We start from the raw sequence: 201,107 nt of genomic DNA on the forward strand, positions 1-201,107 counted from the left end.
TACGGATTTTATCCAGCCTTGAATTGTATAAGCGTAGTCCATAGCTTGAACTTTACTGTGACCAATTTCTGTTCTGGCTAAAGGTCCGTGGTCGTAATAGAAGTATTTTGCATCTTGTTCATAGATTATTCCATCTTTTGAAGTAAAAACATTGGTAATTCTATTGTCGGCATCATAGTTATATTTATGCCTGAACTCGTCGGTTTCTCCTTTTTGGTAGATTACCTCATTAACGTTTCCACTTACTAAATCATAAGAATAACTTAGTTTTTTTATGGATTGGTTTAATCTGCACAAAGTTGTTAATTTTGGGAACTACAAATAAAATTTCAAAAAAGATGATCAAACAAGGAAAATCATATTCAAAAGACGGACATATCGCATTTATCGTAGGGAATGAATTCAAGACTGTAGAAGGCATTCCAACAATTGTTGAAGAACAAGCAAAGAAATTCATCGCTTCTGATGAAAAAACAGATTATATAAAATTAGGTGAACAATTTATTTTCTTTGTAAAGGAGAATGATGATTTGGAAAAAATGCGTGTGGCTGGATATGAAACTCGCACAAAGTTAAGCAAAGAAGCAAAAGAACTATTTATTTCTGGAAAAGGAGCTTCTGCTTTAGCACTTGCTGAAGGGTTAGCATTGTCTAATTACCAATTCTTAAAGTACTTCAAAGACGCAGATAAAAAGCGTTACCAATTGGAGAACATTACTTTACTGGATGCTTTCGAAGCCAAGGACATTATTCGTTTAAACAATACAACAAAAGCCGTTTATTGGTCAAGAGATATGGTGAATGAACCACTTTCTTACTTGACAGCACCACAGTTGGCCAAGGAAATAAAAGCATTTGAAAGCGTAGAAAACTTAACAGTTAAAGTCCTGGACAAAAAGAAAATAGAGGAGTTAAAAATGGGCGGACTTTTGGCTGTTAACCTTGGATCTATTGATGAACCCACATTTACTATTGTAGAATACAAGCCGAAAAATCCGAAGAATAAAAAACCGATTGTTTTGGTTGGAAAAGGGGTGGTTTACGATACTGGAGGAATGAGTTTAAAACCCACTGCAGGTTCTATGGATTCCATGAAAAGTGACATGGGAGGAGCAGCATGCATGGCAGGAGCAATTTATGCAGCAGCAATGAATGAATTAGATCTTCACCTTATTGCTTTGATTCCAGCTACGGATAACCGTCCGGGTGGAAATGCTTACGTTCCTGGTGATGTAATTACAATGTATGACGGAACAACAGTCGAAGTCTTAAACACAGACGCTGAAGGGCGAATGATTTTAGCAGATGCTCTCGCCTATTCCAATGAATTAGATCCTGAATTGGTCATTGACGCAGCCACATTAACAGGAGCGGCAGTTGCGGCAATTGGACAAAAAGCTTCTTGTGTTATGGGGAACGCCAAACAAGAAACCATTGATGCTTTGGTTAAATCGGGATATAATGTTCACGAAAGACTTGCGCAAATGCCATTTTGGGATGATTATGCGGAAGAAGTAAAGTCAGCAATTGCAGATTTAAAAAATCTTGGTGGAAAGTATGCTGGAAGTATTACAGCGGGTAAATTCTTAGAACACTTTGTGAAATCTCCTTACATTCACTTGGATATTGCAGGTCCTGCTTACTTGGATTCTGTTGACAACTACAAGGGGAAAGGCGGAACTGGTGTTGGAGTGAGGTTGTTGAATAATTTCTTTGAGAACTATTAGAGAATTACGAATTAGAGAATTACGAATTACGAATTAGGGAATTACGAATTGGGGAATTACGAATTACGAATTAGACAATTACGAATTAGACAATTACGAATTACGAATTAGGGAATTACGAATTAGAGAATTACGAATTGGTCGGTTACGAATAGGTTAAAGTAAATCAAATATTTAATTTTGTTCACCAGAATAAAATTTACTAGCAAAATTTGTGTTATTTTAAACCGATATAGATTCCAATAAGCGTGAAAGAAATTATAAAACAATTTAAAGATAAAAACCCTAAACCATTGTATTTGTTACATGGTGATGAGTCTTTTTATATCGATGAAATTACTGACGCAGCAAACAAGTACATCTTAGACGAAAGTGAACGTGATTTCAACTTAACTGTTTTATATGGAAAAGACGCTGATATGGGGCAACTTCAAGAGCAAGTGAAGCAGTATCCAATGATGGCTGAACGTCAATTGGTAATTGTAAAGGAAGCACAAGACATTAAAAGTTGGGGGGTAATGGAAGCTTATTTTGACAACCCATCCCCTACTACCGTTTTAATCCTTGCCCACAAACACAAGAAGGCTGATTCCAGAAAGAAGTTCTTTAAATCCATTAAGAAAAACGGAGTGATTTTCGAGAGTAAGAAGCTCTATGAAAATCAAGTTGATGGCTGGATCATAAACTATCTTAAAGGAAAAGGATATACCATCAATCAAAAAGCAACAATGCTCTTGGTTGAGTTTTTAGGAACAGACCTTGGAAAAATAGCAAAAGAACTCGAAAAACTAATGTTGGTACTTGAAAAAGGAACACAAATTAGCGAAGTTCATATCGAAGAGAACATTGGAATTTCTAAAGACTACAATGCTTTTGAATTAACAAATGCTTTGGCTTCTCGCGATATATTAAAAGCCAATAAAATCATTAATTATTTCGAGCAAAATCCGAAAGCAGCCCATATTACACAGCTAATTCCACTGTTATTTGGATTTCATGAACGATTGATGAAAGCACATTTTTCGAATGCGACTGACATCAACGGACTAATGTCTGCTTTGAAAATGAGTTATCCAGCAGCTAAAGAAGTCATGCAAGCCAAGCGAATTTACAATCCGAAGAAGATTGCGAAAAACATTGCTACGCTTCAAGAATACGATTTAAAAAGTAAAGGAATTAACCATGGTCCGGGAACGGATGCAGATTTACTCCGTGAATTAATTTACTTATTGATGCACTAATGAGAAGATTTTATATTGATATCGACGCTTTAGATCGGAATGAAGTTACCTTACCACCAGATGAATCAAAACACGCTGCGAAAGTATTGCGCATGTTACCAGGAGATCAAATGGAAATTGTAAACGGAACGGGCGTTGTTTTTACAGGAGAAATTACAGCTAGTGCTCCAAAGGCAGTGATCGTAAAGAAAATAGATTTTCACCAAGCAAAACAAGACGAGCATCATATTCACATTGCCATTGCACCGACTAAAAACAATGACCGATTTGAATGGTTTTTAGAAAAAGCTACTGAATTAGGCATTCATGAAATCACACCGATTTTATGTAAGAATGCTGAACGAAAAAAGATAAAACACGAGCGTTTTCAAAAGATTCTCGTCTCAGCCATGAAACAATCGAAGCGTTTATTTATTCCAAAGCTAAATGAACTTACATCAGTTGACGATTTTATCAAGGAACATCCGAATGGATTAATTGCACATTGTTACGAAGAAGAAGAGCGAAACACAACGATACAAAAGCAGTTACAATTAGATGCAAGCAAATGGACAGCACAAAACACACCTATTTTAATTGGTCCTGAAGGAGATTTCACCCTAAAAGAAGTCGAAAAAGCACTTAAAAATGGATATCAAGCCGTAACTTTGGGAAAAACCCGTTTACGAACAGAAACTGCGGGTGTTTATGCATGTATGAATGTTAAACTGTTTTTTGAAGAACGCTAGAATAATAAATATGAAATTCCTATTCATCATCTTTTCATTTTTGATTTTTCAATTTACTTTTGGTCAAGGCACTTATCAATTGGCAGTGTTAAAGTACAACGGAGGAGGAGACTATTATGCCAATCCAACCGCTGTACCCAACCTTGTGAAATTTGCCAATCAACAACTCAATGCCAACATCAGTACCGAAGTGCCTTATGTTGAAGTCGGTTCTCCTCTACTGTTCACCTATCCGTTTGTTCACATGACAGGACATGGGAACGTAGTTTTTTCGAATGCAGAACGTGAGAATTTGAGAAACTACTTAATCGGAGGAGGATTTTTACACATCGACGACAACTATGGAATGGACCAGTACATTCGTCCAGAATTGGAGAAGTTATTCCCTAACATCGACTTGGTAGAATTACCATTTGACCATCCTCTTTTTAATCAAAAATATAAGTTTCATGGCTTACCGAAAATTCATGAACACGATGGTGAACGTCCACAAGCGTTTGGTCTCATCATAGAAGGGAGGTTAGCCCTGCTGTACACTTACGAAACAGATTTAGGAGACGGTTGGGAAGACATCACAGTACACAACGATACGCAAGAGAATCATGAAAAAGCATTAAAAATGGGGCTTAACATTTTACAATTTGCTTTGATAAAAGGAGGTTTAGAATGAAAACAATGATAAAATATTTAACGCTTATCTATTTATTGTTCGCTTGTAACTCAATTGTCATAGGACAACAATTAAGCTATGAAGAACCGCCACGTCAAGAGAACACCTATTTGTTTGAAGTGCTCAATTATGACCGTCAGCCCAAACCTCCAACATACATTTACAATCGTATTTTACAAATTCATGAAAATGCAATGCCGCTATGGACAGCACAAGACAGTATGTTCTATGCTTATGAAAATGTTTATTTACAGAAGTTTGAATTGGCTTTAAGCGTTTTTTCACGATTAAACACCGACACCATTGCTGAACCTCACGCCAAATCATTGTACAGAACAACTTTATTTAAAACCAAAAGGTTTGAATTACTTGCGGCGTATAATGAAAAAACCTTAAGGGAAAATCCAAATGCTTTTTACAGTGTAAAATCAGCCTATCAAGACCTTGTAAAAGCATATATCGCCAACAGAACAAATACATTTATTCCCGATTCTACAGCTATTTTCTCCGTTTTAAAAGACCCTGCCTTAGAAGAGATGAAACGCAATGTTTCACCACATAAAAACAGATTGGTTGATATTGCCTTTGCGATTGATTCTGCATTTCGTCAATTTACAATCCTCCATGACGATGCAGATTATGTTCTTTCGAAAGCCTTTGAGGAAATGGCTGACTTTCAGCGAGATTATTTTTATTTAACCAACGCCTATTTTTATTATTCGGGGTCGAGACATTACAACAAAAATGACAAAGAAGTGGTGACCAAATACAATCAGGTCATTAATGAAATGAACAAGAAAAGGTATTTATTCATCAGTTTTAAAAATAAGTTCGGGAAAATCATTAAAAACAGATATCGTTTAGAAGATGATTATATTGAAAAAGCAGCACCTGAAGATTCTGTATCAATGAGGGCCTTATACCCTGCTCCCAAAAAAGAAGTCAAAAAAGATTATCTGCCTTGGATTGACTATCCCATTCTCATTATGATTATTTTGGGACTCGCTTTATTATTCGTACTGCTTTTTATGAAAGTTAAAAAGTAGGCTTCGAGAGCCTTAGGCTACTTGTGAGAAATATTAGTCCAGTTGTAAGAATCTTTCAAACTGGAGATTAATTTACACCTAATCACCTCAGAATTCGTTTCTATTTCTGAATAGCTTCATAAGCCATTACTGCTTTTCTTACAGAGCCATGCTCCAGTAAAAGTGCTTTAGCTTTTTCAAACCCAATATCACATTGTTCCGCAACCATATTTGCACCACGAATCACAAGTTTTGCGTTACTCAATTGCATATCAACCATCTTGTTCCCTTGAACCCGTCCAAGTCCAATCATAAGGCTCGTTGAAATCATATTGAGAATTAATTTCTGTGCAGTTCCTGACTTCAATCGTGTACTTCCAGTTACGAATTCTGGACCAACCACAGCCACCAAAGCATGTTGTGCAAGTTTACTCAATGGACTATCAGGATTACAAGTAATTCCTGCGGTAAGGATTCCTGCTGCATTGGCTTTTTCTAAGGCCCCCAAAACATAAGGAGTTGTTCCTGAAGCAGCAATTCCAACAACGATATCATCAGTTTGAATTTTATACTCCTCCAACTCTTTCCAGCCTAAATCGCGATTATCTTCTGCATTTTCTACAGCAATTCGAATCGCAGCGTCACCTCCAGCAATCAATCCAACCACCAAACCTTGTTCAACTCCAAAAGTGGGCGGACATTCAGAAGCGTCTAGAATCCCCAACCTTCCACTGGTTCCCGCACCAAGGTAGAACAACCTCCCTCCTCTTTTCATACGTTCAAGCGCAGCTTCTACAAACGCTGTAATCTCAGGAATAATTTTTTCTACAGCTAAAGGAACCAACTGATCTTCTTTATTCATTGCTGTAAGTTGCTCTTGTACGCTTAACGTCTCAAGGCTATCGTAATTACTAGATTGTTCTGTTATTTTATTCAAAGGGAATTGTTTTGAAAATTAATGTTTGTCAAAATACTTAATACATCAACTGCTTTTTGGCTTTATTTTTCCAACCTGCTCTGCTTTCATAATCCACAAAGAAAATTTTTAAATCTGCTCTACTTTCATAGTCAACGAAAAAAATCTTTTTATCTGCACGGCTTTCATAATCTACAAAAAACCACTTTCCATCATTATTTCCTGCTCTGCTTTCATAATCGACTTTATACACCAACAAATCAGCGCGACTCTCATAATCTACAACAAAGACTTTGACATCTGCACGACTCTCATAATCAACACTATAAACTGTTTGACCATATGAAATAACACTTGCCATAAATGTCAATCCGAAAAGAATGTATTTTGAAATCATAATTTCTTATATTTAGAACTGACCAATTTACAGAAAATTATCCTTATAAAAAACAAGTCAGCTGGTTCACTGACAAGATTGAGCTTAAAGAAGTGCGATGAAAATTTTGATAATTGAAGACGATCCAGATTTAAACACCAATATTAAAGAGGCTTTACTTTCAGAGAGTTATTCTGTGGAAACCGCATTTGATGGTCAAATTGGAATGAAATTGTTAAAGAAAAATAATTATGACTGTGTCATTTTAGACATAAACCTTCCTTTTATTAATGGTTTAGAAATCTGCAAACAATTTCGTGATTTCAATACACAAACCCCAGTAATTATGCTGACGGCATTTGGAGAATTAGAGGACAAAATAGAAGGCTATAATCAGGGGGCTGATGATTACTTAACCAAACCTTTCTTTATGAAGGAATTAATGCTTCGTGTCAATGCGCTAATTAAAAGAAGAGGATCGAATGAAAACCAAAACAATGATGTGATTATTGTTGATGATATTGTCCTCAACAAAAAGCAAAAAACCGTTCACAGAAATGGACAAGAAGTGAATTTAACTTTTAGAGAATATGAAATTTTGATGATGTTGATGGAACACAACGGTGAAGTCATTTCTAAAAAGAAAATGTTGGAGAAAATTTGGAAAACCTCATTTGATGGCAACACAAACACCATTGAAGTTTACATCAATTTTTTAAGGAATAAAATAGATAAACCTTTTGATAAAAAAACCATCAAAACGAAAGTTGGATATGGTTATTACTTAGCAACAGATGAAAATTAAACATAAGATATTAACCTATATTTCGACAACAGTTATTCCTATTGTAGCCATTGCTTTTGTGTTTATTTATGTCCTGTTTTCAGGTTATAGAGAGGAAGAGTTTCAACAACAACAAAACGCAAAAATCATCGCCTCGATTAAGCTTGTTGAACAGTTTAAAGATCGATCTGCTGAAATTTCATTCTTACTCGACGAACAAGACATTAATGATTTCTATGACGAAAAACTGCTCATTTTTGATGAAAACAAAAAGGAAATATTCGCCAGCCTAGACGACTTGGACATTGCGAAGGCAAAACATGTTATAGATGATTTATCTAAGGACAATCCGTGGATAGAAACAAAGGAAGGAGAGTACGATTTAATTGGTGTGTTTGTTGAGCGAAACGGTGTAAGCTACTATGCAGTCAGTAAAGCGTATGACGTTTATGGTTATACTAAACTGGAATTTTTAAGAAACACTCTAATTGTTACCTTCTTACTGATTGCCTTGGTGATTGCTTTGGTTTCGATTTACATTGCTAGAATGATTGCTTCACCAATCAGTAAGTTGGAATCTAAAATCACTAGCTACGAACTAGATGCTGAATACAATGTTCCGATCTCTTTAAAAACATCGACCATTGAACTCAATAATTTATCTGATCGTTTTAATGAGCTACTCAGTCATACCAATGAAGTTTTTAAGTTTCAAAAGCACACAATTAATCACATTTCACACCAATTAAAAACACCTATTTCGGTTTTGGTTACTGAATTAGAAAAAATTCAAAATCAATCTTCAGAACCAGAAATTTCAGCTATGATTAGTCAGCAAAAAATCAAGGCCAAGTCTTTAGGGAGTATCATAAATGTTCTTTTAGAAATCTCTAAAATTGAATCGGGTCAAGTGGTTGAAAATTTAAAAGGCAGAGTTGATGAATTAATTTTCGACTGTATTCATGAGTTGAACATCATCTATCCAGACTTTAACTTTGAGGTGAATTATGATCCAATTGAAATGGAGGAAAAATATTTGCTTGTTCACATGAATCCTACTTTATTAAAGCAAGCTTTTTCTAACTTGCTTTCAAATGCTGTTTCCTACTCAACTCAGAAACATGCAAAAGTAATCATCAGTAGAAGTCCTGAAAAGCATTTAAAAATAGAATTCATCAACACAGGAAATCCCATCACCAAAGAAGAAGAAAAGTTTCTGTTCAGACATTTTTTCAGGGGAAAAAACAGCAACGATAAAAATGGGCAAGGATTGGGACTTATCCTGACAAAAAAAATTATTGAGCTTCATGAAGCTTCGATTTCTTATCACAGAAGTGGAAATTCGAACACCTTCGAAATCATTATCCCTTTAAGCTAATCTTAATTTATTTTAAGGTCATTTTAAGTTTGTTCTTGTGATGTTTACCGCGTTCTAAAATGGTAAACTATATGGTCCGACAAATAATCTCATTTATCTTGCTATCACTCTTTACATTAAGCACAGAGAAAAGTATAGCACAAGATACTTTGCGCTTAAATAAGGTTGAAGCGGAATCGGTTTTTTTGCAAAACAACCTAATGCTTCTTGCAGAGCACCTTTCCATTTCAAAAGCTGAAGCCCGTTTGATTCAAGCTAAAGTCTGGCCTAACCCTACCCTTACGGTGGATCAAGTTAACTTGTGGAAGCCCAGCAGCAAAATTCAAGGCGAAGAGCTTATCCCTCCACTATCAGGAAGTTTTGGAAGAAATCAACAGTTTGGAATCAGTGTAGAACAGCTTGTTTTAACTGCAGGAAAACGTAGAAAGTTGATGGCCCTTGAAAAAGTTGGAATAGAACAATCCAAACACTATTTCGAAGAACTTTTGCGCGGACTTAAAATTGAATTTAGGACGCAATTGAATCAACTCAATTATTTGCAATCCTATAAGTCAATCTATGAGACCCAACTTGCATCCATCCAACAACTGACAATTGCTTACAAAAATCAAGTTGATGCTGGGTTTTTAAACAAAGGAGAATACATTCGATTAAAAGCCTCTGAATTAGAGATTTTGAGTGAAATACAAAACTTAGAAAATGAGTACAACGAAGTGGAATTCAATTTAAAACAGTTGATGAATCTTCCTACAACATCCCGTTTTGTCCTTTCTTCAGAGGGTTTTGCTGTAAATGTGAATCAATTATTAGAATTGAATATCGCAGCATTAATCGACACCGCACAAAACAATAGACCTGAATATCAAATGGCCTTGCTTCATGAAGAATATGCCCAGAAATACCTTGCGGTAGAAAGGGCTGAAAGAATTCCAAATCTTGCATTGATTGGAGAATACAATCGCGGAGATGGACTTTATATGGACTTTATTGGATTTGGCATCAGCATGGATTTACCCGTTTTTAATCGCAACAAAGGAAATATTAAAGTTGCCGAACTAGAAACTCAACAAGCTAAAATCAACCAACAATTTGTGGTTTCCGGCATTGAAAAAGAAGTTAGTCTTGCGGCTTTACAATTAAGAAGAGCCAATTCTTTTTTTGAACAAATTGATAAGGAATATGAAAGCGAACTTGATCAAATCCTTCTGGCGTATACCCAAAGTTTTAAAAACAAGAATATTAATTTAATTCAATACCTCGATTTTCTAGAAGCTTATTTAGAAAATAAAAACATCATTCTTCAAGCCACTGTGGATCTTAGAAACAAGGCAGAGGAATTAAATTATGCAGTTGGAAAAGACATCATTCAATAAGCTCTGTTAGACAAAGAATCTAAAGTTGAATTTTGATAAAAACATTAAATATAGAAACATGACCATTTGGAATAACAATATGCGAAAGATCTTCATTGGAGCAATAGTCCTGACATTACTTTACGGATGTTCGGAAGCGAAATCACCTGAAACAAACATTGCTCAAAAAGAATACTGTTTAGATGAAGCATTTAAATCGAACCTTAAAATTGAGCACCCGAAAAGGCAGTTGATGGTGAATGAAATTCACTTGTCTGGAATTGTTGAACCTAATCCTGATAATGTTATTCACTTCAGTAATTTAGTCGATGGAATTATTGTTAATACGAGTTTCTCTTTAGGAGATTATGTAAAAAAAGGACAGGTTCTAGCAAAAGTAAAAAGTACGGACTTGACAGAATGGAAATCTCAGCAAAGCATTCTCGCTTCAAAGCTAGCAGTTGCAAAGCATGAACTAGAATCTGTGGAGTCCATGTACGAAGATGGCATTGCTTCCGTAAAACAACTGAAAACTGCAGCCAGTGAAGTCGCTACTTTAGCATCTGAACTAGAACAAGTCAGTACCAACCTTCAACTCTACAATGCGAGTCCTGAAAAAGGGGTATTTCTCATTAAAGCGCCAGGTTCTGGATACATCACAGAGAAAAACATCACCTCAGGTATGCATGTTTCGGCCTACAATGAATCTTTATTTACTATTTCAGAACTCAATGAGGTTTGGGTACAGATAAATGTCTATGCTTCAAATTTACGAAACATAACACAAGGAATGGAGGTTAAAATACGCTCCCTCTCCTACCCTGACATCGTGTTTACTGGTAAAGTCGATGCGTTGTCTCACGTCTTAGACAGTGAATCTGGTGTAATTAAAGCACGTGTCGCCATTCAAAATGAGGATTTGTTGTTAAAACCAGGAATGTTTGTGGACGTTATTGCTATAGAAGAAACCAAGAAAGAAGTATTGACCATTCCCACTGCTGCGCTGATTTTTGACAACAATCAAAATTACATTGTTATTTATGAAGATGACTGTAATTTAAAAACCAGAGCAGTTGAATACATCGGACAAATCAACGGAACATGTTACATCGAGGATGACTTGAGTACAAGTGAAAAGATCATCACCAAAGACCATCTGTTGATTTACGAACAAATTAAAAACCTTCAAAATATAGATTAATGAATAAGTTCATTCAAAACATAATAGCTTTTTCGTTAAAGAACTCCATCATTGTATTTTTCCTTACCGGAGTGTTGATTGTTACCGGAATCATTAGCTTGGTGAACACACCTATTGAAGCTTTCCCTGATGTAACCAATACACGAGCGAGAATCATTACTCAATGGCCAGGACGAAGTGCTGAAGAAGTAGAAAAGTTCATTACCCTTCCTTTAATGAAGGAGATGAATACCATTCCAAAAAAAGCTGAAGTTCGTTCAATTTCTTTGTTTGGTTTATCAGTGGTAACCGTTTTATTTGAAGACGGTGTAGAAGACTTTTTTGCGCAACAATACGCTTCCAATCGACTGCAGGGTGTAGATTTACCCGAAGGTGCAGATGCAGAAATAGAACCTCCTTTTGGAGCGACAGGAGAAATTTTCAGATACATCATTAAAAGTGATCGTCCAATCAGTGAGATTTCTGCCATTCAAGATTGGTTAATTGAACGTGAAATTGTTTCTGTTCCAGGCATTGCCGATGTGGTAAGTTTTGGAGGAGAAGAAAAAATCTATGAGATTAAAATTAATCCACAAGCACTTGCGAGCTACGACCTTTCACCTTTGGATGTCCACGAGGCCGTTTCAAACACCAATATTAATGTTGGTGGAGATGTGATTGAACGTGGTCCACAGGCTTATGTTGTTCGTGGAATTGGACTCCTTGAAAAAATTGAAGACATTGAAAATATTATCATTGAAGTTCGTGATGACGCTCCTTTATTGGTGAAGCACGTTGCTGAAGTTCATGTTTCTGCTAAACCACGATTGGGACAGGTGGGTTTCCAAGACGACGATGATGTTGTGCAAGGAATTGTCATTATGCTTCGTGGTGAAAACCCTGGCGATGTTATCGATAAGTTGAAGCTAAAAATTGATGACCTCAACGAGAACATCTTGCCTGATGACATCAAAATTGTTCCGTTTATTGACCGAACAGATTTAGTTAACACGACTGTAAGTACAGTAAGTAAAAACCTAATTGAAGGAATCCTATTGGTTTCTTTTATCGTTTTCATTTTCCTATTCAACTGGAGAACTACGGTAATTGTTGCTTCAGTGATTCCACTCTCTTTCTTGTTTGCCCTAATTATGTTGCGCATTCAAGGTTTACCTGCCAACCTCATTTCCATGGGAGCAATTGATTTTGGTTTGTTGCTTGAGGGAACTTTAGTTATTGTTGAAACTGTTTTTGTGGCCATGGCGACACAAGCTGAAAAGTTAGGCATGAAACGCTTTAATAAAGTCAGCAAAATGGGAATGATTAAGAAAAGTGCGGGAAGCGTAGCTTCTTATATCGTTTTTGCGCAAATCATTTTAATTGTAGCCTTGTTGCCTATTTTCTCTTTCCAAAAGGTAGAAGGAAAAATGTTCTCACCTCTTGCCTTTACATTAGGGTACGCTTTACTGGGTTCACTTATTTTAAGTATCACTTATGTTCCTGCAATGATTAAAGTAATGTTGAAAAAGGACATTAAGGAAAAAGGAAACTTTGTTTCCAGAGGATTCCAAAAATACATGAACCTATTGTTTTTATGGAGCACAAAGTTCAGCAAGGCTACCATTTCATTTTTCCTCGGATTGTTGATCGTTTGTACCACAGCATTTATGTTTTACGGAACTGAATTTATTCCAAGTTTGAATGAAGGTGCTATTTATGTTCGTGCTACATTACCAAATAGTGTCAATCTTGAAGAATCCGTTCGTCTTTCACAAGAGATGAAAGAAAAAATCAGGAATTTCGAAGAAGTAGAATTCGTTTTGACCCAAACTGGGAGACCAAATGATGGTTCTGATCCAACAGGTTTTTTCAACAACGAATTCCACATTCAACTGCATCCAGAAGAAGAATGGACGCGAAAAGTTTCAAAGGATGAGCTTTTGAATGAAATCCGAACTGAGTTGAGCAGCTTCCCTGGAGTGGTCTTTGGATTTAGTCAACCCATTCAAGATAACGTTGAAGAATACGTTGCGGGGGTAAAAAGCTCTTTGGTGATTAAAATTTTTGGTGAAGATTTGTTCGAACTTGAGAAATATGCAGATCAAGTAGCGCAAAACATTGAACAAGTAGAGGGAATTACAGACATTAACGTATACCGAAACATTGGGTTACCAGAATTAAGGATTCAACTTCATGACCATAAAATCGCCCGTTATGGAGCCGATATTCAACATGCGCAAGCGGTGATTGAAATGGCCATTGGAGGAACAGCAGCAACTAAATTCTATGAAAATGAAAGGGTTTTTGATGTTCGCTTGCGTTTCCAAAAAGAAGCCCGAGACAATGCAGAAAAAATTGGTGACATCCTCATTCCTTCCTCAACAGGGAAAAAAATTCCTTTAAGTGAAATTGCGACCATCGAATATTTAACCGGTCCTGCGTTTATCTATCGTGAAGGAGGAAGTCGTTATATAGCCATTGGATTTAGTATAGAAGGACGCGATTTAGGATCAACCATTCATGAAGCCAAGAAAATCGTTGAAGAAAATGTGGCGCTACCAAGACAAAACAAAATGGTTTGGGCTGGTGAATTTGAAAGTAAGGAACGCGCTACAAAACAATTGGCAGTTATCGTCCCTGCGGTTTTAGTTTTAATTTTGTTCCTGCTGTATTTCAACTTTGGAAGTACAAAGGATACCTTGATCGCTGCCAGTACAATTCCATTTGCTTTTATCGGTGGATTTATTTCACTTTGGGTTACCGGAACAACCTTTGGAATTTCAGCAGGAATTGGATTCATCATTCTATTTGGAGTGAATACCATTAACAGTATCATTTTGATAGCGGTAATGAAAGAGAATATGCGATTTATGCCCTTAAAAGAAGCAATATCTAAGGGTGTTTATGACAGAATTCGTCCGATTGTAATGATTGCATTAATGGGATCCATGGGACTTTTTCCAGCCGCATTATCTACAGGTATGGGGTCTGAGATCCAAAAACCCTTGGCCATCATGATTGTAGGTGGATTATTAATTTGTATGATACTTTCACTTACTGTTTTACCACAAATATTTTATTGGTCCTATAAAAAAGAAGATGAAAGAAAATTAAATCACCGAAGATTAAGGAATGGATAGCATCTGTTTGATAGGTTCAGAAAATTATAAGTATTTTTGCACCCACTTAAAACAGAGAGTCAAGAACAATGAATAAATTTATCCAAAGGTTCACCACTAATCCGAAAAACGATATTCTAAGTGGAGTAACAGTATCATTAGCGATGATTCCTGAAGTAGTAGCCTTCGCTTTTGTGGCGCAAATAGATCCACTGATGGCACTGACTGGAGCTTTTATTGTAGGTTTGGTCGCCGCTATTTTTGGGGGAAGACCTGGATTAATTTCGGGTGCTGCAGGTGCCGTAGCGGTAATTTTCGTAACGATGATTGCAGATGGCCACACCAAAGGAATGCTCTTTGATCAACCTGTAGAGAACATGGGGTTCTTCTACCTCATGGCTTGTGTGATCCTGATGGGTATTATTCAAATAGCAGCTGGTGTATTCAAACTTGGTCGTTTTGTTAGGCTGATTCCACATCCAGTGATGATGGGATTTGTAAACGGTTTGGCTATTGTTATTTTTTGGGCTCAAGTTAAGATGTTCTCTCATAAAGAATTGGTTATTTCTGATGATGGTGTAAAAGAATACGTGAGTACATTTATGCATGGAACAGAGCTCTACATTATGATTGGCCTTGTACTTCTTACCATGGGAATCATTTGGTTATTGCCTAAATTAACAAAGAAAATTCCAGCAGCTTTGACTGCAATCTTAGTTACAACATTAATCACCATTGGAATTGATTTAGATGTTTCTACTGTAGGCTCTTACATTGTTGAAGGTGGAGGAACAGGGTTAAAAGGAGAACTTCCAACTTTAAACATGGAACTCTGGCAAAATCTACCCATTAATCTCGATACATTAAAGTTCATTCTCCCCTATGCATTCTTAGCGGCCTCTGTAGGATTAATAGAATCCTTAATGACGATGAATTTAGTTGATGAATTGACTGAAACCAGAGGAAATGGTGACCAAGAATGTATTGCACAAGGTACCGGAAACATCATGTCGGGACTCTTTGGAGGAACAGGAGGTTGTGGAATGATTGGACAAACTGTAATTAACATCAACGCTGGTGGACGAGGACGTTTATCTGGGATAATGATGGCCTTAACCTTGCTGACTTTTATTCTTTTTACCGACAAGTTAATTGAACAAGTTCCCATTGCTGCATTGGTTGGGGTAATGTTTATGATGGTTATTCAAACTTTTGCTTGGTCGAGTTTCCGTATTCTTAAAAAGATACCGAAATCGGATGCGGTGGTCTTGGTCATTGTTTCTGCTGTTACCGTAATCTTCGATTTAGCCATTGCCGTTTTTGTTGGTGTTATCATCTCTGCGCTATCTTTCGCATGGCAAAATGCAATTCGAATTCGTGCAAGAAAACGATTCAAAGAAGACGGAACAAAAGTTTACGAAATCTGGGGACCGTTATTTTTTGGTTCCATTCAAGCCTTCAACGAAAAGTTTGATCCGAAAGGCGACCCTGACTCAGTAATCATTGACTTTGTTGAATCAAGAGTTAGTGATCATTCTGCATTAGAAGCAATTTTCAATATTGTTGGAAAATATGAAGCCGAAGGAAAAACCATCAAGTTAAAACACTTAAGTCAAGATTGTAAAAACCTAATGTACAAAGCAAGTCCTAAGTTTAAGGAAGTAATTGTGGACGATGTAGATGACCCAAGGTATCATCTTGTGGCTAATCCTGAAGATTTTCCAAAACCTCTTTCAGAGTATAAGTTGTAGTCAGAAAAATAATTCGACAAAGAAATGATCTTATATATTCATGAAAATTAAATAAAGCATATCTTTTAATGCTTTAAACCAAGAAGATGAGGGGTTGTAGTACAACTTGTTTCTGAACTACCATTAAAACAACTCCAACAATTCTTCGATATCTCTGAGTTTATATCTGAATTGCGGTTGATTTGAATAGCTTCGTTTAATGTCTAGTAAATACTTTTTAATAATCACAGTATTTGGAGAAGGTTCAAATTGCGCTCGGTTTTGTGGCAATCCTTCAGAAAGATAAGCTTCTTTTAATTGCTGTGGGTCAATGATCAATCCTTTTGTTCCTACGCCAATGTAGAATAAAACTCCATTATTGTCTATTCCCCAATCCAATATTGAAAGCAAATTGTCTTTGTCTAAATAAGCCAAAACAAAAGGCGCTCTATTGTTCATTGTCGTAACTCCATAAATTGGTATGTCTAAGGATTGTGCCACCATGCTGTAAATTAGCCCCAAGGATAAATCCGTACCTTCTCTAGTATCTAGGACAGAATTTACATAAATTTCAAATGGCGAATAAGGTACTTTTTCAACCCTAATGAAATCAAAAACATCAAAAAAGACTTTATTCAGTGCATCTACTTTTTCGAAACTGGTTTGTCTTGAATTCATTTCCATCCAGCACTGGTGCCTCAAATCACGAAATTTCGAAGTAAATTCTTCGATTTTTAAATCTGGAAATTGATAAGTACAAATGGTATAAACCGCTTGCATTAGACTTTTATCGTCTGAGGCTAACCAATCCTGAAGAGCATTTTTCACCCTGTGAAATCGAAGGCAACTTAAAACTTCAGAAACATTTTCAATTTGACTAGGTCGCGAGAAGCAATCTTCTTCCATTACTTCCAATTCAGGAATAATTTCAACACCATATTCTAATAATTTATTTTTGGCGTGTTCCACGACCATTGGGTCCGAATCATCCATAAGTTTTATTAAAGCGTGTATTGAAGTTTTTGTTCTCACATCACAAAGGTAAAGCAGAAAGCCTTGTGATATTTCACAATCTCAACTTGTTATAAAAAGTCAAATGTTAATATAGGATAAAAATTATCGGAAGTGCAGAAAATATAACAAAGGGCCAACACTACTGACCACCTCATATTTCTCGATTGATCTCCATTCACCACAGTCTCGATTAGCCACAAACGGTAGTCAAACTGACCTACAATAATTTGAGTGTTTTGTTAAACAAAGTGAGAAAAACCCCATCTCTTTCTGATCAGTTAGTGTGGTTTCTAGGGAGAAGTGATAAAATTTACACCGAGAACACAAAGAGACCTCTTAATTCACTATTTTTGCACCATGCGTATCGATATTTTAACAGTTGTTCCGGGGTTATTAGAAGGACCATTCAGTCATTCTATTTTACAACGCGCCAAAGATAAGGGCTTGGCAGAAGTTCATATTCATAACATTCGTGACTATTCTACCGATAAACATAAAAACGTAGATGACTATCAATATGGTGGTGGAGCAGGAATGGTGATGTCGATACAACCCATTGCAGCATGTATAGAAGAACTTCAATCGCAACGTAAATACGATGAAATTATATACATGACTCCAGACGGAGAGTTGTTTGAACAATCTACAGCCAATCAATTGAGTAGAGTTGACAACATCATCATTTTATGTGGTCATTATAAAGGTGTCGATGAACGTGTACGTGAGTTATTCATTACCAAAGAAATATCCATAGGTTCTTATGTTCTTTCAGGTGGAGAATTGGCCGCTGCCGTTGTTGCAGACAGTATAATTCGATTGCTACCAGGAGTTTTGAATGATGAAACTTCAGCATTAACAGACAGTTTCCAAGATAATTTGCTCTCACCTCCTATTTACACACGTCCAGCAGATTACAAAGGACATAAAGTTCCTGATGTTTTACTTTCTGGAAATTTCAAGAAAATTGAAGAATACAGAGAAGAAGAGGCATATCGAAGAACAAAAGAACGCAGGCCCGACTTACTGGACTAAAACAGTATTTAATCAAACAACTACCTCGGTTACTAAACAAATAAATTATTGACATAAAAGGTTTTGAAAAATTATATCTCTATATTTGCATGCACTTTAACCTAAATTGAAGATAGGCAGATAGACATGCAGTCTAGTGCTTATCATAACCAAATCATTATGGATATTTTAGTATTCAGTATTATCGTTTTTATAACTGCTTTTTTAGCGGGCTATTATTTAACCCCTAAAATTAGAGGTTTAATGTTGACCAAAAATTTGACAGCTGAGCCTGATCATAGGTCTTCGCATGAAAAACCAACCCCTAATCTGGGTGGAATTGCATTTTATGTCATCCTCATGCTTTCTTTTTATTTCATTTCTCCATACGATCCTAGCGACATAGTTATATCACTTATTCCCGGCTTGACCATCTTGTTTATCGTGGGGTTAAAAGATGATTTAATGATTTTAGCACCCTTAACAAAATTGTTGGCACAATTGGCTGCGGTAACCTTATTTGTATTCCACTATTGGAGAAAAATAGATTCGCTCAATGGCTTTATGGGAATTGAAGATTTAGACCCCATTCTCGGGGGAGCAATAGCGATATTTATAATGGTTGCAATAATTAATGCCCTTAATCTTATTGATGGAATAGACGGACTTGCTGCAACTGTTTCAATTATCATGTTCTCTGCATTTGGATGGTTTTTCTATGCCATTGAAAGCCAGTTCCTTTTCCTTTTGTGTGTAGTTATGATTGGTGCATTATTGGCCTTTTTAAGATTCAACCTTTCATCGAAGCAAAAAATCTTTATGGGAGATACTGGATCAATGATTCTCGGGTTTATCATTGGTGTAATGGCTGTTTCTTTTTTGTCACTCGACATTGAGGCCTTAAAGAGATTGCCGATTAGGGCTGAAAACTTACCCATCGTTATTGGCGCTATATTGATCATCCCTTTCTTTGATACTGTACGCGTTATCTTTATTCGTATTGCCAAAAAGAAAAATCCTTTTAAACCAGATCGTTCTCATATCCACCACATTATTATTGACACTTTCAGCATCTCCCATAGAAGAGCTAGTTTTGTGCTTGGAGTATCCAATTTCCTCATTATCATATTCATATCTTACCTAGGTGTAACCACAAGCAATTGGGTATTGTTGATTTTCTTTGTTTGTTTATTGATTCTTTTTAGTGTATTCTTTTTTATCATCAATAAGTCAAGTTGGTTCCTCAGGTTGAAAAAGCGTAATTCTTTAATGAAAAAATGAAGAGTTTTGAAGGCCTAACCAATGAACCTTCATCCTCCTTCGTTGATGTTTACAGTAAATAGTCTTGCCCTGGAGGAACAACTATTCTTTTTAGACCATCCTTCAAGCAGATCACTCCTCTGGCTGTGTGTTGAATAATTCGTATAGGCGTATTTGTTTATGACAAGGTCCTGTCCATCGAATACAGCATCTCCTCTGTGCACATTGAAATTACTTGGCTAAAAGGTTAAAAATCATTCTCTGAGTTCTACCCTACTCAGACTTGAATTGATAATAAGACTTCATCAAGACCACGGTTGTTGACAAAAAGAAACCGATGAACATGAAAACGATGATCTTTTTTAAGTTATTAAATAAATCCGACTCAGTTTTAAGTTCAGGATAAGTCAATAAAATATAGTTATTGCTAAAAGGTTGACTGAGCAAGGTTGAGAGATTTCCATTTTCTTTAGCTGCTTTTAAATTCTTTAACAGAAGCTCTTTTTTTGCTAAATCATTTAACATCGTTTTTAGTTTTACCTCCTTAATGGTTAATATCGTCTGCTGATATACACGATATCTTTCTTCACCGCTCAACATCATAGAAACAACTAGACCTCTTTCACTTCCTTCTAAGCTGTTGATTAAACGATCATCAATTAATTCTTTTAAGCTCGTCTTACTCGTTTTTATTTGAACCTGGGAATTAACCCCCTCTTTCAATTCAGCAATTAAATCTTCAATTATTTGAATACTTATGCCATAGTTGTTAATTTGAATTTGTAATTCTGAAGAAAACTGATTATACATATCGTTTTGAATTTTACGGTCTGTATTTTCTAGGAATGTGGTCAAAGCCGTTTCATTGACATCCACCAACTTTTCTGGGTTCGAACCAGATACCATAAAGTCAAACTTATTCGCTAGAACTACTTCAGTATTTTGAGGCCCCACTTTAACTTCTTCTGCTTCAAATTCAAAAGTAAACTTATCTTGGTTTATACCTCCTAATTTATTGAGTACTTCTTTCTTAAAGTTAGTCTCTTCCAAAGCATTTAAATAATGAATTGGATCTATTGTTTTCAGGTTGTATAAACCATAAGGTGTGTTAATTTTACTGTTTAAGCTAATCGAAAAAGAAGATTTTGCAGAATATACTTCGGGTCGTAATAACAAATACGCTGCAGCTAACAATGCTAAAGCCAAGGAGACAATAATTATGACCTTCCTATGCAATAACAAGGTGTAAAAATAATCGAATTCCTTTTTCTTCTTGTCAGCGTTATGTGTAGCTTCAGCCATAGTACAATGTTTATTTTCCAAAACACAATGATAAGAACTATTTTTAAATTTAGGCCTTCTCCGAATATTTTATTCTGAATTCCTCCATGCAATAAAACGGGCTTCAAAACCCTTTTAATTTCAGTCCTGCATTCTTTTCCCTTCTGACCTTGTCATCATTGTAAACTCAATTTCATCATTGTAAAAGTGACGCAATTGTAATGTGCTTAAGTTTAGTACGCTCCTGTTTTTAAGCGAGGAACTATTATTTGAAAGCTTCCCTTACATTTGAAGAGGTTAGTTTGGCCTTTTCAAATAATAATTGCTTTATTTCCTTTTCATTGTCTCTAAGGCTAATTTCTTTATATTCGCAGCTATTAAAAAAGATTACTTTACGACCTCAAAATTGAATAGATTGGGACTCGTATTGGCGAAGCCATTTAAAACACTAATCCGAAACAGCAAAAGACGATGAAAGGAATTATATTAGCAGGAGGCTCAGGTACACGCCTACACCCCTTAACTATAGCGGTGAGTAAACAGTTATTGCCTATTTACGACAAACCCATGATTTATTATCCCTTGTCTGTGTTAATGCTTGCTGGCATCAAGGAGATCTTAATTATTTCTACGCCTCACGACCTTCCGAACTTCAAAAAACTCTTAGGAGATGGAAGTCAGTACGGCATTCAACTCAGTTACAAAGAACAACCCAGTCCAGATGGATTAGCACAAGCCTTTATCATTGGCGAAGAGTTTATTGGTGATGATGATGTATGTTTGGTATTAGGAGACAATATTTTTTACGGTGCGGGTCTCAAAAACTACCTTCACGAAGCAATAAACACAGTTCAACAAGAAAGAAAAGCCGTCATTTTCGGTAATTATGTTTCAGATCCAAAAAGGTATGGCGTTGCTGAATTTGACAAGGATAACAATGTCATCAGTATTGAAGAAAAACCCCAGCAACCAAAATCTAATTATGCTGTTATCGGACTATACTTCTACCCTAACTCAGTGATTGAGGTAGCCAAAAAAGTGAAGCCGTCAGACAGGGGCGAATTAGAAATCACCACCGTAAATCAGCATTACTTGACTCAAGAAAACCTAAAACTTCAAATTTTAAGCAGAGGATTTGCATGGTTAGACACAGGAACCCATGAAGCCTTGACAGAAGCTACAGAATTTGTAAAAGCAATTGAGAAAAGAACAGGATTAAAAATCGCCTGTTTGGAAGAAATTGCATTCAACAACAAATGGATTACAAAGCAAGACATCATCAATCAAGTTGAAGGTATGAAAGGAAATTACTTTGAATACTTAAGGAAATTCACGGTAAACTAATTTGTTTTTGACAGGAACTTTCTACTTCAAATAAAAGACTGAACATTTAACCAATGAGTTTAAAAAAGCAAGCTGTTAGTGGAGTGTTTTGGACCTTTACACAACAGTTCAGTATGCAGGTTATTAATTTTGGTGTGCAAATAATTCTTGCTCGCCTTTTGATGCCTGAGGTGTTCGGACTTGTTGCTATGTTAACGGTCTTTGTTTCCATCGGTCAAACCCTTATGGATGGTGGAATGACAAGTTCACTTATTCGAACTAAAAATCCAGACCAGTTAGATTATTCGACGGTTTTCCTCACGAATTTAATGGTCAGTATTGCAATTTACTTGATCATTTTTCTAGCAGCACCCGCCATTGCTTCATTTTATGACCAGGAAATCCTTAAAAATTTACTGAGGGTCTATGCACTGACCTTTGTGATTCGTTCTTTGGTGGCTGTACATACAGCGAAGTTGACCAAAGAAATGAACTTCAAAACACAAATGAAGTTACAGGTCCCATCAACGATAGTGGGTGGTGTTGTCGGAGTTAGCATGGCCCTAGGGGGATTTGGAGTTTGGAGTTTGGTATGGTTAAGCTTAAGTCAAGCCATTGTTTTCACTATTCAAAATTGGATTTTCATTCGATGGCGACCTTCAATTGTATTCAATAAAAGAAGATTCAAGTACCATTTAAACTTTGGTTATAAATTAACTTTGTCAGGATTATTGGACACTATTTACAACAACGCTTATCGAATTGTAATTGGTAAATTCTTCTCCCCTAGCTCCGTGGGTTTTTTCAATCAAGCTGAAACAATGCGTCTTTTCCCTGTGGAACAAATTTCGATAGTGATGGATAAAGTAACTTATCCTTTGTTTTCTAACATCAAAAGTGACGTTCAATTAAAGTCTGCTTATCGGTCGACAATGCAATTAGCTTTATTTGTGGTTACCCCAATAATGCTGATTTTAATTCTCGTTGCAACTGACTTTTTTGTATTTGTATTTGGTGAAAAATGGCTTCCATCAGTGCCGTACTTTCAAATTTTAGCCATTGCTTCAATAGTTAGACCAATTAGTACATACAATTTAAACTTATTAAAGGTCAAAGGAAGAAGCGATTTGTTTCTAAAGCTAGAAGTTGTTAAAAAAATTATTGGAATAGCTGTTATTGCCATAGCTTTACCGTTTGGAATCATGGCCTTGGTTGTTTCATTAACTGTGATATCCTATTTTTTTACTGCTATCAACATGTTTTTTAGTGGTAGGTTAATCAATTACTCAATCGGTGAACAATTAAAAGATGTTTCTAAAATCCTTTTGATTGGAGTATCGGTAGCAGCAATAAGTTATTTTATTTATAACTTCCTCGACAATATAGTTCAAAGTCACCTTCTGATGATATTGGCCATCGGATTGATTTATACAATGATCTATTTAATAGCTATAGTGGTATTTGACAGAAAAATGATTCAATTAATCAAAAATTTAATTCGATAAAAACGTGTTCAAAACAGATATTCTATTCACCGGATTTTATGGAAACAGCAACACAGGAGACGATGCCTTTGTAGAGGTTGCTTCATGGGGAGCAAGGAAAATATGGAACAAAACAGAGAATAAGTTTCTTGCCATTGAAGCCAATTTACCCAAAACCTTAACACCTTCAAAAGGATATCCACTAACAGTTCCAAAAACCTATCAATTACAAGATAGTCTCTTGGTGAGAAACTGTGACTATTTGATTTCTGGAGGAGGTTCAACGATTCATAATGAATTAGAAAAATCTAATGTTAAATACAAGGCATTACAAAGGAAATTACGGAAAAAAGATATTCAAATCGGAGGTATTGGTGTTTCAATTGGTCCATTTAAATCTATAAAAGACGAACGATATGTTGAACATTATTTGAAAAACATTGATTTTTTAGCTGTCCGTGATAAAGCTTCTTTTGATTATGTGTCAAGTTTAAATCTACCCTACACCCCCATAAATGCTTTCGACTTAGCAGCGTTATTGCCTGAAATATATGATTTCTCTCCAGGTCTAAAACAGTTAAACAAGGTGAAAACAATTGGAGTAAGTGTTTGTCCACACGAATCAATTCAAAAGGATCTGGATGTTAAAAATGAAATAAAAAGAAATGAAAAAACCGTTGAGTTATTAAAATCAATAGATGAAAAAGAACAAGTTCATTTTAAGTTTTACATCATTAACGGACATCCTAAAATTGGTGATTATGCGTTAACTATGGAAACAATCCATAAAGTTGCGCCAAAAAGCTATGAAATTATTGAATACTCAAAAGACACACAATACATTTGGAAGTCCATAGCGAATTGTGACTTCATGATTTCAACCCGACTTCATGCAGCTGTTTTTGCATGTTTTTCTAATACTCCTTTTATGCTGAATGAATACCACAGAAAATGTACTGATTTCCTTTTCAATGTGGGCTATAATGATCAGTACAGACTATATGATTCAGAGTATAATACTAAAGAAAGGGCAGAAAAGGTTATTGAAATCATAAACTCTCCAACTGCTTATGTAGCTCCAAGTAAAATTTCGGCAATGAAAAGTCAGGCGCGATTGAACTTTACTGAAATAAATATTTAATTATGTTCTCAGTAGTTATTCCCTTATACAACAAAGAGTCAAGCATCAAAAAGACAATACAATCTGTATTGGAACAAAGCTTCAAAGATTTCGAAATCATTATTGTTAATGACGGTTCAACCGACAATAGTTTAGCAGTTGTTGAAGAAATAAATGATGACAGAATCAAGATCATCAATCAAGTGAACCAAGGTGTTTCTGCAGCCAGGAATAAAGGTATTGAAAAAGCCCGATTTGATTGGATATCCTTTTTAGATGGAGATGATTTGTGGTTGCCAGAAAAACTAATGGTGATGAGCCAAGCCATAAAAGCACATCCTGATGTAAAATGGCTGATTCATGCTTTCGATAGTGTGAGAAATGAAGTTGAAAGAACTCCAAACAACTACAATTTTAACGGGGTTCTAGAGGACGTTCTTTTTGATTTGAAAAACAAGCTGAAAATTCAAACAAGTGCAGTAACAGTCAATAAAAACTGTTTTTCAGACGCAAACATTCATTTTCGAGTTGGATACAACACCTCTGAGGACAGAGAGGTTTGGTATAAATTAGCCTTCAGTTATCCTTCTCCATATTACAGTAATGAAATATTATCTGAATATGTTATTGATTCAACGGGTCAATCGCTAACCACAAATTTAGACAACAGCTTCAATGATATTTGTAAGAATATTAACATGAAAGACCGTCTAGAAAAACAAATTCAGGAGTTGAGCCTTGAAAGAAAAAAAGCCTTCTTTTATTTTTTAGAGAAAATCAATAAAAAAGATATTATCAACTTTTGGTGCGTTAATAATAAATGGACTTCCGATTTTAATCGTAATTTCAATCGCTTTGAAGTTTTTATTTTTAAACACATGAAGGGTCTCCCCATTCTTTTAAAGAAAATCATCAAGAAATTTTTCTTTGTCATTTGGGCTGTTTAAACCGAGTCATAATGAAAAAACAAATAGAACTTAATTTAGCTTATTAATGACTTTCTATCTCATCTTCACGCTTATTGTTTTGTTGTCGTCAACAATCAAAAAAAATGGTGAGTTAATCCTGCATTCACTTTTCGCAATTTTGATCTTTATTGTTGGGTTTCGAACAATTGAAGTGGGGACCGATACCGTAAATTACAAGATGTATTTTGATGTGGTTGAAAGTGGAAAACGCCTCTTCGTTGAACCCGGTTGGTTAGCCATCAATCATTTTGTAATCTTCTTCAATGGAAGTTATGAGACATTAATGCTCTTGGTTACCCTACTCACCCTCATTCCTGTTTATTGGGCATGTAGAAAATACTCTATCAACCCAACGCTTTCTCTATTCTTCTATATCACCCTATATTTTTACTTTTATTCGTTTAACATTTCCAGACAGCTTCTGGCCATTAGCTTCGTTTTAATGTCCTTCCACTTCTTGAAGGAGAATAGAAAATTGAGTTTTGTCTTTTTGGTATTACTTGCATCGACCTTTCACACTTCAGCATTAATCGTTTTACCAGTTCTTTTTATTGATAAAATACCTGACAAACCAATTCTGTATATTTCAGCGATAGTTGTTTCTGCTTTAGTTGGACTCTTTGGAACTGAGTCAATTTATGATTTCATCAGCTTAACTTCCTACTCCAATTACCTCTATAAATTAGAACTTGGAAACACGGTTGGAAATGCTATTTACCTTCTGCTTCTCAACGGATTCTTTCTTTTTATTTTGTATTTTTCGGGTAAACGAGAGGTCTACTTTAAATTATTTTTCCTTTACATCGTATTAACAAATATTTTCGTTAGGATACCTTTAGGAAGTAGATTGATTATGTATTTTTCCGTCATTCAAGTGCTTTACCTCCCTTTGTTTATTTATACCAATCGGAAGGAGAACAATATTTTCTTGATTGCTGTAGTCATTATTTATGCCTTTACAATTTTCTTTAAAACTTTTGGGGCTGGAGACATATTACCTTATACAAATAGAATATTCAATTGAGTGCTTTATTAAATAGGTATTTGCTAAATATAAATTGAGTTACTTGATAATATAAAAATGGAAATCGTTCAAATTATTAGAAATTTTGCAACTGGAGGCGCAGAAAGATTTGCTATTGACCTATCCAATAGATTATTTAAAGAAGGTCATAAAGTAACTATTATAAGGTTTTTTGATGAAGAAGATGAAAATATATTGGAATCTGAAATCGATGGAGGAATAAACATCGTGACCATAAAAAAGAAACCAGGATTTGATTTTTCATTGATTTTTAGGGTGTATAAATATTTAAAAAAACATAAGCCTGATATCGTTCATACACACTTGAATGCTTTTAACTATTGTTTCTTTTCTTTTTTCTTTTCTAGAAAGATTAAATACTTTCATACGCTCCACAGTATGCCCGAAAATGAGGCCATCAACAACATTGATTTATACATTAAAAAACGCATCTTTAAAAATAGAATTGTTAATCCTATTAGTATTTCAGATGAGGTTCACAAAGAAAGTTTGAGACTTTATGGCAAACATGTAAAGTTGATTTATAACGGAAGAGTAAAGCCTGAAAAAACCAAAAATTATTTAGAAGTTCAGAATTTAGTTCGAAAAATATCAACTCCTGAAAACATTCCAGTAATGATTAATATCGGTAGTTTTAAAGAAGCTAAAAATCAAAAGCTACTGATTGAACTCGTGAACGAACTGAATAAAGAAAAAGTCCAACTTAAACTTATTGTACTTGGAAACCCCGCAAAAGGAGCGCTTTTTGATCAAATGGCACATTTGGCAGATTTAAAAAATATTCATTTTATGGGGATGGTCAATAACCCAACAGATTATATGTATGCTGGAGACTTTTTTTGTTTAAGCTCCTTGTGGGAAGGAATGCCGATTTCACTCATTGAGGCATTCGCAACCCGTTGCTTGTCTATCTCTACTCCTGCAGGAGGTGTAAAAAATATGATCAATGACGGATACAATGGACTCCTATCAAGTGACTTTGAGAAAGAAAGTTTAAAATCAAAAATAACAGAAGCACTTGAATTATCAGAAGAGTCTAAAAAGAACATCAAAAACAATGCTTATAATGAATATGTCAATCGTTTTTCTATTGAACAATGTACCCGAGAATACATTGAGTACTTTTTAAGCAAATGTCAATAACCCTATTAAAATGATAAAAAAAGCATTGGTTTTAGGTCATTTCGGTTTTGAAAACAATCATCTTGATGGCCAAACGGTCAAAACAAGGAATATTCTCGAATTGCTCAAAACAAAAGAAGGGGTAACCTTTAAGCAGGTGAATTACTTTGACACCCAAAGTTTTCAAAAAAGTAAATTAAAAATATTTAGTGCCTTCAAAAAGGTCATCCAATCAAACATTGTTTACTATTTACCTGCACAAAATAACCTCAGGTTTATCTTTCCTTTTGTCTTTATTCTTTGTAAGTTATTCAATGTGAAACTCCACTATATTGTTGTAGGTGGTTGGATATCAGAATTCCTTAAGCGAAAACCTTTGCACCGTTGGATGCTTTCAAAAATTGATGCTATTTATCCTGAGTTAAGTGAATTAACAAACACCTTAAAAACGGATTATGGATTAACTAAAGTATATCAACTTCACAACTTTAGAATAACAAACCATCACCCCTCACCTGTTATTAATGTCGATGAGCTAAAGCTAGTATTCATGGCCAGAATTCACCCGATGAAGGGTGTGAAAACACTTTTTGAGCTTGAAAAGGAATTACACTCAAGAGGGATTTCGAAGGTTTCAATAGATGTTTATGGACCAATTTACTTGCCTTTTGAAGAAGAGTTTAACGAACTATTATCTCATTCAAGTACAATAGAGTATAAAGGAATTCTTCAAGTAAAAGAAATTTACTCTACGCTAGAAAAATATGATTTACTCCTCTTCCCCACTCAGTTCTATACAGAAGGATTTCCAGGAACAATTTTGGATGCGTATATTGCTAAAATTCCTGTAATCGCGACAAATTGGAAATATGCTCATGAATTTATAGACGACAATAAATCGGGTATAATTGTTAAGTTTGATGATTCACATGAATTTATAGAAGAAACTATTAAATTGATTCAAAATCGAAAGCAATTAACCGAATTGAAAGAAGGTACTCAAAAACTTGTCAATAAATTCAGTCCTGAGGAAGCATGGAAAGTATTAAATTCAAAAATAGCCTTACCTTCGTAAAAATATTATGTTTAATAACACATTCTCAATTATGATGAAAAGCACGACTATTACTATTAACAAAACTATACTTTCAAGTTTATTTTTCGTATTTTCTATATTTTATTTAAATGGTCAAACCGTGTTAAAAAACGGAATGGTAATTTGGACACAAAGTATAGGGAATAAAGAATTTTCATCTATATTAGATAAAGAATCTGGATGTATTCTTAGAACCTCTAGTCATAAAAAAGATTTATTCAAGCTAAATGAAGAAGTTAGTATAAAATTTGAAACAGATTCAAAAACAGGTGTGATTTTGCAATATGTCAATAATTCTTTTCATAAAATTATTGTAGACTATTCTAATTGTAAAAATTTATCAAATAATAAAAAATCCGTAAACTACATTGCCCCCGAATCACCATTTCCTAATTGTCAAACAGATAATAACCCAATTGGAGGAGGGTACGGATATAACTCATTAACTTCACCTGTATACACCAATGTAATAGATATTAACACTAATATAAGCACGATTCAATTTGTAAATACCATACAAAACGCAACAAATGGTACTCTGATAAATATTGATGGCAACTTAACTTTCGATCTAAGTAATTTATTTAGCAAAACTGGCTTTGAATCAATAACTATTCCTGAGGGTGTAACAATTCGTAGCTCTAGAGGAGATGACAATGGGGCTCTTTTATATACTTACGACAAAAGTGTTATGGGAGGAGGTACCAGTCAAATTAAGGGAGCCCCACTTTTTATCATAGGAGGTAACAACGTGAAAATATCAGGCATTAGATTTAAAGGCCCTACTCAATCAATAAACTCTAAGGAATATGTTTTAATAAAAAGATGTTTTTATTTGCCAGGAGAGTTCCATTCTCTTGAAATTGATAATTGTGTTTTTTACGGATGGCCAACTTCAGCCATTAAAATAGGTGACAAAGGGAATTCTACAATTGGAACTTTTAAAAACAATAACATTCACCATTGCTATTTTTTCAACAATAGACAAGAGTCCTTTGGATATGGAGTTGAAATTTACAATGGGTTTGTCAAAATATATTCAAATACTTTTGAGGCAAATCGACACGACATTGCAGGTGGAGGTGAAATAAGTAGCGGATATGAAGCTTCTTGCAACACCATCAGATCTGGTGGAACCTACCATAACTTTGATATGCATGCATTTGGAACAAATGACGCCTCAGCCGTAGCTGGCCGCTTTATATACATTCATCATAATGATTTTTTAGATCTTGGTGAATTCCGGGTTAAGGATGATAATAAATGTAATATAAAAATAAGAGGAAGACCAATAACTCAATGCAGAATAGAAAATAATAGATTTAAGCATGATGGTCCGCGATCAGCAATTCAACAACATAATAATAAGACGGAAGGATATGGAAATATGTTAGTATGGAACAATATTTATAATTCCAAAGACTATTTAGGATGGTATGTTAAGAATCACTTTCTCAAAACTAATACTACTAACTTTGTCAATCTAAAATCCACAAATGATATTTTCTTGTTTTCAACAGATATGTACTATGGAACTGCATTTGGAGATTTTGACGGGGATGGTAAAACTGATGTTTTTAAGTTAGAAAACGGAAAGTTATATACTATTCCATTAGATGCAAATATTTACGGTATATCTTCTCAATGGCAACATATTCTAACAACTGACTATCCAATTTCTTCATTAAGATTTGACTTCTTTGATGGTGATAATAAAACAGACGTCATAGTTCATGATGAAAACAAAATTCTTGTTTCATGGGGGTGCAGCACTCAATGGAATCATTTAAATACTACATACTATAATCTCTCAACACTCAAACTAGGGGATTTTGATGGTAATGGAATTACTGACTTATTTTTGTCAGATGGTACTAGATGGTATGCTTCTTACAATTCAAATAGCCCGTGGCAAACCATAAATCATTCTAGCTATGAAGGTTTAGACATACTACTAGGCAAGTTTAACAATAATAATATCTCTGATGTATTCCTTGCGGATGGATCTAACTTTATGGTATCACATGAGGGGACTTCAACTTGGATTAACTATATTCAATCGAGTTATCATACTCTAGATTTATTTTCTGCGGATTTTAATGGAGATAATATATCTGACATAATTGAACCTAGTATTAGAATGATATCCATAGGTGCCAATTTAGAATGGAACTATTGCAATACTATCAATTTTCCTATCTCAACATTTACATTTGGTGATTTTTAATTTTATCAATTAAATATTATTATGCACGCCGAATAAAACAATGATTTATACTAATTAAAACAATCTGTATTAAAACCCAAATTCCATTTAAAAAACTAAAGTGGAATTTGTTGTTCTGAAAGAGGAGATTGTATTTAATAATTTTTCAATTAGGTTTATCGATACGGAATACCCTGACAATATTCCATTTACTAAAGATTTATAATAGCAATTTTAGTTTACTTATGCTTGTTGTTAAATAAATAACTCTTTTCATCGCTTATTAGAATCAATATTATAAGCCATTCTAATTCGCTAAACAAAAGAAATAAGTACTTTTGTATAAGGTTAGTTAAAAAATTAATATTCTAAAATCATTTTTTAAAAATCCATGCCCAACATCTCCATCATTTGTCCAACTTACAACGAAGAAAAATACATCGAAAAATGTATTGTATCCATGCTTCAGCAAGACATCGATAAAAACGAGATTGAATTGTTGTTTGTTGATGGAAGAAGCACGGATCAAACCAGGGCACTGATCACCTCTTTTCAGGATAAGCATCCTTTCATTCATTTAATTGATAATCCTGAGAAAACGGTTCCCTACGCCATGAATTATGGTATAAAAGCGGCCAAAGGAAATATCATTATGCGCATTGATGCCCATTCGCATTTTGAACCTAACTATGTTTCTGTTTTAAGCAAAGCCCTAATAGATTTGAAGGCAACAAATGTAGGTGCTGTATGCAAAACGGATGTCATCAACAAAAACCCTAAAAGTTTAGCAATTCGTGAAGTGTTAAGCAATAAGTTCGGTGTTGGAAATTCTTTATTCCGCATTGGAATTGACAAAGTAACCGTCGCAGACACGGTCCCTTTTGGTTGTTATAGAAAAGAAGTTTTTGATGAATATGGTTTGTACAATCCAAAATTGACAAGAAATCAAGACATTGAGCTCAACAAACGAATTTTAAGAAATGGCGGAACAATTTACCTTGTACCAGACACATTTTGTACTTATTATGCCCGAGAAACCTATTCTGCTTTGTCGAAAAACAACTTTCAAAATGGGAAGTGGAATATTTTAATGATGAAATATACCCGAAATTTAGATTCTCTATCGATTCGTCATTTTATTCCTTTTCTTTTTGTGATGTCGCTAATTGTCCCCATACTGTTAAGTTTAATTTGGTTTCCTTTTATTTGGCTTTCTATTGTATCATTGATGGCTTATGCTTTTTTAATCAGTATAATTAGCGTAAATATCGCTGCAAAGCAAAAACTTGATTTCACTTCTCTTATGCTTGCCTTTTTTACTTTACATTTTTCTTATGGTATGGGTTCACTGATTGGTTTAATTCAACTTATTACTAAAAGAAGATGATTCTAAAACGAATAATGGACTTTGTTATGGCCTTGGTTGGACTATTGGTCATTTGGCCTGTTTTACTCCTTGTAGCTATTTTAATTAAAATTAAAATGCCTGGAGGTCCCGTAATATTCAAACAACAGCGCGTTGGTCAGCACGGAAAGTTATTCACTATGTATAAATTTCGCTCCATGTCTGTTTCTCACAGTGGTTCCAGCATTTCTATCAAAGGTGAAAGTCGGATCACTCCGTTGGGAGAAAAATTGAGGGCTTATAAATTGGATGAACTTCCAGGACTTTGGAATGTTTTAATTGGCGAAATGAGTTTTGTAGGTCCACGGCCTGATGTTCCAGGTTATGCTGATCAACTCACAGGAAAAGACAGGGATATTTTAAAATTAAAACCTGGTATCACTGGTCCTGCTAGTTTAAAATACAAGAATGAAGAAGAAATATTGGCACAACAAGAAGATCCAATAGTTTACAACGATACGGTGTTGTATCCAGATAAAATTCGAATTAATTTACTTTATTTAGAACGTCAATCTTTAATCTTGGATTTTAAATTAATTGTCCAAACTGTATTAGGAGGATTCGACGAAAGTAAATGGTAGAAAATAAAATTATGTCAAAAGATAAAATATGGCTTTCCTCGCCTCACATGGGAGGACATGAGCAAAAATTCATTCAAGAAGCTTTCGATGAAAATTGGGTTGCTCCTTTAGGTCCAAACGTAAACGGTTTTGAAAAGGATCTTCAAAATTATCTTGGAGAAGAGAAGCACATTGCTGCCTTAAGTGCAGGTACGGCTGCTATTCACCTGGCTTTGATTATGCTTGGAGTAAAACAAAATGATTTTGTCATTTGTCAATCCATGACTTTCTCGGCTTCAGCGAATCCTATCTTATACCAAGGAGCAAATCCTGTATTTGTAGACAGTGAATCCGCCACATGGAATCTTTGTCCAACTCAATTGAACAATGCCATTGAAGGAACAATAAAAAAACATGGCGTTAAACCCAAGGCAATCATTGGAGTACACTTATACGGAATGCCTTATTTGGCAGATGAAATCAACGCCATTGCAAAAAAGTATGACATTCCTGTAATTGAAGATGCTGCCGAAGCATTGGGAAGTAACTTTGAAAATCAAAATTGCGGTACACTTGGTCAATATGGTATTTTATCCTTTAATGGAAATAAAATCATTACGACCTCAGGTGGAGGCGCATTGGTTTGCAATACTGAAAAAGAAAAGCAACGTGCGGTTTTTTTCGCAACACAGTCAAGAGATCAGGCACCGCATTACCAACACAGTGAAGTTGGATACAATTACCGTATGTCTAACATAACTGCTGGAATTGGACGAGGTCAAATGATGGTTTTGGATAGCCATGTTCAGGCCAGACGTAAAAACTACGAATTCTATAAAGAAAACCTCGGACATCTACCAGGATTTGAATTTATAGATGAGCCCAAAGGAATTTACAGTAACCGTTGGCTTTCGACCGTGTTAATCCACCCTGAAAAAGCTGGCTTCACAAGAGAAGATTTGCGATTATCTCTCGAAAAAGAAAATATTGAAACACGTCCACTTTGGAAGCCAATGCACATGCAACCTTTGTTTGAAAATTGTGATTATTACGGTGAAAAAGTAGCCGAGAATTTGTTCAATGTTGGACTGTGTTTACCGAGTGGTTCTAACTTAACAGACCAAGACAGAGAAAGAATTTTGAATGGTATTCTAAAAATGGCGAAGAAATAAACCCTTTCTCTTTCCGTCTCCTTTTAACACCCAATGAGACTCTCCTATTCTTATTCTCAAATTTTAAAGGTTGCATTTCCATTAATGCTCGGTACTTTCATTCAATCGATTGTGATGATTACCGACGCTGCTTTCTTAAGCCGTTACAGCACCTTAAGTTTTGATGCTAGTGGAAACGCAGGATTGATTTACGTCACTTTATTTATGGGACTCACAGGTCTAGGTGATGCTTCACAAATCATCATGGCCAGGCGAATTGGTCAAGGACAACCAAAAGCATTAAACGCAGTCTTCCAATCTGCGATGCTGGTCATTTTCTGTTTTGCAATCGTCTTTTTCTTCATGATTCAAACCAGTGTTGGAGACATGCTGATGGGATATTCGAAAAACAAGGCCTTAGCGCAAGAGCAAATAGACTTCCTCTCTGTTAGGTCCTACGGTTTTTTTATGGGAGTTTTAATGCTCAGTTTGAACAGCTTTTTTATGGCGACTGGGAAGACGTGGGTAATTATGGTCAGCACTGCTATTTTTGCCTTTTCAAACATTATTCTCGATTACCTGCTCATTTTTGGTTTTTGGAATGTTCCACCTATGGGCGTTGAAGGTGCCGCACTAGCCTCTGTTATTTCAGAAGGAATTACAGCCACCGTACTCTTAATTTTACTTTACAAGTCGAAGGAAAGATTGATGTACGGTATATTTTCAAAATTTCAAATTACCATTAGAAGTCTTCAAAGGCTATTCAAAGTCGGAATGCCCTTAGTAATACAAGGTTTTTTTGCTTTAGCAACCTGGACCGTTTTCTTTACGTGGATAGAACAAATGAGTACCTACGATCTTACAGTTTCTCAAAATATTAGGGCCATCTACTTCTTGGCTTTTGTTCCTATATTCGGATTTGGCGCAACAACAAAGACTTACGTTGCTCAATATATGGACATCAAAGACAGAACTGTTATCCCCAAAATAGTGCGTAGAATTCAGTTTTTAATTATGATTTTCTTGCTCCTTATTTTTCATGGTGCACTACTCTATCCAGCACAAATGATTGCCATTATTAATCCAGACCCAACTTATATTGAAGACAGTGCTTACATTTTGAGAATGGTATTTGGTTCCATTTTGTTTTTTGGCTTGTCAACACCCTACTTCCAAACCATCAATGGCTCTGGAAACACAAGAGTAACATTAGCCATCGAAATCATTTGTATGGTTTTATACATCAGCTATGCCTACCTCACAATAAAAGTTTGGAATTGGAATATTGCTGCCGTTTGGACAGTCGAGTACCTCTATTTTATATCTTTGGGACTATTTTCGATACTGTATTTGTACATTTTTAATTGGCGTAAAAAAGAATATTAATGAAGAATAAAGAAGAGCTAGATATTGTTTTTATGGGAACACCAGCGTTTGCTGTAACCATTTTAGAACAACTGATTAAAGAAGGATATAATATAAAAGCCGTGGTTACTGCTCCAGATCGACCTGCCGGAAGAGGAAGGAAATTAAAAGGAAGCGCAGTTAAGGAATGTGCAATGGCTTATGAAATCCCGATTTTACAACCCACAAATTTGAAAGATGAAGCTTTTGTTTCTGAATTAAAAGGCTTCAAAGCTGATTTATTTATTGTTGTGGCCTTCCGAATGCTGCCAAAAGTCATTTGGGAGATACCACCAATGGGCACCTTTAACCTCCATGGATCTTTGTTACCACAATACAGAGGTGCTGCCCCAATCAATTGGGCCATAATCAATGGTGAAAAAGAAACGGGCGTTACCAGTTTCTTTATTGATGAAAAAATTGATACAGGTGAAATTATCTTAAGTCAAAAAATGCCCATTCATGAAAATGAAACTGCAGGTGAATTACATGATAGAATGATGGTAGTTGCCGCCCAAACAGTTGCCGACACCGTGGAATTAATCAGAAAAGGAGAAGCTCAACCTAAACCGCAACCTGAGGGAGATCTTAAAGAAGCACCGAAAATTCACAAACAAGATTGTTTAATTGATTTTCATCTTCCCATTAATGAAATCCATAATTTTATTTTAGGGATGTCTCCTTATCCTACTGCCTGGATGAAATTAAAGAACAAAGAGAATGGACAAGAGAAAACTTTAAAGGTGTTCAGGTCGGAATGTCCAGAAATGAAGGAAAACACAAAGGTTAAGCTCGAAAAACAGGGTAAAAAACTTATTTTAAACGCTTTAAAGGGTTCTATCCATCTTTTAGAAGTACAACTAGAAGGTAAAAAAAGACTAGATTACATTTCGTTTTTGGCAGGATTCAATCCAGAAGAGTGGGAAATTGTTCATTAATCCTCCACTTTAATTGATTAGATTCTCGTCAACGAAATGCTTATTTAAAATCATGCCGATTTATATATTTTCCCAGATATTGGGCCTTAATCGACAGAAAAATGGAGTTGGTCTGAATAAAGACTTATTAATCTTTTACTAAAAAACCATCAAAACCACCTAAAACACTTATAAACAAAGGTTAATTCGTACCACTTATCAACAAAATGACAGTTTTATCAACATATTTTCATTTTTTTTTGCTCAAACACTTGTGAATGGTGGATATTCCTATATATTTGCTGAAGTATAATTTTTTAACAAACAAAAACCATAACTATGAACAAAGCAGAGTTAATTGAAGCAATGGCTTCAGAAACTGGATTGTCAAAAGCAGATTCTAAAAAAGCTTTAGACGCATTTATTAACGCAACAACAGGAGCATTAAAAAAAGGTGACCGTCTTTCATTAATCGGATTCGGATCTTTTTCTATTTCAAAACGTGCAGCTAGAGTTGGAAGAAACCCACAAACTGGGAAAGAAATTCAAATCGCAGCTAAAAATGTTGTGAAGTTTAAAGCGGGTACAGATTTATCTAACGCAGTTAACTAAGCAATTCAAACAAAATTGCAGGGAGCCCAAAAAGCTCCCTTTTTTTTGCTCTAAACTTTATTTTTATGGAAGAAAAACTACTTCAAGCCCTCTATCAAATCATAACCCCCGAAAAGGTAGAGAAATTTGAACGCATTGCTGCAGATAGAACACGGCATGTTACAGTTGCAGTAGAAAACCTTTTTCAAGAACACAATGCAAGTGCAGTAATGAGAAGCTGTGATTGTTTTGGTATTCAAGATTTACATATCATTGAACAGAACAACAAATTCAGTGTCAACAGAGATATTGCTATGGGTGCTGGACAGTGGGTGAATCATACGCATTATTCTGACAACCTCTACCCGACCACAAAATGCATTCAATCTTTAAAAGAAAAAGGGTATAAAATAGCTGCGACGACTCCACATACAGATGCCTACACCATCAACGACGTGCCTATAGATCAACCTATCGCATTTTTGTTTGGAACAGAGCAAACAGGTTTGTCTGAAAAAGCCTTGGACCTCTCAGACTATTATGTCAAAATACCAATGGTTGGATTTACAGAAAGTTTTAACATATCTGTATCGGCAGCACTCACCATCAATGCAATCCGAACAAGATTGGAACAACAAAATGATTTCGAATGGAAGCTTAATAAAGAAGAACAAACGACTTTAAAAATAGAATGGTGTAAAAGAATCATCAAAAATCCAGATTTGGTTATAAAAGACATGATCCGCAGAATTAGAGAAGAAGAAGCGTAAAAGTCAGTTAAAAAACCAGTTATACATACTATTTTTATTATATTTATCGGACATACTAATTAAAATAAGATAAAATATGGGAAAAGGCGATGTAAAAACAGCAAAAGGAAAACGTTTCAGAGGTTCATATGGTAATTCTAGACCTAGAAAAGCAGCTTCGACAGTTGTGATACCAGAAAAGAAGGAAAAAGAAACTAAAAAAGCAACTGCTACCAAGAAAGCGCCTGCTAAAAAAGCTGCAGCTAAAAAAGCAACCACTACTAAAGCCACAAAACCTGCAGCTAAAAAAACGACCGCAAAAGCAACGACGAAAACTAAAACTGCAGAGAAAAAAACAACAGCAACAAAAAAGGAAGAAAAGCCTAAAGCTGCTGCAAAAAAAGAAGACAAAGAAGACAAATAGTCTTACCTATATATTGAAGAGTCGGCATTATTGTCGACTCTTTTTTTATTCTGTTTTCTTAAGGAATAATTGATTAAACCCTATTGAAAACACTTATTTTTTAACATCTTTGTAAAAAAAGAAAATATGAAACATAATTTTGGAGCAGGTCCATGTATCTTACCTCAAGAGGTTTTTAAAAAGGCCGCAGAAGCAGTTCTTGATTTTAACGGATTATCGATTCTAGAAGTTTCACATAGAAGTGCTGACTTCGTTAAGGTTATGGAAGAAGCTAGAGAAAATGTAAAAAAAGCACTAAATGTCCCTGAAGGATACACCGTTTTATTTCTTCAAGGTGGTGCTAGCTTAGGTTTTTTAATTGCAGCTTATAATTTAGCAGGCAAACACAAAAGAGCAGCATACATCAACACTGGAACTTGGGCAACTAAAGCCATTAAAGAAGGAGTTAATGCAGGACTAGAAGTAGTCGAAATCGCTTCATCTGAAGATAAAGGTTTTAACTATATTCCTGAAGTAGAAGATATTCCTGAAGATATTGATTTCTTACATTATACCTCTAACAATACTATCGTTGGAACGCAATTTAAATCAATCCCTAAAACAAATGTTCCCTTGGTTTGTGATATGTCTTCTGATATCTTTTCTCAACCAATTGATGTTTCTAAATTCGATTTAATATATGCTGGAGCACAAAAGAATTTAGGCCCAGCTGGAGCAACATTATACATTGTAAAAGATAGTATTTTAGGGAAATCTCCACTTCATATCCCTACTTACCTTGACTTGAACGTTCACGCCAAAAAGGACAGTATGTTCAATACTCCTCCTGTTTTCTCTGTGTTTGTTTCTAATTTGAACTTGAAACACTTAATTAACAATGGTGGAGTTGAAGCTATCGCCAAATTAAACAAAGAGAAAGCTGAACTTTTGTATAACGAAATTGATAGCAACCCGAACTTCGAAGGAACAACAACTAAAAAAGACCGTTCTCTGATGAATGTTACCTTTAGATTAACAGATGAAACTAAAAAGGAACGCTTCGATAAACTTTGGAACGATGGAAATATCGTTGGTTTAAAAGGACATAGATCTGTAGGTGGTTACCGTGCATCAATGTATAATGCCCTAGAACTAAAAAGTGTACATGCTCTTGTAGACATCATGAAATCACTGTAAAACAAAAAATACAATGAAAATTTTAGCAAACGACGGTATTTCGCCGGAAGGAATAAAAAAACTCGAGGCAGCTGGATTTACAGTTGTAACCGAACATGTGCAACAAGATCAATTGATTGATACAATCAATAGTGAAAACTATGTTGGGCTTCTTGTTCGATCTGCAACAACAGTCAGAAAAGACCTAATTGACGCTTGCCCAGGACTAAAGTTTATTGGTCGTGGCGGAGTTGGAATGGACAACATTGATGTAGAATACGCGAGAGAGAAAGGAATTACTGTAGAGAATACTCCTGCAGCTTCTTCTCAATCAGTTGCTGAATTAGCAATGGGCTCATTATTCGCTCTTGCACGTTCAACTTACGATTCATACAAAGAAATGCCGAGTAAAGGTAAAGAAGACTTTAAGAGCCTTAAGAAGAAATACAGTAAAGGTGTTGAATTACGTGGAAAGACCTTGTTAATTATTGGTTTTGGCCGAATTGGACAATCCTTAGCGAGCTATGCTTTGGGAGCAGGTATGAAGGTGATTGGATTGACACGTACAGCACGAGAAATTGAAATTCCTATTACAATAGATGGTGTTGGAGAAGTGATCAGCACTGTTAAAACTTCTACGGATCTAGACGAAGTTTTAGGAAAAGCTGACTTTATTACCATGAACGTTCCTAAACAGGAAGACGGAAAAGCGGTAATTGGAAAAGCAGAGTTTGCAAAAATGAAAGATGGTGTGCGCATCGTTAACGTTGCACGTGGTGGAGTAATCAATGAAGATGATTTGATTGAAGCTTTAGAAAGTGGAAAGGTTGCTGCTGCTGCACTAGATGTTTATGAAAATGAACCTTCCCCTAGAACTGACCTTCTAGAACATTCAGTAATCGCCAACACGCCACATATTGGAGCTGCTACTGCTGAAGCTCAAGCAAGAATAGGTACTGAATTAGCAGGTAAAATTATCGATACTTTAAAATAAACTCATTTTTAATGAATACTTAAGCGTTTAGTCTTTTGATTAAACGCTTTTTTTATTCTTCTATGTGCTTGTGTATCTGTCTGCTTTGATTTTAAATTTTGTAGTCCAAAAAAATCAATGTATTTTTAGATTCAATCGCATACTAATATCTTTATAATAAAAGGAAATGAAAAGGTTAACTGTACTTCTGAGTTTATCTACCTGCTTCACATTTGGATTCACCAACTGCAATAAGAAATGCGCCTCAGCAAATCCTACTTGTGAAGAAACAGTACCTAATGAAGCATGTATGGCTCACTTTAACAGATGGTTTTACAATGCCGACAAAAACAAATGTGAACTTATTTCATACAGCGGTTGTTCTGCCAAAGGATTCGAAACTCTTGATGATTGTAAAGCATGCAAATGCAATTAACCCGCAGTTGGAAGTTCTTTTTTTCTTAAGAATCTTTTCATCAAGTAGGCAATAATTAAAGTGGAGAAAAAAGAAAAACTACCATATAAAACTGCGATAAGTGAAAGCCCGTCAATTTGAATCACATTATTGGCCAAGAAAATAGCCAAGGCTGAATTTTGTAGTCCCATTTCTATGGCAATAGTATACTTTCCCTCATGATTGATTCCTGTCCAGCCAGAAAGGTAGAATCCTACAAACATGACGAACACATTTAAAAATAATGCAGGAAGTAAGAGTTCACCATATTCCGCCACAGATTTGGTTCCATTCCCCTGCTCATCGATTAAAACCAGTAAGAAAACAGTAAAAAGAATTCCTGGTAAAATGTACCGTAAAGGCTTGCGAATTTTCTCTACGAAATGAGGTAAATAATGTTGTACTATAACACCTGAAATTACAGGCAATAAAACGGTAAACAAAACTTCTATAAAGGTATCATACATTGAAAGCTGAACTTCTTTAGAGGAAGTCCAAAAGAATGAAAAAGCAAGGTCTAAAATAAACGGAATCGTTAAGACAATCAAAAAACTATTGAAAGCCGTAATCGATACAGACAAGGCTACACGTCCTTTTAACATGTAGGTAACAATATTGGAGGAAGTACCGCCAGGACAAGCTGCAATCAACACAATTCCCAACTGATAAATAGGATCCAACTGAAAAGCAAAAGCAATTCCAAATCCAATCAATGGCATAAGCACCAATTGTCCAAACAACCCAAATAGAATCGCTTTAGGTGCAACAAAGACCCTTTTAAAGTCTTTCGCTTTAAGCCCCATACCAATCCCAAACATGATTATTCCAATAGCAATTGGCAATAAATAGTTTAAGAGTGTTTGCATGTTTTAGGTATTAGTAGGCTTTTTTAATACGATCCATCGCCCTTTGATCGTCTTTTTCTTTTAAATCTTGACGCTTATCGTATAATTTCTTTCCTTGAGCAAGAGCAATTTCTATTTTTGCAAGTCCTTTATCATTGATAAAAAGTCGCAACGGAACAATCGTAAAGCCTTTGGTCTTCATTTTTTTATCCAGCTTATTGATTTCCTTTCTATTCAACAGCAGTTTTCTATCTGCCTTTGGTTTATGTTGGTAAAAAGAAGCATTTCCATATTCTGCAATGTGCATATTCCTCAGAAAAACCTCTCCGTTTTCGATTACACAAAAGGCTTCGAGTATACTCGCTTTTCCAAGACGAATACTTTTAATCTCTGTCCCCCCTAACTGAATTCCGGCAACATACTTATCAAGCAGCTGATACTCAAATCGAGCACGTTTATTAACAATATTTATTCGGTTATTATTTGCGGACATACTTCAATTGTTTTGTTGAAACCAGTTGATCTAAATCAATTTGATTTAAACGAATTACCCCAAAGTAAAAGAAAATTACTGTTGTGGTCATCAAAACATGACTTAAATCCTCTTTGTTAAACCAAAGATGCGGATTATACTGCAATGTGAAAATAAAAATCGAAGGAATAAGAACAATTACAGCAAGCACGGTGTACTTAAATGAGCTTAATCCTTTTCGCCAATAGTAAACACCAAATCCTAAACAAAAGAATAAATAGGTAATTACAGCATCAGCCATCACAAATATAAAGGACTGCAATGCTATCGCTAAAACTGTAAAAACAAGTAGTTTGACGTATAGAAGTCCCATGAGGACTTTATAGAATTTTGGACTCAATACGTTTAAACTAATCATAGCTTTCCCCGCATGAAAAGCTGAGAACAATCCTAATGTCCAGGTCGGAAACTTTCCATAAACTCCAGTATAATTAAAGAACATGTGCCCAAACCCACTAAAAAAAGTGCTTAATCCGAAAAGCAAGTAAAACATTTTCCAGTGTTTTTGAAAACTATTTTCAACAGGATTAAATCTAAAGTAAATCACAAAACAAGTGATGGCAATCATCATGTTTGTTACTAAGGCCATTGGTTCTTGAAGGCATAGTCCAAAAAGATTGAAGGGCAATTTTTCTAAAGGGATGTCACAAAGGTTCTCCATAACTGATATTAAAGGGGCAAAAATAAGGAATTCTTTCAAAAGAAACGAAATGCAATGGAAAACATGAAATATTCTGAAAAATTTAAGATTTTCAATAAATGCTGCTTAACTTTGTAGCCGTGAATTTACCTTCAAAATATCTAAACGAAGCTGTTGAACAATTCGCTTCTTTACCTAGCATTGGGAAAAGAAGTGCTTTGCGATTAGTACTAGAGCTTTTAAAGCGCTCACCTGAAGAAATAGACCGGTTTTCAAACGCTGTTAGCGCCATTAAGGAGAACATTAACTATTGTGATAGCTGCGGAAATATTTCCGATGAAAAAAAATGTACGATCTGTGCCAACCCAGCACGTGATCATAGAATGGTTTGTATTGTAGAAGACATTCGCGACATCATGGCCATTGAAGCAACAGGAAGTTACCGCGGAATCTACCATGTGCTTGGAGGAGTTATTTCACCAATGGATGGACAAGGACCTGAAGATTTAAACATCAACTCACTTCTTAACAAAGTAAAGAACAAAGAAATAGACGAGATTATTTTCGCATTAAGCGCTACGATGGAAGGTGACACAACAAACTTTTACATCTATAAAAAAATATCGCCTACAGAAATAACTGTTACCACACTCTCTAGAGGAGTTTCCATCGGAACAGAGCTGCACTATGCCGACGAACTAACCCTAGGAAGGTCTATTCTTCAAAGACTTCCATTTGAGTCGACATTCAAACAAAATTAATTTCTAAAGATCTTTCCTTTGTTTGTTTAACGAATTATAACTATTGTTGTATTCGTAATCAACAAAGACCCCAAATGCTATATATCCTTCATCTCCTCCTTTCAGGTTATAACATTTTAAGCCCCAGCCCTAATCATTTCACTTTAAATATAGAGCAAGCTATATTCTTTGGCTTTTTCAAAATTCAGTCCACATCCAATCAAATAGAGTTTGACGACAAATGGGTTGCTGCTGACGGAAGCAACAATATCTTCTTCTCCTTCCCTATTACCGTTTTAGTTTTCTTTGCCTTTATTGGTGTGCTGATTGGACTCTTGGTTGTTTATTATTGGAACCGAATTCTAAAGAAGATTCTGAAAAGGAAAAAAGAAACTGAACTACAGCTCAAAGCCCTACTTCTTGAAGTAAAAAAGAGTGACGAAGATAAAAAAGTTCTTCTTCAAGAAATCCATCACCGTGTAAAAAACAACCTGCAAATTGTTTCGAGCATGCTCAATATGCAAGCGAATTCTATTGAAGACAGGACTACAAAATTGGCCTTAAATGAAGCCAAGGAACGCATCCAGACCATTGCTTTGGTTCACAACAAAATCTACAAGTCCCCAACCATCGGGGAAGTCGATTTAAGAGACTATACACAGTCGCTTTTTGAAGACCTCAAGTCCCAAGACCCTTTAAACTCAAATGTACAACTATCGGTCGACGCTTCCTCTTTAAAAATAGCCATGGATTCACTTGTTCCACTGGCATTGATTTTAAACGAACTTTACAGCAATAGTTTAAAACATGCTTTTATACAACAAGACAATCCTTTAATTACAGTTAAATTCGGATGGGAGCCAACAAGTGAAACGCTTCACTTCATTTACAAGGACAATGGAACTTGGAAAAAAGCTAAGAAGCAAGACAGTTTTGGGACAACCTTAATAGATATTTTTACCGAACAAATCGATGGTGAATACACACTTAACAATAAAAAAGAAGAGACCAAGTATGGTTTTAAATTTAAAATTTCAAGTCAAAATATAGTTGATTCAAATACCTAACCCAATCGGACCCAACTCCCTTTTAACAGATGCATTTTTCTTTTCATAAAATTCTTAAATTTTTCGTGCAATTTATAATATTAAATACTATATTGTGTAAACAAATAGAAAGTAGAACGCTTACTTTATTATATTCACCGAACGTTAAAAACGTTCATAAACTTATTTATCATGGAAGTATTTTTTAACACTGACAAAAACATTGAAGCAAAAGAAAGAATCGAAGCTTATTTCACGAAACAAATCAAAGAAGATTTAGCACGTTTCGAAGATAGAGTAACCCGTGTTGAAGTTCACCTTTCTGATGAAAACGGAGCAAAATCAGGTACAAAAGATAAAAAATGTGTTCTAGAGGTTCGTCCACAAGGTTTAAAACCTGTTGCTGTGACAAGCCACGACGATTCTATTGAAAAGGCGATAAGTTCTGCTACAAAAAAGATGGAAAGTAGTTTGACCTCTCTTATTGGTAAATTGCAAAACCATTAAAGAATGAAATAAAACAAATGACAATAGCGTCCTCTATACGAGGCGCTATTTTCATTTTATCCCCTTTTATTTCAACCTTTAATATTAACCATTCAAAACCCTAATTCCATATTTTAACCAATTGTCCATAAAGATTCAATAAAATTATGTTTCTTTGAAGACTATAAATTAACAACCAATAACAAAATGAAAGTATTTTTTACTACGGTGTTGGCAACAACATTATTCTTTGGGTTAAACGCTCAAAAAAACAATATAGATTTTGTAGAGTACGAGTTAGACAACGGAATGCATGTTATTTTACATGAAGACAATTCCACTCCAATTGTTGCAGTTTCTATAATGTATCACGTAGGTTCTAAGAATGAGAATCCAGACAGAACAGGATTTGCACACTTCTTTGAGCACCTTATGTTCGAAGGAAGTGAAAACATCGAAAGAGGTGAATTCGACAAGTATATTGAACGCAATGGAGGTACTTTAAATGCCTACACTTCGCAAGATAAAACCTATTACTATGAGATTTTTTCTTCAAACAATTTAGAGTTAGGACTTTGGTTAGAGTCTGAAAGACTATTACATGCCAAAGTTGACAATAAAGGGATTGAAACACAACGTGAAGTTGTTAAGGAAGAAAAAAGACAACGTGTAGACAATCAACCTTATGGGTCCTTTATGGCTGAAGCTTTTGATCGATTGTTTCAACAGCACCCATACAAATGGACGCCAATTGGTTACATGGAACATCTCGACGCTGCTCAAGAAGAAGATTATGTAAACTTTTACAAGACTTTTTATGTTCCTGCGAATGCAACATTATCAATTGCTGGAGATATCAACATTGAAGAAGCAAAGGTTTTAATCGATAAATACTTCTCTACAATCCCTAAAGGACAAGCGATCAACCTTTACCGTGACTACTTGACCTTAGAGGAGGAAGAGTTCGCAAAAACTTATGGAAAAAGTAAGTCAGTTTTTAACGACAAAGATTTCTTTAGCAGTGATTCTAAGGAAGGAAAAGCATTGATTGCTGAATACGAAAAGAAAGAAACTGTAATTCCTCGACCTGAAGTTGTAGAGCCTGCATTAGAAAAAGAAATCGTTGATACAATTTATGATAACATTCAATTACCCGCAGTATTTATTGCGTATCATTCTCCTGCTCAAAACTCAAAAGATGCTTATGCATTAGAAATGCTAAACACAATACTTTCTGGAGGAACAAGTTCAAGAATGAACAAGAATATTGTTGAGGCAAATGAATTGGCCGTTGCAGCATTCTCTTTTTCTTTCCCATTAGAAGATCCAGGCATGGCTCTTTTTGCGGGTATTGCAAGTAAAGACACAGACGTTAAGGATTTAAAAAGCGCTCTTGATGCTGAAATCGACCGTGCAAAAACAGAATTGGTTTCTGAAACAGAATTCCAAAAAGTAAAGAACCAGTTTGAAAATGATTTCTATTCTTCAAATAGCTCTGTTGCAGGTAAAGCAGAGTCTTTGGCGAATTACCATGTATTTTATAACGACGCCAACTTAATCAATAAGCAACTCGAAGTTTACGAAGACATTACTCGTGAAGATCTTATGAAAGTGGCGAATCAATATCTTAAAAAAGACGCCCGTGTTGTATTGTATTACCTACCAAAACAATAAGCGTAAAGCGTGTATTAACATTCAAAAAAGATGAAGATGAAAATGAAAAATATATTTATAGGAATGGCCGTTGCGTTAACATCTGTCTTTTCGTACGGACAAATTGACCGTTCCAAAGCACCTGTCCCAGGAGCCGCTCCAGAAATTAACATTGCAGATCCTGTTGTCTTTGACCTAGACAACGGTATGAAAGTAATTCTTTCAACGAACAACAAAATCCCTAAAGTTTCTTTTAACCTTGTGATGGGTTCTGATCCTCGATTAGAAGGTCAAAAAGCAGGTTTATCTGAAATGGCTGGAAACCTGTTACTTTCTGGTACAGAAAACAGAACTAAAGATCAGTTAGACGAAGAAAAAGACTTTATTGGAGCCTACTTATCGGCTAGTAGTTCTGGAATTTATCTTAGTGTTTTAACAAAACATATGGACAAAGGCTTAGATCTGATGACAGACGTTATGAAAAATGCAAGCTTCCCAGAAAGTGAATTCGAACGCATCAAAAAACAATTTGAATCTAGCTTGTTTTCTACTAAATCGGATGCTAGTTCAATGATGTCTAACGCAATGTACAAAGCCGTTTTTTCTGATGAACACCCTTATGGTGAAGTAATGACCGAAGAAACACTTAACAACATCAAGCGCCAAGATGTAATTGATTTCTACAATAAACAATTTACACCAGCAGGAAGTTACCTTGTTATTGTTGGTGACATTGAAGTTGAACAAGCTAAAAAAATTGCCAATGAACGTTTTGCAGATTGGGAAGGTGGTGTCCCTTACGAAAAGGAATACAACCATGGTATCAAACCCAATGGAAACCGTGTGATTTTTGTTGAAAAACCTGGGGCAGTTCAATCTGTTATTAGTATTGCTTTTCCGGTAGACATAACTCCAGGGCATGAAGACCATATACAACTTTCAGTTTTGAATAAATTGTTAGGTGGTGGTGGATTTGGAACACGTTTGATGCAAAATCTACGTGAAGACAAAGCGTATACATACGGCGCATATTCTAGTTTAAACATTAACAGAAAAGGAAGTTTACTTTCGGCAACAGGAAACTTTAGAAATGAAGTGACCGACTCTGCAATCGTTCAATTCTTATATGAATTCACACGCATTACAGAAGGTCTTCCAACAGAAGAAGAACTAGAGTTAAATAAAGCTTCTATGGCAGGTAGTTTTGCACGTACTTTAGAGTCACCACGTACAATTGCTAATTTTGCCTTAAATACCTACAGAAACAATCTTCCTTCAGACTATTACCAGACTTATTTAAAGAAATTGAGTAAGGTTTCTGATGCTGACATATTACGTATGGGTAAGAAATACATTACGCCAAACAATCTTAACATTATTGTGGTAGGAAATAAAGAAGTTTTGGAAAGCCTAAAACAATTTGACGCTGATGGTGAAATTGAAATTCTTGATGCATTTGGAAACCCCGCAGAAGAAATTAACTATGCTCCTGCAGATATTTCAAAAACTGAAGTCTTTGAGAACTACCTAATGGCTGTAACAAAAACTTCATCGATGAAGAAAGCGGAAAAGAAGTTAGGAAAAATAAAGACTCTAAAAAAGGAGGCTACCGTGATTCCTGATGGCACACCAATGGAATTGAAAATGACCACTTATTTTCAAGCACCAAACACAAACGCTACCAAAATGGAATTCAACGGTATGGTTCTTCAACAAGAAATCTTTAATGGTACTGAAGGAATCACAAAAGCGATGAATCAAACAGGTGGTTCAGATATAACAAAGTACACAGAAGAAGAAATAATTGCGAAGAAAAAGACTTCTGCAGCATTTTCAGAATATAGCTTATTGTGTAATACTGAAGATGTTGAACTCCTGGGTATTGAAAACAAAGACGGTGTTGATCATTATGTAATTCAATACAAACTTGGTGAAACAACCACAACGGCTTACTATAGTAAAGAAACAGGATTAAAATCTTATACGAATAGCCTGGAAGTGACCGAAGAAGGTCCACAAAGTATCACTACTATTCACAGTGAGTATACTGACTATAAAGGGTATTTATTCCCAAAAAAGACTTCTCAGGTTGTTGAATCTATGAGTATGACATCAACGCTAAATGCGATTGAAGTGAATGGAAAAATAGATGCAAAAGTATTTGAAATAAAATAAACTTTATTTTATCAATTCTTTAAAAGCGGACTAAAATTAGTCCGCTTTTTTTGTCCCATATTTCTCTTCGCCCCTTTTTATTTAAGGAATTAATCAACTTACACATCAAAATATTAAATCAAAATTGTTAAACTTGTGCAAAGCAATTAACAAATGAAGAAAGTCATTACCATTCCCAATGCCCCCGCTCCTATTGGACCGTATAGCCAGGCGATTCTAAAAGACAACACTTTATATGTAAGTGGACAAATCCCGCTTGACCCTAAAACTGGTGAATTGCAATTGGACAGTATTCAACAAGCAACTCAACAAGTTATGGAAAACATTAAGGCTTTGGTTGAAACTGCTGGACTTTCTATGAAGGACATAGTAAAATGCAGTATTTTCTTAAAAACAATGGATGATTTTGCAGCTGTCAATGAAGTTTATGCAAGTTACTTCCAGTCAGAACCACCAGCAAGAGAGACAGTTGCGGTAAGTCAATTGCCTTTAGATGTTCCTGTTGAAATATCTTGTATAGCGATGCGTTAAGCATCTTATTTTATTATGCTTTAGAAGCTTTGGAAAACAAATCAATTCGCATATCTGTAATTATCGTCAACTACAATGTTGAGTACTTTCTCGAACAGTGCTTGAACTCTGTATTTGATGCACTCAAGAACATTGAAGGTGAAGTTTTTGTGGTCGACAATAATTCAATTGATGGGTCTGTCGAAATGGTGAAACAACAATTTCCTCAAGCTCAACTTATCGCCAATAAAAACAATGTTGGATTTTCAGTTGCAAATAATCAAGCCATTCGTATTGCTAAAGGAGATTATGTCCTATTACTTAATCCAGATACTGTAGTTGAGGAAGACACTTTCCAAAAATGTATAGACTTCATGGACAAAAATCCCGAAGGCGGTGGTTTGGGAGTTAGAATGATCGACGGAAAAGGACATTTTTTGCCAGAAAGTAAAAGAGGACTCCCTACTCCTTCTGTTGCATTTTATAAAATATTTGGCTTTTCTCGTATTTTCCCTAAAAGTAAAACCTTTGGAAAATACCATTTAGGCTATTTAGATGAACATGAAACCAATGAAGTTGAAATATTAAGTGGTGCATTTATGTTTATGCGCAAAGAAGCCTTAGATAAAGTTGGTCTGCTTGATGAAGCCTTTTTTATGTACGGTGAAGATATTGACTTGTCCTACCGGATAATCAAAGGAGGTTATAAAAACTTTTACTTTCCTGAAACTCAGATCATACACTACAAAGGAGAAAGCACAAAAAAAAGCAGCATTAACTATGTCTTCGTTTTTTATCGTGCAATGGTCATCTTTGCAGAAAAACATTTTTCACAAAAGAACGCCAAACTCTTTTCATTTTTCATCAATTTAGCCATATACTTCAGGGCAGGTCTAGCATTATTGAACCGTTTTATCAAACGTATTTTTCTACCCGCATTTGATTTCGCAGCCATTTTACTCGGACTTCACTTTCTAACGCAGCTTTGGTCCTTGGAAAGTATAGATTTTCCAATTCATATTTTAAAATACTCACTACCAGGATACACGATTGCATGGTTGGCCACTAACTTTTACTCAGGAGCCTACGATTTTCCCATTAAACTTAAATCGTATTTCTCGGGAACATTAATAGGAACAGCAATTATATTGGTAGTTTACGCATTGCTTCCCAAGGACCTTCAGTTTTCAAGACTTTTCATCCTTTTAGGGGCAGCTATGGTTTTGAGTTACTTCTTACTCTCTAGAATTGTTTTACACCTAATTCTGGGTAAACGCTTCGACCTTAGAGGTGTAAAAAATAAAAACTTTGCAATTATTGGTGAACCCAATGAAGTAGATCGTGTGAAGCAAATATTAAAAAACACTCCTCATAAAGTCAATAAAATTTACCCTGTTTCTCCCACCCATAAAAAGACGGAGAAAGACAGCGGGGTTTTGAATCAATTGGATCAGATCATTGATATTTATGACATAGATGAAGTTATTTTCTGTGCAAAAAACACCACTGCTGAATCAATTATCAATTGGATGTCAAGAACCGCATCAAACAAAGTTGAATTTAAAATTGCGCAACCCAATAGCATGTATCTTATCGGTAGTAATTCTATTGATACCGCGGGAGATTTATATTTGATGGAAATTGACAACATTTCTACACCTTCGAGCAAACGAAACAAGCGTACCTTTGATATTATTGTTGCATTATTTGTGTTACTTTCTCTCCCCCTTTCAATTTGGTTCTACAAAAATAAATTAAAACTCATACAAAATAGCTGGTCTGTGCTCATTGGTAAAACCTCATGGATAGGCTATTCTTACGATGAAAAACCCATTTCAAGAACGCTTCCCCAAATCAAGAGTGGTGTCCTTACTCCAGCTGAAGGAGAATCAGCGAACATGGACAGGACCTTACGTTCAAAGCTGAATTTAATCTATGCCCGAGACTATTCGATAATGAATGACATAGGCATTCTGCGTAAATATTGGAAAAGGTTAGACCGATAAATCAGGACTTTTCGTTTGTATTAACCGAATTTTAGGTTATTTTTGTGCTGCAATAAAAATGAGTATAATTCTATAAATATAAATATGTCACAAGTAGAAATTCGTCTTCCAAAAATGGGAGAAAGTGTTACCGAAGCAACCATTACCAATTGGATTAAAGGTGTTGGTGATACAATTGAAATCGACGAACCACTTGTAGAAGTGGCAACAGACAAAGTTGACAATGAGCTTCCTTCTGAAGTATCTGGAACTGTAGCAAAAATTTTCTTTGAAGTAGATGAAGTTGCTCAGGTTGGTGATGTTATCGCTTTAATTTCAACAAATGGAGAGGTAGCTGATGATACAAAAGAGGAAAACACTGAAGTTGAAAAAGCTGCTGAAGTTGTTGATCAAACCGTAAACGATGCTGTTGCAGCAGTACATAAGAGTGGAGATTTAGACAAAAACGGACCAAGCGGGAAATTTTATTCACCATTGGTAAGAAGCATTGCTGAGAAAGAAGGCATAGCGATGAATGAATTAGAAAGTATCAACGGAACTGGACAAAATGGTCGAGTAACGAAAAAAGATATTTTTGATTATATAGAAAACCGAGGTAAGCAGCCTGTTGCGGCAAAAGAAGTTGCTCAACCAGCAGAAACAACAGCTCCAAAAGCACCAGCACCAGCGCCGAAACCAGCAAGTGCTCCTACTATGGAAGGTGATGAAATCATTGAAATGGACCGCATGAGAAAATTAATCTCAGAGCATATGGTTCGATCTAAACATACCTCACCACACGTAACTTCATTCGTTGAAGCAGACGTTACTGAGATTTGGAACTGGAGAAACAAAATAAAAGGAGAATTTAAGGCTAAAGAAGGTGAAAACTTTACTTTTACGCCAGTTTTCATTGAAGCAGTTGCAAAGGCAATAAAAGACTTCCCATTGATTAACATCAGTGTTGATGGTGACAGAATTATCAAAAGAAAAGACATTAACATCGGAATGGCAGCAGCACTTCCTTCTGGAAATCTAATTGTTCCTGTAATTAAGAATGCTGACAGATTAAACCTATACGGTTTGGCCAAGCAAGTTAATGAGATGGCCAATAAAGCACGTCAAGGAAAATTATCTTCTGATGAAATCAGTGGCGGAACTTATACAATGACCAACGTTGGAACATTTGGAAACGTAATGGGAACACCTATTATCAACCAACCACAAGTGGCTATTCTTGCAACAGGTGCAATTCGTAAAGTACCAGCTGTAGTAGAAACACCTCAAGGTGATTTTATTGGAATTAGATACAAAATGTTCTTATCGCACTCTTATGACCACAGAGTTGTAGATGGTGCCCTAGGAGGTATGTTTGTAAAAAGAGTTGCTGAGTATCTAGAATCTTTTGATCCGAACACAAAACTATAGTCGTTTAGACACTTTATAAAATTAACTCGTTTAGATTTTCTAAACGAGTTTTTTGCTATATTTACATTCATGAGAAGCTTAATCAACATTTTACTGACCCTGATAATCAGTATACATAGTCTGAATGCTCAGATGACTGATCAGCAAATCGATGAGTTTTTAAAAACTGCAACAGATCGCGAATTGGTTCAAAAAAACACCACTTTAATGTTGGAAGGTTTTTTTGACCAATCAATAATTATCGCTGATGAACTTTTGAAGAAAGAACCAGAAAATGCTAACTTCAATTACAGAAAAGGTTTTGCGATTTTCAACTCAACATCTGATTATTCAAAAGCGATTCCTTATTTGTTGAAAGGAAAAGAAAAAATCAATGCCAACAGCGACCAAATGTCTCCTAATGAAAAATCAGCGCCAAGAGAAGTGCTATATTATTTAGGTCGTAGCTACCATCTTACCAATGAGATTACTAGTGCTGAAAAATACTACACAGCATATTTAGACATCACAAACAAAGAAAATGAATTCGTTTTAGATGCCCAATTGAGACTTAAACAGTGTGTAAACGCTAAAGAATTGATGGCGACACCACGTAATTATCAAATCATCAATCTTGGCAATAAAATCAATACAAAATATCCAGAATACGCGCCCATTATTTCACTCGATGGTTCGGTATTGTATTTTACATCTAGAAGATTAAGAGCTGATGGTTCTAATAAAGACATCAAAGAACCCTACAAAAACTTACACCTCGAAGATGTATATTATGCCCAACGCATTGATATTGATACTTGGGACACCCCCAAGCTTATGGATTTCTCTTTGCCTGAAAGAAATGAAGCGACAGTGGCTGTAAGTAGCGATGAACGTTCTTTTTATATCTACAAAGATGATGCTGGTAACGGAGATATCTTTAAAACAGAATATAAAGACAGTAAATTTGAAAACCTTTCTCCCATAGATGTTGAAGGTGTCAATACTGAAGCTTGGGAACCTCATATTACAGCGAGTCCAGACGGAAAGTACAAGTACTTCTCTTCTGACCGAGAGGGCGGTTTTGGAGGTCGAGATATTTATAGAATCACAAAACTTCCCAACGGACAATGGAGTAAACCAATGAATTTAGGACCAACAATTAACACTCCATATGATGAAGATTCACCATTTATTTCTGTAGATAATAAAACACTATATTTTTCACACAATGGTGAAAAAAGTATAGGAGGTTTTGATGTTTTTGTAAGTGTTTTAAATGAAGAAGATCAATCTTGGAGTGACCCAATTAATTTAGGCGTCCCATTAAATTCAACAGGTGATGATATCTATTACACCACAACCGCTGATGGTTTAACTGGTTATTACACCTCATTTAGAGCAGATGGTTTCGGAGAAAAAGATATTTACGAAGTTCGAAATGATTATTTAGGCATTGATAACATAGCAGTTTTAACAGGTAAAGTTAGCTCCACCACAGGAGAACCAATTCCTGAAGATGTTGCTTTTACCTTAAAATGTTTAAACTGCGCCCAAGAGTCTATTAGAGAAATCAATTTACGTCCTTCTGATGGTGGATTTTTCGCAACCATAGAAAAATGTCGTGACTATGAAATCATTTTCCATCACAAGAATGGTGAAGAAGAATTTTATCGTAAAAAATTCAGTACCGATTGTAACCAAGGATACGACAACAATGTGCATGATATTTTAATTGATTTAAATACAATGTCGGTCATCACAGATGGAGATGTCCAAGAAGTTAATGATTTTGTTTACTCACCATTAGAAATCAAGCACTTCTTTGGTTACAACAATATTGAACTAAGCACAGCAACAGGTGGACTAAAAGATTTGGTTGAAGAAATGTCAAAACAAGCAGAGAACGGAAGAACAGATTTTGTAATTACCATCAATGCTTCAGCTTCCAAAGTTCCAACTAGAACCTTTAAAAACAACATGACCTTGGCCAATAAAAGAGCGCGTTATGTATATGATTTATTGGATGAATACTTCAAAAATAATGAGCAATTCGAGAATGCCGTTAAATTGAATATTAACAAAATTGGAGTGAATGGACCAAGTTATAGCTATGGAACACATACCCAGATTGATAAATATGCTCCTTATCAATATGTAATCATTCAGTTGAATGGACAATCTGAAAATGATGAGGAAATGAAAGTCATTAAATCAAAGGATAATGAATTGAAAAAGATGCCAAAATAATAGTCTTATTTTTGTAACTATTTATGCTAAGTCAAGTATATATACATGATTCAATTTAATACCATGGTTAGTTCTACAATTAAGTCTATTTTAATTTTCGTAGTTTTATGCATTTCTACGATAAACTTTTCACAAAATCTTACAGAGCAACAGCTCAATCATATACTTGAAACCAGTACGGAACCAGAGTTAGTAAGACTTAATACCGAACTGATCATCAATAAAAATTATTACCACGCTTCGATAGTGGCTGATAAACTATTGACTTTTAATCAAGAGAGTCCAAATTACAACTACCGTAAAGGGTTTTCAATTTTTACGAATGCTACATTTTTCAATGAAGCCATCCCCTATTTCGAAATTGCAATCACTGACGTCAATAAGAATTACGACATGTTATCTCACAAAGAGCTTTCAGCGCCTATTGATGCACTCTATTACATGGGTCGTTCTCATCACTTGTCAGGTAAAATGGATCAAGCAATTGAGTATTACCAACAATTTCTAGCACTCATTGGCAAAAAGAATGTTTTGGTTCAACAAACCGAGCTTTACATTACACAATGTCATGAAGCAAAAAAAATCATGAAAACACCTGTTGATTATGAAGTAATAAACGTTGGAAGCACTATAAACACAGACAAACCGGAATACAGCCCTGTTGTTTCACTGGATGGTTCTGCATTGTATTTTACCTCGAGAAGACTTCATTCAGACTCTGCAAACATAAACATTAAAGAGCCTGGAACAAACTTACATTTAGAGGATGTTTATGTTTCCTATAAAGATAAAAACAACCAATGGACTGTGCCAAAAATCATGGACTTTTGCAAGCCTGAATACAATGAGGCTACCGTTGCGGTGAGTACAGATGAGCGCAGAATTTATGTGTACAAAGACGAAACAGGAAATGGAGACATCTATTATTCCAACTTTGAATCAAGTGAGTTTCAGGAGTTGAAATTTTTAGAAGACAAAGGAGTTAATACAAAGGCTTGGGAAACCCACATTACCGTTTCACCAGATGGCCAACGAAAATACTTCGCATCAGACCGTGAAGGAGGATATGGAGGAAGAGATATTTATATGATAGAAAAGTCTGCTGATGGCAATTGGAGTGAACCTGTCAATCTTGGCCCAACCATTAATACACCTCACGATGAAGACGCCCCATTTATTGCAGTAGACAATAAAACCATGTACTTTGCCCATAACGGTCCAAAAAGTATGGGTGGTTTTGACATCTTTACCACTCATATTCAAGAAAATGGAGAGTGGTCGGAACCTTTAAATTTAGGCTACCCGCTAAATTCAACAAGTGATGAAATTTACTACACAACAACAGTAGATGGGCTTACAGGGTATTTAACATCGTACCGTGATGGTGGATATGGAGACAAAGATATTTATGAAGTTAGAAACAAGCATCTTGGTGTAGACAACATTGCTGTTTTACTCGGAGAAATAGAAACCAAAGATAAATCCCCATTACCTGAACACATCGCTTTCACCGTTAAATGTTTAGATTGTGATGACCCTTATGAATTCACATTGTTTCCAAGAATTTCAGATGGAACTTTCTTTGCTTCACTTTATCCTTGTCAAGAATACGAAGTGACATTCCATAAAAACAATGGTGAGGAAGAAATTTCTCAAGAAATCATAAAAACAAATTGTGACCTAAAGTATGAAGAAATTTACCGTAGAATGGTTCTAGATGTTCCTGGATTAACAGTAATGAAACCGGAAGAATTAATACCATCTTACAAACCTCTGGCAATGAAACATTTCTTTGGTTACAATAAGAATAAATTGGATCCAGAAAAAGGAGCATTAAAAATATTTATGGACTCATTGAATGCCCAAATTAAAGATGGAAGAACTTCTATCGAGATTGAAATCAATTCTTCTGCATCTACTGTACCCACCAAAACTTTTGGTCACAACAGAGTACTTGCAGAACAAAGAGCTCAAGGAGTGAAACATTTTTTGGTACAATATTTTAAAGAAAAAGACATCTCCGATTCAATCGAATTAAAAATTAATAACATTTCTATTTCAGGTCCGGCTTATTCTGGCGATTATCAAAACATTGAAAAATATGCCCCTTTCCAATATGTTGAATTAAGCATAGGAGGAATTAATGTTCAAGATACAGACATTCAATTGCTTGAATCTAAAGACGGGTCACCCAAAATAGAAAAAAACAAAGTGCTTCACCTCAAAGATCAGCAAGGAGACACTTTCACACAAGGAGAATTTAAGGAAGGAGAGTACCAATATCAAGTCATAGTAGGTATCTTCGAAAGAATTCATTACGCAGAAGGAATGGTAAAAAGTACGACACAAAAAGGTTTTGATGCTAAAATCATCGGTAAAAGGAACGGAATGCATGTAGTATCAGCAGGTTCTACCAATACACACGAAGAAGCAGTAGCACTTTTAAAGCGTATCCGAAATGAAGTTATCTCTTCTGCTTGGATATTAAACATAAAGAATTGATATTTGTGAAACGATAACTTTAAGGTGGGTTATAAGAACCCACTTTTTTATTTTATATATATGAGCTTAAATTTAAAAAATGACCTTTGTGTCTTTGATATTGAATCAACTGGATTAGATGTATCACAAGACAGAATTGTAGAAATTTCAATGTTGAAAAAAAGTTCAACTGGAGAAGAATCTAGTTTAACTTTACGTTTAAACCCAGAAATGGAAATTTCAAAAGAGAGCTCTGAAATTCATGGAATAACACAAGAAGACATTAAAGACGCACCTACATTTAAGGAAGCTGCCGATCAGATTGCTGATTTCATTGGAAGTTCAGATTTGGCTGGATTTAATTCAAACAAATTTGACATACCTATGTTAGCCGAGGAGTTTTTACGTGTAGGGCATTCATTTGATATGCGTGCAAGAAAATTTATAGATGTTCAAAACATCTTCCATAAAATGGAGCAAAGAACCCTTCTAGCTGCATATAAGTTCTACTGCGACAAAGAATTGATCAATGCCCATAGTGCGGAAGCAGACGTTATTGCTACTTATGAGGTGCTAAAAGCACAAGTAGAGCGTTATGAAGAACTTGAAAATGATATGGATTTTCTAGCAGAATTTTCTACTCAAAATAAGTTTAAAATCATTGACTTCGCAGGTCGTTTAGCAGAAAATGAGAAAGGAGAACCTGTTTATAACTTCGGTAAGCACAAAGGCAAAACCATTGAAGAGGTAGATAGAAATGAACCTGGTTATTACGGCTGGATGATGAATGGAAATTTCCCTCGTTATACCAAAGCTGTGCTAAAAGCTGAGATGGAAAAAATCAAAGCGAAAAGACAAGAAAATAAAAAAGCAAGGTTAGAAAAGGAGGAAAAACGTATGGAGAGTAAAATCGAAGCGTTAAAAAACAAATTTGGAAAATAGTTACGCATGAAAATTATATGTATTGGACGAAATTATGCAGATCATGCTAAGGAGATGAACTCTCCCCTCCCCGAGGTTCCAATGTTCTTTATGAAACCAGATACTGCGCTCTTACCAAAAAAGAACCCTTTTTATTATCCGAACTTCACAAAAGACTTACATTACGAATGTGAGTTAGTGATTAAAATCAACAAGTTAGGTAAGAATATTTCTGAAAAATATGCCCACGAATATTACGATCATGTCGGAATTGGGATTGACTTTACAGCCAGAGATTTACAAAAAATATGTAAAGAAAAAGGACATCCATGGGAAATCGCTAAATCCTTCGAACACAGCGCTCCATTAGGAACTCATTTTCTTCCTTTAGAAGGAAAGAATATACAAAATATCGACTTTAGGTTAGAAAAAAATGGAAAAATAGTACAGGAAGGAAGCAGTAAAGACATGATTTTTAGTGTGGATCAAATCATTGCTTACTTATCTAAATTTATGACACTTAAAATTGGTGACTTAATTTTTACAGGAACACCTGAAGGAGTAGGTCCTGTTCAAATCGGTGACCACTTGGAAGGATATATTGGAGATGAAAAATTGTTGAACCTCAAGATTAAATAATCTTCTCGCAACAAACATAGAATCAATTGGAAGGAAAAATAACAATATCTAAAACGGTTAGGTACTTCACCCATGGGAATCCAGATACAGCTGAAAACATTTGGCTTGTACTCCATGGTTATTCACAGTTGCCTAAGTTTTTTATACGTAAGTTTCAAGCACTCGATCCTGAAAAAAACTTTGTCGTTGCACCGGAAGGCATGCATCGGTTCTACCGAAAAGGGACTCAAGGACGCGTAGGTGCTTCTTGGATGACCAAAGAAGCTCGTTTAGATGACATAGAAGATAATCACAAATACCTAGACAAGCTAGCAGAACACTTACTTAAAGGAAAGTCGTATAAGCAACGTTATTTACTCGGTTTTTCACAAGGTGGTGCAACGGCCACTAGATGGCATCAACGCGGAAGTTATAATGCCGATCATTTTATTTTATGGGCCAGTGTTTTTCCAGAAGATGTTTCTATTGACGAAGAAAAGTCAGGAATGCTCAATTCAAACAACTACTTTGTGGTTGGAAAATCAGATCCTTATTTTGAAGGTAAACTTGACGAGGTACAATCCTTCTTCGAGAAACAAGATTTTCAAACGACTGTTAAAATCTTTGATGGTCACCATGATATGGACACACAAACACTGCTTGAAATTGCCAATGAGTGCGAATAAACAGTTAAAGAAATCAAACAATGTACTCCTCATTTAAGTTTTTATTACTCCTTTGTTTAAGTTTTTTGTTTGCATGTACGCAAGTTGAAAACGCTCCATTGGAAAACCATTCTATTGCTACCGATATTGATTCCCTTTCATCATCAGGACCTGTTCTGGTTATTCATGGTGGTGCAGGAAGTATGCAACGAAAAAACTTTTCCACAGAACAAGAAAAACAATATAGAACTGCTTTAAACTTTGCTTTAACGGAAGGTTTTAACTTACTTAAAAATGGTGGAACAGCAAGTGAGGCGGTCATCAAAGCCATTCAGATATTAGAAGCCGATTCACTTTTCAATGCTGGAGTTGGCGCGGTATTAACCCATGAAAAAACGGTATCACTTGACGCCTCATTTATGGATGGTGCAACAGGTCAAGCGGGTGCAGTTTCTGGCATCAATAAAGTAAAAAGCCCTATAGAATTAGCCTATACCATTATGAATCACTCACCACATGTTATGCTTTCTGGAAAAGGAGCTGAACAGTTTGCAGAATTACATGGTTTAGCAAGCGTAGCACCAGAATATTTCATTACCCAATCAAAATTGAACCAAATCAACAAAGTCTTATCTCAAAAAGACAGTATGTCATTGTCATTTTATGATCCGAACATCAAAGCTAGCAAAATGGGAACAGTTGGTGCTGTTGCATTGGACCAATCCGGAAACCTAGCAGCCGGAACTTCAACAGGTGGAATGACCAACAAGAAACATGGACGAATCGGTGATTCTCCAATCATAGGTGCAGGAACTTATGCCGACAATGCCAGTTGTGCTGTTTCCGCAACTGGACATGGTGAATTTTTCATAAGAAATGTGGTTGCTTATGATATTGCTGCTCAAATGAAATATAAAAATCTGACATTAAAAGAGGCCGCACAAACAAGTATCGATGGACTTTCAAAACTTGATGGACTTGGAGGTGTAATCGCCCTAGACCGTAAGGGAAATATTGCCATGCCTTTTAATACTAATGGAATGTTTAGGGCTTATGCAAAAGCCAACGGCGAAGTTGTTATCGAACTATTTGATTAAACCTTTCTTGTCCTGCTAAGCTTCTTTTACTATCCGAAAACCCTTCTTTATAAAGGTATTTCTTTTGTAAACTTTCATAGGGACGATAGATGTAATACACTTCTCCGTTATAGATTTGAACATTTTCTACATAACGATAGAACAAAGTGAATTTCTCTTCTCTACTTCCATCCAGTAAATTGATTTCATATACATCAGTATAACCTGCATCGTCATAGACAGTATAAATTTTCTTGGTGATGGGGTCCTGATACATGCTTCTCTCCCAACCTGATTTCACAGGGTCTTTATGAAAATCTATGGAAATACTGTCTAGTACTGTACCTTCAAATCCATCATAAACAAACATCGCATCTTTATAGAAATCAAAAACATACACTTCATCATCAACCAGAAATAATTCACTGTAGGGTGCTTCATAATAAATCGAATTTGTGAAGACATTTGCGCCTACCCATACTTCCCTATCTATTCCTGTTTCAGACTCCATATCCCAAGCCCAAAGCTTGGTTCTTACGTCGGCCCACTTGTATTCGGCTCGGTAATGTTCCATCATTTCTGAATCTTCAACATGATGTAAAAGCGCATGACTTGTATCCGAAAGTTGTACATTATAGAAATCGAAAGCTGGATAGTGTGATTTATACGTTGTAAAATACAACTGTTCGTTATTCAAAGTATCCAAAATAGGTTGAACAAAATTATTTAATTGTTCTCTGGGAACCTTAATTAAGGTGATGTGCTCTGAGTTGGTAATCATATAATCCGTGTATTCACAACGCAAATAAACACGGTTGCGATAATCGGTGTCTAATCTCAATGCTTTACCAGGCACACTTCTTCTTGAGATTACGCTATCATTTTTAAAATAAATCAACTCACTTGCAGCACTTAAACGTTTTGGGTAGACCAATAAAATCATTGTTTCTTCGTCAATCACTGCAAAATCGCTAACACTAATTCGCTCAGAAGAAAAAGCTACGCTTGGTTTATAAGTTGCTGTAACATCAAATTCTGTTGAGAATTGTCCGTCGTAACGCAAAACGAACTCCAACAGAATATTGCGTTCTTTTTTAATGCTGCGTTCATGCAAACTTAAATTCACTAAGGTATCAATGTTGAAATATCCCGATTTTTTAATGTTTATCTTAATCAATTTATTTTTTGGAATCATAAAAGTATGAATGGTATGATGCGATGTCCATTGATCTACTAACACTAAATTATTAGTACTTTTAATTTTGACTTCAACGGAATCGATTGAGGCGTTTGTCATCTCATCCACAAAATCCAATTGAAGATTTACCTCTTGGGCATAACTCCCAAAAGTCAGAAAAAAGAATATGTAGCAAAAATTTCTCATTGTAGTTTTCAGTAGAGATGCAAAACATTTATAATTCCATAAACCAAAACTAAGGAAAGTAGTCATATAAAGAAAATTAAGGACTTAAATCTGAGGTTTGGTCGAAGAAAGATATTCTTATTGTCTTTATATTATGGGTCTAGCAATAATTTCATTATCTTTCTAAAAGAAAAAGATATTATTTAAAATCACAACGTAAAGGGTAAATAATGAAACTCACAAATCAGATTTTTAAAGGGGCAAATGGAAGAGAGTCATTGATAGATTTCCAAGAACCTGATGATTATGAATACGAAGATCTTGTGGTTTTCATACATGGGTACAAGGGATATAAAGACTGGGGAGCATGGAACCTGGTTCAGTCGTATTTTGTAAGAAACGGAATGGCATTTTGTAAATTCAACATGAGTCACAATGGTGGAACTACAGATGAGCCCATTGATTTTCCAGACTTAGAGGCTTTTTCGTTGAATCGTTACAGTTATGAATTAGCTGATGTTAAACATGTGTTGGACTGGCTTTCAGAAAAAGTTGATCTTACGAATAAAAGAGTACACCTTATTGGACATAGTCGTGGAGGTGGTATTGCCATTTTAGCGGCAAATGATGTTAGGGTTTCTTCTGTCATTACGTGGGCGAGCATCTGTGATATTGCCTGTCGTTTTCCAGAGGATGAAACTTTAAACAAATGGAAAGAACGTGGACTTTATACTGTCAAAAACGCACGTACCCAACAAGATATGCCCCATAAGTTTGTTCTCTATGAAGATTGGGTACAAAACAAAGAGGCTTTAAATATTGAAGCCAAGGCGAAAAAGATTAAAATACCAACACTGCATTTACATGGAGATAAAGACGATTCTGTTTCCATCACAGAATCTGAGGCATTAAGTTCTTGGACCAATGGAAAGCTAATTATTATCAATGGTGCGAATCATACATTTGACACTTATCATCCTTATGAAGAAAAAGAAATGCCACACAAATTACATGAAACTTGTGTTTTAAGTCTTCAGTTTATTGAAGGTCAAATTTAATTTTAGTAAGTATTGAGGGTATTGAGAAATTAACATTCTGATATAAAAGTTTTCATGCTCAATGACTTAAATAAAAAAAGAAAAAAAATAAACTTAGCATTCATAAAATTGCTATGATTTATTCAATGGAATATTGTAACTTTACAGGTAATAAATAACGATAAATTTTAACGCATGAAACTTATTTTCATATCAATATTGGGGTTATTTTTGGTTATATCATGTACTTCTAGCGAAACACCGCAGGAGGAAAAGGATAATGGAAGCATGGTTGAGGTTCCTGTTGTGGAAGATTCAATTGAAGAAAACTCTGTCACGTCTAAACTTGCAAACCAATGGGTATTAGTCAACCGTACCAATACCAAGAAAGACAAAGAAGTCGAGTTTTCTAATGACAATTCTTTTATTGTAACGCAATTTGAAACCAATGGTTTCTTTAGTGTTTATGACTTAATTAAAACAGGAAGTCAAGAAAGTGATAATCAAACACTAACTGTTCGTTCATCAGGTCAATGGGAAGTACATAATGAAAATGAATTGGTAATGCGTCACAGTTACAATGATTCATCAAAAATAGATGCCTATATTATTGAAACCTTAGACGATGATAATTTAGTCATTCGAAACAGTGAAAAAGACATCATTGATTCTTATACTAGAAAAAAGTAACTAAAATCATTCAACAATAATAGAGACTATTTCTTTAAGGATTAGTCTCTTTTTTTTATCATTATGTTAGAATCCCTTCGCAAAAAAATTCACCAACTCCCTATATTTGCAAAGTTTATCATTAGACTTTTGTACCCTATTACCCTGTATTTTATTTTTCACTTTGGACTTCACAAAGCTTTAGGTCTTGAGGTACAAACCATTCAGATATTATTTCTAATTCTTTGGTCTTTAATTGAATGGCAGCTTTTCTTTAAAAAACCACAAACAGAATAAGTTCACTCTTCTTTTACCTTACAAGAATATGTTTCTGACCATCTAAATTAAGGAAATAAGTTCCCGCCTCTATATCACCAGTATAAATCGTAATCTTTCCTTCAGTACGTTCAATTCCAACAATCCTTACCGCTTTTCCCATAAGGTCATATAGTTGAACATTCTTTATTTCTTGAGATGACTCTACAACGATCAGATCTTTAAAAGGATTCGGGTAAACATTAACCTTATCCACCAAGGTTTCGGCATTTGTACCCAATGGACTCCCACTGGTAATTGAGAAATTATCAAAGGCAGCGTAGGTAATGTTATTACTTGAATAATAATCTGATGTTTGAACAAATATTTGCATTGTAGAGGTCGGTACAATATAATCTACAATTCTTTTTGAGACGGAGGTCCATTCTTCGAAAAGCGCAGGATTATGACCTTTCTTATCTATTTCAACAAGGTCTATCCCGTTAGAAATACTTACTGTTAAAGTATCATTAAACGGAGTGTATCCATGGTAATTAAAAAACCAACGATCAAAATTTAGATAAGGGTCTGTAACATTAGACAAGTCAAATACAGGTGATATTAACATTACCTCTCCTCCCATCACACTAACACCATCTTCATTTCCTGTCAAATAACTAAAATCACCACAATCATTTGGGCTGTCAAAATCAGGATTAGAGTTTAGCCCTGTCGAACTATTGACAAATGGAACTTCTCTCACCCAGTCTCCCATATCAGCAGAAGAAGTTGTTGACCAACCAAAATCAAAAGAGAAATCATCACTGTACCCTTTTCCTAAAACAAATGTATATTCATTCATAGTTGGAGAGAAACTTACAAGTGCACACTCTGTATTCAATCCCCATTTTCCTGCAGAAACATAAAAGGTATCAGAATAGCTTAAGCTTTTTACGATTTCCCCAATACCATTAGTTTGATCATCAAACATAATTCCTTGATGTTTGATTCTTACGTCAGCGCCTAAGACGGGGATATTGTTTTCATCTACGACTTTAATACTCACATTGTATTGTGGTAAGGGAACCAATTCTATGTCCACAGATAAAGTGGTGCCTTCGGTTAAAGTCAGAACAGTATCTTTGGGTTCGTAGCCATATTTTTCAAATCGTATAGTATAACTTCCTGAATTCACTGTTCCTGTTTTATACGAACCATTCACTTTTGTTTCCTCAGTATGAATTCCACCAATAATGGTCACCTCAACGCCTTGAATTGGGTTACTGTTATTGGCATTAGTGACAACACCTTCTATTCTTGCCGCATGGTTAAAGTTAGACCCCAGAATAAATAATCCATTTTCAATATCCGTGGCTACGATTGTTCCAGAAGCAAAGAAAGGATAAACACCCCAATTTCCAATTGTATAGTTTGCAGTACCAGGGTAAGTGTCATAGCGTGCTACTTCGACCATATTGTATGGATCTGCAATATCATGAATAAGTACACCATCCGCATAATATGAGGTAATCAAAAAATCGCCATTCACATGTGCATTATGAGGAACAACGCCGTCTCCTGGACTGGATTGAATTCTATCTGTCTCGAAAATATTATTTGGATCTGATACATCATATGCTGCAAGGTAAGCTCTAGTAACTTCATCTGTGGTAAATGCAAAGTTTTGGTCGGCAGTAGTCCAAATATTATGAGAAAAGCTTGAAGGAGTAGCATGACTCCCTAAAACTACAGGATTTGATTTATTAGAAACATCTACAATGGTAAAAAATCCATCGTTGATATGAGCAGCATACAAAGTATTATTAATTACGTATCCATCATGAATATACCAGTCATCAAACTCTCCAACTTCGATAGGATTCATTGGATCTGTATAAAGGTCAAGAATAATTGCCCCACCATTTCCATAATTACTTCCGAAAATATAGCCATAGCCAAATTCATCAATAAATAAATTATGAGCAGATTGCCAAACCATTGAAGTTCCAAAATAATTTGTGGTATTAACGATAGGATCATTCGGTAAAGGAGACAAATCAATAATCAACAAACCATCATCTGCTTCGGTGGTTACATAAGCAAAATCACCATGCGTTTTTATGTCACGCCACACACTTGTGAGTCCAACATGCCAATAAACTTCCGTAGGATTTTGAGGGTCGGTAACATCAATAATACTAACACCTTTTTCAGCGCCAACTAATGCATATTCATTCCCGAATTCATCAGTATACCCCCAAATATCATTGAGTTGAGTATTATGCAGTGCAGAATAATCAATATGCGAAAGTGAGTCAAGGTGGTGATTTTGTGCAAATAAAATGAAGGGGCAAATAAAAAGAAGTGTGTATATAAATTTCATAAGTGAAGTTATAAATTAAAATTCGTTTCAAAGCTATTGAAGAAAGTTACTTCATCACAAAGGATAAAGTAACACATTGACAAAGCTTTACCATGTGAATTTAATTTAAATTCTTGAATTGTGTAAATCCTATGAAGTCTATTTTATTATATTTTTTCTTAGTTTCTTCAAAAGCAGTTTTTCCGGTATTCTTTTTTGGGCTTGGATGCACTATTGTAATATCATAGTTTGGAAATGCACTTACAATCAAGTCAGTTTCATAAAGCTTGCGATTTAAACTTGTTTTCCCCAAATCGAAATCAATTCCCTTAATGATTTTTCGTTCTTGATGGTTAAAAAGATCCATTGTAAGATTGAGCACAGAATCTGGAATGACAGAAGAAATAGCGATATCTTTTGACCATTCTTGAAATTTATTGGAGTAATAAAAAGCTTTCCATTTCAAATGAAACACTGGACGTTTAGCAACACTTTTCTTTTTATGTTCTCCAAAGAAAGCCTGTGTTAACTTTTCGAAAAACACTTGATCTAGCCATTCGTTAATGGTTGTAGGCTTACTATAAACAATAGCGCTTTTAGTTCTCTGCGAAAGAGCATCCAATTGATCAACTGAAAAAACAGGGTCGAAAAGTAAAATTCCTGCAGATTCATTCCGATGCACATCAACTTTTTCCTTCAGCGCTTTGAGGTGTCTATTGACTGATAAAAAAGTATTGGGGTGAAGGGTTTTCTTTAATAAATCTAGTCTCGAATTAGAAATAAACAAATAAGGACCTTGGCCTCCACCTGCTAACAATCCAATGCTTAACAACTCATCTGTTAGGGCATTCGTTTTATAATATACAATTGAATAAAAAGATTCCATACTTATAATTTCAAAAGGTAATTCTCTATTTCTGCGTAAGCAAAAGTTTTAAACTCGGGATCAAAGCATTGCTTAAGTTCATTCCAATACTGGTTTCTTATTGAAGGATATAAACTTACTTGATATTTTAAATCAGAATACAAATTTTCATGATGTAGCGCATCAAACTCTTCTAAATATTGCCTTAAATCCTTACGAATATACCTAAAAAGTTTTTTGTATTCTGATTGAGTAATCCCCAGCTTGTTGAGGTCCACAGCTTCAAATCGTATCCCTTCTTCTTTGGGCAAATGCGGATAAGCATCCACAACAAAACGGTCTTTTTTCCCAGGTAACAGCAATTTTTGAGTCGTTGAAAAAACAGGAAAGAACAAGTTGATCAGGAACATTTTAAAAAGCGAAGAAGGATTTAATAATCGATTAAACTTCCGCTTAGAAGACCAAAGACAATGCATCCAATCGTCAACCTGAATAATCCCTTCAGGCTCCTCAGCACAGATGTACTTAACCTCTTTTAATTTAAACACACCCGCTTCAAGCTGCTCGACTTTAAAATGTTTATGAATAATTGTAAAAAGACTTTGTGCCAATAAAAAATCGGGATAAAGCGGTTGAATAAAAACAAACTTTTCCATTTCTGGAGTCAGCAACACTGATGGTGCAGACTGGATACTGTTTGAAATAGTCAATGGCTTTAACTCACGCATTATTTAGCCGTTTTGGTCAACATTGGAACAAAGCTAAAATCACCATAAGTCTCCTTTTTCCATTCGTCTTCTCCAAGTTTAATCAATCGGGTCATGATTTGTTTTTTCCCTTCTCCTATAGGAATAACCAATCGTCCTCCCACCTTTAGCTGTGTCTTTAAATCCTCAGGAATGAAAGGTGCTCCACAGGTCACCAAAATACTATCGTAGGGTGCGTAGGAAGCCTTTCCTTTGTATCCATCACCGTAGAATAAGTTTGGGGAATACCCCAGTTTTTGAATGATGGGTTTCGCTTTTATATAAAGTTCTTTTTGACGTTCAATAGAAACGACCCTAACACCTAATGCACAAAGAATTGCCGTTTGAAATCCACTTCCTGTACCAATTTCCAAAACACGATGTCCTCGTTCTACCTCCAATAATTGCGTTTGAAAAGCAACAGTGAAGGGGTGACTTATGGTTTGTCCTGCCCCTATTTGAAAAGCCATGTTTGAATAGGCTTGACTGGTAAAAGAGGAATCCAAGAAAAAATGCCTTGGCACTTTGTCAAAAGCTTCCAAAATGGCCATATCAGAGATTCCTTTCTCCTTTAACTCTTCAATGAGCTGGCGCCTCATTCCTTTATGTCTATACCCGTCAATCATCCGAACAAATTTAAAGAAAGATTTAACATTTATTGACCCTCATCGATTTTCTTTTCGGTATTCATTTGTTAGTAATTCTTGAGTTCAAATATTCAATTAGTTTCCTATTTTTGCCTAAAAGTAATTTCTTGAATATTTTACTGACTATACTTTATCTCTGTCTTTTTCTCCTGATCACTTATTGGATCAATAAGAAATACATGCCTAGAATAAATAAGATGACACTCTCTTTATTGTTCTTGGTTAAATTTGCTTATGCCTTATTTTTCTTGTACGTCTACACCTATCATTACGGAGGAGGAGAATTAACTGCTGATGCAGGAATGTTCTATAAAGAAAGTAAAATTCTACACGATGTTTTTGCACAGTCACCAGGTGATTTTTTTCAGTTCTTGTTTGGATTAAATGACGACCCTGAATTCATCAATAAATATTTAGACAACACCACTCACTGGAATGGAGGACAACGTTTTTTGCCCAATGATTCCCGACATGTAATTCGTGTAAATGCCCTTTTACATTTCATTTCAAATGGAGAGGTTATCATTCATTTTATTTTTCTCAGCTTCGCTTCTTTTATAGGAGGTGTAGATCTTTATCAATGGCTTAAAAAGAAGTCTAATCTTCCCCCAAGGTTTTTGCTAATTCTAATGACTTTAACTCCTAGTATTGCTTTCTGGGGAAGTAGCATCATTAAAGAACCATTAATGATTTTAGGACTTTGTCTATTTTTAAGGGGAGTATTTGATGATCTTTCTATCGGAAGAAAAGCCTGGCGCATTGTCATTGGTGGCGTATTAACTTTTGCATTTAAACCCTATGTTATACTTTGTTTGTTCGTGATGTTGTTGTTTTACCTGGTATTCAGTAAATTTTTCCAGAAACAATGGCTTGCTATACTAGCGTTTGGAACATTAGGAATTGGCGCTCTGGTTGGAACAGGATACGCCGACAAAATGGCCTATGTAATTTCGAATCAACAGGAAGACTTCATTAACCTAAGGGACGGTGGACTTTATATCCACGGAGACGAAGAACATTTTTACTACATCTATTATAGCAACCGGACTCATTTTTCATTCGAAGATGGAGTGGCCACTCTAGAAGAACCTGTTCATGCCTACTACATGAAAAAGAATGAAAACCATGAACGTTTTCCAATTTATCTCGACCAAGTTGGGAAGAGCTATCCAATATACCTAACCCTACAGGAAACAGGAAGTAAAGTTGAGGTGACATTGATCAAAGATAATTTCTGGCAAATGCTTTTGAATGGTCCTGAGGCAATTTTCAACTCCTTTCTCCAGCCTATTCCAAATAAAAATAGCTCTTGGCTTCAATACCCGGCTTTTGTCGAAAACTTGTTTCTTATTCTCGCTGCTGTGTTGAGCTTTTTTATCTTTCCTAAAACTCTAGAACAAAAAGACAAACGCATCACTGTATCCTTGGCCCTATTTGCACTTTTAATTGCGCTTATCGTTGGGTGGACCACTCCTGTTTCTGGAGCAATTGTACGCTACATTGTTCCAGCCCTCATTGCGACAGTAATTATATTCGCACTTAAATTTGACTACAATAAAATAAAGAAAGAACTGACTAAAGTGAAATCTTAAATTCTGTTCCAATCCCCTCTTGAGAATTAACGACAATTTTCCCTTTGTGCATATTGATGATGTTCAGGGTCGCTGTCATTCCTAAACCAAGTCCATTTTTACGGTTGGTAAAGAAAGGGTCAAATAAGTTCTTTTGCGTTTCTTCGTCCATTCCTTTTCCATTGTCCTTGATATAAATTACTGGATTTCCTTCTTCTAAAACCAAATCAATGTACAAGGTTGGATTAGGTGTATCCTCCATTGCTTCAATAGCATTAATAAAGATATTAACCAGTGCGATTTTGAGTTTCTCAGGATCCCATTCCCCTTCGATTGCATTGTTTGGGAATTGTTTCTTAAGGGTAATATTGAGTAATTCAACACGGTCTTGACAAAACTCTATCGCTGCATCAATAATGGTTTGAAGTTCAGAATGAACCCTTTCCAACTCTGGGGGGCGAGCCGACTTCAGTAGATCATCGATTAAATCAGAAATACGCATGGTATTGCGCTCAATCATTTGCTCAAGGACCTTGGCATCACTATCATCATCAGTTAAAGCAGATATTTCCCCCACTGCTAATCTAATATTCGTTAAGGGATTTCTAATTTCATGAGCTATCATTCTCGCCATACGTCCAGACATGCTCATTTTTTCAGCTTTTTTCAACTCAGCTTCTTGTTCCATGATTTTGGTTAAATCACTTATGGCAATATGATAGGTATTCCCATCGATATTTGAAGCTTTAGGTAAATGGGCTATGGACAAAATAGCTACAATATCCTGGTCTTTAGATTGATTAAGCAAAGTTGTTTTGAACCCTTTAATAAAACCATCTTGTGTCAGCTTACTGATAAAAGATTCGTAATCAAAATCATACTTAAACAATTCTTTAAAAGAAGATCCTTTCAAGGGTCTGTTTGAAGCGTTTATATCATGAAAAACTTCAATAAAAGCCGCATTGTATTCCATTATACATAGGTCTTCATCTAAAACCAAAAATGGCTCCATACTCAATTCAAATAAGCTACGGTATTTTTTCTCCTGTGCACGAATAAATCTTTGCTGATGATATCGTTCTAAAGCATAGCGCAGAGCCCGCTCAATAGTATCAACGCGAACCTCTCGCTTCACCAAGAAATCTGAAGCTCCCATAGCCATGGCTTTCTCATCGACCGTATAGTCACTTGATCCAGTGAGTAATATCAACGGTTTAAGAATGTTACGCGCTCTAATTTTCTCAATAATTTCAATTCCCTCTCCCTTTCCTAAAAAATGATCAATCAGGTAAATATCATGCTCATCTTTTAAAATTTCAGCCTCGGCTTCATCAAAATCATTACACCAATAAACGTCGTATTCTACTGTTTTTATTTTGGACAAATAATGACTCATGATCACATAGTCATCTTCATCATCTTCAATAATTAAAACCTTAACACTCATAAACTTTAGTTTATTGGAAGAAATACAATGAATGTTGCTCCATTTCCTTCACTGGATTCTGCAGTTATTCCACCCTTGTGATTCTCACAAATCTTCTTACAAATTGAGAGCCCTATCCCGGTCCCCTCATACGTTGAACGACCGTGTAAGCGCTGAAAAACAGCAAATATTTTATCGGTATACTTTTCGTCAAAACCTATCCCATTATCTGCCACTGTGATTTTCCAATACATCTGGGAATGGTCAATGGCTAGCTCATCAAAAGGCAAGGTCTCCGCTTTCACTAATTCACTTTTAATTGTTATGACAGGATCAACCTCTGGCTTTTTAAATTTGATGGCGTTACTAATTAAGTTTTGAAACAATTGACGCATCTGAATTGCATCAGCAAGGATGGAGTTGGGCAATGATTCAATCTGAATGTTTGCATTACTTTCCTTGATGGCAATCTCCAAGTCTCCCAAAACAGTTTCTACCACATCTTGCAAGTCAATTTTCTCAGAAATATCAAACTGTCTGGAAATACGTGAATACGAAAGTAAATCTTCTATTAATTCCTGCATTCGTTCAGCTGCTGATTGCATTCTATGAATATGTGAAACGACGGTTTTTTGATTAATTTTCTCCGAATTCAATTCTAATTCTATCATTTCACCAAACGTCCTGATTTTTCTCAGGGGTTCGTTTAAATCATGAGAGGCAACGTAGGCAAAGTTCTCGAGATTCTCATTCATTGAACTCAACTCTAAATTAATTTGGTTAATTTCCTTCAAAAACCTTTCACTTCTCAAAATTTCTTTCCTCATTTTGAAGAAACTGATGAACACGATAAGCATCATTACACCACCAAAAACAGTCAAAAGTAACATTGCATTTCTATTGGCAATTCCTGCATCCCTCTGATTACTTTCTCGCATTTCATTGTTAGCGTTTCGAATACTTTTTAAGGTGTTCAGAATTTTTTTAGTCGTTTCATTTCCTACCGACATTTGCTCCATTTGAATTTCCTTCGACATAGAGTTTTGCGTCATCATGTAATCGAGCACACTGATTCTTTGATAAATCAAATTGTTTAAAACTTCTGTTTCATCATCCGCAAAGTGATGCGCTGAACAATGATCTCCTAGCCGTTTAACATATTCTAAAAGCGCTTCCTTTTTATGTTGATATATGGCTTTACTTCCAGCCGAATGAGTAATCACATAACTATAGGCAGCACTTTCCAATTGAGAAGTATATTGAATAATCGCATTTGTTTTTTCAACAGTCACTCCATATTGTTCAGCTTGTCTTCCTGACTCCCAAGTTCGGTTAAGGAAAAATAATGATGTGATGAAATAGCCTGCAATTAACGCCAGCGATAACATCAAAAAATAATTATAGTAACTTAATTTTTTATCTTTTATCATTCTTCTAATAATCCATAAGCATTCAGCTTATTGTACAACGTTTTCCTATCAATTCCTAACACCTCTGCCGCTTTCGTTTTATTGTTATTGCTCAACGACAATACCCGAATAATGGCTTGTTTCTCTGCCGCTGCTGTAACATCTTTCAGAAGTAAAGAATCAGTTGGCTTACCCTTAACATTTGAACCTTTGTTTTTGTTCCAGTAAAAAATATCAGGATGAATAATTTCTTGAGGTAAATCATCCTTCTTTATTATTTTGGATTTTGCCATTAAAACAGCTCTTTTTATGGTGTTTTTCAATTCCCTAATATTACCTGGCCATGGATAGTCATACAGTACCTTCCAAGCTTCCTCGCTAACAGTTTCAACAGATTTATCTAACTCTTCGTTTGACTTTTTAAGGAAAAATTGAACAAATTCAGATAACTCGTCTTTATTTTTACGCAAAGGGTTAAGTTCAATTTTGAATTCATTGACTCTGTAATAAATATCTTCTCTAAAACTACCTTTATACATGGCTTCTTTTAAATCTTCATTCGTAGCTACAATAATACGAACATCTACAGGCATGTCTTTTTCACTACCCACCTTACGAATGACTCTTTCTTGCAAAACACGAAGTAATTTCACTTGATTTTCATAAGACAAATTACCAATTTCATCAAGAAACAAAGTTCCTCCATTGGCCATTTCAAAACTCCCTTTTTTATCAGAGGTCGCACCTGTAAAAGCACCTTTAACATGACCAAACAATTCACTTGACGCCAGTTCTTGCGGCAAAGCCCCGCAGTCTACCGGAATAAAAGGTCCATTTTTTCTTTTAGAGGCATTGTGAATCATTCTTGCTACAACCTCTTTACCAGTCCCACTTTCCCCTGTAATAACAACGGTCATATTGGTCGGAGAAACAACATCTATTAATTGCTGAACACGTTTAGAATAGGCGCTTTTAGGAATTAGAAATCCTTCTTGAGGTGGGATTGTTTTAGAGATTGGTTTTACCACCGGAAAATCATCATTTACTTCTTGAAGAGGTAAAGATTTATTCTGCATTTTTAAAGCATCTTCCACCAACAAGAAAATCTCTTCCGGAAAGATCGGTTTGGTAACATATTCATAGGCTCCAAGTCGAATGACCTTCACTGCTTGATTTACATCTGAATACCCTGTAATAACAATAATTGGAATTTGATGATCGATAGCTTTGATTTCCTCAAGGATTTGGAATCCATCTTTGTCGGGTAAACGAAAATCTGTGAGTACAATGTCAATCTTTTCTTTCTTTACGATTTCAATTCCTTCTGCACCTTTAAAAGCAATACGTACTTGGTATCCTTTCCGCTCAAAAAATCTTTTCAGCAACATGCAGATATCTACATCATCATCAATTATTAATAAAGTATCTTTCGCCATTTACTTTGCATTTAGCATCATTTGTAGATGTTCCACAAAAGTGTCCTTTTCGAAAGGTTTAGCCAATAGCCCGACCGCACCTAATTCTGTTGCACGTTGTTTCTCTTTGCAATGATTGAATGCTGTAATTACAAGTATTTTCACTTTTGGATTTACTTTTTTTAAAGCTGGAATTACATCAAATCCATATCCATCCTTTAGACATAAATCGAGCAATACAAAATCTGGAAGACTATTTTTTAACACCGTTGTTACCGCCTCAATTGAATCAGCTTCTATAATATCAAAGTCAAAGTGACGATTTACAATCGATTTGTACAATGCTTTGATATCACTTTCATCATCAACAATAAGTAAAACTGGGCGTTCCATGTGAAATTAATTTAATCCTTTAATTAGAAAACAACACAATCATCACTTGGTTCAAAAATAGCATAAATTAAGAGAGAACCTTTACTTCAACAAAGGAATTGTAGAAAATAATACACACTTTGTTTTCTTTTATTTAAAATAAAGAAAGTTCAATTGATCTGTATTAAAAAAATTTCTTACCAAAGGTAGAATTTGATCTTCTCCTTTTTTTGAACGAAAAACATTTAATTTATTTATTCCTGTAAAATCGAGGTATAGTTTATTACTCTGTGTTGATTCGTCTATAACTTTAACGACTAATTTTTGATGTTTTGAAAAACATGTATTAAGCCATCGATCTATCTTTCCTTTTGCTTTTTCTTTGCGTATATCTTTAAGGTTATTGATCATAGGTTGAAATCCGATCGGACTAGATTTAAGTTGAATAACAATATACAAAGGTTCAACCGTTCGACTAAACAAACACAGCTTGCTTTGGAACTCTGCTTGGAGTTCTTCTTCTAGTATGAACAGTAAATTTGCTTCCACTCTACAAAACTCGACAATTTATTAGTCAAGATTACTGATTCATACAAGAAATTAAAATGATAAAAATCAGTATTTGTCGATTCGGTAAAAGTCTTTAATCAATTAAGCCTCATTTTACTGTGCTAGTGAATATAAAAAACAGTCAACTTAAAACACGCTCTCTATCCTCAATAGTCTTTTTTAATAAAAGATTTTATCTCATTGACTTGTTTTTGGATCCCTTTAACAGACTTGAGTAAATCATTTTCAGAGATGGTCACTTCCGGCAAATCGTGAGCAATGTAATTCACAAACTTCCAAATTTCAATCACTTCATTAATATCAAGTAGATAGGGCTCGTATAGCGGATTAGTAGAAGACAACTGAATCACATTTTCCTTTCCTGGAATTTTATTCACTATCTTAAAAACAATTCCTTCCTCTTTGGTAATTATGATGTAGGGTTGATTATTTTTAATTGTTTCCCAGTTTTGGACGTACTCAGCAACAACATGTGAACCTGATGAAACTGGAGGCATACTATCACCTGAAATTGGAAAGGAGCGGTATTTCCTATCTTTTTTCAAAAACGGTAATTGAAAGGTGGGTAAGACTTTGATATAATCAGGATCGGCATAACCTAAAGTATAACCTGCGCTGGCTTTTTGTGGAACCATTTCAATTACATCGTTGTTTTCTTCAGAAACCATGGCTGTCAAAACGCGAAGCTTCCTTCCTTTCACATCAGCATAAACTCCTTTTTCAATGGCTTGCCAATCACTCTCTGTCAACTCATTCATGTTTCTTTTCAAAAGGTCATCCATTGGAATACGGTAAAACTTACTCATTTTCACCAAATTCTCTATTCCAGGCTCTGCAACTCCATTCTCATATCCAGAATAGGAAGAACGGGTTAAACCCAATTCTTTAGCCACGTCTTCTTGTGACATTTTACGATATTTCCTGAGTAATTTAAGATTAGATGCTAAATAAATCTCCATTTTTCGCCGATTAAATGTTTATATATTAATCAAATATACGAAAATATTTTAAGCAAACTAAATGTGTTTCAAAATAAAAGAAACTGACTTCTCAAAAAAATGAACGTATTTTTCTTACGTCTTCACCTCCTACTTTTATCAATCCATCTGCAATTAGCTATCACAACCCATAAAAGAATGAACTCTAATTCGAAACCTCAATTGATCTCACCTCTATGCTCTTGCTCAATACATAATACTGTCTTGCTCTTGCTCAATACTCAATACTGTTTTGGGTCAGTCTCAAAAACTAGGGAGGAATTCATCCTCACTTATTGAGCGACAAGTGATGGATTTAATCACGTTTGTGCTTAAAACTTTAATGATACAGTTTGTTCTAATTATTTAAAAACGCCGTTAAAACGGCTAAGCTTACGATGTCTTAAATTATTGAATGCGGGATGAATCCCGCATCAATAAGTGATTGATGGTTTTAACCACTTTTATGCTTAAAACGCTAAATAATCCTAATTCGGATTGATAAGCATTAATGCTTAATCCCCAACATTTAGTCTTGATCCACATTTATTATTATTAAAAAACATAATTCAATATAGAAACAAAAAAGCCCAGACAGAAATGTCTGGGCTTTTGGGGTGGAAGATCGGTCTCGAACCGACGACCTCCTGAACCACAATCAGGCGCTCTAACCAACTGAGCTACAACCACCATAATATCATATGCTTCTCTTTTACAATTCTCATCAAACGATAAAAAGAATAATCACTATATATTCTGATTTATAAATCTGAACCGTTGTTCAAATCGGATGCAAATATATAGAAAATAAAATCAATCAAAACTTTTCATCGGCACTTTTTTATAAAAAAAAGTTTCTACTTTGAAACTCTGCTGTAAATCAGCGTTTTGTTTAAATTCATTTCTATAAAAAATCCAGAGTCTTAGACTTTATTCCTTATAAACTGTTGATAACATACCAAAAAAGACTGCTTTCCTTAATATACATACAGTATATTTGTAAAAAATCGTTGAGATGATAAAAATTGGATTAATAGGCGCAGGACATTTAGGAAAGATACATTTACGTTTAATTAAGGAGCTTCCAGAAGTATTTGAGTTAGTTGGAATCTATGACAGCAACCCTATACAGGCTGCTGAAGTCAGTAAGGCATATGATTGTAAAGCCTTTTCTTCTGCTGAAGCATTAATCGACGAAGTAGATTGTGTTGATATTGTAACGCCAACAACTTCACATTTTGAAATGGCCTCGATGGCCATCAAACGCTCTACACATGTTTTCATCGAAAAACCAGTTACACAAACGACCTATGAAGCCCGTGCATTATTAGCACTTGCAGAAGAAGCAAATGTAAAAGTGCAAGTAGGACATGTGGAACGCTTTAACCCAGCATTTAGAGCTGCAATTCCCTATTTTGACCAACCTATGTTTATTGAAACACATCGTTTGGCTCAATTTAATCCACGTGGTACAGATGTTCCTGTTATTTTAGATTTAATGATTCACGACATTGATGCTATTCTTAGTGTTGTAAAATCTAGCGTACGTAAAATATCTGCTTCGGGAGTTGCGGTTGTTTCAGACACACCTGACATTGCCAACGCACGTATTGAATTTGACAATGGTTGTGTTGCTAACTTAACAGCATCAAGAATTTCACTTAAAAACATGCGTAAATCTAGATTTTTCCAAAAGGATGCGTATATCAGCGTTGATTTTCTCGAGAAGGAAATGGAAGTTGTTCAAATGGAAACTTTGGAAGGAGAACCTGGACCTTATGACATGGTCATGGAAATGGGGAACGGCAAACCATCCAAAAAAATCATTTTTGACAAACCTGAAATTGAGGAGATTAATGCTATTAAAGAAGAACTCCGTACATTTGCAGAAGCAATTCATAATGACACTACCCCAATTGTGTCTTTAGAAGATGGTTTGTTGGCTTTAGATGTTGCGGAACAAATTCTCGAAAAATTAAAAATGAGCGGATCGTTAATTGAAAAGTAATATTCTTTACTTTTTAACGTTTCCTCCTAAAATTCATTGTAATGAAACACATTTTTACATATACAATTGTAGCCTTACTTATTTTCTCATGCGCTAAAGATCAACCTGAAGTAGCTTGGTTAAAAATTGACAAATGGGATCTTGTTGCTAATCCTGACGCTGAAAATCCTCAAGGTGAATTGTCTCACAACCTCAACCAGGTTTTTGTGAATATGGATGGAAAAAGTCTAGGTATGTATGAATTACCTGCTAAAATTCCAATTATTGGAGACGGAGCTCATGAGTTTGTACTTATTCCAGGCATCATTGTGAATGGAATTGGAGAAACCAAAAAAAGATATCCTTTCGCAGAGCAATTTAAAGAGATCATCACCCTAAAGAAGAATGACACGGTTTCCGTTTCACCAAAAACACGTTACTATTCCGCTTTAAATTTTTTAATTGAAGATTTTGAAAGTCCGAGCATGCAAGTAGATGTTGCTACAGAATCTACCGCTACCCTAGGGAGAAGCAGTGACCCTGAAATTTTAGTTTGGGGAAATAAGTATGGAGACATTCAATTGAATGATGCTGATTCTTCCATTTCATTTGTGACTAATTTTCAAACGGTTTTACCTAAACTAGGAACAGAGGTGTTTTTAGAATTTGATTACATGAATACCAACTCTATGTTAACAAGTACAATCGCATATGGAAATGGGAATTACTATGAAAATCCTTACATCATTGTTGCCCCACAAGAAGAAAATGAAGCAAAATGGAAACATGCCTATATCGATTTAAAGGAAAATATCTCATATCATCAAACAACACCAATTAACGAAGTTCAATTCACATTGATCCTTGATGAATTGGGGACATCTAAATACTTCTATATCGACAATATTAAGTTGATCTACCCATAGCTTGAGCATGAATCAAAAAAGGTTAAAAACATTATTCATTTCAGTTGACCTACTTACAGCTGGAATTGCTTGGGCACTTTTTTTCTTTTACAGAAAAACATTTATCGAACAGGTCCCATTTGAAACTTCAGACCGATTTTTCATTGGACTTATTGCTGTCCCAATATTCTGGTTAGCCGTATATTTCGTTTTGGGTACCTACAACAACCTTCGCAGAATGTATTTCATGCGCATTCTCTCCTACTCTATGCGCTCATTTCTCTTAGGAACTTTAGGAATTTTCTTTTTCCTTATTCTTGACGATGAAGTATTCATTCATACAGATTATTACAAATTATTGATCGCTTTATTTGTAATCCACTCCACCCTAACACTTATCCCTAGATTGATTATCACGAACTACCTGGTCAAACAAATTGCAACAAGAAAATCTGGATTCAGAACCTTGTTGATTGGAGGGAGTAAAAAAGCGGTTGACATTTATAAAGAAGTTGAAGGACTACCCAAAGGAACAGGATCTATTTTTGTTGGATTCATTAACCTTAACGGTATTGACAATGAGTTATCAACACAACTTCCTCATTTAGGTCACTTAGAAAATCTTGAAAGAATTATCGATGAAAACAATATTGAGGAAGTAATTATTGCCTTAGACTCATCGGAGCACGAACGTTTAAAACGCATTATCACCCGTTTACAAGGTCGAGAAATCACCATAAAAATTGCTGCTAACATGTATGATTTATTGAGTGGTAGCGTTAAAATGACCAATATTTTCGGAGCACTACTCATTGAAGTCAATGATGATTTAATGCCACATTGGCAATTTGTAGTAAAACGCCTTATGGATTTAGTGGCCTCAACAATCGCTATTATTCTGTTACTTCCAGTTTACATCGTACTTGGCATTATGGTCAAATCAACATCCAAAGGACCAGTATTTTTCTTGCAAGAACGCGTGGGCAAAAATGGAGTTCCATTCAACATTATTAAGTTCAGAACAATGGTGGTAGATGCCGAGAAAGCAGGCCCTCAGCTTTCCTCTAGCAATGACAATCGCATCACGAAAATCGGAAAGTTTATGCGCAAAGTTCGACTCGATGAAATCCCCCAATTTTGGAATGTAATCAAAGGAGAAATGTCACTGGTCGGTCCACGACCTGAAAGACAATTTTTTATTGATAAAATTGCAGAACGTGAACCACAGTTTTTACAATTGACAAAGGTTAAACCTGGGATTACTTCGTGGGGACAAGTTAAATTTGGATATGCAGAAAATGTGGATGAAATGCTTCAACGCATGAAATACGACTTACTTTACATTAAGAATATGTCCATTGCTATAGACCTTAAAATTTTACTTTATACCATAGGTATAGTGTTAAAAGGAAGTGGAAAGTAATTATTGATACTTGCAGCTAATAAATTATTGAAATTTTCTTTTCTAAAGTTCCAAAATATTGTCAGTTTAATTCTATCTTTGACCCCGATGGAAACGCAAGTAATTCTCAACGCAAAGCAGTTTGATCTCACCCTGCAACGGCTCTGTCGACAACTCATTGAAAATCATAATGATTTCTCAAACACCGTTTTAATTGGATTACAACCCCGAGGGATAAGTGTATTGAATCGTTTAAAAATTCTAATCGAAGAAATCTTAGACAAGGAAATTCAATGCGGAAATCTGGACATCACATTTCACAGAGATGACTTTAGAAGACGTGCCACACCTCTTATTCCTAGTGTAACAAATATTGATTTCTCCTTAGAAAATAAAAACATCGTCCTGATTGATGATGTGCTTTATACCGGACGAACGATCCGTGCAGGTTTAGACGCCATGCTCGCCTACGGACGTCCAAACAAGGTTGAATTACTGACTTTTGTTGACCGAAGATTTAAACGCCACCTCCCCATTCAAGCGGATTACATAGGAAAAACAGTAGATTCACTCGTTTCAGAACGCGTAAGTGTAGAATGGAAAGAAATAGAAGGAGAAGATAAAGTGTTATTATATACCCCAGAAAGCAATGGATAATTTAAGTGTTGGACATTTAATTGGAATTGAAGATCTCACTGCAAGAGACATCGAAATTATTTTTGAAACTGCAGATCGATTTAAAGAAGTTATCAATCGCCCGATAAAGAAAGTACCTTCACTACGTGACATTACCATTGCTAATGTTTTTTTTGAAAACTCGACAAGAACAAAGCTCTCATTTGAACTCGCTGAAAAAAGACTCAGTGCAGATGTAGTGAACTTTAGCGCAGGAAGTAGCTCCGTAAAAAAAGGAGAAACATTAGTGGATACCGTTAACAATATTCTTTCAATGAAAGTCGACATGGTAGTCATGCGTCACCCCAATCCAGGAGCAGCAAAATTCTTATCGGAACGGGTTAATGCCAGAGTCATCAATGCAGGAGATGGAACACACGAACATCCAACACAAGCTTTACTAGACAGTTACTCTATACGTGAAAAACTAGGAAGTGTTAAAGGCAAAAAAGTAGTAATCGTAGGAGACATCTTACATTCACGTGTTGCATTATCGAACATCTACGCCCTTCAAAAACAAGGTGCAGAAGTTATGGTCTGCGGCCCAACCACCCTTATCCCTAAATACATTCATGAATTAGGGGTTAAGGTAGAGCATAATCTTCGCAAAGCACTAGAATGGTGTGACGTTGCAAACATGTTGCGTATTCAATTGGAAAGACAAGACATTCAGTACTTTCCTTCGCTTAGAGAATACACTATGCTTTATGGTTTAGATAAAAAACTCTTAAATAGTCTAGACAAAGAGATTGTTGTTATGCATCCTGGTCCAATCAACCGAGGAGTCGAAATAACGAGCGATGTTGCCGACAGCAAGCAATCCATCATCCTTAATCAGGTCGAAAATGGAGTAGCTGTTCGCATGGCCGTAATATACTTATTAGCCGCAAAGATAGATCGTTGATAAATTTTATTATTTTTGGATAAACGCAAGCAACAAAATGAACTTTACAGTAATAAACCATACAAACTATAGCATTATATCTTCTGAGGTTGACAAACTCAACAGCACAAACGCTTCTGAGCTAAAAACCAGCATCTTAAATTTAAACAAGGAGAATGTAAGTCATTTAATTATTGATTTATCTAAAACTTCTTATTGTGATTCCTCTGGATTAAGTGCTTTGCTTTCTGCCAATAGATTGTGTAAAAATTCAAATGGGAAATTTATCTTAACGGGGCTTCAACCAAATGTTAAAAAGATGATTGAAATTGCACAGCTACACAGGGTACTTTCTATAACAGAAACCTTAGAAGAAGCAGAAAAAGCGATGCCTTAAACTTATGAGTTTCAATGTCACCATCTTAGGTTCAGGAGCTGCGGTCCCAACTTTAAAAAGAGGTACTACAGCACAACTCATCAACTGTCAACAACGCTCTATCTTAATTGATTGCGGAGAAGCTACTCAGCTTCAAATGCGAAGATTCAAAGTCAAATTTCAAAACATTCAACTTGTACTGATTTCACATTTACATGGAGACCATGTTTTTGGACTCCCAGGATTAATCAGCACCATGCAACTATTGGGAAGAAAATCTCCCATGACATTGATTGGTCCAAAAGGTTTAAAAGAATTTCTACTCTCTCAATTCAAATTGGTAGGATTATACAATGGATTTACCTTAAACTTTATCGAATTAGACCCTGAATTTGAAGGCCTTGTTTTTGAAGACAAGTGTCTAAGAATAAATAGTTTTCCTTTAAACCATAGGATTGCCACACATGGATATCGCATTGATGAAAAGCCAGGAAATAGAAGACTGGATAAAGAAGCTTTTGACCAAACGGGTGTGAGTACTTCTTATATCAACAAATTAATTTCAGGAGAAGACATCGTTGACAACAATGGCATAATGGTTCGTTCAGAAGACGTTACTTATTCGCCAAAACCAACAAAGTCATACGCATTTTGTTCCGATACAGCTTACCACCCACCTATCATTGAGCATTTAAAAAACGTTGATTTGCTTTATCATGAGGCCACATTTATAGACAAAGAAAGTGAACGCGCTTCAGAGACCTTTCATTCTACAGCAAAGCAAGCGGCAACAATTGCATTAAAAGCCAATGCAAAACGGTTGATTCTAGGTCACTTCTCTGCACGATACAAATCAATGGAAAATCATTTAGAAGAAGCTCAAACGATCTTCGAGCGTGTTTTTGTACCTGAAGATGGAGAATTCTTCAACGTATAACTAAAGAATCAGGGAGCGACTTTCTTTCTCCAAAAGTTTCTAATTCACTCAACAATATCGAACATTTCCGCTGCTTTTTTACGGGAAAATGCATTAAAGTGCCACCATTCAGTTTGAATCACCCAGAATCCTCCTGCCCTCATTACCTGTCTCAGCAACTTTCTATTTTGAACTTGGTGTGGTGTCAAGTCTCCAGATGCTAAAAATTGTTCCTCATGTCTTGGATAAGCAATTTTCCTCAAATCATCATACCCTGCTCCCATATCAAACCACTGATCAGAATTTTTATTTTTAATGGTCAAATCAACCGCACAACCATAATTATGAATACTTCCATTAGCTGGATTACTTACAAATTTAATTCTGTCATTAAAAGGAATCGTATCAAGTGCATCCCACATGGCTTGTTGAACAGAACGTGGTCGAGTGCCATCAAATACTAGTAAAGTGAGAGATGAGTCGATTTTCTGCAAAGCCTTTTGTGCCAATGACAATCTTTCGGCGACAACAGGCTGAAGGTAGACCTTATGATAATCGCGATAAAGCACTTGTCCCATAAAGTTATCAGTAGTTGCATACTTCACATCCACTTGAATAGTCGAATCAACACTTTGAATATCAACAAGACCAGCGGCCAACATCTTTTTTTCTAAGGCGCTAATTTCTTGAACAGTATCAATAATTTCTTGATCTTTTTCAAATAAAGAATCATTATCCCACACCTCTTGACCTTCTATAGCAGGTACTTTATCAATAGGTATCTCAATTGATTCCTGCACTTCTTCACCGTTACAAGCAAAAAGCAAAAGTATTATGAACAGTAAAATACATTTATTCGACATCATGACTAATTTCAATTCTTACAAAGGTAAAGTTATTAACATCTTAGGAAAAGTATAGGAAGAATGAAATAAAAACAAAATATTTGTATTTTGGTCATTAAATATTCATGATATGAACGAGGAGCAGAACTATGAAAGTCAGCAAGAAGTACACTCAAAAGTAGTCCGTGCTGGAAAAAGAACCTATTTTTTCGATGTAAAGTCAACACGTAATAATGATTTATACTTAACGATCACGGAAAGCAAAAAGTCTATTCAAAATGGGAAAACCACTTTTCAAAAGCACAAGATATTTCTATACAAAGAAGATTTCGAAAAATTCAGTGATGCTTTAGGCGAGTCCATTAATAAAATTAACGAGCTTAAACAAGAGGGGAAATTTGCAGAGGCAGAAACAGACCTATCTGACTTCTCCTCAGTTGATTTTGAGGATTTACCGTAGAGGTACTGATTTTCTAACAAAAATCTGTTACTATAAATTTACGATTTTAAGCGTACCAATAAATTAATATTGCGTATCTTGTTCAATCATTTGTACTATTTAGAAAACTTAAAATAATATGGGGAAGATTATTGCCATTGCAAATCAAAAAGGAGGTGTTGGAAAAACAACTACAGCTGTCAATTTAGGAGGTAGTTTTGGGGTATTGGAGTATAAAACTTTGATTGTAGATGCAGATCCTCAAGCAAATGCAACATCTGGAGTTGGTTTTGACCCAAGTCAGACCAGAAATATTTATGATTGCTTAATCAATGATGTACATCCTTCTGAAGTCATCTTAAAAACAGAAAATCCTAATTTGGACATCCTACCTTCTCACATTGATTTGGTTGGAGCAGAACTGGAGATGATTAATATGCCAGGACGTGAATACCTTATGAAGAAGGTTTTAGACAAGGTAAAAGACAGCTATGACTTTATCCTTATTGACTGTTCTCCTTCTTTGGGATTGATTACAGTAAATGCACTAAGTGCGGCCAACTCGGTAATTATTCCTGTACAATCAGAATACTATTCACTAGAAGGATTGGGGAAACTTTTGAATACCATCAAAATTATTCAAGGACGTTTAAATACAGATTTGGATATTGAAGGGATTTTAATTACACTTTATGACACCAGGTTGCGTTTAGCGAATCATGTTGTGGAAGAATTAAAAACCCATTTCCAAGACTTGGTTTTCGACACTGTCATTCACAGGAATACCAACTTGGCTGAGGCTCCATCACACGGTGCTACAATCATCATGCATGACGCAACAAGTAAGGGGGCTGTGAATTACCTGAACTTGGCAAGAGAGATTATACAAAAACAAGAAGCGACAAAATTAACAGACGACAACAATAAAATTTCATTAGAAGATGAGCTCTAGTTCTAAAAAACGACCAGCACTTGGAAAAGGATTAAGTGCACTATTAGAAAGTTCTTTAACGGATATTACCTCTGAAGATTTATCTGATGCATCCGTATTGGGATCGGTTGCTTTGTTGCCAATTAGTGCAATCGAAGCCAACCCATTTAATCCGAGGACACATTTCGAAGAAGAAGCCTTACAAGAGTTGAGTGACTCTATTGCAACCCATGGTATTATTCAACCAATTACTGTACGGAAATTAGGACGTAGCAAATATCAACTTATTTCAGGGGAACGTCGATTTAAGGCTTCACAAATGGCTGGATTAAAAGAAATTCCTGCTTATATTCGTGTTGCAAATGACCAAACAATGCTTGAGATGGCATTGGTGGAAAACATTCAAAGACAAGATTTGAATGCCATTGAGGTTGCGCTTTCTTATCATCGTTTGATTCAAGAATGTAACTTGACGCAAGAAAAATTAGCACAACAAGTTTCTAAAAGTCGTACATCGATTACCAACCATCTGCGTTTGCTTAAACTTCCTGCTAAAATTCAATTGGCTGTTAGGGAAAATGAAGTTTCAATGGGACACGCAAGAGCCTTAGTTGGAATTGATGATACAGATAAACAAATTGAAATTTTCGAACGTGTCATTAATGAAAAGCTTTCTGTCCGTGATCTAGAAAATATTTTACGTGAAGAAAAAAACAACAACACAGAAGAAAAGAAAAAAAGTACGGCTAAACCTGTCGTTACCGAACAACAAAGTCAATTCACCAATGGATTCTCAGAAAAAGTGGCTGCAAAAGTTCAAATCAAAAAACAGCCTTCTGGAAATGGTAAACTGATCATTAATTTCAACTCTGAAGTTGATTTGAATAGAATAATTGAAATACTGAACGAATAAAAGAATGCGATTAATTCTTGCTCTTCTTCTTTTTACCCCTTTCGCAATCAATGCCCAAGAAACCGATGCAGAAAAATCTGGTGATCTGGATACTTTGAGCGTAACGTTAGTAAAAGACAGTACGCATTCCCCAAAAAAAGCAGCATTGCTATCTCTTGTTCCAGGAGGGGGTCAAATATACAATCACTTGGCAATGCCAAAGGGAAAGAAAAAAGCATTTTGGAAAATTCCTATTATTTACGCTGGATTAGGAGCTACTGGTTATTTCGCCATTCAAAATCATTTGACGCAAAAAACATTAAAATCAGAATATTTATTCAGGGTTGAGAAAGGGTATCCCAACCCAGACTTACCAGCGTATGCAGCTTATGATAATCAAGGAGTACTTACGCTTTTTGAAAATGCTCGTACGAACAGGGACTTAATGATATTTGCCTTCATCGCGGTTTATGGATTGAACATCCTTGATGCACATGTTGAAGCCCACTTTGTGAACTTTGATGTTTCAAAAGACCTTACGTTAAGTCTTCAACCAAGAATGCACGATTTCAAAACTCCAGGACTTGCATTGACACTTAATTTTCGTTAATTAAAGTCGATAAAATGCAATAGAAAAGTAAATTTGTAAAGCTTCAAAAAACGAATGAAATGAAAGTGGTACTAGTTGGATATGGAAAGATGGGAAAGGAAATCGAAAAGATTCTTCTTTCGCGTGGTCATGACATTATTGGTAAAGCTACTGAAGAATCACCATTAAACGATGCTATGATTAAGGATGCTGATGTTGCCATTGATTTCTCAACACCACATTCAGTGCTTGAAAACATCGACTTCTTATTGCGCAACAACATTCCAACGATTGTTGGAACAACAGGTTGGAATGCATCATATTCAAAAGTAAAAACACAAGTTGAATCTTGCAATGGAGCACTAGTACACGCATCAAACTTTAGTATAGGCGTTAATTTATTTTTCAAACTGAACGAGCAATTGGCCCAACTAATGGAGGAATATGCGGAATACACTCCGAGCATCACCGAAATACATCACACTGAAAAGTTAGATGCACCAAGTGGAACAGCAATTACTTTGGCCGACGGATTAATTCACAACTACAGTAATCTTACCGATTGGTATTGTCCAACCGCTAGTTCATCAAGCACTCATAAAAACAGCAATAATCAAGTCCAAGAAAAGTCCTTGAAAATTGAAGCCCTACGTGAGCACGACGTTAAAGGTACACACCGCATCGATTATACATCAACAATTGATACCATTTCTATTCAACATGAAGCACACAACAGAACAGGATTTGCTCTTGGCGCTGTGATTGCCGCAGAATGGATTCAAAACAAAAAAGGAATATTTACAATGAAAGATGTATTACAACTTTCTTAAAAATTAAAAACAATGTCTGCATTATATTATTATTTATTTTTTCTGATCTATCCTTACATCGCAATGTGGTGGAAGAGTTTTCCTAAAGCTGGACGCAAATCATGGGAGGCACTGATTCCAGGTTACAACTATGCCATTGCTTCAAAAATTGCTGGTCAACCTGCATGGTGGGCCTTTTTAATGGTCATCCCAGGAATTCATATTGTAATGTGGATGGTATTTAATGTTAGCTATATCCGTAAACATGGATTCTTCTCATTGACCGATACTTTACAAGGAATTTTCTTCCCTTTCCTGATTATGGCCAAGATTGCGAATGACGAAACTGTTCAGCCAACATTCACCACAGATTGGGAAAAGCAAACTGATATTGAACGCAGAAAAAACGGAGATCACTTGGTCCTCTTTTTAACTTTACCCATTATCGGACATGCCGTAGCATTAACTTTAGGCTTATTACAAAAGAAGAAAAAAGGACGCAAAACAATCATCAAAGAATGGGGAGACAGTATTTTATTTGCCTTAGTTGCTGCAAGTGGAATTAGAACCTATGTTTTTGAACCTTTCCAAATCCCAACTGGATCCATGGAAAAAACATTATTGGTGGGAGATTTTTTAGTGGTGAATAAGATGACCTACGGTTCGAAAGTTCCTGTTACTCCTCTCTCCTTCCCGCTTGTACACAATACCATTCCATGGGTTGACATCAAGTCATACACGACATTGGAAAAATTAGAATACACTCGTTTACCAGGTTGGTCGGAAGTAAAAAACTACGATGTTGTGGTATTCAATTATCCTTCTGGAGACACTGCTGTTTATGACCCAAGAATGCCAAATGGATTAATGGGGCACGATTATCATGGTATTGTAAACAGTGAAGCCCGTAGGTTATTTGAAACGTCAATTGACAAGAGTAAAATTCCTGACCGAAATCTTGAACTTCAAAAAAGAAGAGCACAGTTGTCCGAAAAATATGAAGAGTCAAAGCTGGATAGTGTTATGGCAATAGAGCAGCAAAAACTCGAAAAAAACATTCAAAAAATTGTCAATAATTTGTACCAAGATTTTATAGACGATTTCGAATCTTGGAAAGACAAAGCACGTCATGAAATTGCAGTCAACAAGAGAACTTACTCTAATTCAGAAGAAAGAGTAATTTCGCATTATGGAGTTGTTTATCGACCTGTTGACAAGAGAGAAAATTACATCAAACGTTGTATTGGAATTCCTGGTGACTCTATACGAATAGAGGATGCACAAGTTTATGTGAATGGCGAAGCTGCTCCAATCTTCGAGCATCAAAACTTACAATACATTGTTTCTAACATTTCACTTCCTTCTCCTCAAGTAATGAAAAGTAAGTATGGATTAGAACTCAATAGAGATTATTATAGTAGTAATGGAGGAGCGATGAATCTTACAGAAACAGAATTAGCTACATTAAAGTCAAAATACCCTTCAGCTCAATTCAAACTGTACAATCGATTAATTGCTGATGTTTCTAAACAATCTCCAGGTGAGAAAGTAGGGAATTTACAATATTATCCAAAGTCTTTTGACCATAGCAATACAGAATCTAACTTTTCTACTTTTTGGGTTCCAAAGAAAGGAGAAACAATAGAATTAAACCCTTATACTGTCACTTGGTACAAAAGAATTATTACGGCTTATGAATTACATTCCTTTGAAGAAAAGGATGGTCAATATTTCATAGATGGAGAACTTGCAACACATTACACCTTTGAAATGGATTATTACTGGATGATGGGAGACAATCGATACAACTCCGCTGACTCTAGAGTTTGGGGATTTGTTCCTGAAGATCATATTGTTGGAAAAGCATCGATGGTTTGGTACTCAAAGCATCCAGCGGGAGGAGTTCGTTGGGAAAGGTTATTTACTGGCATTGAATAATGATTTATTCTTCGAATTATTTTGGTACCATCCCCTACTTTCAATCTATTGCACAGCGCAATGAGATAGCGATTGATTTGTTTGAACATTATAAAAAACAAACATGGCGGAACCGTACCCAAATCTTGGAAAGCAACGGTCCAATGTACCTCAGTGTGCCCGTAATGCGTCCCAATGGAAGTAAAAGTCCAGTGAAAGACATCCTGATTACCCACGACATAAATTGGCAAAAAGACCATTGGAAAGCAATAGAAAGTAGCTATAAGCACGCCCCTTATTTCTTTTATTATGGTCCGCAGGTCAAAGCATTAATTTATCAAGAAGAAAACGAGCTTTACAAATTCAATTTAATTATTCTTAAACAGTTTTTAAAATGGTTAGATTTAGATATTAAAATCTCTTTTACTTCGGACTACGTAGTTCCAGAAAACTCAGAAGATCATCGGATTGCTTTAGACAAAAAATCTTTCGAAATAGTTCAAAAACCATACATTCAAGTTTTTTCTGATAAATATCCATTTTATCCCAACTTATCTATTCTTGATTTGATCATGAATCAAGGTCCTTTAGCAAGAAACTATCTCCTTCCTCAAAAAAGGTAATAAAATTATCAGATCAAAACCCCTGTATATCAACGTGATAACATTATCGGTTTGAAATTTAACATATTTTCTATAATTATCACTTGCACGGAAGTAATATTTAAGTATCTTTACAGTGATTTAGGTGGTTAGGTTAGGTTGATTAGCGAGAGAGAAAGGACGCCTGTCCATTCTCTCTCGCGCTTTTTAGGGGTATTTGTTTTTTAAAACACATCCTTTCAATCACCGATTACGTCATCGTAACATTTCTTTTTAAAATCGCGTTTAAATTTTTTCAAATCGTCTTCACTAATAGCATTCGGAGTTGTCATTACCAATAAGTCAACTAATTCACCCTGTTTTCTAAGTGGCAATTGTTGGTATGGATGCAAGTTTAAGATAAATCCAAGTCGTTCATAAAAACCAATTCTACGTTGGTTCATTTCTGTAGTTGGCGGCTCGACTTCTAACAAAATATTGTCAGGACTTTCAGCAATAAAATCCAATAAAATAGACTTCCCGTAACCTTTTCCTCTATGGAGATCTAATGTTGCAAAGTGTTCAATAAATTTCAATCCATCAAATTGCCACCAAGCAATAAAGCCGATGAACTCTTCATCTTTATGGATCACTTCAAAATGATAATCTTCATGTTTTAAAACTACTTCTTGAATATCCAGTTCTCTTTTTTCATTGGATGGAAAAGCATTTTGATATAGGTTCCAGGCCATTTTAAAGTCAGAATGAAGTGTTGAGGTATGTCTTGTTCTTTTCATTTCGCGTATAATAACAAAGCATAAAAATAGGGCCGATTTTTCAATCGACCCCAGTGTTTTTTTAATAAAATATGAATGGAAATAGTTACACTACTTAAATTCTTTTTGTATTCATTTTCACATCATCTGGCTCCTCTTCTTCTGGCTCATAAAGATATCTTTCTTTACTGTCATCCATTTCATCCATCCACTCAGTATGGTGTTCCGCAGCCATCGTTCCAGTAACAACACTCTGAAAAGTTTTATCCCTATAGGTAAGAATATTTTCTTCTTTATCATTGAGCCATTCTTTGAACATTTCAGCTACTTTATCAATATTGAACTCAGGATAATCCGAAAGTTTTATGATGTCCTTGATATAATCCGATTGGAAATCAACATGATCATGCCCTGTTTCCAGTTTATCATTTCTATCCAACCAATAATCGATGTCTTTTCTTCTTTCTTCAATTGAAGGCAGTTTAAATTCTCCTAACATGTAGTCACGTGCTAACCATGCTTGAACATCAAACATATTAAAAGTATAATATTGATCTTGCATCCCCAGATAAATTAACTGTGGTAAATCATTAAAGAAAACACCTTTATAAAGATGATTAGGGTATAAGTTGTTCTTCGTTTTCAAGCGCATCTCATCTGGAAGGAATGGGAATTTATGCTGATATCCTGTACACATAATAACTGCGTCAAAACGTTCAGATTCACCATTTTTAAAGTGCGCTACGTCATCTTCAAAATGCGTTACCAGAGGCATTTCCTTAATTCCTTCTGGCCAATCAAGACCAATTGGGTTCGATCTGTAACTTAACGTCACCGATTTCGCACCGTGCTTATGACATTGTACTCCGATATCTTCGGCAGAATAGCTACTTCCAATCAATAATAAGTTTTGATCTTTGTATTGATCTGCACCTCTGAAGTCATGGGCATGAATTACATTTCCTGGGAAGTTTTCGATTCCTTTAAAGTAGGGCATATTCGGCGTTGAAAAATGCCCTGATGCAACAACGAGGTAATCAAATTCTTCAGAATAGGTTTTATCGTTTTTTAAGTCATCTAAAACCAAAGTAAACTTTTTAGTTTCTTCATCAAAACTCACCCATCTTGCAGTGGTATCAAAACGAATATAATCCCTTACATTGTCTTTTTTAATTCTTCCTTGAATGTAATCAAAAAGAACAGGACGTGGTGGATAAGATGAAATGGGCTTTTTAAAGTGCTCATCAAAAGAGTAATCAGAAAATTCCAAGCATTCTTTTGGACCATTCGACCATAAATATTTATACATACTTCCGTGAATTGGTTCACCATACTTCCCTACTCCAGTTCGCCAGGAGTAGTTCCACATTCCACCCCAGTTACTTTGTTTTTCAAAACACACTATTTCAGGGACTTCTACGCCCTTTTTTTTAGCTGCTTCAAATGCTCGAAGTTGTGCTAAACCACTAGGTCCAGCGCCGATAATACCTACACGTTTTTTACTCATAATTTTATATATTTTGACGACACTCCACAATTTGCACAAGGAGTTCGACTAATTAATACTTACTTTTTAATAAAAAAACTGCTTTTTAAGGCAGAGAAAAGTTCAATTAAACTTTTTTCTATAGAAATAACTGAGACATTATGTCTGTTATTATAACGATTAGCTGCCCAGTAAAAGGGGGAACTAAAAAAGAGAAACAAGAGGGCCATTTGCGGCTTTTTCTCTTAAAGTGTTTTTCAAAAACCTGTGCAAACATAGTGAATTGTTAGCGATTTTCCTAATTTCATTTCTTTGACCCACTGATAATCTTGGATATGAGCCCTTTCTGATTGGTAAATTCAGCATACAGAACACCACCTATATGCAACAAAATAAACGGAATTAAATAGAATAATGATTTGACATGGAAAAACTCCATAGACTTCTTAAATTCTTTTGGTCCCAATGAAATAATAAGACCTGTTACCAAAGAAATCACCACACCAAAATAAAATAAGATATACACCCACCTTTGAAACTTTTCCTTCCTCGTGATGTGATGCTCAAGTGGATTTTGAAACTTCATATACCCCAAAATAGGCAGTGTAAAACGAATTAAAAACAAGGCCGTTAAGACATAACCCACATAAATATGCCAATTCCACATTGGTTTTCTAATTTGTTTTCCTAGTTGAATGAGTTCTTCTTCAGATAATTGTTGATTTTTAGTCGTCAAAAAGTCACCAATAATTTCAGCGATATTAAATTTATTGAGCCACGTCATGCGCAGGAATATGGTCAGTAAAAGAAAGGTAAAGCAAATGGCAATAGCCCAATGTATTATTCTATAAATGCGCGAGTAGGATTTCGTTTTCATGGGAAGTGTATTACGATGACAAAAATAGTTCATTGCAAAATTAAATACCTAAATCTAGCACTTAGATTCTATATAAATAAGGAGGTAAGACACTCGAACTGAAATGAATCACTTAATCGTGATGGGCTCACCTAAGAATTTTGGATTAACTCCAAAAAAACAATCAATAACAGCTTTACTTCTGGCAAAGTACTCTCTAACAGCTGTTTTAAATCCGTAAGATTTAGAAACATCTTTGGCGTTAAATCCTACAGCATCAATTCCATTTTTCTCTGCCAAATAAATCGCTCGTTCATTATGAAATTTTTGAGAAATAATAGTCAACTTAACTTGTCCGAATATTTTTTTAGCCCTGACAACGGAATCCAAAGTTCTAAAACCAGCATAATCTAAAAATATTTTTTCGGCAGGAATACCGCGTTTTACAAGTTCTTCTTTAAACGCTTCAGGTTCATTATAATATTGTGTACTGTTGTCTCCACTGACAAGTACAAATGCTATTTTTCCACTATTGTACAATTCTACAACAGCATCTATTCTGTATTTAAAATACAAATTGATTCCACCTTTGGCCCTATATTTGGCTGTCCCCAAGACCATTCCAACGCGATTTGATTCAATTTGATCTGTATCAAAATAGGTTTTACCTTCCGCTGTATTGACGATAATTTGATTCGAAACAATTGCAAATACTAAAAGAAATACCACCAGCAAGACTGTTATTAGCAGAACTTTCTTCTTCTTCCTTTGAATAAATTTTATAAATCTATTTTTCAATTCCTTTAACTGTTGTTTTCATAGATGAAAATCTTCTAAGTTTGAAAACTTACACTGATTCAAAGATGAAAATGTTATTATTGTTTTGTCAGCTTAAAGTAAGCAATGAATGCTTTGAACATTTGTTTTCTTATTGCTGGTTAAAGTTAGTTCTTAAGAATCATAAATCCAATCTAAATTTCAGAAATAAAAATGAGATTTAATGCTCAATTTAAATGATGGTCTTCTTTAATCCTTCTAAAACAAAATACCACATGTAATGCCACATAGACCTTGTTGGGTCGCGCTCAAAATCTTTAATTTCACTGTTTTTTTTAATCGGTGGATCAAGCAGTTTACTGGCCACAAATGAAACTATTTTTCTTTCCTTTCCTTTTTTATTATAAACATCAAGTTCAATGTTTTGGGACTGAACCATAAAAGTTCCGTGGGCGGTACCTCTAGATTTCATGTGTGACTTTAACTCTGTTATTTTCCCACTCAGTTCGACATTCACTGCAGGTCTCAACATGCTATTCACAGCATTAGTTTCGATGTTTTTGGCGTGGACGTCCATGATAAAAGTTTCTATTTTAGCCAATTGATTATAAGCAATATCAACCCCTACCATAGATCCAGGACTGACACAAAAAGTACCTTTTAGAATAGCATTTTTGTTTTTTTCTGGAAGGTTGTGAATATTAAAGAGTTGAACATTCACGTCAAAAAAGTCCATCGTGCTGAGTTTTCGATCTTCTCCAAGCATTGAATAAGTGATTTTTGAGTTTTTTGTTTCCAAAATTTCACCATCGATTTCGAAGTTCAATTGTTGAACCATTTGTCCATAAGTCAACTTATGCTGAGTGTTTTGTGGAATGGTTTTATCCCGATAAACATCTAAATTCAGTGAGTCAATATTGATTTTATTAAACAACACTTTTTCCAATTCGTTATTGCGCAATACAAAATCAACGCTATCTAGGATTATTCCATGTGCAAAAAACGAGACATGATCTTTTTGTTGTGGGATATGATGAATATATTCTGTTTTTGAATAACGTGTCAAAACACTGAAAGTATCCAATTGTAAAATGTTGTTACTATAGGTTAAGTTCATCAAGTTCAAATCGTGAATATCCTTTGTTTTATAATGCAAGGATTGGAGATTCACCCTGAGCAATTGATCAAAACTAATGTTTTCCAAATCTTTTAACTCCGCACTTAATTCAACACCTTTGGCACTAATCAAGGTGTCCTTTTCCTCAATAGAGTATATATCCATCTCACTAAGTTCAATCGATTTCAATGCAAAGGGCCGAGATGCTCTTTTCTTTTTGGAAACTTCACTAGAATCTGAGCTAAGCTTATAATAATTAACCCTCACTCCTTGTGCTTTAGACGATTTTACAATAATGGTATCAGAAAAAATAAGGTTAATCAGTCCAATATCAAGTGCCACATCTTCTATGCTTACCTCTACCTTTTGGTTTTTAAAGTTTACCTCTCGCAAAGAAACATTCCCTAAAAAGTTCATTTTAAACTCGCCAAAACTCAATTGCTCCTCTTTTTTCAGCTGTTTTTCGATATAAGACTCCACCAAAAACACACCTCCAATACAAAGTAAAATCAGGACAGAGACAGCAAGTAGTATTCTTTTTAGTGCTTTCATAAATAAGTTTGAATCAAAATAGTAATATTAGGAATAAGAACCTTAGGAAGTATCTTAATTATCATTAATTCTTGAAACGAAGTTAAAAATATTACGAAATTTCTTCAATTGAAATCATATCACATTTTTAAAACTAAATTTGTTTCAGAAAAAACGCCCGTGGAGATAAAGTTAGAAATAGTACACGAAGACGAACAACTGATCGTGATCAATAAACCGGCTGGACTATTGGTTCACAGAACAAAAATCGCACGAGATGTGCAAGAGTTTGCTTTACAATTATTGCGTGACCAAGTTGGTTACCAAGTCTTTCCTATCCACCGTTTAGACAGAAAAACATCTGGAATTTTATTATTTACCAAGCAGAAAGAATTTGTTCATCCCTTTCAGTTGGTTTTACAAGATCAAAAGACACAAAAAAGATATATTGCTATTGTTCGCGGTTATTTTCCTGAATCTATAACGGTTGATCATCCACTAATCAATGATGAAGGCAAAAAACAAGACGCTTTAACCCAATTTAATTTACTAAAACACACTGAAGTTCCACTTGCTTTTGGGAAATTCAACACTTCACGTTATTCATTGATAGAAGCCTTTCCCCAAAGCGGTAGAATGCATCAAATTCGCAAGCATTTAAACCATCTCCGCCATCCCATCATAGGTGATCGTCCACATGGATGCAACAAACAAAACGCTCTTTTTTTAAAAGAGTATGGTCTAAAAAAGATGTTACTTCATGCCGAAAGTATACATTTTTCACATCCATTTACAGATAAAATAATAGAAGTTAAGGCGGCCTTACCAGCCCATTTTAATCAAACCATTTCTGATTTGAATTTATAAAATATAATGTACAAAAAAGTGTGTTCTGATTGCTCAAAACACACCTAGTTATAAGATTAAAATAGATGACTACTTGTTGCAGTGATCAAAGTAAGTCTGAACATGAATAGGGAATTCTTTCCACACCGACTCTGAAGCATTATATTTCTCTACAGCTTCTTTACAGTCACCATAAAGTTTAGCTCCTTCTTTTTTATATTCTTTTTTGGTGTAGTAAACAGCTGGTGCGTCTCCTTGCTTAACGTAGTATGATTTATCAAGACCTCCAGCTACAGTAATTCCCCCTGGAGAAAAAGAAGCACCTTCACGTGCTAACGGGTCGAAATAAACTCTGATATCACCTGCTGATGAAGTGTTTACCAACTGTAGAATTCCAGTAAAAACTTTTTTCTTTCTCTTGAACTCCGTAGTTTCAAAGAAAGCATAACCATCTTTCATCAAACCTGGATCTAAATCTGTTTTACTCCACTTGTCAACAGTAGTTGCTGTCTCAATTGCTGAAGATATTTTTTGCAATCCACTTGGAGCAAGGTACATGTGTTGAATTTTATCTGAAAGGTATTCTACTTTCCCATTGTCATTTTCAATAGTGATACTCACAAAGTTTCCTCTTTTTCTTTTCAACTTCTTGATCAAACCTTGTACTTCAGTCCCATCTTTTAATGTGATTTTTGCTGGTTTCTTTCTAGAAAATCCATCCATTCCTGTCGTAAAACTTTGTGCTCCTACTTGAAAAGTAAACGAAATTGCCAATGCGGCCAATAATAATTTAATGTTTTTCATAAGTAATTGTGTTAATTTAACCCATAAAAATAGTAGATTAAAGAAGAAAAGCATTACCATTTATCATTTATAATTGAAAAATGTATTAATCAATAAATAGTTTTATTAGAACAACCCTAACTGTCCATCACTTTCAAGACACTCCGTTCGTAAATTATCATTCAATTCAACAGTCCCTTGCTTTAACCATAGTTTTGCTTGTGTTGCATCCATAATGAGCGGCATTCTTTTCTTAATATTATGAATTTCGGCCATAATTTCATTCGCTGAAGTGGTCAATAATGAAAATGAATTAACTGTCTCACCACTTTTGGGGTTTTCCCAAGAGCTATAGAGACCTGCCAATCCAAAGACTGCAGTGTCGTTTAAACCAATACGGTATTTTTCTTTTCGTTTTCCTCTACTGTCCAACCATTTCCATTCATAGAATCCTGTTACAGGCAGGACGCATCTTTGCGCTGTAATTTCTCTAAAAGAGGCGACTTCATTTATGGTTTCCAGCTTTGCATTCAAAGTATGTTTTCGAATGTCTTCTGTTTTGGCCCAATGTGGAATTAGCCCCCAGTTTAAAAATTCAAAAACTTCGGGTGAGTCACTTTTTAAAACCGGTAGCAAAGGAAATTCAAAGCCATTGATGATGTCTTTCGGTTGATACAAAGCAGGCATTTTAAACTGCGCATTAAACTGCTCGGTTAATTCTTTGATGGTTGCTTTTTGCTGGACATTATAACACATTATTTACTCTTTAAATGAAAAAAAGAAAAATTACGGGAGTTGTATTCATTCTCAAAGAGGTGGGGATAATATTTCTCCATTTCAGCATTCATTAAATCAACAGGAACATCATCAAATTCGCCATAAAAATGAGTGTACTCCATAAACTTTTGGCTTCCTTGATAAGCTTGAAATAAAGCATCCTCTTCTCCTTCCCATTCTAATGGTTCAACTCCAGAGACCTTACAAATTAGTGGGTCAAATGCTGGAGTAGACTTCACCCATTTCCCATCAATATAGGCTGAAACATAACCATGAAAAACGATTTCTTCACGACGCAAAGCCTGCGTCAGTTTTTCAACACCTATATGGTTAATAACAATTCCATAACCTAATTTTGAGGGAATCCCTAAAGCCCTTAAACCTGTCGCCATAACGATAGACTTCTCCACACACCAGGCTCGACTTTTCTTTGAAATAGTACTTGACTTCAAAGCTTCAGGACGCAAATCTAAATGATATGGATTGTAAATAAATCCGTCCCTTACCTTATAATAAAGCGCTACAGCCTGTTCCTTTTTTGATTTGGATAAGTCAATATCTGCAATTAACTCTTTCGTGCTTTTATCATTCACCTCTAAAATTGGCGTAGATCTTAAGTACCTTTCTTGCTCCTCTTTGGTCATGGTTCAAATTTACCAATATTTAATGATGAAATAAATACTGCTCCGATGAAATTAAGCTTAGTAAGGTTAACAGCATAAAAGATCAACCATCTCACTGACAACTGTAACTTTTGTTTCACTCCTTAAGTTTAGTTATATTTAAATTTGAAACAAACAAATCAAAATAAAGATGAAAAAACTAATCCTTACCCTCATTACACCATTGTTTTTCATGGCCTGTAGCTCACCTGAAGATGGACAAAATCTTTCAAATGAGGATCAAAAGACAGATTCCATAATGATTAATCAAGAGCTCAGTAAAGAAGAGTTAGAGCGCTACCGAGAAATAGGAATTCAATATGCGAGTACTACGCAAAAGGCTTTGGGACAAAAATTAACTCAAGCATTGTCCAAAGGAGGTGCAGAACACGCCCTTCAGTTTTGTAATATTCAAGCAATGCCTATCACAGACAGCATGGCTAACCTTCACAACGCTGAATTATCAAGGGTTAGTGACCGACCACGAAATCAAAGCAACACAGCAAATGCAAATGAGTTAGAACAAATAGCGCATTTCAAACAACTCCTTGCTGATGGAAAAGTTGGTGCTGAACTTCAACCTAATATAAAAATTGATGGAGATCAAGTTCATTTTTATTCGCCTATTGTGACCAATGCAATGTGTTTACAGTGTCACGGTTCCAAGGAAGAAATGATACAGCCTGAAACACTTGCATTAATTTCGGACTTATATCCAGAAGACAAAGCTACAGGATATCAAGCCAACGAAGTCAGAGGGATTTGGAGTATTATTTTCGAAAAACAGTAGTTCATAAAAAAATAGAGGCATGAAAAAGCTAGGCTTAATTGGAGGTACTTCGTACCATTCAACAATAGATTATTATAGAATGATCAACGAAAAAGTAGGTGATAAAATCGGTAGAGATCAAAATCCTCCTTTAATTTTATACAGTTTGAATATTGCATTGATGCGTTCTGGTGATGAGGAGAAAATCAAAAATGAATACCTAAGAATTTCAAAAGAATTAATTTCCATCGGAGCAGAAGGAATAATAATTTGTGCCAATACTCCACATATGGTTTATGATTTTGTACAAGCCAGAATTAATGTCCCGATTTTACATATTGGTCAGGCCATTGGTGACTTTGCAATAAAGAACAACTTTAAAAACCTAGGATTATTAGGCACTAAGCCTACTGTTAAAAAGAAGTTTTTAGAAAATTATTTAAAAGAAAATTATCCTTTAGAGATCACACTTCCTGAAGAAAGTGAAATTGATCAAATACACCATTATATTTCAAAGGAATTAACCCAAGGTGTGTTCTCAAAAGCGTCAAAAGAGTATTTTTTAGAACAAATGAAATCTTTAGAAAAAAAAGGCGCAGATGCTATGATTTTAGGGTGTACAGAATTGCCTTTGCTCATTAAACAAGAAGAAATAGAATTTAATTTAATTGACACTACGGGTTTACATGTTGACTTAGCGGTTAATTTTATCCTTGGTCAATAAAAAATCAACTATTTCTAAATGAATGTATACACGAAAAAATAAGAGATCGTTCTTAAAAACTGGGGAGGAATTTATCCTCACTTATTGAGCGAGCAAGTGATGGATTTAACCACTTTTGTACTTAAAACTTTAATGAAACAGTTTGTTCTAATTGTTGAATAAAGCCGTTAAAACGGCTAATATTATAAAGTCTTAAATTATTAAATGCGGGATTCATCCCGCATCAATAGGTGTCAAGCATTTATGTTTAATCTCCAACATTTAGTCTTGACCCAAAATAAGTTTAAAAAGAATCTTGAACCATAAAATATAACCGGGTAAACATCAATTTCCCCCTAGTACTAATCCATGATTCTTAAAATCGAGGATTTAAATGACAATCGAATTATCAGTGGTCAAGGTTGACTTAATTCAAAACTTGAAAACATAGCTTGAGCAAAGTGCCTTAAACTTCAGCGTTTTTCCTTTTTTAAGACACCTGTTTTTCTTTATTATTCCATCTTTCTACTCAGTAGAAGAATAAAAATCTTTCAGTAATATTTTCCTATAAATAACGGTGAGGAAAATAGCATAAGTCAATGCCATCACCATCAATCCGAGCAAAGAGAACACGAATAGCGTTTTTGCAGACAATGCACTTTCCGTATCAGATTTAATGTCCCGAACAATTTCCTCTTTGGTCATCACCCTAAACTCTGGATTATGCACACGCAATGTATCGACATAGGCTTCACTTTCCATTTCTCCATAAATAATGTCCATTCTTTCGGTTACTCTATTTTCAATAAAAGAAGGATTAATGTCATCATAATAAAAGAACATGAATACCGAAACAATCAAAACGTAAGGTGCACCAGCTGTCAAGGCATTTTTTATATCAGACAAAGGAGTTCCTGTTCCGAAACCTTCTTTCTTTTTTTCGTAATACAAGCCAAGACTAATGGCCAATAAAAGAAAAAGATTGTTGATTAAACCCGGTTTTACAACATCATCTTGAAAGATGTTAAAATACAGGAAGATCAATTTTAAGAGCATCCACGCTCCTGAGAACAAGAGCGCAAATTTTAGGGCTGGTCGCATAATTATCCGTTCATTGAAACTAAAAACTCTTCGTTACTTTTCGTGTCTTTCATGTGGCTTTTCATAAATTCCATTGCTTCAATTGGGTTCATATCTGCAATATGTTTACGCAACAACCATACACGTTGAAGTGTTTCTTTATTCATTAATAAATCTTCACGACGGGTACCAGAGGTTAAAATATCGATAGCTGGATAAATACGACGATTTGCAATTTTTCTATCAAGTTGTAACTCCATGTTACCTGTTCCTTTGAATTCTTCAAAAATTACCTCATCCATTTTAGAACCAGTATCTGTTAAGGCAGTTGCAATAATCGAAAGCGAACCACCATTTTCAATTTTACGTGCCGCACCGAAGAAACGTTTTGGACGTTGGAGAGCATTTGCATCTACCCCACCTGACAAAACTTTACCAGAAGCTGGAGAAACCGTATTGTAGGCACGAGCCAGACGAGTTATAGAATCCAATAGAATACATACATCATGACCACATTCCACCATTCTTTTGGCTTTTTCGAGTACCATATTGGCCACCTTTACGTGCTGATCCGCTGGCTCATCAAAAGTTGAAGCAATCACTTCAGCATTTACACTTCTGGCCATATCTGTAACCTCCTCAGGACGTTCATCGATCAGTAAAATAATCAAGTATGTTTCAGGATGGTTTGCAGCAATTGCATTGGCTACATCCTTAAGCAAAACAGTCTTACCTGTTTTTGGTTGAGCTACGATCATACCACGCTGTCCTTTTCCAATTGGAGCAAACAAGTCCATAATTCGAGTAGACATTGTTTCATCGCGATGGCCCGTTAGTTTAAACTTCTCATCAGGAAATAAGGGTGTAAGATATTGAAACGGCACGCGGTCACGAATAAAAGCTGGATCACGTCCATTAATAGAATCAACCTTCACCAAAGGGAAGTATTTTTCACCTTCTTTTGGAGGGCGAATTGTACCATATACTGTATCTCCTGTTTTTAGTCCAAATAATTTAATTTGACTGTGGCTCACATAAACATCATCTGGAGATGACAAGTAATTGTAATCTGATGAGCGTAAGAAACCAAAACCATCAGGCATCACCTCTAAAACCCCTTCAGCAGTAACAATTCCAGAAAGGTCATACTTCTTTTCTCTGGCTTTTTGATGATCTGATTTGCGGTTTTGATTAGGGTTATTGTTTTGTTTATCGTTATTTCTTTGCTTTCTATCGTCACCACTAGCTTTTACAAACCCCTTTCTTTCACGGTCCTTATTGTCTTGACTTTTATGGTCATTCGACTTGTTATCTCGTTCTTTATAACGCGGTGTTCTTTTATTTTCAACCTTTACATCTTTATCCTCTTTTGAAGGACGTGGTTTTCTTTCCTTTTCTGTAGAAGAAGAAAAAAGGTCTTGATCTTTCGATGGTGTTTTTTCGGTCCCTTCTTTATTTGACTTTTTGGCAGTATCTTCTTTTACTGAAGTCGACTTTGGAGTAGAGACAGTTCTTTTACGTGTTCTTGGTTTCTCATCAGTTTTGGTCGAAGGAGATTGCTCCCCCTCTTTAGCTGGTACCGACTTAGCTTCAGTACTTTTAGCTTCACCGCCGTTAACTATTAAGTCTATCAATTCTCCTTTTCGGAATGATTCTACTTTTTTTATACCTATTGCTTTTGCAATAATGCGTAATTCAGGAAGCTTCTTCCCGGCTAATTCGTCTTTTTTCATTTATATGAAATAATATTATAAGAGATAACTATAAAGGTTGTAATATATTCTATAGAGAGTACCGCAGAGTTGCGATGTCACAATAATACAAATATTCTTTCTTATAAAACAAGGAATAGAAAAAAAAGATTGATTTTTTTAATGTAAAGGGTTTCATAATAAGCAAAAAAGCCCTGAAGTATTCTCCAGGACTTTAATGAGTTTAAGTTAGTCTACCCTATCAATAAGGTCTGCTTATTTTTTCACAAATTGCTTTACCATTTCTTCACCTTGATCATCTACGATGACAAACAAATAAACTCCTCTTGACAATTCGGTTACATCAAAAACAGTTTGTGTAGCAGGATAAGATTTTACAAGTTTTCCTACATCCGAAAGGATCATTATTTTCTCCCTGTTAACTAAAGGACTTTGAGCAATAGTTAAAAAGTCTGTGGTTGGATTTGGATACAATTTAAAATTGAACATATCCTCTTTTGAAACCCCAAGATTTTCGGTTCCTTCAACAATCAAAACAGAATTATTAATCGCAGGATTATGAATCATGTCTTTTGTACCTGAAGGCCACCAAACAATTAAAGAATCAATTTCATCTGCTGTTCCTAGTCCAAAATGAGCATTAAGTGTATTCATGTATCTAAATCCAACACCACTGCGAATTTCTCGAATTTGTTTTCCCCAAGCTCCGTAAATTTCGATTCTCGCTCCAATACCATTGCTATTGCTTTCCATTCCTTGAAGGTTGACTTTTAACCAATTATTATCATTCCCACCGTTGGTATAGATGGTGTTTCCAACCCTAATATCTAAAAAGCCATCGTTGTTTAAATCACCAATTGGACCATTATTCACGTTTAAAAGAACAGGAGTGAAAGTCATATCACCATTGTTGAACATGATTTTTCCACCACCACCAAGAACATCAGCGAAACCATCGTTATCAAAATCATAAGACACGTGTTCGATATTGAGTTCAGTATAGGTATCCCAACCACTACCTGCGGTAACATCTGTAAATGTTCCATCTCCATTATTCCTCATAAATTTATGGGTTCCATCGGCTAAAGATGACGCACCAACAATAGCATCCATATCTCCATCGTTGTCAAAGTCGTTCCAAGCACTTGACCAAGTCTGAACTGAATCGGCCATGTTTGCATCTACAGACACATTCGTGAACACACCATTCCCCTCATTTCTGAACATTTCATTAAATCGCGCAGTAGACTGACCTCCTCTACATTTTGCTACAAATAAATCCATATCGCCATCATTATCATAGTCTGTCCAAATTGAACCATAGTATCCACCTTCGTCATGGTCACCTATCCCACCTTGATTGAATTGCAGATTTCCAGCACCATCATTCATGTAGAAAACATTAGGGTCAACATCATGACAAACGAAAGCATCTAAATGTCCATCGTTATCTATATCTACAAAGTTACTGCGTTGAGAAAACACATATTCAGGACCTTGGATAACGTCATATTGTGTTCCATTGCTATTCGCTTTCAAAAATGTAACTCCACTTCCACTTCCATTTAAAATATCATTGTACCCATTTTTATCAAAATCTCCAACTGCCAAGCTCCATGTTGCAACATAATGCACACTATCATGAGCAATTTCTGTATAGGTAAATCCACCTCCCGTATTTTGGTAATGTAATTCTAAGGTATCACTACCGACAGCAATTAAATCATCCAAATAATCTCCATTCATATCGGCAATACCATAAGCTGCTCCTTTAGAATGTACAGCTAAGGATGAGGATGTAAAAGTAATAGGTGGAACAACAGGCTCTGTGTAAGGATGTTCCTCTAATTTAAAATCAAAACCATTGGCAGACCACCTATTGTCAAAACTGATGAGATACGTTGATCCTGCATAAACATTAAAAGTAACCTCCGATAAATAACCACTTCCACTATCGTCATCCCCAGCCAAACATGACAAAGAACCGCAGACTCCTGTATAAACATGCACTCGGGTATCCCCTCCGTAATTTACAGTTAAATCAGATGAAACAACAATTGTATAATCACTTGAAGGCGTATAGGAGAACCACTCAGCAGCTGATGCTCCCGCACCATTTTGGGCACAAATTGGGCTTGGAACATCTGTTCCAATAAGGGTATCGACAGTATAAACTCCAGCTGTTATCACCGTTGGATTATTGCAATTTGATTGCGCATAACTTAAAAATCCTGCAAGGATGAAGATTACGCTTATTGTATAGTTCTTATAATTCATAGTGTTTAATTTATTGACAAATTTCTGTTAGGGAGTTAATGTATTCTTCTAATAAATCCACGCCTTCGGTATGTACAATTGATCGTCCCAGCAAAGGCATTCTCACATTTTGATCTGTTGCTTTTAGGCGGTAAAACAGGACTGAGCGTTCGGTATTGCCTGGAGAGATAAGGTAAGTTAATGCAGAGTTAATAAATTCGTCTGGCTCTACACAAACCCCCATATTGTCATCTAAGCTGGTTTCTGAATAGGCCAACCTTAAGGGTCTATAATCACAATGGCTTCCTGCTTGGTGACAATGAGCACAATTGATATCTAAATAAGACCTAACTCTTTTTTCTAAAGGAGCGGTCATGTCATTATAATCCACCAAACCATCAATTGAAACCGGCAATGAATTTTCTAGATAACCTTGACTGATCAGGTATTGCAATTGATTTTCCGGACCATTTCCATAATCATAATCCACATTTAAGTGTTGTGGTTTTACGCCAATAGGAATAGGCTGGTTATTTGATTTATGACATACCATACATTCTGTATCCGATGGGATACGATAATCAGCGGACATTACTTGCCCATCTTGAAGCCAAGAAATAGGCAGAGTACTCCCTGTCATGTCCAGATATGCTTCATTTTGTTCTTGATTCCATACATACTCTGCAAAAATCCACCCTGATGATTTTTTAATCATCACACGTGTTTCGATCAGTTGTGTATTTCCTGATGGCTGCACATCATCATAATAAAAGGTCTTGATTAATGCAGTTCCTGTAGGCATGTCCAACAACTTATCGTCGCTGACATAACTTGATTTTGTTCCTTCAGGCATCCAAATAAAACGTTTCTTTTTAGCATAATCAGTAAATAATTTACTTACAGGTTCGTATGGAATTACGCCCTCTGCAGGGATATGGTCAGCTAAAACACCATCAAAAAATTGATATTCAGAAAGGGTATTATAAGGAACTGCCGTTAAATCGATATTTACACCATCTACTGACGGCTTTGTGACTGGGGTAATTTCTGAAACTTCTTTTTTACAAGAAAATAAGATCAGACCTATGAACAGTCCGGTAAAAAAAGGTGCAATTTTGTTTATATGCATGTAGTGTTTTGCTTTTCTATCAATAAAAGTAGAATTAGTAATTAAATATTCCTAATAAAATTTAATGACTTTAGAATAACGTAAAAAATAAATTAAGGTTGTTTATATATCCAAAAAAGAGTAGCACTCATTTCTAGATACTGTTTTTTTTATTGAAACCAGGGCAACAGAAGAATTATATTTGTTTTATTTAAAATAGATCTTTTCTCACAACCTATTCGTTATCTAGGAGTTGAGATCCAATCAAAATTTATTTTGAATATTTTTTAAAATAAATTCACTTAAAAGGTCTTTTAGAAATAAAAAACACTTATATTTGTCCCCGCAAAAGAATAACGATTCTTTAAACAAAATTGACAAGAAACATTATCAATATAAGCGAGAGTAGCTCAGTTGGTAGAGCACAACCTTGCCAAGGTTGGGGTCGCGGGTTCGAATCCCGTCTCCCGCTCGATATACAATTTATTGATACAATAAAATAATAAACACCTTCCTGCTCGGGTGGTGGAATTGGTAGACACGTTGGACTTAAAATCCAATGAACATAAGTTCGTACGGGTTCAAGTCCCGTCCCGAGTACAAAAAACAGAGTGAGAATAAGAGCGAAAGCTAAAATTCCACTCTGTTTTTTACTTTATACTGTTCTCTCATAATTACTTTTCCCTTTAACTTTTAAGGATTTCGAAAGCCAAGTTCAACCTTCATATTTTCATTTATCCTTTTCTCATAAACTCAATCTCTATCATTATTAGGGATAAACACATGTCCTTCTCAATAAGGAATCGTCCACATTTTGTATTCTCCTGGAATTTGATCTGAAGCTTTTTTTTAACACTTTAGTATTTCTGTCGTTACCAGGAGCTTGACTACATTCAGTACATTTAAAAATCAGCATTACTTACATTATTAATAATGTTTCTTTTAAAATGATCAAAGCATGGTTCTCGATTTTTTTAACCGAAAACATTACGAATCGAATAACTTCCTTGTGAATACTTATTGGCATCCGTAACAAAGCTGTTCTCACCAAGAAGAAACTTCCCTTCGTGAATTAATTCTACTCTTATTCCTGTTGCAGCAAGTAATTATTAAAACTATAATTACCAATCACTTACCCTTCCCCACCTTCTTCTTAATCTCATTCAATTTAAACAATGCTTCAACTGGCGTTAAAGTATCAATGTCCATATTGGCTACTTCATCTCGAATACTCTCCAAGATAGGGTCATCTAATTGAAAAAAGCTCAATTGCATATCCGCAGCGTTTCCCGCTTCTTTTACCTTTTCTCTGTCTGAACCACGATTGGAGGTCTCTAGTTCTTTCAACATTTTAGTAGCACGTTCTATGACAGGATTAGGCATTCCTGCAAGTTTTGCAACGTGGATTCCAAAACTATGCTCGCTTCCCCCTTCAATGAGTTTACGCAAAAACAATATTTTCGTTCCTACTTCTTTTACAGAAACCGTATAATTCTTAATCCGTGGAAACTTATTGGTCATTTCATTTAACTCATGGTAGTGCGTAGCAAAAAGTGTTTTACAATGCGCTTTAGGGTGCTGATGAATGTATTCAGCAATTGCCCAAGCGATTGAAATTCCATCATATGTACTTGTTCCTCGACCGATTTCATCCAGCAAAACCAAACTACGGGGAGAAAGGTTATTCAAAATACTGGCTGTTTCATTCATTTCAACCATGAATGTTGACTCACCAGAAGAAATATTATCCGAAGCACCTACCCTTGTAAACACTTTATCAACAAGTCCAAGCTTTGCTGACTTTGCAGGAACAAAACATCCCATTTGAGCCATTAGAGAAATCAAAGCAGTTTGACGTAAGATTGCACTTTTACCAGACATGTTTGGTCCCGTAATCATGATAATTTGCTGGGTTTCATTGTCTAAATAAACATCGTTTGGAACATAGTCCTCTCCTACTCCAAGTTGATTTTCAATAACAGGATGACGGCCATCTTTAATATCGATTGCATACCCTTCGTCCAATTCCGGACGATTGTAATTATTTGCTTTTGAAACTTTCGCAAAAGAAGAAAGGCAATCCAATTGACCAATTAAAAAAGCATTAAACTGTATTGGATTAATATAGTCGGCCATAGCCAAAACAAGTTCGGTAAATATTTTTCGTTCTATGAGGTCTATTTTATCTTCCGCTCCAAGTATTTTCTCCTCATAAACCTTTAGTTCTTCAGTGATGTATCGTTCAGCATTGACTAAGGTTTGTTTACGAATCCATTCTTCAGGTACCTTATCCTTATGCGTATTTCGTACCTCTAGATAGTATCCAAAAACATTATTAAAAGCCACTTTCAAACTTGGAATCCCTGTTCGTTCAGCTTCTCTTTTTTGTAAATCTTCTAAAAATGAACGGCCTGAATTAGACAATTTACGCAATTCATCCAGTTCAGCATTGAATCCGTCAGCAATAACCTTCCCTTTACCAATCTGCACTGCAGGATCATCATCTAATTGCTTTGTAATTAAATCAATCAATTGTTCACACGGATTCATTCGATCTGCAATACTCAACAAAGCTTTCGAATTGGTTTTCTTTAACAATTGCTGTATTGGCGCTAATTCCAGAAGGGTATTTTTCAATTGGTTGACTTCTTTTGGATTTACCTTTCCAACCGCAATTTTGGAAGCCAATCGTTCCAAATCATAAATATTACCTAGGCGTTGAGACAATTCAAAAGCGAGTTCCTCATTTTTAATCAAAGCATTTACAGCATCCAAACGAGATTCTATAATTTTCAATTCTTTCAAAGGTAAAACCATCCAACGTTTCATCATTCGGCCACCCATTGGAGTAATTGTTTTGTCCAGTACAGACAATAAAGTCGCTCCATTTTCATGCGGTGAATTAATAAGCTCTAAGTTTCTGGTTGTAAATCGGTCTAACCAAACATATTTATCCTCTTCAATTCGACTAATTTTAGAAATATGTCCTAGTTCTTTGTGCTGAGCTTCAGAAATATATTGTAGAATTGAACCCGCTGCGATTATACCTTCTGTTAAATCTTCTACTCCAAACCCTTTCAAGTTCTTTGTTTGGAAATGTTTATTTAAAGATTCACGTCCAAATTCTTCTGTAAAAACCCAATCTTCTTGACGAAATGTATAGAATCGGTCTCCAAATAATTCTTTAAAACTTTGATCTTGTTGGCGCGAATACAGAACTTCACTAGGTTCAAAACCTTGCATCAATTTGTCAATATACTCGGAGTTCCCTTGAGCAATTAAAAATTCTCCAGTTGAAATATCTAAAAAAGCAACACCATGTTCTTTTCTTCCAAGGAAAATCGAGGCCAGAAAATTATTCTTATTGTGTTCTAAGACCTGATCATTTAAAGCTACACCTGGGGTTACCACTTCAGTCACTCCACGCTTAACGATTTTTTTGGTCATTTTTGGATCTTCCAATTGATCACAAATAGCAACACGTTCACCTGCTCGAACTAATTTTGGTAGATAAGTTTGTAAAGAATGGTGTGGAAACCCAGCCAATTCAATGTGGGCAGCTGTTCCATTTTTTCTTTTCGTTAAAACAATACCTAATATACGAGAAGCTTTAATGGCATCCTCTCCAAAAAGCTCATAAAAATCTCCTACACGAAACAAGAGCATCGCTGTCGGGTGTTTCGACTTGATCTGATTGTACTGTTTCATCAGTGGTGTTTCTGCCGGTTTTTTTTCTGTCTTTGTTTTCGCCAAAATGAAAATGTTTGTGTTAATTTGCAATCGGTAAACATACAATTTTCGTTGGAGAGTCCAATGTTTAAAGGAGTCCAGTTATCAATACTTATGAACAGAAAGTTAAAACTTTGGGAGTTGAATCGCCCAACAGTAGAGGAGTTTAAAGAAAAAGAAAAGTTTCCACTTGTGGTGGTGCTTGACAACATTAGAAGTTTAGCAAATGTCGGAACGTTTTTTCGAACTGCTGACGCATTTAATGTTTCGCAAATTATTTTAGGTGGAATTACTGCTCAACCACCTCATCGAGAAATTCAAAAGACAGCGTTAGGGGCTACTGAATCTATCGACTGGGAGCATCATGAAAATCTAGTGGATGTACTGAAACAATATCAAGCAGATGGATATGTCGTTTATGCGGTTGAACAAGCTGAGAAAACGACTTTATTGCACGAAATGAATGTAAAACCGCAAGAAAAGCACGTTTTGGTTTTTGGAAATGAAGTGGATGGGGTTCAACAAGAAATTATAGATATAGCTGATGTGGTGTTGGAAATTCCTCAATTTGGAACGAAGCACAGTTTGAATGTTAGTGTTTGTGCTGGGGTGGTTTTGTGGGAGTTTGTGAGGGAGATGGCGTTAGGCTGTAGGCTGTAAGCTGTAAGCTGTAAGCTGTAGGCGTTAGGCTGTAGGCGGTGGAGGGTTTTGAAAATAAACTTTGTTCATTTTGGGTGCTTTTAACACAGAGCACACGGAGGTTTTTACAGAGATCCACAGAGAGAAAAGGAGTTATAAAATTCAGCTAAATTTGCGCCTTATTGCCGTTCTCCGCGGTTAAAACTGCCTATTGTTTTGTGGTTAAAACCAGGATACCGTTTCTTAAAATCAGCTAATTTCGCCGTTCTATCCACCTCAAATTGCTTTGCTGCTTTAGATTCAGGATGTAAAGAACGGTGCTCAAACAACATTCGAATCTTATCGTATTCTAAACATATCTTCTCTGTTTCAGCTGTGAAATATGTATCCTTAAATCGATTCCAAATTTCATCTACCGCTATTGCATTTGGATGAACTCCGTCTTTTGAATAATAAGCATAATCACGCATTTCATCCATCATCAATTCATATGCTGGAAAATATTCTACGTTGCCATATTGATCATTCAATTGGTGAACTGCATTTAGTAAAACGGCTTTGCTGCGTGAGTTTTCTATCAATCCATCTTTGGTGTGGCGCACTGGACTTACCGTGAAGATAATTCTCACATCGCTTTCAGCTTTTAGTTTCTCAATGACGTTACTCCATTTATTGGAAATCTCTTCAACTGAAAGCAATCGCTTTTCAAAATCATTTTTGGCGGCTTTATGACAATTTCCAACAATGTGGTTAATGGATTTCTTATGATACACCCATGCTGTTCCAAAAGTTACGAAGAGGATTTTTGACTGATTTAAATTTTCTAGAAAGTCATTACGAAGGACCTTTAGTTTCGAACGCAGTTCTTCTTGACTATATGCAAAACAAGTACTATTGGCCAACCAAGACAAAGCAACACCTTGTCGTTCAAACACAGAATCCATTAAGACCTCATCCTTTACCAAAAGTATCTCGGCCAATGAAATTGGATTAAAAACTACTCCAAATGGATTCGCTTGAACAGGAAATCCAGCTTGTGTCATTTTCGAAGATAAATGTTCTGAGAAACAACTTCCCAGAAAGGAATATTGTGATTTATAATCAACAATTTTATTTTCAGAAATTTTTACTCTGGTCTTTTGCATGGCTTATGCGTTTTCTGATAAGGTTTCTTCCAACACTCTACTCCACCCTTCCCATTTACCATAATCTCCAATTGTTTCATTGTGCCAAAGTGCAACAAAATTTCCGCCATAAGTTTGAACTTCCTTTTTGAGACTTTTAACAGTCCTTACCGATTCTTCTATGGTCAATCCCATGTATTCATTCAATGTTCCATCCATATAAGAAATGGGATGTAGCTTTAAACTTGAAACTCGATTTTCTATTAAATTGAACCACATAAACGGTCGAGCAAGACCAGCACGAAATCCTAACTGATCGGCATAGGCCAAAGAGTAGTCATCCGTAAACCCCACCCTTTCTAAATCAATATATGTAATGGGCAGCTTGACCTTCAAAAAATGTTGTCGGGTATGAACTACCTCGCGATCGAGAATTTCTTCTAGACGTAATTTTTCTTCCTTTAAGCTTGACTTAGATTGGTTAGAACGATAACTCGGATGTAGTCCAACGTGGGCAAACTGGTCGACTTCATAAATCAATCTACGGTGGTGAAGGTTTTTGTAATCGACATTTCTATCGTAAGTTCCATAATCCCCCAGCAACCAAAACACTTTAACATTAAATCCACGTTTTGCAATAGCTTCAATTTGATCGAAAGTATCATAGGGGTCTTTTTTTCTGCCCGCCAAAACCTCTTTCCGTTCTTTTATTCGCTTTCTGTCGTTTTTAATAAAATCCTTTGTCGTACTCATGAATTTTCTCCATCCTTTTTTCAATCGATAAGCATAGGTATTATCAATATCGAAAGTTGGAATCACATTAAAAGGAATTTTCTGTGCGTTCAAAACACAAGCCGTTTGTGTTTCTATAAATGCAATAAATTGTTCTGACCAGCGCTCAACAATCAGTTTATCGAGCCACTTCATTTCAAAAAGCAATGATTTCGCACCAATGTTTCTATCGTGTTGATCGGTTTCTTCTTGAAGATAATCATCATATAATGAAGCGACATAAAAGATACTGGCCAAAATATCTGGCACACCATCAAAACTCAACACTTCATTTTTATTCCATTCGGCTTTAAGGACAATATGCTTAACGATATCGTCTTCATAAAGCAAAGTTGATGGATAAATCTTAGCGTCTTCTGAAAAGGCTAGATCTTCAGAGTAGGCTAACTTTGGCAAAGGCGCTTTTTTAAAACTTTCCTCATCATACACTAACTGATAGTCGACCTTTCTTTCATCAAAGACAAGCGACAAAGTATAACTTAAGCGATATGATATTTGGTCGGAATATATTGTGAGCATAATGCTAATCTACTTAATTTTTGTTTGAGGTAATACGCTAAACGTTAAAAATAACACATAATCCTTTAAAAATCATAGCGTGCCAACCTACCGTTCGATACACTTCACAATCTCCCCTGCGATAAACTCAGCTGCTTTTCCATCGCCATATAGACTCGGGAATTCTGCATCTTTCATGTCAAGCATTGCACGGACTCCATTAACAATTCGGTTTTGGTCTGCATCAGCGATGACAGCTACACCTTGCTCTACAATTTCAACCCATTCAGTTTCTGGACGGAGAATCACACATGGTTTTTTAAAGAAATACGCCTCTTTTTGTAATCCACCACTGTCGGTAATAATCAATTCACAGTTCTTTTCTAATGAAATGATGGTCAGGAATGAAACTGGTGGAATAATTTTGAATTGTTTACAACCTTTGATCTTCTGATGAAATTCCTCTGAAAGATGTTCTTCCATACATTTATGAGTACGTGGATGCAAAGGCAAAACAATCAAATGATCGGGATAAAGTTCTGTGATTTCTAAAAATGCTTCGAAAATGGATTTCAGTTTCTCTGAATCATCGGTATTTGCACCTCTGTGTACAGTCGCCAAGAAATAAGGTTTGTGAAGTAAGTCTAGTTCTTGGTGTGTCGTTAAATTTCGGTCTGCTATTTCTGAAAAGTAGAGACTGTTGTCGTACATAATGTCCCCACTGTGATAAACTTTAGGATTATCTGCATTGAATGGACCAACATTATCTAATTTGAATCCTTCGTTTTTTAAATGCCTTACTCCAGTTTCAGTCGGCGAAAAAAGCAATGTCGAAACGTGATCGCACATAATTCTATTAATTTCCTCAGGCATTGATTTATTGAAACTTCTTAATCCTGCTTCGATATGCACAATTGGAATCCCCATTTTAGAACCAGCAATTGCTCCTGCCAAAGTTGAATTCGTGTCACCGTAGACCACAATTGCATCTGGCTTTTCCTTTAGAAATAAATCCTCTAATCCTTTTATCATCTCAGCTGTTTGCGACCCGTGAGATCCAGAACCAATATTCAGATTGTAATCTGGCTTTGACAAACCCAATTCAGTGAAAAACACCTCTGACATTTGCTCGTCATAATGCTGTCCGGTATGCACTAAAACCTCTATCAGTTGATCTGCATACTTAGTTTTGATTGCCCTAGACAGGGCTGCTGATTTTATAATCTGTGGACGAGCGCCAATAATGGTGATGATTCTTTTCATGAATGCAATTTGAAAAACGAAAATAAACAATTTGTAGGAATCTCTCTCCAAAAGTTCAAACGAAAAGAATCATTAGAAATACCAAATAGACGGTATGAATAAACCAAACATTTTTTGGCATTTTTGCACATTCATGGGAAACAAGAAGAAAATAGCATTGGTTGGAAACCCCAACTCGGGAAAAACCTCTTTATTTAATCAACTAACGGGGTTAAATCAAAAGGTAGGTAACTATCCAGGGGTTACTGTTGACAAACGTTCTGGAACAATTAAGTTACCCAACCAGGAGTTATGTGAACTAATAGACTTACCAGGAACTTACAGCTTATCTTCAAAAAGCGAGGATGAGAAAGTGGTTCAAGACATCCTATTAAATCCTAAGTCTGCAGCTTTTCCCGATTTAGTCATCCTTGTTGTTGATGGGACAAATCTTGCCCGAAATTTATTTTTAGCTTCTCAAGTGATTGAAATGGGAATTCCTACAATCATGGCGATTAACATGGTGGATATCGTGGAGAAATCTGGAGATCAATTAAAAATAAGAGCTATTTCTGACTATTTCGATGTACCAACAACGGCTATTTCAGCACGTAAAAACAAAGGAATTAAGGAATTGTTAGAATTAGCAACGACTGAAATAAAACCTTCAACTAAATCACTTTTCAATAAAGAAAAATACGAGAACATACTCGCTGAGGCAAAGCATTTATTTGAATCAACAACGCCTTATATGTTGTTTAAACAAATCAACAATGCACAATCTTTACTGGATGAAAAAGGATTGATCGAATTAAAGGCAATTATTGAAAAGAAGAATTTTGAACCGCTGAAAGAAGAAATTTTAGAAATTAGTGATCGTGTAACGACAGTCAATAAAATAAGTACAACTTTTTACATCAAAAAGTCGCATAAAAAGCAAAGCACAGTCACTGATAAAATTGATCAGTATGTGACCCATCCTTTTTGGGGATTCTTGATTTTTCTTTCGGTGTTTTTTATTCTCTTTCAGGCCATTTTCACTTTTGCATCTTATCCTATGGATTTCATCAACGACAGTATAGTTGATTTAGGAGCATGGGTTGGTCACCTCCTTCCCGACTCTTGGTTTGCAGACTTTATTGCCGATGGAATTTTTGCAGGTCTAGCGGGGGTTTTGGTCTTTGTTCCGCAAATCATGATTCTTTTCGCATTGATTGCCTTGCTCGAGGATACGGGTTATCTTTCTCGGGTGAGCTTTATGACGGATGGACTATTAAAGCGCTTTGGTATGAATGGAAAGTCGGTAATTCCTCTTGTTGGTGGTTTTGCTTGTTCGATTCCTGCAATTATGGCTGCACGTTCCATAGAAAACAAAAGAGAACGGTTCATTACTATTTTCATCATCCCATTGATGTCTTGTTCTGCAAGATTACCTGTATATGTCTTCTTGGTTTCCTTTATTGCTCCAAATGAATACCTGTTTGGTTTTATCAGTGTGCAAGGTTTATACATGATGGGATTGTATTTGCTTGGTTTTGGTGTAGCTTTATTGGTAGCCATGGTCATCAATCTATTTTCGAAAAGAAAAAGTGATGGAAGTTTTATTCTGGAATTGCCCAACTATAAAATTCCTAGCCTTAGAAATGCCCTTAATGCGGCCATCAATAAAGGGAAAATATTTGTTCTTCAAGCGGGTAAAGTGATTTTGATTGCCTCAATCATATTATGGGTCTTGTCCTACTTTGGGCCAGGAGATCGATTCGAACAAATTGATGAGAAGTACACGACTTTAATTGCAGAAAATGAAGTTTACGCTGATTCATTGTACACTCAGATGAGCAGTGAGAAATTAGAGAACTCTTACTTGGGAATTATGGGAAAAACCATCGAGCCCGTAATTCAACCTTTAGGATTTGATTGGAAAATTGGAATTGCAATTGTAGCTTCTTTTGCAGCACGTGAAGTTTTCGTTGGTACAATGTCAACCATATACAGTGTTGAAGGAGGAGAAGAAAACGAAAAAGGACTTCGAGCAATTAAGTTCTCTTATGCAACAGCATTCTCCTTGTTGATTTTCTATGTTTTTGCTTTACAGTGTATGAGCACCATTGCAATTGTAAAACAAGAAACTGGAAGTTGGGGTGTTGCAGGAATACAATTTTTAGTCTTTACTGGGATTGCGTATTTGGCTTCATGGTTGACTTTTGTTTGGTTGGGATAGAAATAAAGCTTGCGCTTTACAGTAGAGAGTGTGAGTAAGGAGTATTGAGAAGTCAAAACAGGTGACTGAGACTCTCCAAATCACTGCTGTTTCTTTTTCAAAAAGTAATATTTTATAATTCAGTATTTTTCCTTTAACTTTGCTTATATAATGCATATAAAAAGATGAAAGAAGAAGGTTTTAAAATAGAAGAAAGAGCAAAAGTCAGTCCTTCATTAAGCGGTTTAGAAGATTGGATTGAAGGGGTTATCATCAAGATTTTCAAGAATCCTTTTTTAGGAGATGAAATTGCAATCAAAGATGAGCATGGGAGAATTTTCTTTGGTGAAAAGAAGTACTTTAAAAAGAAATAAGAATGTTTGCTATCAGTTTTGACATGCTTATTTCTGATCTAAAAACTCATTACGGTGAAGTTTATAATAATGCCTATTATGAAATCGCAACAGTTTTAGAGAAGTTTGGATTTTATAGAGGCCAAGGCAGTGTTTATCTATCTACTAATAATGACATGGCCAATTTATTGCGTGCAGTAAACGCATTAAAAAATATTGATTGGTTTAAGAGTTCGGTTAGAGATATTCGAGCTTTTAGAATTGAGGATTGGTCTGACTTCACCTCATTCATAAAGGAGGATTAAACTTCCTCTACAATTACAGCCCTTACGCAAAATCACAATATGGTTAAATCAAAAAAACTGGAATTTTTCAATCCCAGTTTTTTTTATTTAGTTTAAATGAATCAGCAAGGATTCTTTTTTAGTTTTTTTGACTTCTACCCCTTTTGAATAATTAAGGATGAATTGAAGTGTAGATTTTGATGGCTCTTTTTTATCCTCCACCATCCCCGGAGCTGTTTTTGAGTAACTGTTTGCCATAAGCATTTATATTTGAGTTTGATATATAAACGCAGTATATTTTAGTTTATTTTAAATGTTGAAAATTAATTAATAAAAACCAACATACAGCACTAAAGGAACAGTAGATTTTACTGATTACATCAGCATACCTCCACACACGTTTAAAGTCTGTCCGGTAATGTATGTAGACATATCAGAACCTAAGAAAACAACTGCATTTGCAACATCTTCTGGAGATCCACCACGTTTTAAGGGGATACTATTTCTCCATTCTGCAACCACTTTTTCATCCAATACTTCTGTCATTTCAGTTTCGATAAATCCAGGAGCAATAGCATTGCAACGGATACTACGTGAACCTAATTCTTGAGCAATTGATTTTGTAAATCCAATCATCCCCGCTTTAGATGCAGCGTAATTTGATTGACCAGCGTTTCCTGAAACACCAACAACTGACGACATATTGATAATCGAACCTTTTCTGGCTTTCAACATTGGACGCTGAACAGCTTTCGTTAAGTTAAATGCAGATTTCAAATTGGTATTGATTACCTCATCCCACATTTCTTCGGTCATACGCATCAACAAATTATCGCGCGTAATTCCAGCATTATTAACCAGTACATCAACAGTTCCAAATTCTTTTACTACATCCTCCACCAAAGTTTGTGCAGCATCAAATTCTGCTGCATTCGATTTGAATCCTTTCACTACTCCACCATCTTTTGTGAGTTCTGCGATTAAGGCATTGGCTTTTTCTTCTGATGATAAATAGGTAAAAGCTACTTTTGCTCCTTCTGCAACGCAACGTTCTGCAATTGCTTTTCCGATACCTCTTGAGGCACCTGTAATCAATACTACTTTATCTTCTAATAACTTCATTGCTGTGTTTTTCAATTTCTAACAAATATAATACTCCTGCAATAGTGAAATGACATTATTGAGGAAATTTTATGCCCGCCTCCTCTTTTTTTTAGTCCGAGGCTATAGGCTCGTTAAGAATTTCATTGTATCTACTCCATCAGCATAATCATCAAGTGCAGGTGCTTGTGCTGCTCCAAATGGAATGTATTCTTTACCAATTATGGCTTGAATTTTTTCTTCATTCTTTGTTATATACGCTTTTGCTTCCTCTTTATTTTCATAAAAGTGGTAATGCAACATAGCTACTGGAGCAAATAACTCTTCTGTTTCTCTTGTCAATAGAAATCCATTTTCAATGATTTTCTCCTGATTCATCAAAAATATGGCTTTATAATAATCGTAATTGTTACAGTATTTGTTGTGATTTATGACCTCTCCATAATCTACAATTGCGCCAAATATATTGTTTAAATCATACCCTTTTGGCAATAGCAAATGAGAAACATTACGACAGCCTAGACCATAATAGGAGAAAATATCTTTTCCCAATTCTTTTAATTCTTCAGGAGATTCTGTGCCGTCTATTAAAGCGACAGAGGTTCTGTTTTTTCGAATGACTCTAGGTAGATGTCCAAAATACTTTTCAAAATACCGTGCTGTATTATCACTTCCTGTTGCAATAACGGCTTCTGCGCTGTTCAACTTATCCACTAAATCTATTTGATTTTCTAATTCAGGTTGAAGTGCAACAACAATTTCCAATAGTAAAGGAATTAAAATCTTATCATCACGCGATAATTTGATACTGGCCTTATTGCCCGAAAAAATAGTCGAAAGGACATCATGAAAACCGACCATAGGAATATTTCCGGCAAGAATTAATCCAACAGATTTTGGTTTTTTCACTAAAGGATAACGTTCCACCCATGCAGATAAATTTTCTTCAGACAAACTTTCTCCAATCTGAGTTAAACTTTCACGAATAGAGGCCTCAGAAAACCAACCATTATGAGCTTTTGCTCCTAAAATGGCGGTTTGCATTCTGTCATAAAACTCTCCTGCTACAAATGGATTAAAAGCTTCGCGATCTGCTTTAGCTCCCCACTTCTTCATGCTATTCCCTAAAATTGAAAACGTCTTGATTGTTTTTAATCTATCCATGTGAATCTCCTAAATAATTTATGTTCAATAAAACAAAACTCCTTATCAAAGGTTTATTATATTTGCAAATGTAGAGAAGTAACGCTTAAAAAGTAGTAAAATGGCAATAATAATTACGGACGAATGCATCAATTGTGGCGCTTGTGAGCCTGAATGTCCGAACAACGCGATATACGAAGGAGGTGCTGAATGGGCATGGGCCGATGGTACCACTTTGAAAGGAATGATTACCACGCTAAATGGAGAAGAAATTGATGCTGAGCAGGAGAACGAACCTGTAGACATGGATATTTATTACATCGTAACGGATAAATGTACAGAGTGTGAAGGCTTTCACGACGAACCTCAATGTGCAGCTGTTTGTCCGGTTGACTGTTGTGTTGATGATCCTGATTTCCCAGAAACGGAAGAAGAATTACTGAAGAAAAAGGATTTTATGCACCTTTAATATTAAATCAAAGCATTCAATAAGAAAGTCAGTCTGAGCATATCAAGGCTGACTTTTTTATTTCCCAGCAATACTAAGTCAGCAACAATTTTTCCACATTTCATCCAATACATTTCTAAATTTTTCGTTGCAATAGCACTGTGAAAATCAATTGAAAAGCTTATTTTCGTTATCAAACCTCAAAACCGAATGCGTGGAAAGATTTATTAATATTTTGGTCATCGACAATAACCCTGTTAATGTCAATGGCTTACAAGCTATGTTACTAGGAGGTGGTAACAATTTAATAATCTGCGCTGATGAAGCTTCTGCTCTTCCTGTTCTTGAAAAAAGAAAAGTAGGAATCATTCTCATCAATATTCAAAGTGAAGCCGTTAATGGTTTTGAACTCCTTCAAAGGTTAAAATCCAACCCTAATTCTCGTGACGCCTACAAAATTGTTATTAGTGACACCTCTTCTAGTGGTGCACGATTGGTAAAAGGATTTAAAGAAGGAGCAGTCGATTATATTACGAGTCCCTTCAATCCCAATTTGGTCAAAGCGAAAATTGAAGTATTCAAAACCTTATACTTTAAAGATGTTCGAATCAATATGTTGTTGGAAAATATATTTCCTACAACAATTCTAACAGACTTAAACTCAATAGGCCGGTTTTCTCCAAGGAAAGTGAATGAAGGTGTGGTTTTGTTTACCGATTTTGTTGCATTTACTAAATCAGCAAAACTCAAAAAACCTTTAGAACTACTCCGTGAACTTGAAGGCTACTTCAAAAAATTTGATGAAATCATGGACCGCTATTGTCTTGAAAAAATCAAAACAATTGGAGATGCTTATATGGCTTTGGCAGGAGTTACAGAGAAAAATCAGAATCCAGCCATACGTGCGACATTAGCCGCTATAGAAATTCGTGATTATGTCATTAGCAGAAAACAGTTGGCTAATGCCACTAATACCAGTTCTTGGGATATTCGCATAGGATTACACTCAGGTCCGTTGGTTGCAGGAATTATCGGTTCTAAAAAAATCAGTTTTGATGTTTGGGGGGATACCGTAAATATTGCCGCAAGAGCCGAACAAAATTCTGTAGAAAATAACATAACGGTGACAGCTGATGTGGCCAAACACATTCTTCCTTACTTTGACATTACGCATCGTGGAGAAATAAAAATAAAATACGGAAGCTATGTTGATATGTACTTTGTCGACCAATTAAAAACGGAACATTCTTTATTTCAGGAAGGAAAAGTACCCAATAGTGATTTGCGTAATCAATGTGATCTTCCTCCAATGGATTTTGAATTTACACGTCGCTTTATGATCAATAAATTAAAATCATCCCTTCCTGACGAGTTGGATTACCATAACATCAAACACACCTTAAATGTAGAACGTTCTGCAATCAGAATAGCCAATTTGGAAGGTGTTGATGGTGAAGATTTGATTCTATTAAAAACCGCTATTCTTTTTCATGACTCTGGATTTATTGTTCGCTACGAAGACAATGAACAATTTGGAATTCAAATGGCGAAAACAAAGCTCCCTAAATTTGGATATAGTCCAGCGCAAATTGAAACCATTTGTGAAATCATTTCTGCGACCAAAAGTGACCAACAACCTAAAACACTATTAGAAAAAATCATTTGCGATGCTGATCATGATTATTTAGGTCGTGCAGACTACCACAACATTGCCAAAACATTGAGGAATGAGCTCTCCAATATGGGACGTGAAATGACCGATCTTGAATGGATAGATTTTCAGTTGGATTACCTAGAAAAGAAACATCGTTTTTATACCCAGACATCCAAAAACATACGCATAAGAAGTAAAAAAATGAGAATTGCTGAACTCAAGAAAATGAAACAACAATTACTTCAATCCTGATTTAAATTCATTAATCACATCAATATACAGTTGTTCATATTCTGGAAGAATTGCTCCTAAACTAAATTGCCTTGCTTGCAACTGCGCATTCTTTTTGAACTCATTTAAAGTCTGATCATCGTTTAAAATCTTCACTCCATTCTCTGCCATTTCATCGACGTTTCCTACTTCAGACAAATAACCAGAGTAACCTTGTTTATTTACTTCGGGAATTCCACCAGTATTTGATGAAATCACAGGAACTCCTACAGCCATAGCTTCTAGCGCTGCCAAACCAAAGCTTTCAGTTTGTGATGGCAATAGAAATAAATCTGAAAGGCTCATCAAATTTGCTGCGTCCCTAATTTTCCCAACCATCATTACACGATCACAAGCACCAAGTTCTCGACACAACAATTCCACGTTGTAACGCTCAGGACCATCTCCAATAAGTAGTAGTCTAGATTTTACCGTTTTATTGATTTTATGGAAAACACGAACAACATCTTCTACACGTTTAACTTTTCTGAAGTTGGAAACATGACAAATAATGCGTTCATCATCTTGTGCATACTTTCTTCTACGCTCCAAGTCTTGTACTAAAGGGTCTTCTGCGAAGTTATGAATGAAATTCGGGATCACCTTTATTTCACGATTTGTTGCAAAGTGTTTATAAGTATCCTGTTTTAAACTTTCCGAAACTGCAGTTACCGCATTGGATTGGTTTAAACAAAAAGTAATTACAGGTTCAAAAGATTTATCACGACCAACAAGAGTGATGTCTGTTCCGTGTAAAGTTGTGATAAAAGGAATATTTACTCCTCGAGATTTTAAAATCTGTTGTGCCATAAAAGCGGCCGAGGCATGAGGTATTGCATAATGAACATGCAATAAGTCGAGTTGCTCATGCTCTACTACATCAACCATTTTACTGGCTAATTCAGTTTCGTAAGGCTGATATTCAAACAAAGGATAATTGGAGACCACCACTTCATGATAAAAAATATTGTCTCTAAATGAACCCAAACGAACAGGTTGTGAATAGGTAATAAAATGAATTTGGTGACCTTTTGCCGCCAATGCTTTTCCTAATTCTGTAGCGACAACACCACTTCCTCCAAATGTTGGGTAGAGAACAATTCCTATCTTCATGATTCAATTTTTGTTTAAACGAACAAAACGTTCAGCTTAAAAGTATTCAGAAAAAACAAATCAGAAGCACTGTTGTTCGTTCAAATTATCAATATTTATTTTATTCTCCCAACACTTCATAAATAACACGCTGTATCTCAGTACGGATATTCATTCTTACCAATTTCCAATTTTCTGCACTTGGATAAACTCTATTGGAAAGAAAAACATAATTAATTTCACTTTTCGGGTCAGACCATGCTACCGTACCTGTAAATCCTGAGTGCCCAAAGGAAGCTTTAGATACCGCTTCAGCAGCAGGTCCACCAGTTCCGGTCACAACAGGTTTATCAAAGCCTGCACCTCTTCTATTTTTCGGACAATATTGACACCCTGTATATTCAGCAATTACTTCAGGAGACAGGTATTGCTGTCCACCATAACTCCCCTCATTTAAGAGCATTTGCATAAAACCTGCAAGATCTGTTGCACTTGAGAACAAACCTGCATGACCACCTACTCCGTTCGTCATTGCGGCCCCCATATCGTGAACATGACCATGCACCAATTGATGTCTGTAATAGGTATCTTTTTCGGTAGGTGCAATTCGACTCAAGTCAAAGTTATTCAAAGGATGGTAACCTAAAGTAGTTAATCCCATCGGTGCATAAAACTTTTCACTTACAAATTCATCTAAGGGCAAAGAAGAGGTTTTTTCAATAATTTTTTTAGTGAAATAGTATCCTAAATCTGAATATTTATATTTTTTAGAACGCAAAGGTTTAGAAAGAATTATTTTCAGGATTTCCTCTTCATAGTTGTCACGCATATATAAGTTATTCGCGACAATAGAATTCATATTTGCAAAAGGTGTTGTGGCATACAAAGAGGTATCTGGGCGTCCATTCACCAATGTTTGAGTATAGAATGGCACCCAAGGGATTAAACCAGCTTGATGGGTCATAACATCTCGCATCTTCAAATTACCATACACAGTACCACGCGTGTATTCGCCAAGGTAATCTCCTAGAGTACTGTCCAGAGAAAACTCTTTTTGATCTTGTAAATACATCAAAGAAGCCGTTGATGAAACCACTTTTGTGATGGAAGCTAAATCATATATTGTTTGGTTATCAACAGGAATTTTATTGTCGTAGGTTTGATGTCCAAAAGCACGTTGATAAATCACTTTCCCTTCTTTGGCAACCACCACCTGACAACCTGGATAAGCTTGTTCTTTAATTCCATTCAGAGCAATTGAATCAATACGGTAAAAAGCTGTATCTGATAGTCCCAATTCCATTGGTACCGTAAACTTCAATCGTGAAGCTGCAGGGGTGGTCAAACCAAATCCTTCTTGATAATCTTCGCTTAATGTAATGGGCAGTTTAGATACAGCTTGGAATCCACCAAAAATTAACTGTGCGGCTCTATTTTGTCCAGATTTTGTATTTTGAAAAGCCAAGATTACAGCATCCACATGCTCAAAGGGCAATCGATCATTAATGGCATATGGATTTCCAAAAATACTCACGTACACATTTGATTGTTCAGGCATTTGAGTCAACAATTCTCTCCAACCGTCAGGGTAACTAAAGTCATTTCTTGGCAACACCGACGGAGCAATAATGTTGACATAAATATTATCATAGTTTTTAAAAGCGAATTTATAAATCGCCCAAGCGTCTTTTGCTGTTTCCACATTGGCAATATCAGCCTTAGTATAGAAAGCTGCTGCTTCATTAAAGGCACTCCCATCCCCACCGATATTGATGATTAAATTTCTACCTGAAGCATCTTTAACGGGGATTGCATGCTCATTTTTTATGACTGTTAAAGCTTTTTCATAAATACTTAACTTCGCAAAATCAATTTTCTCTTGAGAAAGTACAGGCTTCTCGTTGTTTTCATGCACAATAGCATAATACTTAGCTCGCAAAACACGCATGGCTTTTTCATTCACTTCTTCTTCAGAAATTTCCCCTTTCTCAACAGCGATTCGTATGGCTTCGATGGATTCTTTAACTTTTGAAGGATATAGCAGAATATCATTCCCTGCCAGATAGGCTCTTTTGACAATATCTACATCCCCATAATGCTTGGTCAACGCCCTCATGTTCAATGCATCACTAATGATTAATCCATCAAATTTTAATTCCTCACGTACTATTCCTTTTATCGTTTTGGGTGATAAACTTGAAGGCAATCCAGAATCATCAAGTGCTGGAACATTAAGGTGTCCCATCATAATTGCAGAAGCTCCAATCAATCTTCCTTGTCGATAAGGCAACCAATCTATACGGCTCAATTCAACTTTAGATTTATTTACGGTTGGCAAGTCCAAATGCGAATCGACATCAGTATCACCATGGCCAGGAAAATGCTTCATACAAGTCAATACGTTGAAATTTTGCATTCCTTTGATCATTTCGTTGGATTGTTTTGAGACAAGCAACGGGTTTTCACCAAAAGACCTGAAGCCAATGACTGGATTTTTAGGATTCGTATTGATGTCAACCACAGGCGAGAAATTCAGGTGAATTCCCAATTCATTCATTTCTGCCCCCATGGCCTGAGCAATCAAATGGGTACTGGCTAAATCATTTGCTGCTCCCATCGTTAACTGAAAAGGATAACGGTCCTGATCACTGATTCTCATACTGCTTCCCCATTCTCCGTCAATTCCAACAAGCAATGGCAATACACTTTGATTCTGGAAGCGATTAATTGCAGTTTTTGTTTCTTCGGTTGTTCCTTGAAAAGTAATGATTCCTCCAATTTTATGGACACGCACCAAGGAATCGATGAGCTGTAAATGAGCTTCGCCTTTTCTAGGCGTAACTTCAACCATAAAACTTTGCGCAATCTTTTCTTCAAGGCTTAATGTTTCTAACTTCTCCAAGGCCCATTGAGGAGAAAGTCTCATGTATGCAGGTAGGCCTGTGGATTCTTTTGTAGCATCATTAGGAACAACACTTTTTTGCACAGACCAACTCACGAGTCCACTAGCAAAAACAAATAAGAGCGTAAATATTGCGGTAATTTTCATGAAAGTCTAAATTCTGAGGTTTAAATATACGATATAAATCAGTCCTACTAAGCAAAATCTCTGCCGAAGTGTCACAACTTATCCACTTGGAATAAATATTGAGAACAAATATAATCAAAGCTTAAACTTCAGCTTGTGTTCATTAGAAAAATGAATAAATAAGATGCTTTAAATGATTTTAAAAACTTTAAAATTTGATGTATCTTTATGCTTTGATATAAAAAAGGTCAGAATATGCTAGAGCGAATTAGGTTCATGAAAGTGAATCGCAACAAAAGATTTGATTATACACCTCGATATTACGACGCACGAAAAGAGCGTATTCGACTGATGCAAAAAGCATACAGTGAGGAAGAGAATACTTCTCTTACTGAGCAGCAAGCACGTTTACGTGATAAAATGCACAATGCTTGGCAGTCTGAAAAATCATATAGTCAACAATCTAGAGCGGCCAACATACGACTGGTAATAATTTTAGTTGCTTTACTTTTCGCAACCTACTTTATTCTTGATTATGTTGATATTTTTGCAGCTGAAGTAATTGATTTAGAAAAACAATAAATAGAACCACAAATTAGGATTAAGGAATGTCAGAAGTAATTCGTTTACTCCCCGATAATATAGCCAACCAAATCGCCGCTGGAGAAGTTATTCAACGACCTGCCTCTGTGGTCAAAGAATTAATTGAAAACGCTGTTGATGCAGGCGCGACTAAAATAGAGTTACACATCAAAGACGCTGGTAAAACATCTATTCAAATCATTGATGATGGAAAAGGAATGTCTGAAACTGACGCCAGAATGTCATTTGAACGTCACGCTACAAGTAAAATTACCGCTGCAGCAGATTTATTCACTTTAAAAACCAAAGGATTTCGAGGTGAAGCACTTGCCTCAATTGCCGCCATTGCACATGTTGAAATGGAAACCATTGAAGAAGGGGAACAGGTTGGAACCAAAATAGAAATCGCTGGAAGTAAAATTACGTCACAAGAGCCTTGCTCTAGAGCAAAAGGGACTTCAATTTCTGTGAAGAATTTATTTTTCAATGTTCCTGCAAGACGCAACTTCTTGAAATCAGACAATGTTGAAACAAAACATATTGTTGAGGAATTTAATCGCATTGCTTTGACCCATCCAGAAGTTGGGTTTGTACTTTCACACAACGGGAACATTATCCACAGTTTAGATAGCGCAGGATTAAGAAAGCGAATTGTAGACCTTTTCGGACGAAACTTTAACAATAAACTGGTCCCCATTGAGGAGGAAACAGATTTAGTTAAAATTACTGGGTTTATTGTTAAGCCTGAATTTTCAAAAAAAACCCGTGGTGAACAGTACTTTTTTGTCAACAATCGATTTTTCAAGGACAGCTATTTTCACCATGCTGTAGTTTCAGGATATGACAATTTAATTGCCCCGAAACACTTTCCGTCTTATTTCATCTATCTTGAAGTTCCTTCGGAAACCTTAGATGTAAACGTTCATCCGACAAAAACTGAAGTTAAATTTGAAGACGGTAGAAGCATCTATAGCATCTTGAGAAGCACAATTAAATTAGCCCTAGGAAAGTACAACATTGCACCCAGTTTAGATTTTGAACACGAGCCGCAATTTGACTTATCAATTGAGCAACAAAATAGTCCGATACGACAACCTGAAGTTAAAGTAGACCCTACTTTTAATCCATTTAAGACTTCATCCGATGCTGCAGGTTCAACTTCATCCGGAACGGGTTCTTTTGGAGGTGGTTCAGGATTTAGTGGAAGTGGCTCTTCAGTTTCATCCAACAGTTTTAAGTCACTTCGTCCAAACAAAGAAGAATGGGAAGACTTTTACAAAATAACCGAAGAAGTTGAGCAAGAAGAAACAGAAGTACCAAGCAATGAAATACAATATGAAGAGCCTTTGAAGTCCAGCACCCATAAAATGCAACTTCACCGTAACTTATTATTGGTTCAGGTGAAATCTGGAGCGCTTTTGGTTCACATCAACCGTGCGAATGAGCGAATCTTATATGACGATTTGATGGAGCAATTCATGTTGTCTCCTATTGCTGGACAACAGTTGATGTTTCCTTATGAATACAACATACAAGCCACCCAAAAGCTGGAGTGGGAAAACAATTCGACACATTTAAAGCGACTCGGTTTTGATTGGAATTGGCAAAACAACACCTTGGTTTTATCCAGTGTACCATCAATGCTTGAGGTAGAATACGTGACACAATGTTTAGATGCAATAATTGAAAAAATAACCCATCAAGACCTCGACAAAGGAGAACTTGTTCACGAACTCATTTTGTCACTTTCTGCTGCGGCAACCAATCATAAAAACAGAACTCTTTCTGAAGAAGAAATGAACTACTTGGTTGATCGTTTGTTCCAAAGTGAGCAACATCAATATTCTCCAAGTGGAAAAAAAATTATGAACACAATTTCAATTGAAGAATTGTACAATTATCTATCATGAATAATATACTCGGAAACATGCCCCCTGTGGTCAAGAACATTCTTCTACTGAATGTTGTCATGTACATTGTAAAAATGCTTGGAGAAATGCAAGGCATTCCAATCACCAATCTTTTGGGTGGATATGTATTTAACTCGCCTTTCTTTGAACCTTACCAAATGGTAACGCATTTTTTTATGCACGGTGATTTCTTCCACATCCTCTTTAACATGTTTGCCTTAGTCATTTTTGGAACTTCTTTAGAGCAAGTCTGGGGACCAAAACGCTTCTTTATCTTCTACATGGCAACTGCTTTAGGAGCCTTTTTCTTACATCAAATCGTTGGTTATTTTGAAGTCAAAATGATAGAAGAACAACTTGTTTCAGCTGGATATGATATTTTCCTACTGCAAGAAAAAATAGCTTTATACCGCTCTGGTTCTATTAGTACATTTGGACTTATTCCAAACACACAAGGACTTGTACAAGATTATATGGCAGGAATCTCAACACCAGTGGTAGGTGCTTCTGGAGCTGTTTACGGAGTATTGGTTGGGTTTGGATTCCTCTTCCCTAATACGCGTTTGATGCTGCTCTTTCCGCCTATCCCAATTAAGGCTAAATACCTTGTAACCATCATGGTAGGGATTGCTATTTACAACTCTTTCATCAACAACCCTGGAGACAACATTGCACATTTGGCCCATTTGGGGGGTGCTATTGTTGGATTTATCATGGTTTATATTTGGCAAAGAGACAAACGTAAATTTTATTAAACTATGAACCGTACGTTTAAAGACGAAATTAAATACCAGTGGAATAACGGAGGGATGCACATCAAATTGATGGGAATCAACCTTGCCGTGTTTGTTTTGATTAAAGTTATCTTGGTTTTTGGAGCACTTTCTGTTCCACAAGGGTATCTCAATCCAATGGAGAATGTTGTTTTTGACATCTTTACATTGCGCGGAGATTTTCAAGGCTTTTTGACCCACCCTTGGGGAATTATCACCAGTATTTTTGCCCATTTTGATTTTATGCACTTTGCATTTAACATGCTTTTCTTTTATTTTATCTCTCGCTTTTTTCTCCTGTATTTCTCCAATCAAAGGATGTTATACACCTATATTTTAGGGGGATTAATGGGGGGAATATTTCAAATACTAGCCTACTCCATCTTCCCAGCCCTTCAAGGGAGTCAAATTTTTGTAGTTGGTGCTTCCGGCGCTGTGAATGCAATATTTATGGCTGCTGCTTTTTATCGTCCAATGGCTGAAGTTCATCTCTTTGGAATGATCAGATTAAAAATGATTTACATTGCAGGGGCTTATATTTTATTGGATTTAATTCAAATGGGGGGCACAGATAACGTTGCGCATTTTGCTCATCTTGGAGGTGCTGCTTTCGGAATTTTATCCATTTATAACATTGACTCTAAAAAGAACGTGATCAATTTTACTAGAATCACAGTTGAAAATTTAAAAGCGAGCCTTAAAGGCAAGCCAAAAATGAAAGCACATAAAGGTGGAAAAGCAGCTGGTAAAACTACTGCGCAAAATCTTTCCGATGAGGAATACAATCTCAAGAAAAAGAAAAAGCAGGCTGAAATTGATGCGATTTTAGATAAAATATCAAAGTCTGGATACGATAGTTTAACCAAGAAAGAGAAACAAATCTTGTTTGACCAAAGCAAATAAGACATGAATTGTTAACCCTTATGATTTTTAGTCTGCTCAAAATAGGAATTCGCATTGTCACACTTGCCTTTACACTCGGACTACTTTTGAGTTATGCTAGTGCATGGATATCTCCAAAATCCTTGTGGTTTTTTCAACTTTTGGGCCTCGCCTATCCCATACTTTTTGTGGGAACATTGATCTTCGCACTTCTCAACTTTATGCTCACAAAGAAATATGCCTTTTCTTTAATTGTATTGCTTCTCGGAAGTTTTACACATGCCCGGTATTTTGGTGTCAGTTTTCCTAAAAACAATGAAGCTCTAATCAGCGCTTCGAACAATGAATTGAGCATTATGTCTTTCAATGTTCGACTTTTTGATGCCTACCAATTAATTGTCCCCAAAATAGAAGACAGTAAGGCTGAGTTCACAGCCTTTTTCGAAGAAAATCCAACAGACATACTTTGTTTGCAAGAATATGCAGAAAACAAGTCTAATAATAAACTAATCTCTCCTTCCGAAATAAAGAAAATTGGCGGATATACTCACCATGTTACTACATTAACACTTGAGGCCAGGAGGATGACAATGGGACAAGCTATTTTCTCAAAATACCCCATCATTAACTCAGGTTTAATCGGAGACTCTAGCAGGAGCATCCCTAGTATTTATGCCGATATCGTCAAAGGAGAAGACACTGTTCGTATCTATAACTTTCATTTAGAAAGTATACGTTTTCAAAAGGATGAATATTCATTATTTGACACTTCTATTTCGAGTGACAAAGATTATTCACAACGAATTACCGGTTTATTAAGTAAATTAAAAGAAGCCTATCCTCCAAGAGTTCAACAAACCCGACAAATCATTTCTCATGCCGCAGAAACATCCTACCCAACACTACTATGTGGAGATTTAAACGACCCACCAACTTCCTATACCTATTCTACGATTGCAAAACAATTTAACGATGCATTTTATGCTGCAGATTTTGGAATGACCAGAACCTATGCGGGCAAAGTTCCAGCAGGTAGAATTGACTATATTTTTCACGATGATAAATGGATTCCAACAACATTCAATACACATCATGAAAAAACACTTTCAGACCATTACGCTATATCAAGCACGCTGAAAATCATTAAGTAAAAGAGGTTTGCATTTTCACTTTAAATAAGTCACTCCAGTTAAGAATAATGAATTCTTTATGACTTAAGCAAGGAACAATAAAGTCTTATTCTTCATTGTAAAGCATGGCCCTGTAAAAGAATGAATTAATTATTAGAACAAAGAGATGATGTAGAAGATATAAAGTCCAAGCAAAATAAATCCACTGAATCTACCTACTTTTCGATTAAAGACCATCATTGGAAGTAGTAACAAGGCAAATCCAATCATCCATAGAATATCCCAAGACAGCACATTTTCTTCCACACCTATCGGTTTAACAATTGCTGTAAGTCCTAGAACCGCCATAATATTAAAGATATTACTTCCAATTAAGTTACCGACAGAAATATCCGTTTCTTTCTTGTAGGCAGCCACAACACTGGTTGCTAATTCTGGAACTGATGTTCCAAAAGCGACAATTGTAATTCCGATCACATGATTAGATAAACCTACTTCTAGGGCCAAAGACTTTGCACCGCTAATCAACCAATTTGATCCAAAATAAAGTCCTAGCAGACCAATTAGTAGATACAAGATATTTTTCCAAACTGAAATTTTCTGGGTCAAATCTTCAATCCCTGGAATTTCATCCATCTCTACCACTTGACTCTTTCGAGATTTCATAATGATAAAAATGATAAAGATGACCAACAGCAAGAACAAGGTTAGTCCTTCCCAGCGTTGAATCTGTAAATCATAAGCAAAAACGAAGAACAAAAGAGACGCCAACATCATCATTGGCCAATCATATTTAATTGTATTACGTGCAACAGGCATTGGGAAAATCAAAACGGTAACACCGAGCACCAAAGCCAAATTGGCAATATTTGACCCAATCACATTTCCAATGGCTATTTCAGGTAAACCTTCACTGGCAGACTGTAAGGAAACCAGTAATTCTGGAGTGGAAGTTCCAAAAGAAACCACAGTCATTCCAATCACTAACTTTGATAGTTTTGCTTTTACAGATATTCCGACTGCTCCTTTCACCAAGAATTCCCCCCCAGCAATCAACAAAATTAATCCTATAACAATTAGAGAGATATCAATAAGCATTAGCTAATGTTTTGTTGGTCTGGTTTAATATTTGGATTTTCATTTTTAAGCTTAGTAGATTCCTCCACTTTAGGAGAAGGCGCTTTCGTTTTCACCTCTTCTCCATCTTCATCGATGGTTTTCCCAACCTCTACAGCAGATTGCTTTAGGTCCTTTGTAAATTCTTTAACAGGTGATTCAATCGTGTTTTTTGCATCATGAAGTGCTCTACTGATGTTTACATCACGCTTCATTTCTGTGGTTGTTTTACGAATTTCGTCTTGAACATCTTGGCTAGCATCTTTGATTTGACGCATCCCTTTTCCTAACCCTCTAGCCATACCAGGAATGCTTTTCGCCCCAAAAAAGATGAGTACAAAAAGCAAGATAATGACTATTTCAGAGCCTGCAATACTATTGATGAATATTAACATGCCGCAAAGATACGAGAAATTGAGAATTGTAAGAATTTAAAGCATAAAAAAGAAGAGTTGCAAGATGAATTTAACAGTTCCTTAGAAGGACATCTTTAATTAAAATGCAATTCCGAGCGAATAAATAATACTCACCGCTCCTTTACTGAATCGTGGCAGATCTTCTATGGCTTTTATGAGTGCTTTCTGATGGTCAGGATGTAACTCGCCATATATTTGATAATCTTTTAGTCTACCTCTTGAATTAACTTCTAAATCAATCATCACACTTCTATCGAAACGATTTTCACTTTCAACAATAACGATAGGACGCAATTTTCCGGTAAAATAGTTCTGTAAAGCCCTATCACCTCCTGGATATTTTGGCACATCATCAATGGAATAAGAAGCACCGCTTCCTACATCTTGTCCGAAAACCTGTAAAGGATTTCCTTTTTTGTCTTTTTTTGAAGAACTATTAATGTCATCAGGATTAGATTTGGCTAGGATTTGCACCTGTTGAACAGACAAGGTTATTGTTTTATTGGCCTTTGCAGATTGTGTTGAAAAACTACGGGTATTGTCTTCTGAATTTTGGCTTTCCTCATCTTCTCCAGCAGTCTTGTAGATGTTTTGATCAATAAGACTTTCCTCCTCCCACGTCAAATCTTCATTGTTTTTCTTTATTTTATCTATCTCATCGACTTCAAGTTCTTTATTGCCTTCGATGTTTTCCTCATGCTCCAAATCTTGTACTTCTTTTTCTTCAATTTCAGCATCTGACAATCCTTCCGTTTCTGTGCCAACAAGATCAGACTCAGATGGTTGGAAATTATTCTGCTCATTTTCTTGAACATGATTGTTCATCGACAAGGCTTTTTTCGAATATAAAGCTTCAGGCTTTTCCGTTTTAAACAGAAATACCGCTCCCAACAGGATAGCCAAAGCGCTTAACCCTATCCATACCCTGTATTTAGTCCAGAATCCTAATTCAGAAAAATAAGTATCGGATAACCTTTGAGCAGTTCTTTTAGAAATCGATTGGACAGCAGAAGATTTAATTTGTGTAGAACTTTCAACCACTGCCCTTACCATTGGATTGTCCTTCATCAGTTGATCAATCCATTGCTTTTCAACAGCAGACAAATCACCTTTCCGATACGCTACCAAGGTCTCAAACGAGGGTAATTCATGATATTTCATTGACTGACTTGACATTTCGTTTTTCTAATTCTATTTTAAATTTCCTTTTCCCATTTTGCAAGTGACTTTTCACTTCTTTTTCAGAAATAGCTAATTCCATTGAAATTTCTTTATAGCTTTTATCATTTAAGTAAAACGCTTCAACACATTGTGACTGTATGGGCTTCAAAGATTCGAGAACTTCCTTCACCAATTCATTGATTTCTTCTTCTCTGTGATTAAAAAGTTGGTCAAACAAGCCTTCACCATGTTCTTGGTCATGAAACCCTTCAATCAATTCATCACCTTGATTTCTTCTCCTGCTGCGTTTTAATTTCAACAAGTGATTTCTCACCACCGAATAATACCAACCTCCAAAATTTTTAACCTCTGCAGTTTTCAAATCTTTGTACAGCAATTCAAAACATTCCATCACAGCATCTTCTGCATCACTTTCATTTTTCAAATAGTTTAAGGCTAGAGAAACCGTCATCTCGTTATACCGCTCAAACAATAATCCCGCGTAATAGCTATCTTTTGAAGCTTGGAATTTCATCACCAATTCTTCATCAGAATACTGCGTATATTTTCTAAGCAATTGTAGTAGCACGTAGTTTTTGTTATTTTTCTTTAGCTTAAACTTATACTATTTCTGTTTAAAAGGGAAGTTTAATCCATAAATTCCATAAAAAAACTCAACTTTATTTTCCTTCCATTCAAAAAACACGCTTTTACCCTTTGAAAAAACAGTCACTTTTGTCAGAATAAACACCTTTGTGCCATTAAAACAAAAGAAAAGTGAAATTTACTATGCATACCTTATAAAATTATGCTGAAAAGAGGAATCTTTTTATATTTTTGTGGAAGACATTAAAACAAAAAACATATAATATGAAAATACTTGTTTGTATAAGTAAAGCTCCAGATACAACCACAAAGATTTCCTTCACTGATGGTGATACGAAATTTGACGAAGGTGGTGTTAAATATATCGTGAATCCTTACGATGAGTGGTATGCACTTGTTAAAGGTATTGAATTAAAAGAAGCGCATGGAGGAAGTGTAACTACAATTACTGTAGGAACAGCTGAAGACGATGCTACAATTCGTAAAGCATTAGCGATTGGCGCGGATGACGCAGTACGTGTTGATGTAAAAGCTGAGGATGCAGGTCAAGTTGCTGCTGAAATAGCAAACTTCGCAAAAGAAGGTGCTTACGATTTAGTTTTGTTAGGAAAAGAAACGATTGATTACAACGGATCTCAAGTTGGAGGAATGTTGGCAGAGCATTTAGACATGCCTTTCATTTCACTTGCTGAGCGTATGGAAGTCAATGGTAGTACAGCCACTTTAGATAAAGAGATCGTTGGTGGTGTTCAAACTGTAGAAGCAGACTTGCCATTGGTTGTAAGTTGTGCTAAAGGAATGGCAGAACAGCGAATCCCAAATATGCGTGGAATTATGGCTGCACGAACTAAACCACTAAAAGTAGTTGAAGCATCAAACGCGGCAAAACAAACTTCATTTGTAAAATATGGTTTACCTGCTCCAAAATCTGCAGTTAAATTAATTGATCCAAACAACATGGATGAATTGGTTGAATTGTTACACAACGAAGCAAAAGTAATATAAGTACATCGCTAAAAGAAAAAAATTATGTCAGTATTAGTATATATAAACAGTAACGGTGAAAAGATTGCTAAAAGTGCATTTGAAGCGGTTACTTACGCAAAAAAATTAGGAGAAGTTACAGTTGTAACCAATGGAAAAACAGACGATTCAACACTTGCACAGCTTGGAAAATATGGAGCGAGTAAAGTTTTAGTTGACCGTTCATTTGAAGGAATTGACGAACAACAATTAACAAGAATGGTGGCTACTGCAGCAGAAAAAGAAGGAGCAAACACAATTGTTTTCTCTAACGACTTAATAGGAAAAGCAGTTGCCCCTCGACTTTCAGTTAAGATGAATGCAGGATTAGTTGCTGGTGCGACCGGAGTTCCACAAGAAGACGGTACCATTCCAGTAAATGTATTTTCTGGGAAAGCACACGGATTTGTAAAAGTAAACACAGATAAAAAAATTATCGCTTTACTTCCAAATTCAATTCAACCAGAAGAAACAGGAGCTGACGCAACTGTAGAGGAATTTTCTGGAAATGCAGGAGATACTAGAGTAACTGTTAAAGACACCAAATTCCCTGAAGGAGATATTCCACTACCAGAAGCAGAGTTAGTGGTTTCAGGAGGACGTGGATTAAAAGGTCCAGAAAATTGGAACCTTATATTAGATCTTGCAAAAGAACTAGGAGCAGCAACAGCTTGTTCTCGTCCGGTGGCTGATTCAGGATGGCGCCCTCACCACGAACACGTGGGTCAAACAGGAGTTGCTATTAGTCCAAACCTTTACATCGCAGCAGGAATTTCTGGAGCAATTCAGCATTTAGCAGGTGTAAACAGATCTAAAGTGATTGTTGTAATCAATACCGATGACGAAGCACCTTTCTTTAAGGCTGCAGATTACGGTGTGGTTGGAGATGCCTTTGAAGTATTGCCTCGTTTATTAGATGCAGTAAAAAAATTCAAGGCTTCGAACTAATCATTCGATAATAAATATTATTTTTACGTGATATCAAATTAGGGAGGCAAAAGCTTCCCTAATTTGTTATACCAATTTGATTTTATAAGCTGGTATAATTATACTAATATAGTGTGTACTGAATAACTTCTTTCATAAGAGCGCTCAGTATCATACAAAAATGATGACCTTTAGCCAAGTATGGAAAAAGTAAAATTGGAAATTATTGGATTATCCTACAGTCAGACACAATCTGGTGCATACGCTCTAGTTCTTTCTGAAGTGAATGGAGTGAGAAGACTTCCTATAATAATAGGTGGTTTTGAAGCGCAAGCAATTGCTATAGAATTAGAGAACATGGTTCCCTCTCGACCCTTAACACACGATTTATTTAAAAATTTTGCTGAATCATTCAACATTAAAGTGAAGGAGGTTATAATATACAATTTAAAAGAAGGTATATTTTATTCTAAATTGATCTGCGATAAAGAAGGTAAAGAAGTTGAAATTGACGCTCGTACTTCTGATGCCATAGCCCTTGCTGTACGTTTTAAATGCAATGTCTTTACTTATGAATCAATTTTAGGATCAGCAGGAATTCAACTCGACCAAGAAGATGAAGAATCTGGAATTGCAACACCAATAGAAGACCCGAAAAAAAGTTCTTCTGGCAAAAAAGACAAATCAGACCTTTCAGGATTAACCATTAAAGAGTTAGAAACACGTCTAGAACGTGCTGTTGAGGCAGAAAACTATGAGCTCGCATCAAAAATTAGAGATGAAATTAACAAACGTACTTCCTAAACTACTCCTTTTATCACTGGTATTTCTTACTACTGTTTTTGGTTTAAATGCCCAAGAAAGTAATAAGGAAAACGATGACCAACAATGGTTCCGAAGAAACTTTTCTCTGCAATTAAATGAAAATGGTACTTTTAAGACCAATGACACATTGTTGACTTATCAAAAGTCTGGAAGTTATGTTTTGGATGAGAATGAATTAATTCTCAGCAGTAGCACATCAGACACCACTACAATCACAGAAGTTTTTCCTATTCTCACCTTAGAAGACGGAAAATTCGCCCTTGATAATCAAAGTAAAAGAGTAACCTATTTAAAAGAAAACAAAACATTAGCAACATCGCTCTCTTTTGGAAGCATCGCACGTGGTTTATTAGGTGTAACGGCATTGATTTTTATTGCTTTTTTACTTAGTAAAAACAGAAGACGCATTAATTGGCCCTTAGTTATCAAAGGTATACTACTTCAGGTTGTACTGGCCTTATTGATTTTAAAAGTCCCTTTTATTGAAACTATTTTCAACTTTATCTCAAAAGGATTTGTAAAAGTGGTTGACATGGCCCATGAAGGAGCATTATTCGTTTTCAGTAGTGTAATTACTGGTGATATGTCTCCTATCGTTATGAACTTTGCTACTTGGGTATTGCCTTCTGTTATTTTCTTTTCTGCCTTGACCAGCTTACTCTATTATTGGGGTATACTCCAAAAGATTGTCTACGGAATGGCCTGGGTGATGAAACGCATTATGGGCTTATCTGGTGCTGAAAGTGTTTCTGCCGCTGGTAATGTCTTTTTAGGTCAAACAGAAGCTCCATTGTTGGTTAAACCTTACCTTGGAAAAATGACAGAAAGTGAAATCCTCTGTTTAATGGCTGGAGGAATGGCGACCATCGCTGGTGGAGTGCTTGCTGCTTACATCGGATTCCTGGGGGGTGACGATCCTGAACAAAAAGTATTTTTCGCCAAACATTTACTGACTGCCTCATTAATGTCTGCTCCTGCTGCTATTGTTTTTTCTAAAATATTATTGCCAGAAACTGAAGAAATCAATACCGACTTAACCATTTCTAAAAACAAACTTGGAGTGAATTCATTGGAGGCTATTGCCAACGGAACGGTTGACGGATTAAAATTAGCGGTCAATGTTGCAGCAATGCTCATTGTATTTATTTCATTAATTGCACTGGCTAACTTTATGTTAGGGAAAGTTGGACACTACACAGGATTGAATGATATTATTGCAAGCAGTTCTTCACTCTATACTGAATTATCGTTTCAGTACATTGTAGGAAACGCCCTCTCTCCTATTGCTTGGTTAATGGGGGTTCCTTGGCAAGACAGTATGATTATTGGACAACTTTTGGGTGAAAAGACCATCATCAATGAATTTGTTGCTTATCCACATTTAGGGGAGTTACAAGACGAAATTTCAGGCAAATCGGTAATTATTGGTACTTATGTTCTCTGTGGATTTGCAAACTTTGCATCGATCGGTATTCAAGTGGGAGGAATTGGTGCCATTGCCCCCAGTAAAAAACCTGTTTTAGCAAAATATGGAGTGTTATCTCTCATCGCTGGAACGTTAGCATGTATGCTTACTGCTACCATGGTAGGAATGTTATTCTAAAAAATTATTCAAGATGAATTTTAAGGGAGAATTAAGAAAAATGTTGGTTGACTTCAACAGTGAAAATGTTGTACAGTATGAAATGCTATTTTTCAATACTGAAACGCAAGAGAAGGAAAGCCTCCCTATGAATGAACTAATAGGTAAGTCTATAGCGTTCGAATTTACAGGTAACATTTATTGTAAAAATTGTGGTACGAAGACAAAAACTTCATTTAATCAAGGATTTTGTTATCCCTGCTTTAAAGATGCTCCAGAGTCAGCTGAATGTATTATTCGTCCAGAACTTTGTCGTGCACACTTAGGCGAAGGAAGAGATGTAGAATGGGAAGAAAGAAATCACAATCAACCTCACATCGTATATTTAGCAGCTAGTGATGTTGTAAAAGTTGGGGTTACACGAGCAACTCAAATTCCAACACGTTGGATAGATCAGGGTGCGAATGAAGCCATAATTCTAGCCGAAACACCGAACCGTTATTTAGCAGGAGTCCTAGAGGTTGCTTTAAAGTCAGAATTCACAGACAAAACCAACTGGCGTAAAATGCTTCGTAATGATGTAGATGAAAACATTGATTTAGAAGAAACAAAGTGGCAATTAGAGGAATTACTTCCAGAAGATCTTGCGCAATACATCAGTGAAGAAGATGATTTAACCAACATCAACTATCCTGTCATAGAATTTCCAACAAAAATTAAAAGTGTTAACCTTGATAAATTGCCTTCCATTTCAGGAAAATTAATGGGAATAAAAGGCCAGTACTTTTTACTTGATGGTGATCGTGTAATGAACATCAGAAGGCACACCAGCTATGAGGTTGAGTTTGAAGTGAAGGATTAATCTCGCCCAACATCATCATTGTGAATTCTTTAATGAGGTTAGCCAAGAAAAGTTAAGCTTTTAAATGCCTTTGAAAGTGTTTCGATTTTATGTATTTTCACAGGAGAAAAAATCAGTAAGCAATCTTACGCGATCAACTCAGTGAAGCATCCATAAACTATGAAGAATACATTAACACAGTTCCAGGTTACAGTTTTGTTATTAATTATCGGAACTATACTAATTCCTAATATTGGACATGCACAAATTAAAGATAAGCAAGTCCACACTGTTGCTCCCTTACCAGAGTTGTCTTTAGATACCACACGCATTGTTGAAGTTGTTTTAAAAGACACCTTGATTATTGCAGGTGTAGGTGACATCATGTTAGGAACAAACTTTCCCAATTCTAGTTATTTACCTCCTGAAGGAAGAAGCTTGTTGGCTCCAGTTGCACATTTATTGACTGAACCCGATTGTACATTTGGAAACTTAGAAGGCACAGTTTTAAATGAAGGCGGCGATGTGAAAAAATGTAGTGATTCTACGAAATGTTATGCTTTTAGAATGCCGGAAGATATTGCATGGGACCTCAAACCACATGGCTTTGACTTAATCAGCATTGCCAATAACCACGTCGGGGATTTCGGCACACCTGGAAGAGAAAATACTGTACGCTTCTTAGACAGTATGGGGGTGGCTTATGCCGGACTTGAAGCTTATCCGTGGGATACCATAAAGATTGATGGAGTTATATATGGACTTGCCGCTTTTTCTCCGAATACAGGAACTGTAAAGATTCATAATTACGAATTGGCCAAAGCAATTGTTCAACATTTGGATAGTATTTCAGACCTTGTAATTGTATCTTTTCATGGAGGCGCCGAAGGAGCAAGTAAAACGAATGTTCCTCGAGCAACAGAAATGTTTTATGGTGAAAACAGAGGTGATGTATTTAAATTCTCAAGGTGGGTGGTTGATCATGGAGCAGATATCGTATTCGGTCATGGACCTCATGTCACAAGAGCAATGGAGGTCTACAAGGATCGTTTTATTGCCTACAGTCTTGGGAATTTTGCAACCTATGGTAGATTTAATTTAAGAGGGATTAGTGGAGTAGCACCGATTGTTCACGTTTACACGCACAGAGATGGTACTTTTATCAAAGGAAAACTACACTCGACAAAGCAATTGGGTCGAGGTGGTCCGACTTTAGACCCAGACAATACTGCTGTCAAAGAAGTTCAACGACTGAACAAAGAAGATTTTCCTGAAAACGATTTAATTATTGAAGACAACGGTAGTTTTTATTTACCTAAAGCGAATTAGAGAAGGTCGAAAATCTCTTCGTATGCTAATCGTTTAGCAAATAAAATGCGTTTTTTATAGTAAGAACTCTCATGTAATTTATCGACAACAACGCCTCGACTTGTAGCATGAAGTAACAACACCTCTTTTCCTGAGCCTTCAATAACATAAGCCACATGACCGATTGAGTTCGAATTTACATTTCTCCCTTTGAAGAAAATTAAATCTCCTTTGGTGACCTGTTCTAAATCAATTTTATGTCCTAGCTGGGCCAATCCACGACTAGTCCTGGCAACTTCTCCTCCCTGACTTTTGAACATATATTGAAGCAATCCTGAGCAATCAATTCCTTTTTCAGTATTACCAGCATATTTGTATGGTGTTCCTAACAATTGCTTACCTGTGCTGATCAAAGTATCAATTAAGTTCTCTTCGATTTGACATTCTAATTGAACTTCAGAATGAATATGTGTAGTATCTATTTCTGGATTAGACCAGCTTAGTGTCGATAAAACTATGATTGAAAAAACATTCATAAAATATTATTTGTGCTACATTAACTCGGCAAAGTTAAGCGAAAATCCAAGATATTTCCACAACTAACTGAAAATTAACAAAATTAGAAATGCGTGATTTTGTATTTTTTTTAAGTCCTTAAATAAAACCACAAACAACTATAACGTATTGTAATGGAATTCTTTGGTCACATTTTTATAAGTCTCAGTATATTTTCCTTCCTCATCCCTAATGGTAAAAGTAGATTCTGACATAGCCTTAATTTTCTTTTTTGAGAAGGTCAACACATCACGAACATGTCGGTTGGGTTTACCAAAAATCTTAATCCTCTGAGTGAAGTGTAAATTTAATTGAAGATGATTTAAGATTAAGCTTTCAGTTCTTTCAGCAGGAACAATTAACCACAACTCTCCTTCTTGACTCAACAAATTTGCTGAATGATTGATTAATTCTTGCACAGACATACTGTCTTCATGTCTGGCCAAACTTCTTTGCTGATCAGCAGAAGGCATTTTAGAATTAAAATAAGGAGGATTAGAAACAATTAAGTCAAATTGCACAGAAGGTCGATAGGCCAAGTAGTTTTTATGTAAAGCGTCAAAGTGATTAGGAAAGTTGGCTGCATCGAAATTTTCTTGTGCTTGCACAACTGCCTGTTTATCGATGTCTATTCCTGTCACCTTTCCATGTGGAAATTTTTGGGCCAACATAAGTGCAATCACACCACACCCCGTTCCAACATCCAGAATCTCATTGGGGAAATTTCCACGTACCAAAGCCCCAAGAACCATTGCGTCAGTACCTACTTTTTGAGGCACATGCAATTGATTAACATTAAAGTGTTTGAATTTAAACAGTGACAATAGAGCAATTATTTAAAGAGGAAATCATGGACTACTCCAAATACATCTCAATTAATCCTTCTGCCGCTTTAACGTACAACTCTTGTTGTTCGCGGTCAACTTTTTGTACCAAATCATTTCCCAAAGGCAAAAGCACTTCTTTATCCAGTTCATTATTCTGAACCTGTAAAAGCGGATTAATTTTATAATCCATCACTTGCACCACCTCACCTACTTCACCATAATTTTCATCAATTACTTTAAAACCGATGATTTCATGATCATAAAAGTTTTTACCCGAAAGAGGAGGAAGCAATTCTAGAGGAAGAAAAAGTTCTTTTTTAAGGATAAGCTTAGCGTCATTTTCAGAATCAACACCTTCAAACTTCACTTTAGCAAAGCCTTTGTCTTTCATATCGATGCGCTCCACGAAGAATGGAGTTAGGATTCCGTCCAAATCAATATAAACCGCATCTAAGGTCGCATAATCTTCTGGATTTGTTGCATCAAAAAAAAGCGAAACTTCACCTTTATAACTGTGAAGTTTCGCTACGTAACCTAAATTAAAGCAATCCGCTTTATTCATTTTTTAAACGATTTATGAGAATTACTTCTCTTCTTTTTCGTCTTCTTTTTTCTCTTCAGCAGCTGGTGCTTCCGGAGCCTCTTCAGCTGCTTCAGCAGCTGGAGTTTCTTCAGCTACCTCTTCTTCTGCAGGTGCATTCTTCGCAGCCAATTCTTTAGCGCGTGCTTCGCTTGTTGCTTTTTCAGCAGCTAAACGCTCAGCCTCAGCTTTTTTCATTGACTCAGAATGTCCTTCTGACTTCTTAGAGATTTTAGATTCTTTATCTTTCAACCATGCTTCAAATTTCTTTTCAACATCAGCTTCAGTTAAAGCACCTTTTTTTACACCTTTCAATAAGTGATTTTTGTATAATACACCTTTGTACGACAAAATCGCACGTGCTGTATCAGACATTTCTGCACCTGTTGTTACCCAATTTAATGTTTTATCGAAATCGATATCAATTGTAGCTGGGTTTGTATTAGGATTGTATGTTCCTAATTTTTCGATGAAGCGTCCATCACGTGGTGCACGTGAATCTGCTACTACTACGTGGTAAAAAGCATATCCTTTCTTACCGTGTCTTTGCAATCTAATTTTTGTTGCCATAATGTTTTATTGGTTGGAGTGCGAAACTCCTATTAATAAATTAGTTTATTTAAGTCGACAAAGATAGTGGTATTATTTTAAATAAATGAAAAATGTTTAATTATAATGAAAAAATATATTCAATAGAAACCAAACATCAGCAACAGCTCTCAGATCGGACTCTTATTCATTTACAAGTAAAGTCTATTCTTTAATTTCAACCTTCCTAAGCATATTCAGCCAATTCCATCCAACGCTCTGTTTTTTCTTCAAGCTCCAACATCAATTCACCAAGTCGTTTACTGGCTTCATTTAGTTCGTCCGAAGAAACCTCACCACTTGAGAGTACAAGTGTTAAATTTTCTTTTTCGGTTTCTAATTTTTCCACCTCTGCGTCTAGTTTTTCAAACTCTTGTTTTTCTTTAAAGCTCAACTTACGTTTTTCCTTTTCTTTTGGCACTGTCTTCACTGCTTCTTTCTCCAAAGACGCTTTTGCAGATTGAGCTTTTTCAAACCTTCTTTCCGCTTGATCTTCGAGTAGTTCAGCCTTAAGTTTATCCCTATATACTGTATAGTTTCCAGTAATGTCCTTTATTTTCGCATCGCCTTCAAAGACGAAGATATGATCGACCATTTTGTCCATAAAATAACGGTCATGCGAAACAACAATTAAACAACCTTGGAAATTTTTAAGGTAATCTTCCAATACTCCTAAAATATAGATGTCTAAATCATTGGTAGGTTCATCAAGAATTAAAAAGTTCGGATTGCTCATCAAAACTTTCATCAACTTTAATCGGCGTTGCTCTCCCCCACTTAATTTGTAAACATAATTATAATGCATACTTCTAGGGAAAAGGAATTTCTCTAAGAATTGAGCAGCAGACATTTCTCGGCCTTTTTCTAATGGAATAAATTCTGCTACTTCACGAATTACATCAATTACTTTCATGTTCTCATCCACCTCAATATTGGCTTGAGAATAATATCCAAAAACAACTGTATCACCGATCACTACCTTCCCTGAATCTGGCTGTTCCTCTCCAGTAATGATACGTAGAAGGGTCGATTTACCCACTCCATTTGGACCTACAATTCCTAATCGTTCTTGACGTTTAAAGGTATAGCTTAACTTATCTAGTATTTTTAATCCAGGATAGCTTTTTGAGATGTTGTGAAGCTCTAAGATTTTTGTCCCCAAACGTTCCATTTTAATTGGAATCTCAAGTTCTTCCTTATCAATATTTTGACTGGCTGTTTTCTTTATCCCTTCAAAAGCATCTGTTCTGGCTTTTTGTTTTGTACCACGTGCTTTTGGTTGTCTTCTAATCCACTGCAGCTCCTTTTTGAACAAACTTCTCGCTTTCCCTACTTCAATTGCTCTATTTTCCTCTCGCTCTGCTTTTTTCTCCAAATAATAAGAGAAGTTCCCTTTGTAACGGTACAATTGCTGGTCCTCCAACTCATAAATCACATCTGTTATAACCTCTAAAAAGTAACGGTCGTGCGTCACCATAAAAATAGTAGACTTCGATTTTGAAAGGTATTCTTCCAACCATTCAATCATGTCTAAATCAAGGTGGTTTGTAGGTTCATCGAGGAATAAAAAGTCAGGCTCAGAAATCAATACTTTCGCTAAAGCAACACGCTTGCGCTGCCCTCCTGACAAAGTACTTACCTTAGCCTCATGATTATCTAGTTTTAATTTAGACAAAACTTGCTCAACTAAACTGTCTAAATCCCATGCATTTAATTCTGAAATGGCCTCAAATAAATTCGCCATTCCCTCTTCGTCGTTATCTCGTACTGCTTTGGAATACTTTTTAAAAACGTTCAGTTTAGGTAAATCATGATCAAAAACTTCTTCGTAAATGGTGTTTTCAGGATTCAAGTCATCGGCTTGTTGCAAATAAGAAATATTGATGTCATTTCTAAACACCACCCGACCGCTATCATAAGGTTCCTCCCCCATCAAGCAACGAATCAAGGTCGATTTCCCACTACCGTTTTTAGCGACTAGTGCTACTTTCTGACCTTGGTCTATACCAAAACTCAAGTCCTCAAATATCGTACGATCACCATACGACTTTGTTAATTGTTCAACTGATAAATAATTCATTAACGGATACGATCTATAGATTTAATCAGTCGTAAATCACGACGAATTCCAATGTTTGCCAAGAAAGAAAAGGCCAAGGCGATGATGATACAATAAAAACCAAACCCTAACTGTGCACTGACAGTATAGGCATCTGATTCTGGTAATGTATTGCTCTTTAACAAGTTGTACAATACGATGGTCACACCAAATAAAATAAAGTTAACTACGAATAAAATTCGTCCCAATTGCAATTGTCTTTTCAAATTTTTATATCCCATCAATACAACAACGGTAAACATGGACAATAAAATGGTGATGGAGTAAAATGGAAAATAAAATGTAGGTACCCCTTCCATTTTGTCTATAATTTCAATCTTTCCTGTGGCATGTTGTAACAACTCTGTGTTCTCATCAGTCAACTCACCTTTTAGATAAATGTCTCTTTGAACACCATAACCATTCCCATGACTAATCATTTCAAATTGGTCTTTCTGCTCTGCTTTAGTCACAAAAACATCTGTTCCAATACTTAAAAAAATCAATGCCACTAAAGTCAGCAATAAATAAATGGATTGAACGCGTTGAATCATAGTTTAATTTTTGAGCAAAGATAGGTTTTTTAATTGAATATTTAACGGGGAAATTCGTACAAGAAATAAGCAAAATCAAGCCAGAAACACAAGAAGGTATAATTTAATGCTACACATCTTAAAATGAATTAATATATTTGAACTCTACTGATTCAACAATTAATCAGCAACTTACTCATAACGAACCCATGAAGTCGATCTCAATCAACTGGATTTCTAAATACGCGATATTCATAATTATTTTGCTCAGCATTGTATCAAGAATGCCACAGCTTTTTTCCGAACATTTAATTCTTGATGGCGATGAGTGTATCGTTGGCTTAATGGCTAAACATTTTCTAGAATCGAAGGAAGTCCCTTTTTTTTTCTATGGTCAATCTTACGGGTTCTCATTTATAGAAGTGCTTTTTATTCGGGTGTTCTATTTCTTTTTAGGACCAACAGAAATGGCCGTGAAATTAGCCATGCTTTCTATGTGGACAATCGGAGTTGTATTTTTTTATAAAACACTAAAAGCAATAGGCTTCAAGTACAATGTTTGGATTCCTTTACTCATCACTCTTTTATTTATCTTCTCACCTTCCTTCGCTGCTTGGTCTATGAAAGCAAGAGGTGGATACATGACTTCTTTTCTTTTGTCTTCCATTGTAAGTTATCTGTTGTTGCAGGAAAAGTCCTCCATAAAATTGTCCCGTGCGGTACTGATTGGGTTTTTGCTCGTCATTATTTATCAATCTCAAGCTTTATGGCTGGCTGGATTAGCGCCTTTTATTGCTTATCACCTTTACCAAAAGAAAAGCGTTCGTTATGGCCTAACAATGGGAGGTGGAATTTTAGTCACAGCGATAGGTTTTTATATGATTAAATTGGGATTATCTGATTTTTGGTCTCCAAAAGTACTGGGATGGCCCACACTTAGTGTTGAGTCTTTTATCTCCATACTCGATAAAATGTACATTCATTTTACAGGGTTTTATTATCTAGGGGATACCATGACTCCTAATTTCATTACAAGACTTTTATCAATGGTAATGATGGCTGCCATTTTCATAGCGATTTTAGTCAGCGCATTTTTCATTTACAAAAAGAAGCAAACAAATTCTTTGCTCCCTATTTCCTTAATATCCGTACTTTTTTCCCTGGGATATATTTTATTGATTTCATGGTTAGGTCCAAGATATTTCCTTCCACTAACAGGCTTTGCATTAATTTTATTTTCACTTGTCATGGACCAAATCAAAAGAAAAACAATTGTCAACACAATACTTGGTGTATGGATATTGATGGGCGTTTATTCGCTCTACGACTTTAAAAACTTTGCTTTTGAGGACAAAGCTTCGCTGACCCAGCTCGTGGCTAAGTTGGAGGAAAGGAAAATCAGTCATGTATTTTGTGAAGGTGCCTTACTGCAATGGCAGATCAATTTTTATTCAAATGAAAAAACCATTGCTCGTTATACTTCTAATGTGGACCGTTACCCTAAATATATCGCTGCGGTCGATTCTGCTCAAATCCACAGTCCAAATCAAACAGGTATTGTTGGTTATTATTACGAAGGATTAATCAAACCTTCTAAAGATTTTAGTGAAATCAACAAAAGATATTACATCTTGTCACCGGTCTCCAAAGAATTTCTCGAATACAGAAACTTCGATTTAACTAGACCATGATTGATAACGAACCCACTTTAGACTAAACGCACCATAGATTCACATGAAAATAAAATTTTATGGTTATAAAAGAAGCCAAAGCGAGATGCACTAATTCCAAGTCCTACCGAGAACATAATTTTAACACTATTTGAGACCAATAAAACATTATACTTCAGAAGGGGCTTTCGCTAGAATAAACTTTGTTATACTTTCCTTTCAAGTTCTCGCTTTTCCTACCTTCAAAACGAATCAAATTATGTATATTGGCCTCCCAAGAAAAAGTGAAGATAATGGAAGACAATAAAGTACTGAATTACATTAAGGATGTGTTAGAAACTATGCCAGAAGGTTGGTTAACTACAACAACTCATCGATTAGATATTTACAATGAAGAATTAGCCAAAACACAATTTTTGGAGCAATTTGAGGACTTATTTAAGAAGAAAAATTCCGAAACTTCGGCATTAAGTGAATTACCAACGGCTTATGATTACATACGATTAGGACATCCATTGTCAAGTGTTTTAGAATGGACGCTTGCAAAACTGCATCATTTAAAAGCTGAAAACATCATTGCCTTTGATTCAAAAACGATTCCTGTTTTGGCTGTATTGAGGAAGAATTTATTTGACCAGAAAAAAACACAGATTTTATATACCGGAGAATTACCAGCGCAATTTGATGCTGAAATTATCCGCGAGGTTTATGGATATTCATTTGAATTAAAGCAAGTTAAAAATGTAAATGACGTTACATCATTCGAAGGAAGTACTGTTTTTATTTCAGAGCATGAAAAAACAAGTACAATCGAACTCAATCCAAACATTGATTTCTATGTGCAGAACTATGCTCACTTAGGAAGTATTCTAATGGTTAATGGGGAGAAAAACGAAAGTTACATTGCCGACATTCAACATGTAAGAAGAAGAGAAACTATCGCTATGACTCCTGCAAATTGTCATTATGCGTTAAAATCACTCACAGAAAACAAAGCAATTGAGCCCATCAATACAAACGTGTTTGAATCCGATAAATCGAGTGTTGTCGACTCCATCAACAAAGTAACGGGCACCACTTCAAAAGCTCTAGTTGCTTCAAGTGGACTCTCCATTCAATATGCAATTATGATGGGACTGATCCATGATGCGCAGTCGAATCACCCTGGAAAAGGAATCAAGTTTATTGTTCCGCCTAACTGTTATGGAGGTACGAATGACCAAGCCCGAAGAGTTGCAGCATGCTTAGACAATGTAGATATTGTTGACCTTCCTGTGGATGGAGATAATGATATGGTTCAAAGTATTGAGAAAGTATTGACAAAAATAGCAGATGAGGACGCAGTTCCTTACATTATTGCAGAAATCCCTACCAATCCAAGGGTTGAAGTTCCAGACCTTCAGGCCTTAAAAGCAGCTTTGAGCAAAGAAAGAAAAACCACGAAGGGTACAAAAGCAATAGACCCGGTATTTATATTGGACCAAACATTTTGTCCTAATGTCCACTTCTTAGGAGAAGGTGAAATTCTATCTACGGTGCGTACCATTTCTTTTGCAAGTGGTTCTAAGTTTCCAAGTGGAGGATTGGTTACAGCAGGTTACTGTGTCGGTAATCCATTAACAGATGCGCTTATCGAGAAAATTGAATTACACTTAGACCTTTGTGACAATGAGGCTACCGCATATCAATACGAAGTCTTGGCCAAACAATTACCGTCAATGAATCAAAGAATTGTTGATGCATACAAAAACACACGTGAGTTTGTCAACTTTATTCATGAAGTATTGCCTGCAGCAAAAATCAATTTCGTTTCTGAGGCATTGGCTGAACAAGGATTCACACCATCGGTTTTTTCACTTGACCTTCCAACTAAGGGAGATACAGATGAAGAAAGAGAAACTTATAAAAGGGCATTGAATTTAAAGCTCATTAATTTAATGATTACAGAAATTCCAAACGAAAGTAAGTTTTGTGTGAGCTATGGTCAATTGAAAGGCTGCTATTGGACTATTCCTGCAACATCTACACAGGGAACAACAAAAGAAGGTGACAAAGACTACATTGTCCGTGCTTCACTATCTGGAAAAATGGACCTTGAATTACATAAAAAAGTATTTACTGATTTTGTAAACAGCATCTAAATAAAAACGAAGGGAGGTAGAAAAACCTCCCTTTTTCATATTCATCCAATGAAAATCATACTTCAAACAGATCGTTTAATTTTAAGGGAGCTTGTGCCTTCTGACCTTGACGCTGTGTTTGCACTTGATTCAGACCCAGAGGTTCATAAATTCATTGGGAATCGGCCTGCAACAAGTAAACTCGATGCCATTCAATCCATTGAGGATAAAATAGCGCAATATAAAACGCATGGTGTTGGGCGATGGGCAATTATAGATAAGCAAAGCAATGCATTCCTTGGTTGGGCAGGTTTAAAATTTATTTGCGATGAAACCAACAAGATCAGTAATTATTACGATTTAGGGTACCGACTTCATCCGCGTATTTGGGGACAAGGGATCGCAACAGAAGCAGCGAAAGCCATTTTGGCTTATGGTTTTTCGGAACTCAATATCGACACTATTTATGCAATGGCAGAAGAAGAACATTTTGCATCTCACAGGGTGCTTGAGAAAATCGGCATGAGGTGTTTGGAGCTTATCAACTTTGAAGGAAAGCAGTACAAATGGTTTGCCTTGAATAAGCTAGATTTTTTATAACCTTACTCTCAGGATATTTTATACACTATAATAGAATTGGAACAATTCCGGTTTTCCGTAAGTGGTTAAGGCTAAGAAAGAAAGCCCATTTGATTCTGATTTTAACACTTGCAACCCTAATCGAGTCAATTGCGCTCCCATGCTAACGAAAACGCAGCATCATTGTTTTTTGTCTTTAAATAGAATTTGGTAGAGTAAGTATAATCCAATTAAAGCTGCAAATACAAAAAGCAAGAAAGCAAAAGCGGGATAACCTCCAATTGTCCATGAACTAGGGATACGCGCCATTAGCGCAGCTCCCATTATCAGCGCAGCGATAATTAATCCAGCCGTAATTCGGTTGGCCACTTTTTGAAAAGCATCGGTAAATCTCTCCTCGTCAATTGTATCCACCTTAACCCGGATTTTATTTTCCGCTAAATTTTCTGAAAATTTATTCAAGCGAAAAGGAAGATTTTCTGTTAAATCTTTCATTTCTAAAAATAGCTCCATCAGATTTCCCGGCTTGATATTGTCTTTGACTTTTTTTTGCATCAAATATTTCACGTACTCTTTCACAGTTTTCTGCATATCATATTCAGGAGTCAGGGTCGCAACGATTTGATCCATATTTAATAAAATCTTTCCCAACACATTTAAATTCACAGGAATATGTATGTTCTGCTTTGCTGCCATTTGATTAATTTCAATCAGGGTTCTTCCAGTTTTTAGGTCTTTAGCGATTTGGTTTTCACTTTCTTGAATTTTTCTAGCAATATTTTTTCTAAAGAGAGGCAGATCAACGTCTTTTTCATCATACTCACTTATGGAAAGCAAAAGTTCTGACACACGGGCACCATCATAATTACTTAAGCCAATCATCAACTTTAAAATTGTTTCTTGCATTTCATTGCTGAACTTAGCTACCATCCCTGCGTCCATTAGAGCAATCTGATGGTTTGGTGTGAGGTAAACATTCCCAGGATGTGGGTCAGCATGTGCAAATCCATCCACAATAATTTGCTTTAAATACCCTTTGATTAAATCATCAATTAACGGTTCCATATCAAGCCCCATCGATTTTAAAGGGGAAATTTTAGTCACCTTACTTCCTTCAACAAATTCCATTGTGAGCACCCTTGAAGAGCAGTAATCCATAACGGGGGCTGGAATAAATAAATGTTGAAAATCTTTCAAGTTCGTTTTTAGCCGCGTAAGATTTTGCGCTTCTAAGTTGTAATCTAATTCCTTTAAAAGAATATAGCGCAACTCTTCAATTACACTATGCAGGCTATAGCTCCTTGCCACTTCACTTATTTTTTCAGCTTTTTCAGCTAATGACATTAAGGTGTCTAAATCTTCGATAAAACGTTTTCGTATTCCTGGACGTTGAATTTTTACTGCTACAATTTGACCATCATGAGTTATGGCTTTATGCACTTGACCAATAGATGCACTGGCCAATGGGATTTTATCAAAGGACAAAAAAGCCTTAGAAATACGCAAACCAATTTCTTCTTTAAAAATCTCTTCAACCACCTCGTATTCCACCTCATCGACATCATCTTGTAAAGTAGCTAGAGCTTCCATAAAATGAGAAGGCAATAAATCTGGACGGGTTGATAAAAGTTGACCTAACTTCACATAAGTAGGACCCATTTTCTTCAAGTCTTCTGTTAATTCTTCTGGAGTATGATCAAATTTACTGTCTACATCGTCTGAATTAATTACATTAATTCCATCTTCAGAGTATGAAAAAACATCACTGTTCCAATACTTCAGCATGAACTTAAAAAAGCGAAGATATTTATCGTATTGATCCGGAAGGAGTCCCATAGTGCATTGTTTTTTATTAAAACTAAGGAAAACCTTTAAATTTTAAGCGATTTTATGAATATTTAAGAAGTGAAATTATGCCTCTAGTAAATAAATGTAATTTCTCCAAAACATTGGTATTCAAGAACAAAGGTCTTAAAAACACAATAACTAACACAAAATCACCCCAAGCTTTTTTTATTCGAGAGAAGCTTTTAGTTATTCATCGAGTTTAACTAAATTGACTTTTTTAAAACCAAAAACCTTTATATTTTTATGGCATGAAAACCAAGAAAACAAATCCTACTGACATTCTAAATAAATTTGAAAAAGATTTAGAAAGTTACAAAAATGCCAAAATAAAATGTGGGATTATTGGTCGCAGTGGAACAGGGAAATCGTCTTTGATTAACACAATTGCTGGCGAACACATTGCTGAGGTTGGAGAAATCGAAACTACCATGAATGTGAAAGAACCGATTGAAAGCAATGGACTTTGGTTTTACGATTTGCCTGGTTGTTCAACATCTAACTTTCCAAGAGAAGATTACATTAAGGAATTCAAGGTCAATGAATTTGATTGTGTCATTTTAGTCACCGCTGATCGATTCTTTGAAGATGACTTGTATTTGATTCAAGAATTAATTAAGATAAAAATCCCGGTTTTTATTGTCCGCACGAAAATTGACTTTTCTATAGAAAGGGGTATGAAAAGAGGCATTTCTGCCGAAGAGACCTATGCAAAGGTGTACAATAACCTTATTGAAAATCTGAATGGATTAAAAGTTAAAGGCGTCTACCTCACTTCTGCAGACCATCCAAAAGAATACGACTTCAGTAAATTGCTGGAGGATATTTTTTTTTCTCTAAATGACTTTAAAAAGGAACGATTCATTGCCGACATCAACATCACCAGCGAGAACATTCTTAAAGAAAAAAGAATTATTGCAAAAAAAATAGTGGTTAGACATTCCGCATTAGCCGCTGCGAATGGCTTGAATCCAATCATCGGTTTAGACATTAGTTTAGATGTGGCGCTATTGGTTAAAATGTCCAAGGAAGTCCAGACCATTTACGGTTTAAACGAAGAACAGCAAGAGTTCAACATTCAGTTTTTAGATAAGAAAAGTGCAAAATTTATTGCATCAAAAGCCCTACAATACACCTCGAAGTACGGCGGAAAAGAAGCCATTATTCTTCTGCTAAAGAAAGTAAGTTCGTCGGTGATTACCAAAACAGCATCAAAATGGGTTCCCTTTGTTGGTCAAGCCATCGCTGCAGGAATAGGTTTTAAAATGACTTCTTGGATAGGCAGCGACATGATTAATGATGCAGAAAAAATTGCAGTAGAAACTTACGAAGCGATTAAGCAGGCTTAAAACAATAAACAGAATTCTCTTGTAGATAGACCATTAAGCGGTAGCTAAGCTAAACCCGTGAGATTTTGTCCCAAATTTATAATAATGTATTTATGCTGCTTTAGTTTTCAGACCGAAATGAGATAAATCGATATTTCAAAAGAAAATAAGGAAGAATTTCGCTGAGATTCGCAAAGAACCGCTAAGGAATGCAATAAGAGAATTTTAATTGTAACTCGTAAAACTACATTTTCATTATCTTAGTCAAATATAAAAATGTATTTATGCTGTTCTAGTTTTCGGACTAAAACGAGATAAATCAATATTTCAAAAGAAGATCATTTATGCACACAATTGATATACGCACAGTAGATGTTGTACAATACATAAGTCCTTTGCGAGAAGGAGGTTCAATGCCGGGTATTGTAAAAGCCGATGATGGCTTCCTTTACATCATAAAGTTTAGAGGAGCTGGTCAAGGTAAAAAAGCCCTAATTGCTGAATTTCTGGGAGGAGAAATAGCGCGTGCCATTGGACTTAAAATGCCCGAATTGGTGTTTATGAATCTCGGGGATACTTTCTCTAGAATGGAACCTGATGAGGAAGTTCAAGATTTGCTCAAATTTAGTGTTGGTCTTAATTTAGGATTGCACTTTTTGTCTTCCGCAATTACTTACGATCCTCTTGTATCTGAAGCTCCAGCGTTGACATGTTCCAAAATTGTAGTTTTAGACAGCTTGATTTCAAACATTGACCGAACAACGAAGAATCCAAATTTATTGATGTGGCAAAAAGAACTGTGGATTATTGATAACGGAGCAAGTTTTTACTTTCACCACAACTGGAACAATTGGCGTCAACACTTGACACGGACTTTTCCAATGATAAAAAACCATGTTTTATTGGATAAAGCGACTGAGCTAGAACAAGCCGCTGAGGAAATTAAAAACGCATTGAACAAAGATCTTATTAAAGGAATCATTGCAGTAATTCCAGAAGAATGGTTGACAGATGAGCATGATCCTTTAAGTCCAGATGAAAAACGCGCAGCATACCTTGAATACATGATGGCAAAGTTGAGAATGATTGATGAATTGGTAAAAGAAGCTCAAGATGCAAGATAAATTTATATACGAATACGCCATCATCCGTTTTTCACCACTTGTTGAACGCGGAGAGTTTTTTAATATTGGAGCTATCCTCTATTCTAAACCTAAAAAGTACCTTGCAATGCGTTTCCATATCGATCCAAAAAAACTTGAAGCTTTTAACAGCCAACACAGTACTGAAGAACTTGAAGCGTATCTAAAAGCTTGGGAAAAAGTGTGCAAAGGAGGAACAGACAGCAGTGCAATTGGAGAAATGGATATGCCTGACCGGTTTCGTTGGCTTGTCGCAACACGAAGTACAATTATTCACAGTTCAATGACCCATACAGGAATTTGCGATGACCCCGAAAAGGAGTTAGATGCGATATTTGAACAATTTGTATTGTAGGTCGGGGTTTCGTAAAGAACCGTTAATAAGTACAAAAAGAGATTTTAGATAGCGTCAAAATATTTATTTCATGCTTTAAAGCTTACCCTTCGTGAAACTTTATGACTAAATGATTCTTTGCGATTAAAACTTAAAGTAATAATCACTATTTTAGAAGTTCAATTAAAATTTTCACAAATTAATAATTCACCGATATGAGAATATTTTCGTTCCTAACACTTTTACTTTCCTTCGCTTCGCTGCATGCTCAAGAAGGATTAACGTATCAAAAACCTTCGCAAGAGATCTTAGACTTGGTCGATGTTTCCCTAGCACCAAGCGTCCTCATGGATGAAAGTAAAAATTATATGATATTAATTTCAAGAGACATGTATGGGTCTATTGAAGAACTTTCTCAAGAAGAATTGCGTTTGGGAGGATTACGTATCGATCCAAAAACAAACATCGGAAGTCGCGTGAATTACTACAACAATCTTCAGGTGAAAAACCTAAAAGAAAAGAAGGCAGAGGTTCTTCAAGTTAAAAATCTTCCCGATTCTCCAAAGATGACCAATTTTAGATGGTCTCCAAATCAAGAAAAATTAGCCTTCACCCACACGACAGAAAACGGTGTTGAAGTTTGGATAATGGATTTAGCTACTGCTTCTGCAAAAAAGATCACCGAAGACAACATCAATGCAAACATCGGTGATGTCATCAACTGGTTTAATGATGGGAATTCTTTATTGGTTAAGGTCGTTTCTGAAAACAAACAAGCATTAATCGACACCGAAACTGCAGTGCCTACCGGACCAACAATTTCTGTAAACGATGGGAAGAAAGCGCAAAACAGAACATACCAAGATTTATTGAGCAACAAAAACGATGAACATAACTTTGAACAGTTAGCACTGTCTACACTTTACAAAGTAAACCTAGATGGTAGTTCAGAAAAATGGTTAGCAAGTGACTTGTATTCTTCCATTGATTTTTCTCCCGATGGTAATTATGTTATGGTTGAGACCATTGAAAAACCATTCTCTTATTTAGTTCCTTACTACAGGTTCCCTTCAAAAACAACCATTTATACCAAAGACGGAAAACAAGTTCAAACGGTTTTAGAAGTTCCTTTAATCGAAGATTTACCACAAGGATTTATGGCTGTTCGAACAGGGAAAAGAAATTTTTCTTGGAGAAGCGACAAACCTTCTACTTTGATATTCACGAAAGCGCTTGATGGCGGAGATCCAGAAAATGAAGTCCCCTTTAGAGATGAAGTATTCGAAATGGACGCACCTTTTAATGGCAATGAAAGAAGTCTGCTGAAGACCATTAACCGAATGGGCTCTATTCAATGGGCCAACAATTCTATAGCCATTGCCAGTGATTACTGGATCAACACAAGAAACACTAAAACCTATGTTTTCAATCCATCAGATGCTTCGGTTGCACCGAGAATTGTTTCAGACAGAAATTATCAAGATGTCTACAGCAATCCTGGTAGCTTTGTAACTCAACGCAATGAATTTGGAAGAAGTGTGATTGCCTTATCTGGTGAAAACGCCTACTTAATTGGAGCGGGACATTCGGAAGAAGGCCAGTTTCCTTTCTTAGATCAAATTAACTTGAATGATTTAAAAAAGAAAAGAGTTTACCAATCGAAGTACACAGATAAAGTCGAGAATTTGAACGATTTTGACATTCAAAACAATCAACTTTTGGTGAGAATTGAATCACCAACGGAATATCCGAACTATTCATTTAGAGACATCAAGCGCAACAAATTAACTCAAATTACATTCTTTGAAAATCCGTTTAAAAGTATTCAAAATGTGCACAAAGAGGTGATTAATTACAAGCGTGAAGATGGGTTGGATCTATCAGGTACTTTGTATTTACCCATTGGATATGACGTGAAAAGCAAAGAAAAAATGCCTTTGATTATTTGGGCTTATCCAACGGAATACAAAGACAAATCAAGTGCAGGTCAAAACACACAAAATCCAAACAAATTTACATTTCCTTACTACGGTTCTATGATTTATTGGGTAACCAAAGGATATGTAGTCTTAGATAACGCTTCTTTCCCTATTGTTGGAGAAGGTGATGAAGAACCCAACGACACCTATATCGAGCAATTGGTGGCCAACGGTAAAGCAGCCATTGATGCAGTGGATGAGTTAGGTTATATCGACAGAAATAGAGTTGCTGTTGGTGGACACAGTTATGGTGCATTCATGGTGGCCAACCTACTTTCTCACTCTGATTTATTTGCAGCGGGAATTGCACGAAGTGGAGCGTATAACAGAACTTTAACTCCTTTTGGATTCCAAAGTGAACAAAGAAACTATTGGGAAGCTCCTGAAGTTTACAATGAAATGTCTCCTTTTATGAATGCCGATAAAATGAAATATCCATTATTATTGGTGCATGGAGAAGCAGATAATAATTCAGGGACATATCCTATGCAAAGTGAACGTTATTTTAATGCTTTAAAAGGTTTAGGAGCAACAGTGAGGTTGGTTGTTTTACCCAAAGAAAGTCACGGATACAAAGCCAAAGAAAGTATTCTGCATTTATTGTGGGAACAAGATCAATGGTTGGAAAAATATGTAAAGAATAAAGAATAGTTATAAAACCTACTGCGTGATCTGAGAAAACGCAGTAGGTTATTTTAAAAAAACACTACTAAAGAATCTATACTATCAAACAAAGAGCTACTCCTATGAATTGTAAAAACTGTGGTCATGATTTGGAAGGGAATTTCTGTTCCAATTGTGGACAGGAAGCAAGAGTCCGAAAAATAAACTATAAATATATTTTGGAGGAAATCCCAAATAGTTTGTTGCAGATTAATCATGGGTTTCTGTATACTGTAAAAGAACTCTTTTTGCGACCAGGCCATAGCTTAAGGGAGTTTATGCAGGGCAAAAGAAAGAGCCACTACAAACCCCTAGCTTTTCTTCTGATTACCTCTGCCCTATATTCCTTAATAAAGTATTTACTCAATACTCCAGAGGTTCTAGATTTATATTTTGAAGGAGAAAGTGAAAATTTCAAATACTTAGAAAGTATCACTGTTTGGATAAGAGAAAATGAAACTTATTCAACCTTAATATTTTTACCGTTTTTTGCATTGGCTTCTTATTTGGCTTTTTTGAAATTTAAGTATAACTACTTTGAACACTTTGTATTAAACATGTACATTGTAGGCCAAAAACTCCTCATTCAAACTTTCTTTCTTCTTGTCCCTTTTGAAAACAACATCATTGAATACTTATCATTTATTATACCGATTGGATTTAGTTTTTGGACATACACACAATTCTTTAATCATATAAAATTCTTTAAAAAAATGTTCCGCTTTATGTTAATGTATTTACTCATCGGATTGTTTTTTGGGGTTACAATGTTTGTATTATTGCTTCCATTGTTGTTTTAGATTTATATTGATGAACAAAGTAGTATCTTGATTAGAAAAGCTCAAAAGAGGAAGGTTAAGCATATTGGTCAACTTTACGGTCCTTAGAAATAGAAAAAATGGTTATTTCAGAGCAATCACAGTTAATTAGTGTAAATTTAAATTTGAATTCAATTAAACATCATGAAAGCCAAGCTACTTTTTACGATTATCCTCACTTTTTTAAGCGTTTCACTTTCAAAGGCTCAATCTTGGGTACAGAATGATGCTGTGTGGCACTATGATTACTACATGACAGGTTACGGTTTTTACAAAGTGAGTTTAGGAAACGACACCATAATAGCAGGTAGAACATGTCAACGATACATCACAGAGAAGCATCAATTTTTCCCCCAGCCAGGAAATGTTTTTGTTGCAGGTCCTGTTGTTGATTATCCTCAACGTTTCACCAGTGTTTCAGGAGATACCGTTTTTCATTATGAGAACGACACCTTTTACACCTTGTTTAATTTTGGAGCAAGCGTTGGCGATCAATGGGTTATTAATGACAACTACTCTCATTTCAATTGTGATTCTGTTTCTAAAGTAAAAGTCATTGAAACTGATGTGCTCACAATTAATGGAACCAGCAGACGTGCAATACGATTGACCACGATTGAAGGATCACCTAAAGGAATTGAAGGTTGGGTTGTCGAAAATATTGGTCCAATTGACGCTCAATATTTATTCCCTACGGACAGGGCTTGTTATGATTCTACTATGATTGTTGATTTTGAAACACATAACTTTAAATGTTTTCAAGATACCTACACCAACTTGTATAATCCTAGCGGAGTGGACTGCGAATATTTAAAAAACCATGCAGGAATTCAAGAGCAAACAAGTTCAATCTTCAAACATTATCCCAATCCTGTCAATGGTGTATTAAAAATTGAATTTAAATCTAATGGGAATCATGAAGTTAAAATTACTGATTTAAAAGGAAAAACTGTAATCCAAGAATATTCTACAAATGAAAAAGCAGAAATTGATCTTTCAAGAATGTTAAAAGGAGTGTATTTCATACATGTCATTAATGAACAACAAGAATACAGCTACAAAAGGATTGTTAAACTATAGAAGAAATTTAAAAGTGAATTCATTTAGTTTTTGTATACTTGGGTTCGTTCAAATTGTGTTAAATTCATTCTAAAAACGAGGGATTCCTTTCAAGATTTAACACCTCAAAAATTTATTCAGATCATATTTTTAAGGATTTCAGGATAAAAGAATATATTTAACCTTCAAACACACAACTATGGACAAAATCAACAAAGGGAATGCAATAAGTAATTGGATAAAAAAGAAAGTATTAGAACACGAACCTTTGCTTATACTCTTAATTCTCGTCTCAGTTTTCATACACTATTTGAATGTTCAATATAGTATTCCAATTACAATCATAGTTCTTTCCACAGCAGCAACTATTTATTACATCGCTGCATTTGCAAAACATGAAGAAGAAGACCTCAACATGTTTGATTTGTTTCTTTACAAACTGTGTGGGATAAGCTGTAGTGTATCATTACTTGGAATACTGTTTTCTATTTTGGAATGGCCTGGAGATAAACCTATGAATACTGTAGGTACTTTATCTTTAGCAATTTGTTTAATTTACATGCTGTTGGAAAAAAGAAAGCGACCCAATTTAAAGATTTTCAACAAAAGCTTTATTTTAAGAGTGGCTGTACTATTAGCCATTTCGGCTTATTTCATGATCAAAAAACTGGGATACATTGCTTAATCCCTTTCTACATTTCAGCTTTAAAGGAATGATGATATTATTATTCATGAACATTAAAACCTTATATTCACCTAAATAATACAAAAACAACATGACAAAAACACTACTTTTACTTGGTTTAGGATTTCTTTTCATCTGCAATGGTTTTGCTCAAGAAACCCGAAACGACACCATGCAAAACATGTTTAATGAAGGTCAATTTGAAGCACTAAATGAATACACTGAATACTACTTAGTAAATGAACCAGAGGACATTAACCTATTGTATTATTCAGCAATAAGTGCTGAGCAACTTGGTGATTTGCAACACTCTTACCTTCAGCTTTCGAAAGCTATAGAATTGTATCCTGACACATCTTATCTCTATAACGTCAGAGGATCTTTACTCCTGAGTGTTAACGAATTTGATGCCGCATTAGCAGATTACAAAAATCAATTTCGTTTAGCGGAAAGTGATCAAGAATTTGTAGCTGCACGACTAAATATCGCAGCTGCTCAGATGTCCACCAGAAAATTTGATAGCGCCAAAGTTCACTTAGAAAAAGCCCTTGAAATCGATTCAAACAATGTTGGTTTACTGATCAATATTGCTAGTGTTTACAGTGAAATGGGAATGAATGACATAGCTATTAAGCACCTTGAAAAAGCCATTGAATTAGACCCTGAGTTTATAGCATCGACAGCAAATCTTGGCTTTTTACATCTTGAAATTGAAGAATACGAAAAGGCTTTGTATTATTTCAACAAAGTGCTAGAAATGGAGCCAGATGACCCATATACACTTAACAACCGAGGCTATGCTAAATTCAAATTAGGCGATTTACTGGCTGCTTTAGACGACATCAACTTATCTATTGAGCTTTATCCAGTTAATCCATACGCCTATAGAAATCGAGCATTGATTTATTTAGCGCTCAAAAAAGAAAGACTTGCTTGCGCTGACCTTCATTTAGCCCTCAATAACAACTTTACTGTTCGATATGGAAACGAAGTAAATGAATTAATTGAGAAGCATTGTAAGTAGGTAGTTTACACACTTTTATTTATCATTAAATATGTGTTTCTCACAAAAGCATAAAGTAACTTCTTGTCTACGGGCTCAGTTAAACTTGCCTTTACAATCTTGACCTTCTCATACTAAACGGGTATTCTCTTCAATTATCACTACTTTTGCAACTCCAAAATGAATGACATGAAAATCCCCACAATAGCCATTAAACTCAATAAAGCTGGAGAAAGAGCAGTTAAACAAGGTCACCCTTGGATATTTGAAAGCAGTATTGAAAAAGCTCCTGATGGGAAAAGACCTGCGGGTAGTTTGTGTGTTATTTTTGATCAACGTTACAATAAACCGATTGCTTTTGGATTGTGGGACCCTGAAGAAATCATCCGCATAAAGGTGATTTATCAAGGAAGCCGTTTGCAATTGAATACAGAGTTTTGGAAATCGCAATTAAAAGAAGCTTTTTCAAAAAGACAAAACCTCATCCATAAAGGAATAACAGGTTATAGAGGAATTCATGGGGAAAATGATCATTTCCCAGGGTTAATTTTAGATGTTTATGCTAAAGTTGGAGTGCTGAAAATCTATTCTAATATCTGGAAACCATATCTGGAAACATTGATGGAGGAAATTCAAAGTCTTTACGGACTAGCAACCATTGTGATTCGTTTCAGTAGAAAAATTCAACAAAACAACAGCTTTCCTTATCAAGAAGGTGATGTAATTGGTCAAGCACTCGAAAGTGAAAAAGTAGAATTCGAAGAATATGGAGTAAAATATTACGCTTACACACAATCTGGACATAAGACAGGCTTCTTTTTAGATCAACGTCCGAACCGATTGTGGGTACAAGAAAATGCCAAAGGGAAAAAGGTGTTGGACGTTTTTAGTTATGTCGGTGGATTTGGAATCCACGCGCTAAAAGGTGGCGCAACATCCTTAACTTCAGTAGACATTAGTCAACAAGCAATGGATGTAGCAAAAGAAAACATTGTTTTAAACAAGATCGATGAATCGAAATGGACACCCATTGCAGCAGATGCGTTTTTAGCGCTTGAAGAACTCATAGACCAAAAAGAAAAATTTGACATAGTAATTATTGATCCTCCTTCGTTTGCCAAACAAGCCAGTGAAGTCAATAGCGCTTCAAATCAATACGAACGACTTGCACGACTTGGAAGAGAGTTGGTGACTAATAACGGGACTTTAATTCTAGGTTCATGTTCCAGTCGTATTTCTCTTCAAGCTTTCGAAGAGATTCATCAAGATGCAGGAATTACACCCATGAATGACTGGAAATACCTGCACTATACCCTACATGATGACGACCATCCAATCGGCTTTCCCGAGAGTAATTATTTGAAGACGGTGTTTTATAGGAAGGATTAATACATTTCAACAATCACAAAAAATCCACTCCCTACTTCAGTAGAAAGTGGATTTTTTAATTAATAGCTATTCCAAATAATTAGTTACGCTATGGTTAAAAGCCCTTCGTAATTAGCTGCGCTGAGGGCTAAAGCCGTTCGTAATTATTTAACTTCAATCGCGTTTTTAACTTTTTGTTTTGTCAAGGCGATATCCAACACCTCCCTCATGTTACTCACATAGTGGAAAGTCAAACCTGTTAAATAATCTTCTTGAATCTCATCAATATCTTGCTTGTTTTTCTCACACAAGATAATTTCCTTAATGTTGGCACGTTTTGCAGCCAGAATTTTCTCTTTGATTCCTCCTACCGGTAAAACATCTCCACGCAGGGTAATTTCACCTGTCATAGCAATATTTTTCTTTACTTTTCTTTGTGTGAACAAAGAAGCCAAAGAAGTCAACATAGTAATTCCTGCAGAAGGTCCGTCTTTTGGTGTTGCTCCTTCTGGAACGTGCATGTGCACATCATAGTTATTAAAGACATCTGCCTCTAAACCAACCCAATCATGATGTGATTTAAGGAATTGTAAGGCAATCGTTGCAGACTCTTTCATTACGTCTCCAAGATTTCCTGTTAGCGTCAATTTCCCTTTTCCTTTCGACAATGAAGATTCAATAAATAATATGTCTCCCCCCATTGCTGTCCATGCTAATCCTGTAACTACACCAGCAACATCGTTATTTATATATTTTGTTTTTGGTCGGCCTGGTCCCATGATATCAACTAAATCACTAGCTGAAATGGTTTTCTTAAACTCTTCCTCCATTGCAATCTGACGTGCACGGTTTCTAACCAATTTAGCTACTGCTTTATCTAAGCCACGAACACCGGATTCATGAGTATATTCTTCAATCAGTTTTTCTAAAGTTGCTTTCCCTACAGAAATATCTGATTTTTTAATTCCGTGTTCTTTAATTTGATTTGGGAGCAAGTGTCTTTTTGCAATTTCAATTTTCTCTTCAACCGTGTATCCAGATACCTCGATCAATTCCATACGGTCTCTTAGTGGACCTTGGATGGTTGATAAATCATTTGCTGTTGCAATGAACAATACTTTTGATAAATCGTATTCTGCTTCAACGTAGTTATCGTAAAACTCATCATTTTGCTCTGGGTCTAAAACCTCTAACATTGCACTTGATGGATCGCCATGGTTCGAACGTGAAATCTTATCAATTTCATCCAGTACAAATACCGGATTTGATGTTCCTGCTTTCTTAATGTTTTGAATCACACGTCCTGGCATTGCACCAATATATGTTTTTCTATGCCCACGAATTTCACTTTCATCGTGAATTCCACCCAATGACATTCTAACATATTTTCTACCCAATGCTTCAGCTATAGATTTACCTAAAGATGTTTTACCAACTCCTGGAGGTCCATAGAAGCAAAGGATTGGAGATTTCATATCTTTTTTCAACTTCAATACAGCCAAGTACTCGAGAATACGTTTCTTTACCTTTTCTAATCCATAATGATCCCGTTCTAATACTTTTTCGGCACGTTTCAAGTCTAAATTATCTATTGTGTATTCATCCCATGGCAAGTCTAAAAGTAGCTCTAGATAATTTAACTGAACGGTATACTCTGCACCTTGCGGATTTGAACGTTGTAAACGATTCAATTCCTTTTGGAACATTTCATCCACCTTTTTCGACCATTTTTTCTTTTTAGCACGTTCGCGCATTCTTTCCACATCTTGTTCTTGTGGATTTCCACCTAGCTCTTCTTGAATGGTCTTAATTTGTTGATTCAAAAAGTACTCTCTTTGTTGCTTATCCAAATCTATCTTTACACGGGTTTGAATTTCATTGCGCATTTCCAACTGCTGTGCTTCGATAGTTAAATGTTGAAGTACCGCCATCGCACGCTTCTTCAAATCCATTTCATTCAGCATCTTTTGCTTTGTGGCAACGTCAGCATTCATATTAGAAGAAATGAAATTGATTAGAAAGGTTGGACTATCAATATTCTTAATTGCAAATTGCGCTTCCGAAGGAATGTTTGGAGAGTCTTTAATAATTTTCAAAGACAATTCCTTCATTGATTGAATAATCGCTGTAAATTCCTTATTTTTCTTTGGCGCTTTTGCTTCTTCACAAAGTTCAATTTTCCCTCTTAGGAAAGGAATCTCTTGGGTTACCTCCTTCAGTTCAAACCTTCTTTTCCCCTGAATAATAACGGTCGACGTTCCATCGGGCATTTTAAGCATTCGCAGAATTGTGGCTACTGTCCCTATTTTATGTAAGTCCTCACCTTTAGGATTCTCTACATCTGGATTCTTTTGTGATATCACACCAACTACTTTATCGCTTTGATTGGCAAACTGAATCAATTCAATAGATTTGTCTCTGCCTACTGTAATTGGAATTACAACGCCTGGAAATAAAACATTATTTCTTAAAGGTAAGATGGGAATATCAGAAGGAAACTTTGCATTGTGCATGTCATCTTCTTCTTCTTGGGTAATCAATGGAATAAACTCTGCATCTGAATCGTCAGGTCTTCCCATTCCGAATAAATTTTTATCAAAAATGTCAGTCATATCTTTATACGCTCTTGCGTCAATCTGTCAGTTAATATTCATTCTTAAGTAAAGAAATTTGAAAAACCTCTCTACTTTAATCTGTGCTCGTAAGGGTTCAATACCTATGCCATTTTAAAACACTGACAACTTTGACAGTATTTCACTATATTGAGTGTGCGCAGGAAAAAAAGCGTTTTGAATTTAGTTCTTTTCTTCTGGAAATAAAAATTGCAATATTCTCAAATCTCCATCTGTAATTTGTTTACCTCTTCGCACCATCATTTGATTGGCAGCATCCACTGCTCTATCTAAGTTATAAACTGGTGACTTTTGTTCCCCACCCCAAGAAAAATTCGGAACGTATTTGGGTGGAAATCCAGAAGTAAAAATATTAGCACAGACTCCAACAACTGTTGCGGTGTTGAGCATGGTATTGATACTTGTTTTAGAGTGGTCTCCCATTGTAACCCCCATAAACATCAATGCTGTTTGCTCCATTGATTCAGTTAAATAACTGTAGGTTTTTACATTTCCGTAGTTATTTTTAAGGTTAGAACAATTGGTGTCGGCTCCAAGGTTACACCATTCCCCGATCAAGGAGTTACCTAAAAATCCATCATGTCCTTTATTGGAATAGGCTTGGAAAATAACGTTATTCACCTCTCCACCAACTTTAGAATGTGGTCCGAGAGAAGTTGCACCATATACCTTTGTTGATAATTTTAAGGCACTGCCTTCAGCCATGGCTAATCCACCACGCACAACACTACCTTCCATTATTTCAGCATTCTTACCAACATATATCGGTCCTGATTTCACGTTTAATATTGCGCATTCAACAGTTGCTCCTTCTTCGATAAAAAGCTGATTTGCATCACCAATCAATGTATTTGTTTTGGAAAGTGAAGCGCTTTTTCGTCCTTTTACATAGGCTGCAAAATCTGTTGCTAAAATGGAATCGTTTTTTTGGTATAAATCCCAACGATGTTCTAAAACTAAGAATTCTTCAAGTTGATGAGAATTGCTTTCCTTTGGAGAAAATGTTGCTCCACGCTGGGCAACAAACACGCCATTGACATACAAAGATTCATCTACTTGCAATTCCTGAACAAGCTTTACAAGTTCTACGTTTGGAATCACAGTAGCATTCACCCACACATTATCATCTGTTTGATGCATTGGGAATTTATCTACCAAATATTCCTCTGTTTGAAAGGAAACCGTAGCTTCTGGAAGATAAAAACGCCAGCGTTCATCATTGGTCCACATTCCTGATCGAAGATTTCCAACAGGCCGGGTCAATGTCAATGGTGCAAAAATCAAATGATTTGATAAATCGTGTAGGATGATGTTCATGGTCTTCTTTTTACATTCTATTAGGTACGTGAATTCCTAAAAGTCGCATTGCTGTATGAATTACTTTTCCAGTATTTTGACTGATTAATATTCTTGCGTTTTTCAGTGCAATATTTTCTTCTTTCATCACACTAAATGCTTGATAAAAAGAATTGTAATTTTTCACCAATTCAAAGGTATAATTAGCAATTAATGCAGGACTAAAATTTGTTCCCGCCTCCTTTATTACCAATGGGAATTCATTCAATTGTTTAATCAAATCTTTTTCAGCTTGGTCTATGGCCATTTCGGTTTCTGGATTCACCAACTCAACCTTAGTCATCAAAGAGTTGATACGCGCATAGGCATATTGAATAAAAGGTCCAGTATTTCCATTCAACTCAATAGACTCATCGGGATTAAACTTCATTCTTTTTTGTGGATCAACTTTAAGCAGATAGTATTTTAATCCGCCCATTCCGATGGTTTCGTAAAGGTTTTCACGTTCTATTTCACTCATCCCCTCAATGTGTCCACGTTCTTGCGTACTGTCCTTGGCCATTTGGACTACCTCTTCCATCAAATCATCAGCGTCGACTACTCTACCTTCACGAGATTTCATTTTACCATCCGGTAAATCCACCATTCCATAAGATAAATGGTAACAGTTTTTGGCCCAATCGTAGCCCAGTTTTTTCAAAATCAAAAACAACACTTGAAAGTGATAATCTTGCTCGTTACCTACGGTATAGATCACACCGTTTAGATTTGGGAAGTCTTTAAAACGCTGAATCGCCGTTCCTATATCCTGTGTCATGTAAACAGCTGTTCCGTCTGCACGTAAAACTAACTTTTCGTCTAATCCTTCGTCGGTTAAATCTACCCAAACAGAGCCATCCTCTTTTTTATAAAAAACACCTTTTTCTAGTCCATCTTTTACAAGGTCACGACCGGTTAAATAAGTTTTCGATTCGTAATAGATTTTATCAAAATCAACTTCCATTCGCTCATAGGTTTTGTCAAAACCTTTATACACCCAGTTATTCATTGTTTCCCAAAGGGAATATGCTTCTGGTTCGTTGGCTTCCCATTTCACCAACATTTCTTTTGCGTCTTGGGTTAATTGCGCAAACGGAACTGCAAAAGCGGCAATTTTTCGATAAATTGAAGTTTTCTTTTTGTCGTCCTCTGCATTAGAATAAGCTGTAAATAACCCTGGAAGTTTTTCTTTTGCCTCTTCTGAAATAATACTCTCTGCATAGTTACTTTCTTTCCAAGAAGTTGCCAATTCAAATCCTTGTTTTGTAACTTGCTGATCAAATTCAATATAGTATTTCCCTACAAAATGGTCTCCTTTCATTCCTGTAGAATCAGGTGTTTCTCTGTTACCATTTGCATCTTTGCTTGCAAACTGTTCCCAAGCCACCATACTTTTACAGATATGAATCCCACGATCGTTGATGATCTGTGTCTTCACCACTTCATGTCCATTCGCTTTTAATATTTCGGAAACACTATATCCCAAAAAGATATTTCTCATGTGTCCTAAATGCAATGGTTTGTTCGTATTTGGAGAAGAATATTCGACCATATACATTTGGCCTGACAACTCAGATGAACAACCAAACATTTCGTCTTTTGACATTTCAAGAAGAATGTTTTGCCAATACTTATTGGTTAAGGTGATGTTTAAAAATCCACTTACAATATTGTAACTTTCAACCTCTTCAAGTTTTTCTTTTAAAAAACGTCCTATGTCTTCACCTACAATAGCAGGGGAAGACTTTAATACTTTTACAAAAGGAAAAACAACCAAAGTCATGTCTCCATTTACATCTTTTCTTGTCTTTTGAAATTGAATCAATTTCTCGTCAATTTTCACTCCAAAAACCGACAGACTATTTTCAAGCAATAATGCTTTAATTTTGTTTTCCATTTTCAATTTTATCTATGCTTTCTTTTCAGCAACTTCAACTACTTCTTTCATCAAATAATAAGCTACTTCGGCCATGTGATTTGTTTTCTCATCCAAGCATGGATTGACTTCAACAAACTCGATACATTTCACCTTTGGGTGTCCAGCATAATACCTCAGTAGTTCACTTGCCTCTTTTGGTGTAAGTCCGTGTGGAACTGGAGTTCCTGTTCCGTGAGAAACAATATCTGGATCCATTGAATCAACATCAAAAGAAACATAAATCTCATCACAGTCTGCGTATTTTTCTTCTAGTCGTTCAATGATCTTTTGAACACCAACTTCACGCAATTCGTCAACAGAAATATTTTTAATCCCTTTGCGCTCCATCAATTCCACCTCTGGAGTCTCTAAGTCTCTCAACCCAATAAACCCAAGATCTTTGGCATCAATTTTTGGTGCAATTCCGCCTGTGTTTTTCATTTCATTCCAGAACTTAACAGTATCGGCATGCGGGTCATTTTGTTTTGACTCTAAATTATCTTCGTTTAAGGCAGTAGCCAAAGGCATTCCATGCATATTCCCAGAAGGCGTAGTATACGGAGTGTGTAGATCTCCATGCGCATCAATCCAAAGTACTCCTAATCTATTTTGTGGATTAGCTACTTTCAACCCAGCAATTGTCCCTCCAGCTGAACCATGGTCTCCAGCAACAACAACGATAAAATCATTTTTATTTCGTTCTCTACTCACGAGGTCAGCCACGTTTTTATATACAGTTGCTAATCCATCCGCTCTTTTCCCATATTTATAAGGAGAAGGCCGGTCTAGTAAATGGTTCATTGTTTGAACATAATGAATAGGATACTTAGAAAACAAAAAATTTCCTGAGTTATCATCCGCAACACGCATTGCTCCAGGTCCAAGACTTGCTCCACGTGTTCCAGCTGAAATTTCCGAATCATTAATAATATATGCTATAGATTTTGACATTACTGTAATTTTTACTGCGTTTCAATTGATGCAAAGGTAAAAAAATCATACATAATAAGCCTACATTTCTCCTGCAGGAAAAGAAGAACTCTGAAAAGAAATAGAATTCAGCCGAATTTTGTTTTAATTTCGCAATTATAAATAAACAATGTAGACGAATGAAAAGAGGAATATTATTTTTTGGTATAACGTTAATACTTTTAAGTTGTTCTCTTCAGCAAACTGTTTCTGAACATTTTGAAGGGAAGCTTATTTATTCAATTGAATCTCCTGGAAATATTCCTGATGAAAAGGACAGTATTAATTATCAAGTGGTTTACGCCAAAGACTCTATGTTGAGAATTGATAGTTACACTCCTATTGGAAAACAAATCTACATTAAACATATTCCCAAAAACAGGGCTTACATCCTCATGGATTTAGGCATGCAAAAAGTAGCCATTCAAACCATTCCAGACACCTTAGAAGATAGCAATCGCTATATTTTCGAGAAGAAATCGGGAAAGAAAAACTTTGCAGGGATCAAAGCGAAAAACATAAAAGTTACAGACACGCATATCGACACTACTATAATAATGAATTATGCGCCTGAAATCTCCTCGAAGTATTCAACTGCTCTAAAAGGCATTCCAGGACTTCCCGTCAAGTACTCAATTTATTCAAACGACATGTGGATCAGTTATCGATTAATTACTTTTGAAGAACGCCCATTAAACATTGATTTGTTCGGCATTCCATCCGACCATAAGATCATCACACTAGATGAATTCATTGAACTTCTGCAAGAACAATAGTTAAAAAAGATGTACTTATAAGGGGGGATAGACCATAAGACATACTAAGTTCATCTACTAACAACCTAATGTGAATAGCCTTCTAAAATTGGTTCAGAACTAACGATTTCATTCCTTATATTCGTAAAATAAATGTTCAGCAACTAGAATGGCCAGAGGAAACGTATTAAAACAAAAAGACAAACAGAAAAAGAATAAGAAGGAGGCAAGTAAAAAGTCCTCAAAAAAAACTTCTTTCTCTTCATTATACTCCAAAATTGACCGCCGTAAAGCAAAGTCAATCAGTGGTGCTATACTCCTGCTACTTTCTGTATACTTATTTATTGCATTTACTTCTTACCTTTTTAGTTGGAAAGCAGACCAAGACTTAATTGTTTCAACAAGTTTCTTCGAATTTATTTTTGGAGAATCTGATGTCGAAGTCAAAAACTGGCTGGGTAAATTTGGCGCTTGGACAGCACACTTGTTTATGTACAGATGGTTTGGTATTGCCTCTTTCGCCTTTAGTTTTTTAATGCTAGTGACTGGAGTTCGATTGCTCCTCAACATCAAACTTGTTCCATTGCGAAAAACCTACTTAGTTACTTTTATTGGTGTTATTTGGTTTTCGATCTTTTTGGGATTAATGTCATCTCAAATTAACTATTTAGGTGGAACCTTTGGGTACGCTACCAATCAATGGTTAAGTTCCGTATTGGGAATGTTTGGTGCTGTTTTGTTAGTTCTTGTACTCCTATTTGTTGCGATAGTTGCCTTGTTCAATCCTGATTTTAAAGCTTTAGCTCAGCAGTACCTACCAAACAAAATAAAGAAATCTTCTGCTGAAGATGAAGGTGGAAACGCTTTCGCCACTGTGAACCAAGAAGAGGAACTAGAAGAGGGTGAGCAGATTGATGAAGAGGAAGATAGTGAAGAAGAGGAGGACTTTGAAGTTATCTTCAAGGATGATCATGAAAAAACTGATGAAGAACCAGATACTCTTCTGGAGGAAGAACAAGAAGCTGAATCAGATGATGATTTTGAGGTCGTTACCAAAAAAGAAACTGCTGAAGTAGAACTTGTAAAACCCGAAGAAACAACAAACGATGATAGTGGAGAGTTCTCTGTTGAAGTTGCAAAACAAGAAAAAGAATTAACTGCATCAGATTTGAACAAAAAACTTGAAGATTTTGGTCCTTACGATCCAAAGCTTGACTTATCTAGCTACACCCTTCCTCCTATTGATTTATTGAGAAAATTTGAAAGCAATAAAGGTGGGGTTTCGAAAGAGGAACTAGAGCAAAACAAAGACAATATTGTTACTACTCTAGCGCATTATAAAATTGATATTTCAAAAATCAAAGCCACTATAGGTCCAACAGTAACGCTTTATGAAATTGTACCTGCACCAGGAGTTAGAATTTCAAAAATTAAAAACTTAGAGGATGATATCGCCTTAAGTTTAGCCGCATTGGGGATTCGTATAATTGCACCTATTCCGGGAAAAGGAACGATTGGAATTGAAGTTCCTAACAGTTCCCCTGAAATTGTAAGCATGCGATCATTGATAGCCTCAGAGAAATTTCAGAACTCCAACTTTGAACTCCCAGTTGTGCTAGGGAAAACCATCACCAACGAAACCTTTGCTTTTGACTTGGTTAAAATGCCCCATTTATTAGTTGCTGGAGCTACTGGTCAAGGTAAATCCGTTGGGTTAAATGCTATTCTGGTTTCTTTATTATACAAGAAACATCCTTCTCAAGTTAAATTTGTTTTGATTGACCCAAAGAAGGTTGAGCTGACTTTATTCAATAAAATAGAACGTCATTTTTTGGCTAAACTTCCAGATGAAGAAGAAGCTATTATTACAGATACCTCTAAGGTTGTAAACACCTTAAATTCATTGTGTATCGAAATGGATGAGCGTTACGACCTATTGAAAGATGCTCAAACGCGTAACATTAAAGAATACAATGATAAATTTGTTGCTCGGAAATTAAATCCAGAAAAAGGTCACCGCTACATGCCATACATAGTCGTGTTAATTGATGAATTTGCCGATTTAATTATGACCGCAGGAAAAGAAGTAGAACACCCCATTGCTCGTCTTGCTCAGCTTGCCCGTGCTATTGGAATTCATTTAATTGTAGCTACTCAACGCCCTTCTGTTAATGTGATTACCGGTATGATTAAAGCCAACTTCCCAGCACGAATAGCGTTTAGAGTACTTTCTAAAATTGACTCGCGTACCATCTTAGATTCATCAGGAGCAGACCAATTGATCGGTAAAGGGGATATGTTAATTTCAACAGGTAATGATGTGATCCGTTTACAATGTGGTTTTGTAGACACCCCCGAGGTGGAAGCCATCTGTGACTTTATTGGAAATCAAAGGGGTTACCCTGAAGCACTTGCGCTCCCAGAATACATAGGTGAAGGAAGTGAAGGAGGTGGCGTAGATGTAGATGACGATTTAGACGATAAGTTTGTAGAGGCCGCTCATGTCATCGTTCTACATCAACAAGGTTCAGCTAGTTTACTTCAACGAAAGTTAAAACTCGGTTATAATCGTGCAGGACGAATTGTAGACCAATTAGAAGCACATGGAATAATAGGTCCATTCCAAGGAAGTAAAGCACGTGATGTACTCATCCCTACAGAGGAAGCCCTAAACGAACATCTAGAAATCAAAGGATTAAAATAAATTCAATTTTGTCACCCACAAATTTACTGTATATTTGTAGGTGATTTAATATATTTACCGCTGAACTTGGCACAGTTTGTGCAAATCACAATGCAAAAATTATAGAAAATGAAATACTTATTAATTGGAATGCTTTTTATCTCTAGTGCTTTATTCGCTCAGTCAGATCAAAAGTCTGAGAATATTTTAGATAAGATGTCCTCAGAAATTAAAAGCTTAAAGTCTTTTTATATCGAATTCACGATGAATGTTAAAAATCCAGCAACTGGAGAAAACTCAAACCAAAAAGGTTTAGGCTATGTTAAAGGAGATAAGTATTATGCTTCTCTCGGACAAAATACTTTAGTTTCTAATGCCATCAAAAACTGGACAATTGTTAAGGAAGAAAAAGTAACTTACCAAAGTGATGTTGACTTAGATGATGACGAATCAATGAATCCAAAAAAGCTAATGACTATTTGGGAAAATGGATTCAAAAGTAAATACACAAAAACAACGAAGGTAAACAACAAAGAAGTGCACCAAATTGACTTATTTCCAACCAATCCAGGAGAGGTTAATTATCACACCATCACTTTATACGTTGGTACCAACAACAACGAGTTACACCAAGCAATTATGAAGACAAAGGATGGAAGCACGATGACTTACACCATTAATGTATTCGAAAAAAATAAAACTGTAGCAGACAGTAAGTTTGTTTACAATCCACAAAACTATCCTGGATACCAATTGATTAGAGATTAAGAAAATAATTGATATCAATTCTAAAAACATCTTTCTAACCGAAAGATGTTTTTTTTGTTAATTTTAACGCATTGAAAAATATTTAACACCATGAGTACAGTTGGTAAAGTTACTGAAGAAATAATCAATCGCTCTCCCTTTCTAAGAGAAGCGATGACAGAGAATTTAATAAATGTATCTGCGTTATCTCGTAAAATACAACCAGAAATTGAAGATACTTTAGGCAAGAAAGTCAAAGAAGGCGCAATTGTAATGGCCATCAAAAGAATGTCTCCTGGATACTACGACGAGGTCGATGCAAAAATCAAGGATTTTATTGCTACACTCGGTGATTTTTTGGTGAGAAGTGATTTGGAAGATTTCACTTATAAAAACTCAGATACCCTTGCGTTAAAACAGTCCGAAATCATGAAGTTTTTGGTCGATCAACGTGATTACTTCTATACTTTTTGTCATGGTGTTGGTGAATCTACAATTATTACCAGTAATTCTATTTCTGAAAATCTATTGGAAATTTTCAAAGATGAAAAGTTAAAGTCAAGCACTAAAAACCTAGCATCAATCACCATTAAACTTCCAACAAGTAACACTGCTATTAGCGGAATTTATTATTACATACTCAAACATTTGGCTTGGGAAGGGATTAACATTGTAGAAGTTGTTTCTACAGCCAATGAGTTTACTGTAGTGGTAAACGACAACGATATTGACTCTGCATTTTCTGTATTGATGCAATTAAAAAAATCATCCAAAAAGAAATAGTTCACATCTTTTTTGATGTCAACAAAAAAGCACTGATGAATTCAGTGCTTTTTTTATTTAATAGATATTGAATCCCTCTAATTTTTCACTATTCTTCTTCTTATTGTACCTTCAGAAGTATGGATAGCAACGATGTAAACTCCAGGGTTTAATTCACTTATATCGATGTCTAAGTCTCTCGCTTTTTCACCTCCTTGAACAGCCATAACCACTTGACCAAATGAATTGAATAATTTTGCTTCTTGAATAACTGCTGTTCCTGTTGAAATATGAAACACATCTTCAACGGGATTCGGATATACTCCAACATTCAACTTCTCTTTCGTCAAAGCCAAAGGATCTTGTTCTCTCACATAAACGCTATCTAGGTGTAATTTAAAACCATCGAATGTTGTATTCACAAACGCGATATAAATATTTAGATTCACATATTCATCAAGCAATTCCGCATGACTCGACCAATAAGGTGTTTCATTGCTCACTACAACTAAAGTATCTGTAAAATCGGCAACAGTATTTCCAGTTGTAGAAATCATTACTTTATACGAATCTGGAAAAGAAGGATCATAAGACATGCTGTTCCAAGAAATGTAATTGGATTCTGCTCCTAATGTAATCTGCGGTGTAATCAACCAACGGTCAGCTCTATCAACAGGACTAAAAAAGGAAGTACTCGAAGCGGTACCGTTTCCTGCATTAATAGGATCTTCTTTATAAATCCATGCTTCAGTGTATTCCTGCACTTGTTCATCAACGGTATTTCCGTCATTATCAATAACAGTCCATGTTGCAGGCAGAGTACTTGCATCAAAGTTCTCTTCTAAAAGCGTGATTTGACCAAATAACGTTGTGCTTGCAATAAGTGCCAATCCTGTGAATATTTTCTTCATTTACCCTCTTCATTTTATTGAAGTAACATACTTCAATTATAGATAAGCAAATGTAACAAATTCAAAAGACAAAAATTGCATACAATAGAAGATATCAGAAAAGTAGTTGTAGAACAAATGTTAATTTTGAATTATAACAAGTTGACTAAAAAAAATAGGGCAACAGTAGATGCTCCTACTGTGCCCCAAAATCCGATCGATTGCCATTGCCAAGAAGAGTTTTTCTTGACTTTCTTGACAAGGGCATCGAAGTTTTGATTTTTTTTAATTTCATCGGAGGATACTTTCCAGCGATTATAAATTAATTTTGGTTTCATAGGCTTATTTTTTTATTGAATAACTTTTTAAGCTTCTCCAAAGCTCTAAAAGTCTTCACTTTAGCATTGTTTTCTTTTATATTTAGAATTTCTCCTACCTCTTTATAAGGTCGGTCTTCAAAATAGCGCAATTCAATCAACTGTAAATCAAGACCATTCAATTGACTTAGGGCATTAAACAAGCGCTTCTTATTCATTGCATTTGTTTCTTCTTCAAAAACCTCCATAAATGTTGCTACTTGTGTATTGTCAATATTTATCGTACGTTTTGCTCTACTGTCTCTATAGGCTTGATTCAATTCGCTTTTCGCAATACGGTACAACCACGAAGCCAAAGGAACGCCTCTGTATTCATATTTGTAAATGTTTTTCATTGCTTTAAAAAACACTTGTGAAGTTACATCATAAGCTGTTTGTTTATCGTCCATACGCTGATACACGTAACGAAAGATTTGCTCATGGTACTTTTCATATAAAGGAGCGAAGTTTTTCGGATCCTCTTTTGCGCTTAAAATCCATTCCATTTCTTGACTTAACATTTGGTCAGAATGGTGATAAATAGGGTTTATCGTTCTCATAGTTCATTGGGTTTTTATGGGGTTCATTTTTGCTGCTTGCAGACAGCCTAAACACTTCTTCAATAGAAAGGGTATTATATCTATTGCATTAGCGTTTCACATATATTAACGAAATATAGGATAAATTATTGTACCCAAAAACAAATGTTGAAAAACATTGGAGTAAAAAATAAGGTCTAAAAAAGAAAGACTCCTTTATAATAAAGGAGTCTCTGGTAATTTTAATAATTTATAAATCGCTATACTTTTTTTTAGATCACGATGAATTAAGGTCTATCATCAACTAATCTTTACTGTTTAGTTACAAGCATAGGATGATGGATCACCTGCTATATCACTACAAAAATCTAATGCAACAGTATAAGGACCGTTACAGAGTTCTTTTGTTGAATTTTGGTTTAAAGCTCGCATACTGGGTGGAGTAAAGTATGGTTTGTATTGCGTAATTGTCGCTCTTGAAGAAAATATTCCTAAAGCTCCTTCTACATTCGAATACGTCGGTTTATTTTGAGCCAAAGAGGAACTTGGTTCGTTGGTTAAAATATAAGTATACAAATCTGAAGATGCTGCCGTAAGAATAATTTCGAATCCTCTAACATTACGTTCTGTTACATCAGAATCTACAGGGATTTTCTGACCAAGATACTCATAAAACGCCTCACCATCGGCAAAAATAGTATTGGTAGAGCTAATGACATCTCCTGCATCGACCTCACCTAAATTCCATAAAACAGATTTAATTTCACTCCCCGAAGAGCTTACTTCTTTATAATCGAAGCGCAATTGCACTTTATAATATGCTCCATTTCCTGAAGTAAAGGTGATTGGAGTGCTTTTATATCCATTTAGCAGTACATTATTGTCGGCAAAATTAAATGATTGGTTGGGTTGCGGATAATTAATTTGAACCCCTTTTACCAGTTCTGTTTGTCCTGAAATCAAGTGATTTCCATTATCAACATCGATATTCAATCGGTAAATCGCTTCTTCATCTAAATCATTTGCTTTGAAAAAGTAAAGCTTTTGTTCTGGCCCGTAAAATGTCCCTTCCTGTTTATTTTGAATCACCGTATCTTGGAGGGTCCAAGTTCTTAGTGTACTTCCATTTTTGATTTCTTTTACTGTTGCTACAACATTATCAAAATTGGATAAAGCTGGATCTTTTGCAAATTCATTTGCATCTCCTTCTTTCAAAAAAGTTTTATTCAACTTTAAGAAATGATATTCTTTTCCTTGATCAAGTAAGAAATGAACAATAGGTTGCTCAATATACTCTCCATTAACACTAAACTTTGTATTACATCCCATTAAGAAGGCAACACCTAAACTGAAAAAGAATATTTTTTTAATCATATGTAAATTTTGTAGGGATAAAATTAAGAAAATTACTTTCTATTTTACCCCTGTTCAATCATTAATCCCTACTTTTTAAACTTTAACTCCTTATTTCACACGGTTCATCCCCATGGCTTTCAACATCCATTTCGGCAATGATTTTTTTGGATCTCTATTCTTTAAATTAATATACCACCCCAATTTTTTCATTACAGGAACCTTGTGGGTTTCAACAAACTCTATCCAAGCTCCATCTGGATCCTCGATGTATGAAAATCGTCCTCCTGCTTCTCCCATATCGAAGGTTGCTCCACTATCTACAGTAAATGGAAAGCCTGCTGCTTCACATTCTTTTTGTAGAACGTCCATGTTTCTCACATCAAAACAGAGGTGAATAAAGCCCCAATCTCCCCAGAATCGATCTTCAAAAATCTTTTTACAATCTGTTCTTTCAATGGCTTGAACCAATTCAATTTTAGTAGGTCCTAATAAAGGTGCAAACGGACCTTTACGCGTTTCAGGGTGAGAAAGCAAAACACGTCTTACTTTTTTATCTCCCATAGGCAACTCAGAAAAGCAATCAAATACACCTGTCTCATCATATACTACAGTTGAATATCCTAAAATATCAGCGTATAGTTTTTTTGCTTTATCGATATCACTTACTCCAATCATAACTCCTGCAGAACCTCCTGTTTTTCCTTCAAATTTTGTTTTTTGAAAAACTGTAAACTCCTGCACAACGTTAAATATATTTCCGTTTGGATCTTCAACAAAGAAGTGTGGTTCTCCGTGTGGAGTTGTTTTTAATTCGCCCAGCACTTTTGCGCCATTCGATTTCATAAATTCATAAGATGCTTTGACATCTCTAGATTTAATACGACAAATATAGAGTCCGTAATCTCCCAATTGGACATCAAACTTAGGTTTCTCCGTATTTCGGCTTGTAAATTGCCAAATCTCGAATCCTCCCCCACCTTCCATCGAAAGTGCTAAAGTAGCTGTTCGAGAATGTACAGTCCCTCCAGTGTACCTCGTCATTAAAGGGGCTTCAGCAGCTTCTTCAAAAATTCGTACATCTACTCCAAAGAATTTTCTATACCATTTCCAAATTTCTTGAACATCTGGCACACCAATACCAATTTGTTGAATACCACAGATTACTTTTTCCATATCATTAATGCATTTAAATCAATCAGACAAATTTAATATTCTTTTCGGTGTTGAATAGGATTTTCAACAGATTTAGCCTAAAGCACTGTTATCTTAGACGATAAACTGAATAAATCATGTCCTTTTTAAGTCCTCACCGTTGAACCTACAAATATTCCATTCAAAAAATCATCTGAACCTTATTCAGATAATATATTAATTTTATTTCAACTTTTATCTCAATAAAGATTTAAAGGAATTAAAAACACAACATCTTATAAAACTTATTTAAATTATGAAAAAAATCTATTTATTAGGATTAGCATTTGCGACAGCATTCGGTACAAATGCTCAGGACTGTACCGGAGGTCGATATGAAAACGACTTGTTCACAGGCTCTGATGTCACTTCTGATATTCAGTATGGCTCAAACCTCAACTATGATGGTTCACCACAGGATCTATTTCTTGATGTCTACCAACCTACTGGTGACACCGATACAGATCGTCCACTCATCATCTTTATTCATGGTGGGTCTTTCGTGGGGGGATCTAAAACAGGTACAGATGTTGTTCCTTTAGCAGAAAACTTCGCAAAAAAAGGGTACGTTACCTCTTCTATTTCTTATCGTTTAGGTATGAATAACGTATTCACTGGTCCTTCTGAAGGTGATGCCTCTGAAGCTGTGATGAGAGCCACTCAAGATGCTAAAGCGGCTATTCGTTTCTTTAAAAAATCTGTGAAAGACGACGGTAATCCTTATGGTATTGATACAACAAAAATCTTCTTGGCCGGAAGTTCTGCAGGTGGATTTGTAGCTTTACATTTGGCCTACCTTGACCAAACTTCGGAAATCCCTTCTTATATCAACATGTCTGATCCATCACTGGCAGGTGGACTTGAAGGAAATTCTGGAACACCTGGACACACCTCTGATGTTAAAGCCATTGTGAATATTGCTGGGGCGATTGGTGATACTACTTGGATGAATAATAACACTACCCCTGTATTAAGTTTACATGGCGATCAAGACGGAACTGTTCCCTTTGGCTCTGCAATGCTAACCTTAGCTATTTATGAAATCATGGAGGTTGACGGAAGTGAATCTGTTCATATAAAAGCTGAAATGGAGGGGATTAAACATTGTTTCAAAGCAGAATATGGTGCAGACCATGTTCCTCACGTAGGTTCTGCAGAATACCTTGATACAACACAACAATACATGACGCAATTTTTGTTGAGTGAAGTTTGTGGAACTCAAGCATATTGTATTTGTAACACACCAGCCGATCCAATTGCTTGTCATCCTTTAGATGGTACTGCAAATTTAAAAATTGAAGAAGCTGAAACGTTATTGGAAATGTATCCTAACCCTGCTCTAAATGAAGTGACGATTTCTTTAGAAGGCCTTTTAATTGAAAAAGTTGTCTTTACGGATTTAAGTGGAAAAATTGTTCATCAAGCAAATACTATGGATTATCACACCAATATTGATGTCAGTGACTTAACCCAAGGGGTTTACTTTGTAAAAGTTCAAACTGCTAGCGGAATGTTGACGAGAAAGTTAGTGATTGAATAAGTCCAAAATATCTTTATACTAAAGCCTCGATGTTCATAAAATGTCGGGGCTTTTCTTTATCTCCATATCAATTGTGTTGCAATAAAAAGGAACCCAACAATCAGTTTAAGCTTGGCCAAAAACGCATAGGCACACCCCTCACTTATTGAAACAACAAGCGATAACACGGTGTTTTTATCCACTTTACCGCATCAATAAGGGCATTAAGCATTTTACAAACATTATCTCTAGTTAAAAACATGAGTTATCTAAAGCAAAAAGCCCCAAGATACACTTGAGGCTTTTTGTTGTTGTTTATGTATTTTAATCAGTAACACTATGAAAAATTACTGACATCATAACAGTAGTGTTTAGTTGTGTACTATCGTTCCTGCATAAATTGGACGTTCATTTGGAAGTGGATCTAAAATTTGAACCTTCCACATATACGCTTTATTGCTTGGTGTCATTTTTCCAGTTTTCTGATCAGTTCCATCCCATGCATTCCTAGCATCACTAGATGTAAACACAACGCTATTATCGATTGGGTCTACAATGGTCAATTGGAACTTCACATTTCTTTCTGTTAAAGAATAAGGCATAAAGGTACGATTTCTAATATCTGAGCCATTTGGTTTAAAAGCATCTACCGCCATTAAATTGTATTTATCTCTGATGCGAATAGTTTTCATTGATGTATTTTCACATCCGTTTCTATCCACAACTTTTAAAGCTACGTCATAGTCTCCTTTTTCAAAGAAATGATGTTTAACCTCTACACTGCTTCTCTTCAGCTCGTCATCAAAAGTCCACTCATAAGAAGCATAATCTCCATAAGCTTCACAAATCACTACAGGCAATCCACCTTCATAAATATTTGCTTCATAAGTAAAGTTTGCAGAAGGTAAGCCTTGTACTTTAACAAAAGTTTTTTCAATCACCTCTCCATTGCCATTCACAAAAGTCAACTCATCTTGTAATGAAGGATCTATTGTCACCGACTTTCCAGGTTGGATAACAATCCATTCTTCAGCGAATTTAAATTTAACCTTTGCTTTATTATCAGTATTACTAACTGTAGCACTTTCTCCTTCACAAACCATAGCTGAAGAAATATATCCTGCTACAAACTTCTCTTCAACAACTTTAGGATCTTCTTGAGCAATCTGCGCTTCCTCCTTATTGTTTTCTGTTGGAACAAAAACTACTTCTTTTGTTGATTGATTATTGTTTCGTGCTGTTGTTTTCTCTTTTTCTCCCTCAACCGTTGAGCGTTCAATTTGGTTTGATGGTTGCTCTTCAGTATTTTTTTCTTTTACAGGAACAATTACCTCTTCATCAGAACCTTCTTCCGTATTTGGAACAAATTCATTATCCATTGGTGCTTTAACGCTATTGTTTTCAATAGGTTCTGCGTTATGCTCCGCTGTATTTACATCTGTTGGATGATCAAAAAGGAAGAATGCACCTGTAGCAACTGCCCCAACCAGAACACTTGCAAGAACCCATTTAAAGACACTAGATGTGCCTCCTGTAACAGCAGTAGGTTGAGCACCGAGCTTTGAACTCACTGCTTCCCACGCCTTAGGGTCGTATGGCGCCTCATAGTCTTGTAGACTATTTCTGAATGCGTTTTCTAAATTATCTTTCATTGGTCTTCTATATTGACAAATTTCTCACTTAATATCTTTCTTAAATTTTGCTTTGCTTTCGCTAGATTAGATTTCGAGGTTCCCTCACTGATGTCCAAAATCTGTGCTATTTCCTTGTGCGAATAATTTTCTATTACATACAAGTTAAAAACAGTTTGGTAGGCTGGCGACAATTGTTGTATTGCCTCCAAAGCATATTCAGCTTTTATCTTCGTGATGTCATCATCTAAATCATGTTCTTGAACACTATAACTGTCATTAAAGACGTATTCTTCATCAGTTGAAAATGGTTGTCTATTTCTTTTCCTGATGGCATCAATTGATGCGTTCACCATGATTCTTCTGACCCATCCTTCGAAGGACCCTTTAAAATCAAATTCATCTAGTTTATCAAAGATCTTTATAAAACTTTCCTGGACAACTTCTTGAGCTCGGTCTCGGTCTTTTGTGTAGCGTAAGCAAACTCCCATCATCTTCCCATAGAAATGTTTGAACAGCTGCTCTTGCGCAGTTCTGTCATCAGCGATACACCGCTTAATTATTTCTTTGAGTTGATCGTTCTCCACTGTAGTTTCATTTAAAAAACGTTGAATTTTATTATGGGTTGCTTTTTTTTCAACAAAAAACTTACACTATTCGTTATAAGTCAATATTTACTCCCCAGTCAAAAAGAATTTTATTAACACTATAGTTAAATTAATCCGTCTAAAATAGACCGTAACAAATGTAAAAAATTCAAATGAATTCACTTCAATTTCACCTTTATTAAAAATCTTTTCCCTTTTAACTTCCTTTATCTGCGCTGCATTCCTTATGCTCACATAGCAACACCCGTATTCACCGCTGCTTTTAAACTGTTCATTTTCGACGTTATTCTAACCCAATATAGACACTTAACACCATTGTTCATAAAGGAGCGAGTTGATAATTAATTTAGAAATCCTAGCTCTAAAATTGATTAATTTCTTAATTTCGTGAGCGGAATATTCTATTAAAAAATAAAAAATATACATAATGAAAGTTACAGTTGTTGGAGCAGGTGCCGTAGGAGCAAGTTGTGCAGAATACATCGCGATGAAAGATTTCGCAGCAGAAGTTTGTCTTTTAGACATAAAAGAAGGATTTGCTGAAGGAAAGGCAATGGATTTAATGCAAACTGCATCTCTAAACGGATTTGATACTAAAATTATTGGTTCTACAAGTGATTATTCAAAAACAGCGAACTCAGATGTTGCTGTAATCACTTCTGGTATTCCAAGAAAACCAGGAATGACAAGAGAAGAGTTAATTGGAACCAATGCTAAGATTGTAAAATCTGTGGTTGAACAATTAGTAGCTCATTCTCCAAACGTTATTATTATTGTGGTGAGCAACCCAATGGATACCATGACTTATTTAGTACACAAGGCGACAAACATTCCAAAAAATAGAATTATTGGTATGGGTGGAGCATTAGACAGCGCACGTTTCAAATACAGATTAGCTGAGGCTTTAGAATGTCCAATCTCTGACGTAGACGGAATGGTAATCGGTGCGCACAGTGATACTGGAATGGTTCCTTTAACAAGATTGGCTTCTAGAAACGGAGTTCCTGTAACTCAATTCCTAGATAAGGCTAAACTAGAATATGTAGAGCAAGAAACTCGCGTTGGAGGTGCAACATTAACTAAATTATTAGGTACTTCAGCTTGGTATGCTCCAGGTGCAGCAGTTTCAGGATTGGTGCAAGCCATTGCATGTGACCAAAAGAAAATGTTCCCATGTTCTCTTTACCTAGAAGGTGAATACGGACTAAACGACATTTGTTTCGGTGTTCCTGCATTGATTGGTAGAAACGGAGTTGAAGAAATCGTTGAAATCGAATTGTCTGATGACGAAAAAGCTAAATTCAACGAAGCAGCTGATAAAGTTCGCGATACGAATGGTGCTTTGAGTCTCTAAGACGAAACACAATATTATTTAAAATGGTTGTTGGAGAAATTCAATGACCATTTTTTTTGGCTCTCACTCCCCTGTGTATTACACACTAAATTGAGTTGATCTCGAGTCGCAGATGCATATTAACAATCTTTGACTTCTGAAGATGAAAGCAATGAATTAAGAATATTAACCAAAGCGGTCAACGCTATTTAGGGAAGTACAAAGTACACAATTCATCACTCATAACTCCTCATTCCCCCCCCTACTCAACCGGAAAGCATTTTCCAACTTTCACTCCTGTTCCCAGACCTATATCACTCAGCTGTTTCGCTTCAGGAAAATCGATAATCACCAAGCCACTTGTAGGCAAGACGATTTGTTCATCTAAAAGATAAGAGGCCAAATCGGACAAACCATTATTGTGTCCAATCAGTAAGATTGAATTGGTTTGATTCGGATTATTCCAAAGGAAGTTTAGTAAATGGGTTTGATCTGCAAGATATAACTCATCAAGGATATCTAAACTGATTACATTCACCACAGGCGCTATAATTTCCCAAGTCGATTGCGTACGTTTTGCTCCTGAACAAAATACACTAAATTCAACATCGGTGACATCATTCATTAAACGGTTTTTTATACGCTCTACCTGCTCCCTTCCATGCTCAGTGAGATCTTTATCAAAATCTTTCCCAGTAGGTGATTGGTTTTCCGCCTCACCATGGCGAAGTAAATAAAGTCTCATCGTTATTTCTTATTGTTTTATTTCTGCGAATTTCAAAATATTATTGATTAATACCAACCCTATGAGGAAAAATCACGTTATTAGATTGTTATAATGCGTTAAAGCTAATACTTTTAATACATTGGGTAAAAAAGAAAACATAAGAAGGGTCAATAATTTCATGCATGTAGATGTCAAATTACTCAAGGCTTGTAAAAAAAACAAGCGTAAAGCTCAAGAAGAACTTTATGAGGCTTGCTATTTATTTTTACTGCCTATCTGTAAAAGATACCACAAGAATGAACATGATGCACGCGCTATATATAATATAGCCTTCATGAAAATAATTGACAACCTTTCTAAGTTAGACCTTGATGAAGTTCCTTTTGCTGCTTGGGCCAAAAGAGTAATGACCAATACCTTAATTGACGAATACCGAAAAAATAAAAAATACCGAGAAAATATTAGTAAACGTGATCAAGAAAGAGAACTTGAATATCATTCTGAAGGAGTTAGAAATAATGCAGAAAATGACTTTGGAGAATCCAGTATCTTAGGTCTCTTGGATTACCTCAAACCTTCAACTAAAAGAGTATTTATGCTCTATGTTATTGAAGGATACAATCACCGAGAGATTAGTGAAATAATGGAAATGTCAGAAGGGACTTCGAAATGGCATTTATCTGTCGCTCGAAAAGAATTGAAAGTACTGATTGAAAAACAAGAACAAACAACACTGAAAAAAATAGTTATATGAGCTTAGAAGATAAAAACATAGACCAAATGTTTAGTGATGCTGCTCATTCACAAAAAGCACCACAATACGACCCCGCTTATTGGGCGGAAATGAACGCAATGCTTAACGCTAGAGATGCCAAGAAAAGAGGCTTCCTGTTTTGGGCATTTGGAGGCACCATCGTTTTCGCTGGACTCTTTTTGTCCTTATTCATTTTCAATATGGACTTATCAAAAACACAAGAAAGATATACCCAGGTTGCTTTATCAACAGAAATGCAATTTGAAAATGTTGATTATACAAAAAATGCAATTCGTCCAATTCAAAAGAATGTAAACACAGATGAAAAATCCGTTTCGTCAATCAATAAACAAGAAAGAAAAAACACCTCAACGGAATCAAATAAAATGCAATCAAATTCTGGTGTAAATACAAGAAAAAACAGCCTTACTAATAACAAAAACACAAGAGAAACCAAAAGCGATAAATCTCTTTTCATTGCGCAAGAATCTAAAGGTCAATCAAATTCATTAGAACATTCCTCGGAACTTGACTTTAAAAACGAAAACAGCGACGATGATTTGAACCGTGCGTCTATTCAGGTCAATGAGATGAATCATAACCATACAGCAGATGACGCTATACAAAATCTTCCATTCGAATTCGTTAACGTACTACATTTAGATGAGGCAGGAAATATTTTCCATTCGAATAATAATTTCAAACCAAGACCACGTTTGTCTATTTATGCTAAGTTAGGAGGAGGATTAATGGAGAATTATAAAACCAGTAGACCTTATGAGTCGGGCTTAATTGACTTGTCACTAAATTTAGAAGGAAACTTTAATGGAATTATTTTACGTACAGGAGTAGGAGCTCAACACACCAGTAATGCAGACCTCATTCTTTCTAAAAAAGCAAAGGTTTATGGATTTGGAGTAACCAGACATCAACGTGATTTATCGTATCAAAGTTTATTTGACCTATACATTCCGTTAGAGTTTGGATACCGCATAAACGCTACATCGTTTGGAGTTGGAGTACAAGCCAACTACCTAATCAATACAGGGATGGATTTGAATCATTACGAAGATCATTTCTTAGTTGAAACTGAAAAATACTATGGCAATACCGATGGATTGAACAAATTCTCTACTCAAGGATACCTTTGGATGGAGCATCAACTGACTTCTAGAATCGCCCTAGGAGCAAAAGTAGGAACCAATATTTCAGGAAGAATAAAAGACGATTCTTACTTCAATCAATCTTCAACGACCAACCCTATTTACGGACAAATAACTTTAAGATTTAATATCCTTCAATAATGAATAAGAAAATAACATATCTTTTATTGCTGTCGGGATTATTGACCTTGAATTTTGCTTGTTCAAAAAAAGATTTACCTGATATTCCATACGAAAACGATCCAGTATTCAACGTTAATGGAACAATTGGAAATGAAACCATTGATCTTCATGCTGGAGAAAACGATGCAATAATGTTCGCAAGCGCCGAAGAATATAACGGAGTAAATCAATTCACAGGTGTGTTAAGCAATGGTCAGGAGGAAGTTAAAATGCAAATATTTGGAACAAACGTTGATCTTCCACACCTATCAGATAAATTTATTGAATTGCCTGAGTATTTAATCAGTGAACAGTTTGGCACTACTCCACTCTTAACTATTGAACAAGGAGACTTGTCCAACGCTTCAACTATAAACACAATCGATTGGAGTATTGATGGCGATCCTCACGGAAGTTCCACCCTCACAATCAATGAACCTGGAAAATATAATGTATGTGCCAATGTACACTATAATAATGGTGCGGTTGTAAACGTTTGCAATACCATTATTGTTGGTTTTAAAAACTATACTGACTTTGAGCTTGAATGGGAAATGTTTCAAAGTGATAGTATTGTTGCTACTTTCAATTCTTTAAGTGCTACAATTCAAAATGTAAGATGGTATATTGATGATGTAATCATTTCAGAAGGCGCTATTCTTTACGCAAGCAATTTACCCGATACATTTCACCTAAGAGCAGAAGTACATTTTCAAAACGGAGCTGTTGCCAAAAGAACTGTTTTTGTTAACAAACAATCCGACGAATATAGTCTACATGACTTTACCACAGCAGGAATAAAAAGTCAATTAACTTGGGATTCATCGGCATTATTCACTGTTGTAAAGGGCGGCTCAACGTATCAATCCATCAATGGGCCCACAAGCAATTCTTCATTCGTTGTTACAGAAATAACCGAGTATGAAACAAATAACAGTGCAACTCAAACCAAACTCATCAAAGGAACACTCAATGTTCCTTTTAAAAATTTCACATCCGGAGAAACGGTTAATGCCAACTTAAATATTGAATTTGGTCTCGGTTATTAAGTAAACTTCTTGTTTTTTTATTTAATTTCACGTAAATAAAACACTAACAATGAAGTACATCTTAAACTTATTGGCCGCTATATTTAGCTTTTCAGCGATTGCTCAAACAACGATTACCAGCACTGACTTCATTATTGCGGGAGATACTGTTGGTGTTTCTACCACCGCAGATTTATCTATTGATTTTCAAACAACAGGTCAAAACTCGACATGGGATTATTCCAATCTTATGGAGAACAGTCAATTATTTGAAATTGCTTATGACATCTCAACAGCTGGAATGGTAGTTGAATTTCAATTTGGGACCTTTGCTCCTCCACAATATCAAGCCAGTTTCTATCAACCTTTTGATGGACTTCCATTAGATCAACTAGGTGGAATTCTTCCCGTGAGCATAGAATCTATCAACAGATTAACTAAAATTGAAAATGACAAGGTGACCTATCTAGGTTATAGTTTAGAGGTCGATGGTCAACAAGTTGGCTTCAGAAGTGACACCATCGAAACAGCTTACGTTTTTCCGCTTAACTATGGAGACAACTACTCATCTAGAGGATACACCAATATGGATTTCAATCCTGTCTTTGACGCTCAATTCATTCAATACCGTCAAAGAGAAAGCAATGTAGACGGCGAAGGTCAATTGATCACCCCTTTTGGAACTTATAACACCATCAGAATTCACCACCTTATTACAGAACTCGATTCTGTTCGGGTCAACTTAGGAGGGTTTAACCAATGGTTCCCGATCAACAGAACAATCAGTGAATATGAATGGTGGGACAACAATTTAAAGCGTCCAGTATTAAAAATCGAAACTGAAGGAGCAATGGGAAGTGAGACCCCTACCCGCGTTACATTTTTAAACCATCAATTGGCAAATCTTCCAAAAAACAGTATTGAAGTTGCTGTTTACCCTAATCCTAGCAGTGATTTCATCAACATCCAATCCAAAGAAATCATTCAAAAGGTCAATGTCTTGAGCAGCACAGGTAAAATAGTGAATTCTTTTGTGCTAAATTCAAGTTCTATTTCGATTGACCTTCAAGATTTAGCACCAGGAATGTACACTTTACAGTCCATTACTCAAAATGGACAAAGTTTTAATCCAATAGTTATTAAATAAAGCGTAATTTTGCACAAAAGGCAAATCAGTTTGTCGCTGTCTCGTTTAACGAGAGAGAGGAAAGTCTGGGCAGTATAGAGCGCCGTACTTCCTAACGGGAAGGGTTCGTCGTTTGACGAATACAGAAAGTGCCACAGAAATAAGTAGCCCCGAGGTTACACTCGAGGTCATAGTGAAAAGGCGAGGTAAGAGCTCACCGCAGCAATGGTGACATTGTTGGCTAGGTAAACCTTACGGACTGAAAGACCATGTAAACCAAGGCTTAAGGGCTGCTCGCTCGACTTGGAGGGTAGGTCGATGGATCCAGAGGGTGACTTCTGGACTAGATAAATGACAAACAGCCATCTTCGGATGGTGTACAGGACCCGGCTTATGATTTGCCTTTTTGTTTTTTTTCTTACATTTGGTACATGGAATTTTTAGATGAAAAATTGGACGATTATGTCAATGCACATACCTCTCCAGAATCAGAAGTCTTAAGCGACTTAAACCGTCAAACCCACATTAAGGTGTTACAACCCCGAATGCTTTCTGGGCACCTACAAGGTAGAACCTTAAGTTTGTTCAGTAAAATGATGCAACCCAAACGCATTTTAGAAATAGGAACCTATACAGGCTATTCTGCAATTTGTTTGGCCGAAGGATTAAAAGAAGAAGGGCAACTCATTACCATTGATCTCAATTACGAATTGGAAGAAATGGTCAAAGAATATGTCAACAAAGCCGGTTTTTCTAATCAAATTGAAATGAAAGTAGGTGACGCCATGGAAATCATTCCTACCCTCGACAAAAACTTTGACTTGGTATTTATAGATGCTGACAAATCCAACTATTCAAATTATTACGACTTATTAATTGACGACTTGCCATCAGGTGCAATCATCATTGCAGATAATGTTTTGTGGTCTGGAAAAGTAATTCAAGCAACCAAGAAAAATGATGTTGACACTGAAGCATTAAAAATATTCAACAAGAAAATTCAAGATGATCACCGGGTTGAAAATGTACTCCTACCGATTCGCGATGGATTAATGGTGATTCGTAAAAAATAAACTATGCACACAGATTTTCGTTCAGATACAGTGACAAAGCCTTCAAAAGAAATGAAAGCTTTTATGATGGATGCTCCTGTTGGAGATGACGTTTTTCAAGAAGACCCAACAGTAAATCAATTAGAGCAATTCGCTGCCGATTACTTCGGAATGGAAGCTGCGCTTTACTGTTCCTCTGGAACACAAACCAATCAAATCGCCATAAATGTACATTGTAGGCCAGGCGATGAAGTAATTTGTTCCAAGGACGCCCACATCTATTTTTACGAAGGTGGAGGAATAGCTAAAAATAGCGGTAGTTCTACTCACCTACTTTCTGGAGACCGAGGACGAATTACCGCTGCAGACGTTCTTGCAGGCATCAAAGACCCTAACAACCCACATTATCCGCTAACCACACTGGTTTCCATAGAAGACACCATGAACCGAGGAGGAGGTGCAATTTATGATTTCAATGAAATAAAAGCCATTCGCAAGATTTGTCTAGAAAATAAACTTCCACTCCATCTCGACGGAGCTAGACTATTCAACGCATTGGTAGAAAACAATGTACCGCCCAAAGCATACGCAGCACAATTTGACTCTATTTCTATTTGCTTATCTAAAGGATTAGGAGCTCCAGTAGGTTCGGTTTTACTGGGTAAAAAAGACTTTATTCACCGTGCACGACGCGCAAGAAAAGTAATGGGAGGAGGAATGAGACAAGCTGGGATTATTGCGGCTGGTGGACTTTATGCACTACAAAACAACATTGAAAGATTGAGGGAAGACCATAAAAACGCCCAAGAATTAGGTGCTGCCTTAAACAACTTAACATGGGTTGAAAAAGTACTTCCTGTAGAAACCAATATTGTTGTAGCACAACTTTCTAAAACAGTAAACCTTACTGAACTCATTTCAAAGTGCGCCGAAAAAGATCTTCATTTTATGGCTTTTGGAGAGCAAACCATTCGCATGGTGACACATCTTGATGTGAACACAGACAATATTAATTATGCCATTTCCGTTCTTAAGAAAATTAAGATTTAATAGAATGAACGGACAAATAAAAAGCTGGGTTTTAATCCTGATTTTAACCTTATTGGGAACATCATGTAATTCGGATAAGGATGTTGAAATATTAACTTCCGAAGACATTCTTCCTCAAGCGCAAGGCAATTATGAATATCAGGAAGACACTTTGATTTCTGAAAGCAAGTCATTGACCCTATTTGAACAAAATTTACAGCAATTATTTCCTGAATTAGAGTTTCCTGAAAACAATATACTCAAGGAAAGAAACATGTTATTTATGCCCGATCGTTTGGGGTATAAAAACAAGGAAGAAACCTATTTCATCAAAGACAGTATTCCTTTTCATATAATTGAATGGCAATTTGAAGACAGTGTTAAAACGGTAAATGCTTTTTACAATTGGCTGGATTGTTTCAACAACGACTGTCGATCCATAAGATTAGATGAAGAAAAAAACGGAAGCAAAGAAGCTTTTCTCATTTGGGTAAGTGATCAGAATATTACTTACTTATCGAGCAGTAAAAACCTGAAATTAAAATCATGGCAAGAAGTCCTTTTTGGAGAAGAAAATGAAAAATGGAATTATATTCTTCAACAAGCGCCACACGGACGAATAAAATGGATACACAATGGATTAAAGGTGGTTAAGGAATAACGTTGCAATCAACATTTCTGTTCATCACAACGTTATAGTATCATTTCTTACGTCTTAGAAAGACTCTAAATTCTCTTCCTCTACCTCTTCTACTTCAACTTCACAAGATGCTATAGCAGTAGTAAATTTAGCTTTTGCTTCTGAATCCTCCTTATTGTATTCTTCAGGATTTTCGAAAGTCTCCACTGCTTTTTCAACATAACAATCACAGTCGTAACCACCAATAAGGATACAGTCATTTTTAATTAACTCTTTTTTGTCGTCTGACCATCCTCCACCACATGAAGCAAGAAATAAAACAGATGTTCCGAGTAATAGCGTAAATAGTTTATTCATAATAATTTTATTTGTAAATTTGGAATAAGATTTGCTTAAAAATACACATTATTCATTAAAATCAAAACTATGAAATCAAAATTAATTGTTGCCTTATTTATCGGAGTTGTAATGTCTTTTAGCTTAAATGCACAAAACGTTACAGTATCAGGTGTGTCCTTTCCAACAAAGATGAAAATTAGCGATCAAGTTGTAGAATACAACGGAGCAGGATTGCGTCAAAAATACTTCTTCAACCTATATGTAGCAGCCTTATATGTTCCAGAGAGAACTTCTAATGCACAAACCATTATCGATCAAAATGCAGAATCAGCGATTCGCATCAAATTGGTTTCAGATAAAGTTACGCGTGATAAGTTTGTAGAAACAGTAAAAGATGGATTTGCAACATCATCAGAAGGGAAAGCTTCAGAAAAAGAAATTGCAGATTTCATGAAAATTTTCAGCGTTGAATTTAAATCAGGAGATGAAGTAATTTTAATTTACAAACCAGAAAGTGGTGTTGAAGTTTATATGAATGGAAAACACCTTGGAGGCGCTAAAGGACTAGAATTCAAAAAAGCACTTTGGGGAATTTGGTTAGGTAAAACTCCAGCTGATGCCTCTGTAAAAAAAGCCATGCTTGGAAAAGTATAGTTGAACATATTAACATTTTAAAAAGCTTCTGTTTATAATATTCAGAAGCTTTTTTTATTCATTATTCTCCCTTCATTTCGTTTCTTTGCAACTATGAAAATTGGTTTACTGTCTGACACACATAGCGTACTTGACAAGCGTATTTTTGAACACTTCAAGGAAGTCGATGAAATTTGGCATGCTGGAGACGTTGGAGATCCTAAAATCATCGATCAACTTGAGGCCTTTAAACCCTTGGTGGGTGTTTATGGCAACATCGATGACACAACGGTAAGGCAAAGATTCCCAGAGTTTCAGCGATTTGAACGAGAAGGAGTTTCAGTATTGATGACCCACATTGCTGGTAAACCTGGCCGCTACTCCAAACCACTTTCAGAAGAACTGAAACAAAATGGGGCTCCTCAATTATTTGTTTGTGGACATTCGCATATTTTATTGGTCAAATTTGACCCCCGATATAAAATGCTGTGGTTGAATCCAGGAGCTTGTGGCAATCATGGATTTCATAGTATGAGAACCCTACTTCGTTTCGAATTAATCAAGGGAGAAATAAAAAACATGGAGATCATCGAATTGGGTCCACGTGGAAAGGAGAAATAATTCTTTTTTCATCCTCTAACTTACAATTTTTCATAAATTCGAGCGTTGATTGAATTCAGATGACACGACTAGTAACAATTCTTTGTCTTTTACCATTAACATTAATGGCGCAAACGGGTGGAAAAAATGCCTTTCCATTTCTTGACTTACCTGATAACGCAAGAGCTGCTGCCTTGGGTAGAATTTTCATCACTGCTTATGATGATGATATCAATATAGGAATTCAAAATCCAGCAGCCTTAAATTCAAACATGGACAACTCTATGGGATTCAATCAAGCTTTACTGGCTGGTGGCATCAATCATGGAATGGTTACCTATGGTAAGGACATTGGAAATATTGGAACTGGAGCAATTCACTTAAGGTATGTTGCTTATGGTAAGATGGACCGCATGGACGAAAATGGAGAGCAGATTGGAACTTTTTCAGCGGGGGACTTTGCATTAGGCGGAAGTATTGGGCGTACATTAAATAAGAACATCTCCATCGGAGCAACATTTAATTTAATTTGGTCTCAACTAGAATCCTACAATTCTATGGGAGTTTCTATAGATTTAGCGGGGATGTACAGAAGTGAAAGCGAAAGAACAACAGTTTCTGCAATTGTTAGAAATGCTGGGGTACAACTTTCAACCTACACAGAAAAGACCAGGGCTCCACTTCCTATTCAAGCTATGCTAGGTGTTTCTCACAAATTAGAACATGCCCCTTTCCGTTTTTCAATTGTTGCACATCATTTGAATACTTGGGACCTGTCTTATAACGATCCAAACGCAAAACCTACAACAGACCCACTTACCGGAGAACTCGTTCCAGTAGAAAAAGCAGGGTTTGGTGAAAAGTTAGGCCGCCATTTTATTTTCCAAGTTGAAACATTAATCGGTAAAGCTGTCCGTGTTAGGGCGGCATTCGACTATAATCAAAGAAGGGAAATGTTGGTACAAAACAGACCTGGAATGGGTGGATTTTCTTTTGGGGCAGGACTCAACTTTAAAAGATTCACTGTAGATTATGGATTGTATATTTATTCTAGCGCAGGATTCAACAACCTAATTTCATTAAGAACAGATTTCGATAAGTGGAGAAAATAAATCGACCACAATAACAGAACTACTCAAAAAAAATGAACAAGAATATCTGTGTATTAATTGATGATGACGAAGATGATCAGTTGATTTTCGAAACTGTTATTCATATGAGCTTTCCAGACTATGAATTAAGATTGTTCTCTAGATTTGAAGAAGCAAAACCTTACCTAACTGAAAATGCCCATCGCATCGGCCCCATTTTTATCGATTTGAACATGCCTAAGGCGAATGGAATTGATTGTTTAAACTTTCTTAGATCGGTACCAGACTATCAGGATGCTCCCATTATTATTTATTCTACCTCTAAAAATCCAGACGATGCTCAAAAGAGTTTAAAAAATGGAGCAACTGCTTTTATTTCAAAGCCATCAAGAATTAAAGATTTAATCACAGAATTAAGTCCTTGGTTGAATAATTAAAGGTTGAAATAAATCAATTCCAAGAAATAAAAAGAAGCCTATTTTTCTGGACAATGATAAAATTGAAAGGCTGAATAAAGAAATATGGGATTAGTCTCAAAAGTTGGACCTGATCTGATTATTCCTCTTGGGCAACCCCCATTGGCGTTTTATACTTCATTGTTCGATCATCAAAAATAAAGTAAACAAATAGCTTATCTGTTCCAATAATTCCTTTTGGCGTATAATTGTTTACATCTTCAATTTCGCTTGGTTCATAATCTTCAAACTCTCCATGGTACAAGGCTATGTCTTTGGCTATTCTCACTGAACTTTCTCGGTGTTGAATATCATACACCCTTGGATTTTCGACACCTACACTATCAAAAACAGGACAACTAAAGGTTTTATAAATATTGTTCCTTCTAACGGTAAAATAATCTCTTTGCATGCTGTTTCTGATGCGGTAGTCAACATAGAAATCTTGATGTGCTTTTGAGGTTAACTCCAAGAAAGTAGCTTCAAGAGGGTATTTTACATTTGAACCGATAGCTACGGTAGAAAGTAATTTTTTAACTCCTCCTAGTTTTACAAAAATATGGTTATGCGGTGCGGTATACCCCGTATTTTCAAAAAACCTTTCTGTGTCATTATTTTTAGCACGTTGAAACGCATGTTCCGCTCTGTTCACCAAAATCAAGGCATCTTGTAAAGTATCGGCATTGATGTATTTATATTCAATTTGAATATCATACTTCTCAGCAGCGGTAATCCCCAAGCTATTTTCCACTTGCCGAATCATCAACTCTTCTTCAGTCAATTCATTTGACTTGGTTTGAACTTCAACTTCATCCTTTACTTCAGAGGTACATCCGAAGATCAATAAGGCTGAAAAAAGGAAGGATACCTGAGATAACTTTCTAGATTTTATCCAAAACATATTTGATGAGTTCAATAATTTTAGTCTCATAATTACTTGTAAATTCTTTCTTACGTCTGTTGGCTAATCCTAAACAGATAGCTGTTGCATGGTGACCTAAGGCAGTCGACAATGAAAATAAAGCAGAGCATTCCATTTCCAAATTGGCAAAACGTACTTCCTCGTGTTTGAAATCACTGAAAGAATCCAACATTCCATCCTCTACTAAAGGCAAGCGCAAACGTCGGCCTTGTGGACCATAGAATCCAGAACTCGTTACGGTAATTCCTGTTTCGATATGATCGGCATACAATCTATCATTTAGCAATTGAGAAGCTTTAGTCAAATAAGGCTTCACATATTTTGGAAGCTTAACCTTCTCCTCTATTTCGGCCTCTAGTTTTTTGGTTTCTGCATCAACATTTCTTTCATAAAAATGCCCCACATTGTCAATTCCCAAGGCATGACTTGAAAGAATAAAGCTATCGATAGGAATTTCATCACGTAAAATTCCACATGTTCCTAAACGAATAATTTCAAGGGCTGTTTTTTCCTCTTTTTCATTTCTGGTCTTCAGGTCGATGTTCACCAAGGCATCCAGTTCGTTAATGACGATATCAATATTGTCAGTTCCAATTCCTGTCGAAATAACAGAAATATTTTTGCCTTTATACAATCCAGTATGACAAGCAAACTCACGGTGTTGACTTTTGTGGGTCACTTCATCGAAGAAGTTAGATACAAGCTCTACCCTATCCTGGTCACCAACCACAACAATTTTATGTGCAAGGTCATCAGGACAAATGTCCAAATGGTAAACCCCACCTTTTGGAGTTATAACGAGTTCCGAAGGCAAAAAATCAGCCATAAAAAATATTTTTTGGTTATGCGTTTATTTTGAAAGCGACCCAAACACCTTTGTTAAAAGGTCAGTCACACGAGCTGCAGGATCTTTACGAATTTCATTTTCTTCCTTTGCAACCATGTTAAACAATCCATCGATTGCTCTTTCAGTAACGTATCGGTTTAAATCTGTATCCACTTTTTCTTGTCCGATAAAAGGAGCTGCTTGGTTAAATCGCGTAGCTACTGGACTCCAGTACTCCGTCAATTTCACCTTCTCTATTGAGTTTTGCACTTTAGGTGAAAATGCTGCAATCAACTCATCTGTTGTGTTTTTTCTTAAAAACTCTGTTGCTGCACCTTCTCCACCTCGTAAAATAGCGAATCCATCTTCTACAGACATATTTTTAATGGCATTAATAAAAATTGGAGCTGCTTCTTTGGAAGCGTCTTCTGCTGCTCTATTTAAAGTCACTACAATTTTATCTACCTGTCCTTCCAATCCCCATTCAATGGCTTTTTCTTTCATTGCATTAGCACTTTCTGGGAAGGGAAGTTTAATTTCATTGTTTTCTAAAAACCCATTGGTCACCGAAGTTAAATCTACCGCATTCGTAATACCAATTGTTAAAGCTTCTTTTAATCCAGCAATAACTTCTTGATTGGTCAGTTTTGGTTGAGTGTTTCCTTCAGAAGAATCTGTTAAAATTGTTCCAGCCGCCCCTTCAAGAACATCACACCCTGAAATAGACAATGCCATAAGGCCAATAAATACAGTTTTAATAACTTTTTTCATTTTCAATTGGTTTTTGCCAAACTTACGAATAATTTTACTTTTTTATTTCGAATTATAAGCTAAGTTTATGAAAGCAGGGATTATTACTATCGGAGATGAACTCTTAATTGGTCAAACAGTGAACACCAATCTTGCCTGGCTAGGAAGTGAACTTGGAAATGCCGGAATTTCGGTGTATAAATCTACCACAATCTGTGATCAAGAAGAAGCTATTGTTAGTGCCTTAGACGATTATCTTGAAGAAGCTGATTTAGTCATTGTTACAGGAGGTTTAGGCCCTACAAATGATGACATCACAAAGGAAACCCTGACTTCATACTTCAATACCGAGTTGGTCTTCAACGAACCTGTCTTAGAACGCGTACGTCAACTTTTTGAAAATCAAGGTAAAGTCATGCTGGATTCAAACATTCAACAGGCGATGCTACCAAAAGATGCATTAATTCTAGACAATCGATATGGGACAGCTTCAGGAATGTGGTTTGAAAGGGACGGAAAAATTATTATTTCATTGCCTGGAGTACCTTATGAAATGAAAACACTCATCTCTGAAGAAGTATTGCCCAGGTTAAAATCTTCTTTTGGTGTACAAGGAAAATATTATCAAACCCTAATGCTTCAAGGAATTGGGGAGTCTTATTTGGCTGAAAAAATTGAAACTTGGGAAAAGCGCATTTATGATGATGGTTTACATTTGGCCTACTTGCCTTCTCCTGGTGTAATCAAACTTAGACTAACTTCAGAAAAAGGACCTAAGGATGCCAAGAAAATCAATGCTTATTTTGATGAATTAAAAAAGCGATTTCCACACCTGGTGTATGGAATGAATGACGAATCTATCTTTGAGGTTGTTGGTGCCTTATTGAAAAGTAAAAACGCCACATTGGGAACTGTTGAAAGCTGCACAGGAGGGGGAATAGCAAATGCTTTTGTTCAGTATTCTGGTTCTTCTGATTTCTTTCAAGGTGGATTAATTACTTATTCTAATGCCTTAAAAGCAAAGCTAGCCCATGTACCCACAGAACTTTTAGCAGAACACGGTGCTGTTTCTGAGGAAGTCGCTAAAGCTATGGCCATCGGAGGAAAAAAACAACTTGGAGTTGATTATGTTATTGCCGTTACTGGAATTGCTGGCCCTAATGGTGGAAGCCTTGAAAAACCTGTAGGAACAGTTTGGATTGCAATTGCAACGCCTAAGAAAGTTGTTGCCCAACACTTTTTATTTGGAAATCATCGAGGTAGAAATATTGAGAAAACAGAACTCTATGCTGTTAACCTTTTGAGAAAAGTAATTTTGGAAATTGATGCTTAAAAAGAAAGAAATAAGAGCGGTGGATTCGTTAGGAGGCATTAATTGCAAAAATTAGTCTATTGACTCAGTGTTATGCACATCTCAAAATAATAGCGATCTGTATCACAATCAATAAAATCAAATTCGATTGTTGATTGAGATTTTAGCGCCAAGGTAACAAATCCTAAACCTGCTCCTCCTTTTTCTGTTGTCACTCCGTTGGTCAAGACAGAAATGTAATAATCTTTAACCTCTTGATGCGACATATTGTTGATCATATTGAGATGATTTGTTAAAACAACTTTGCTTTTTGTGTCTACAACATTCCCAATTGAAACGGTATATTCATCATTGCTTTCCATAATCATCACATGACCTAGCTGTTTATTTTCATGATTTCTGGCTCCGTGTAGGCGAATATTCTGCAGTCCTTCGATCATAACAGAAAACATTCGCTTGGTCAATATTTTCGGGGCATTATTACTCCGCATAATGTACTCCAGACCTTCAGAAAGACTATTGACAAGATCTTGAGAGAACTCTCCAAAATGGGACATTAAAAGATAAGCACCTTCTCGTTCTGAGAATTTACTGTGCAATTCTTGAAAAATGCCATTTACGTCGGTATGTAATTCCTTTTGTGTGGCCATAATCTTGGTTCTTTAACGACTAAGCTATTCAATTCAAAACGGACTGTAAAACTTAATCCCTGTTAATTATCAACCAGTGCCTTTGAAGCAATGAGTGGTCCTATTTGTTAGACGAACAACAGATATTAGTAGTTGTGTTTTTATCGGACTAAATTAATATTACCTGATTCTTCAAAATTTGACCCATCTGATCTTACTCCATTTAATTTAAAAATATAAGTCCCTGTATTGACCAATTCGCCTCTAAAGGTTCCATCCCAACATTCATTCACATCATTGGTTTCAAACATTTTCTCTCCCCAACGGTTGAAGACTTGAAGTTGCATTGAGAAAATACAATTTCCAATCACACAGAATTGATCATTCAAGCCATCTCCATTTGGAGAGAAAACTGTTGGTAACTGAATTTTACCGCATGGCTCATCAATTTCAATAAAGATAGAGTCTTGACTTGTACAACCATCAGGTGAAGTAATCGTAACAACATACATTGTCGATTCACTTGGCGTTGCATTTGGATCTGCACATGTGGTACAATCCAATCCTTCGTTTGGACTCCAAACCAATGTTCCATTTAATGGTGTGTATACGGTATTAATATTGACTACATCTCCAACATTGATGTACTGATCTGGAACAGTGATATCAATGGTTGGGACAACCGCTCCATTGATGGTGTAAGGACCTGCCGTAACTGTACAACCATTGAAGTCTGTTACGGTTAACACGTAAGTTCCTGCACCTACATTCAATAAATCTGTTGATGGTGTCACTGTCCCGTTCCAAGTGTATGTAAATGGTGCTGTTCCTCCAGTTAGAGTGATTCCTGTTATGCCTCCGTCACCGCCTGCGCACGAAGCGTCAGTTAGTGAAGCGTTACTTGCATCAATCACAGGGTTTGGACTTGTTGAAACTGTATATGAACTCGTTGTGACTGTACAACCTGCCCCATCGGTTATGGTTAAGGTATGTGCTCCTGGCGCTAAGTTCGTTGCATCTAATGTTGTTGCGCCTGAAGGTGACCAAGCGTAAGTCAATCCTGTTCCTGTAGTGGTGATTCCAGTTATACTTCCATTGTTATTACCACAAGTCGCAGCTGTAATATTAATGCCTGAATCATCATAAGTTGGACCC

183 protein-coding genes, 3 tRNA genes and 1 other RNA gene are annotated in these 201,107 nt (G+C 35.8%); 116 read left to right on the forward strand and 71 right to left on the reverse strand.

The window, feature by feature from the left end:
* On the reverse strand, nt 1-297 hold a 297-nt coding region (locus ACN0U3_RS04035; protein WP_417265233.1), incomplete at its 3' end, for a hypothetical protein.
* Between the two features lie 41 nt (nt 298-338).
* On the opposite strand from ACN0U3_RS04035, the gene ACN0U3_RS04040 reads away from it, so the two are divergent.
* The 5 genes from ACN0U3_RS04040 to ACN0U3_RS04060 all read left to right on the forward strand — a co-directional run bounded on the left by ACN0U3_RS04040 (nt 339) and on the right by ACN0U3_RS04060 (nt 5,412).
* Nucleotides 339-1,727 carry a leucyl aminopeptidase family protein gene (locus ACN0U3_RS04040; protein WP_417265234.1) on the forward strand — a complete coding sequence of 463 codons (1,389 nt, stop codon included), beginning with the start codon at nt 339-341 and terminating at the stop codon, nt 1,725-1,727.
* A 248-nt stretch (nt 1,728-1,975) separates the two neighbouring features.
* On the forward strand, nt 1,976-2,968 hold the full coding sequence (gene holA, locus ACN0U3_RS04045; protein ID WP_299202007.1) for a DNA polymerase III subunit delta: 993 nt from the start codon (nt 1,976-1,978) through the stop codon (nt 2,966-2,968).
* Nucleotides 2,968-3,696, forward strand: a complete 729-nt coding sequence (locus ACN0U3_RS04050; RefSeq protein WP_417265235.1) for a 16S rRNA (uracil(1498)-N(3))-methyltransferase — start codon at nt 2,968-2,970, stop codon at nt 3,694-3,696. The genes holA and ACN0U3_RS04050 overlap by 1 nt, the downstream gene beginning before the upstream one ends.
* A gap of 10 nt (nt 3,697-3,706) precedes the next feature.
* Nucleotides 3,707-4,366: a DUF4159 domain-containing protein gene (locus ACN0U3_RS04055; protein ID WP_417265236.1), complete on the forward strand. Its 660-nt coding sequence runs from the start codon at nt 3,707-3,709 to the stop codon at nt 4,364-4,366.
* A 5-nt stretch (nt 4,367-4,371) separates the two neighbouring features.
* Complete coding sequence (locus ACN0U3_RS04060) at nt 4,372-5,412, forward strand: hypothetical protein (protein ID WP_417265237.1); 1,041 nt, start codon at nt 4,372-4,374, stop codon at nt 5,410-5,412.
* A 100-nt stretch (nt 5,413-5,512) separates the two neighbouring features.
* On the opposite strand, the gene murQ is transcribed toward ACN0U3_RS04060, so the two are convergent.
* A complete protein-coding gene (gene murQ, locus ACN0U3_RS04065) occupies nt 5,513-6,328 on the reverse strand; it encodes an N-acetylmuramic acid 6-phosphate etherase (protein WP_417265238.1) in 816 nt (271 codons plus the stop codon).
* 37 nt (nt 6,329-6,365) lie between these two features.
* Entirely contained in the window at nt 6,366-6,704 is a 339-nt protein-coding gene (locus ACN0U3_RS04070; RefSeq protein WP_417265239.1) for a DUF6150 family protein, read from the reverse strand.
* 97 nt (nt 6,705-6,801) lie between these two features.
* Between ACN0U3_RS04070 and ACN0U3_RS04075 the strand changes: the two genes are divergently transcribed.
* The 6 genes from ACN0U3_RS04075 to ACN0U3_RS04100 all read left to right on the forward strand — a co-directional run bounded on the left by ACN0U3_RS04075 (nt 6,802) and on the right by ACN0U3_RS04100 (nt 16,247).
* A complete protein-coding gene (locus tag ACN0U3_RS04075) occupies nt 6,802-7,488 on the forward strand; it encodes a response regulator transcription factor (RefSeq protein WP_417265240.1) in 687 nt (228 codons plus the stop codon).
* Nucleotides 7,478-8,845: a HAMP domain-containing sensor histidine kinase gene (locus ACN0U3_RS04080; RefSeq protein ID WP_417265241.1), complete on the forward strand. Its 1,368-nt coding sequence runs from the start codon at nt 7,478-7,480 to the stop codon at nt 8,843-8,845. The genes ACN0U3_RS04075 and ACN0U3_RS04080 overlap by 11 nt, the downstream gene beginning before the upstream one ends.
* A 71-nt stretch (nt 8,846-8,916) precedes the next feature.
* A complete protein-coding gene (locus ACN0U3_RS04085; protein ID WP_417265242.1) occupies nt 8,917-10,218 on the forward strand; it encodes a TolC family protein in 1,302 nt (433 codons plus the stop codon).
* A gap of 79 nt (nt 10,219-10,297) precedes the next feature.
* Complete coding sequence (locus tag ACN0U3_RS04090; RefSeq protein WP_417265243.1) at nt 10,298-11,398, forward strand: efflux RND transporter periplasmic adaptor subunit; 1,101 nt, start codon at nt 10,298-10,300, stop codon at nt 11,396-11,398.
* On the forward strand, nt 11,398-14,517 hold the full coding sequence (locus tag ACN0U3_RS04095) for an efflux RND transporter permease subunit (RefSeq protein WP_417265244.1): 3,120 nt from the start codon (nt 11,398-11,400) through the stop codon (nt 14,515-14,517). The genes ACN0U3_RS04090 and ACN0U3_RS04095 overlap by 1 nt, the downstream gene beginning before the upstream one ends.
* Before the next feature lie 68 nt (nt 14,518-14,585).
* Nucleotides 14,586-16,247 (forward strand): SulP family inorganic anion transporter, encoded by a 1,662-nt coding sequence (locus ACN0U3_RS04100; RefSeq protein ID WP_417265245.1) that lies wholly within the window; start codon nt 14,586-14,588, stop codon nt 16,245-16,247.
* Nucleotides 16,248-16,370: 123 nt separating this feature from the next.
* On the opposite strand, the gene ACN0U3_RS04105 is transcribed toward ACN0U3_RS04100, so the two are convergent.
* Nucleotides 16,371-17,219 (reverse strand): transglutaminase family protein, encoded by an 849-nt coding sequence (locus ACN0U3_RS04105; RefSeq protein WP_299201977.1) that lies wholly within the window; start codon nt 17,217-17,219, stop codon nt 16,371-16,373.
* A 378-nt stretch (nt 17,220-17,597) separates the two neighbouring features.
* Here ACN0U3_RS04105 and trmD point away from each other — a divergent pair, with 378 nt between their 5' ends.
* Together trmD and ACN0U3_RS04115 are read left to right on the forward strand one after the other, a co-directional pair.
* Nucleotides 17,598-18,272, forward strand: a complete 675-nt coding sequence (gene trmD, locus ACN0U3_RS04110) for a tRNA (guanosine(37)-N1)-methyltransferase TrmD (protein ID WP_417265246.1) — start codon at nt 17,598-17,600, stop codon at nt 18,270-18,272.
* A 159-nt stretch (nt 18,273-18,431) separates the two neighbouring features.
* Entirely contained in the window at nt 18,432-19,532 is a 1,101-nt protein-coding gene (locus ACN0U3_RS04115) for a glycosyltransferase family 4 protein (protein WP_417265247.1), read from the forward strand.
* Nucleotides 19,533-19,784: 252 nt separating this feature from the next.
* Here ACN0U3_RS04115 and ACN0U3_RS04120 read toward each other — a convergent pair whose 3' ends face one another.
* On the reverse strand, nt 19,785-20,813 hold the full coding sequence (locus ACN0U3_RS04120; RefSeq protein ID WP_417265248.1) for a hypothetical protein: 1,029 nt from the start codon (nt 20,811-20,813) through the stop codon (nt 19,785-19,787).
* Between the two features lie 450 nt (nt 20,814-21,263).
* Here ACN0U3_RS04120 and rfbA point away from each other — a divergent pair, with 450 nt between their 5' ends.
* The 19 genes from rfbA (at nt 21,264) to ACN0U3_RS04215 (ending at nt 40,921) form a co-directional block, all read left to right on the forward strand.
* Nucleotides 21,264-22,136, forward strand: coding sequence for a glucose-1-phosphate thymidylyltransferase RfbA (gene rfbA, locus ACN0U3_RS04125; RefSeq protein ID WP_417265249.1), 873 nt, complete (start codon nt 21,264-21,266; stop codon nt 22,134-22,136).
* Nucleotides 22,137-22,189: 53 nt separating this feature from the next.
* The gene (locus ACN0U3_RS04130; protein ID WP_417265250.1) at nt 22,190-23,620 is read left to right on the forward strand and encodes a lipopolysaccharide biosynthesis protein; all 1,431 of its coding nucleotides are present in this window, start codon (nt 22,190-22,192) and stop codon (nt 23,618-23,620) included.
* A 4-nt stretch (nt 23,621-23,624) separates the two neighbouring features.
* Nucleotides 23,625-24,740: a polysaccharide pyruvyl transferase family protein gene (locus ACN0U3_RS04135; RefSeq protein ID WP_417265251.1), complete on the forward strand. Its 1,116-nt coding sequence runs from the start codon at nt 23,625-23,627 to the stop codon at nt 24,738-24,740.
* Between the two features lie 2 nt (nt 24,741-24,742).
* A complete protein-coding gene (locus ACN0U3_RS04140) occupies nt 24,743-25,666 on the forward strand; it encodes a glycosyltransferase family 2 protein (protein ID WP_417265252.1) in 924 nt (307 codons plus the stop codon).
* 46 nt (nt 25,667-25,712) lie between these two features.
* Nucleotides 25,713-26,711, forward strand: a complete 999-nt coding sequence (locus ACN0U3_RS04145; protein ID WP_417265253.1) for an EpsG family protein — start codon at nt 25,713-25,715, stop codon at nt 26,709-26,711.
* 57 nt (nt 26,712-26,768) lie between these two features.
* On the forward strand, nt 26,769-27,875 hold the full coding sequence (locus ACN0U3_RS04150; RefSeq protein WP_417265254.1) for a glycosyltransferase: 1,107 nt from the start codon (nt 26,769-26,771) through the stop codon (nt 27,873-27,875).
* Nucleotides 27,876-27,885: 10 nt separating this feature from the next.
* Nucleotides 27,886-28,929 (forward strand): glycosyltransferase family 4 protein, encoded by a 1,044-nt coding sequence (locus ACN0U3_RS04155; RefSeq protein ID WP_417265255.1) that lies wholly within the window; start codon nt 27,886-27,888, stop codon nt 28,927-28,929.
* Nucleotides 28,930-28,960: 31 nt separating this feature from the next.
* Nucleotides 28,961-31,177: an FG-GAP repeat domain-containing protein gene (locus ACN0U3_RS04160; protein WP_417265256.1), complete on the forward strand. Its 2,217-nt coding sequence runs from the start codon at nt 28,961-28,963 to the stop codon at nt 31,175-31,177.
* A gap of 370 nt (nt 31,178-31,547) precedes the next feature.
* Complete coding sequence (locus tag ACN0U3_RS04165; RefSeq protein WP_417265257.1) at nt 31,548-32,543, forward strand: glycosyltransferase family 2 protein; 996 nt, start codon at nt 31,548-31,550, stop codon at nt 32,541-32,543.
* A 14-nt stretch (nt 32,544-32,557) separates the two neighbouring features.
* A complete protein-coding gene (locus ACN0U3_RS04170) occupies nt 32,558-33,142 on the forward strand; it encodes a sugar transferase (RefSeq protein ID WP_417265258.1) in 585 nt (194 codons plus the stop codon).
* 11 nt (nt 33,143-33,153) lie between these two features.
* Nucleotides 33,154-34,293, forward strand: a complete 1,140-nt coding sequence (locus tag ACN0U3_RS04175; RefSeq protein WP_417265259.1) for a DegT/DnrJ/EryC1/StrS family aminotransferase — start codon at nt 33,154-33,156, stop codon at nt 34,291-34,293.
* A 33-nt stretch (nt 34,294-34,326) separates the two neighbouring features.
* Nucleotides 34,327-35,658, forward strand: a complete 1,332-nt coding sequence (locus ACN0U3_RS04180) for an MATE family efflux transporter (protein ID WP_417265260.1) — start codon at nt 34,327-34,329, stop codon at nt 35,656-35,658.
* The gene (fmt, locus tag ACN0U3_RS04185; protein ID WP_299201925.1) at nt 35,658-36,614 is read left to right on the forward strand and encodes a methionyl-tRNA formyltransferase; all 957 of its coding nucleotides are present in this window, start codon (nt 35,658-35,660) and stop codon (nt 36,612-36,614) included. Before ACN0U3_RS04180 ends, fmt begins: the two co-directional genes overlap by 1 nt.
* 318 nt (nt 36,615-36,932) lie before the next feature.
* A complete protein-coding gene (locus tag ACN0U3_RS04190; protein ID WP_417265261.1) occupies nt 36,933-37,205 on the forward strand; it encodes an HU family DNA-binding protein in 273 nt (90 codons plus the stop codon).
* A gap of 65 nt (nt 37,206-37,270) precedes the next feature.
* Complete coding sequence (locus tag ACN0U3_RS04195) at nt 37,271-37,954, forward strand: TrmH family RNA methyltransferase (RefSeq protein WP_299201922.1); 684 nt, start codon at nt 37,271-37,273, stop codon at nt 37,952-37,954.
* A gap of 76 nt (nt 37,955-38,030) precedes the next feature.
* Nucleotides 38,031-38,357 carry a 30S ribosomal protein THX gene (locus tag ACN0U3_RS04200; protein WP_417265262.1) on the forward strand — a complete coding sequence of 109 codons (327 nt, stop codon included), beginning with the start codon at nt 38,031-38,033 and terminating at the stop codon, nt 38,355-38,357.
* 126 nt (nt 38,358-38,483) lie between these two features.
* Nucleotides 38,484-39,533 carry a 3-phosphoserine/phosphohydroxythreonine transaminase gene (gene serC / locus ACN0U3_RS04205; protein WP_299201919.1) on the forward strand — a complete coding sequence of 350 codons (1,050 nt, stop codon included), beginning with the start codon at nt 38,484-38,486 and terminating at the stop codon, nt 39,531-39,533.
* A 13-nt stretch (nt 39,534-39,546) separates the two neighbouring features.
* The gene (locus ACN0U3_RS04210; protein ID WP_299201916.1) at nt 39,547-40,506 is read left to right on the forward strand and encodes a D-2-hydroxyacid dehydrogenase; all 960 of its coding nucleotides are present in this window, start codon (nt 39,547-39,549) and stop codon (nt 40,504-40,506) included.
* 166 nt (nt 40,507-40,672) lie between these two features.
* The gene (locus tag ACN0U3_RS04215) at nt 40,673-40,921 is read left to right on the forward strand and encodes a BPTI/Kunitz domain-containing protein (protein ID WP_417265263.1); all 249 of its coding nucleotides are present in this window, start codon (nt 40,673-40,675) and stop codon (nt 40,919-40,921) included.
* On the opposite strand, the gene ACN0U3_RS04220 is transcribed toward ACN0U3_RS04215, so the two are convergent.
* Genes ACN0U3_RS04220 through ACN0U3_RS04230 form a run of 3 tightly spaced genes read right to left on the reverse strand, consistent with a single transcriptional unit; the run spans nt 40,918 to nt 42,905 of the window.
* The gene (locus ACN0U3_RS04220) at nt 40,918-41,805 is read right to left on the reverse strand and encodes a bile acid:sodium symporter family protein (protein ID WP_417265264.1); all 888 of its coding nucleotides are present in this window, start codon (nt 41,803-41,805) and stop codon (nt 40,918-40,920) included. The genes ACN0U3_RS04215 and ACN0U3_RS04220 overlap by 4 nt on opposite strands.
* A 10-nt stretch (nt 41,806-41,815) precedes the next feature.
* Nucleotides 41,816-42,277, reverse strand: a complete 462-nt coding sequence (gene smpB / locus ACN0U3_RS04225) for an SsrA-binding protein SmpB (protein ID WP_299201907.1) — start codon at nt 42,275-42,277, stop codon at nt 41,816-41,818.
* Nucleotides 42,264-42,905 (reverse strand): DUF6962 family protein, encoded by a 642-nt coding sequence (locus tag ACN0U3_RS04230; protein WP_417265265.1) that lies wholly within the window; start codon nt 42,903-42,905, stop codon nt 42,264-42,266. Before ACN0U3_RS04230 ends, smpB begins: the two co-directional genes overlap by 14 nt.
* A gap of 191 nt (nt 42,906-43,096) precedes the next feature.
* Between ACN0U3_RS04230 and recR the strand changes: the two genes are divergently transcribed.
* The 14 genes from recR (at nt 43,097) to ACN0U3_RS04300 (ending at nt 60,987) form a co-directional block, all read left to right on the forward strand.
* Nucleotides 43,097-43,717 (forward strand): recombination mediator RecR, encoded by a 621-nt coding sequence (recR, locus tag ACN0U3_RS04235; protein ID WP_417265266.1) that lies wholly within the window; start codon nt 43,097-43,099, stop codon nt 43,715-43,717.
* Nucleotides 43,718-43,791: 74 nt separating this feature from the next.
* Complete coding sequence (locus ACN0U3_RS04240; RefSeq protein ID WP_299201898.1) at nt 43,792-44,763, forward strand: sensor histidine kinase; 972 nt, start codon at nt 43,792-43,794, stop codon at nt 44,761-44,763.
* 171 nt (nt 44,764-44,934) lie between these two features.
* Nucleotides 44,935-45,249 carry an HPF/RaiA family ribosome-associated protein gene (locus tag ACN0U3_RS04245; RefSeq protein WP_299201895.1) on the forward strand — a complete coding sequence of 105 codons (315 nt, stop codon included), beginning with the start codon at nt 44,935-44,937 and terminating at the stop codon, nt 45,247-45,249.
* Between the two features lie 186 nt (nt 45,250-45,435).
* Nucleotides 45,436-46,902, forward strand: coding sequence for a M16 family metallopeptidase (locus tag ACN0U3_RS04250; RefSeq protein ID WP_417265267.1), 1,467 nt, complete (start codon nt 45,436-45,438; stop codon nt 46,900-46,902).
* A 42-nt stretch (nt 46,903-46,944) separates the two neighbouring features.
* Nucleotides 46,945-49,056 carry a M16 family metallopeptidase gene (locus tag ACN0U3_RS04255; RefSeq protein WP_417265268.1) on the forward strand — a complete coding sequence of 704 codons (2,112 nt, stop codon included), beginning with the start codon at nt 46,945-46,947 and terminating at the stop codon, nt 49,054-49,056.
* Between the two features lie 153 nt (nt 49,057-49,209).
* Nucleotides 49,210-49,587 (forward strand): RidA family protein, encoded by a 378-nt coding sequence (locus ACN0U3_RS04260; protein ID WP_417265269.1) that lies wholly within the window; start codon nt 49,210-49,212, stop codon nt 49,585-49,587.
* On the forward strand, nt 49,569-51,572 hold the full coding sequence (locus tag ACN0U3_RS04265; RefSeq protein WP_417265270.1) for a glycosyltransferase family 2 protein: 2,004 nt from the start codon (nt 49,569-49,571) through the stop codon (nt 51,570-51,572). The genes ACN0U3_RS04260 and ACN0U3_RS04265 overlap by 19 nt, the downstream gene beginning before the upstream one ends.
* A gap of 84 nt (nt 51,573-51,656) precedes the next feature.
* Nucleotides 51,657-52,979, forward strand: coding sequence for a dihydrolipoamide acetyltransferase family protein (locus tag ACN0U3_RS04270; RefSeq protein WP_417265271.1), 1,323 nt, complete (start codon nt 51,657-51,659; stop codon nt 52,977-52,979).
* A 69-nt stretch (nt 52,980-53,048) separates the two neighbouring features.
* Nucleotides 53,049-55,205: a hypothetical protein gene (locus tag ACN0U3_RS04275; RefSeq protein WP_417265272.1), complete on the forward strand. Its 2,157-nt coding sequence runs from the start codon at nt 53,049-53,051 to the stop codon at nt 55,203-55,205.
* A gap of 45 nt (nt 55,206-55,250) precedes the next feature.
* Entirely contained in the window at nt 55,251-57,707 is a 2,457-nt protein-coding gene (locus ACN0U3_RS04280) for an SPOR domain-containing protein (RefSeq protein ID WP_417265273.1), read from the forward strand.
* 60 nt (nt 57,708-57,767) lie between these two features.
* A complete protein-coding gene (locus ACN0U3_RS04285; protein WP_417265274.1) occupies nt 57,768-58,628 on the forward strand; it encodes an exonuclease domain-containing protein in 861 nt (286 codons plus the stop codon).
* A 6-nt stretch (nt 58,629-58,634) separates the two neighbouring features.
* Entirely contained in the window at nt 58,635-59,246 is a 612-nt protein-coding gene (locus ACN0U3_RS04290; protein ID WP_299201868.1) for a fumarylacetoacetate hydrolase family protein, read from the forward strand.
* A gap of 26 nt (nt 59,247-59,272) precedes the next feature.
* A complete protein-coding gene (locus tag ACN0U3_RS04295) occupies nt 59,273-59,911 on the forward strand; it encodes an alpha/beta hydrolase (RefSeq protein ID WP_417265275.1) in 639 nt (212 codons plus the stop codon).
* A 20-nt stretch (nt 59,912-59,931) separates the two neighbouring features.
* Nucleotides 59,932-60,987 carry an isoaspartyl peptidase/L-asparaginase family protein gene (locus tag ACN0U3_RS04300; RefSeq protein WP_417265276.1) on the forward strand — a complete coding sequence of 352 codons (1,056 nt, stop codon included), beginning with the start codon at nt 59,932-59,934 and terminating at the stop codon, nt 60,985-60,987.
* Here ACN0U3_RS04300 and ACN0U3_RS04305 read toward each other — a convergent pair.
* The gene (locus ACN0U3_RS04305; RefSeq protein WP_417265277.1) at nt 60,968-62,350 is read right to left on the reverse strand and encodes a hypothetical protein; all 1,383 of its coding nucleotides are present in this window, start codon (nt 62,348-62,350) and stop codon (nt 60,968-60,970) included. The genes ACN0U3_RS04300 and ACN0U3_RS04305 overlap by 20 nt on opposite strands.
* A gap of 209 nt (nt 62,351-62,559) precedes the next feature.
* On the opposite strand from ACN0U3_RS04305, the gene ACN0U3_RS04310 reads away from it, so the two are divergent.
* Complete coding sequence (locus ACN0U3_RS04310; RefSeq protein ID WP_417265278.1) at nt 62,560-63,387, forward strand: alpha/beta hydrolase family protein; 828 nt, start codon at nt 62,560-62,562, stop codon at nt 63,385-63,387.
* 174 nt (nt 63,388-63,561) lie between these two features.
* Nucleotides 63,562-64,056, forward strand: a complete 495-nt coding sequence (locus ACN0U3_RS04315; protein WP_299201854.1) for a hypothetical protein — start codon at nt 63,562-63,564, stop codon at nt 64,054-64,056.
* Nucleotides 64,057-64,345: 289 nt separating this feature from the next.
* Here ACN0U3_RS04315 and ACN0U3_RS04320 read toward each other — a convergent pair whose 3' ends face one another.
* The 4 genes from ACN0U3_RS04320 to ACN0U3_RS04335 all read right to left on the reverse strand — a co-directional run bounded on the left by ACN0U3_RS04320 (nt 64,346) and on the right by ACN0U3_RS04335 (nt 68,889).
* The gene (locus ACN0U3_RS04320) at nt 64,346-66,673 is read right to left on the reverse strand and encodes a choice-of-anchor B family protein (RefSeq protein ID WP_417265279.1); all 2,328 of its coding nucleotides are present in this window, start codon (nt 66,671-66,673) and stop codon (nt 64,346-64,348) included.
* A 100-nt stretch (nt 66,674-66,773) separates the two neighbouring features.
* A complete protein-coding gene (locus tag ACN0U3_RS04325) occupies nt 66,774-67,538 on the reverse strand; it encodes a hypothetical protein (protein ID WP_417265280.1) in 765 nt (254 codons plus the stop codon).
* A 2-nt stretch (nt 67,539-67,540) separates the two neighbouring features.
* Complete coding sequence (locus tag ACN0U3_RS04330) at nt 67,541-68,245, reverse strand: hypothetical protein (RefSeq protein WP_417265281.1); 705 nt, start codon at nt 68,243-68,245, stop codon at nt 67,541-67,543.
* Nucleotides 68,245-68,889: a protein-L-isoaspartate(D-aspartate) O-methyltransferase gene (locus ACN0U3_RS04335; protein ID WP_417265282.1), complete on the reverse strand. Its 645-nt coding sequence runs from the start codon at nt 68,887-68,889 to the stop codon at nt 68,245-68,247. The genes ACN0U3_RS04330 and ACN0U3_RS04335 overlap by 1 nt, the downstream gene beginning before the upstream one ends.
* Nucleotides 68,890-69,089: 200 nt before the next feature.
* On the opposite strand from ACN0U3_RS04335, the gene ACN0U3_RS04340 reads away from it, so the two are divergent.
* Entirely contained in the window at nt 69,090-70,502 is a 1,413-nt protein-coding gene (locus ACN0U3_RS04340) for a hypothetical protein (protein ID WP_417265283.1), read from the forward strand.
* Here the strand turns inward: ACN0U3_RS04340 and ACN0U3_RS04345 are convergent.
* The 7 genes from ACN0U3_RS04345 to ACN0U3_RS04375 all read right to left on the reverse strand — a co-directional run bounded on the left by ACN0U3_RS04345 (nt 70,486) and on the right by ACN0U3_RS04375 (nt 77,340).
* Nucleotides 70,486-71,928, reverse strand: coding sequence for a hybrid sensor histidine kinase/response regulator (locus ACN0U3_RS04345; RefSeq protein WP_299201840.1), 1,443 nt, complete (start codon nt 71,926-71,928; stop codon nt 70,486-70,488). The two genes, ACN0U3_RS04340 and ACN0U3_RS04345, sit on opposite strands and share 17 nt — an antisense overlap.
* A 5-nt stretch (nt 71,929-71,933) precedes the next feature.
* A complete protein-coding gene (locus tag ACN0U3_RS04350) occupies nt 71,934-73,337 on the reverse strand; it encodes a sensor histidine kinase (RefSeq protein ID WP_417265284.1) in 1,404 nt (467 codons plus the stop codon).
* Nucleotides 73,334-74,752: a sigma-54-dependent transcriptional regulator gene (locus ACN0U3_RS04355; protein WP_417265285.1), complete on the reverse strand. Its 1,419-nt coding sequence runs from the start codon at nt 74,750-74,752 to the stop codon at nt 73,334-73,336. The genes ACN0U3_RS04350 and ACN0U3_RS04355 overlap by 4 nt, the downstream gene beginning before the upstream one ends.
* Complete coding sequence (locus ACN0U3_RS04360; RefSeq protein ID WP_299201831.1) at nt 74,753-75,124, reverse strand: response regulator; 372 nt, start codon at nt 75,122-75,124, stop codon at nt 74,753-74,755.
* Nucleotides 75,125-75,253: 129 nt separating this feature from the next.
* A complete protein-coding gene (locus tag ACN0U3_RS04365) occupies nt 75,254-75,652 on the reverse strand; it encodes a hypothetical protein (RefSeq protein ID WP_299201828.1) in 399 nt (132 codons plus the stop codon).
* Nucleotides 75,653-75,819: 167 nt separating this feature from the next.
* Nucleotides 75,820-76,632: an XRE family transcriptional regulator gene (locus ACN0U3_RS04370; protein WP_299201825.1), complete on the reverse strand. Its 813-nt coding sequence runs from the start codon at nt 76,630-76,632 to the stop codon at nt 75,820-75,822.
* A gap of 631 nt (nt 76,633-77,263) precedes the next feature.
* A tRNA-His gene (locus tag ACN0U3_RS04375) sits at nt 77,264-77,340 on the reverse strand.
* Between the two features lie 325 nt (nt 77,341-77,665).
* Between ACN0U3_RS04375 and ACN0U3_RS04380 the strand changes: the two genes are divergently transcribed.
* The 7 genes from ACN0U3_RS04380 (at nt 77,666) to ACN0U3_RS04410 (ending at nt 83,815) form a co-directional block, all read left to right on the forward strand.
* On the forward strand, nt 77,666-78,658 hold the full coding sequence (locus tag ACN0U3_RS04380) for a Gfo/Idh/MocA family protein (protein ID WP_417265286.1): 993 nt from the start codon (nt 77,666-77,668) through the stop codon (nt 78,656-78,658).
* A 41-nt stretch (nt 78,659-78,699) separates the two neighbouring features.
* A complete protein-coding gene (locus ACN0U3_RS04385; protein ID WP_417265287.1) occupies nt 78,700-79,563 on the forward strand; it encodes a hypothetical protein in 864 nt (287 codons plus the stop codon).
* A gap of 7 nt (nt 79,564-79,570) precedes the next feature.
* A complete protein-coding gene (locus ACN0U3_RS04390) occupies nt 79,571-80,965 on the forward strand; it encodes a sugar transferase (protein WP_417265288.1) in 1,395 nt (464 codons plus the stop codon).
* Between the two features lie 87 nt (nt 80,966-81,052).
* The gene (gene pyrR, locus ACN0U3_RS04395) at nt 81,053-81,601 is read left to right on the forward strand and encodes a bifunctional pyr operon transcriptional regulator/uracil phosphoribosyltransferase PyrR (protein ID WP_417265289.1); all 549 of its coding nucleotides are present in this window, start codon (nt 81,053-81,055) and stop codon (nt 81,599-81,601) included.
* Nucleotides 81,594-82,523: an aspartate carbamoyltransferase catalytic subunit gene (locus ACN0U3_RS04400; RefSeq protein ID WP_299201810.1), complete on the forward strand. Its 930-nt coding sequence runs from the start codon at nt 81,594-81,596 to the stop codon at nt 82,521-82,523. Before pyrR ends, ACN0U3_RS04400 begins: the two co-directional genes overlap by 8 nt.
* A gap of 37 nt (nt 82,524-82,560) precedes the next feature.
* Nucleotides 82,561-82,899 (forward strand): STAS domain-containing protein, encoded by a 339-nt coding sequence (locus ACN0U3_RS04405; RefSeq protein ID WP_299201807.1) that lies wholly within the window; start codon nt 82,561-82,563, stop codon nt 82,897-82,899.
* A gap of 4 nt (nt 82,900-82,903) precedes the next feature.
* Nucleotides 82,904-83,815 carry a ribonuclease Z gene (locus ACN0U3_RS04410; RefSeq protein ID WP_417265290.1) on the forward strand — a complete coding sequence of 304 codons (912 nt, stop codon included), beginning with the start codon at nt 82,904-82,906 and terminating at the stop codon, nt 83,813-83,815.
* Nucleotides 83,816-83,859: 44 nt separating this feature from the next.
* Here the strand turns inward: ACN0U3_RS04410 and ACN0U3_RS04415 are convergent, their stop codons facing one another.
* Complete coding sequence (locus tag ACN0U3_RS04415; protein WP_417265291.1) at nt 83,860-84,660, reverse strand: M15 family metallopeptidase; 801 nt, start codon at nt 84,658-84,660, stop codon at nt 83,860-83,862.
* A 109-nt stretch (nt 84,661-84,769) separates the two neighbouring features.
* Between ACN0U3_RS04415 and ACN0U3_RS04420 the strand changes: the two genes are divergently transcribed.
* The 7 genes from ACN0U3_RS04420 to ACN0U3_RS04450 all read left to right on the forward strand — a co-directional run bounded on the left by ACN0U3_RS04420 (nt 84,770) and on the right by ACN0U3_RS04450 (nt 90,839).
* A complete protein-coding gene (locus tag ACN0U3_RS04420) occupies nt 84,770-85,099 on the forward strand; it encodes a DUF3276 family protein (RefSeq protein ID WP_299201798.1) in 330 nt (109 codons plus the stop codon).
* Nucleotides 85,100-85,217: 118 nt separating this feature from the next.
* Nucleotides 85,218-86,030, forward strand: coding sequence for a ParA family protein (locus ACN0U3_RS04425; protein ID WP_299201795.1), 813 nt, complete (start codon nt 85,218-85,220; stop codon nt 86,028-86,030).
* On the forward strand, nt 86,020-86,922 hold the full coding sequence (locus tag ACN0U3_RS04430; protein ID WP_417265292.1) for a ParB/RepB/Spo0J family partition protein: 903 nt from the start codon (nt 86,020-86,022) through the stop codon (nt 86,920-86,922). The genes ACN0U3_RS04425 and ACN0U3_RS04430 overlap by 11 nt, the downstream gene beginning before the upstream one ends.
* A 4-nt stretch (nt 86,923-86,926) precedes the next feature.
* A complete protein-coding gene (locus tag ACN0U3_RS04435; RefSeq protein ID WP_299201789.1) occupies nt 86,927-87,511 on the forward strand; it encodes a DUF5683 domain-containing protein in 585 nt (194 codons plus the stop codon).
* 59 nt (nt 87,512-87,570) lie between these two features.
* Nucleotides 87,571-88,320, forward strand: a complete 750-nt coding sequence (gene dapB / locus ACN0U3_RS04440) for a 4-hydroxy-tetrahydrodipicolinate reductase (protein ID WP_417265293.1) — start codon at nt 87,571-87,573, stop codon at nt 88,318-88,320.
* A 12-nt stretch (nt 88,321-88,332) separates the two neighbouring features.
* Nucleotides 88,333-90,237 (forward strand): signal peptidase I, encoded by a 1,905-nt coding sequence (lepB, locus tag ACN0U3_RS04445; protein WP_417265294.1) that lies wholly within the window; start codon nt 88,333-88,335, stop codon nt 90,235-90,237.
* Nucleotides 90,237-90,839, forward strand: coding sequence for a WbqC family protein (locus tag ACN0U3_RS04450; protein WP_417265295.1), 603 nt, complete (start codon nt 90,237-90,239; stop codon nt 90,837-90,839). Before lepB ends, ACN0U3_RS04450 begins: the two co-directional genes overlap by 1 nt.
* A 218-nt stretch (nt 90,840-91,057) precedes the next feature.
* Here the strand turns inward: ACN0U3_RS04450 and ACN0U3_RS04455 are convergent, their stop codons facing one another.
* The 5 genes from ACN0U3_RS04455 to ACN0U3_RS04475 all read right to left on the reverse strand — a co-directional run bounded on the left by ACN0U3_RS04455 (nt 91,058) and on the right by ACN0U3_RS04475 (nt 96,361).
* Nucleotides 91,058-91,594: a GNAT family N-acetyltransferase gene (locus tag ACN0U3_RS04455; RefSeq protein WP_299201777.1), complete on the reverse strand. Its 537-nt coding sequence runs from the start codon at nt 91,592-91,594 to the stop codon at nt 91,058-91,060.
* Between the two features lie 94 nt (nt 91,595-91,688).
* On the reverse strand, nt 91,689-93,080 hold the full coding sequence (locus tag ACN0U3_RS04460; RefSeq protein ID WP_417265296.1) for a flavin-containing monooxygenase: 1,392 nt from the start codon (nt 93,078-93,080) through the stop codon (nt 91,689-91,691).
* 283 nt (nt 93,081-93,363) lie between these two features.
* Nucleotides 93,364-93,936, reverse strand: coding sequence for a cytochrome b/b6 domain-containing protein (locus tag ACN0U3_RS04465; RefSeq protein ID WP_417265297.1), 573 nt, complete (start codon nt 93,934-93,936; stop codon nt 93,364-93,366).
* A 108-nt stretch (nt 93,937-94,044) separates the two neighbouring features.
* Nucleotides 94,045-94,644 carry a SanA/YdcF family protein gene (locus ACN0U3_RS04470; protein ID WP_417265298.1) on the reverse strand — a complete coding sequence of 200 codons (600 nt, stop codon included), beginning with the start codon at nt 94,642-94,644 and terminating at the stop codon, nt 94,045-94,047.
* A gap of 280 nt (nt 94,645-94,924) precedes the next feature.
* Nucleotides 94,925-96,361, reverse strand: a complete 1,437-nt coding sequence (locus tag ACN0U3_RS04475; protein ID WP_417265299.1) for a hypothetical protein — start codon at nt 96,359-96,361, stop codon at nt 94,925-94,927.
* Between the two features lie 159 nt (nt 96,362-96,520).
* Here ACN0U3_RS04475 and ACN0U3_RS04480 point away from each other — a divergent pair, with 159 nt between their 5' ends.
* Entirely contained in the window at nt 96,521-97,207 is a 687-nt protein-coding gene (locus ACN0U3_RS04480) for a pseudouridine synthase (RefSeq protein ID WP_417265300.1), read from the forward strand.
* Nucleotides 97,208-97,276: 69 nt separating this feature from the next.
* Here ACN0U3_RS04480 and ACN0U3_RS04485 read toward each other — a convergent pair whose 3' ends face one another.
* The 3 genes from ACN0U3_RS04485 to ACN0U3_RS04495 all read right to left on the reverse strand — a co-directional run bounded on the left by ACN0U3_RS04485 (nt 97,277) and on the right by ACN0U3_RS04495 (nt 99,390).
* Complete coding sequence (locus ACN0U3_RS04485) at nt 97,277-97,990, reverse strand: hypothetical protein (RefSeq protein WP_417265301.1); 714 nt, start codon at nt 97,988-97,990, stop codon at nt 97,277-97,279.
* A 105-nt stretch (nt 97,991-98,095) separates the two neighbouring features.
* The gene (locus ACN0U3_RS04490) at nt 98,096-98,725 is read right to left on the reverse strand and encodes an SOS response-associated peptidase (protein WP_417265302.1); all 630 of its coding nucleotides are present in this window, start codon (nt 98,723-98,725) and stop codon (nt 98,096-98,098) included.
* Nucleotides 98,725-99,390, reverse strand: a complete 666-nt coding sequence (locus ACN0U3_RS04495; RefSeq protein ID WP_299201748.1) for a transglutaminase-like domain-containing protein — start codon at nt 99,388-99,390, stop codon at nt 98,725-98,727. Before ACN0U3_RS04495 ends, ACN0U3_RS04490 begins: the two co-directional genes overlap by 1 nt.
* A gap of 169 nt (nt 99,391-99,559) precedes the next feature.
* Between ACN0U3_RS04495 and ACN0U3_RS04500 the strand changes: the two genes are divergently transcribed.
* Entirely contained in the window at nt 99,560-100,198 is a 639-nt protein-coding gene (locus tag ACN0U3_RS04500; protein WP_417265303.1) for a Tll0287-like domain-containing protein, read from the forward strand.
* A 19-nt stretch (nt 100,199-100,217) separates the two neighbouring features.
* Nucleotides 100,218-100,901: an aspartate/glutamate racemase family protein gene (locus ACN0U3_RS04505; RefSeq protein WP_417265304.1), complete on the forward strand. Its 684-nt coding sequence runs from the start codon at nt 100,218-100,220 to the stop codon at nt 100,899-100,901.
* Nucleotides 100,902-101,405: 504 nt separating this feature from the next.
* Here the strand turns inward: ACN0U3_RS04505 and ACN0U3_RS04510 are convergent.
* The 4 genes from ACN0U3_RS04510 to ACN0U3_RS04525 form a co-directional block, all read right to left on the reverse strand.
* Nucleotides 101,406-101,981: a hypothetical protein gene (locus ACN0U3_RS04510; RefSeq protein WP_417265305.1), complete on the reverse strand. Its 576-nt coding sequence runs from the start codon at nt 101,979-101,981 to the stop codon at nt 101,406-101,408.
* 2 nt (nt 101,982-101,983) lie between these two features.
* Nucleotides 101,984-103,693: a transcription termination factor Rho gene (rho, locus tag ACN0U3_RS04515; protein WP_417265306.1), complete on the reverse strand. Its 1,710-nt coding sequence runs from the start codon at nt 103,691-103,693 to the stop codon at nt 101,984-101,986.
* Nucleotides 103,694-103,927: 234 nt separating this feature from the next.
* Nucleotides 103,928-105,949, reverse strand: coding sequence for an FG-GAP-like repeat-containing protein (locus tag ACN0U3_RS04520; protein ID WP_417265307.1), 2,022 nt, complete (start codon nt 105,947-105,949; stop codon nt 103,928-103,930).
* Nucleotides 105,950-105,959: 10 nt separating this feature from the next.
* Complete coding sequence (locus ACN0U3_RS04525) at nt 105,960-107,057, reverse strand: hypothetical protein (protein ID WP_417265308.1); 1,098 nt, start codon at nt 107,055-107,057, stop codon at nt 105,960-105,962.
* Between the two features lie 378 nt (nt 107,058-107,435).
* Between ACN0U3_RS04525 and ACN0U3_RS04530 the strand changes: the two genes are divergently transcribed.
* Nucleotides 107,436-107,508: transfer RNA gene (locus ACN0U3_RS04530), tRNA-Gly, on the forward strand.
* 44 nt (nt 107,509-107,552) lie between these two features.
* Nucleotides 107,553-107,636, forward strand: a tRNA-Leu gene (locus tag ACN0U3_RS04535).
* Nucleotides 107,637-108,164: 528 nt separating this feature from the next.
* On the opposite strand, the gene mutS is transcribed toward ACN0U3_RS04535, so the two are convergent.
* A complete protein-coding gene (gene mutS, locus ACN0U3_RS04540) occupies nt 108,165-110,744 on the reverse strand; it encodes a DNA mismatch repair protein MutS (protein WP_417265368.1) in 2,580 nt (859 codons plus the stop codon).
* A gap of 135 nt (nt 110,745-110,879) precedes the next feature.
* Here mutS and ACN0U3_RS04545 point away from each other — a divergent pair, with 135 nt between their 5' ends.
* Nucleotides 110,880-111,425, forward strand: a complete 546-nt coding sequence (locus ACN0U3_RS04545; RefSeq protein ID WP_417265309.1) for an RNA methyltransferase — start codon at nt 110,880-110,882, stop codon at nt 111,423-111,425.
* 158 nt (nt 111,426-111,583) lie between these two features.
* Here the strand turns inward: ACN0U3_RS04545 and ACN0U3_RS04550 are convergent, their stop codons facing one another.
* From ACN0U3_RS04550 to wecB, 3 genes are all read right to left on the reverse strand, one after another.
* Nucleotides 111,584-112,549 (reverse strand): GSCFA domain-containing protein, encoded by a 966-nt coding sequence (locus ACN0U3_RS04550; protein WP_417265310.1) that lies wholly within the window; start codon nt 112,547-112,549, stop codon nt 111,584-111,586.
* Between the two features lie 3 nt (nt 112,550-112,552).
* The gene (locus tag ACN0U3_RS04555; RefSeq protein ID WP_417265311.1) at nt 112,553-113,839 is read right to left on the reverse strand and encodes a polysaccharide deacetylase family protein; all 1,287 of its coding nucleotides are present in this window, start codon (nt 113,837-113,839) and stop codon (nt 112,553-112,555) included.
* 87 nt (nt 113,840-113,926) lie between these two features.
* On the reverse strand, nt 113,927-115,081 hold the full coding sequence (wecB, locus tag ACN0U3_RS04560; protein ID WP_417265312.1) for a non-hydrolyzing UDP-N-acetylglucosamine 2-epimerase: 1,155 nt from the start codon (nt 115,079-115,081) through the stop codon (nt 113,927-113,929).
* Between the two features lie 133 nt (nt 115,082-115,214).
* Between wecB and feoB the strand changes: the two genes are divergently transcribed.
* From feoB to ACN0U3_RS04575, 3 genes are all read left to right on the forward strand, one after another.
* Nucleotides 115,215-117,281, forward strand: coding sequence for a ferrous iron transport protein B (feoB, locus tag ACN0U3_RS04565; RefSeq protein WP_417265313.1), 2,067 nt, complete (start codon nt 115,215-115,217; stop codon nt 117,279-117,281).
* A gap of 164 nt (nt 117,282-117,445) precedes the next feature.
* Nucleotides 117,446-117,634, forward strand: a complete 189-nt coding sequence (locus ACN0U3_RS04570; RefSeq protein WP_299201720.1) for a hypothetical protein — start codon at nt 117,446-117,448, stop codon at nt 117,632-117,634.
* Between the two features lie 2 nt (nt 117,635-117,636).
* Entirely contained in the window at nt 117,637-117,918 is a 282-nt protein-coding gene (locus ACN0U3_RS04575) for a virulence protein (protein ID WP_417265314.1), read from the forward strand.
* Between the two features lie 87 nt (nt 117,919-118,005).
* Here the strand turns inward: ACN0U3_RS04575 and ACN0U3_RS04580 are convergent, their stop codons facing one another.
* The 3 genes from ACN0U3_RS04580 to ACN0U3_RS04590 form a co-directional block, all read right to left on the reverse strand.
* A complete protein-coding gene (locus ACN0U3_RS04580) occupies nt 118,006-118,155 on the reverse strand; it encodes a hypothetical protein (RefSeq protein WP_417265315.1) in 150 nt (49 codons plus the stop codon).
* Between the two features lie 117 nt (nt 118,156-118,272).
* Nucleotides 118,273-119,019 (reverse strand): 3-oxoacyl-[acyl-carrier-protein] reductase, encoded by a 747-nt coding sequence (gene fabG / locus ACN0U3_RS04585; protein ID WP_299201711.1) that lies wholly within the window; start codon nt 119,017-119,019, stop codon nt 118,273-118,275.
* Nucleotides 119,020-119,121: 102 nt separating this feature from the next.
* Nucleotides 119,122-120,114, reverse strand: coding sequence for an acyl-CoA reductase (locus ACN0U3_RS04590; protein WP_417265316.1), 993 nt, complete (start codon nt 120,112-120,114; stop codon nt 119,122-119,124).
* Between the two features lie 148 nt (nt 120,115-120,262).
* Here ACN0U3_RS04590 and ACN0U3_RS04595 point away from each other — a divergent pair, with 148 nt between their 5' ends.
* Both ACN0U3_RS04595 and ACN0U3_RS04600 read left to right on the forward strand, forming a co-directional pair.
* Nucleotides 120,263-120,610, forward strand: coding sequence for a 4Fe-4S dicluster domain-containing protein (locus tag ACN0U3_RS04595; protein ID WP_417265317.1), 348 nt, complete (start codon nt 120,263-120,265; stop codon nt 120,608-120,610).
* A 193-nt stretch (nt 120,611-120,803) separates the two neighbouring features.
* Nucleotides 120,804-122,495, forward strand: coding sequence for an adenylate/guanylate cyclase domain-containing protein (locus ACN0U3_RS04600; RefSeq protein ID WP_417265318.1), 1,692 nt, complete (start codon nt 120,804-120,806; stop codon nt 122,493-122,495).
* Here the strand turns inward: ACN0U3_RS04600 and bshA are convergent.
* Complete coding sequence (gene bshA, locus ACN0U3_RS04605; RefSeq protein WP_417265319.1) at nt 122,481-123,626, reverse strand: N-acetyl-alpha-D-glucosaminyl L-malate synthase BshA; 1,146 nt, start codon at nt 123,624-123,626, stop codon at nt 122,481-122,483. The two genes, ACN0U3_RS04600 and bshA, sit on opposite strands and share 15 nt — an antisense overlap.
* 100 nt (nt 123,627-123,726) lie before the next feature.
* Complete coding sequence (locus tag ACN0U3_RS04610) at nt 123,727-126,654, reverse strand: glycoside hydrolase family 3 N-terminal domain-containing protein (RefSeq protein WP_417265320.1); 2,928 nt, start codon at nt 126,652-126,654, stop codon at nt 123,727-123,729.
* A gap of 234 nt (nt 126,655-126,888) precedes the next feature.
* On the opposite strand from ACN0U3_RS04610, the gene ACN0U3_RS04615 reads away from it, so the two are divergent.
* The 5 genes from ACN0U3_RS04615 to ACN0U3_RS04635 are packed head-to-tail and all read left to right on the forward strand — an operon-like array spanning nt 126,889 to nt 131,931.
* Entirely contained in the window at nt 126,889-127,215 is a 327-nt protein-coding gene (locus tag ACN0U3_RS04615) for a hypothetical protein (RefSeq protein ID WP_417265321.1), read from the forward strand.
* A 26-nt stretch (nt 127,216-127,241) separates the two neighbouring features.
* Complete coding sequence (mutL, locus tag ACN0U3_RS04620; protein WP_417265322.1) at nt 127,242-129,125, forward strand: DNA mismatch repair endonuclease MutL; 1,884 nt, start codon at nt 127,242-127,244, stop codon at nt 129,123-129,125.
* Complete coding sequence (locus tag ACN0U3_RS04625; protein ID WP_417265323.1) at nt 129,122-129,880, forward strand: rhomboid family intramembrane serine protease; 759 nt, start codon at nt 129,122-129,124, stop codon at nt 129,878-129,880. Before mutL ends, ACN0U3_RS04625 begins: the two co-directional genes overlap by 4 nt.
* Nucleotides 129,881-129,883: 3 nt before the next feature.
* Complete coding sequence (locus ACN0U3_RS04630) at nt 129,884-130,801, forward strand: rhomboid family intramembrane serine protease (RefSeq protein WP_417265324.1); 918 nt, start codon at nt 129,884-129,886, stop codon at nt 130,799-130,801.
* A gap of 20 nt (nt 130,802-130,821) precedes the next feature.
* Nucleotides 130,822-131,931: an endonuclease/exonuclease/phosphatase family protein gene (locus tag ACN0U3_RS04635; protein ID WP_417265325.1), complete on the forward strand. Its 1,110-nt coding sequence runs from the start codon at nt 130,822-130,824 to the stop codon at nt 131,929-131,931.
* Nucleotides 131,932-132,063: 132 nt separating this feature from the next.
* On the opposite strand, the gene ACN0U3_RS04640 is transcribed toward ACN0U3_RS04635, so the two are convergent.
* The 4 genes from ACN0U3_RS04640 to ACN0U3_RS04655 all read right to left on the reverse strand — a co-directional run bounded on the left by ACN0U3_RS04640 (nt 132,064) and on the right by ACN0U3_RS04655 (nt 135,192).
* The gene (locus tag ACN0U3_RS04640) at nt 132,064-133,008 is read right to left on the reverse strand and encodes a calcium/sodium antiporter (protein ID WP_417265326.1); all 945 of its coding nucleotides are present in this window, start codon (nt 133,006-133,008) and stop codon (nt 132,064-132,066) included.
* Nucleotides 133,008-133,421, reverse strand: a complete 414-nt coding sequence (locus tag ACN0U3_RS04645; protein WP_299201678.1) for a Sec-independent protein translocase subunit TatA/TatB — start codon at nt 133,419-133,421, stop codon at nt 133,008-133,010. Before ACN0U3_RS04645 ends, ACN0U3_RS04640 begins: the two co-directional genes overlap by 1 nt.
* Nucleotides 133,422-133,520: 99 nt before the next feature.
* Nucleotides 133,521-134,603: a hypothetical protein gene (locus tag ACN0U3_RS04650; protein ID WP_417265327.1), complete on the reverse strand. Its 1,083-nt coding sequence runs from the start codon at nt 134,601-134,603 to the stop codon at nt 133,521-133,523.
* Nucleotides 134,590-135,192 (reverse strand): RNA polymerase sigma factor, encoded by a 603-nt coding sequence (locus tag ACN0U3_RS04655; RefSeq protein WP_299201672.1) that lies wholly within the window; start codon nt 135,190-135,192, stop codon nt 134,590-134,592. Before ACN0U3_RS04655 ends, ACN0U3_RS04650 begins: the two co-directional genes overlap by 14 nt.
* Nucleotides 135,193-135,473: 281 nt before the next feature.
* On the opposite strand from ACN0U3_RS04655, the gene ACN0U3_RS04660 reads away from it, so the two are divergent.
* The 6 genes from ACN0U3_RS04660 to ACN0U3_RS04685 all read left to right on the forward strand — a co-directional run bounded on the left by ACN0U3_RS04660 (nt 135,474) and on the right by ACN0U3_RS04685 (nt 141,736).
* Entirely contained in the window at nt 135,474-136,214 is a 741-nt protein-coding gene (locus ACN0U3_RS04660; RefSeq protein ID WP_417265328.1) for an electron transfer flavoprotein subunit beta/FixA family protein, read from the forward strand.
* A gap of 24 nt (nt 136,215-136,238) precedes the next feature.
* On the forward strand, nt 136,239-137,180 hold the full coding sequence (locus tag ACN0U3_RS04665) for an electron transfer flavoprotein subunit alpha/FixB family protein (RefSeq protein ID WP_299201666.1): 942 nt from the start codon (nt 136,239-136,241) through the stop codon (nt 137,178-137,180).
* Between the two features lie 180 nt (nt 137,181-137,360).
* Nucleotides 137,361-137,963: a bifunctional nuclease domain-containing protein gene (locus tag ACN0U3_RS04670; protein WP_417265329.1), complete on the forward strand. Its 603-nt coding sequence runs from the start codon at nt 137,361-137,363 to the stop codon at nt 137,961-137,963.
* Nucleotides 137,914-139,587 carry a NupC/NupG family nucleoside CNT transporter gene (locus tag ACN0U3_RS04675; RefSeq protein WP_417265330.1) on the forward strand — a complete coding sequence of 558 codons (1,674 nt, stop codon included), beginning with the start codon at nt 137,914-137,916 and terminating at the stop codon, nt 139,585-139,587. Before ACN0U3_RS04670 ends, ACN0U3_RS04675 begins: the two co-directional genes overlap by 50 nt.
* Before the next feature lie 13 nt (nt 139,588-139,600).
* Nucleotides 139,601-140,428 carry a DUF2797 domain-containing protein gene (locus tag ACN0U3_RS04680; RefSeq protein ID WP_299201657.1) on the forward strand — a complete coding sequence of 276 codons (828 nt, stop codon included), beginning with the start codon at nt 139,601-139,603 and terminating at the stop codon, nt 140,426-140,428.
* Between the two features lie 159 nt (nt 140,429-140,587).
* Nucleotides 140,588-141,736 (forward strand): CapA family protein, encoded by a 1,149-nt coding sequence (locus ACN0U3_RS04685; protein ID WP_299201654.1) that lies wholly within the window; start codon nt 140,588-140,590, stop codon nt 141,734-141,736.
* Here ACN0U3_RS04685 and ACN0U3_RS04690 read toward each other — a convergent pair.
* The 6 genes from ACN0U3_RS04690 to ACN0U3_RS04715 form a co-directional block, all read right to left on the reverse strand.
* The gene (locus ACN0U3_RS04690) at nt 141,733-142,251 is read right to left on the reverse strand and encodes a C40 family peptidase (RefSeq protein WP_299201651.1); all 519 of its coding nucleotides are present in this window, start codon (nt 142,249-142,251) and stop codon (nt 141,733-141,735) included. The two genes, ACN0U3_RS04685 and ACN0U3_RS04690, sit on opposite strands and share 4 nt — an antisense overlap.
* A 138-nt stretch (nt 142,252-142,389) precedes the next feature.
* Nucleotides 142,390-143,094 (reverse strand): tRNA1(Val) (adenine(37)-N6)-methyltransferase, encoded by a 705-nt coding sequence (locus ACN0U3_RS04695; protein ID WP_417265331.1) that lies wholly within the window; start codon nt 143,092-143,094, stop codon nt 142,390-142,392.
* A gap of 31 nt (nt 143,095-143,125) precedes the next feature.
* Nucleotides 143,126-143,659: a ribosome maturation factor RimM gene (gene rimM, locus ACN0U3_RS04700; RefSeq protein WP_299201645.1), complete on the reverse strand. Its 534-nt coding sequence runs from the start codon at nt 143,657-143,659 to the stop codon at nt 143,126-143,128.
* A gap of 21 nt (nt 143,660-143,680) precedes the next feature.
* The gene (locus ACN0U3_RS04705) at nt 143,681-144,247 is read right to left on the reverse strand and encodes a 30S ribosomal protein S16 (RefSeq protein ID WP_417265332.1); all 567 of its coding nucleotides are present in this window, start codon (nt 144,245-144,247) and stop codon (nt 143,681-143,683) included.
* A 205-nt stretch (nt 144,248-144,452) separates the two neighbouring features.
* Nucleotides 144,453-146,345, reverse strand: a complete 1,893-nt coding sequence (locus ACN0U3_RS04710; RefSeq protein ID WP_417265333.1) for an ABC-F family ATP-binding cassette domain-containing protein — start codon at nt 146,343-146,345, stop codon at nt 144,453-144,455.
* Nucleotides 146,345-146,917 carry a DUF4293 family protein gene (locus ACN0U3_RS04715; protein ID WP_417265334.1) on the reverse strand — a complete coding sequence of 191 codons (573 nt, stop codon included), beginning with the start codon at nt 146,915-146,917 and terminating at the stop codon, nt 146,345-146,347. Before ACN0U3_RS04715 ends, ACN0U3_RS04710 begins: the two co-directional genes overlap by 1 nt.
* Nucleotides 146,918-147,105: 188 nt before the next feature.
* Between ACN0U3_RS04715 and ACN0U3_RS04720 the strand changes: the two genes are divergently transcribed.
* The 3 genes from ACN0U3_RS04720 to ACN0U3_RS04730 all read left to right on the forward strand — a co-directional run bounded on the left by ACN0U3_RS04720 (nt 147,106) and on the right by ACN0U3_RS04730 (nt 151,286).
* The gene (locus ACN0U3_RS04720; RefSeq protein WP_417265335.1) at nt 147,106-148,587 is read left to right on the forward strand and encodes a hypothetical protein; all 1,482 of its coding nucleotides are present in this window, start codon (nt 147,106-147,108) and stop codon (nt 148,585-148,587) included.
* 272 nt (nt 148,588-148,859) lie between these two features.
* A complete protein-coding gene (locus tag ACN0U3_RS04725) occupies nt 148,860-150,707 on the forward strand; it encodes a cystathionine beta-synthase (protein WP_417265336.1) in 1,848 nt (615 codons plus the stop codon).
* A gap of 48 nt (nt 150,708-150,755) precedes the next feature.
* On the forward strand, nt 150,756-151,286 hold the full coding sequence (locus ACN0U3_RS04730; RefSeq protein WP_417265337.1) for a GNAT family N-acetyltransferase: 531 nt from the start codon (nt 150,756-150,758) through the stop codon (nt 151,284-151,286).
* Between the two features lie 159 nt (nt 151,287-151,445).
* On the opposite strand, the gene ACN0U3_RS04735 is transcribed toward ACN0U3_RS04730, so the two are convergent.
* Nucleotides 151,446-153,101, reverse strand: a complete 1,656-nt coding sequence (locus tag ACN0U3_RS04735) for an ABC1 kinase family protein (RefSeq protein ID WP_417265338.1) — start codon at nt 153,099-153,101, stop codon at nt 151,446-151,448.
* Between the two features lie 260 nt (nt 153,102-153,361).
* Here ACN0U3_RS04735 and ACN0U3_RS04740 point away from each other — a divergent pair, with 260 nt between their 5' ends.
* The 9 genes from ACN0U3_RS04740 to ACN0U3_RS04780 all read left to right on the forward strand — a co-directional run bounded on the left by ACN0U3_RS04740 (nt 153,362) and on the right by ACN0U3_RS04780 (nt 163,510).
* The gene (locus tag ACN0U3_RS04740; RefSeq protein WP_417265339.1) at nt 153,362-154,459 is read left to right on the forward strand and encodes a GTPase; all 1,098 of its coding nucleotides are present in this window, start codon (nt 153,362-153,364) and stop codon (nt 154,457-154,459) included.
* A 323-nt stretch (nt 154,460-154,782) separates the two neighbouring features.
* Nucleotides 154,783-155,562, forward strand: coding sequence for a HipA family kinase (locus ACN0U3_RS04745; RefSeq protein ID WP_299201615.1), 780 nt, complete (start codon nt 154,783-154,785; stop codon nt 155,560-155,562).
* On the forward strand, nt 155,552-155,935 hold the full coding sequence (locus ACN0U3_RS04750) for a DUF3037 domain-containing protein (protein ID WP_299201612.1): 384 nt from the start codon (nt 155,552-155,554) through the stop codon (nt 155,933-155,935). Before ACN0U3_RS04745 ends, ACN0U3_RS04750 begins: the two co-directional genes overlap by 11 nt.
* Nucleotides 155,936-156,129: 194 nt before the next feature.
* Nucleotides 156,130-158,544 (forward strand): S9 family peptidase, encoded by a 2,415-nt coding sequence (locus tag ACN0U3_RS04755; RefSeq protein ID WP_417265340.1) that lies wholly within the window; start codon nt 156,130-156,132, stop codon nt 158,542-158,544.
* A gap of 95 nt (nt 158,545-158,639) precedes the next feature.
* The gene (locus tag ACN0U3_RS04760; RefSeq protein WP_417265341.1) at nt 158,640-159,356 is read left to right on the forward strand and encodes a DUF3667 domain-containing protein; all 717 of its coding nucleotides are present in this window, start codon (nt 158,640-158,642) and stop codon (nt 159,354-159,356) included.
* Nucleotides 159,357-159,518: 162 nt separating this feature from the next.
* On the forward strand, nt 159,519-160,454 hold the full coding sequence (locus ACN0U3_RS04765; RefSeq protein ID WP_417265342.1) for a T9SS type A sorting domain-containing protein: 936 nt from the start codon (nt 159,519-159,521) through the stop codon (nt 160,452-160,454).
* Nucleotides 160,455-160,632: 178 nt separating this feature from the next.
* A complete protein-coding gene (locus ACN0U3_RS04770; RefSeq protein ID WP_417265343.1) occupies nt 160,633-161,118 on the forward strand; it encodes a hypothetical protein in 486 nt (161 codons plus the stop codon).
* A 91-nt stretch (nt 161,119-161,209) separates the two neighbouring features.
* Complete coding sequence (locus tag ACN0U3_RS04775; RefSeq protein ID WP_417265344.1) at nt 161,210-162,142, forward strand: tetratricopeptide repeat protein; 933 nt, start codon at nt 161,210-161,212, stop codon at nt 162,140-162,142.
* Nucleotides 162,143-162,310: 168 nt separating this feature from the next.
* Nucleotides 162,311-163,510 carry a class I SAM-dependent rRNA methyltransferase gene (locus ACN0U3_RS04780; RefSeq protein WP_417265345.1) on the forward strand — a complete coding sequence of 400 codons (1,200 nt, stop codon included), beginning with the start codon at nt 162,311-162,313 and terminating at the stop codon, nt 163,508-163,510.
* A gap of 143 nt (nt 163,511-163,653) precedes the next feature.
* Here ACN0U3_RS04780 and lon read toward each other — a convergent pair whose 3' ends face one another.
* From lon to ACN0U3_RS04800, 4 genes are all read right to left on the reverse strand, one after another.
* Nucleotides 163,654-166,101, reverse strand: a complete 2,448-nt coding sequence (gene lon, locus ACN0U3_RS04785; RefSeq protein ID WP_417265346.1) for an endopeptidase La — start codon at nt 166,099-166,101, stop codon at nt 163,654-163,656.
* A gap of 183 nt (nt 166,102-166,284) precedes the next feature.
* On the reverse strand, nt 166,285-167,439 hold the full coding sequence (locus ACN0U3_RS04790; protein WP_417265347.1) for a putative sugar nucleotidyl transferase: 1,155 nt from the start codon (nt 167,437-167,439) through the stop codon (nt 166,285-166,287).
* A gap of 10 nt (nt 167,440-167,449) precedes the next feature.
* The gene (argS, locus tag ACN0U3_RS04795; protein WP_417265348.1) at nt 167,450-169,354 is read right to left on the reverse strand and encodes an arginine--tRNA ligase; all 1,905 of its coding nucleotides are present in this window, start codon (nt 169,352-169,354) and stop codon (nt 167,450-167,452) included.
* Nucleotides 169,355-169,366: 12 nt separating this feature from the next.
* Nucleotides 169,367-170,326 (reverse strand): arginase, encoded by a 960-nt coding sequence (locus ACN0U3_RS04800; protein ID WP_417265349.1) that lies wholly within the window; start codon nt 170,324-170,326, stop codon nt 169,367-169,369.
* A gap of 158 nt (nt 170,327-170,484) precedes the next feature.
* Between ACN0U3_RS04800 and ACN0U3_RS04805 the strand changes: the two genes are divergently transcribed.
* The 4 genes from ACN0U3_RS04805 (at nt 170,485) to ACN0U3_RS04820 (ending at nt 175,312) form a co-directional block, all read left to right on the forward strand.
* Nucleotides 170,485-171,120, forward strand: a complete 636-nt coding sequence (locus ACN0U3_RS04805; RefSeq protein WP_417265350.1) for a hypothetical protein — start codon at nt 170,485-170,487, stop codon at nt 171,118-171,120.
* 148 nt (nt 171,121-171,268) lie between these two features.
* Nucleotides 171,269-173,803: a DNA translocase FtsK 4TM domain-containing protein gene (locus tag ACN0U3_RS04810; protein ID WP_417265351.1), complete on the forward strand. Its 2,535-nt coding sequence runs from the start codon at nt 171,269-171,271 to the stop codon at nt 173,801-173,803.
* A gap of 108 nt (nt 173,804-173,911) precedes the next feature.
* Nucleotides 173,912-174,550: a LolA family protein gene (locus tag ACN0U3_RS04815; RefSeq protein WP_299201579.1), complete on the forward strand. Its 639-nt coding sequence runs from the start codon at nt 173,912-173,914 to the stop codon at nt 174,548-174,550.
* Between the two features lie 90 nt (nt 174,551-174,640).
* Entirely contained in the window at nt 174,641-175,312 is a 672-nt protein-coding gene (locus ACN0U3_RS04820; RefSeq protein ID WP_299201577.1) for an aspartate kinase, read from the forward strand.
* Between the two features lie 77 nt (nt 175,313-175,389).
* On the opposite strand, the gene ACN0U3_RS04825 is transcribed toward ACN0U3_RS04820, so the two are convergent.
* The 5 genes from ACN0U3_RS04825 to ACN0U3_RS04845 form a co-directional block, all read right to left on the reverse strand.
* Complete coding sequence (locus ACN0U3_RS04825; protein ID WP_417265352.1) at nt 175,390-176,202, reverse strand: choice-of-anchor J domain-containing protein; 813 nt, start codon at nt 176,200-176,202, stop codon at nt 175,390-175,392.
* A gap of 131 nt (nt 176,203-176,333) precedes the next feature.
* The gene (locus ACN0U3_RS04830) at nt 176,334-176,519 is read right to left on the reverse strand and encodes a hypothetical protein (protein ID WP_417265353.1); all 186 of its coding nucleotides are present in this window, start codon (nt 176,517-176,519) and stop codon (nt 176,334-176,336) included.
* Nucleotides 176,516-177,097, reverse strand: a complete 582-nt coding sequence (locus tag ACN0U3_RS04835; RefSeq protein WP_299201568.1) for an RNA polymerase sigma factor — start codon at nt 177,095-177,097, stop codon at nt 176,516-176,518. The genes ACN0U3_RS04830 and ACN0U3_RS04835 overlap by 4 nt, the downstream gene beginning before the upstream one ends.
* 297 nt (nt 177,098-177,394) lie before the next feature.
* Nucleotides 177,395-178,450, reverse strand: a complete 1,056-nt coding sequence (locus ACN0U3_RS04840; RefSeq protein ID WP_417265354.1) for a DUF4249 family protein — start codon at nt 178,448-178,450, stop codon at nt 177,395-177,397.
* A 90-nt stretch (nt 178,451-178,540) separates the two neighbouring features.
* Nucleotides 178,541-179,605: a VOC family protein gene (locus ACN0U3_RS04845; RefSeq protein ID WP_417265355.1), complete on the reverse strand. Its 1,065-nt coding sequence runs from the start codon at nt 179,603-179,605 to the stop codon at nt 178,541-178,543.
* 274 nt (nt 179,606-179,879) lie between these two features.
* Here ACN0U3_RS04845 and ACN0U3_RS04850 point away from each other — a divergent pair, with 274 nt between their 5' ends.
* On the forward strand, nt 179,880-181,163 hold the full coding sequence (locus tag ACN0U3_RS04850; RefSeq protein ID WP_299201560.1) for a T9SS type A sorting domain-containing protein: 1,284 nt from the start codon (nt 179,880-179,882) through the stop codon (nt 181,161-181,163).
* A gap of 350 nt (nt 181,164-181,513) precedes the next feature.
* On the opposite strand, the gene ACN0U3_RS04855 is transcribed toward ACN0U3_RS04850, so the two are convergent.
* Entirely contained in the window at nt 181,514-182,794 is a 1,281-nt protein-coding gene (locus ACN0U3_RS04855; protein ID WP_417265356.1) for a PKD domain-containing protein, read from the reverse strand.
* Entirely contained in the window at nt 182,791-183,360 is a 570-nt protein-coding gene (locus ACN0U3_RS04860) for an RNA polymerase sigma factor (RefSeq protein ID WP_299201554.1), read from the reverse strand. Before ACN0U3_RS04860 ends, ACN0U3_RS04855 begins: the two co-directional genes overlap by 4 nt.
* 448 nt (nt 183,361-183,808) lie before the next feature.
* Here ACN0U3_RS04860 and ACN0U3_RS04865 point away from each other — a divergent pair, with 448 nt between their 5' ends.
* Nucleotides 183,809-184,735: a malate dehydrogenase gene (locus ACN0U3_RS04865; RefSeq protein WP_299201552.1), complete on the forward strand. Its 927-nt coding sequence runs from the start codon at nt 183,809-183,811 to the stop codon at nt 184,733-184,735.
* A gap of 241 nt (nt 184,736-184,976) precedes the next feature.
* Here ACN0U3_RS04865 and ACN0U3_RS04870 read toward each other — a convergent pair whose 3' ends face one another.
* Nucleotides 184,977-185,459: a SixA phosphatase family protein gene (locus tag ACN0U3_RS04870; RefSeq protein ID WP_417265357.1), complete on the reverse strand. Its 483-nt coding sequence runs from the start codon at nt 185,457-185,459 to the stop codon at nt 184,977-184,979.
* Nucleotides 185,460-185,619: 160 nt separating this feature from the next.
* On the opposite strand from ACN0U3_RS04870, the gene ACN0U3_RS04875 reads away from it, so the two are divergent.
* From ACN0U3_RS04875 to ACN0U3_RS04910, 8 genes are all read left to right on the forward strand, one after another.
* The gene (locus ACN0U3_RS04875) at nt 185,620-186,195 is read left to right on the forward strand and encodes an RNA polymerase sigma factor (protein ID WP_417265369.1); all 576 of its coding nucleotides are present in this window, start codon (nt 185,620-185,622) and stop codon (nt 186,193-186,195) included.
* On the forward strand, nt 186,192-187,499 hold the full coding sequence (locus tag ACN0U3_RS04880; RefSeq protein ID WP_417265358.1) for a hypothetical protein: 1,308 nt from the start codon (nt 186,192-186,194) through the stop codon (nt 187,497-187,499). The genes ACN0U3_RS04875 and ACN0U3_RS04880 overlap by 4 nt, the downstream gene beginning before the upstream one ends.
* Complete coding sequence (locus ACN0U3_RS04885; protein ID WP_299201544.1) at nt 187,499-188,569, forward strand: hypothetical protein; 1,071 nt, start codon at nt 187,499-187,501, stop codon at nt 188,567-188,569. The genes ACN0U3_RS04880 and ACN0U3_RS04885 overlap by 1 nt, the downstream gene beginning before the upstream one ends.
* A gap of 49 nt (nt 188,570-188,618) precedes the next feature.
* Entirely contained in the window at nt 188,619-189,695 is a 1,077-nt protein-coding gene (locus ACN0U3_RS04890; RefSeq protein WP_417265359.1) for a T9SS type A sorting domain-containing protein, read from the forward strand.
* 17 nt (nt 189,696-189,712) lie between these two features.
* An RNA gene (gene rnpB, locus ACN0U3_RS04895) (RNase P RNA component class A) lies at nt 189,713-190,083 on the forward strand.
* Nucleotides 190,084-190,105: 22 nt separating this feature from the next.
* Entirely contained in the window at nt 190,106-190,747 is a 642-nt protein-coding gene (locus ACN0U3_RS04900; RefSeq protein WP_299201538.1) for an O-methyltransferase, read from the forward strand.
* 3 nt (nt 190,748-190,750) lie between these two features.
* A complete protein-coding gene (locus ACN0U3_RS04905) occupies nt 190,751-191,776 on the forward strand; it encodes a threonine aldolase family protein (protein WP_417265360.1) in 1,026 nt (341 codons plus the stop codon).
* Between the two features lie 4 nt (nt 191,777-191,780).
* Entirely contained in the window at nt 191,781-192,416 is a 636-nt protein-coding gene (locus tag ACN0U3_RS04910; RefSeq protein ID WP_417265361.1) for a hypothetical protein, read from the forward strand.
* 54 nt (nt 192,417-192,470) lie between these two features.
* Here the strand turns inward: ACN0U3_RS04910 and ACN0U3_RS04915 are convergent, their stop codons facing one another.
* Nucleotides 192,471-192,752 (reverse strand): hypothetical protein, encoded by a 282-nt coding sequence (locus ACN0U3_RS04915; protein WP_299201529.1) that lies wholly within the window; start codon nt 192,750-192,752, stop codon nt 192,471-192,473.
* Between the two features lie 69 nt (nt 192,753-192,821).
* On the opposite strand from ACN0U3_RS04915, the gene ACN0U3_RS04920 reads away from it, so the two are divergent.
* The 4 genes from ACN0U3_RS04920 (at nt 192,822) to ACN0U3_RS04935 (ending at nt 195,495) form a co-directional block, all read left to right on the forward strand.
* A complete protein-coding gene (locus ACN0U3_RS04920) occupies nt 192,822-193,388 on the forward strand; it encodes a chalcone isomerase family protein (RefSeq protein ID WP_299201526.1) in 567 nt (188 codons plus the stop codon).
* A gap of 93 nt (nt 193,389-193,481) precedes the next feature.
* Nucleotides 193,482-193,988, forward strand: a complete 507-nt coding sequence (locus ACN0U3_RS04925) for a metallophosphoesterase family protein (protein ID WP_299201523.1) — start codon at nt 193,482-193,484, stop codon at nt 193,986-193,988.
* 59 nt (nt 193,989-194,047) lie between these two features.
* Nucleotides 194,048-195,079 (forward strand): type IX secretion system protein PorQ, encoded by a 1,032-nt coding sequence (porQ, locus tag ACN0U3_RS04930; RefSeq protein ID WP_417265362.1) that lies wholly within the window; start codon nt 194,048-194,050, stop codon nt 195,077-195,079.
* Nucleotides 195,080-195,111: 32 nt separating this feature from the next.
* On the forward strand, nt 195,112-195,495 hold the full coding sequence (locus ACN0U3_RS04935; protein ID WP_299201518.1) for a response regulator: 384 nt from the start codon (nt 195,112-195,114) through the stop codon (nt 195,493-195,495).
* Nucleotides 195,496-195,613: 118 nt separating this feature from the next.
* On the opposite strand, the gene ACN0U3_RS04940 is transcribed toward ACN0U3_RS04935, so the two are convergent.
* From ACN0U3_RS04940 to ACN0U3_RS04950, 3 genes are read right to left on the reverse strand one after another with little or no spacing between them, the layout of a single operon-like run.
* The gene (locus ACN0U3_RS04940) at nt 195,614-196,414 is read right to left on the reverse strand and encodes a hypothetical protein (RefSeq protein ID WP_417265363.1); all 801 of its coding nucleotides are present in this window, start codon (nt 196,412-196,414) and stop codon (nt 195,614-195,616) included.
* Entirely contained in the window at nt 196,395-197,261 is an 867-nt protein-coding gene (locus ACN0U3_RS04945) for a nucleoside phosphorylase (protein ID WP_299201512.1), read from the reverse strand. Before ACN0U3_RS04945 ends, ACN0U3_RS04940 begins: the two co-directional genes overlap by 20 nt.
* A 24-nt stretch (nt 197,262-197,285) precedes the next feature.
* Nucleotides 197,286-198,032, reverse strand: a complete 747-nt coding sequence (locus tag ACN0U3_RS04950; RefSeq protein ID WP_417265364.1) for a DUF4197 domain-containing protein — start codon at nt 198,030-198,032, stop codon at nt 197,286-197,288.
* Between the two features lie 67 nt (nt 198,033-198,099).
* On the opposite strand from ACN0U3_RS04950, the gene ACN0U3_RS04955 reads away from it, so the two are divergent.
* The gene (locus tag ACN0U3_RS04955) at nt 198,100-199,344 is read left to right on the forward strand and encodes a competence/damage-inducible protein A (RefSeq protein ID WP_417265365.1); all 1,245 of its coding nucleotides are present in this window, start codon (nt 198,100-198,102) and stop codon (nt 199,342-199,344) included.
* Between the two features lie 56 nt (nt 199,345-199,400).
* On the opposite strand, the gene ACN0U3_RS04960 is transcribed toward ACN0U3_RS04955, so the two are convergent.
* Both ACN0U3_RS04960 and ACN0U3_RS04965 read right to left on the reverse strand, forming a co-directional pair.
* The gene (locus ACN0U3_RS04960; RefSeq protein ID WP_417265366.1) at nt 199,401-199,973 is read right to left on the reverse strand and encodes a SiaB family protein kinase; all 573 of its coding nucleotides are present in this window, start codon (nt 199,971-199,973) and stop codon (nt 199,401-199,403) included.
* Between the two features lie 140 nt (nt 199,974-200,113).
* Nucleotides 200,114-201,107: gliding motility-associated C-terminal domain-containing protein (locus ACN0U3_RS04965; RefSeq protein ID WP_417265367.1), on the reverse strand; the 994-nt coding region annotated here is incomplete at its 5' end.

This window comes from Brumimicrobium sp. (assembly GCF_048268645.1).
Taxonomy (GTDB): Bacteria; Bacteroidota; Bacteroidia; order Flavobacteriales_D; family Crocinitomicaceae; genus Brumimicrobium; species Brumimicrobium ulvae.

What these genes read in the sequence shown, in the direction of transcription:
- ACN0U3_RS04670 (WP_417265329.1), top strand. Translation starts at nt 137,361, where the DNA reads ATGGAAAAAGTAAAATTGGAAATTATTGGATTATCCTACAGTCAGACA.
- ACN0U3_RS04220 (WP_417265264.1), bottom strand. Translation starts at nt 41,805, where the DNA reads ATGCAAACACTCTTAAACTATTTATTGCCAATTGCTATTGGAATAATC.
- ACN0U3_RS04690 (WP_299201651.1), bottom strand. Translation starts at nt 142,251, where the DNA reads ATGAATGTTTTTTCAATCATAGTTTTATCGACACTAAGCTGGTCTAAT.
- ACN0U3_RS04055 (WP_417265236.1), top strand. Translation starts at nt 3,707, where the DNA reads ATGAAATTCCTATTCATCATCTTTTCATTTTTGATTTTTCAATTTACT.
- ACN0U3_RS04885 (WP_299201544.1), top strand. Translation starts at nt 187,499, where the DNA reads ATGAATAAGAAAATAACATATCTTTTATTGCTGTCGGGATTATTGACC.
- dapB (WP_417265293.1), top strand. Translation starts at nt 87,571, where the DNA reads ATGAAAGTGGTACTAGTTGGATATGGAAAGATGGGAAAGGAAATCGAA.
- ACN0U3_RS04040 (WP_417265234.1), top strand. Translation starts at nt 339, where the DNA reads ATGATCAAACAAGGAAAATCATATTCAAAAGACGGACATATCGCATTT.
- ACN0U3_RS04085 (WP_417265242.1), top strand. Translation starts at nt 8,917, where the DNA reads ATGGTCCGACAAATAATCTCATTTATCTTGCTATCACTCTTTACATTA.
- ACN0U3_RS04710 (WP_417265333.1), bottom strand. Translation starts at nt 146,345, where the DNA reads ATGAATTATTTATCAGTTGAACAATTAACAAAGTCGTATGGTGATCGT.
- ACN0U3_RS04170 (WP_417265258.1), top strand. Translation starts at nt 32,558, where the DNA reads ATGGACTTTGTTATGGCCTTGGTTGGACTATTGGTCATTTGGCCTGTT.
- ACN0U3_RS04505 (WP_417265304.1), top strand. Translation starts at nt 100,218, where the DNA reads ATGAAAAAGCTAGGCTTAATTGGAGGTACTTCGTACCATTCAACAATA.
- ACN0U3_RS04455 (WP_299201777.1), bottom strand. Translation starts at nt 91,594, where the DNA reads ATGAAAAGAACAAGACATACCTCAACACTTCATTCTGACTTTAAAATG.
- ACN0U3_RS04905 (WP_417265360.1), top strand. Translation starts at nt 190,751, where the DNA reads ATGCACACAGATTTTCGTTCAGATACAGTGACAAAGCCTTCAAAAGAA.
- ACN0U3_RS04880 (WP_417265358.1), top strand. Translation starts at nt 186,192, where the DNA reads ATGAGCTTAGAAGATAAAAACATAGACCAAATGTTTAGTGATGCTGCT.
- porQ (WP_417265362.1), top strand. Translation starts at nt 194,048, where the DNA reads ATGACACGACTAGTAACAATTCTTTGTCTTTTACCATTAACATTAATG.
- ACN0U3_RS04810 (WP_417265351.1), top strand. Translation starts at nt 171,269, where the DNA reads ATGGCCAGAGGAAACGTATTAAAACAAAAAGACAAACAGAAAAAGAAT.
- ACN0U3_RS04805 (WP_417265350.1), top strand. Translation starts at nt 170,485, where the DNA reads ATGAAAAGAGGAATATTATTTTTTGGTATAACGTTAATACTTTTAAGT.
- ACN0U3_RS04290 (WP_299201868.1), top strand. Translation starts at nt 58,635, where the DNA reads ATGAAAATTATATGTATTGGACGAAATTATGCAGATCATGCTAAGGAG.
- ACN0U3_RS04115 (WP_417265247.1), top strand. Translation starts at nt 18,432, where the DNA reads ATGGATATTTTAGTATTCAGTATTATCGTTTTTATAACTGCTTTTTTA.
- ACN0U3_RS04390 (WP_417265288.1), top strand. Translation starts at nt 79,571, where the DNA reads ATGAATCAAAAAAGGTTAAAAACATTATTCATTTCAGTTGACCTACTT.
- ACN0U3_RS04100 (WP_417265245.1), top strand. Translation starts at nt 14,586, where the DNA reads ATGAATAAATTTATCCAAAGGTTCACCACTAATCCGAAAAACGATATT.
- ACN0U3_RS04070 (WP_417265239.1), bottom strand. Translation starts at nt 6,704, where the DNA reads ATGATTTCAAAATACATTCTTTTCGGATTGACATTTATGGCAAGTGTT.
- ACN0U3_RS04770 (WP_417265343.1), top strand. Translation starts at nt 160,633, where the DNA reads ATGGACAAAATCAACAAAGGGAATGCAATAAGTAATTGGATAAAAAAG.
- ACN0U3_RS04720 (WP_417265335.1), top strand. Translation starts at nt 147,106, where the DNA reads ATGAAGTCGATCTCAATCAACTGGATTTCTAAATACGCGATATTCATA.
- fabG (WP_299201711.1), bottom strand. Translation starts at nt 119,019, where the DNA reads ATGAAGTTATTAGAAGATAAAGTAGTATTGATTACAGGTGCCTCAAGA.
- ACN0U3_RS04740 (WP_417265339.1), top strand. Translation starts at nt 153,362, where the DNA reads ATGAAAACCAAGAAAACAAATCCTACTGACATTCTAAATAAATTTGAA.
- ACN0U3_RS04200 (WP_417265262.1), top strand. Translation starts at nt 38,031, where the DNA reads ATGGGAAAAGGCGATGTAAAAACAGCAAAAGGAAAACGTTTCAGAGGT.
- ACN0U3_RS04355 (WP_417265285.1), bottom strand. Translation starts at nt 74,752, where the DNA reads ATGGCGAAAGATACTTTATTAATAATTGATGATGATGTAGATATCTGC.
- ACN0U3_RS04140 (WP_417265252.1), top strand. Translation starts at nt 24,743, where the DNA reads ATGTTCTCAGTAGTTATTCCCTTATACAACAAAGAGTCAAGCATCAAA.
- ACN0U3_RS04660 (WP_417265328.1), top strand. Translation starts at nt 135,474, where the DNA reads ATGAAAATACTTGTTTGTATAAGTAAAGCTCCAGATACAACCACAAAG.
- ACN0U3_RS04960 (WP_417265366.1), bottom strand. Translation starts at nt 199,973, where the DNA reads ATGGCCACACAAAAGGAATTACATACCGACGTAAATGGCATTTTTCAA.
- feoB (WP_417265313.1), top strand. Translation starts at nt 115,215, where the DNA reads ATGGGAAACAAGAAGAAAATAGCATTGGTTGGAAACCCCAACTCGGGA.
- mutL (WP_417265322.1), top strand. Translation starts at nt 127,242, where the DNA reads ATGTCAGAAGTAATTCGTTTACTCCCCGATAATATAGCCAACCAAATC.
- ACN0U3_RS04680 (WP_299201657.1), top strand. Translation starts at nt 139,601, where the DNA reads ATGAATTTTAAGGGAGAATTAAGAAAAATGTTGGTTGACTTCAACAGT.
- ACN0U3_RS04825 (WP_417265352.1), bottom strand. Translation starts at nt 176,202, where the DNA reads ATGAAGAAAATATTCACAGGATTGGCACTTATTGCAAGCACAACGTTA.
- ACN0U3_RS04270 (WP_417265271.1), top strand. Translation starts at nt 51,657, where the DNA reads ATGTCACAAGTAGAAATTCGTCTTCCAAAAATGGGAGAAAGTGTTACC.
- ACN0U3_RS04495 (WP_299201748.1), bottom strand. Translation starts at nt 99,390, where the DNA reads ATGACCAAAGAGGAGCAAGAAAGGTACTTAAGATCTACGCCAATTTTA.
- ACN0U3_RS04190 (WP_417265261.1), top strand. Translation starts at nt 36,933, where the DNA reads ATGAACAAAGCAGAGTTAATTGAAGCAATGGCTTCAGAAACTGGATTG.
- ACN0U3_RS04250 (WP_417265267.1), top strand. Translation starts at nt 45,436, where the DNA reads ATGAAAGTATTTTTTACTACGGTGTTGGCAACAACATTATTCTTTGGG.
- ACN0U3_RS04945 (WP_299201512.1), bottom strand. Translation starts at nt 197,261, where the DNA reads ATGGCTGATTTTTTGCCTTCGGAACTCGTTATAACTCCAAAAGGTGGG.
- ACN0U3_RS04950 (WP_417265364.1), bottom strand. Translation starts at nt 198,032, where the DNA reads ATGAAAAAAGTTATTAAAACTGTATTTATTGGCCTTATGGCATTGTCT.
- ACN0U3_RS04555 (WP_417265311.1), bottom strand. Translation starts at nt 113,839, where the DNA reads ATGCTCACAATATATTCCGACCAAATATCATATCGCTTAAGTTATACT.
- ACN0U3_RS04155 (WP_417265255.1), top strand. Translation starts at nt 27,886, where the DNA reads ATGATAAAAAAAGCATTGGTTTTAGGTCATTTCGGTTTTGAAAACAAT.
- ACN0U3_RS04610 (WP_417265320.1), bottom strand. Translation starts at nt 126,654, where the DNA reads ATGAAAATTACCGCAATATTTACGCTCTTATTTGTTTTTGCTAGTGGA.
- ACN0U3_RS04305 (WP_417265277.1), bottom strand. Translation starts at nt 62,350, where the DNA reads ATGAGAAATTTTTGCTACATATTCTTTTTTCTGACTTTTGGGAGTTAT.
- ACN0U3_RS04545 (WP_417265309.1), top strand. Translation starts at nt 110,880, where the DNA reads ATGAACAGAAAGTTAAAACTTTGGGAGTTGAATCGCCCAACAGTAGAG.
- ACN0U3_RS04430 (WP_417265292.1), top strand. Translation starts at nt 86,020, where the DNA reads ATGAGCTCTAGTTCTAAAAAACGACCAGCACTTGGAAAAGGATTAAGT.
- ACN0U3_RS04120 (WP_417265248.1), bottom strand. Translation starts at nt 20,813, where the DNA reads ATGGCTGAAGCTACACATAACGCTGACAAGAAGAAAAAGGAATTCGAT.
- ACN0U3_RS04775 (WP_417265344.1), top strand. Translation starts at nt 161,210, where the DNA reads ATGACAAAAACACTACTTTTACTTGGTTTAGGATTTCTTTTCATCTGC.
- ACN0U3_RS04845 (WP_417265355.1), bottom strand. Translation starts at nt 179,605, where the DNA reads ATGGAAAAAGTAATCTGTGGTATTCAACAAATTGGTATTGGTGTGCCA.
- ACN0U3_RS04090 (WP_417265243.1), top strand. Translation starts at nt 10,298, where the DNA reads ATGCGAAAGATCTTCATTGGAGCAATAGTCCTGACATTACTTTACGGA.
- ACN0U3_RS04490 (WP_417265302.1), bottom strand. Translation starts at nt 98,725, where the DNA reads ATGTGTTATAATGTCCAGCAAAAAGCAACCATCAAAGAATTAACCGAG.
- ACN0U3_RS04230 (WP_417265265.1), bottom strand. Translation starts at nt 42,905, where the DNA reads ATGGCCTTAGTAACAAACATGATGATTGCCATCACTTGTTTTGTGATT.
- ACN0U3_RS04240 (WP_299201898.1), top strand. Translation starts at nt 43,792, where the DNA reads ATGCTATATATCCTTCATCTCCTCCTTTCAGGTTATAACATTTTAAGC.
- ACN0U3_RS04165 (WP_417265257.1), top strand. Translation starts at nt 31,548, where the DNA reads ATGCCCAACATCTCCATCATTTGTCCAACTTACAACGAAGAAAAATAC.
- ACN0U3_RS04360 (WP_299201831.1), bottom strand. Translation starts at nt 75,124, where the DNA reads ATGGAACGCCCAGTTTTACTTATTGTTGATGATGAAAGTGATATCAAA.
- ACN0U3_RS04485 (WP_417265301.1), bottom strand. Translation starts at nt 97,990, where the DNA reads ATGAAAAACATTAAATTATTATTGGCCGCATTGGCAATTTCGTTTACT.
- ACN0U3_RS04640 (WP_417265326.1), bottom strand. Translation starts at nt 133,008, where the DNA reads ATGCTTATTGATATCTCTCTAATTGTTATAGGATTAATTTTGTTGATT.
- ACN0U3_RS04150 (WP_417265254.1), top strand. Translation starts at nt 26,769, where the DNA reads ATGGAAATCGTTCAAATTATTAGAAATTTTGCAACTGGAGGCGCAGAA.
- ACN0U3_RS04465 (WP_417265297.1), bottom strand. Translation starts at nt 93,936, where the DNA reads ATGAAAACGAAATCCTACTCGCGCATTTATAGAATAATACATTGGGCT.
- ACN0U3_RS04160 (WP_417265256.1), top strand. Translation starts at nt 28,961, where the DNA reads ATGATGAAAAGCACGACTATTACTATTAACAAAACTATACTTTCAAGT.
- ACN0U3_RS04955 (WP_417265365.1), top strand. Translation starts at nt 198,100, where the DNA reads ATGAAAGCAGGGATTATTACTATCGGAGATGAACTCTTAATTGGTCAA.
- ACN0U3_RS04815 (WP_299201579.1), top strand. Translation starts at nt 173,912, where the DNA reads ATGAAATACTTATTAATTGGAATGCTTTTTATCTCTAGTGCTTTATTC.
- ACN0U3_RS04915 (WP_299201529.1), bottom strand. Translation starts at nt 192,752, where the DNA reads ATGAATAAACTATTTACGCTATTACTCGGAACATCTGTTTTATTTCTT.
- ACN0U3_RS04675 (WP_417265330.1), top strand. Translation starts at nt 137,914, where the DNA reads ATGAGCTCGCATCAAAAATTAGAGATGAAATTAACAAACGTACTTCCT.
- ACN0U3_RS04645 (WP_299201678.1), bottom strand. Translation starts at nt 133,421, where the DNA reads ATGTTAATATTCATCAATAGTATTGCAGGCTCTGAAATAGTCATTATC.
- rimM (WP_299201645.1), bottom strand. Translation starts at nt 143,659, where the DNA reads ATGAATAAAGCGGATTGCTTTAATTTAGGTTACGTAGCGAAACTTCAC.
- ACN0U3_RS04940 (WP_417265363.1), bottom strand. Translation starts at nt 196,414, where the DNA reads ATGTTTTGGATAAAATCTAGAAAGTTATCTCAGGTATCCTTCCTTTTT.
- ACN0U3_RS04875 (WP_417265369.1), top strand. Translation starts at nt 185,620, where the DNA reads ATGCATGTAGATGTCAAATTACTCAAGGCTTGTAAAAAAAACAAGCGT.
- wecB (WP_417265312.1), bottom strand. Translation starts at nt 115,081, where the DNA reads ATGAAAAGAATCATCACCATTATTGGCGCTCGTCCACAGATTATAAAA.
- ACN0U3_RS04210 (WP_299201916.1), top strand. Translation starts at nt 39,547, where the DNA reads ATGAAAATTTTAGCAAACGACGGTATTTCGCCGGAAGGAATAAAAAAA.
- ACN0U3_RS04820 (WP_299201577.1), top strand. Translation starts at nt 174,641, where the DNA reads ATGAGTACAGTTGGTAAAGTTACTGAAGAAATAATCAATCGCTCTCCC.
- ACN0U3_RS04285 (WP_417265274.1), top strand. Translation starts at nt 57,768, where the DNA reads ATGAGCTTAAATTTAAAAAATGACCTTTGTGTCTTTGATATTGAATCA.
- ACN0U3_RS04510 (WP_417265305.1), bottom strand. Translation starts at nt 101,981, where the DNA reads ATGCGACCAGCCCTAAAATTTGCGCTCTTGTTCTCAGGAGCGTGGATG.
- ACN0U3_RS04345 (WP_299201840.1), bottom strand. Translation starts at nt 71,928, where the DNA reads ATGAGTGTTAAGGTTTTAATTATTGAAGATGATGAAGATGACTATGTG.
- ACN0U3_RS04665 (WP_299201666.1), top strand. Translation starts at nt 136,239, where the DNA reads ATGTCAGTATTAGTATATATAAACAGTAACGGTGAAAAGATTGCTAAA.
- ACN0U3_RS04580 (WP_417265315.1), bottom strand. Translation starts at nt 118,155, where the DNA reads ATGGCAAACAGTTACTCAAAAACAGCTCCGGGGATGGTGGAGGATAAA.
- rfbA (WP_417265249.1), top strand. Translation starts at nt 21,264, where the DNA reads ATGAAAGGAATTATATTAGCAGGAGGCTCAGGTACACGCCTACACCCC.
- ACN0U3_RS04275 (WP_417265272.1), top strand. Translation starts at nt 53,049, where the DNA reads ATGAGAAGCTTAATCAACATTTTACTGACCCTGATAATCAGTATACAT.
- ACN0U3_RS04460 (WP_417265296.1), bottom strand. Translation starts at nt 93,080, where the DNA reads ATGAGTAAAAAACGTGTAGGTATTATCGGCGCTGGACCTAGTGGTTTA.
- ACN0U3_RS04075 (WP_417265240.1), top strand. Translation starts at nt 6,802, where the DNA reads ATGAAAATTTTGATAATTGAAGACGATCCAGATTTAAACACCAATATT.
- ACN0U3_RS04575 (WP_417265314.1), top strand. Translation starts at nt 117,637, where the DNA reads ATGTTTGCTATCAGTTTTGACATGCTTATTTCTGATCTAAAAACTCAT.
- ACN0U3_RS04890 (WP_417265359.1), top strand. Translation starts at nt 188,619, where the DNA reads ATGAAGTACATCTTAAACTTATTGGCCGCTATATTTAGCTTTTCAGCG.
- ACN0U3_RS04280 (WP_417265273.1), top strand. Translation starts at nt 55,251, where the DNA reads ATGATTCAATTTAATACCATGGTTAGTTCTACAATTAAGTCTATTTTA.
- ACN0U3_RS04850 (WP_299201560.1), top strand. Translation starts at nt 179,880, where the DNA reads ATGAAAAAAATCTATTTATTAGGATTAGCATTTGCGACAGCATTCGGT.
- ACN0U3_RS04080 (WP_417265241.1), top strand. Translation starts at nt 7,478, where the DNA reads ATGAAAATTAAACATAAGATATTAACCTATATTTCGACAACAGTTATT.
- ACN0U3_RS04320 (WP_417265279.1), bottom strand. Translation starts at nt 66,673, where the DNA reads ATGAAATTTATATACACACTTCTTTTTATTTGCCCCTTCATTTTATTT.
- ACN0U3_RS04900 (WP_299201538.1), top strand. Translation starts at nt 190,106, where the DNA reads ATGGAATTTTTAGATGAAAAATTGGACGATTATGTCAATGCACATACC.
- ACN0U3_RS04260 (WP_417265269.1), top strand. Translation starts at nt 49,210, where the DNA reads ATGAAGAAAGTCATTACCATTCCCAATGCCCCCGCTCCTATTGGACCG.
- ACN0U3_RS04255 (WP_417265268.1), top strand. Translation starts at nt 46,945, where the DNA reads ATGAAAAATATATTTATAGGAATGGCCGTTGCGTTAACATCTGTCTTT.
- ACN0U3_RS04385 (WP_417265287.1), top strand. Translation starts at nt 78,700, where the DNA reads ATGAAACACATTTTTACATATACAATTGTAGCCTTACTTATTTTCTCA.
- ACN0U3_RS04840 (WP_417265354.1), bottom strand. Translation starts at nt 178,450, where the DNA reads ATGATTAAAAAAATATTCTTTTTCAGTTTAGGTGTTGCCTTCTTAATG.
- ACN0U3_RS04760 (WP_417265341.1), top strand. Translation starts at nt 158,640, where the DNA reads ATGAATTGTAAAAACTGTGGTCATGATTTGGAAGGGAATTTCTGTTCC.
- ACN0U3_RS04685 (WP_299201654.1), top strand. Translation starts at nt 140,588, where the DNA reads ATGAAGAATACATTAACACAGTTCCAGGTTACAGTTTTGTTATTAATT.
- ACN0U3_RS04105 (WP_299201977.1), bottom strand. Translation starts at nt 17,219, where the DNA reads ATGGATGATTCGGACCCAATGGTCGTGGAACACGCCAAAAATAAATTA.
- ACN0U3_RS04725 (WP_417265336.1), top strand. Translation starts at nt 148,860, where the DNA reads ATGGAAGACAATAAAGTACTGAATTACATTAAGGATGTGTTAGAAACT.
- ACN0U3_RS04420 (WP_299201798.1), top strand. Translation starts at nt 84,770, where the DNA reads ATGAACGAGGAGCAGAACTATGAAAGTCAGCAAGAAGTACACTCAAAA.
- ACN0U3_RS04435 (WP_299201789.1), top strand. Translation starts at nt 86,927, where the DNA reads ATGCGATTAATTCTTGCTCTTCTTCTTTTTACCCCTTTCGCAATCAAT.
- ACN0U3_RS04735 (WP_417265338.1), bottom strand. Translation starts at nt 153,101, where the DNA reads ATGGGACTCCTTCCGGATCAATACGATAAATATCTTCGCTTTTTTAAG.
- ACN0U3_RS04245 (WP_299201895.1), top strand. Translation starts at nt 44,935, where the DNA reads ATGGAAGTATTTTTTAACACTGACAAAAACATTGAAGCAAAAGAAAGA.
- ACN0U3_RS04765 (WP_417265342.1), top strand. Translation starts at nt 159,519, where the DNA reads ATGAAAGCCAAGCTACTTTTTACGATTATCCTCACTTTTTTAAGCGTT.
- ACN0U3_RS04525 (WP_417265308.1), bottom strand. Translation starts at nt 107,057, where the DNA reads ATGCATATAAACAAAATTGCACCTTTTTTTACCGGACTGTTCATAGGT.
- ACN0U3_RS04315 (WP_299201854.1), top strand. Translation starts at nt 63,562, where the DNA reads ATGAAACTTATTTTCATATCAATATTGGGGTTATTTTTGGTTATATCA.
- ACN0U3_RS04920 (WP_299201526.1), top strand. Translation starts at nt 192,822, where the DNA reads ATGAAATCAAAATTAATTGTTGCCTTATTTATCGGAGTTGTAATGTCT.
- ACN0U3_RS04130 (WP_417265250.1), top strand. Translation starts at nt 22,190, where the DNA reads ATGAGTTTAAAAAAGCAAGCTGTTAGTGGAGTGTTTTGGACCTTTACA.
- ACN0U3_RS04615 (WP_417265321.1), top strand. Translation starts at nt 126,889, where the DNA reads ATGCTAGAGCGAATTAGGTTCATGAAAGTGAATCGCAACAAAAGATTT.
- ACN0U3_RS04790 (WP_417265347.1), bottom strand. Translation starts at nt 167,439, where the DNA reads ATGAACATCATCCTACACGATTTATCAAATCATTTGATTTTTGCACCA.
- ACN0U3_RS04450 (WP_417265295.1), top strand. Translation starts at nt 90,237, where the DNA reads ATGATTTATTCTTCGAATTATTTTGGTACCATCCCCTACTTTCAATCT.
- smpB (WP_299201907.1), bottom strand. Translation starts at nt 42,277, where the DNA reads ATGTCCGCAAATAATAACCGAATAAATATTGTTAATAAACGTGCTCGA.
- ACN0U3_RS04635 (WP_417265325.1), top strand. Translation starts at nt 130,822, where the DNA reads ATGATTTTTAGTCTGCTCAAAATAGGAATTCGCATTGTCACACTTGCC.
- ACN0U3_RS04935 (WP_299201518.1), top strand. Translation starts at nt 195,112, where the DNA reads ATGAACAAGAATATCTGTGTATTAATTGATGATGACGAAGATGATCAG.
- ACN0U3_RS04350 (WP_417265284.1), bottom strand. Translation starts at nt 73,337, where the DNA reads ATGATAAAAGATAAAAAATTAAGTTACTATAATTATTTTTTGATGTTA.
- trmD (WP_417265246.1), top strand. Translation starts at nt 17,598, where the DNA reads ATGCGTATCGATATTTTAACAGTTGTTCCGGGGTTATTAGAAGGACCA.
- ACN0U3_RS04370 (WP_299201825.1), bottom strand. Translation starts at nt 76,632, where the DNA reads ATGGAGATTTATTTAGCATCTAATCTTAAATTACTCAGGAAATATCGT.
- ACN0U3_RS04060 (WP_417265237.1), top strand. Translation starts at nt 4,372, where the DNA reads ATGATAAAATATTTAACGCTTATCTATTTATTGTTCGCTTGTAACTCA.
- ACN0U3_RS04835 (WP_299201568.1), bottom strand. Translation starts at nt 177,097, where the DNA reads ATGAGAACGATAAACCCTATTTATCACCATTCTGACCAAATGTTAAGT.
- ACN0U3_RS04330 (WP_417265281.1), bottom strand. Translation starts at nt 68,245, where the DNA reads ATGCGTGAGTTAAAGCCATTGACTATTTCAAACAGTATCCAGTCTGCA.
- argS (WP_417265348.1), bottom strand. Translation starts at nt 169,354, where the DNA reads ATGGAAAACAAAATTAAAGCATTATTGCTTGAAAATAGTCTGTCGGTT.
- ACN0U3_RS04705 (WP_417265332.1), bottom strand. Translation starts at nt 144,247, where the DNA reads ATGGCAACAAAAATTAGATTGCAAAGACACGGTAAGAAAGGATATGCT.
- ACN0U3_RS04335 (WP_417265282.1), bottom strand. Translation starts at nt 68,889, where the DNA reads ATGATTGACGGGTATAGACATAAAGGAATGAGGCGCCAGCTCATTGAA.
- ACN0U3_RS04145 (WP_417265253.1), top strand. Translation starts at nt 25,713, where the DNA reads ATGACTTTCTATCTCATCTTCACGCTTATTGTTTTGTTGTCGTCAACA.
- ACN0U3_RS04590 (WP_417265316.1), bottom strand. Translation starts at nt 120,114, where the DNA reads ATGAAGAAGTGGGGAGCTAAAGCAGATCGCGAAGCTTTTAATCCATTT.
- ACN0U3_RS04400 (WP_299201810.1), top strand. Translation starts at nt 81,594, where the DNA reads ATGGATAATTTAAGTGTTGGACATTTAATTGGAATTGAAGATCTCACT.
- ACN0U3_RS04300 (WP_417265276.1), top strand. Translation starts at nt 59,932, where the DNA reads ATGTACTCCTCATTTAAGTTTTTATTACTCCTTTGTTTAAGTTTTTTG.
- ACN0U3_RS04175 (WP_417265259.1), top strand. Translation starts at nt 33,154, where the DNA reads ATGTCAAAAGATAAAATATGGCTTTCCTCGCCTCACATGGGAGGACAT.
- ACN0U3_RS04340 (WP_417265283.1), top strand. Translation starts at nt 69,090, where the DNA reads ATGCCTAGAATAAATAAGATGACACTCTCTTTATTGTTCTTGGTTAAA.
- ACN0U3_RS04425 (WP_299201795.1), top strand. Translation starts at nt 85,218, where the DNA reads ATGGGGAAGATTATTGCCATTGCAAATCAAAAAGGAGGTGTTGGAAAA.
- ACN0U3_RS04865 (WP_299201552.1), top strand. Translation starts at nt 183,809, where the DNA reads ATGAAAGTTACAGTTGTTGGAGCAGGTGCCGTAGGAGCAAGTTGTGCA.
- ACN0U3_RS04050 (WP_417265235.1), top strand. Translation starts at nt 2,968, where the DNA reads ATGAGAAGATTTTATATTGATATCGACGCTTTAGATCGGAATGAAGTT.
- ACN0U3_RS04870 (WP_417265357.1), bottom strand. Translation starts at nt 185,459, where the DNA reads ATGAGACTTTATTTACTTCGCCATGGTGAGGCGGAAAACCAATCACCT.
- mutS (WP_417265368.1), bottom strand. Translation starts at nt 110,744, where the DNA reads ATGAAACAGTACAATCAGATCAAGTCGAAACACCCGACAGCGATGCTC.
- ACN0U3_RS04410 (WP_417265290.1), top strand. Translation starts at nt 82,904, where the DNA reads ATGAGTTTCAATGTCACCATCTTAGGTTCAGGAGCTGCGGTCCCAACT.
- ACN0U3_RS04730 (WP_417265337.1), top strand. Translation starts at nt 150,756, where the DNA reads ATGAAAATCATACTTCAAACAGATCGTTTAATTTTAAGGGAGCTTGTG.
- serC (WP_299201919.1), top strand. Translation starts at nt 38,484, where the DNA reads ATGAAACATAATTTTGGAGCAGGTCCATGTATCTTACCTCAAGAGGTT.
- ACN0U3_RS04405 (WP_299201807.1), top strand. Translation starts at nt 82,561, where the DNA reads ATGAACTTTACAGTAATAAACCATACAAACTATAGCATTATATCTTCT.
- ACN0U3_RS04380 (WP_417265286.1), top strand. Translation starts at nt 77,666, where the DNA reads ATGATAAAAATTGGATTAATAGGCGCAGGACATTTAGGAAAGATACAT.
- ACN0U3_RS04550 (WP_417265310.1), bottom strand. Translation starts at nt 112,549, where the DNA reads ATGCAAAAGACCAGAGTAAAAATTTCTGAAAATAAAATTGTTGATTAT.
- ACN0U3_RS04520 (WP_417265307.1), bottom strand. Translation starts at nt 105,949, where the DNA reads ATGAATTATAAGAACTATACAATAAGCGTAATCTTCATCCTTGCAGGA.
- ACN0U3_RS04910 (WP_417265361.1), top strand. Translation starts at nt 191,781, where the DNA reads ATGAACGGACAAATAAAAAGCTGGGTTTTAATCCTGATTTTAACCTTA.
- ACN0U3_RS04195 (WP_299201922.1), top strand. Translation starts at nt 37,271, where the DNA reads ATGGAAGAAAAACTACTTCAAGCCCTCTATCAAATCATAACCCCCGAA.
- ACN0U3_RS04780 (WP_417265345.1), top strand. Translation starts at nt 162,311, where the DNA reads ATGAAAATCCCCACAATAGCCATTAAACTCAATAAAGCTGGAGAAAGA.
- ACN0U3_RS04095 (WP_417265244.1), top strand. Translation starts at nt 11,398, where the DNA reads ATGAATAAGTTCATTCAAAACATAATAGCTTTTTCGTTAAAGAACTCC.
- ACN0U3_RS04310 (WP_417265278.1), top strand. Translation starts at nt 62,560, where the DNA reads ATGAAACTCACAAATCAGATTTTTAAAGGGGCAAATGGAAGAGAGTCA.
- ACN0U3_RS04215 (WP_417265263.1), top strand. Translation starts at nt 40,673, where the DNA reads ATGAAAAGGTTAACTGTACTTCTGAGTTTATCTACCTGCTTCACATTT.
- ACN0U3_RS04650 (WP_417265327.1), bottom strand. Translation starts at nt 134,603, where the DNA reads ATGAAATATCATGAATTACCCTCGTTTGAGACCTTGGTAGCGTATCGG.
- ACN0U3_RS04925 (WP_299201523.1), top strand. Translation starts at nt 193,482, where the DNA reads ATGAAAATTGGTTTACTGTCTGACACACATAGCGTACTTGACAAGCGT.
- ACN0U3_RS04750 (WP_299201612.1), top strand. Translation starts at nt 155,552, where the DNA reads ATGCAAGATAAATTTATATACGAATACGCCATCATCCGTTTTTCACCA.
- ACN0U3_RS04595 (WP_417265317.1), top strand. Translation starts at nt 120,263, where the DNA reads ATGGCAATAATAATTACGGACGAATGCATCAATTGTGGCGCTTGTGAG.
- pyrR (WP_417265289.1), top strand. Translation starts at nt 81,053, where the DNA reads ATGGAAACGCAAGTAATTCTCAACGCAAAGCAGTTTGATCTCACCCTG.
- rho (WP_417265306.1), bottom strand. Translation starts at nt 103,693, where the DNA reads ATGAAAAAAGACGAATTAGCCGGGAAGAAGCTTCCTGAATTACGCATT.
- lepB (WP_417265294.1), top strand. Translation starts at nt 88,333, where the DNA reads ATGTCTGCATTATATTATTATTTATTTTTTCTGATCTATCCTTACATC.
- ACN0U3_RS04325 (WP_417265280.1), bottom strand. Translation starts at nt 67,538, where the DNA reads ATGGAATCTTTTTATTCAATTGTATATTATAAAACGAATGCCCTAACA.
- fmt (WP_299201925.1), top strand. Translation starts at nt 35,658, where the DNA reads ATGAAGAATAAAGAAGAGCTAGATATTGTTTTTATGGGAACACCAGCG.
- lon (WP_417265346.1), bottom strand. Translation starts at nt 166,101, where the DNA reads ATGACTGACATTTTTGATAAAAATTTATTCGGAATGGGAAGACCTGAC.
- ACN0U3_RS04800 (WP_417265349.1), bottom strand. Translation starts at nt 170,326, where the DNA reads ATGTCAAAATCTATAGCATATATTATTAATGATTCGGAAATTTCAGCT.
- ACN0U3_RS04570 (WP_299201720.1), top strand. Translation starts at nt 117,446, where the DNA reads ATGAAAGAAGAAGGTTTTAAAATAGAAGAAAGAGCAAAAGTCAGTCCT.
- ACN0U3_RS04715 (WP_417265334.1), bottom strand. Translation starts at nt 146,917, where the DNA reads ATGATTCAACGCGTTCAATCCATTTATTTATTGCTGACTTTAGTGGCA.
- ACN0U3_RS04415 (WP_417265291.1), bottom strand. Translation starts at nt 84,660, where the DNA reads ATGATGTCGAATAAATGTATTTTACTGTTCATAATACTTTTGCTTTTT.
- ACN0U3_RS04855 (WP_417265356.1), bottom strand. Translation starts at nt 182,794, where the DNA reads ATGAAAGATAATTTAGAAAACGCATTCAGAAATAGTCTACAAGACTAT.
- ACN0U3_RS04475 (WP_417265299.1), bottom strand. Translation starts at nt 96,361, where the DNA reads ATGAAAGCACTAAAAAGAATACTACTTGCTGTCTCTGTCCTGATTTTA.
- ACN0U3_RS04625 (WP_417265323.1), top strand. Translation starts at nt 129,122, where the DNA reads ATGAATAATATACTCGGAAACATGCCCCCTGTGGTCAAGAACATTCTT.
- ACN0U3_RS04755 (WP_417265340.1), top strand. Translation starts at nt 156,130, where the DNA reads ATGAGAATATTTTCGTTCCTAACACTTTTACTTTCCTTCGCTTCGCTG.
- ACN0U3_RS04745 (WP_299201615.1), top strand. Translation starts at nt 154,783, where the DNA reads ATGCACACAATTGATATACGCACAGTAGATGTTGTACAATACATAAGT.
- bshA (WP_417265319.1), bottom strand. Translation starts at nt 123,626, where the DNA reads ATGAAGATAGGAATTGTTCTCTACCCAACATTTGGAGGAAGTGGTGTT.
- ACN0U3_RS04500 (WP_417265303.1), top strand. Translation starts at nt 99,560, where the DNA reads ATGAAAAAACTAATCCTTACCCTCATTACACCATTGTTTTTCATGGCC.
- ACN0U3_RS04630 (WP_417265324.1), top strand. Translation starts at nt 129,884, where the DNA reads ATGAACCGTACGTTTAAAGACGAAATTAAATACCAGTGGAATAACGGA.
- ACN0U3_RS04180 (WP_417265260.1), top strand. Translation starts at nt 34,327, where the DNA reads ATGAGACTCTCCTATTCTTATTCTCAAATTTTAAAGGTTGCATTTCCA.
- ACN0U3_RS04830 (WP_417265353.1), bottom strand. Translation starts at nt 176,519, where the DNA reads ATGAAACCAAAATTAATTTATAATCGCTGGAAAGTATCCTCCGATGAA.